At 68.2% G+C, this 219,655-nt stretch carries 239 protein-coding genes, 3 tRNA genes, 1 other RNA gene and 1 pseudogene (2 of these 244 only partly in view); 130 read left to right on the top strand and 114 right to left on the bottom strand.

What is annotated here, in order from left to right; genetic code table 11:
• Positions 1–1,070: the 3' portion of a YeaH/YhbH family protein gene (locus ACOZ32_RS08160; RefSeq protein ID WP_285270577.1), read on the top strand. 259 nt of this gene lie to the left of the window's left edge; the window shows 1,070 of its 1,329 coding nt (coding positions 260–1,329); its start codon lies beyond the left edge, outside the window; its stop codon occupies positions 1,068–1,070.
• A complete protein-coding gene (locus ACOZ32_RS08155) occupies positions 1,057–3,039 on the top strand; it encodes a SpoVR family protein (protein WP_285271112.1) in 1,983 nt (660 codons plus the stop codon). The genes ACOZ32_RS08160 and ACOZ32_RS08155 overlap by 14 nt, the downstream gene beginning before the upstream one ends.
• A 10-nt stretch (positions 3,040–3,049) precedes the next feature.
• Here ACOZ32_RS08155 and ACOZ32_RS08150 read toward each other — a convergent pair whose 3' ends face one another.
• Positions 3,050–3,496 (bottom strand): universal stress protein, encoded by a 447-nt coding sequence (locus ACOZ32_RS08150; RefSeq protein WP_012289215.1) that lies wholly within the window; start codon positions 3,494–3,496, stop codon positions 3,050–3,052.
• Positions 3,497–3,586: 90 nt separating this feature from the next.
• On the opposite strand from ACOZ32_RS08150, the gene ACOZ32_RS08145 reads away from it, so the two are divergent.
• Complete coding sequence (locus tag ACOZ32_RS08145; RefSeq protein WP_010902515.1) at positions 3,587–4,291, top strand: DICT sensory domain-containing protein; 705 nt, start codon at positions 3,587–3,589, stop codon at positions 4,289–4,291.
• Between the two features lie 13 nt (positions 4,292–4,304).
• Here the strand turns inward: ACOZ32_RS08145 and ACOZ32_RS08140 are convergent, their stop codons facing one another.
• Positions 4,305–4,607 (bottom strand): hypothetical protein, encoded by a 303-nt coding sequence (locus ACOZ32_RS08140; RefSeq protein ID WP_010902514.1) that lies wholly within the window; start codon positions 4,605–4,607, stop codon positions 4,305–4,307.
• A gap of 86 nt (positions 4,608–4,693) precedes the next feature.
• Between ACOZ32_RS08140 and ACOZ32_RS08135 the strand changes: the two genes are divergently transcribed.
• Positions 4,694–5,326, top strand: a complete 633-nt coding sequence (locus tag ACOZ32_RS08135) for a cyclase family protein (RefSeq protein ID WP_285271111.1) — start codon at positions 4,694–4,696, stop codon at positions 5,324–5,326.
• An 11-nt stretch (positions 5,327–5,337) separates the two neighbouring features.
• Here the strand turns inward: ACOZ32_RS08135 and ACOZ32_RS08130 are convergent, their stop codons facing one another.
• Positions 5,338–5,562 (bottom strand): hypothetical protein, encoded by a 225-nt coding sequence (locus tag ACOZ32_RS08130; protein ID WP_010902512.1) that lies wholly within the window; start codon positions 5,560–5,562, stop codon positions 5,338–5,340.
• A 91-nt stretch (positions 5,563–5,653) separates the two neighbouring features.
• Here ACOZ32_RS08130 and ACOZ32_RS08125 point away from each other — a divergent pair, with 91 nt between their 5' ends.
• Entirely contained in the window at positions 5,654–6,097 is a 444-nt protein-coding gene (locus tag ACOZ32_RS08125; protein WP_285271110.1) for a DUF7112 family protein, read from the top strand.
• Positions 6,098–6,102: 5 nt separating this feature from the next.
• On the opposite strand, the gene ACOZ32_RS08120 is transcribed toward ACOZ32_RS08125, so the two are convergent.
• The gene (locus ACOZ32_RS08120) at positions 6,103–8,016 is read right to left on the bottom strand and encodes a PAS domain S-box protein (protein ID WP_424335128.1); all 1,914 of its coding nucleotides are present in this window, start codon (positions 8,014–8,016) and stop codon (positions 6,103–6,105) included.
• Between the two features lie 3 nt (positions 8,017–8,019).
• Positions 8,020–8,607, bottom strand: a complete 588-nt coding sequence (locus ACOZ32_RS08115) for a response regulator (protein WP_205251619.1) — start codon at positions 8,605–8,607, stop codon at positions 8,020–8,022.
• A 317-nt stretch (positions 8,608–8,924) separates the two neighbouring features.
• Between ACOZ32_RS08115 and ACOZ32_RS08110 the strand changes: the two genes are divergently transcribed.
• Positions 8,925–9,902 carry a transcription initiation factor IIB gene (locus ACOZ32_RS08110; protein ID WP_010902508.1) on the top strand — a complete coding sequence of 326 codons (978 nt, stop codon included), beginning with the start codon at positions 8,925–8,927 and terminating at the stop codon, positions 9,900–9,902.
• Between the two features lie 35 nt (positions 9,903–9,937).
• Here ACOZ32_RS08110 and ACOZ32_RS08105 read toward each other — a convergent pair whose 3' ends face one another.
• Positions 9,938–10,486 (bottom strand): DUF1684 domain-containing protein, encoded by a 549-nt coding sequence (locus tag ACOZ32_RS08105; protein WP_285270576.1) that lies wholly within the window; start codon positions 10,484–10,486, stop codon positions 9,938–9,940.
• A gap of 82 nt (positions 10,487–10,568) precedes the next feature.
• Here ACOZ32_RS08105 and rtcA point away from each other — a divergent pair, with 82 nt between their 5' ends.
• The gene (rtcA, locus tag ACOZ32_RS08100; protein ID WP_285270575.1) at positions 10,569–11,588 is read left to right on the top strand and encodes an RNA 3'-terminal phosphate cyclase; all 1,020 of its coding nucleotides are present in this window, start codon (positions 10,569–10,571) and stop codon (positions 11,586–11,588) included.
• Here the strand turns inward: rtcA and ACOZ32_RS08095 are convergent, their stop codons facing one another.
• Entirely contained in the window at positions 11,589–12,059 is a 471-nt protein-coding gene (locus ACOZ32_RS08095; RefSeq protein WP_285271546.1) for a carotenoid biosynthesis protein, read from the bottom strand.
• An 85-nt stretch (positions 12,060–12,144) separates the two neighbouring features.
• Here ACOZ32_RS08095 and ACOZ32_RS08090 point away from each other — a divergent pair, with 85 nt between their 5' ends.
• The gene (locus ACOZ32_RS08090) at positions 12,145–13,056 is read left to right on the top strand and encodes a 2-dehydropantoate 2-reductase (RefSeq protein WP_010902504.1); all 912 of its coding nucleotides are present in this window, start codon (positions 12,145–12,147) and stop codon (positions 13,054–13,056) included.
• On the opposite strand, the gene ACOZ32_RS08085 is transcribed toward ACOZ32_RS08090, so the two are convergent.
• The gene (locus tag ACOZ32_RS08085; RefSeq protein ID WP_010902503.1) at positions 13,053–13,670 is read right to left on the bottom strand and encodes a DUF6663 family protein; all 618 of its coding nucleotides are present in this window, start codon (positions 13,668–13,670) and stop codon (positions 13,053–13,055) included. The genes ACOZ32_RS08090 and ACOZ32_RS08085 overlap by 4 nt on opposite strands.
• A 164-nt stretch (positions 13,671–13,834) precedes the next feature.
• Complete coding sequence (locus ACOZ32_RS08080) at positions 13,835–15,319, bottom strand: MATE family efflux transporter (RefSeq protein WP_010902502.1); 1,485 nt, start codon at positions 15,317–15,319, stop codon at positions 13,835–13,837.
• A 413-nt stretch (positions 15,320–15,732) separates the two neighbouring features.
• Here ACOZ32_RS08080 and ACOZ32_RS08075 point away from each other — a divergent pair, with 413 nt between their 5' ends.
• Entirely contained in the window at positions 15,733–16,323 is a 591-nt protein-coding gene (locus ACOZ32_RS08075) for a TetR family transcriptional regulator C-terminal domain-containing protein (RefSeq protein ID WP_010902501.1), read from the top strand.
• A 9-nt stretch (positions 16,324–16,332) separates the two neighbouring features.
• Here ACOZ32_RS08075 and ACOZ32_RS08070 read toward each other — a convergent pair whose 3' ends face one another.
• Both ACOZ32_RS08070 and ACOZ32_RS08065 read right to left on the bottom strand, forming a co-directional pair.
• Positions 16,333–17,241: a winged helix-turn-helix domain-containing protein gene (locus ACOZ32_RS08070; RefSeq protein WP_205251617.1), complete on the bottom strand. Its 909-nt coding sequence runs from the start codon at positions 17,239–17,241 to the stop codon at positions 16,333–16,335.
• 49 nt (positions 17,242–17,290) lie between these two features.
• Positions 17,291–17,551, bottom strand: coding sequence for a hypothetical protein (locus ACOZ32_RS08065; RefSeq protein WP_010902499.1), 261 nt, complete (start codon positions 17,549–17,551; stop codon positions 17,291–17,293).
• Positions 17,552–17,637: 86 nt separating this feature from the next.
• Between ACOZ32_RS08065 and ACOZ32_RS08060 the strand changes: the two genes are divergently transcribed.
• The gene (locus ACOZ32_RS08060) at positions 17,638–18,747 is read left to right on the top strand and encodes a M24 family metallopeptidase (RefSeq protein ID WP_136361110.1); all 1,110 of its coding nucleotides are present in this window, start codon (positions 17,638–17,640) and stop codon (positions 18,745–18,747) included.
• Between the two features lie 87 nt (positions 18,748–18,834).
• A complete protein-coding gene (locus ACOZ32_RS08055) occupies positions 18,835–20,262 on the top strand; it encodes an MATE family efflux transporter (protein WP_049892494.1) in 1,428 nt (475 codons plus the stop codon).
• Positions 20,263–20,266: 4 nt separating this feature from the next.
• Here ACOZ32_RS08055 and ACOZ32_RS08050 read toward each other — a convergent pair whose 3' ends face one another.
• Positions 20,267–21,064, bottom strand: a complete 798-nt coding sequence (locus ACOZ32_RS08050; protein ID WP_229373403.1) for an HAD-IIA family hydrolase — start codon at positions 21,062–21,064, stop codon at positions 20,267–20,269.
• A gap of 96 nt (positions 21,065–21,160) precedes the next feature.
• Here ACOZ32_RS08050 and ACOZ32_RS08045 point away from each other — a divergent pair, with 96 nt between their 5' ends.
• Positions 21,161–21,838 carry a phosphoglycolate phosphatase gene (locus tag ACOZ32_RS08045; protein WP_205251615.1) on the top strand — a complete coding sequence of 226 codons (678 nt, stop codon included), beginning with the start codon at positions 21,161–21,163 and terminating at the stop codon, positions 21,836–21,838.
• Between the two features lie 12 nt (positions 21,839–21,850).
• Here the strand turns inward: ACOZ32_RS08045 and ACOZ32_RS08040 are convergent, their stop codons facing one another.
• A complete protein-coding gene (locus ACOZ32_RS08040; RefSeq protein WP_010902494.1) occupies positions 21,851–22,177 on the bottom strand; it encodes a hypothetical protein in 327 nt (108 codons plus the stop codon).
• 93 nt (positions 22,178–22,270) lie between these two features.
• On the opposite strand from ACOZ32_RS08040, the gene ACOZ32_RS08035 reads away from it, so the two are divergent.
• The gene (locus ACOZ32_RS08035) at positions 22,271–23,899 is read left to right on the top strand and encodes a PAS domain-containing sensor histidine kinase (RefSeq protein ID WP_205251614.1); all 1,629 of its coding nucleotides are present in this window, start codon (positions 22,271–22,273) and stop codon (positions 23,897–23,899) included.
• On the opposite strand, the gene thiC is transcribed toward ACOZ32_RS08035, so the two are convergent.
• The 6 genes from thiC to ACOZ32_RS08005 all read right to left on the bottom strand — a co-directional run bounded on the left by thiC (position 23,896) and on the right by ACOZ32_RS08005 (position 29,173).
• Positions 23,896–25,326: a phosphomethylpyrimidine synthase ThiC gene (gene thiC, locus ACOZ32_RS08030; RefSeq protein WP_424335127.1), complete on the bottom strand. Its 1,431-nt coding sequence runs from the start codon at positions 25,324–25,326 to the stop codon at positions 23,896–23,898. The two genes, ACOZ32_RS08035 and thiC, sit on opposite strands and share 4 nt — an antisense overlap.
• A 77-nt stretch (positions 25,327–25,403) precedes the next feature.
• The gene (locus ACOZ32_RS08025) at positions 25,404–26,099 is read right to left on the bottom strand and encodes an O-methyltransferase (RefSeq protein ID WP_205251613.1); all 696 of its coding nucleotides are present in this window, start codon (positions 26,097–26,099) and stop codon (positions 25,404–25,406) included.
• Between the two features lie 46 nt (positions 26,100–26,145).
• On the bottom strand, positions 26,146–26,730 hold the full coding sequence (locus tag ACOZ32_RS08020; protein ID WP_205251612.1) for a thioredoxin family protein: 585 nt from the start codon (positions 26,728–26,730) through the stop codon (positions 26,146–26,148).
• A 75-nt stretch (positions 26,731–26,805) separates the two neighbouring features.
• Positions 26,806–27,765, bottom strand: coding sequence for an MBL fold metallo-hydrolase (locus ACOZ32_RS08015; RefSeq protein ID WP_235168154.1), 960 nt, complete (start codon positions 27,763–27,765; stop codon positions 26,806–26,808).
• Between the two features lie 160 nt (positions 27,766–27,925).
• Positions 27,926–28,462, bottom strand: coding sequence for a hypothetical protein (locus ACOZ32_RS08010; RefSeq protein ID WP_227970915.1), 537 nt, complete (start codon positions 28,460–28,462; stop codon positions 27,926–27,928).
• Positions 28,463–28,534: 72 nt separating this feature from the next.
• Complete coding sequence (locus ACOZ32_RS08005) at positions 28,535–29,173, bottom strand: uracil-DNA glycosylase (RefSeq protein ID WP_012289213.1); 639 nt, start codon at positions 29,171–29,173, stop codon at positions 28,535–28,537.
• Positions 29,174–29,307: 134 nt separating this feature from the next.
• Here ACOZ32_RS08005 and ACOZ32_RS08000 point away from each other — a divergent pair, with 134 nt between their 5' ends.
• Positions 29,308–30,819: a cryptochrome/photolyase family protein gene (locus ACOZ32_RS08000; RefSeq protein WP_010902486.1), complete on the top strand. Its 1,512-nt coding sequence runs from the start codon at positions 29,308–29,310 to the stop codon at positions 30,817–30,819.
• An 85-nt stretch (positions 30,820–30,904) separates the two neighbouring features.
• Positions 30,905–31,276: a winged helix-turn-helix transcriptional regulator gene (locus ACOZ32_RS07995; protein ID WP_010902485.1), complete on the top strand. Its 372-nt coding sequence runs from the start codon at positions 30,905–30,907 to the stop codon at positions 31,274–31,276.
• Positions 31,277–31,279: 3 nt separating this feature from the next.
• On the opposite strand, the gene ACOZ32_RS07990 is transcribed toward ACOZ32_RS07995, so the two are convergent.
• The 3 genes from ACOZ32_RS07990 to ACOZ32_RS07980 form a co-directional block, all read right to left on the bottom strand.
• Entirely contained in the window at positions 31,280–31,564 is a 285-nt protein-coding gene (locus tag ACOZ32_RS07990) for a MarR family transcriptional regulator (protein ID WP_010902484.1), read from the bottom strand.
• Positions 31,565–31,702: 138 nt separating this feature from the next.
• On the bottom strand, positions 31,703–31,909 hold the full coding sequence (locus tag ACOZ32_RS07985) for a heavy-metal-associated domain-containing protein (protein WP_010902483.1): 207 nt from the start codon (positions 31,907–31,909) through the stop codon (positions 31,703–31,705).
• Between the two features lie 61 nt (positions 31,910–31,970).
• Complete coding sequence (locus tag ACOZ32_RS07980) at positions 31,971–34,544, bottom strand: heavy metal translocating P-type ATPase (RefSeq protein WP_205251611.1); 2,574 nt, start codon at positions 34,542–34,544, stop codon at positions 31,971–31,973.
• A gap of 269 nt (positions 34,545–34,813) precedes the next feature.
• On the opposite strand from ACOZ32_RS07980, the gene ACOZ32_RS07975 reads away from it, so the two are divergent.
• On the top strand, positions 34,814–35,479 hold the full coding sequence (locus ACOZ32_RS07975; protein ID WP_010902481.1) for an RAD55 family ATPase: 666 nt from the start codon (positions 34,814–34,816) through the stop codon (positions 35,477–35,479).
• 104 nt (positions 35,480–35,583) lie between these two features.
• On the opposite strand, the gene tnpA is transcribed toward ACOZ32_RS07975, so the two are convergent.
• Positions 35,584–35,982 (bottom strand): IS200/IS605 family transposase, encoded by a 399-nt coding sequence (gene tnpA / locus ACOZ32_RS07970; protein WP_205251610.1) that lies wholly within the window; start codon positions 35,980–35,982, stop codon positions 35,584–35,586.
• Between the two features lie 53 nt (positions 35,983–36,035).
• Between tnpA and ACOZ32_RS07965 the strand changes: the two genes are divergently transcribed.
• Entirely contained in the window at positions 36,036–36,191 is a 156-nt protein-coding gene (locus ACOZ32_RS07965) for a DUF2080 family transposase-associated protein (RefSeq protein WP_205251609.1), read from the top strand.
• Positions 36,188–37,465 carry an RNA-guided endonuclease InsQ/TnpB family protein gene (locus tag ACOZ32_RS07960; RefSeq protein ID WP_205251608.1) on the top strand — a complete coding sequence of 426 codons (1,278 nt, stop codon included), beginning with the start codon at positions 36,188–36,190 and terminating at the stop codon, positions 37,463–37,465. Before ACOZ32_RS07965 ends, ACOZ32_RS07960 begins: the two co-directional genes overlap by 4 nt.
• Positions 37,466–37,614: 149 nt before the next feature.
• Here ACOZ32_RS07960 and ACOZ32_RS07955 read toward each other — a convergent pair whose 3' ends face one another.
• From ACOZ32_RS07955 to ACOZ32_RS07915, 9 genes are all read right to left on the bottom strand, one after another.
• Entirely contained in the window at positions 37,615–38,031 is a 417-nt protein-coding gene (locus tag ACOZ32_RS07955) for a GIY-YIG nuclease family protein (protein ID WP_010902479.1), read from the bottom strand.
• A 52-nt stretch (positions 38,032–38,083) separates the two neighbouring features.
• Complete coding sequence (locus ACOZ32_RS07950; protein ID WP_205251607.1) at positions 38,084–39,133, bottom strand: ABC transporter permease; 1,050 nt, start codon at positions 39,131–39,133, stop codon at positions 38,084–38,086.
• On the bottom strand, positions 39,126–40,865 hold the full coding sequence (locus ACOZ32_RS07945; RefSeq protein ID WP_136361097.1) for an ABC transporter permease subunit: 1,740 nt from the start codon (positions 40,863–40,865) through the stop codon (positions 39,126–39,128). Before ACOZ32_RS07945 ends, ACOZ32_RS07950 begins: the two co-directional genes overlap by 8 nt.
• Positions 40,862–41,725, bottom strand: coding sequence for an ABC transporter ATP-binding protein (locus ACOZ32_RS07940; RefSeq protein ID WP_010902476.1), 864 nt, complete (start codon positions 41,723–41,725; stop codon positions 40,862–40,864). Before ACOZ32_RS07940 ends, ACOZ32_RS07945 begins: the two co-directional genes overlap by 4 nt.
• Positions 41,726–41,783: 58 nt before the next feature.
• Positions 41,784–42,554 carry a helix-turn-helix transcriptional regulator gene (locus tag ACOZ32_RS07935; protein WP_229373402.1) on the bottom strand — a complete coding sequence of 257 codons (771 nt, stop codon included), beginning with the start codon at positions 42,552–42,554 and terminating at the stop codon, positions 41,784–41,786.
• 402 nt (positions 42,555–42,956) lie between these two features.
• Complete coding sequence (locus ACOZ32_RS07930; protein ID WP_010902474.1) at positions 42,957–43,646, bottom strand: SOS response-associated peptidase; 690 nt, start codon at positions 43,644–43,646, stop codon at positions 42,957–42,959.
• 25 nt (positions 43,647–43,671) lie between these two features.
• Positions 43,672–44,535 carry a class 1 fructose-bisphosphatase gene (locus ACOZ32_RS07925; protein ID WP_205251605.1) on the bottom strand — a complete coding sequence of 288 codons (864 nt, stop codon included), beginning with the start codon at positions 44,533–44,535 and terminating at the stop codon, positions 43,672–43,674.
• The gene (gene fba1, locus ACOZ32_RS07920) at positions 44,535–45,326 is read right to left on the bottom strand and encodes a class I fructose-bisphosphate aldolase (RefSeq protein ID WP_010902472.1); all 792 of its coding nucleotides are present in this window, start codon (positions 45,324–45,326) and stop codon (positions 44,535–44,537) included. Before fba1 ends, ACOZ32_RS07925 begins: the two co-directional genes overlap by 1 nt.
• 98 nt (positions 45,327–45,424) lie before the next feature.
• Positions 45,425–46,111: a DUF7409 domain-containing protein gene (locus ACOZ32_RS07915; RefSeq protein ID WP_229373401.1), complete on the bottom strand. Its 687-nt coding sequence runs from the start codon at positions 46,109–46,111 to the stop codon at positions 45,425–45,427.
• An 85-nt stretch (positions 46,112–46,196) separates the two neighbouring features.
• Here ACOZ32_RS07915 and ACOZ32_RS07910 point away from each other — a divergent pair, with 85 nt between their 5' ends.
• On the top strand, positions 46,197–47,057 hold the full coding sequence (locus ACOZ32_RS07910) for a 3-hydroxyacyl-CoA dehydrogenase family protein (protein WP_205251603.1): 861 nt from the start codon (positions 46,197–46,199) through the stop codon (positions 47,055–47,057).
• A gap of 26 nt (positions 47,058–47,083) precedes the next feature.
• Here the strand turns inward: ACOZ32_RS07910 and ACOZ32_RS07905 are convergent, their stop codons facing one another.
• Positions 47,084–48,127 carry a phytoene/squalene synthase family protein gene (locus tag ACOZ32_RS07905; RefSeq protein ID WP_205251602.1) on the bottom strand — a complete coding sequence of 348 codons (1,044 nt, stop codon included), beginning with the start codon at positions 48,125–48,127 and terminating at the stop codon, positions 47,084–47,086.
• Between the two features lie 134 nt (positions 48,128–48,261).
• Between ACOZ32_RS07905 and ACOZ32_RS07900 the strand changes: the two genes are divergently transcribed.
• The 4 genes from ACOZ32_RS07900 to ACOZ32_RS07885 are packed head-to-tail and all read left to right on the top strand — an operon-like array spanning position 48,262 to position 51,346.
• Positions 48,262–49,404 (top strand): acyl-CoA dehydrogenase, encoded by a 1,143-nt coding sequence (locus ACOZ32_RS07900; RefSeq protein WP_205251601.1) that lies wholly within the window; start codon positions 48,262–48,264, stop codon positions 49,402–49,404.
• A gap of 45 nt (positions 49,405–49,449) precedes the next feature.
• Complete coding sequence (locus tag ACOZ32_RS07895; protein WP_205251600.1) at positions 49,450–49,737, top strand: DUF7111 family protein; 288 nt, start codon at positions 49,450–49,452, stop codon at positions 49,735–49,737.
• Positions 49,738–49,778: 41 nt separating this feature from the next.
• A complete protein-coding gene (locus tag ACOZ32_RS07890) occupies positions 49,779–50,966 on the top strand; it encodes a thiolase domain-containing protein (RefSeq protein ID WP_205251599.1) in 1,188 nt (395 codons plus the stop codon).
• Positions 50,963–51,346 carry a Zn-ribbon domain-containing OB-fold protein gene (locus ACOZ32_RS07885; protein ID WP_205251598.1) on the top strand — a complete coding sequence of 128 codons (384 nt, stop codon included), beginning with the start codon at positions 50,963–50,965 and terminating at the stop codon, positions 51,344–51,346. The genes ACOZ32_RS07890 and ACOZ32_RS07885 overlap by 4 nt, the downstream gene beginning before the upstream one ends.
• On the opposite strand, the gene ACOZ32_RS07880 is transcribed toward ACOZ32_RS07885, so the two are convergent.
• From ACOZ32_RS07880 to ACOZ32_RS07870, 3 genes are read right to left on the bottom strand one after another with little or no spacing between them, the layout of a single operon-like run.
• Positions 51,323–52,258 carry an alpha/beta fold hydrolase gene (locus ACOZ32_RS07880; protein ID WP_205251597.1) on the bottom strand — a complete coding sequence of 312 codons (936 nt, stop codon included), beginning with the start codon at positions 52,256–52,258 and terminating at the stop codon, positions 51,323–51,325. The two genes, ACOZ32_RS07885 and ACOZ32_RS07880, sit on opposite strands and share 24 nt — an antisense overlap.
• 57 nt (positions 52,259–52,315) lie before the next feature.
• Positions 52,316–53,290 carry a methylmalonyl Co-A mutase-associated GTPase MeaB gene (gene meaB, locus ACOZ32_RS07875; RefSeq protein ID WP_205251596.1) on the bottom strand — a complete coding sequence of 325 codons (975 nt, stop codon included), beginning with the start codon at positions 53,288–53,290 and terminating at the stop codon, positions 52,316–52,318.
• A 1-nt stretch (position 53,291) separates the two neighbouring features.
• Positions 53,292–53,708 (bottom strand): cobalamin B12-binding domain-containing protein, encoded by a 417-nt coding sequence (locus tag ACOZ32_RS07870; protein WP_010902462.1) that lies wholly within the window; start codon positions 53,706–53,708, stop codon positions 53,292–53,294.
• A 121-nt stretch (positions 53,709–53,829) separates the two neighbouring features.
• On the opposite strand from ACOZ32_RS07870, the gene ACOZ32_RS07865 reads away from it, so the two are divergent.
• Together ACOZ32_RS07865 and ACOZ32_RS07860 are read left to right on the top strand one after the other, a co-directional pair.
• Positions 53,830–54,438 carry a DUF420 domain-containing protein gene (locus ACOZ32_RS07865; RefSeq protein ID WP_010902461.1) on the top strand — a complete coding sequence of 203 codons (609 nt, stop codon included), beginning with the start codon at positions 53,830–53,832 and terminating at the stop codon, positions 54,436–54,438.
• Positions 54,439–54,455: 17 nt separating this feature from the next.
• Entirely contained in the window at positions 54,456–54,935 is a 480-nt protein-coding gene (locus tag ACOZ32_RS07860) for a hypothetical protein (RefSeq protein ID WP_205251595.1), read from the top strand.
• Between the two features lie 5 nt (positions 54,936–54,940).
• Here the strand turns inward: ACOZ32_RS07860 and ACOZ32_RS07855 are convergent, their stop codons facing one another.
• The 4 genes from ACOZ32_RS07855 to cyoE are packed head-to-tail and all read right to left on the bottom strand — an operon-like array spanning position 54,941 to position 58,609.
• Positions 54,941–55,690 carry an ABC transporter permease gene (locus tag ACOZ32_RS07855; RefSeq protein WP_010902459.1) on the bottom strand — a complete coding sequence of 250 codons (750 nt, stop codon included), beginning with the start codon at positions 55,688–55,690 and terminating at the stop codon, positions 54,941–54,943.
• Positions 55,687–56,583: an ABC transporter ATP-binding protein gene (locus ACOZ32_RS07850; protein ID WP_205251594.1), complete on the bottom strand. Its 897-nt coding sequence runs from the start codon at positions 56,581–56,583 to the stop codon at positions 55,687–55,689. Before ACOZ32_RS07850 ends, ACOZ32_RS07855 begins: the two co-directional genes overlap by 4 nt.
• A gap of 40 nt (positions 56,584–56,623) precedes the next feature.
• Entirely contained in the window at positions 56,624–57,280 is a 657-nt protein-coding gene (locus tag ACOZ32_RS07845; RefSeq protein WP_205251593.1) for a DUF7546 family protein, read from the bottom strand.
• The gene (gene cyoE / locus ACOZ32_RS07840) at positions 57,281–58,609 is read right to left on the bottom strand and encodes a heme o synthase (protein WP_010902456.1); all 1,329 of its coding nucleotides are present in this window, start codon (positions 58,607–58,609) and stop codon (positions 57,281–57,283) included.
• 157 nt (positions 58,610–58,766) lie between these two features.
• On the opposite strand from cyoE, the gene coxB reads away from it, so the two are divergent.
• Positions 58,767–59,534 (top strand): cytochrome c oxidase subunit II, encoded by a 768-nt coding sequence (gene coxB, locus ACOZ32_RS07835; protein WP_010902455.1) that lies wholly within the window; start codon positions 58,767–58,769, stop codon positions 59,532–59,534.
• Here coxB and ACOZ32_RS07830 read toward each other — a convergent pair whose 3' ends face one another.
• Positions 59,535–60,383, bottom strand: coding sequence for a biotin--[acetyl-CoA-carboxylase] ligase (locus tag ACOZ32_RS07830; protein WP_205251592.1), 849 nt, complete (start codon positions 60,381–60,383; stop codon positions 59,535–59,537). It lies immediately after the preceding gene.
• Positions 60,384–60,432: 49 nt separating this feature from the next.
• Positions 60,433–61,290, bottom strand: a complete 858-nt coding sequence (locus ACOZ32_RS07825; protein ID WP_205252510.1) for a cytochrome c oxidase subunit 3 — start codon at positions 61,288–61,290, stop codon at positions 60,433–60,435.
• Positions 61,291–61,432: 142 nt separating this feature from the next.
• Between ACOZ32_RS07825 and ACOZ32_RS07820 the strand changes: the two genes are divergently transcribed.
• From ACOZ32_RS07820 to ctaD, 3 genes are all read left to right on the top strand, one after another.
• Complete coding sequence (locus ACOZ32_RS07820) at positions 61,433–61,795, top strand: DUF7541 family protein (RefSeq protein WP_070807656.1); 363 nt, start codon at positions 61,433–61,435, stop codon at positions 61,793–61,795.
• A 41-nt stretch (positions 61,796–61,836) separates the two neighbouring features.
• Positions 61,837–62,064: a DUF6684 family protein gene (locus tag ACOZ32_RS07815; protein ID WP_010902451.1), complete on the top strand. Its 228-nt coding sequence runs from the start codon at positions 61,837–61,839 to the stop codon at positions 62,062–62,064.
• Between the two features lie 125 nt (positions 62,065–62,189).
• Positions 62,190–63,971 carry a cytochrome c oxidase subunit I gene (gene ctaD, locus ACOZ32_RS07810; protein ID WP_010902450.1) on the top strand — a complete coding sequence of 594 codons (1,782 nt, stop codon included), beginning with the start codon at positions 62,190–62,192 and terminating at the stop codon, positions 63,969–63,971.
• Between the two features lie 57 nt (positions 63,972–64,028).
• On the opposite strand, the gene ACOZ32_RS07805 is transcribed toward ctaD, so the two are convergent.
• Positions 64,029–64,154 (bottom strand): hypothetical protein, encoded by a 126-nt coding sequence (locus ACOZ32_RS07805; protein WP_012289206.1) that lies wholly within the window; start codon positions 64,152–64,154, stop codon positions 64,029–64,031.
• A 20-nt stretch (positions 64,155–64,174) separates the two neighbouring features.
• On the opposite strand from ACOZ32_RS07805, the gene ACOZ32_RS07800 reads away from it, so the two are divergent.
• Together ACOZ32_RS07800 and ACOZ32_RS07795 are read left to right on the top strand one after the other, a co-directional pair.
• Complete coding sequence (locus ACOZ32_RS07800) at positions 64,175–64,456, top strand: DUF7520 family protein (protein ID WP_229373400.1); 282 nt, start codon at positions 64,175–64,177, stop codon at positions 64,454–64,456.
• A gap of 54 nt (positions 64,457–64,510) precedes the next feature.
• The gene (locus tag ACOZ32_RS07795; protein WP_010902448.1) at positions 64,511–65,254 is read left to right on the top strand and encodes a GNAT family N-acetyltransferase; all 744 of its coding nucleotides are present in this window, start codon (positions 64,511–64,513) and stop codon (positions 65,252–65,254) included.
• 4 nt (positions 65,255–65,258) lie between these two features.
• On the opposite strand, the gene ACOZ32_RS07790 is transcribed toward ACOZ32_RS07795, so the two are convergent.
• The 18 genes from ACOZ32_RS07790 to ACOZ32_RS07705 form a co-directional block, all read right to left on the bottom strand.
• Positions 65,259–66,962, bottom strand: a complete 1,704-nt coding sequence (locus tag ACOZ32_RS07790; RefSeq protein ID WP_205251590.1) for a methylmalonyl-CoA mutase family protein — start codon at positions 66,960–66,962, stop codon at positions 65,259–65,261.
• Between the two features lie 128 nt (positions 66,963–67,090).
• A complete protein-coding gene (locus ACOZ32_RS07785; protein ID WP_205251589.1) occupies positions 67,091–67,240 on the bottom strand; it encodes a hypothetical protein in 150 nt (49 codons plus the stop codon).
• Between the two features lie 98 nt (positions 67,241–67,338).
• Positions 67,339–68,157 (bottom strand): CBS pair associated ParBc domain-containing protein, encoded by an 819-nt coding sequence (locus tag ACOZ32_RS07780; protein ID WP_010902445.1) that lies wholly within the window; start codon positions 68,155–68,157, stop codon positions 67,339–67,341.
• A 31-nt stretch (positions 68,158–68,188) separates the two neighbouring features.
• Positions 68,189–69,622 carry a DHH family phosphoesterase gene (locus ACOZ32_RS07775; RefSeq protein WP_010902444.1) on the bottom strand — a complete coding sequence of 478 codons (1,434 nt, stop codon included), beginning with the start codon at positions 69,620–69,622 and terminating at the stop codon, positions 68,189–68,191.
• 66 nt (positions 69,623–69,688) lie between these two features.
• Positions 69,689–71,176 carry an NADH-quinone oxidoreductase subunit N gene (locus ACOZ32_RS07770; RefSeq protein WP_205251587.1) on the bottom strand — a complete coding sequence of 496 codons (1,488 nt, stop codon included), beginning with the start codon at positions 71,174–71,176 and terminating at the stop codon, positions 69,689–69,691.
• Positions 71,173–72,732: a complex I subunit 4 family protein gene (locus ACOZ32_RS07765; protein ID WP_205251586.1), complete on the bottom strand. Its 1,560-nt coding sequence runs from the start codon at positions 72,730–72,732 to the stop codon at positions 71,173–71,175. The genes ACOZ32_RS07770 and ACOZ32_RS07765 overlap by 4 nt, the downstream gene beginning before the upstream one ends.
• A complete protein-coding gene (gene nuoL, locus ACOZ32_RS07760; protein ID WP_010902441.1) occupies positions 72,733–74,811 on the bottom strand; it encodes an NADH-quinone oxidoreductase subunit L in 2,079 nt (692 codons plus the stop codon). It abuts the gene before it with no gap.
• Position 74,812: 1 nt separating this feature from the next.
• Complete coding sequence (gene nuoK / locus ACOZ32_RS07755) at positions 74,813–75,115, bottom strand: NADH-quinone oxidoreductase subunit NuoK (protein WP_010902440.1); 303 nt, start codon at positions 75,113–75,115, stop codon at positions 74,813–74,815.
• Positions 75,115–75,423 (bottom strand): NADH-quinone oxidoreductase subunit J, encoded by a 309-nt coding sequence (locus ACOZ32_RS07750; RefSeq protein ID WP_205251585.1) that lies wholly within the window; start codon positions 75,421–75,423, stop codon positions 75,115–75,117. Before ACOZ32_RS07750 ends, nuoK begins: the two co-directional genes overlap by 1 nt.
• Positions 75,420–75,680, bottom strand: a complete 261-nt coding sequence (locus tag ACOZ32_RS07745) for an NADH-quinone oxidoreductase subunit J (protein ID WP_010902438.1) — start codon at positions 75,678–75,680, stop codon at positions 75,420–75,422. Before ACOZ32_RS07745 ends, ACOZ32_RS07750 begins: the two co-directional genes overlap by 4 nt.
• 57 nt (positions 75,681–75,737) lie before the next feature.
• On the bottom strand, positions 75,738–76,199 hold the full coding sequence (locus ACOZ32_RS07740; protein WP_010902437.1) for a NuoI/complex I 23 kDa subunit family protein: 462 nt from the start codon (positions 76,197–76,199) through the stop codon (positions 75,738–75,740).
• Positions 76,196–77,251: a complex I subunit 1/NuoH family protein gene (locus ACOZ32_RS07735; protein ID WP_012289200.1), complete on the bottom strand. Its 1,056-nt coding sequence runs from the start codon at positions 77,249–77,251 to the stop codon at positions 76,196–76,198. Before ACOZ32_RS07735 ends, ACOZ32_RS07740 begins: the two co-directional genes overlap by 4 nt.
• Positions 77,252–78,940 (bottom strand): NADH-quinone oxidoreductase subunit D, encoded by a 1,689-nt coding sequence (locus ACOZ32_RS07730; protein WP_010902435.1) that lies wholly within the window; start codon positions 78,938–78,940, stop codon positions 77,252–77,254.
• A complete protein-coding gene (locus tag ACOZ32_RS07725; RefSeq protein ID WP_010902434.1) occupies positions 78,937–79,644 on the bottom strand; it encodes an NADH-quinone oxidoreductase subunit B in 708 nt (235 codons plus the stop codon). The genes ACOZ32_RS07730 and ACOZ32_RS07725 overlap by 4 nt, the downstream gene beginning before the upstream one ends.
• Positions 79,637–80,047 carry an NADH-quinone oxidoreductase subunit A gene (locus tag ACOZ32_RS07720; RefSeq protein WP_010902433.1) on the bottom strand — a complete coding sequence of 137 codons (411 nt, stop codon included), beginning with the start codon at positions 80,045–80,047 and terminating at the stop codon, positions 79,637–79,639. The genes ACOZ32_RS07725 and ACOZ32_RS07720 overlap by 8 nt, the downstream gene beginning before the upstream one ends.
• A gap of 125 nt (positions 80,048–80,172) precedes the next feature.
• Complete coding sequence (gene purE / locus ACOZ32_RS07715; RefSeq protein WP_235263043.1) at positions 80,173–80,784, bottom strand: 5-(carboxyamino)imidazole ribonucleotide mutase; 612 nt, start codon at positions 80,782–80,784, stop codon at positions 80,173–80,175.
• Positions 80,781–81,935, bottom strand: coding sequence for a 5-(carboxyamino)imidazole ribonucleotide synthase (locus tag ACOZ32_RS07710; protein WP_345944594.1), 1,155 nt, complete (start codon positions 81,933–81,935; stop codon positions 80,781–80,783). The genes purE and ACOZ32_RS07710 overlap by 4 nt, the downstream gene beginning before the upstream one ends.
• 66 nt (positions 81,936–82,001) lie before the next feature.
• A complete protein-coding gene (locus ACOZ32_RS07705) occupies positions 82,002–83,747 on the bottom strand; it encodes a flippase activity-associated protein Agl23 (RefSeq protein ID WP_229373398.1) in 1,746 nt (581 codons plus the stop codon).
• Between the two features lie 96 nt (positions 83,748–83,843).
• Between ACOZ32_RS07705 and ribH the strand changes: the two genes are divergently transcribed.
• Entirely contained in the window at positions 83,844–84,245 is a 402-nt protein-coding gene (gene ribH, locus ACOZ32_RS07700; RefSeq protein WP_010902429.1) for a 6,7-dimethyl-8-ribityllumazine synthase, read from the top strand.
• On the top strand, positions 84,242–85,384 hold the full coding sequence (locus ACOZ32_RS07695; RefSeq protein ID WP_205251582.1) for a pyridoxal phosphate-dependent aminotransferase: 1,143 nt from the start codon (positions 84,242–84,244) through the stop codon (positions 85,382–85,384). Before ribH ends, ACOZ32_RS07695 begins: the two co-directional genes overlap by 4 nt.
• Positions 85,385–85,507: 123 nt before the next feature.
• Here the strand turns inward: ACOZ32_RS07695 and gdhA1 are convergent, their stop codons facing one another.
• Complete coding sequence (gdhA1, locus tag ACOZ32_RS07690) at positions 85,508–86,761, bottom strand: NADP-specific glutamate dehydrogenase GdhA1 (protein ID WP_205251581.1); 1,254 nt, start codon at positions 86,759–86,761, stop codon at positions 85,508–85,510.
• Positions 86,762–86,830: 69 nt separating this feature from the next.
• Positions 86,831–87,667, bottom strand: coding sequence for an HpcH/HpaI aldolase/citrate lyase family protein (locus ACOZ32_RS07685; protein ID WP_205251580.1), 837 nt, complete (start codon positions 87,665–87,667; stop codon positions 86,831–86,833).
• Positions 87,668–87,740: 73 nt separating this feature from the next.
• Here ACOZ32_RS07685 and ACOZ32_RS07680 point away from each other — a divergent pair, with 73 nt between their 5' ends.
• Positions 87,741–88,214, top strand: a complete 474-nt coding sequence (locus tag ACOZ32_RS07680; RefSeq protein WP_010902425.1) for a MaoC family dehydratase — start codon at positions 87,741–87,743, stop codon at positions 88,212–88,214.
• A gap of 4 nt (positions 88,215–88,218) precedes the next feature.
• Complete coding sequence (locus tag ACOZ32_RS07675; RefSeq protein ID WP_205251579.1) at positions 88,219–88,650, top strand: DoxX family protein; 432 nt, start codon at positions 88,219–88,221, stop codon at positions 88,648–88,650.
• Positions 88,651–88,668: 18 nt separating this feature from the next.
• On the opposite strand, the gene ACOZ32_RS07670 is transcribed toward ACOZ32_RS07675, so the two are convergent.
• The gene (locus ACOZ32_RS07670; protein WP_205251578.1) at positions 88,669–90,438 is read right to left on the bottom strand and encodes an acyl-CoA carboxylase subunit beta; all 1,770 of its coding nucleotides are present in this window, start codon (positions 90,436–90,438) and stop codon (positions 88,669–88,671) included.
• A gap of 90 nt (positions 90,439–90,528) precedes the next feature.
• Between ACOZ32_RS07670 and ACOZ32_RS07665 the strand changes: the two genes are divergently transcribed.
• The 5 genes from ACOZ32_RS07665 (at position 90,529) to ACOZ32_RS07645 (ending at position 97,851) form a co-directional block, all read left to right on the top strand.
• On the top strand, positions 90,529–91,557 hold the full coding sequence (locus ACOZ32_RS07665) for an NAD(P)/FAD-dependent oxidoreductase (RefSeq protein ID WP_235156898.1): 1,029 nt from the start codon (positions 90,529–90,531) through the stop codon (positions 91,555–91,557).
• A gap of 183 nt (positions 91,558–91,740) precedes the next feature.
• Positions 91,741–92,643, top strand: coding sequence for a S49 family peptidase (locus tag ACOZ32_RS07660; protein WP_205251576.1), 903 nt, complete (start codon positions 91,741–91,743; stop codon positions 92,641–92,643).
• Entirely contained in the window at positions 92,630–93,571 is a 942-nt protein-coding gene (locus ACOZ32_RS07655; protein WP_424335125.1) for a hypothetical protein, read from the top strand. The genes ACOZ32_RS07660 and ACOZ32_RS07655 overlap by 14 nt, the downstream gene beginning before the upstream one ends.
• Positions 93,572–93,691: 120 nt before the next feature.
• Positions 93,692–95,329 (top strand): potassium channel family protein, encoded by a 1,638-nt coding sequence (locus ACOZ32_RS07650; protein WP_205251575.1) that lies wholly within the window; start codon positions 93,692–93,694, stop codon positions 95,327–95,329.
• Positions 95,330–95,481: 152 nt separating this feature from the next.
• Positions 95,482–97,851: a methyl-accepting chemotaxis protein gene (locus tag ACOZ32_RS07645; RefSeq protein ID WP_229373395.1), complete on the top strand. Its 2,370-nt coding sequence runs from the start codon at positions 95,482–95,484 to the stop codon at positions 97,849–97,851.
• 168 nt (positions 97,852–98,019) lie between these two features.
• Here the strand turns inward: ACOZ32_RS07645 and ACOZ32_RS07640 are convergent, their stop codons facing one another.
• The 3 genes from ACOZ32_RS07640 to ACOZ32_RS07630 form a co-directional block, all read right to left on the bottom strand.
• Positions 98,020–98,271, bottom strand: a complete 252-nt coding sequence (locus ACOZ32_RS07640) for a hypothetical protein (protein WP_285271697.1) — start codon at positions 98,269–98,271, stop codon at positions 98,020–98,022.
• A 368-nt stretch (positions 98,272–98,639) separates the two neighbouring features.
• Complete coding sequence (locus ACOZ32_RS07635) at positions 98,640–100,076, bottom strand: IS66-like element ISNpe24 family transposase (protein WP_015298959.1); 1,437 nt, start codon at positions 100,074–100,076, stop codon at positions 98,640–98,642.
• A gap of 1,251 nt (positions 100,077–101,327) precedes the next feature.
• Positions 101,328–101,402: transfer RNA gene (locus ACOZ32_RS07630), tRNA-Arg, on the bottom strand.
• Positions 101,403–101,518: 116 nt separating this feature from the next.
• Here ACOZ32_RS07630 and ACOZ32_RS07625 point away from each other — a divergent pair.
• The 3 genes from ACOZ32_RS07625 to ACOZ32_RS07615 all read left to right on the top strand — a co-directional run bounded on the left by ACOZ32_RS07625 (position 101,519) and on the right by ACOZ32_RS07615 (position 103,569).
• Positions 101,519–102,361, top strand: coding sequence for a geranylgeranylglycerol-phosphate geranylgeranyltransferase (locus ACOZ32_RS07625; RefSeq protein ID WP_010902414.1), 843 nt, complete (start codon positions 101,519–101,521; stop codon positions 102,359–102,361).
• Positions 102,362–102,475: 114 nt separating this feature from the next.
• Positions 102,476–103,123 carry an RAD55 family ATPase gene (locus ACOZ32_RS07620; protein ID WP_010902413.1) on the top strand — a complete coding sequence of 216 codons (648 nt, stop codon included), beginning with the start codon at positions 102,476–102,478 and terminating at the stop codon, positions 103,121–103,123.
• A 32-nt stretch (positions 103,124–103,155) separates the two neighbouring features.
• Entirely contained in the window at positions 103,156–103,569 is a 414-nt protein-coding gene (locus ACOZ32_RS07615; protein ID WP_010902412.1) for a CoA-binding protein, read from the top strand.
• A 9-nt stretch (positions 103,570–103,578) separates the two neighbouring features.
• Here the strand turns inward: ACOZ32_RS07615 and ACOZ32_RS07610 are convergent, their stop codons facing one another.
• The 3 genes from ACOZ32_RS07610 to ACOZ32_RS07600 are packed head-to-tail and all read right to left on the bottom strand — an operon-like array spanning position 103,579 to position 105,938.
• Positions 103,579–104,559, bottom strand: coding sequence for a PLP-dependent cysteine synthase family protein (locus ACOZ32_RS07610; protein WP_012289191.1), 981 nt, complete (start codon positions 104,557–104,559; stop codon positions 103,579–103,581).
• 27 nt (positions 104,560–104,586) lie between these two features.
• Positions 104,587–104,868, bottom strand: coding sequence for a DUF5798 family protein (locus tag ACOZ32_RS07605; RefSeq protein WP_010902410.1), 282 nt, complete (start codon positions 104,866–104,868; stop codon positions 104,587–104,589).
• Between the two features lie 8 nt (positions 104,869–104,876).
• A complete protein-coding gene (locus tag ACOZ32_RS07600) occupies positions 104,877–105,938 on the bottom strand; it encodes a hypothetical protein (RefSeq protein ID WP_205251572.1) in 1,062 nt (353 codons plus the stop codon).
• 104 nt (positions 105,939–106,042) lie between these two features.
• Between ACOZ32_RS07600 and ffs the strand changes: the two genes are divergently transcribed.
• Both ffs and ACOZ32_RS07590 read left to right on the top strand, forming a co-directional pair.
• Positions 106,043–106,353: signal recognition particle sRNA (gene ffs, locus ACOZ32_RS07595), an RNA gene on the top strand.
• A gap of 91 nt (positions 106,354–106,444) precedes the next feature.
• Positions 106,445–106,906 (top strand): universal stress protein, encoded by a 462-nt coding sequence (locus ACOZ32_RS07590; RefSeq protein WP_205251571.1) that lies wholly within the window; start codon positions 106,445–106,447, stop codon positions 106,904–106,906.
• 15 nt (positions 106,907–106,921) lie between these two features.
• On the opposite strand, the gene ACOZ32_RS07585 is transcribed toward ACOZ32_RS07590, so the two are convergent.
• Together ACOZ32_RS07585 and ACOZ32_RS07580 are read right to left on the bottom strand one after the other, a co-directional pair.
• The gene (locus ACOZ32_RS07585) at positions 106,922–107,164 is read right to left on the bottom strand and encodes a YhbY family RNA-binding protein (RefSeq protein WP_010902408.1); all 243 of its coding nucleotides are present in this window, start codon (positions 107,162–107,164) and stop codon (positions 106,922–106,924) included.
• Between the two features lie 47 nt (positions 107,165–107,211).
• The gene (locus ACOZ32_RS07580; RefSeq protein WP_010902407.1) at positions 107,212–107,493 is read right to left on the bottom strand and encodes a ribonuclease P protein component 4; all 282 of its coding nucleotides are present in this window, start codon (positions 107,491–107,493) and stop codon (positions 107,212–107,214) included.
• 21 nt (positions 107,494–107,514) lie between these two features.
• Between ACOZ32_RS07580 and ACOZ32_RS07575 the strand changes: the two genes are divergently transcribed.
• Positions 107,515–108,648 (top strand): glycosyltransferase family 4 protein, encoded by a 1,134-nt coding sequence (locus ACOZ32_RS07575; protein WP_268825532.1) that lies wholly within the window; start codon positions 107,515–107,517, stop codon positions 108,646–108,648.
• A 1-nt stretch (position 108,649) separates the two neighbouring features.
• Positions 108,650–109,759: a glycosyltransferase gene (locus ACOZ32_RS07570; protein ID WP_205251569.1), complete on the top strand. Its 1,110-nt coding sequence runs from the start codon at positions 108,650–108,652 to the stop codon at positions 109,757–109,759.
• Here ACOZ32_RS07570 and ACOZ32_RS07565 read toward each other — a convergent pair.
• On the bottom strand, positions 109,756–110,160 hold the full coding sequence (locus tag ACOZ32_RS07565) for a hypothetical protein (RefSeq protein WP_205251568.1): 405 nt from the start codon (positions 110,158–110,160) through the stop codon (positions 109,756–109,758). The two genes, ACOZ32_RS07570 and ACOZ32_RS07565, sit on opposite strands and share 4 nt — an antisense overlap.
• A 50-nt stretch (positions 110,161–110,210) precedes the next feature.
• Positions 110,211–110,969, bottom strand: coding sequence for a DUF2797 domain-containing protein (locus ACOZ32_RS07560; protein WP_205251567.1), 759 nt, complete (start codon positions 110,967–110,969; stop codon positions 110,211–110,213).
• A 186-nt stretch (positions 110,970–111,155) separates the two neighbouring features.
• On the opposite strand from ACOZ32_RS07560, the gene ACOZ32_RS07555 reads away from it, so the two are divergent.
• The gene (locus ACOZ32_RS07555; protein WP_205251566.1) at positions 111,156–111,770 is read left to right on the top strand and encodes a VOC family protein; all 615 of its coding nucleotides are present in this window, start codon (positions 111,156–111,158) and stop codon (positions 111,768–111,770) included.
• A 10-nt stretch (positions 111,771–111,780) separates the two neighbouring features.
• Here the strand turns inward: ACOZ32_RS07555 and ACOZ32_RS07550 are convergent, their stop codons facing one another.
• Positions 111,781–112,107 (bottom strand): hypothetical protein, encoded by a 327-nt coding sequence (locus tag ACOZ32_RS07550; protein ID WP_205251565.1) that lies wholly within the window; start codon positions 112,105–112,107, stop codon positions 111,781–111,783.
• 254 nt (positions 112,108–112,361) lie between these two features.
• On the opposite strand from ACOZ32_RS07550, the gene ACOZ32_RS07545 reads away from it, so the two are divergent.
• Complete coding sequence (locus ACOZ32_RS07545) at positions 112,362–112,583, top strand: hypothetical protein (RefSeq protein WP_424335124.1); 222 nt, start codon at positions 112,362–112,364, stop codon at positions 112,581–112,583.
• 189 nt (positions 112,584–112,772) lie between these two features.
• Here ACOZ32_RS07545 and mvaD read toward each other — a convergent pair whose 3' ends face one another.
• Positions 112,773–113,750 carry a phosphomevalonate decarboxylase MvaD gene (gene mvaD, locus ACOZ32_RS07540; RefSeq protein WP_285271568.1) on the bottom strand — a complete coding sequence of 326 codons (978 nt, stop codon included), beginning with the start codon at positions 113,748–113,750 and terminating at the stop codon, positions 112,773–112,775.
• Positions 113,751–113,857: 107 nt separating this feature from the next.
• Here mvaD and nth point away from each other — a divergent pair, with 107 nt between their 5' ends.
• Both nth and ACOZ32_RS07530 read left to right on the top strand, forming a co-directional pair.
• On the top strand, positions 113,858–114,541 hold the full coding sequence (gene nth / locus ACOZ32_RS07535) for an endonuclease III (protein ID WP_424335123.1): 684 nt from the start codon (positions 113,858–113,860) through the stop codon (positions 114,539–114,541).
• 99 nt (positions 114,542–114,640) lie between these two features.
• Positions 114,641–115,285, top strand: coding sequence for an ArsR/SmtB family transcription factor (locus tag ACOZ32_RS07530; protein ID WP_424335122.1), 645 nt, complete (start codon positions 114,641–114,643; stop codon positions 115,283–115,285).
• Here ACOZ32_RS07530 and ACOZ32_RS07525 read toward each other — a convergent pair.
• Positions 115,282–115,770: a DUF7321 family protein gene (locus tag ACOZ32_RS07525; RefSeq protein ID WP_205251560.1), complete on the bottom strand. Its 489-nt coding sequence runs from the start codon at positions 115,768–115,770 to the stop codon at positions 115,282–115,284. The genes ACOZ32_RS07530 and ACOZ32_RS07525 overlap by 4 nt on opposite strands.
• Before the next feature lie 95 nt (positions 115,771–115,865).
• Between ACOZ32_RS07525 and ACOZ32_RS07520 the strand changes: the two genes are divergently transcribed.
• The 8 genes from ACOZ32_RS07520 (at position 115,866) to ACOZ32_RS07485 (ending at position 120,979) form a co-directional block, all read left to right on the top strand.
• Positions 115,866–116,777 carry a DUF7319 domain-containing protein gene (locus tag ACOZ32_RS07520; RefSeq protein WP_205251559.1) on the top strand — a complete coding sequence of 304 codons (912 nt, stop codon included), beginning with the start codon at positions 115,866–115,868 and terminating at the stop codon, positions 116,775–116,777.
• Positions 116,778–116,852: 75 nt separating this feature from the next.
• On the top strand, positions 116,853–117,542 hold the full coding sequence (locus ACOZ32_RS07515; RefSeq protein WP_010902395.1) for a plastocyanin/azurin family copper-binding protein: 690 nt from the start codon (positions 116,853–116,855) through the stop codon (positions 117,540–117,542).
• Positions 117,542–117,928: a DUF7318 family protein gene (locus ACOZ32_RS07510; RefSeq protein WP_010902394.1), complete on the top strand. Its 387-nt coding sequence runs from the start codon at positions 117,542–117,544 to the stop codon at positions 117,926–117,928. Before ACOZ32_RS07515 ends, ACOZ32_RS07510 begins: the two co-directional genes overlap by 1 nt.
• The gene (locus ACOZ32_RS07505) at positions 117,925–118,761 is read left to right on the top strand and encodes a ubiquinol-cytochrome c reductase iron-sulfur subunit (protein WP_173362412.1); all 837 of its coding nucleotides are present in this window, start codon (positions 117,925–117,927) and stop codon (positions 118,759–118,761) included. Before ACOZ32_RS07510 ends, ACOZ32_RS07505 begins: the two co-directional genes overlap by 4 nt.
• Positions 118,762–118,763: 2 nt before the next feature.
• Positions 118,764–119,576: a cytochrome b gene (locus tag ACOZ32_RS07500; RefSeq protein WP_010902392.1), complete on the top strand. Its 813-nt coding sequence runs from the start codon at positions 118,764–118,766 to the stop codon at positions 119,574–119,576.
• Positions 119,577–119,580: 4 nt separating this feature from the next.
• A complete protein-coding gene (locus ACOZ32_RS07495) occupies positions 119,581–120,345 on the top strand; it encodes a cytochrome bc complex cytochrome b subunit (RefSeq protein ID WP_010902391.1) in 765 nt (254 codons plus the stop codon).
• A gap of 93 nt (positions 120,346–120,438) precedes the next feature.
• Positions 120,439–120,726, top strand: coding sequence for a DUF7315 family membrane protein (locus ACOZ32_RS07490; RefSeq protein ID WP_010902390.1), 288 nt, complete (start codon positions 120,439–120,441; stop codon positions 120,724–120,726).
• On the top strand, positions 120,719–120,979 hold the full coding sequence (locus ACOZ32_RS07485; protein ID WP_010902389.1) for a DUF7314 family protein: 261 nt from the start codon (positions 120,719–120,721) through the stop codon (positions 120,977–120,979). The genes ACOZ32_RS07490 and ACOZ32_RS07485 overlap by 8 nt, the downstream gene beginning before the upstream one ends.
• A 94-nt stretch (positions 120,980–121,073) precedes the next feature.
• Here the strand turns inward: ACOZ32_RS07485 and ACOZ32_RS07480 are convergent, their stop codons facing one another.
• The 4 genes from ACOZ32_RS07480 to ACOZ32_RS07465 all read right to left on the bottom strand — a co-directional run bounded on the left by ACOZ32_RS07480 (position 121,074) and on the right by ACOZ32_RS07465 (position 124,032).
• Complete coding sequence (locus tag ACOZ32_RS07480) at positions 121,074–121,514, bottom strand: DUF7313 family protein (RefSeq protein ID WP_205251557.1); 441 nt, start codon at positions 121,512–121,514, stop codon at positions 121,074–121,076.
• A gap of 44 nt (positions 121,515–121,558) precedes the next feature.
• Positions 121,559–122,284 carry an NAD(+)/NADH kinase gene (locus tag ACOZ32_RS07475; protein ID WP_205251556.1) on the bottom strand — a complete coding sequence of 242 codons (726 nt, stop codon included), beginning with the start codon at positions 122,282–122,284 and terminating at the stop codon, positions 121,559–121,561.
• Positions 122,285–122,422: 138 nt separating this feature from the next.
• Entirely contained in the window at positions 122,423–123,724 is a 1,302-nt protein-coding gene (locus ACOZ32_RS07470; protein ID WP_205251555.1) for a M28 family peptidase, read from the bottom strand.
• Between the two features lie 50 nt (positions 123,725–123,774).
• Positions 123,775–124,032: an MTH865 family protein gene (locus tag ACOZ32_RS07465; protein WP_424335121.1), complete on the bottom strand. Its 258-nt coding sequence runs from the start codon at positions 124,030–124,032 to the stop codon at positions 123,775–123,777.
• Between the two features lie 142 nt (positions 124,033–124,174).
• Here ACOZ32_RS07465 and ACOZ32_RS07460 point away from each other — a divergent pair, with 142 nt between their 5' ends.
• A complete protein-coding gene (locus tag ACOZ32_RS07460) occupies positions 124,175–124,723 on the top strand; it encodes a plastocyanin/azurin family copper-binding protein (protein ID WP_012289185.1) in 549 nt (182 codons plus the stop codon).
• Positions 124,724–124,732: 9 nt separating this feature from the next.
• On the opposite strand, the gene ACOZ32_RS07455 is transcribed toward ACOZ32_RS07460, so the two are convergent.
• A complete protein-coding gene (locus ACOZ32_RS07455; RefSeq protein ID WP_012289184.1) occupies positions 124,733–125,224 on the bottom strand; it encodes an SRPBCC family protein in 492 nt (163 codons plus the stop codon).
• A gap of 106 nt (positions 125,225–125,330) precedes the next feature.
• On the opposite strand from ACOZ32_RS07455, the gene coaBC reads away from it, so the two are divergent.
• From coaBC to ACOZ32_RS07390, 13 genes are all read left to right on the top strand, one after another.
• On the top strand, positions 125,331–126,509 hold the full coding sequence (gene coaBC / locus ACOZ32_RS07450; RefSeq protein WP_205251553.1) for a bifunctional phosphopantothenoylcysteine decarboxylase/phosphopantothenate--cysteine ligase CoaBC: 1,179 nt from the start codon (positions 125,331–125,333) through the stop codon (positions 126,507–126,509).
• 169 nt (positions 126,510–126,678) lie between these two features.
• Complete coding sequence (locus ACOZ32_RS07445) at positions 126,679–127,773, top strand: monovalent cation/H+ antiporter subunit E (RefSeq protein ID WP_010902382.1); 1,095 nt, start codon at positions 126,679–126,681, stop codon at positions 127,771–127,773.
• Positions 127,770–128,045, top strand: a complete 276-nt coding sequence (locus tag ACOZ32_RS07440; protein WP_010902381.1) for a cation:proton antiporter — start codon at positions 127,770–127,772, stop codon at positions 128,043–128,045. Before ACOZ32_RS07445 ends, ACOZ32_RS07440 begins: the two co-directional genes overlap by 4 nt.
• A complete protein-coding gene (mnhG, locus tag ACOZ32_RS07435; RefSeq protein ID WP_205251552.1) occupies positions 128,042–128,368 on the top strand; it encodes a monovalent cation/H(+) antiporter subunit G in 327 nt (108 codons plus the stop codon). Before ACOZ32_RS07440 ends, mnhG begins: the two co-directional genes overlap by 4 nt.
• Complete coding sequence (locus tag ACOZ32_RS07430; RefSeq protein ID WP_010902379.1) at positions 128,365–128,895, top strand: DUF4040 domain-containing protein; 531 nt, start codon at positions 128,365–128,367, stop codon at positions 128,893–128,895. Before mnhG ends, ACOZ32_RS07430 begins: the two co-directional genes overlap by 4 nt.
• Positions 128,892–129,359: a Na(+)/H(+) antiporter subunit B gene (locus ACOZ32_RS07425; RefSeq protein WP_205252484.1), complete on the top strand. Its 468-nt coding sequence runs from the start codon at positions 128,892–128,894 to the stop codon at positions 129,357–129,359. Before ACOZ32_RS07430 ends, ACOZ32_RS07425 begins: the two co-directional genes overlap by 4 nt.
• Positions 129,356–129,712, top strand: a complete 357-nt coding sequence (locus tag ACOZ32_RS07420; RefSeq protein ID WP_010902377.1) for a cation:proton antiporter subunit C — start codon at positions 129,356–129,358, stop codon at positions 129,710–129,712. The genes ACOZ32_RS07425 and ACOZ32_RS07420 overlap by 4 nt, the downstream gene beginning before the upstream one ends.
• Positions 129,705–131,186: a monovalent cation/H+ antiporter subunit D family protein gene (locus tag ACOZ32_RS07415; RefSeq protein WP_205251550.1), complete on the top strand. Its 1,482-nt coding sequence runs from the start codon at positions 129,705–129,707 to the stop codon at positions 131,184–131,186. The genes ACOZ32_RS07420 and ACOZ32_RS07415 overlap by 8 nt, the downstream gene beginning before the upstream one ends.
• Positions 131,183–132,802: a cation:proton antiporter gene (locus ACOZ32_RS07410; RefSeq protein ID WP_205251549.1), complete on the top strand. Its 1,620-nt coding sequence runs from the start codon at positions 131,183–131,185 to the stop codon at positions 132,800–132,802. Before ACOZ32_RS07415 ends, ACOZ32_RS07410 begins: the two co-directional genes overlap by 4 nt.
• Positions 132,799–134,583 carry a Na(+)/H(+) antiporter subunit D gene (locus tag ACOZ32_RS07405; protein ID WP_424335120.1) on the top strand — a complete coding sequence of 595 codons (1,785 nt, stop codon included), beginning with the start codon at positions 132,799–132,801 and terminating at the stop codon, positions 134,581–134,583. Before ACOZ32_RS07410 ends, ACOZ32_RS07405 begins: the two co-directional genes overlap by 4 nt.
• A gap of 58 nt (positions 134,584–134,641) precedes the next feature.
• The gene (gene hpt / locus ACOZ32_RS07400) at positions 134,642–135,208 is read left to right on the top strand and encodes a hypoxanthine/guanine phosphoribosyltransferase (RefSeq protein ID WP_010902373.1); all 567 of its coding nucleotides are present in this window, start codon (positions 134,642–134,644) and stop codon (positions 135,206–135,208) included.
• Positions 135,209–135,276: 68 nt separating this feature from the next.
• Positions 135,277–135,957: a DJ-1/PfpI family protein gene (locus ACOZ32_RS07395; RefSeq protein WP_424335119.1), complete on the top strand. Its 681-nt coding sequence runs from the start codon at positions 135,277–135,279 to the stop codon at positions 135,955–135,957.
• 62 nt (positions 135,958–136,019) lie between these two features.
• Positions 136,020–136,094: transfer RNA gene (locus ACOZ32_RS07390), tRNA-Met, on the top strand.
• Positions 136,095–136,260: 166 nt separating this feature from the next.
• Here ACOZ32_RS07390 and ACOZ32_RS07385 read toward each other — a convergent pair.
• Positions 136,261–137,816, bottom strand: a pseudogene (locus ACOZ32_RS07385) (lipopolysaccharide biosynthesis protein).
• A 112-nt stretch (positions 137,817–137,928) separates the two neighbouring features.
• Between ACOZ32_RS07385 and ACOZ32_RS07380 the strand changes: the two are divergent.
• The gene (locus ACOZ32_RS07380; RefSeq protein WP_424335118.1) at positions 137,929–140,451 is read left to right on the top strand and encodes a DUF2298 domain-containing protein; all 2,523 of its coding nucleotides are present in this window, start codon (positions 137,929–137,931) and stop codon (positions 140,449–140,451) included.
• Here the strand turns inward: ACOZ32_RS07380 and ACOZ32_RS07375 are convergent.
• Both ACOZ32_RS07375 and ACOZ32_RS07370 read right to left on the bottom strand, forming a co-directional pair.
• The gene (locus ACOZ32_RS07375) at positions 140,352–140,618 is read right to left on the bottom strand and encodes an HAH_0734 family protein (RefSeq protein ID WP_012289181.1); all 267 of its coding nucleotides are present in this window, start codon (positions 140,616–140,618) and stop codon (positions 140,352–140,354) included. The genes ACOZ32_RS07380 and ACOZ32_RS07375 overlap by 100 nt on opposite strands.
• Before the next feature lie 25 nt (positions 140,619–140,643).
• On the bottom strand, positions 140,644–141,987 hold the full coding sequence (locus tag ACOZ32_RS07370) for a hypothetical protein (protein WP_424335117.1): 1,344 nt from the start codon (positions 141,985–141,987) through the stop codon (positions 140,644–140,646).
• A 149-nt stretch (positions 141,988–142,136) separates the two neighbouring features.
• Here ACOZ32_RS07370 and ACOZ32_RS07365 point away from each other — a divergent pair, with 149 nt between their 5' ends.
• The 7 genes from ACOZ32_RS07365 (at position 142,137) to ACOZ32_RS07335 (ending at position 145,764) form a co-directional block, all read left to right on the top strand.
• Complete coding sequence (locus ACOZ32_RS07365) at positions 142,137–142,418, top strand: 50S ribosomal protein L44e (protein ID WP_012289179.1); 282 nt, start codon at positions 142,137–142,139, stop codon at positions 142,416–142,418.
• A gap of 4 nt (positions 142,419–142,422) precedes the next feature.
• Positions 142,423–142,596: a 30S ribosomal protein S27e gene (locus tag ACOZ32_RS07360; protein WP_010902367.1), complete on the top strand. Its 174-nt coding sequence runs from the start codon at positions 142,423–142,425 to the stop codon at positions 142,594–142,596.
• Positions 142,593–143,396 carry a translation initiation factor IF-2 subunit alpha gene (locus tag ACOZ32_RS07355; RefSeq protein ID WP_010902366.1) on the top strand — a complete coding sequence of 268 codons (804 nt, stop codon included), beginning with the start codon at positions 142,593–142,595 and terminating at the stop codon, positions 143,394–143,396. Before ACOZ32_RS07360 ends, ACOZ32_RS07355 begins: the two co-directional genes overlap by 4 nt.
• Positions 143,396–143,578 carry an RNA-protein complex protein Nop10 gene (locus ACOZ32_RS07350; protein WP_010902365.1) on the top strand — a complete coding sequence of 61 codons (183 nt, stop codon included), beginning with the start codon at positions 143,396–143,398 and terminating at the stop codon, positions 143,576–143,578. Before ACOZ32_RS07355 ends, ACOZ32_RS07350 begins: the two co-directional genes overlap by 1 nt.
• A 4-nt stretch (positions 143,579–143,582) precedes the next feature.
• Positions 143,583–144,335, top strand: coding sequence for a proteasome assembly chaperone family protein (locus tag ACOZ32_RS07345; RefSeq protein ID WP_205251543.1), 753 nt, complete (start codon positions 143,583–143,585; stop codon positions 144,333–144,335).
• A 62-nt stretch (positions 144,336–144,397) separates the two neighbouring features.
• Entirely contained in the window at positions 144,398–144,997 is a 600-nt protein-coding gene (locus tag ACOZ32_RS07340; protein WP_012289178.1) for a J domain-containing protein, read from the top strand.
• A gap of 62 nt (positions 144,998–145,059) precedes the next feature.
• Positions 145,060–145,764 (top strand): metallophosphoesterase, encoded by a 705-nt coding sequence (locus ACOZ32_RS07335; protein WP_049892488.1) that lies wholly within the window; start codon positions 145,060–145,062, stop codon positions 145,762–145,764.
• Here ACOZ32_RS07335 and ACOZ32_RS07330 read toward each other — a convergent pair.
• Complete coding sequence (locus ACOZ32_RS07330; protein ID WP_424335116.1) at positions 145,752–147,017, bottom strand: NAD(P)/FAD-dependent oxidoreductase; 1,266 nt, start codon at positions 147,015–147,017, stop codon at positions 145,752–145,754. The two genes, ACOZ32_RS07335 and ACOZ32_RS07330, sit on opposite strands and share 13 nt — an antisense overlap.
• A 123-nt stretch (positions 147,018–147,140) precedes the next feature.
• Here ACOZ32_RS07330 and ACOZ32_RS07325 point away from each other — a divergent pair, with 123 nt between their 5' ends.
• From ACOZ32_RS07325 to ACOZ32_RS07300, 6 genes are all read left to right on the top strand, one after another.
• Positions 147,141–148,337, top strand: a complete 1,197-nt coding sequence (locus ACOZ32_RS07325; protein ID WP_205251541.1) for a threonine synthase — start codon at positions 147,141–147,143, stop codon at positions 148,335–148,337.
• A 147-nt stretch (positions 148,338–148,484) separates the two neighbouring features.
• Positions 148,485–149,441 carry a TAXI family TRAP transporter solute-binding subunit gene (locus ACOZ32_RS07320; RefSeq protein WP_205251540.1) on the top strand — a complete coding sequence of 319 codons (957 nt, stop codon included), beginning with the start codon at positions 148,485–148,487 and terminating at the stop codon, positions 149,439–149,441.
• 61 nt (positions 149,442–149,502) lie between these two features.
• Positions 149,503–149,994: a DUF1850 domain-containing protein gene (locus ACOZ32_RS07315; protein ID WP_205251539.1), complete on the top strand. Its 492-nt coding sequence runs from the start codon at positions 149,503–149,505 to the stop codon at positions 149,992–149,994.
• Complete coding sequence (locus ACOZ32_RS07310) at positions 149,987–152,701, top strand: TRAP transporter permease (protein WP_424335115.1); 2,715 nt, start codon at positions 149,987–149,989, stop codon at positions 152,699–152,701. The genes ACOZ32_RS07315 and ACOZ32_RS07310 overlap by 8 nt, the downstream gene beginning before the upstream one ends.
• Before the next feature lie 133 nt (positions 152,702–152,834).
• The gene (locus tag ACOZ32_RS07305) at positions 152,835–153,512 is read left to right on the top strand and encodes a metal-dependent transcriptional regulator (protein ID WP_012289175.1); all 678 of its coding nucleotides are present in this window, start codon (positions 152,835–152,837) and stop codon (positions 153,510–153,512) included.
• The gene (locus ACOZ32_RS07300) at positions 153,509–154,198 is read left to right on the top strand and encodes a TMEM165/GDT1 family protein (RefSeq protein ID WP_012289174.1); all 690 of its coding nucleotides are present in this window, start codon (positions 153,509–153,511) and stop codon (positions 154,196–154,198) included. The genes ACOZ32_RS07305 and ACOZ32_RS07300 overlap by 4 nt, the downstream gene beginning before the upstream one ends.
• Positions 154,199–154,221: 23 nt before the next feature.
• On the opposite strand, the gene ACOZ32_RS07295 is transcribed toward ACOZ32_RS07300, so the two are convergent.
• The 3 genes from ACOZ32_RS07295 to ACOZ32_RS07285 form a co-directional block, all read right to left on the bottom strand.
• Complete coding sequence (locus ACOZ32_RS07295; protein ID WP_205251877.1) at positions 154,222–154,905, bottom strand: HD domain-containing protein; 684 nt, start codon at positions 154,903–154,905, stop codon at positions 154,222–154,224.
• Positions 154,906–155,096: 191 nt separating this feature from the next.
• The gene (locus tag ACOZ32_RS07290; RefSeq protein ID WP_012289172.1) at positions 155,097–155,759 is read right to left on the bottom strand and encodes an AIM24 family protein; all 663 of its coding nucleotides are present in this window, start codon (positions 155,757–155,759) and stop codon (positions 155,097–155,099) included.
• Between the two features lie 55 nt (positions 155,760–155,814).
• Entirely contained in the window at positions 155,815–156,120 is a 306-nt protein-coding gene (locus tag ACOZ32_RS07285; RefSeq protein WP_424335114.1) for a hypothetical protein, read from the bottom strand.
• A 113-nt stretch (positions 156,121–156,233) separates the two neighbouring features.
• On the opposite strand from ACOZ32_RS07285, the gene ACOZ32_RS07280 reads away from it, so the two are divergent.
• On the top strand, positions 156,234–156,389 hold the full coding sequence (locus tag ACOZ32_RS07280; RefSeq protein ID WP_012289171.1) for a DUF7563 family protein: 156 nt from the start codon (positions 156,234–156,236) through the stop codon (positions 156,387–156,389).
• Between the two features lie 104 nt (positions 156,390–156,493).
• On the opposite strand, the gene ACOZ32_RS07275 is transcribed toward ACOZ32_RS07280, so the two are convergent.
• The 6 genes from ACOZ32_RS07275 to ACOZ32_RS07250 form a co-directional block, all read right to left on the bottom strand.
• Positions 156,494–156,566: transfer RNA gene (locus ACOZ32_RS07275), tRNA-Gln, on the bottom strand.
• A gap of 65 nt (positions 156,567–156,631) precedes the next feature.
• On the bottom strand, positions 156,632–157,066 hold the full coding sequence (locus tag ACOZ32_RS07270; RefSeq protein ID WP_010902351.1) for a metal-dependent transcriptional regulator: 435 nt from the start codon (positions 157,064–157,066) through the stop codon (positions 156,632–156,634).
• A 61-nt stretch (positions 157,067–157,127) separates the two neighbouring features.
• Entirely contained in the window at positions 157,128–157,622 is a 495-nt protein-coding gene (locus ACOZ32_RS07265; RefSeq protein WP_049892592.1) for a rubrerythrin, read from the bottom strand.
• Positions 157,623–157,733: 111 nt separating this feature from the next.
• Entirely contained in the window at positions 157,734–158,948 is a 1,215-nt protein-coding gene (gene sufD, locus ACOZ32_RS07260) for a Fe-S cluster assembly protein SufD (protein ID WP_010902349.1), read from the bottom strand.
• Position 158,949: 1 nt separating this feature from the next.
• Positions 158,950–160,374, bottom strand: a complete 1,425-nt coding sequence (gene sufB, locus ACOZ32_RS07255) for a Fe-S cluster assembly protein SufB (protein WP_010902348.1) — start codon at positions 160,372–160,374, stop codon at positions 158,950–158,952.
• A gap of 36 nt (positions 160,375–160,410) precedes the next feature.
• Positions 160,411–161,337: an ABC transporter ATP-binding protein gene (locus tag ACOZ32_RS07250; RefSeq protein ID WP_205251537.1), complete on the bottom strand. Its 927-nt coding sequence runs from the start codon at positions 161,335–161,337 to the stop codon at positions 160,411–160,413.
• A 301-nt stretch (positions 161,338–161,638) separates the two neighbouring features.
• Here ACOZ32_RS07250 and ACOZ32_RS07245 point away from each other — a divergent pair, with 301 nt between their 5' ends.
• Positions 161,639–162,382 (top strand): SDR family oxidoreductase, encoded by a 744-nt coding sequence (locus ACOZ32_RS07245; RefSeq protein ID WP_205251536.1) that lies wholly within the window; start codon positions 161,639–161,641, stop codon positions 162,380–162,382.
• A 15-nt stretch (positions 162,383–162,397) separates the two neighbouring features.
• Here ACOZ32_RS07245 and ACOZ32_RS07240 read toward each other — a convergent pair whose 3' ends face one another.
• Complete coding sequence (locus tag ACOZ32_RS07240) at positions 162,398–165,103, bottom strand: DNA-directed DNA polymerase (protein WP_205251535.1); 2,706 nt, start codon at positions 165,101–165,103, stop codon at positions 162,398–162,400.
• 113 nt (positions 165,104–165,216) lie between these two features.
• On the opposite strand from ACOZ32_RS07240, the gene ACOZ32_RS07235 reads away from it, so the two are divergent.
• The 3 genes from ACOZ32_RS07235 to ACOZ32_RS07225 are packed head-to-tail and all read left to right on the top strand — an operon-like array spanning position 165,217 to position 166,178.
• On the top strand, positions 165,217–165,402 hold the full coding sequence (locus tag ACOZ32_RS07235; RefSeq protein WP_424335113.1) for a DUF7331 family protein: 186 nt from the start codon (positions 165,217–165,219) through the stop codon (positions 165,400–165,402).
• Positions 165,403–165,442: 40 nt separating this feature from the next.
• Positions 165,443–165,724, top strand: a complete 282-nt coding sequence (locus ACOZ32_RS07230) for a DUF7322 domain-containing protein (protein ID WP_136361093.1) — start codon at positions 165,443–165,445, stop codon at positions 165,722–165,724.
• A gap of 25 nt (positions 165,725–165,749) precedes the next feature.
• Positions 165,750–166,178: a DUF7346 family protein gene (locus ACOZ32_RS07225; protein ID WP_205251534.1), complete on the top strand. Its 429-nt coding sequence runs from the start codon at positions 165,750–165,752 to the stop codon at positions 166,176–166,178.
• Here ACOZ32_RS07225 and ACOZ32_RS07220 read toward each other — a convergent pair.
• From ACOZ32_RS07220 to ACOZ32_RS07205, 4 genes are read right to left on the bottom strand one after another with little or no spacing between them, the layout of a single operon-like run.
• Entirely contained in the window at positions 166,166–166,417 is a 252-nt protein-coding gene (locus tag ACOZ32_RS07220) for a hypothetical protein (protein WP_010902342.1), read from the bottom strand. The two genes, ACOZ32_RS07225 and ACOZ32_RS07220, sit on opposite strands and share 13 nt — an antisense overlap.
• 51 nt (positions 166,418–166,468) lie before the next feature.
• Positions 166,469–169,120 (bottom strand): DNA double-strand break repair ATPase Rad50, encoded by a 2,652-nt coding sequence (rad50, locus tag ACOZ32_RS07215; protein WP_205251533.1) that lies wholly within the window; start codon positions 169,118–169,120, stop codon positions 166,469–166,471.
• Positions 169,117–170,280, bottom strand: a complete 1,164-nt coding sequence (gene mre11, locus ACOZ32_RS07210) for a DNA double-strand break repair protein Mre11 (RefSeq protein ID WP_424335112.1) — start codon at positions 170,278–170,280, stop codon at positions 169,117–169,119. Before mre11 ends, rad50 begins: the two co-directional genes overlap by 4 nt.
• A gap of 57 nt (positions 170,281–170,337) precedes the next feature.
• Complete coding sequence (locus ACOZ32_RS07205) at positions 170,338–170,568, bottom strand: MarR family transcriptional regulator (protein WP_010902339.1); 231 nt, start codon at positions 170,566–170,568, stop codon at positions 170,338–170,340.
• Between the two features lie 206 nt (positions 170,569–170,774).
• On the opposite strand from ACOZ32_RS07205, the gene pan1 reads away from it, so the two are divergent.
• The gene (gene pan1 / locus ACOZ32_RS07200) at positions 170,775–171,995 is read left to right on the top strand and encodes a proteasome-activating nucleotidase Pan1 (protein WP_012289167.1); all 1,221 of its coding nucleotides are present in this window, start codon (positions 170,775–170,777) and stop codon (positions 171,993–171,995) included.
• Positions 171,996–172,038: 43 nt separating this feature from the next.
• Here pan1 and ACOZ32_RS07195 read toward each other — a convergent pair whose 3' ends face one another.
• Positions 172,039–172,176, bottom strand: coding sequence for a hypothetical protein (locus tag ACOZ32_RS07195; protein ID WP_205252473.1), 138 nt, complete (start codon positions 172,174–172,176; stop codon positions 172,039–172,041).
• A 49-nt stretch (positions 172,177–172,225) separates the two neighbouring features.
• Positions 172,226–172,423, bottom strand: coding sequence for a DUF5800 family protein (locus ACOZ32_RS07190; RefSeq protein WP_010902336.1), 198 nt, complete (start codon positions 172,421–172,423; stop codon positions 172,226–172,228).
• Positions 172,424–172,491: 68 nt separating this feature from the next.
• Between ACOZ32_RS07190 and ACOZ32_RS07185 the strand changes: the two genes are divergently transcribed.
• Entirely contained in the window at positions 172,492–173,364 is an 873-nt protein-coding gene (locus ACOZ32_RS07185) for an acyltransferase (RefSeq protein ID WP_424335111.1), read from the top strand.
• A 50-nt stretch (positions 173,365–173,414) separates the two neighbouring features.
• Positions 173,415–173,696 carry a hypothetical protein gene (locus tag ACOZ32_RS07180; RefSeq protein ID WP_424335110.1) on the top strand — a complete coding sequence of 94 codons (282 nt, stop codon included), beginning with the start codon at positions 173,415–173,417 and terminating at the stop codon, positions 173,694–173,696.
• Here ACOZ32_RS07180 and ACOZ32_RS07175 read toward each other — a convergent pair.
• Entirely contained in the window at positions 173,693–174,799 is a 1,107-nt protein-coding gene (locus ACOZ32_RS07175) for a CNNM domain-containing protein (RefSeq protein ID WP_205251528.1), read from the bottom strand. The genes ACOZ32_RS07180 and ACOZ32_RS07175 overlap by 4 nt on opposite strands.
• A gap of 110 nt (positions 174,800–174,909) precedes the next feature.
• Between ACOZ32_RS07175 and ACOZ32_RS07170 the strand changes: the two genes are divergently transcribed.
• A complete protein-coding gene (locus tag ACOZ32_RS07170; RefSeq protein ID WP_205251527.1) occupies positions 174,910–176,091 on the top strand; it encodes a redox-regulated ATPase YchF in 1,182 nt (393 codons plus the stop codon).
• Here the strand turns inward: ACOZ32_RS07170 and ACOZ32_RS07165 are convergent.
• Positions 176,088–176,876: a class I SAM-dependent methyltransferase gene (locus ACOZ32_RS07165; RefSeq protein WP_205251526.1), complete on the bottom strand. Its 789-nt coding sequence runs from the start codon at positions 176,874–176,876 to the stop codon at positions 176,088–176,090. The genes ACOZ32_RS07170 and ACOZ32_RS07165 overlap by 4 nt on opposite strands.
• Before the next feature lie 64 nt (positions 176,877–176,940).
• Positions 176,941–178,062 (bottom strand): pyridoxal phosphate-dependent aminotransferase, encoded by a 1,122-nt coding sequence (locus ACOZ32_RS07160; RefSeq protein WP_285271341.1) that lies wholly within the window; start codon positions 178,060–178,062, stop codon positions 176,941–176,943.
• 233 nt (positions 178,063–178,295) lie between these two features.
• Here ACOZ32_RS07160 and ACOZ32_RS07155 point away from each other — a divergent pair, with 233 nt between their 5' ends.
• Positions 178,296–179,465 carry an MFS transporter gene (locus ACOZ32_RS07155; RefSeq protein ID WP_148265491.1) on the top strand — a complete coding sequence of 390 codons (1,170 nt, stop codon included), beginning with the start codon at positions 178,296–178,298 and terminating at the stop codon, positions 179,463–179,465.
• A 10-nt stretch (positions 179,466–179,475) separates the two neighbouring features.
• Here the strand turns inward: ACOZ32_RS07155 and ACOZ32_RS07150 are convergent, their stop codons facing one another.
• Complete coding sequence (locus ACOZ32_RS07150; protein ID WP_205251524.1) at positions 179,476–180,222, bottom strand: proteasome assembly chaperone family protein; 747 nt, start codon at positions 180,220–180,222, stop codon at positions 179,476–179,478.
• A 95-nt stretch (positions 180,223–180,317) separates the two neighbouring features.
• Here ACOZ32_RS07150 and ACOZ32_RS07145 point away from each other — a divergent pair, with 95 nt between their 5' ends.
• The 11 genes from ACOZ32_RS07145 (at position 180,318) to ACOZ32_RS07095 (ending at position 189,391) form a co-directional block, all read left to right on the top strand.
• Complete coding sequence (locus tag ACOZ32_RS07145) at positions 180,318–181,229, top strand: RsmB/NOP family class I SAM-dependent RNA methyltransferase (RefSeq protein ID WP_205251523.1); 912 nt, start codon at positions 180,318–180,320, stop codon at positions 181,227–181,229.
• Entirely contained in the window at positions 181,226–181,732 is a 507-nt protein-coding gene (locus ACOZ32_RS07140; RefSeq protein WP_010902326.1) for a DUF7122 family protein, read from the top strand. The genes ACOZ32_RS07145 and ACOZ32_RS07140 overlap by 4 nt, the downstream gene beginning before the upstream one ends.
• A 52-nt stretch (positions 181,733–181,784) precedes the next feature.
• Positions 181,785–182,168, top strand: coding sequence for a hypothetical protein (locus tag ACOZ32_RS07135; RefSeq protein WP_205251522.1), 384 nt, complete (start codon positions 181,785–181,787; stop codon positions 182,166–182,168).
• Positions 182,169–182,243: 75 nt separating this feature from the next.
• Positions 182,244–182,876: a nucleotide exchange factor GrpE gene (locus ACOZ32_RS07130; RefSeq protein WP_205251521.1), complete on the top strand. Its 633-nt coding sequence runs from the start codon at positions 182,244–182,246 to the stop codon at positions 182,874–182,876.
• 39 nt (positions 182,877–182,915) lie between these two features.
• Positions 182,916–183,611 carry a hypothetical protein gene (locus tag ACOZ32_RS07125; RefSeq protein ID WP_205251520.1) on the top strand — a complete coding sequence of 232 codons (696 nt, stop codon included), beginning with the start codon at positions 182,916–182,918 and terminating at the stop codon, positions 183,609–183,611.
• Positions 183,612–183,768: 157 nt separating this feature from the next.
• Positions 183,769–185,658 (top strand): molecular chaperone DnaK, encoded by a 1,890-nt coding sequence (gene dnaK / locus ACOZ32_RS07120; protein ID WP_205251519.1) that lies wholly within the window; start codon positions 183,769–183,771, stop codon positions 185,656–185,658.
• Between the two features lie 75 nt (positions 185,659–185,733).
• Positions 185,734–186,909, top strand: a complete 1,176-nt coding sequence (dnaJ, locus tag ACOZ32_RS07115) for a molecular chaperone DnaJ (protein WP_205251518.1) — start codon at positions 185,734–185,736, stop codon at positions 186,907–186,909.
• A gap of 68 nt (positions 186,910–186,977) precedes the next feature.
• The gene (locus ACOZ32_RS07110; RefSeq protein WP_424335109.1) at positions 186,978–187,682 is read left to right on the top strand and encodes a hypothetical protein; all 705 of its coding nucleotides are present in this window, start codon (positions 186,978–186,980) and stop codon (positions 187,680–187,682) included.
• 145 nt (positions 187,683–187,827) lie between these two features.
• Positions 187,828–188,403, top strand: a complete 576-nt coding sequence (locus ACOZ32_RS07105) for a GNAT family N-acetyltransferase (protein WP_424335108.1) — start codon at positions 187,828–187,830, stop codon at positions 188,401–188,403.
• Positions 188,403–188,978, top strand: coding sequence for a GNAT family N-acetyltransferase (locus ACOZ32_RS07100; RefSeq protein WP_010902318.1), 576 nt, complete (start codon positions 188,403–188,405; stop codon positions 188,976–188,978). Before ACOZ32_RS07105 ends, ACOZ32_RS07100 begins: the two co-directional genes overlap by 1 nt.
• 23 nt (positions 188,979–189,001) lie before the next feature.
• Complete coding sequence (locus tag ACOZ32_RS07095; protein ID WP_010902317.1) at positions 189,002–189,391, top strand: hypothetical protein; 390 nt, start codon at positions 189,002–189,004, stop codon at positions 189,389–189,391.
• Here ACOZ32_RS07095 and ACOZ32_RS07090 read toward each other — a convergent pair.
• On the bottom strand, positions 189,388–191,358 hold the full coding sequence (locus ACOZ32_RS07090) for an AMP-binding protein (protein ID WP_205251514.1): 1,971 nt from the start codon (positions 191,356–191,358) through the stop codon (positions 189,388–189,390). The two genes, ACOZ32_RS07095 and ACOZ32_RS07090, sit on opposite strands and share 4 nt — an antisense overlap.
• 91 nt (positions 191,359–191,449) lie before the next feature.
• On the opposite strand from ACOZ32_RS07090, the gene ACOZ32_RS07085 reads away from it, so the two are divergent.
• From ACOZ32_RS07085 to mce, 5 genes are all read left to right on the top strand, one after another.
• The gene (locus ACOZ32_RS07085) at positions 191,450–192,634 is read left to right on the top strand and encodes a LolA family protein (RefSeq protein ID WP_205251513.1); all 1,185 of its coding nucleotides are present in this window, start codon (positions 191,450–191,452) and stop codon (positions 192,632–192,634) included.
• A 68-nt stretch (positions 192,635–192,702) separates the two neighbouring features.
• Positions 192,703–193,272: a GNAT family N-acetyltransferase gene (locus ACOZ32_RS07080; protein ID WP_205251512.1), complete on the top strand. Its 570-nt coding sequence runs from the start codon at positions 192,703–192,705 to the stop codon at positions 193,270–193,272.
• A gap of 396 nt (positions 193,273–193,668) precedes the next feature.
• Positions 193,669–195,354, top strand: a complete 1,686-nt coding sequence (locus ACOZ32_RS07075; protein ID WP_205251511.1) for an acyl-CoA mutase large subunit family protein — start codon at positions 193,669–193,671, stop codon at positions 195,352–195,354.
• A 53-nt stretch (positions 195,355–195,407) separates the two neighbouring features.
• Positions 195,408–196,358: an oxidoreductase gene (locus tag ACOZ32_RS07070; RefSeq protein ID WP_205251510.1), complete on the top strand. Its 951-nt coding sequence runs from the start codon at positions 195,408–195,410 to the stop codon at positions 196,356–196,358.
• Between the two features lie 38 nt (positions 196,359–196,396).
• Complete coding sequence (mce, locus tag ACOZ32_RS07065) at positions 196,397–196,786, top strand: methylmalonyl-CoA epimerase (RefSeq protein WP_012289162.1); 390 nt, start codon at positions 196,397–196,399, stop codon at positions 196,784–196,786.
• Positions 196,787–196,797: 11 nt separating this feature from the next.
• Here mce and ACOZ32_RS07060 read toward each other — a convergent pair whose 3' ends face one another.
• Entirely contained in the window at positions 196,798–197,202 is a 405-nt protein-coding gene (locus ACOZ32_RS07060) for an NUDIX hydrolase (protein WP_424335107.1), read from the bottom strand.
• Positions 197,203–197,216: 14 nt separating this feature from the next.
• Positions 197,217–197,861 carry an FAD-dependent oxidoreductase gene (locus ACOZ32_RS07055; protein WP_205251508.1) on the bottom strand — a complete coding sequence of 215 codons (645 nt, stop codon included), beginning with the start codon at positions 197,859–197,861 and terminating at the stop codon, positions 197,217–197,219.
• A gap of 248 nt (positions 197,862–198,109) precedes the next feature.
• Between ACOZ32_RS07055 and ACOZ32_RS07050 the strand changes: the two genes are divergently transcribed.
• From ACOZ32_RS07050 to ACOZ32_RS06995, 12 genes are all read left to right on the top strand, one after another.
• The gene (locus ACOZ32_RS07050; RefSeq protein WP_010902308.1) at positions 198,110–199,858 is read left to right on the top strand and encodes a 2-oxoacid:acceptor oxidoreductase subunit alpha; all 1,749 of its coding nucleotides are present in this window, start codon (positions 198,110–198,112) and stop codon (positions 199,856–199,858) included.
• Entirely contained in the window at positions 199,855–200,724 is an 870-nt protein-coding gene (locus ACOZ32_RS07045; protein ID WP_010902307.1) for a 2-oxoacid:ferredoxin oxidoreductase subunit beta, read from the top strand. The genes ACOZ32_RS07050 and ACOZ32_RS07045 overlap by 4 nt, the downstream gene beginning before the upstream one ends.
• Before the next feature lie 415 nt (positions 200,725–201,139).
• Positions 201,140–201,556 carry a DUF2178 domain-containing protein gene (locus ACOZ32_RS07040; protein WP_010902306.1) on the top strand — a complete coding sequence of 139 codons (417 nt, stop codon included), beginning with the start codon at positions 201,140–201,142 and terminating at the stop codon, positions 201,554–201,556.
• Positions 201,553–201,753 carry a helix-turn-helix transcriptional regulator gene (locus tag ACOZ32_RS07035; RefSeq protein ID WP_010902305.1) on the top strand — a complete coding sequence of 67 codons (201 nt, stop codon included), beginning with the start codon at positions 201,553–201,555 and terminating at the stop codon, positions 201,751–201,753. The genes ACOZ32_RS07040 and ACOZ32_RS07035 overlap by 4 nt, the downstream gene beginning before the upstream one ends.
• Positions 201,754–201,911: 158 nt before the next feature.
• Positions 201,912–202,670 (top strand): ABC transporter ATP-binding protein, encoded by a 759-nt coding sequence (locus ACOZ32_RS07030; protein ID WP_424335106.1) that lies wholly within the window; start codon positions 201,912–201,914, stop codon positions 202,668–202,670.
• Complete coding sequence (locus ACOZ32_RS07025; protein ID WP_205251506.1) at positions 202,642–204,324, top strand: hypothetical protein; 1,683 nt, start codon at positions 202,642–202,644, stop codon at positions 204,322–204,324. The genes ACOZ32_RS07030 and ACOZ32_RS07025 overlap by 29 nt, the downstream gene beginning before the upstream one ends.
• Before the next feature lie 193 nt (positions 204,325–204,517).
• The gene (locus ACOZ32_RS07020) at positions 204,518–205,750 is read left to right on the top strand and encodes a digeranylgeranylglycerophospholipid reductase (RefSeq protein ID WP_424335105.1); all 1,233 of its coding nucleotides are present in this window, start codon (positions 204,518–204,520) and stop codon (positions 205,748–205,750) included.
• A gap of 63 nt (positions 205,751–205,813) precedes the next feature.
• Entirely contained in the window at positions 205,814–206,641 is an 828-nt protein-coding gene (locus ACOZ32_RS07015; protein WP_012289160.1) for an aldo/keto reductase, read from the top strand.
• 148 nt (positions 206,642–206,789) lie between these two features.
• Complete coding sequence (locus ACOZ32_RS07010; protein ID WP_424335104.1) at positions 206,790–207,641, top strand: ABC transporter permease; 852 nt, start codon at positions 206,790–206,792, stop codon at positions 207,639–207,641.
• On the top strand, positions 207,638–208,528 hold the full coding sequence (locus tag ACOZ32_RS07005; RefSeq protein WP_205251503.1) for an ATP-binding cassette domain-containing protein: 891 nt from the start codon (positions 207,638–207,640) through the stop codon (positions 208,526–208,528). Before ACOZ32_RS07010 ends, ACOZ32_RS07005 begins: the two co-directional genes overlap by 4 nt.
• Complete coding sequence (locus ACOZ32_RS07000; RefSeq protein ID WP_205251502.1) at positions 208,521–209,138, top strand: hypothetical protein; 618 nt, start codon at positions 208,521–208,523, stop codon at positions 209,136–209,138. The genes ACOZ32_RS07005 and ACOZ32_RS07000 overlap by 8 nt, the downstream gene beginning before the upstream one ends.
• Position 209,139: 1 nt before the next feature.
• Positions 209,140–209,424 (top strand): transcriptional regulator, encoded by a 285-nt coding sequence (locus tag ACOZ32_RS06995; RefSeq protein WP_205252455.1) that lies wholly within the window; start codon positions 209,140–209,142, stop codon positions 209,422–209,424.
• 36 nt (positions 209,425–209,460) lie between these two features.
• On the opposite strand, the gene aspS is transcribed toward ACOZ32_RS06995, so the two are convergent.
• From aspS to ACOZ32_RS06980, 3 genes are all read right to left on the bottom strand, one after another.
• A complete protein-coding gene (gene aspS / locus ACOZ32_RS06990) occupies positions 209,461–210,771 on the bottom strand; it encodes an aspartate--tRNA(Asn) ligase (protein ID WP_010902296.1) in 1,311 nt (436 codons plus the stop codon).
• Between the two features lie 326 nt (positions 210,772–211,097).
• A complete protein-coding gene (locus tag ACOZ32_RS06985; protein ID WP_424335103.1) occupies positions 211,098–212,069 on the bottom strand; it encodes a phosphoadenosine phosphosulfate reductase family protein in 972 nt (323 codons plus the stop codon).
• A 72-nt stretch (positions 212,070–212,141) separates the two neighbouring features.
• A complete protein-coding gene (locus tag ACOZ32_RS06980; RefSeq protein WP_010902294.1) occupies positions 212,142–213,146 on the bottom strand; it encodes a phosphate signaling complex PhoU family protein in 1,005 nt (334 codons plus the stop codon).
• Positions 213,147–213,372: 226 nt separating this feature from the next.
• On the opposite strand from ACOZ32_RS06980, the gene ACOZ32_RS06975 reads away from it, so the two are divergent.
• From ACOZ32_RS06975 to phoU, 5 genes are read left to right on the top strand one after another with little or no spacing between them, the layout of a single operon-like run.
• Positions 213,373–214,407, top strand: coding sequence for a PstS family phosphate ABC transporter substrate-binding protein (locus ACOZ32_RS06975; protein ID WP_285271377.1), 1,035 nt, complete (start codon positions 213,373–213,375; stop codon positions 214,405–214,407).
• Between the two features lie 55 nt (positions 214,408–214,462).
• Positions 214,463–215,422 (top strand): phosphate ABC transporter permease subunit PstC, encoded by a 960-nt coding sequence (gene pstC / locus ACOZ32_RS06970; protein ID WP_010902292.1) that lies wholly within the window; start codon positions 214,463–214,465, stop codon positions 215,420–215,422.
• Position 215,423: 1 nt separating this feature from the next.
• Positions 215,424–217,124, top strand: a complete 1,701-nt coding sequence (gene pstA, locus ACOZ32_RS06965; RefSeq protein ID WP_205252453.1) for a phosphate ABC transporter permease PstA — start codon at positions 215,424–215,426, stop codon at positions 217,122–217,124.
• Positions 217,125–217,130: 6 nt separating this feature from the next.
• Positions 217,131–217,976, top strand: coding sequence for a phosphate ABC transporter ATP-binding protein PstB (gene pstB / locus ACOZ32_RS06960; protein ID WP_010902290.1), 846 nt, complete (start codon positions 217,131–217,133; stop codon positions 217,974–217,976).
• Positions 217,977–217,981: 5 nt separating this feature from the next.
• The gene (gene phoU, locus ACOZ32_RS06955; RefSeq protein WP_205252452.1) at positions 217,982–218,662 is read left to right on the top strand and encodes a phosphate signaling complex protein PhoU; all 681 of its coding nucleotides are present in this window, start codon (positions 217,982–217,984) and stop codon (positions 218,660–218,662) included.
• Positions 218,663–218,673: 11 nt separating this feature from the next.
• Here the strand turns inward: phoU and ACOZ32_RS06950 are convergent, their stop codons facing one another.
• Together ACOZ32_RS06950 and gfcR are read right to left on the bottom strand one after the other, a co-directional pair.
• Positions 218,674–219,078 carry a glutaredoxin family protein gene (locus ACOZ32_RS06950; protein ID WP_012289157.1) on the bottom strand — a complete coding sequence of 135 codons (405 nt, stop codon included), beginning with the start codon at positions 219,076–219,078 and terminating at the stop codon, positions 218,674–218,676.
• A gap of 40 nt (positions 219,079–219,118) precedes the next feature.
• Positions 219,119–219,655, bottom strand: the 3' portion of a protein-coding gene (gene gfcR, locus ACOZ32_RS06945) for a transcriptional regulator GfcR (protein ID WP_205251498.1). 102 nt of this gene lie beyond the right edge of the window; the window shows 537 of its 639 coding nt (coding positions 103–639); the start codon falls outside the window, past its right edge; the stop codon is at positions 219,119–219,121.

Below are 219,655 nucleotides of genomic sequence, written 5' to 3'. Positions count from 1 at the left end.
ACGAGAGCGCCGACCACGAGTATTACGAGATGGACCCCGAGGAGTTCGCGGCGGAGCTCGACGAGCGCCTGGGGTTGGATCTCGACCCGAAGGGGAAGAAGGTGGTCGCGGAGACGGAGGGCGCGTTCAACGAGACCGCGCGCCGTGGCCCGCGTGGCACCCTGGATTTCGCGCACCTCTACAAGCAGGGGTTGAAGCGCAAGATCGCGATGGACTTCGACGAGGCGTACGTCACGGCGGCGTTGCGGGTCGACGGCTGGGGGGTCGATGCGGTGTACACCTGGGCGCGCGAACAGCACATCCCGGTGTCGCGGGCGTGGATCGCCGAGCGCGCCCGCAGCCCCAGCCCGGACGACGACGCCGGCCGAGTTGTCGACGACGCGGTGTGGGCGTCGATCGACGCGATGGAGGCGGCGGTCGACGTCGAACCCACGCGGACCCGGATCCGGCGCGGCGGCCCGGGACGGGTGCCGTTGCGGCGGGAGGACGAGCGGTTCCGGCATCCGAAGGTCGTCGAGCACCGCGAGCGCAACGTCGTCGTGGTGAACATCCGCGACGTGTCGGGGTCGATGCGGGAGTCCAAACGCGAGCTCGTCGAGCGGACGTTCACCCCGTTGGACTGGTATCTCACCGGGAAGTACGACAACGCCGAGTTCGTGTACATCGCCCACGACGCCGACGCCTGGGAGGTCGACCGCACCGACTTCTTCGGGATCCAGTCCGGGGGCGGCACCCGCATTTCGACCGCCTACGAGCTCGCCGAGAGCGTGCTCGACGAGTACCCGTTCTCGGAGTGGAACCGGTACGTGTTCGCGGCCGGCGACGGGGAGAACAGCCACGACGACACCGAGGAGAACGTGATCCCGTTGATGAACGACATCGACGCGAACCTGCACGCGTACGTCGAAACACAGCCCACCGATGGCGTCCAGACGGGCACGCACGCGGGCAAAGTCCGGGACGCGTTCGGCGACACCGACAACGTCGCCGTGACGACGGTCACCGAGCCCGATGACGTGATGGGTGCCATCGAGACGATTCTCAGCACAGAGGACAATGACACGGCCTGATCCAGCCAAGCACGCGGCGGCCCAGACGCTCGACGAGCCGGCCCGGGAAGCCAACGCGCTCGCCCGGAAGCTCGGCCTCGACCCATACGACGTGCAGTATTGGGTCGTGGACCACGACGAGATGAACGAGCTCATCGCCTACGATGGGTTCCAGACGCGGTATCCACACTGGCGGTGGGGGATGAAATACGAGAAACAACGCAAGCAGACGCAGTTCCTCGGCGGGAAGGCGTTCGAGATCGTGAACAACGACGACCCCTCGAACGCGTTCCTGCAGGTGAGCAACGACCTCGCGGATCAGAAGGCGGTGATCACGCACGTCGAGGGGCACGCGGATTTCTTCAACAACAACCAGTGGTTCGGGCTGTTCGCGGACGGCGAGGGGCCGGACGCGGCGGCGATGCTGGAGCGCCACGCCGACCGCGTGGCGTCGTTCCTGTCGGACCCGGAGATCGGCCGGGAGTCCGTCGAGCGGTTCATTGACACGGTGTTGACCATTGAGGACAACATCGAATACCGGCGGGCGTTCGACCGGGACGCGGAGGGCGGTGATCCGGACGCGCTGGCGGAGACGCTGGCGTCGCTTGGCGTCAGCGAGGAGGTCCGCGACGAGGTGTTCACGGAGACCTGGCTGGACGACATTGCGGCGGTCGACGACAGCGTGCAGTTCCCCGAATCCCCCGAGTACGACCTGCTGGCGTTCCTGCGCGATCACGGGCAGGCCTACGACGAGGACGCCGAGAAGGCGGCGGCCTTCGAGGACTGGCAGCGCGAGCTCCTGGAGTTGCTGCGCCGGGAGGCGTACTACTTCGCCCCCCAGCGCACCACGAAGGTGATGAACGAGGGGTGGGCGGCGTACTGGGAGTCGATGATGATGGGCGAGGAGGCGTTCGCGGGCGACGACGAGTTCCTGAGCTACGCCGACCACCAGGCCCGGGTGCTGAACAGTCCGGGGTTCAACCCGTACAAACTCGGGAAGGAGCTGTGGGAGTACGTGGAGAACCGCGCCAACCGGCGGGCGGTGCTTGAGCACCTGCTGCGCGTGGACGGCGTGACGTGGCGGAACTTCCACGACACGGTCGACACCGCGGACGTGGTGGACACGTTGGCACCACCGGCCGCGGTGGCGGCCGTCGCGCCCGACGAGTTGGATGCCGTCGAGTCGCTGCCGGACGCGTACGTCGACTGGCAGGGGCTTGCGGCCGCCCGGGAGCGCGAGATCGACGTCCAGCGGTATCCGTGGAAGCTGTTCACCTACGAGGGGCTTGCCCACCGGCATTACTCGCTGGCGAAACCCCAGTACCGGGGGTTCCTGGGGCGCGTGACGCGCGACGAGTTGGAGTCCGTGAGCCGATACCTCTTCGACACGGCGCGGTACGCCAGCGTCGAGGCGGCGCTGGCGGACGTGCCGGTGACTGCGGGGTGGGATCGCATGTACAGCGTCCGGGAGAGCCACAACGACGTGACGTTCGTCGACGAGTTCCTCACCCAGGAGTTCGTGGACGCCAACGAGTATTTCGCCTACGAGTTCAGCCAGACGCGGGGTGATTTCCGGGCGACCAGCACCGACGCCGCGGACGTGAAGCGCAAGCTCCTGTTGCGGTTCACGAACCTCGGAAAGCCGACGATCGCGGTGTACGACGCGAACCACGAGAACCGCGGCGAGCTGTTGCTCGGCCACGAGTACAACGGCGTGATGTTGGACCGCGAACAGGCCGAGGCGACGCTACAACGCGTCTTCGAGCTGTGGGGGCGGCCCGTGGTGTTGCACACGATCACGAAACGCGTCACGGACAGCGAGCGGAAGCGCGCGCGCCGCAACGACCGCGAGCCCGAACCCGAAGAGGTGGGGGTCGCGTTGCGGTACGACGGCGAGTCGGTCAGCCACGCCGAGCTCGACTGGGAGACCGTCGAGCACCTGGCCGCGGACGACCTCGATTACGACACGAAACCCGACGAGTGGCTGTGAGCGCGCGCCGTCAGGTCGTGATGACGGTGACCGCGCCGTCGAATTCGAGGATGATGCGCTGGGTGACGTCGCCGAAGATGGCTTTCCCGGTTGGGGAACGCTTCCGGCCGGCGATGAAGATGTGGTCGGCGTCGCGGTCGTCGGCCAGCGCCAGGATCTCGTCGCCCTTGTCGCCGACGCGGCCGACGGATGTCGGCTCGATGTCGACATCGGAGAGCACGTCACGGCCGATGTCGGAGGCGAACTTGCGCGCGCCGTCGGTGGCTTCGTCGATGGTGTACGTGACGTCGAAATCCGGGATGTTGGCCATCGATTCGCGGCGCTCGCCGTACTCGGTTTCGGTGGTGACGTGTAACAACAGGAGGTCAGCGCCAACGCCCGCGGCCAGTTCGCCGGCTTCTTCGACGAGTTGCTTGGCGGAGTCGCTGGCTTCGACGACTGCGATCGCTCGATCCATACCTGAGACCGCTTGTGCGGCAACCATAAAACATGGGGCGGTCGCTGGGTATGAACAACGCATTTGTACGCGAGGGGAGAACGATCAGTGATGAGTCTCCGGCACCTAATGGCGGAGGTACGGGGCCGCGAGAAGGCACTGACGGTCTACGCACCGGCGGGTGACGGCGTCGTCACTGCCGTGCGCGAGTACTTTTCGTCCCAGCACGTTGCCATCGAGCACGAGCCGACCGAGGACGCGCTGCGGGCGGTCCTCGCGGACGCCGACGGGACGCAGCTGGCGTCGGTTGACGCGCCGGCGCTGCGCGAGTTGGCGTCCCGGGACCTCCACAAGGTGGGCGACGAAGCACCGTACAGCCCGCTGTTGGAGCACCTCGATCACACCACGTTCACCTCCTACGACCGGCGCCAGATGACGATGGCGTCCCGGGAGATCGAGGATCGGGCGTGGCGCGCCAACAGCGGCCAGCTTCACACGGGGTTCCAGCGGCTGTCGAACGTGCGAAAGGAGCGTGACACCTACGAGCAGCTCGCGGCGTGTGATCTCTCCGTGCACGTCTACGGCGTGCCGGACGCGGAGCTCGGTGACACGTCGTTTGCGGTGCACGCCCCGGAGAGCGACGAGCTTGCGGTGTCGTGGTTCGTGCTCTACGACGGGGGCACCGACCGCGCGCAGTCCTCGGCGTTGCTGGCCGAGGAGCGCGCCGACGGCGGGTTCTATGGGTTTTGGACGTACGACCCGGCGCTCGTACAGCGCGCGCTTGAGGCGGTGACGGGCTACCAGCAGCCGGCGTGAGTACCCGCCGGTGTCACTCGTAGGCGCGGGCGCGCCACGCCGTGGTGAGTGCGACCGACAGCACGGCCACGCCGTAGCCGGCGACCACCACGACGGAGTCCCGGCCCGCTGCCCGGAGCACGGTGAACGCGAGCGTCGCGACTGCGAACGCGGCGAGCGACACCGCGACCACGGTGGACAGGGCCGCGGGATCGCTGGCGGCGTCCGCGTCGTACAGCGGCACCACAGTCATTGAGCCGGCGCGGAGCAGCCCCCAGCTGGCGGCGAGCAGTCCTCCCGTGAGCAGTCCGTACGGTAACGCGGCCACCACCCCCATACGAATCCCTGTGGGAGGCCCGCTTTAACGCTTACCGGTATTTGTGGATCGCGGGGTTCAACGGCGGGCGGGGTGTAGGCGGCGGCATGCGCGATCTGTCACACGCACTGGGGTCGGGCGAGCCGTATCCCGGTGATCCGCCCGCAGCGGTGACGCCACACGCCACGATGGCGGCCGACGGCTACCGGGTGTCGGCGGTGGCGTGTAGCACGCATTCGGGCACGCACATCGACGCCCCGAGTCACCTCCTCGCTGACGGGCGGTCCCTGGACGCCTTCGACGTGTCGGCGTTCCGGTTCGACGCGCACGTCGTCGACTGCACCGGTTACGGCCCCGGGGACGCCATCCCCGTGGATCGCGTGCCATCACTGGACGGCCACAATATGGTAGTGTTCAACACCGGGACGGCCGCGGACTGGGGCCGCACCGAGTACTACGAGCACCCGCACCTGAGCGTGGCCGCCGCCGAGCGCTGCGCCGACGCCGGGTGCGCCGTCGCGGTGGACGCGCCCAGCGTGGACCCGACCCGAACAGCGCCCGCGGGGGAGTCATCCGACGCCGCGGCGTATCCGGCCCACCGCGCGCTCCTGGGTGCGGGAGCGCTGATCGTTGAGAACGTGACGAACCTCGACGGGCTCCCCGAGCGCGTCCCGGTCCAGGCGTATCCGCTGCCGGTTGCGGCCGACGGCGCGCCCGCTCGCGTGGTCGCAGCGCCGTAGCCGGCTGCGGGTCAGGCCGTGCCGCGATCGTCCACGAACCCGGATTTGAACGCGATCCAGCCGAGCACGCTGATGAACAGGATCGGCGGCAGGATGACGAACCCCCAAAGCGGATCCAGCCCCCAGCCGAGCAGCAGGACAACGTCGAGCAGGCCCAACAGCAGGAACGGGAGGATGGCAACCGCCGCCTGTTTGCGGCTCCCGATGCGGTTGTCGGTCGGCGTGGGTACGTCCATACGCTGTGTTCGTCGGCGACGCGCAAAAACGATCCGGCTCGCTGTGGATGGGACCGCGAGCGTTTTGCTTGTCGGGCCCCCACGCGGTCGTATGACCGAACGCGTGACGCATGAGACAGTCCAGTCGGGGCGTGGCTCCGTCGTGCGGGCTGGCGGTACGCGGCGGCTGGCGGTCCAGGTGCCGGCTGACAGCGCCGCGTCGCTGCCGGTCGGCGACGTGGTGCGGGTCGTGTTGGATGGCTCCGAACACCACGCCAGCGTGGCCGCAACGGCCGACGACACGCCTGTCATCCGGGGCGCGTACGCGACCCCGCGGCTCGCGCGCCAGCCCAACGGCGCGGACAACGAGCTCGCCGCGTGGCTCGCCGACGCCGGCCTGGAGGCTGGGCGGTCGGTACACGTCGACGTCGTGGCTGCCGGGTTCAAATACGGCCTGCGTGCACCCGGGGAGACGGCGACCTACGAGTCGACCGGCACGCCGGACGAAGGCCTGGCTGACATCGCCGCGTCGCTCGGGGACGGCGACGGCGCGTGAACCGCCTAAGCTAGCACCGGGACGCCGGTGATTTCGAAGCGCGCACCGCGGTCGGCGGGCGCGTCATCGCCTGCCGGCACCGCAGTGATCGACCAGCCGTGCGCGTCGGCGATCTCGCGCACGATCGCGAGTCCGAACCCGGTGCCGGTGTCGGTGCCGGAGACGCCGCGTTCGAAGACGGTGTCCGCGGCGTCGCGTTCGATGCCGGGGCCGTCGTCCTCGACGTAGAACCCCTCCGGGGTGGACCCCACCCGGATGGTGACGTCGTCGCCGGCGTGCTCGACGGCGTTCCGGAACAGGTTCTCGAAGAGCTGCTGGAGGCGTCCGGGGTCGGCGTCGACGTCGATGGCTGCGGCGTCGTATTCGACGCTGGCGTCGGGGGCGTTGATCGACGCCCAGGCGTCGGCGGCGATCTCCGCGAGCGTGGTGCGCTCGGTTTCGGCGACGAGCTCGCCCTGCCGCGACAGTGCGAGCACGTCCTCGACGAGGCTGTCCATGCGGTCGAGGGCGTCGGCGGCGCGGTCGAAGTGCTGGTGCTCGCCGGTGTTCCTGGCGAGTTCGAGGCTGCCTTTCGCGACGTTCAGCGGGCTGCGGAGGTCGTGGCTGACGATGCTGGCGAACTGTTCGAGGCGGTCGTTTTTGCGTTCGAGGGCTTGTTCGTGGCGCTTGCGCTCGGTGATGTCACGGATCGACGCCAGCACCGCGGGGTCACCCTCGTAGGTGATGGTGGTCGTCGACACTTCGCACTGCCTGATGGTGCCGTCGGGGCGCTGGACGCGCGCGTCGAAGGTGTCGTGGTCGTCGCCGGGCACGGCGTCGTCGGTGATGGGGGTGAGTGCGTCGTGGTCGTCGGGGTGAACGAGATCGCTGGCCGCCAGGTCGAGGAGCGTCGACTCGTCGCGGCCGAACAGCTCGGTGGCGGGCTCGTTCACGAACGCGAAGCCGTCGCGGGTGTGGATGGTGACGGCGTCGTGGCTCTGTTCGATGAGGGTGCGGTATTTGCGCTCGCTCTCGCGCAGCGCGTGCGCCGACCAGAGGCCGCTGAGGGTTTCGCCGACGTGGGCCATCAGGAGCTCGACGACTTCGGCGTCGCGGTCGTCGAACGCGTTCTCGCGCTCCGCGGCGGCCTGGAACACGCCGAGGTCCTTGACCGGGACGCTGAGCAGCGACCGGTAGGCGTCCTTTGCCGGGGCGGCGTCGGGCCTGGCGTGGAGGTCGTCAACGATGATCGTGGTGGTGTCCTGGTAGGTTTGGCCGGCGATGCCTTCGTCGTCGGGGAGGCGCTGGGAGTCGGCGGCGTTGAGGCTCGTGGAGAGCGCGACCGGTTCGAGGACGCCGTCGCGGGCGATGTCGATGCCGCAGATGTCGAACTCGAGGATGTTCTCGGCGGCGTCGATGGCGAGCTGGTAGATGGCGCGCTCGTTTTCGCAGCCGATCATCTGTGCGGCGATGCTGTGGAGTTTCCGGAACTGGCGCTGTTCGACGTCGAGGTCGTCCGCGAGGCTGTCGCGCGCCGCTTCGGCGGTGAGTTTCGCCGCGGCGAGGCCGATCGTCTGTCCGACGGCGCGGAGGTCGTCCGTAGGGGCTGGCGTGTCGTCGGCGATGTGGACCGAGAGTGTGGCGTAGCGGTCGTCGCCGTCCAGGATGGGGACGTGGCATTCACGTCCCCCAGCGGTGTCGACGGTGGTGACGCCGGCCGACGGCGCAGTGGGTACCGTCGGGATGGCCGCGGAGTCGGTGTCCCCGGCGGTGGCGTGGACGGTGGGCGCAGTGGGGTCGTCGGACTGGGTGTAGACGTAGGCGTACGTGGTGCCGGTGTTGGCAGCGGCGTCACAGACGCCGTCGTAGAGCGCCGTGGTCGAGTCAGCGGTGTGTGCTGCTGCGCGGATGGCCGACCGCAGGTTCCGGTGAACGTGCATTCGTCAGTTTGCGTTGGCGCTGCCTTCGGGGTCCTGGGGTGTAAGGTCGTGGAATGCGGCACGGAAGTCGTCGTGGCTGAACTCGGACACCGTGTCGGTGAGATCGGCCCGAAGGGCGTCGATGCGGTCGTCGAGGTCGTCGTAGGCGTCGGTGTCGGCGGCGTCCGGGTTGGTTTCGAGGAGGGCGCGCTTGGACAGCAACGCGTACAGCTCCTGGAGGTCGTCGCTGTACGCCAGCCGATCCCGCAGCGTCTCGACGGTGCGGTGGAGGTCGTCGCTGTCGACCGGCTTGACGAGGTATTCGTCGAACCCCATGGCGATCACGTCCGTGGTGGGTTCGACGCCGGTGACCATGGCGACGCGGCAGTCGTGGCCGTCGGCACGGATCTCCGCGAGCACGTCGTCGCCGGAGAGCCCCGGCATGCGGCGGTCGAGGAGTACGATATCGACGTGGTCGTCGATTACGTCGAGGGCAGCAGCCCCTGATGTGGCTGTCTCGACGGGGTAGTCGTCGGCGAGCCAGGCGGCGTAGACGTCTGTGAGGGCTGCATCGTCGTCGACGATGAGCACGGTGCCCGCTTGTGAACTCATAGAACTGGCCGTTCGTGCTACGTTGGGTGGACTGGCGTTATATGTCTTTCACTGGTGGGGAGTCGGCAACGGGGGTCGATTACTGGATGCTACCACCGCAATATACAGTGATAAGCCTTTCGCTAAGTGGAGACACACCGACGGTAACGTTTTGGTTACCCCAAAGCACCAGTCAGTGGCCGTGATAACCGTTTCCTACGCCGATACGGTTTCCCAAGAAACGCACATTTCTGGGAAACATTTAAGTACTTGTCGCTCTTACTTTGATTCACGACAAGCCGGGCGCACCAGCGCCATCTCCCGGCACTTCCAACATAATGAGTGACAGTACAATCAGAACATACAGCAGCGACCAGCGCCAGACAGACAACGACGAGACAGTATCGACCCCCGACGAAGACGTCCTGACCTGCCCGGAGTGTGGCGGGCAGGTCATCGACGACGAGGAGCACGGCGAGTCGGTCTGTGTCGACTGCGGGCTCGTCGTCGAGGAGAACGGCATCGACCGCGGCCCCGAGTGGCGCGCGTTCAACTCCACGGAGAAAGACGAGAAATCCCGCGTGGGCGCCCCGACCACGAACATGATGCACGACAAGGGGTTGTCCACGAACATCGGCTGGCAGGACAAGGACGCCTACGGGAACAGTCTCTCCAGCAACCAGCGCCAGAAGATGCAGCGCCTGCGCAAGTGGAACGAGCGCTTCCGCACCCGCAACAGCAAGGAACGCAACCTCAAGCAGGCGCTCGGTGAGATCGAGCGCATGGCCTCCGCACTCGGGCTGCCCAAGGAGGTCCGGGAGACCGCGTCGGTGATCTACCGCCGCGCGCTCAGCGAGGACCTGCTGCCCGGGCGCTCCATCGAGGGCGTCGCCACCGCCGCCCTGTACGCGTCCGCGCGCCAGCTCAGCACGCCACGCTCCATCGACGAGGTGGCGAACGTCAGCCGCATCGACGAGATGGAGTTCAAGCGCACGTACCGCTACATCGTCCGGGAGCTCAGCCTCGAAGTCGCGCCCGCCGACCCCGCGCAGTACGTGCCGCGGTTCGCAAGCGACCTCGACCTCCCCGACGAGGTCGAGCGGCGGTCCCGAGAACTCATCTCCAACGCCCAGGCCGACGGCGTCACCAGCGGCAAGTCGCCGGTCGGACTGGCCGCCGCGGCGATCTACGCGTCCAGCCTCCTCACCAACCACAAGGTCACCCAAAGCGAGGTCAGCGAGGTGACCGACGTCAGCGAGGTCACCATCCGCAACCGCTACCAGGAGCTGCTGGAAGCCACCGAAGCAGCCGCCTGACGCCGCCTGTTTTCCGCGTCCCGTGGACCGCCGATTCAGTCGGCGTCGACGCGCTCCCCGGCCGTGATCGCCGCCGGAACGTGATTGTCCGCGGGCGGCAGCGCACACGAGAACGACCCCCCGTACGCGCAAAACGGGTTGTACGCCAGGTTGAAATCCAGGGCGACCTCGTCGCCACCATCGGCCCCGGCGGGGTCGATGTCCAGGTAGCGGCCGTGCTCGTAGGTGCGCCCGTCGTCGGTGGTCTCGTCGGTGAACGGGACGAACAGCGACGACTCACCCTCGACACGGAACGCGGTGAGCGTGTGGTGGCTGTCCCCGAGGTCGAAGCCGAGGACGGCGGCACGCGTGTACTCCGCGGGCGGGCCACGCGTTGTCTCCAGTTCGACCGCCTCGGGGTCGCGGGCGGGCTGGTATCGCGCGGCCACCCGGAACGACGCGTCGATGTCGAAGTATCGGAGGCCGTCGAAGGCCCCGCGGTCGGCCGGCGGGATCGGTGACTGGTCGTGCGTGGCCAGGAACTCGTCTTTGTCCGCGCGGTGGGCCGCGATGCGAGCCCGCCATGCGTCGTCAGTGTCGGTCACAGGCAGTGGTATCGGCGACATCACCCTAACGGTGGCGGGACGGACGGACACCCTTTTGACTGATCCAGTTCGTGGTGTACGTATGCACGTTCTCGACGGGAGTTCCGGTGGCGGTCAGCTCGTCCGCACAGCATTAACGTGTGCGGCGGTCTCCGGAGAGTCCTTCCGGATGCGGTACGTGCGGCGCGCACGATCGAACCCTGGCCTGCAGGCCCAGCATTGTGCCGCCGTGAACGCTGTCGCCGACATCTGTGATGCGGCAACGGACGGCGTCGAAGTGGGATCGGAAGCGTTCAGCTTCGAGCCGGAGGTCGCTGCCGAGGAGGCCGACGACGACGAGGAGCCGACGCTCGGCGGGACAACGAGCGTGGAGGTCGGCACCGCAGGCAGCATCCCGCTGGTGTTCGACTCGTTGCTGCCGCTTGCGGGCGCGCTCGACGAGCCCATAACTGCGACCCTGACCGGTGGGACGGACGCGAAGTGGGCGCCGCCGATGGACTACTTCCAGCACGTCAAACTGCCGCTGCTGCGCGAGCACGGGATCGACGCCACCGTGTCCGTCGACCGTCGGGGGTTCTATCCACGCGGCGGCGGCGAGGCGACGCTCACGGTCGAGCCGTCCACGCCGACGCCGATCACCCTCACCGAGCGCGGCGACCGCGAGGCGCTGACGGCGTACTCGGTTGCGGAGTCGTCGCTGGCCGACGACGAGGTGGCCGAGCAGCAGGCCACGGCAGCCGCCCCGGACGCCGCCCACGAGATCGCCTACACCGACGCCGACTCGGCGGGGTCGGCGGTCGTGCTGGCCGCCGAGTACGAACACTCGCGGGCCGGCTTCGCGGCGCTCGGCGAGCGTGGCGTGAGCGCCGACGCCGTCGGCGAGAACGCCGCCGACGCGCTCGCGGCGTTCGAGTCGGGGCCCGGCGCGGTCGACAGCCATCTCGCCGACCAGCTCGTGCCGGTGGTGGCCGTGGCTGGCGGCGAAGTGCGAGCGCCCGAGGTGACCACGCACATCGAAACGTGTGTCGACCTGCTGGCGGAGTTCGACTACGACATCGGCATCGAGCACACCGACGACGGCGCGGTCGTGTTGTCGGCGTGATCACTGGAGCATAACCGCGGGTGCCGCGGTGGCGGCGGCGACCGCCAGCCAGCCAGCGGTGTTCCACCACGGCACGCCACAGTACTGCGGGCCGCCGAGTGCGGTACGGTACGTCCAGTAGTCGCTGGCAACCCCGATCGGGTCGGTGACGGCGTCGAACGCGGCCGCCAAGACGGCTGTGGTCGCGACGGCCGTCCACCCGGCGGTCACGAGCAGCGCGACACGGGCCGCGGCGTACACGACGGCGGTCCAGCCGGCCAGAGCGTACAGGGGGACGCCGCGGATCGCGGGGTCGATGTGGTGGGTCAGCCAGCCGGCCCGGATGACGACGCGTTCGGCGAGGAACGCGATCGCCGCGCCGCCACCGAACAGCGCGGCGGTCGCTGCGGGCGGCCACGTGAGAACCGCGGAGGCGAGTGCAGCCAGCCACACCACGGCGACGACGCGGACGAAGCGGCGCGCGGTCAGCATACCGGGACCGGGGTGGCCAGCGGTAAAAACCGGTCGGTGGCGGCGACCGGACAGCTATTTGTGCCCGCGTGGGAAGCGTTGTGACATGCGCGTTGTTGTGCAAGGACCCGGCTCTCTGGGGTCGCTGGTTGGTGGCGTGTTGGCTGGCGGCGAGACCGCGGTGACGCTGCTCGGACACCAAAGCGAGCACCTCACTCGGGTCCGGGAGGACGGGCTGCGGGTCGTGCAGCCGGACGGCACCACGAGGGTGACACGGCCCAGTGTGGCGACCGATCCGTCGGTGGTTGCGGACGCGGATCTCGTTGTGGTGTGCGTGAAGAGTTACGACACCGCGTCGGCGGCGCGGGCGCTCGGCCGGCAGTGCGACGGCGCGATGGTGTTGACACTCCAGAACGGGCTGGGGAACGCCGCCGTGCTCGCCGAGCACGTGCCGGCGGACACGGTGCTGGTGGGGACGACCACCCACGGTGCGGCGCGCACGGAGCCGGGGGTGGTCCGTCACGCCGGCGGCGGTGAGACCACCATCGGGCGGTATCGCGGCGCGAACGACGCCCGCGTCGCGTCGGTTGCGGCGGCGTTCTCGACGGGCGGCATGGAGACGACGGTGACTGCGTCCCCCCAGCGTGCGGTCTGGGAGAAGGTGCTCGTGAACGTCGGGATCAACGCGGCGACGGCGCTCGCCGACGTGGACAACGGCGCGCTCGTGGAGTGCCCGCCGGGTGAGCGGGTGCTTGAGCGCGCGGTCACGGAGGGGGTGCGGGTGGCGGAGGCCGAGGGGGTGTCGGTGTCGGAGTCCGTCGTCGAGCGGGCGCGGCAGGTCGCGGCGCGCACCGCGTCCAACGAGTCCTCGATGCGCCAGGACCTCGCGGGGGGCGCGCGAACGGAGGTCGAGTCACTGCACGGGGCGGTCGTCGAGCGCGCTCGCGACCACGACATCGCGGTGCCCGTGATTCGGACGCTGGCTGATCTCGTGCGGCTCGCCCAACGGGACGGTTAGTCGCGGTCCGTCTCCGGCGGGCGCGGGCAGTCGTAGGTGTCCCTGACGGTGTCCGCGAGCACGGAGTCGCGGTGCGCCACCAGGTAGACGATGGTGAACTCGTGGTCCAGTGGGTCGAACACGAACACCTCGTGGGCGTCGGCGGCGTCCTCGTCGAGGCGGTCGACGAGCGGCTCGATGGGGAGCCGGCCGGTTCTGATCTCCGTGAAGATGTCGCGCTCGCCGGGCTGCTGGGCGAACGCGTACACCGCGCCGTTGGGTTCGTTGTCCGTGTTGAACGTCGGCCGCCCGGTCACGCCCACGCCGTTCTCGTGGGCGTCGGCCATCGTGTCGAGTGCGGCCTCGAACAGTCCGGAGACGCCGCGGGCGAACGTCAGTAGGGTGCGCCGTTGGATGTCGACGTCGGTGAAGCGGGCGTCGCCGTCGTTCCAGGCCAGCGTGGCGTCCACGAGGTATCCGGGACGGAGCGCCGCCACCGTGTCGTCGAGCGCGCCCTCGGCGTCGCCGGTGGTGACGCGGAGGGGTTCGTAGTCGGCGCGATCCAGCACGAGCAGGCCGTCGCGGTCGGGGGCGTCGCCGAGCACGCGGTACTGGCTGGCCGTCGTGGTCTGCATGCGCGGTGATAGCGCGGGCGGCGGGAAAAGGGCGTTCGTCCGCACGCGCCGGCGTGCCTCTGACGGCCGCACTGATCGATTCGGGTGTGAAACATAAACTGGGCGTGCTCTCGGCAGATGTCGCCGCGTTTACAACTGGCGGCGAGGTCCGGTCGAGCGGCGCGTCAGTCGGTTTGTGCGGACTGCTCGACGCCCGTGTCCTCCTGGGCTGTCGTCGCGTCCACGACGCCGGTGTCGCGCCACGTGCCCCGGCGATACCACGCGTACGCGATGATCGCCCCGATGACGTTCGAGACGGCGAACGACAGCCAGATGCCGGCCGATCCCAGGCTGCCGATGGTGGCCCACGCCAGCGGGAACCGGATGACGCCCAGGGTGATCACGGAGATCGCGGCCGCGACCATGGTTTTGCCGGCGCCACGGAAGCTCCCCGTGTAGGCGCGCGCGATCCCGATGAAACCGAACGTGAGCGCGACGTACCGGAGGAACTGGCTGCCGGCCTCGATGACCTGCGCGCTGTTCTCCTGGCCGGCACCGACGAACACGGAGACGATGGGCTCCGGGTACCAGTACACGATCAGCCCGAGCACCGACAGCACGCCGAACAGCATGGTGGCTGCGAGCCGCGCGGCGCGGGCGGCGCGGTCCGGCTTGCCGGCGCCGACGTTCTGCCCGGTCATGGTTTCGACGCCCCGGGCGATGGCGATCGCCGGCAGGAACACCACGGAGAACACGCGGGTGCCGATCCCGTAGGCGGCGACGATGTGATCGGGGAACGTCGCGACGATGAACAACAGCAGGTTCATCGAGAGCGCGCGCCCCGTGCCTTCGATGGAGGCCGGCAGGCCGATGCGGACGAGCCGCCGGAGATACGAGAGATCCGGGAGCATGTCGGCGGCGTTGATCTCGACGCCCCGGGTCCCCCGGAACATGATCGCGAGGCCGACGGCGAACGCGAGCGCCCGCGAGAACACGGTCGCGATGGCTGCGCCCTGGATGCCGAGTCTGGGGAACGAGACCGTGCCGACGAGGGGCGCGTTCTCGACGACGGTCCACCCGAAGATGAGGAACGGGTCGAGGACGATGTTCAACACGACGGAGCCGAACATCACCAGCATGGGTGTGATGGTGTCGCCGTACCCCCGCATGAGCGCGATGAACACCGCGAACCCGAACATGGCTGCGAGGCCGAGCGCGACCACCTGCATGTAGCTGGTGGCGGGCCGCAGCACCGCGTCGGACGCGCCAACCACCGAGAGGAAGTCCTCGACGAAGAAGTAGCCGATGCCGCCCAACAGCAGCGACGCCAGCACCGAGAAGGTGACCGTCTGGGAGGCGGCGTACTCGGCTTGCTCGTCCTTGCCGGCGCCCGTGTACTGGGCGACCAGGACGCTGCCGGCGACGGAGATCCCCATCCCCAGCGAGATGAGCAGGAACACCATCGGGAACGCGAAGCTGATGGCGGCCAGCGCGTCGGTGTTGTACTGGCCCAGCCAGAAGGTGTCCGCCAGGTTGTACGCGGTCTGGAAGAGGTTCGTGATGACGATCGGCATCGCCAGGAAGAACAGCGGCTTGCCGATGCGGCCGGACGTGAGATCGAAGGACTCCGGCCCTCTGAACAGCTTCGAGAGCTGGCTGCGCAGTCCCATCAGCGGACCGCCTCTGTTCGGGGTACAGGACGTGACGCGGCGGGGCTGTGCGTGTGGCACAGTCGCGCTGTCGCGCGCTCGCCTGCCGGCTGGTGCGTGCGCCGTGCCGGCTGGTGGTTCGACGGCGGCCCCGGGACACTGCCCGTCGGGGCGGCGGGTGACCGGACACCACGGGGCCAGGCGGCCGCCAGCGTCCGGGGTCGCGTGAGTGATGCAGGTACAGACAGGAGTACGGAGTCAGTATACATACCGTGGACGAGTGGACGTACTAACCGGTCAGTCAAAAGACTTTGGCTACCCGAATATTCTGAATACGGCCGCCTCACGCCCTGTGAACGCCATACCATGGGACTCGACTGCATAGGAATCGGCGCGTGAAAACAGTTATCTGACTCTGCGGTAAGTGTTCCGTAATGGCGGCGCCCTCGAACCGGGAGTTCTCGGAAGCCGAAGCGGAGCTCATGCAGGCGACGTACAGCGCGCTCCGCGAGCACGGCTACGTCGACCTGACGATCAAACGGATCGCCGACGAATACGGGAAGTCGACGGCCGCCGTCCACTACTACTACGACACCAAAGAGGAGCTGTTGGCGGCGTTTCTCGACTACCTCCTGGAGGAGTTCGTCGCGTCCATCCGCGCGGTCGAAACGACGGCCCCCGAGACGCGGCTGTCACTGCTGCTCGACGAGCTGCTCGTCGACCCCCAGCCCAACCAGGCGCTGTCGGTCGCGCTGCTGGAGATGCGCGCGCAGGCCCCCTACAACGAGCCGTTCCGGGAGCGGTTCCAGCAAAACGACGAGTACACGCGGTTCATGCTCAAGTCGGTCATCAGCCACGGCATCGACGAAGGCGCTTTCGAAGCCGTCGACGCCGACCACGTCGCCCGCTCGCTCATGACCATCGTCGACGGCGCGCGCACCCGGTCGGTCGTGCACGGCGATCCGTCGGCGCTGGCGGCCGGCAGGCGGACCGCCAGCGAGTACGTCGACGCCACCCTGCTGTAGCCCCCGCGATCACGCCCGGGTGGTGTCGACGACCGACAGGCTGCCGTCGAGGGTGACGGTCAGCGATTCGTCGTCGAGGCGGATGGTGACCGTGGCGCGGTCGCGGTCAGGGTCGTACGCGGTGGTGTCGTCGGTCACACACCAGCCGAGCGTCCAGTGTGGCGTGCTCGTCACGTCGATCCCGTGGTCGGCGTGGAACGCGACCACCGTGGCGTCGTCGAGCAGCGACAGCCCGACCGGGGAGGACAGCGTGTGCTGGCACTGCTGGCAGGTGTGGTCGACGCGCACGTTCAGGTCGAGGCGGGAGTCGTCGTCGGGGGTCAGGGTGGTCGTCATGCGGCCCCCGCATTCGGGGCAGACGCCGTCGGCGGCCAGGCAGTGGAGGTGGCGGATGCGCTGATCGAAGGCCGCCGCGACCTCGGCGTCCGAGCGGTTGCGGAGGCCCCCCGGCGGGAACGCGTACCGGGCGTACGTGGTGGTGCACGCCGCACACTCGACGCTGAGGCGTTCGTCGGCGTACTGGCCGACGAGTGTGTCCCCACACGCAAAGCAGGTGCCCGTGATCGGCACCGAAAGGGACACGCGGTCGGTGAACGTGCCCGCGAGGATCGCGCGCACGACCTTCTCGCCGGCGTACTGGAACTCGTAGCCGTCGTCGGTCGACCGCACGAAGTGGTCGGTGAGCTTCGAGAGGTGGTAGTTGAACTGCGCGGAGTCGCGCATCCCGACGCGCTTGCGCAGCGCCGAGAACGACACCGGGCGCTCGGGGGCGCGCCACAGCGCCTGCAGGATGTCGATGCGGGTTTCGTTCCCGAGAAGCGCGAACGCATCAGCGGCGGCCAGTCCGTCGTCGTCTTGGGTCGCCGACGAGGCGGACTGTGGGGTGTCCGGATCGGGCGACTGCTCGGAGCCACTCATGGGCGTGCTTGGGCGACCACGCTCATAACCGTTCCCGGTGGACGGCGTACTAGGTGGCGTCCCGGACGACGAGCGCCACCCCGACGATCGCGGCGGCGACGTACGCCGGGTGCGCCGTCGGATACGTGGCCAGCGCCGACGCCGCGGCGACGTACTGGCCGCTGCCGAGCGCGGTGCTGAACGTCCTCCCGGGACCGGGCGTGACCGTCCACCACCAGACGTGCGCGATCGCCGCCACGACGAACAGCACGCCGACCAGCGACAGCGGTCGTCTGGCGACGACATCCCCTGGACCTCCCCTGCGTCTCATCGGCCGAACGTTGGCCAACCACCCGGAAAAGTGTAGCCACTCGCCGCCCCACCGGGATTGAAGGGCGGGCGCGACGACTGCCAGCTATGCCCGACTTCGAATCGCGGACGCGGGACTGCCAACGAACCATCCGGGACGCCGGCGCGGCCGGCGCGGTGTTGTTCCCGAGCCCGAACCTCTACTACCTCAGCGGCTTCGACGAGACGCCCTCCGAGCGCCTGCTGGTGTTGGTCGTTCCGGCCGACGGCGAGCCGGCGTTCGTCGCGCCGGCGCTGTACGAGACGCAACTCGCCGCGGAAACCTGGGTCGATGACATCCGAACGTACACCGACAGTCAAGACCCCAGTGCGGTGGTGCGCGCCGTCGCCGCCGACCGCGGGCTGACAGACGGCCGGCTGCTCGTTGACCCCACGATGTGGGCGCAGTTCACGCAGTTGCTGCGGGACACGCTGCCGGACGCCACTTGGGGGTTGGCTGACGCCGTGCTCGGGTCGCTGCGGGTGCGCAAAGACGACGCCGAGCTGGACGCGCTCCGGCGGGCGGGCGGGGCCGCCGACGCCGCGATGGCAGACGTGCGCGGGCTCGGCGCGGACGCCATCGGGATGACCGAGCACGAGCTCGCCGACTTCATCGCCGACCGGCTGGCCGCCCACGGCGGCACCGGCGTCTCGTTCGATGTGATCGCCGGCAGCGGTCCCAACGGCGCGAAGCCACACCACACCCACGACGCCCGGGAGATCCAGCGGGGCGACCCGGTGGTGTGTGATTTCGGCACGGTCGTCGACCGCTACCCCAGCGACCAGACCCGGACGGTGGTGTTCGCGGGCGATCCACCGGCGGCGTTTCGGACGGTCCACGAGGTCGTGCGGGACGCCCACCGGGCCGCCGTGGACGCGGTCGAACCCGGGGTGTCCGCGGGCGCGGTCGACGCCGCCGCGCGGCGCGTCATCGCGGACGCCGGCTACGGCGACGCGTTCGTGCACCGGACCGGCCACGGGGTCGGCCTCGACGTCCACGAGGCCCCGTTCATAGTCGCTGACAGCGACCGCAAACTCGATGTGGGGATGGTGTTCTCCATCGAACCCGGCGTCTACCGCCCGGGGGAGTTCGGCGTCCGCATCGAGGACCTCGTGGTGGTCACCGCCGACGGCTGCGAGCCGCTCACGGACACCGCGCGCGGCTGGCGGGTCGACTGAGCCACGGGGGCTGGGTGGTCGGTCGCGGCGGCGCGGCGTTCCGGGATGCAGACGTTTTTCAGCGGGGCAAGCCGAGCACCTGTATCCATGGTCCCGAATCCCTTCAGCTGGCTGCTCCGGGCAGTCGGCGTCGCGATCGCGCGCCTCGGGTTGATCTCCGAGTCGCGCGCACGGCGAACCGCCGAGTTGGCGTGGCCGCGAATCCTCACTGGCATCGGCAGGATGTCGAAGAGTGCGGCCGACGTCGCAATGGTGGGTGCCGCCCTGGGGTCGGCGGCCATCACGGGCGTCGGCTACGCGGGACCGTTCTGGGGGGCGGCGTTCAGCATCGGCGGCGGGCTGGCAGCCGGCACCATCGCGTTGGTCTCCCAGCGGTTCAGCGCCGACGAGATCGCGGACGCCGGGCAAGCGCTGCGATCGAGTGCCGCGCTCACCGTGGCTGCGACGCTCCCGATCGCGGTGCTGTTCTACTCGCATCCGGCCGCGCTGATCGGGCTGTTGACCGACCGGCAGGCGGAGATCGCCTTCGGAGCGGACTACCTCCGCGTGGTCGCGTTCGGGGTGCCGTTTGCGGGCCTGAACCTCATCGGGAGCCGCGCGCTCATCGGCGCTGACGACGCCTACACCGCGATGGTGCTGCGCGGCGGCGGCGCGCTCGCCAACATCGGCCTCAACGGCGTGTTCATCTTCGGCCTGGGGTGGGGTGTCGTGGGTGCCGGTCTGGGCACCGTGCTCAGCAACGTCGTGGTGACCACGGCGTTCGTCGTGGGGCTGTCGCGTGGCCGCCTGCCGGCCGTCGGCGCGTTCCCCATGACGGTCTCGGTGCGGGGCGCGTACTGGGTGCGCGATGACTGCTGGGACATCGTCACCATCGGGCTGCCCGTGGTGGGCCGGAACTCGGTGTGGACGCTGGCGCGGTTCCCGCTGTTGGCGTTCATGAGCCTGTTCGGGCAGCCCGTCGCCGCCGCGTACATCATCGTGCGCCGCGTGTTCGGCATCATGAACACGCCCGGCTGGGGGTTCGGGCTCGCGGCGTCCAGCCTCGTCGGCCAGGAGCTCGGGCAGGGCAGGGAGTCCACGGCGGCCGCCTACGGCCGCGAGATCACGCTGTATTCCGTGGTGATGTACGTCATGTTCGCGGGCGTCGTCTGCGCGTTCGCCGGCCAGATCGTGGGTGTGTTCGTTGACTCCGCGAGCGACCCCAGCGTCCCGATCGCCGTGACGATGGTGTACGTTGCGGCGGCCGCGGTGATCCCCCAGGGGATCGGCGCGACGGTTGCGGGCGCGCTCGACGCCACGGGCGACACCCGGTGGCCGTTCTACTCGCGGGCGGTGGGGATGCTCGGCGCGCTGCCGCTGGTGTATCTCGGCGCGACAACGCCGCTCGGGCTGTACGGCATCTACCTCTCGTTGTTCTCGGAGACGTGCGTGCCCGCGGTGGTCAACTACCTCCGGTTCCGGTCGGGCAAGTGGAAGGCGATCAGCCGCGAGTACCGGCCGGACGCGGCGGACTGAGCGCTCACGTGAGCGCCGGCAGCACGGTGTCGAGGTCCGACACCGAGTCGATGACGTGATCGGGCTCGACGTCGCTCGCCGCCAGCGCGGCGTCGTCCGTGACCCCGGACAGCACCAGGACGGTCGTCATGCCGGCGCGGTTCCCCATCTCGATGTCCGTCTCGATGCGGTCGCCGACCATCACACACCGGGCCAGCGGGACGCCGAGCAGGTCCGTCGCGGCCTCGACGGCGACCGGCGACGGTTTCCCCAACACCCGATCGAGGGACCGCCCGGTAGCGCCCTCGATGGCACCGACCATCGACGCGCAGTCCGGAACCTCGCCGCCGGCGACGGGACACGTCCGGTCGGGGTTCGTCGCCAGGAACGGCGTCCCCTCGTCGACCGCGTTGAACGCGTCGGTGAGGGTGTCGTAATCGAAGTCGTGGTCCATCGACACCAGCAGAACGTCGGCGCGACCGGGGTCTGTGGTGGTGGCGACGCCGTGGGCGGCGAGCTCCTCGAACAGCGGCGGCTCGCCGACGACGAACACCGACTCCCCGGGGTGGGCGCGCGCCAGGTAGGACGCCGCGATGGACGCGGCGTTGAGGATCGCGGACTCGTCGGCCGGCACCCCGAGCCCGTCGAGTTTCGACGCGAACGCGTCGCGGCGCTCGATCGCCTTGTTCGAGAGGAACCCCACGCCGACCCCGGCGGCCCGCAGCCCGTCGACCGCCGCCGCGGCCCCCGGCACCAGGGCGTCGCCCACGTAGATCGTTCCGTCGAGGTCGAACAGAACGCCGTCAGCGGCTTCGTCTGACACGCCTGCTACTCGGGGCGGTGGCGCAAAAAGGGCTGCTCCGGCTCCCGACCGGTGGGAAGGACACGGCATTTACGCGCGCCGTCCCTGACGGCCGGTATGGACACCGCCGACCCGCCGCTTGCGGTCGACATCGATGGCACGCTGAGTCGCGCCGATCGCTCCATCGACGGCCGCGTGCTGGACGTGCTTCGTGGGTGGGATGGACCGGTCGTCGTCGCGACGGGCAAGGCACTGCCGTACGCGGTCGCGCTCTGCCAGTTCGCGGGCATCGCCGAGCGCGTGATCGCGGAGAACGGCGGCGTCGCGTACGTCGGCGACGAGCTGCTGCAGTTCGGTGACAGCCGGGCGGTCGAACAGGTCGCGGCGGCGTTCGAGGACGCCGGCCACGACATCGGCTGGGGGGACGCGGACCTCACGAACCGATGGCGGGAGACCGAGCTCGCCGTGAGCCGCGAGCAACCCCTGGACGTGCTGTCGGCGTTGGCCGCCGATCACGGCCTCCACGTCGTCGACACCGGGTTCGCGTACCACGTCAAACCCGAGTCGATGAGCAAGGGCAACGCGTTGCCCGCGGTCGCGGACCGGCTGGGCGTGTCGGCCGGCGACTTCGCGGCTGTCGGGGACTCCGCGAACGACGTCGAGCTGTTCGAAGCCGTGGGGGAGTCGTACGCCGTCGGGAACGCCGACGACCACGCGAAAGGCGCGGCCGAGACAGTGCTGTCCGAGACGCACGGCGACGGCTTCCTGGCGGCCGTCGACCGGATCCGCTCGTAGCGGCGACGCCGGTCAGGAGAACAGCGACCGCAGCCAGTCCATGATGCCGTCGGTCTGGGTGCGCTCGCGCTCGAACTCGTCGTAGAGCGCGTCGAGGAACGCGCGACGCGTGTCGAACTCGCTGCGATCGGTCGCCTCGACGGCGGCCGAGAGTGCGATCCGGTGGCCCGTGGGTCCGACCTTGATCTCGGGGTCGCCGAGCGCCGCAACGACGGCGTCACCGGTCGCTGGGAAGGACACGTCGGCGTCCCGGAGGTGTTCGTCGACGGTCGCGATGCCGAACACAGCCGAGTCGGCGCCTGTCGTGTCGTCGTCTCCCGTCGGAGAACGCGCAGCCATACACACGTGTTGTGGTGTGCTCAGCAAAAACCCATGGGTCCCCCCATTGAGGGCCACATTTAGGCGTCTGGAAGCCCTGAGTCACGAATCCTGATGAGCGACGCGCCAGTCGGGGATCGCCACTCGGAGCACGAACGCCGGCTGGTACGGGAGTTTGCGGCGTTGCTGTACCGCCCCCAGTCGTGGTACGCGGGCGTCGTCGGCCCCGACGGCCGGATCGAGTACGCCAACGAGGCCGCGCGGGACGTGATCGGCGCGGACGCACGCGACCTCGTCGGGACGTTCTTCTGGCAGGCCCCGTGGTTCACTCACGACCAGGACGTGCAGGCGGCGGTCCGCGAGCAGGTTGCGGCGGCCGTCCAAGGGGAGGCAAGCCAGTTCACCGCGACCCACCGCACGAGCGGCGGTGGGACGGCCACGGTCGAGCTGGAGTTGCAGCCGATGCCGGCCCCCGCCGTGGACGGCATCGACGACCACGACCACGCGTTTGCGGTCGTGGTCGTCGGTCGGCGGGCGGCCAGCGAGTCGACGGCGGCCGACGTCGAGTCGGCGCTCGACGCGGTGCAGGCGCTGTACGCCGCCACCGACACCGACGACCAGGTGCCGTTCGACGACCGCGTTCGCACGGCGCTTGCGGTCGGCGCCGACTACCTCGGGTTCGAGGAGGGGTTCTACACGAAGATCGACGCCGGGACGCAGTTCGTTCGCGTCTCCGTCGGCGACCACCCGCTGTTGCAGCCCGGCGAGCAGACCGCGCTGGCGGACACGTACTGTCGGGAGACGATCGCCGACGACGCGCCGACGGTGGTGCGGGACGCCGGTGCGTCGGCGTTCGCCGACGACACCGCCTACGACGTGTTCGGCCTGGAGTGTTACATCGGCGCGGAGATCCGTCGGGACGGCACCACGCACGGGACGGTGTGTTTCGCCGACCGGGACGCCCATCCGGAGCCGATCACGGCGGCCGACGAGGCGTTCGTCGGGGTGCTTGCGGACTGGCTGGAGCGCGAGCTCAGACACCGCCGCGAGCGCGACCAGCTCACCCAGCAGGCCGACCGGCTGGGGGAGTTCGCGGGCGTCGTCAGCCACGACCTCCGCAGCCCGCTGAACGCGGCCAGCGGGCACCTCGATCTGGCTGCCGAGCATCTCGACGCCGGGGACACTGACGGCCGCGCGAGCGACGCCATCGAGAACGCGCACGCCGCCATCGACCGCATGACCGATCTCGTGGCGGGCGTCCACGAGTTGGCGGCGCAGGGCGACGTTGTCGGTGATCCTGCGGCGGTGTCGGTGGCGTCGGTGGCCGCCGACGCGGCGGCAACCGCGCTTCCGGACGCGGCGACCCTGACCGTCGACATCGGTGCCGACGTGCGGCTGGCGGCCGATCCGGAACGCCTCCGCACGGTGTTCGAGAACCTGTTCCGGAACGCCGCCGAGCACGGCGGCGAGACCGTCTCGGTGTCGGTTCGGCGCGTCGATCCACACCCCGATGCGGGCGGGGCTGGGTTCGTGGTGACCGACGACGGCCCGGGGTTCGGTGATCTCGATCCGGAGGCCGCCTTCGAGCCGGGGCTGTCGACGCGCGCCGGCGGGAGTGGCTACGGACTGCGCATCGTTCGCGCCGTCGTGAACGCCCACGGGTGGACGGTGACGGCCGCCGACGCTCCCGATGGCGGTGCCCGATTCGAGATCCGGGGCGTGGAGTTCACGCCGGACTGCTAGTCGTCGTCATCGTCGCCCGGGCTGGGTGCCTGCTCGGCGGCGGGCGCGTCGTGGGTGCCGGTGGGCGGTCGGTTCACTTCCGCGGCCGCCGACTCGCTGAGGTCCGTCTCGGTGGTGAGTTCGGTCATGTCGTCGGCGTCGTCGCCGGCGTCGCGGGCGTCCTGGTCGATGCGCATCGAACAGAAGTCCACGCCACACATCGAACAGAAGCGGGCGTCCTTGTAGTTGTCACCGGGCAGCGTCTGGTCGTGGAACGCCTGTGCGCGCTCGGGGTCGAGCGCGAGGTCGAACTGGCGGTTCCAGTCGAAGTTGTAGCGCGCCTCCGAGAGCGCGTCGTCCCAGTCGCGGGCACCTGGTTTGCCGGCGGCGACGTCGCCCGCGTGGGCGGCGATCCGGTAGGCGGCCATGCCGTCGCGGACGTCCTCGGCGTCGGGGAGTCCGAGGTGCTCTTTGGGCGTGACGTAGCAGAGCATCGCGGCCCCGGCGCGCGCGGCCTCGGTCGCACCGATGGCGCTGGTGATGTGGTCGTAGCCGGGGGCGATGTCGGTCACCAGCGGGCCCAGCACGTAGAACGGGGCGCCGTCGCAGACCTCCTGTTGGCGGTCGACGTTGGCGCGGATCTGGTCCATGGGGACGTGGCCGGGGCCTTCGACCATCGCTTGGACGCCGTGGTCCCAGGCGCGCCGGGTGAGCTCTCCGAGGGTGTCGAGTTCGGCGAACTGGGCGTCGTCGCTGGCGTCCGCGACCGACCCCGGGCGTAGGCCGTCGCCCAGCGAGATGGTGACGTCGTGGGCCTGCAGGATCTCACAGAGCTCGTCGTAGTGGGTGTACAGTGGGTTCTGTTCGCCGTGTTCGGTCATCCACTGCGAGAGGATCGACCCGCCCCGGGAGACGATGCCGGTGGTGCGGTCGTCGGTGAGCGGGAGGTGTTCGGCCAGAACGCCGGCGTGCAGGGTCATGTAGTCGACGCCCTGCTTGGCCTGCTTCTCGACGACGTCGATGAGGTGGTCGGGCGTGATGTCGGTGACGTCCTCGACACGGGTCACCGCCTCGTAGATGGGCACCGTCCCCACGGGAACCGGCGAGTTGTCGATGTTCGCCGTGCGGATGCCGTCGAGGTTCTCCCCCGTCGAGAGGTCCATGACGGTGTCGGCGCCGTAGTGGACTGCGGTGTGGAGCTTTTCGAGCTCGTCGTCGATGTCGCCGGTGGTGTCGCTGTTCCCGATGTTCGCGTTGACCTTGGTGGCGAAGTCGCGACCGATGATCATCGGGTCGAGGGCGTCGTGGTGGTGGTTGGCTGGGATGACGGCGTGGCCGTCGGCGACCGCCTCGCGGACGACTTCGGGATCGCGGCCTTCACGGTCTGCGACGCGGCGCATCGCGTCTGTGACGGTTCCGTCGCGGGCGTGTTGGAGCTGTGTTGACATCAATTACTTAGTGATACCACTAGATAATAAAATCACGTGGTCGACGCGAGTCACCGGGAACACACCACCCGGCTGTGTCACCCATCGGTGGGCTCCGAAGGCGGTTCCGTGTCGTCGGTGGCGGCGCTGACCGCGATCCCCTCCCCCAACGGTACCAGCGCCGTCTCGAAGCCGGACGCGTCCCGAACGCGCCGGACGTACGCCGCGACCCCCGCGGTTGCGGCGTCGGCCGCCCCGCCGCCGTCCCGGACCGCGTCGGTGACCGCCGGCGCGGTGACCGGGCCGGCCATGACGTTGTCGGCAACGATCAGTCCGCCCGGCGCGAGCACGTCCACGGCGTGCTCGAAGGCCGCCGGATACCGCGCCTTGTCGTGGTCGATGAACACGACATCGAACGGCCCCTCGTAGTCGGTGATCGTGTCGAGCGCGTCGCCAACCTCGAAGACGGCGGTTGCGTCGGCGTCGGCCCGATCGAGAAACGACCGCGCGTCCGCCAGTCGGTCGCTGTCGTGGTCGGTGAGCACCAGTTCCCCGTCGGCCGGCAGCACCGGCAGCATCCACGCCGCCGAGTAGCCGAACCCGGACCCGAACTCGAAGACCCGTTCGGCGTCGCTGAGCGTCGCGAGCACCCGCAGAAACCGGCCGACGTCGGGGCCGACCGTCGGGAACGAGCGGTCCTCGCCGTGGGCGGCCATCTCCGCCAGCAGCGGCGACGGCTCGGCGTGGCCGGCGGTGAGCAGTGCAGTGATGTCGGTGTCGAGGAGTCGACCCATGCGGCACGGTGACGGCGGCCCGCCAGTTAGGCGTTGGTGGCGCGCGTCACTCGCCGTCCGTCCACTTGATCGAGCAGCCCCGGGCCGGCAGAAACGCCGTCTCGACGGGATCGCCGGCGAGCACGGCGTCGATGGCGTCCCGCATGTCGCCGCCGTCCCGCGTCGGGTCCTCGTCGGGGGCGAGCGCGTCGTCGAGGCGGCCGTGGTACGCGACCCTGAACGCGGCGTCGTCGTCGGTGTCGGCGGTGCGGAGCAGGAACGGATCGGGGGTGCAGGTCGCACCGTACGCCCGGGCGGTGGCCTGGGTGGCGTCGCGCAGGTACGCGTCGTACTGGATGGTGCCGTCCGCGACGAGGGCCTGCATGCGCGCCATGGAGTCCGCGGGATACTCGTCGGCGTCGTTGGGGTTGATGCCGACGACCGCGACGCGGTCGTAGTCGGCGGCGATGGCGTTGAGCGTGTCGACTTTCGCCTTCGCGTACGGGCAGTGGTTGCACGTGAACACGACGACCACCGCGTCAACGTCGGTGAACGACGCCAGCGAGTGTGTTTCGCCGTCGGCACCGGGCAGCGAGAACCCGGGGGCGGGAGCGCCCACCTCCAGCTCCGGCTCGGAGTCTAGTTGCACCATAGCCGGCGATGTCGGGCGCGCCGATCAAATAGCCGGGGGGTGTGCGCCCCGCCACCCGTGTGGGCTACCGGACAGTCAGGCCGACGCGGCGAGCGCGTACTCGCCGGGCTGGGACTCGACGAGCACGCCCTCGTGGACGAGGTGGTCGAGGTGGGCGTACGCCTCGCCCGGGCCGTGGAGGACGTGGATGTCGTGCAACTCGCCGAACAGGGCGTCGCTGACGGTCCACGCCGAGACGGGCCCCCGGGCACGAACCACGTCGAGGACGCGCTCGGTGCGCTCGTCGTGGTGGGCGGCGATGTCGCGGGCGCGTGCCGCCGGCGCGAAAACGGGGCCGCGGTGGCCGGGCCACGCCCGGTCAAGGTCGAGGGCCTCGATGCGCTGGAGGCTGTCACGGTACCGCTGGAGCGGGCGCTCGACACGCACGTCCGCGCCGCCGACGTTGGGGGTGTACTTCGGGAGGATGGCGTCGCCGACGAACGCCTCTCGACGGCCGTCGCGCTCGACAACGTATGCCACGAGGCCGGCGGCGTGCCCGGGGAGATGGACGACCTCTGCGTCGAGGCCGCCGAGCTGGACGGTGTCCCCGTCGGACAACGGCGTCACGTCGGCCGGTTGGCCCTGGAGGCCGTCGTGGGTGTCGAGGAAGTCGTTGAGTTCGGCCTGTTTGTCGGCTGGCATCCCCCATTCGTCGAGGTAGGCCGCCTGCGTGGCCGCCATCCCACTGACGGCGTCGGCGTCCTGCGCCACCATGGCTGCGTCCGCTTCGTGGACGTAGACGGTGGCGTCGCCGTCGGCCTGGATCGTGCCCGCGAGGCCGGCGTGGTCGTGGTGCCAGTGTGTCAATAGGATCCGGTCGATGGCGGCAAACGACGTGCCGCGGTCGTCGAGCGCCGTCCGAAGCTCCGCCTCGACGGCCGGTGTGGCGATACCGGTGTCAACGAGTGTTGTCGGCGCGGCGTCGTCGCCGACGCCGAGGAGGTAGACGCTGTTCCGGCCCTCGAAGGCGGCGTTCGTCAACTGGAACTGATGCACGACACAGGGTAGCGTGTGCGTGCTCATATAGCTGTGTCGTTGGCTCCCACACTGATCCGGAACTGCGGGTGTCTCCAGCGGGAACGGGCGCGCTGTGCCGGCCGCGTGTCCCACAGCGTCCGTGGACAGCCCGTCAGCACCGACTGTTCGGTGGACGGTGCTACGCAGGGGTGCCGCGACTCGCGATGACGAACCCGGCGAGGCAGCCGACAGGAACGGTGAGCCACCACGTGAGCCGGAACCCGGCGTAGAAGAAAACCAGTGGGAGTGTGACGTCGAACGTCGCGAACCCAGCGACGCTGAGTACTCCGATGACGAGCACCCCGAGCGCCGAACCACCGAGATACGCCAGGAGTGCGCCGATGCCACCGAGCAGCGTTCCCGTGATCCGCCGTCGCGGCGGGAACACGCGCCAGCCGGCGAAGCCGATGAGGAACGCTGCCGGGGCGGCGACGAAGAGCCCGCTGCTTGCCAGGACTGTCGCATCCGACGTGTTGATTTCGGCGAAGAACTGTGGAACGAGTCCGCCGTACCCGGTCGGGATGATGGTTTTCTGGACGGCCGCGACGGCGGCGACGTACAGCAGTGCCGCAACGGCAGCGGCGATCATCGCAGTGTAGCCCGCGGTGACGTCACCACGGTCGGTGCCGGGGCCGTAGTTCTTGCGGAGGGTCTGGAGGGCGGTTGCGTACCCCATGACCGGACCCATACGCGCACCGACAATATAGCTGTGGGAACGCGGGCGGGTGCTGCACCGCGAGTCGGGGCGCTACCGAACGGTGTACGGCTCCGGGCCGACGAGGAACCGCCCGAGGTCGGCCTGCCGCTGGTAGTCGGTGGCCATGACCGCACGCAGCGCCTCGACGTACGCGGTTTCCTGGGCGGCGCTCCAGGCGTCGGGCTGAACGCAGGGGACGACCAGCCAGCCGCTGCCGTGGAGTTCCGTGGCGTGGCGGTCCTCAAGGCTGGCGTCCGCGGGGTCGATCGCCGTACACGTTTCGAGGACGTGCGTGGTTGCGCGCTCGCCGACCGGGAGGAGGACGTGGGCGGTGATGGCGCGGAGCTCCGCGTCGAAAAACGGCTCCAGCTCCCGGTAGTCGGCCGGCGTCGGGGTGCCCTCGGGGACGCAGGGGTGGAGGTACGAGAAGAAGCTGTTGTCCGGGTCGTCGATGGGCGGCGTGTCGTCGGCGGCCGTCGTGAGGACGCCGGCGTCCCGGAGTGCGCTCCGGAGCCGGTCGCCCGCCGCCGAGCCGGTGAACGGGGTTCCCGTGTCGGTGCCGCCGTGGACGCCGGGGTGGTCGCCGATGACGTGGATGTCGGCGTTGGCGTCGCCGTGCCCGGGAACGAACGATTCACACGGTGGCTGCATGTCGAAGGGGTTGGTCGTTCGGTCCGTGACGTTCTGCACGCCCCCGGGTAGTCGGCCGGCCGGCTTAAGCCCCGCGAGCCACGGTGTGGCGTCACTATCCACGGCTCGCGGGCCGGTCCGGGTCGCCGGTCCGCGGGAGTAAGGCTATGCACGTGCCGCCACTATGACAGCCCATGACAACCGTCTGGGTGCTCGGGAACCAGCTCACCAGGACCGCAGGGCCGCTCACGGACGACCCCGACCGCGTGTTGCTGATCGAGGCCGCGGCGCTCGCGCGCCGCCGGCGCTACCACCCCCAGAAGCTGTGCATGGTGTTCGCAGCGATGCGGCATTTCCGGGACGAACTCCGCGACGACGGCGTCGACGTCGTCTACGAGCGCGCCGAGACGTTCGGCGCGGGGCTGGACGCGTACTTCGACGCGCATCCGGGCGACGACCTGGTCGTGCAGCGGCCGGCGAACCACGGGACGGCCGACCGACTCCGAGAGCTGGTGGCTGCCCGCGGTGGCAGCCTCCGCGTGGTGGCGAACGCGCAGTTCCGCTGCTCGCCCGCACAGTTCGACGACTGGATGGGGACGGAGCCGCCGTTCAAGCACAGACCGTTCTACCGCCACATGCGCCGCGAAACCGGCTATCTGATGCGCGACGACGACACCCCGGAAGGCGGCGACTGGAGCTACGACGACCAGAACCAGGAGACACCCCCGGCGGAGTACGACTCGCCGTCGGTCGGCGGCTTCGAGTACGACGAGCACGTGCCGGCAGTCCGCGACTGGGTCGCCACGGAGTTCGACACCTGGGGCGACCCGGACGGGTTCGACTGGCCGGTGACCCGCGAGCAGGCCACGCGCGCCCTGGAGTCGTTCGTCGCGGATCGGCTGGCGGGGTTCGGCCCCTACGAGGACGCCGTCCTCGCCGACGACTGGCACCTCGAACACAGCCTGTTGTCCGCGGCGGTGAACATCGGCCTCCTCCACCCCGAGGAGGTCGCCGACGCCGCGCTCGACGCGTACCGGTCGCGCGACGACATCCCGCTGAACTCCATCGAGGGGTTCGTGCGCCAGCTCATCGGCTGGCGGGAGTTCATGCGCCACGTCTACCGCCACCAGATGCCGGGGCTGGCGACCGCGAACCAGCTGGGGGCCGACCGCGACCTGCCGCCGCTGTACTGGACGCCAACGGCGACCGACATGGCGTGTCTGGGGTCCGCGGCCGGGCGCGTCTACGACCGCGGCTACGCCCACCACATCGAGCGCCTGATGGTGCTGTCGAATTTCGCGCTGACGTACGGCGCGCGCCCGCAGGCGCTCACGGAGTGGTTCCACGGCGGGTTCGTGGACGCCTACGATTGGGTTGTCACGCCCAACGTGGTGGGCATGGGCTCGTTCGGGACCGACGCGTTCACCTCGAAGCCGTACGCGTCGTCGGCGAACTACATCGACAAGATGACCGACCACTGCAGCGACTGTGCGTTCGACCCCGACAGCACGGTCGGCGAACGCGCGTGCCCGTTCAACAGCCTCTACTGGGATTTCCTCGCGACACACGAGGACACCCTGCGGTCGAATCACCGCATGGGGCTGGTGTACTCGCATTTGGACAGCAAACGCGACGCCGGCAAGCTGGCGGCGATCCGGGAGCGCGCACAGCGCGTCCGGGAGGGCGTGGCCGCGGGCCGGCTGTAGCCGAGCGCCGCGCACAGCGCCGTTACGAACGCGTAACTGAGTGTGGTGAGGTAGCCTTAACATCCCGGCTGCCGTACCGGCTGACATGACAGACACGGATCGCCTGCCCGCGTGGTGTCCCGGTGACAGTTGGTGCTCGATCACCACGACGGCGTCGTTGGTCGGGAAGAAATGGCATCCCGTGATCATTCACCGCCTCCTCAGTGAGGGCCCCCTGGGGTTCAACGCGCTGCAGGAGGAGGTCGACGGCATCTCCAGTAAGGTGCTCTCCGAGAGCCTCGACGACCTCGAAGACAAGCAGATCGTCTCCCGAACGATCGTCAGCGAGAAACCCGTTCGCGTCGAGTACGCACTCACCGAACTCGGTCAGTCACTCGAACCCGTGGTGTCGTCGATGGCCGAATGGGGCCACCAACACCTCGATCCGGTCGACGAAGAAGCAGCGTCGGTCGTGTAGGCGCTAGTCGAGGAGGGCTTCAACGGGCTTGTCGGCGTCGTCCTCGGCGGTCTCTTCGTCCCCGAGTTTCAGTCGGTAGAGGTTCTGGCGGGCGTCCGGGATGTAGATGTCCTTCTCGACGACATCGGCGTCCTGCAGTCGGTCGAGTGCGTCGCGGACGGTGCGCTGTGAGAGCCGGGAGTTCTCCACGATCTGCTTTTGGGTCAGTCCGCCGTTGTACTCCAGAACCTTCAGTACAAGCTTCGCACTCGGCGGCAGCTCTTGGACGGTTTCGTCAGTTGAACTCATTCGTATCAATGCAGGGGTGCCGGCCACTTAGGCACTCGGTAACGCCGGTGTGAGCCGGTTACCTGCCGGTAACCCGGTGTCTTCGGGGGGTTGAGTGGCCGCCGACGAACCCGGCGGCACAAACGGTGACTGGCGGCCCTATGCGTCGGCCAGCTCGGCGTCGTAGCCGGCGAGTTCGACGCTCCGCAACAGGTCGTCGTCGGTCGCGTCTCCATCCACGGTCACAGTGCCGCTCTCGTGGTCGGCGTCCACGTCGGAAACCGCAGCCACGCCTGCGAGTGCGTTCTCCACGATGTCTTCACAGCCCTCACAACCCATCTCGTCGATGGAGAGAGTCTTTGGCATGCGACCGGCGCTACTCGATCAACTGATTAGGGTCTTGCGGCTTCGCGCCGCCACACCCCGGCTAGCGACCGAGCAGCGAGTAATCCTCGTCGGGCGTGTACCTGCCGAAGAGCAGGCTGTTGGTGAGCACGCTGACACTCGACACCGCCATCGCGCCGGCCGCCAACACCGGCTGAAGCAGCCCCAGCGAGGCCAGCGGGATCATCGCGGTGTTGTAGCCCAGCGCCCAGAAGAGGTTCTGTTTGATCTTCGCGAGCGTGCCCTCGCCGATGCGGATGGCTTGGATCACGTCCGCGGGGTCGTCGCGCATCAACGTCACGTCCGCCGCCTCGATCGCCACATCGGTGCCCGATCCGATCGCGGCGCCGACGTGCGCGGTGGCGAGCGCGGGGGCGTCGTTGACACCGTCCCCGACCATCATGGCGTCGGCGTCGCCCGCCTGGATGGCGTCGACGGCGTCGGCTTTCTCCCCGGGGAGCACGCCCGCCCGAACGTGCTCGGGCGAGACCCCCACGTCGGCGGCGACCGCGCGCGCGGTGCGTTCGTTGTCGCCCGTGATCATGTGCACGTCGAGGCCGCGATCCTGGAGGGCGTCGACGGTGGCGGCTGCCTCGGGCTTGACCGTGTCGGCGTCCGCGACGACACCGGCAACCCGGTCGTCGACGGCAACCAGCATCGCGGTCTTCCCCTCGCGTTCGAGGCGTTCCATGGCGTCGGCGGCGGGCGCCGGGTCGATGTCCGCGCTCGTGAGGAGCGCGCGGTTCCCCACGCGGACGCGGCGACCGTCGACGGTCGCGACGATGCCTTTGCCGGGGACGTTCTCGAAGGCATCGACTGCGGGAACGTCGAGGCCGCGGTCCTCGGCGCCCGCGACGATGGCGGTCCCGAGCGGGTGCTCGCTGTTGGACTCGGCGGCGGCGGCCAGCCGGAGCACGGCGTCCTCGTCGACAGCGGCGTCGCTCCGGGTGGCGGTGCCGCCGTCGGGGACGGCGGCGACGGCCTCGACGTCCGTGAGCTCCATCGCGCCGGTCGTCAGAGTGCCGGTCTTGTCGAACACGACCGCGTCCAACTCGGTCACGCGCTCCAGGACATCGCCGCCCTGGAAGAGCACGCCGTGTTTCGCGCCGATGCTCGTGCCGATCATCGTCGCGGCCGGCGTCGCGAGCCCGAGCGCACACGGGCACGCGATGAGGACTGCGGACGCGAACACGACGACGGCGAACTCGCCGGTGCCGACGGCCGCCGGGCCGCCGCTGACGAGCCCCCACAGCGGAAGCGCCGACACCACGTCAGCCAGCAGCCCGGGGGCGAACCACCATACCGCCCCCCAGAAGACGGCGTTGGCGATGACCGCGGGGACGAAGTACGCGCTGATGCGGTCGGCCAGGCGTTGGATGTCCGGCTGGCGGGACTGGGCGTCCCGAACCGTGGTGACGATCTGCTGGATCGCGGTGTCCGCCCCCACCTTCGTGGCCTGCACGACGAGCACGCCGTTCTCGTTGATCGTGGCGCCGACAACGTCGTCGCCGGGGGCCTTGGACACGGGCACGGACTCGCCGGTGACCATGGATTCGTCGACCGCGGACTCCCCGGACACCACGACGCCGTCGGTCGGAATCTGCTCGCCCGGTTTGACTTTCAGGCGGTCGCCGACCTCAACGTCGTCGGCGGGGATCTCGCGTGTCTCGCCGTCGGCGTCGACGAGGCGCGCGGTGTTGGCCTCCATCTCCAGGAGCTCCCGGAGGGCGTCGCTGGCTTGGCTCTTCGAGCGGGCTTCGAGGTAGTTCCCGAGCGTGATGAACACGAGGATGAGCGCCGCCGTGTCGAAGTAGAGGCCGCCGCCGGCCAGGACGCCGAGCAGCGACGCGAGCGAGTACACGTACGCGGTCGTCGACCCCAGCGCCACGAGGACGTCCATGTTCGCGGTGCCGTTGCGCACGAGCGCCGCATACGAGTTGCTGAGGAACGACCGCCCCAGGACGACGTAGACGGGGGTCGCCAGTGCGAACTCCGCCCACCCGAACGGGATCGTGAGGCCGCCAACGGTGAAGCTGTCGGGAACGACAGCGCCCCCGAACAGGAAGGTGTCGGCGACGAAAAACAGGAGCGGCGCCGACAGCACCGCGCCGAACGCCAGGCGGATGCGTTGTCGTCGCTGCTCCGCGTCCCGGGCCTCGTCGGCGGCGGTCTGGGTGCTGGCACCGGTGTCGGAGTCGGCATCGATGGGGTCGTAGCCGGCGTCGGTGATGGCGGCGTGGACGGCGTCCCGGTCGAACGCTGCGGGGACGTACGTGAGGTGTGCGTCGTCGGTGGCGAAGTTCGCGGACACGTCCAGGACGCCGGGGGCGTCGGCGACGGCGTCTTCGATCGTCTGCGCGCAGTTCGCACAGGTCATCCCGTGGACCGGGATCGTGGTGTCGGCCGTGATCGGGGTGTAGCCGGCGTCCGAGATCGCGGCACAGACGCCCGCCAGGTCGGCGGCGGTGGGATCGTAGGTGACGGTGGCGGCGTCGGTGGCGAAGTTCGCGGTCGCGTCGGTGACGCCGTCGAGCGCGCCCACGGCGTCCTCGACGGTGCCCGAGCAGTTCGCACAGGACATCCCCCCGACATCGATCCGCGCTGTTCTGGTCGTCATCACTGAAGACTACGGCATCCCGATTCAAGCGGTTTCTCCCTTCGACTGTTCGGTGAATCGCCCGCCAGTACTTTTGATTCGAAAGCGCTCGCCCGAGCCACCCCGGGCGGCGGACGAAGTCGGGGGCTGGCTCGCCGCGGCTGTCAGGGGCCGTCACTGTGGAACGGCAGCGAGACATCAGGTCGCTGGGCTGGCATGTGGCGCATACTTATGTGGCTCCGGGTCGGAGAGAGTGACAGCGCCGAACACTGACTCGGCGAACTACAAGGATGCCGTACGATGCCACTGGCGTGCTCCCGCGTCCGCTCCCCCAAGAGATCGACGACGGAACGAACCTCTTGGTCAGTGGGCCGGCGATGTCCGGCACGCGCACGCTCCTGTTCGAGCTCGTTGCGCGCGGCGAGCCCGACGGCGAGGGGGCGGTCCTGACAACGTCGACGGACCCCGCAGAGACGGTCATCGACGACTACGAGGCCATCCGCGGCGGGGACAGCGCGTTCCGCCACGTCATCGACTGCGTGAGCACGCAGTCCGGGAGCGCGTCGCCGGCACCGGGCGTCCATCACGTGTCTTCGCCCAGCGACCTCACGGGGATCGGCATCGAGTTCTCGGGCGTCGCGGAGGCCGCCGAGGCCGCCGGCGTCGACCGGCTTCGCGTGGGGTTCGACTCGCTGTCGCCGGTGTTGATGTACGTCGACGTTCAGCGGCTGTTCCGGTTCCTGCACGTGTTCACCAGCCAGATCCAGAGCCAGGGCTGGCTGGGGGTGTTCGCCATCGACCCGGAGAGCCAGGACGACCAGACGATCACCACGCTCAGCCAGCTGTTCGACGGCGTGCTCGAGGTGCGGCTGCACGACGGCACCCAGGAGGTGCGGCTGCGCGGGCTCGCCGACGCGCCGACGGACTGGCTGCCCGTGGCGGGCGTCCGCCAGTGAGCGGGATCGTGTTCTTCGGGACGGCCGACCGCGAGCGCGTCGTGTCGTTCTACAGATGAACAAGGCGAGTGCATCGGGGCTTGACCCCGAGGTGAAGCCGACACTTAGACGTGTTCTGTTCGTTCGATATACCGTTCAATCGTCTCCGTGGATACCTCGCCCGCTGTTCCGATGTAGTACGACTGCTCCCAGAACCCACCACCCCATAGATATTTTTCCAAGTACGATTCGTGCTGTTCCCACATCTCCCGCGCCGTGATGCTCTTGACCGTTCGCACAATCTCGCTCGGCGCGTGCTTCGGATGGGCTGTCAGGAACAGGTGTACGTGGTCTGGTGAGATGTGGAGCGATAGTATCTCGTAGCCGTACTCGTCGCACACGTTGCGGAAACTCGCTTCCAGCGAATCCTCGATGGGTTCGAGAACTGAGTGACGATATTTTGGACACCACACGAAGTGGTAGTTGACGTTGTACACTGTGTGATTCGAACGCTTTTCACCCATATCGAACCCACTCCACCAACACAGTTAAGTATATCCAAAGGATATACGTGAGTATGGCGAATCGCTTTGAAATCGACGGCGAGGAAGTTCTCGACGGCGAGGTCAAACCGTTCGGGAACAGTGCCCACGTCACCGTTCCGAAACGCTGGCGTGGGGCTGACGTGAAAATCGTCCGAACCTCAGAACCCACCGAACAAGACGAAGAATGACCACCGAACAGACTCTTGTCAAGACACTGGATTTCCAACTCAATATCCAGAGTGACAACGAGGGTCTGCTGTACGCCGCCACGCTCGAAGCGCGGTCGGTGTACAACGAAACCATCCGCCTCGCTAAAGAAGGCGTGGACTGGAACGCCATCCCCGACCGCGTGGCTGATGACGCCAACCTCGTGAAGAACACAACACAGCGCGTCGTTGCCAAAGCACTCGGCGCGATGGAGAACTACTACGAGTACGACGACTTCGGCCAGCCGAGTCACACCAAAGACGGTGAATACCCGCTTCGTGCGAACTACGAGGAGGGATACAGTCTGTCGCTCACCGACGACGGCGACGTAGCCTTCCGTATCAGCGCGAAACCCTACAAGCACGTCACGGGCGTCCTCGAAGGGAGTGATGCTCACCTCGACATTCTCAAGACTGCACTCACGAGCGACGAGTGGAAGGTTGGGACGGCGGAAGCCTTGTTCCACAACGACAATCCCGAGTTGCACGTTAACGTCACCAATACCGAGCAGACCGTTCGACACAAGCACGACTCACGAACAGTCGTAGGTGTGGACGTGAACGAGGACAACGTGGCTCTCACCGCTCTCTCTGAGGATGGCGTCGAGGACACGTTGGTTATCGACTTCCCCGAAATCAAGTTCAAGCGTCACCGCTACTTCACGATACGGAAACGTGTCCAGAACGCGGGAAAGAACAGTATCCACGATACTCTGGAAGGGCGCGAAGAACGGTTCGTCCGCGACCGACTCCACAAAGTATCCCGGCACATCGTGGAGTGGAGTCGTCAGTTCGAGATGCCGTGCGTCGTCTTTGAAGACCTCAAAGAGATGCGCGATAGTATCGACTACGGTACGCGGATGAACCGACGCTTGCACCACCTCCCGTTCCGCGCTCTTCAGTTCTATACGTCGTACAAGGCGTCGTTCGAGGGTATCCCGACAGCGTGCATTAACCCCGAGTACACGAGCCAGCGGTGTCCGCTGTGTGGCCATACGGAACGTGCGAACCGCAACAAGAAGCGGTTCAACTGCCGGTCGTGTTCTCATCAAGACCACAGCGACCGAGGTGCAAGCATCAATATCGCCGTGAAAGGCATCAAGAAGCATCAAGACTGGAATGTGCCTGCTCTCAACAACCTTCCCACCGTCAGGAAGGTGCGACGGCAGGCATCGGGGGCCGTGGACGCCCCGACCGTGACCCACCTGACCGTTCGAGGCTATCAAGCCGATGGTCGCGTGGGAGTGTCCGACTAATCCACGGGAAGCCTCGGGGCTTGACCCCGAGGCGGTTCACCAGTTTTTCGCCGTGGACCCCGACGGACGGACCCTCGAGTTCCAAACGTTTCTCGACGAGCCCGCCGAGTGACCGGCCACGAGCCGGGCTGGCACACGGCGACAGCCGCTCACAGCGACGTGTCGTGGATCTCCGCCAGGCGCTGGGCGAGCGCGTCACGGGTGGGCGCGAAAACCAGATGTGTCTCACAGGTGCAGTCCGACGCGCCCAGTCCGGGAACGGGCGTGGCGTCGTCGGCGAGCAGGCGCGCGGTCGCACACTCCACGTCGTCGTGTGTGGTGGCGTAGACCGCGTCGACGCTCGCTGCCGGGTGGCCGAGCAGGTAGTCGATGTGCCAGTGGCGGGCGTCGCGCTCCCCGGCGGCGAGTTCGCGGTGTCGCTGCACGCGAGTGAGGCCGCCCGGGCCGAACGCGGAGCCGGTGTAGGCGTACCAGCCGGCGTCGAGGCTGCGGGTGCCGGCCGCGCCGAACGTGATGGATGGCGCGTCGTCGAGCGCCACCAGGAGGGTGTACGTGCCGGGCTGCATGCACGACCGTCGGTGCGGCGTCCGATTCTGTGTTGTGGTTTCCGGCGCGCGGCTACGTCTCTGCGCCCCCCGCGAGCCACCGGAGTCCGGTGTACGACGCCGCTGCGATGGTCAGGGCCACGCCCAGCAGCCCCCACGTGAGCGTGGTGGGGCTGTCGACTGCCAGCCGCGCGATGAGGTTCTGGGGGCTCTGTGGGAGCAGGCTGGCGACACCGAACACCGCCAGCGCAACGAACGAGTACAGCAGCTGGGCTTCGCGGCGCGCCCCGACGCGGAGCGCGAGCGCCGCGCCGGTGGCGACGAGCACGGCAGCGACGCCCGCGACGAGCGCGAGCAGCGCCAGCGGGTTGGCGATGTGCGTGCCGTTGAGCCACAGCAACAGGAGCCAGAGCGCGACCTGTGCCGGTGCCAGCCCGACCAGCGCGATCGCTTTCCCGTCGACGATCTCGGGCAGCGACAGCGGCGCGACCCGCAGCAACGAGAGCGTGTCGCGTTCGAGTTCCTCGGCCATCGAGTCGGCCATCACGCTCCCGGAGATGAACGCCGGCAGGAACGCCAACAGCGGCAACAGCACGGTGTACGTGAACGAGAAGTACGGGTTGGATCGTTCGTCGGGGGGCAGGTCGACCGGCGTCCGCTCCAGACGGTGGTCGAGGTCGGCGCGGCGCTCGCGCTCCAGGGTGGACAGCGCGCCCTTCAGCTCCGTGACCACCAGTGTGGTTCGAAACGACCCCTCCGGCGCTGTGGCCGCGGCCAGGATGCGCCCGCCCGGTTGCCTGGTGGCGTGAACGAGCGCCTGGACATCGCCGCGCTGGAAGGCAGCGCTCGCGGCGGCCTGCGACGGGTACGGAACGACGCTGCGGCTGTCGTCGTCGGCGATGGTGGCCGCAACGTCGCTTGACGCGTTTCCGGTGACGCCGACCGACACCGTGAGCGCGTCGCCGTTGGTGGTCCCCGGGTCGTAAAGCGACACCAGTCCCACGACCAGGAACGACGAGAACCCAGCGATGAACAGCTGGATGACGAGCGCGAGAACGATGGTTTTCTCCGAGCGCAGCGACCCGAGGGTGCGCCGCGCGAGGACGACGCGTGGGTTACCCAAGGGCGATCACCACCACGGCGATGTTGTACGCGAGGTGCACACCGATGGCGGCGGCGAGCGCGCCCACGTACGCGAGCCGTGATCTGGCGGCGCCGACCGCCGAGATGGCGGCCGTCACGACGTGCCACACCAGCGGAGCCACCAGTAACAGCCCGGGGGACGCACCCCGGAGCGCGGGCGCGAACGCCGCCCGCCCGATGTCCAACCCGGGAAGCCCGACCAGCTGCGTGACGAGCAGCGCCTTCTCGGCGACGAAGAACCCGACGCCGGAGGCGGCTCCGACCGCCAGCGCGGTCCGGAAGCTGCGTCGGTACTGGCCGCGCTCGAAGGCCGCGAACACGTGGATGCTTTTCGCGACTTCCTCGATGACCGCGATGGCCCCCAGCAACACCGGGATGGACAGCGAGACGGGCGCGACGAACAGCAGGGCAACGGCGAACAGCTCGGCGACGAGCACGAACGGGAGGAACAGCGCCGTCCAGACCCCGGCCCGCCGCGGGGTCGCCAGCGGCGCGGCGAGCGCGTCCAGCAGCTTCGACGGGATCGGCAGCTGGGTGAACATGTCCTCCTCGCGGTAGACGCCCGTCCCCAGGCCGAACAGCACGAACGCTGCCAGCCCCGGCGGCGCAGTCGAGAGCACGAACTGGCCGGTACTCACGCCGCTGTCGGTGATCGAGTCGACGACCACGGTGAGCGGGGAGATGGCGGCGATCTGGTTGACTTCCGCGAAGACGGCGGGCACGAACGCGTACGTGGTGAGCGCGACGCTCACGGCGACCGTGACGAACGTGAGCTCCTTGTACGAGCGCGCGAACATCGCGCCGAGGAACGTCGCCGCGAGGAACAGCGCGGCCAGCGGCGCGACGGCGAGCACCGCGAGCACGCCCGCGCCCGTTGCGGCGGCGATCACGGAGACGAGCGCGATCGCGCCCGCGAAGTACGGCAGCGTCTTGCCGGCGACGATGTCGCCCCGCGAGACCGGAGCCACGAGCAGCGGCTCGCCCCGGCGGTCGATGCGTTCGGCGAGCACGCTGGAGCCGTACGCCTGGATCACGATGTTCAACGGCAACAGGAACGCGAACGCGAACACGAGCGACTGCAGCGGGAACGGCGGCGAGATCGACGACGGCGTGCCGGACTGGGCTTGTCCGAGCAGTCCGCTCAGCCCGCCGCCGGAGGCGCCCGCCGTCGGTGACGTGCCCGTGGCCCCGTCGTCAGTGGACGGCGTGTCGGTCCGGCCGCCGTCGCCACCAGTGGTGGAGGATCCGGCACCGTCAGTGTCGGCTTGTGCGCTGGTCACGTCGATCGACTGTGGCCGGTACGTGAGCGACACGACCACGGGGAACGCGGCGGCCTGGTCCGGTTCGTCCGCCATGACGGCGTCGTTGTACGCGACGGTGGCGGATCGAAGCGTGGACAGCGCCGCCCGGCCTTTCGCGGTGTCGGCGTACTGGATGCCGACCGGGGAGACCGTGACATCGGCGTCGCTGCCGGGCTGCACGGCGGCGAGTTGCGGGTCGCTGGCGGCGACATCGGCGTACGGGCTGTCGTCGTCGACGCCGATCCGGTAGATCCCCTCCCCGGGCGTGGGGCCGGTGGTGACGACCGCGGGCACGATGGCGGCCAACGCAACCGCCACGACGACGAACGCGATCGCAGTCTCGCGGTCGAGGCTGGTGGCGCTTCGCGTGGTCTCCCAGCGGGCGATCCGCAGGACGTTTCCCGCCTTCATGCGCCGGTCACGTCGAGGAAGACGTCTTCGAGTGTGGACTCGTCGGTTCGGATGTCGACCACGCCGCCGCCGGCGTCGGCGGCCGCAGCCCGGATCGCGTCGACGTCGGCCATCGAATCGACGGTGGTGACGTAGCGGCCATTAGACGGCCGGGCGTCGTCGACGTCGACGTCGGTGAACACCCGATAGGAGACCTCGCCGTGTTCGTCGCGGATGTCGGCCAGCGTGCCGGTGGCGGCGAACTGTCCGTCCCGCATGATGGCGACGCGGTCACAGACGCTTTCGACGTGATGGAGGTCGTGGGCGCTGAACACGATCGTCTTGCCGTCGGCGGCGAGCTCGCGGGTGAACTCGATGACGGTGTTCGTCGTGAGCGGATCGAGTCCGCTTGCGGGTTCGTCGTACACCAGCACGTCGGGGTCGTTGACCAGCGAGCGCGCGATCGCGACCTTCCGGGTCATGCCCTTCGAGAAGTCGCCGACGGGACGGTCACGGGCGTCGAGGTCGAGGCGATCGAGGGCGGCCTCGATGCGCTCGTTTGCGGTCGCCCGGTCCACGTCGTAGAGATCCGCGAAAAACCGTAGATAGCTCCGGGGCGTCATTTCGTCGTACAGCGGCGACTCCTCTGGCAGGAACCCGAGGGTGCGGCGCATCGCCGTGTCGCCGGCGTCGAACCCGTTGACGGTGATGTCGCCGGCGGACGGCTCAACGAGCCCACAGAGCATCTTCAGCGTGGAGGTCTTGCCGGCTCCGTTGGGGCCGACGAGTCCGAAGACTTCCCCGGCACCGACGTCGAAGGAGACGCCGTCCACGGCGGTGACGCCGCCGTACCGTTTTTCTAGGCGTTGCACGGAGATCATACCGGTAGATGGAACGGTGGTGATTTGAGCATTGGGGTGCCACCGCGGCGTGTCGTCGTCATTTCGGGAGGGTGGTGGCGTCGGCTCGCAGGTCTGCCGTCACGCGGTCGGCCCACGCCACAGCCTGGGCGTCGTCGGTGTGGACGAGGCTGGTGTGGCCGGTGTCGTCGTAGAACAGCCCACAGGCGTACGTGGTGGCTGTGGTGTCGAGGGTGAACAGGCTGTACGGGAGTGTGGTCGTGGCTTCACGCAGCGTGAGTGCGTCGGTGCGCAGCGCGTCAGTGACGCTGTCGCCGTGTGTGGCGATGAGCGCGTCCAACACGTCGGGGTGTAACACCAGCGAAACCTGCAGCTCGCCCGCACGGATGCGCTCGCGGAGCGTCGACACGACGCTGTCGAGGACGGCGCTCGCGTACCCCTCGATGCGCGTGGCGTCGGCGAGCAGCGACCGGTAGGCCTCGGTGGCGCGCTGGGGCGCAACCGACGTGGCGTTGACCACCGTCGCGTCCCGGAACAGGACGGTGTCCATGCGGGCGTCGGCCGGGACCGTCGCGAGGGCGGCGTCAGCCGCGTCCAGGCCGTCGATGTCGGCGGCGAACGATTCGTAACTGCGCAACGCGAGTCGGCCCTTGAGCGTGAGCGACACCTGACCGGCGCGCTCAAGCAGGGTGTGGGCCTCCAGTTCACGAACGGCGCGGTCGACCGTCGACCGGGAGACGGGCAGCGTGTCAGCGAGCTCCGGCTTCGTCGTGGTGGTGGCGTCTCGGACTGCCCGCATGAGGTCGGCGCGCTGCGCGAGCAGCTGGAACAGCGAGTCGGGTGCCGGCATCGTTTCTACACTAGTGGCGTTGCGTGAAAACGTCTTCCACATAAACGACCGTTATAGTTATCTGTGATGCGTGACGACTGCACGTCTCGGCAACACGTAGGGTAAAGCATTCACCGGCCGTGTGTACAGTTGCTGGTGCGCACGCACCGGCTGTGCCTCTGACACGCTCCGAGCCGGTTCGAACGCCGGCTACCGGGGTGCCCGACACGCTCCAGCCACCGACCACGCCCGACACGGCGATCCAGTCCCCCACTTGTCCAGCGCCACGTCGGTGGGGCGTGGTCGCCGGCTCGCCGCCAGTACTGCCCCAGGCTGGACGGCGGCCATCGGCTGCCCGAGCGTTCGACCCCCGGGCCACTATTCATTACCGGTCGCTCCGCTACCGCGCGTCACGTCGCCTGTTCACGCCGGCTCGACGAGCGCCGGCCGGTCGACTGTCGGGTCGTTGACCGCCGTCGAAACCCGCCAGGCCTGGAGGTCGAACGCGCCCGGCGTGAACAGGTCCGTTGGATCGTCGTCGGTCAGCCACCGCTGACCCTGGGCGGGTGTGAGCACCACCGCCATCCGGTGGTGGTAGTCCGCGAGGAACGCGTTGGGCTGCGTCGTCACGACGGTGAACGACCGCACTGTCTCGGGGTCGCGACTGGGACCGTCGTCGCCCGTGAACTCGCCCAGGCCGGTCTGGGTTTGCTCGGGCGTCCACGTCTCCCACAGCCCCGCCAGCAGGAACGGCGCGCCGTCGGTTCGAGACACGAAATACGGGACCGTCGCGCCGTCTTCGTCGCGCCACTCGTAGAACCCGTCGACCGGCACGAGACACCGCCGGTGTTCGTAGGCCGCCTGGAAGTGTCGCGTCTCGGTGAGCGTCTCGGCGCGCGCGTTGATCGGGTCGGGTGCCGACTGCGGGCCGTCGGACCACGACGGCACCAGTCCCCACCGCGCGCGCACCGTTTCCGTCGGTTCAGTGTCCAGAATCACGGGCAGCGATTGGCTGGGCGCGGCGTTGTACGTCGGCTCGACGGGGGCGGTCGTCAGCCCGAACGTTTCGCGCAGCGTCTCGGGGGTAGAAAACAGCGCGTACCGGCCACACATGTGGGAGTGGAGGTGCCGATGGCGGTTAATTCGTGTGGTCGGGAAGCGCCGCGTCGAGGGCCGCGATCACGTCGTCGGTGCCGACGAACGTGGGCGTGCGCTCGTGGAGGCGTGTCGGTGCCACGTCCAGCAGCGACTGGGTGCCGTCCGAGGACGCGCCGCCGGCTGTTTCGACGATGTACGCGATCGGCAGTGCCTCGAACTGCGCGCGGAGCTTTCCGTCCGGCGCGGACTCCAGGCCGGGGTAGCCGAACACGCCGCCGTAGACCAGCACCTGGTTCACGTCGGCGATCATCGCGCCGCCGTAGCGCAGCTTCAGGTCGTCCTCAACGTCCCGGACGAACGACTCGAACGCCGGCGTCCAGTCGGGGACCCGGCCGCCGAACCCGTAGACGGTGGGTTCGGCCGGCAACTCGACGGGGCCGAGATCGGTTGTGGCCCCCGTCTCGGAGACGAGAGACTCCCGGACGGTGTCGTCGCGCGCGACGACCATGGTGGTCGTGGGTCCGTAGAGGACGAACCCGGCGGCGACGAGGCTGGAGCCGGGCGCGGGCAGCGGCTGGTCGTAGATGCCGACGACGGTGCCACAGGGGTTGTTGGATTTCACGTTCGAGGAGCCGTCAAGGGGGTCGAGTGCGACGGCGTACCCGCCTTCGGCGTCGCCCACCGTGACGACGGCGTCACGCTCCTCGCTGGCGTACCAGTTCACGCCCTCGATGGACTCGGTGCGGTCGAACAGCAGGTCGTCGGCCCACACGTCGGCCTCCAGTTGGGTGTCTCCGGAGGCGTTCTGGTCGTCACGGGTCGCGCGGTGGTCGGGCAGCCCCGCACGGACCTCGGGGGCGGCGTCCGCGATCGCATCGAAGACGGCGTCGATGACGTCGGCCATCAGATGCGTCCGAGCGCCTCGTCGACGCTGGCTTCCTCGTAGACGACGGCTTCCAGGCCGTCGAGGAACGCCGCGGGGTGCTCGCGCTGCCAGACGTTCCGGCCGACCGCGAGCCCGGACGCGCCGGCGTCGATTGCGCCCTTCACGGATTCGAGGAAGTCGCGGTCGCTGGTCTTGGAGCCCCCCGACATCACGACGTTGGTCGGGCCGGCCATGTCGACAGCGTGGGACATCGCGTCGGTGCTGCCGGGGTATTTGACCTTCGCGATGTCGGCGCCCAGCTCCAGGGCTTGGCGGGCGGCGTACGCGATGGTGTCCGGGTTCTTGTCGTTTTTGAGGCCCTGGCCGCGGGGGTACGACCACATCACCACGGGGAGGTCGTGGTCGCGGGCGGCTTCCTGGGCGTCCCGGAACTCCTCGGCCATCTCGACTTCGCTGTTGGAGCCGCCGTACAGCGTGAACCCGACGGCGTCCGCGCCGACGTCGGCGGCGTAGTCGACCGTCCAGTTCACGGCGGAGTCGGGCTCGCCCATCCAGAGGTTCGAGGTGCCGTTGAGCTTCGCCAGGAGGTTCACGTCGTCGCTGTAGGAGGGGTAGTAGGCTTCGGCGATGCCCTTCTGGGCGGCCATCGCGGAGACGGCGTCGTGGGTCGCGACATCCCAGACGGCTTCGGGGTCTTTGGTGGCTGGCACTGCCTCGAAGTCGACCGGACCGTGTTCGAGGCCGTGGTCGTACGCCAGAATCAGTACCTTGCCGTCGCGGGAGATCGGTGAGTCCTCGAAGGGTCGCATCACGACACACTCCGATTGAGAGCGTTAAGAGTCTAACCCTCTGTGCGCCCGCCGGCAGCCGCCCCGTACGGCGTTTTAACTCCGTTCCGAGTGAACGTTTAGAGGCGGTCGCGGGCGGCGTCCCGGAGCGCGCGCACGCGGTCACTCGACACGCCCAGGGAGTCCGCGACCTGGTCGACGTGGGCGGTCGCCAGGCTGCGCACGGAGGTGATCCCGGCGCTCGCCAGCAGCGCCGCCGCGTCGTCGTCGACGGCCCGGAGCGCTGTCACCGGCGTCGGCGCTGACGCCTCCTGCCACGCCGCCTCCCCGCGCTCGGCGGCGTCGTCCGCGTCGCCGGTGGGCCACGCCCCCTCGCGCCACGCCGCTTCCTCGTCCGCGGCGTCCGACGTGTCGGTCTGCTCGGGGGGCGAACCACCCCCGCCACCGGCGACCGCGGCCGCCTGCCAGTCCGACTCCGCGGCCGCCGCGTCCCCGCTCCCGTCGGCCTCGGCGTCCACGCCGTAGCTCGCGGCGACCCACTGGCGCTCGTCGTCCTGCAACCCGCGGACCTGCTCGGCCCGCTGATCGAGGTCCGCGCCGCCCTCGAACGACCACTGCAGGGAGTGCTCGCGGCGGATCCGCGCCGCCACACCCGGGTTGACGCCATACTCGACGAGCTGTGCGTGCGAAACGCGTTTCCCGGTGATGTCCGCTGGCACCACGTCCGCGGCCGCCAGCGCGTCGGCTGTCGACGGCCCGACGAACCGAAGCTCGCGGAGGCGCGCCCGCAAGTCAGGGGCGGACACAGTTGCATCGAAGGTGCAACTGAAGCTGCTTGAGTGTTTCCACGTTTCCGGCACGCTTAGGTTCCGGCCGCACCCACCACCGCCCATGCGATCACTCGCAGACACGGAGACGATCGGCGTTGTTGGCGCGGGCACCATGGGCGCCGGAATCGCGCAAGTCGCGGCGACCGCCGGCTACACGGTCGTGATGCGCGACATCGAACAGGAGTACGTCGACGCCGGCTTCGACAGCATCGAATCCTCGCTCGACCGCTTCGTCTCGAACGACGACCTGAGCGAGGCCGACGCCGACGCCATCGTCGACCGCATCACGGGCACGACCGACCTCGCGGAGCTCGCCGACTGCGACGTCGTCATCGAGGCCGCCGTCGAGGACATGGAGGTCAAGCAGGACATCTTCCGCGACCTCGACGACGCCCTGCCCGAGGACGTGGTGTTGGCGACGAACACGTCCACGCTGTCGATCACCACCATCGCGTCGGTCACCGATCGGGCGTCCCGCGTCGTTGGCCTGCACTTCATGAACCCGGTCCCGATCATGACCGGCGTCGAGGTCGTCGTCGGCGAGAAAACCGACGCCGACGTGGTGGCGTTCGCCCACGCCCTCGCCGAGGACCTCGACAAGGAGACCTGGGAGTCCGACGACAAACCCGGCTTCGTCACCAACCGCATCCTGATGCCGTGGATCAACGAGGGCGTCCGGGCGTTCGACGAAGGAGTGGCCAGCAAGGACGACATCGACACCGGAATGAAACTCGGCACCAACGTCCCCATGGGACCCCTGGAGCTCGCCGACCACATCGGCCTCGACGTCTGCCTGGACGCCAGCGAAACACTCCACGAGGAGCTCGGCGACCGGTACAAGCCCGCGTACCTGCTGCAGCGAAAGGTCGACGCCGGCGACCTCGGGAAGAAGACCGGTGCGGGCTTCTACACGTACGACTGAGTCGGGCACTCAGACAGCGCCGCGGGTCAGGACAGCGACTCGGTCGCGATCCGTTCGCGCACGCTGTCGATGGCGCTGCGGTCGAAATCGTCGGCGACCAGGCCGATGACGGCGTGCACTTCCTCGCGGTCGACTTTCACGTCCCCCTCGCGGACGACGTCGGCGGGCCGGTTCCCGAGCTCCCGCATCGTGCCGACCGCAAGCAGGAACGGCACCGCCCACGCGGCGAACGTGTTGCCCTGGCTGGTCGGCATGACCTCAAGCCAGCGCTGGGCGTCGGCGACGTAGCCGCGGGCGCGGTCGGTGACGCGCTCGACGACGGAGGCCACGCGGCCCGCGTGTTCGGGGTCGGCGACGTCTTCCGGGGCGAGGTCGTGGTCGTCGAGCCACTCCTGTGGCAGGTAGACGTTGTTCTCCTCCTCGTAGTCCGGGCGGACGTCTTTGGCGACGTTCACGAGCTGCAACAGCAACGCGAACGACCGCGCGTTCTCGCGCATGGCGGCGGCGGCGTCGCTGGGCGCGTCGCGGGCCAGCAGCTCCGTGACGAGTTCGCCGACGGTGCCGGCGACGTACCAGCAGTACTCTTCGAGCTCGGTTGGTGATTGGATGCGGAGCCCGCCGGCGTCGGCGTACCGCTGTACGAACGACGCCATCCCGGTGGCCATCTCCCGGACCGTCGGCCGGATCGCGGCCTTGGCGGCGTCGTCCAGGGACTCGAACGCGGAGACGACGCGGGTGGTGTTGGCGACGACGCGCCAATCGGCGTTCGGCTCGCTGGGGACGTGGTCGCCGACGGCGGCCTGGAACTCCGCGACGGTCGTCCCGCAGTCGGGATCGAGCGCGGCGTCATACGTCTCCAAGAGCTGTGCTTGTTCGGTGGGCGGCATCGCGGTGGCGTCCTCGACGGTGTCGGCAACCCGGCACAGGAGGTAGCCAACGCAGATGCGCGTCGCCATCGGCTCTTCGAGGGCGTCGATGGTGAGCGCAAACGTACGTGAAACGTCCTGTACCGCGCTGTGGCACCACTCGCGGTCCGACGCGGTCGGCTGGTGGGACTGACGGCCGTCCATCACTCGTGGTCGGGCTAGGGTGGGGGAATACAAAAGAGGTTGGGGCGTCGACCCGTCGCCCACTGCGATCATCGCGCCCCGCGATGGGGTTCCGGGATGCCAACAGTAAAGGGCAGACCGACAAAGCATACCACATGGATTTCACGCGCTCCGCCGAACACGACCAGATCGCGGAGATGGTCGCGGAGTTCGTCGACGAAGAAGTCAAACCGCGGGCCGCTACCATCGATAAGACCGACGAGTTCCCCGCCGACCTGGTCGCGGAGATGAGCGATCTGGGACTGATGGGGATGCCGTTCCCCGAGGAGTACGACGGCGCCGGCCTCGACTACCACACGTACGCCACCGCGCTGTCGGAGATCGCGCGCGGCAGCGGCGGGCTGGGGACGGTCGTGGCCGCGCACACGAGCCTCGCGGGGAACATGGTCTACGAGTACGGCAGCGACGACCAGAAACACGACTACCTCGCGCCGCTCAGTCGCGGCGACGACATCGGCGCGTTCGCGCTCTCGGAGGCCGGCGCGGGCTCCGACGTGCCGGCCATGGAGACCACCGCACAGCGCGACGGCGACGCGTACGTCATCTCCGGGGAGAAGCTCTGGATCTCCAACGGCAGCGTCGCGGACACGGTGACGGTGTTCGCGAAGACCGACCCCGACGCCGGCCACCGCGGCATCTCGTCGTTCATCGTGCGGCCCGCCGAGGACGACGGGTTCATCGTGGCGGGCACCGAGGACAAACTCGGCGACAAGGGCTGCCCCACGGCGGAGCTCCGGTTCGACGACATGCGGGTGCCCGCCGACCGCCTGCTCGGCGAGGAGGGCGACGGGTTCAAACACGCCCTGGAGACGCTGAACGGCGGCCGCATCACGATCGCGGCGCGGTCGGTGGGCCTGGCTCGCGCGGCGCTCGACGACGCCCGGGAGTACGCACAGGACCGCGACCAGTTCGGGCAGGCGATCAGCGACTTCCAGACCATCCAGCACAAGCTGGCGGACATGGACACCAAACTCCAGGCCGCGGAGCTGCTGATGCACAAGGCCGCGGACCTGAAGATCCGCGGGGAGTCGTTCATCAAGGAGGCCGCACAGGCGAAGCTGTACGCCTCGGAGATCTCCCGGGAGGTCGCCAACGAGGGCATCCAGATCCACGGCGGCTACGGCTACACCAAGGACTTCGACGCGGAGCGGTACTACCGGGACGCGAAGCTCAACGAGATCTACGAGGGGACGTCGGAGATCCTCCGGAACACGATCGCGAACGAGCTCCTCGAATAGCCCGAACCCACCTCGTTTTTGCCGGCGGCGTCCGTACGTCGGCGTATGACCGACGACCCCGCTGCGACCGCCGAGGCCGACGGCATCACCGCGCAGTACTACGAGACCGACGCCGAGCGCGTGCTGGCGTTCACCGGCGAGCGCGGCACCACCGCGGCCATCGCGCAGAACGTCGAGGGGTATGCGATGCTGAAAGTGCGGTCGTCGCCGGACGGCGACGAGCTCGAACGCTACTACGGGTTCGACATGGCGCTGGATCACGCCGCCGAGCGCCTCGGCGTCGGGAAACACGACCTCCCAGTGCCGGCGGGCGCGGCGGACATGGGGATGTAGGTTTCGGACTGTTTTTGAACCCGCTCGGAGTACGGTCGTGCATGACAGACGCGCGCGTAGCTGGCGTGGGGTTGACCCACTTCGGTGTGCATCCCGAGCGGACGAGCCGCGACCTGTTCGCGGAAGCCGGGCTGGCGGCGCTGGACGACGCCGGCGTCGCCCGCGAAGACGTGGCCGCCGTGCACTACGGCAACTTCATGGGGGAGTTGAGCGAGCACCAGGGCCACCAGGGGCCGCTGGTCGCGGAGGCGCTGGGCCTCGACGTGCCCGCAACCCGGTACGAGTCGGCGTGCGCGTCGAGCGGCGTCGCGCTCCGGCGCGCCGTCCGGGACGTTCGCAACGGCGAGGCTGACGTGGTGGTTGTCGGCGGCGCCGAGCGCATGAACAACCTCGAAACCGCCGAATCGACGGACGCGCTGGCGATCGCGGCCGACGGCTTGTACGAGGTGCGCGCGGGCATGACGTTCCCCGGCGCGTACGCCCTGATGGCGGCGTCGTACTTCGAGCAGTTCGGCGGCAGCCGGGAGGACCTCGCGCACATCGCCGTCAAAAACCACGCCAACGCGGTGGACAACGACCGCGCGCAGTACCAGCAGGCGATCACCGTCGCGGACGCCCTGGAGTCGCCGCCGGTCGCGGAACCACTGCATCTGTACGACGCGTGCCCCGTCACCGACGGCGCGAGCGCGCTCGTGCTCGTGAGCGAGTCGTACGCCGACACGCACGACGTCAGCGCACCGGTCGCGGTGACCGGCACCGGCCAGGGCGGGGACAAGATGGCGCTCCAGGACCGCCAGAACATGGCGACCTCGCCGGCCGCGACCGACGCCGCCACCGAAGCCTACGCGGACGCAGGGGTGTCCGCCGACGACGTGGACGTGGCGGAAGTACACGACTGTTTCACCATCGCGGAAGTGATGGCGACGGAGTCGCTGGGCTTTTTCGAGCCCGGAGCCGGCATCACTGCCGCGCGCGAGGGTGTCACGACCAAAGACGGGCGGCTGCCGGTGAACCTCTCGGGGGGCCTGAAAGCCAAGGGCCATCCGGTCGGCGCGACCGGCACCAGCCAGGTCGCGGAGCTCACCAGGCTGCTGCGCGGCGACCACGTCAACAGCGAGCACGTCGCGGACGCACAGACCGCGGTCGCGCACAACGCCGGGGGCACGGTCGCCAGCGCCGTCGTGCACGTGCTTGAGACGGTCGCGGACACGGAGGCGGATGCGGCATGAGCGACCGCGTTCGGGACGACGGCTACGACGACGCCATCGACGCGCTGGCCGCCGACGAGGGGTACTATCTGGCGTGCCCGAACGGCCACGGGAGCCTGCCGCCGCGGCACGCGTGTCCGCACTGCGGGGCCCGGGAGCTGACCGAGACGGCGCTGCCGGAGACGGGCACGATCGACTCGTGTTCCACGCTGCACGTGGCGACGCCGGCGTTCGCCGACGACGCGCCGTACGTGCTTGCGGTGGCGTCGTTCGGCGCGGTGCGGCTGACTGGCCAGGTGCGGGCGGAGCCGGGAACGGTCGAGATCGGCGACGAGGTGGCGGCGACGGTCGGCGAGTCGGCGACGACCGGCGACCGGCTAGTGGTGTTCGAGTTGCGGTAGCGCCGCGCCGAGCGCGTCGCAAAACGACGCCGGGTGTTCGACGTGTGGCACCGCGCCCGCGTCGTCGAGGACGGTCAGCCGCACGTCGGCGGCGTCCGCGAGCGCGCGGCCGTCCGCAAGCGGCGTGATGCGTGCCTCCCGCCCCCAGACGAGGGTGACCGGGGCCGGCACCGACTGGACTGCGTCCACGAGGTCGACTGCCGGGTCGAGCATGCCGCCCGCGAACGACGCCGGTGCCAGCCGTGCGTTCGGCTGGTGGCTGGTCCGGTGTTGGTAGTCGAGCAGTCCGGCGGGGACGTTCGCGGACTGGTAGAACGCGTGGCGGTTGGTGAACCACCGGAGGCCGCGGCGGCTGACGAGCGCGTTGAACACGGCGGTGCCGACCACCGGCGTGCGGAGCAGGCGGCGCACGGCGGGGCGTCGCTGCCCGGTGTCGGCGATCGGACACACCAGCGCGAGCGCGGACACGGACGTGTCAGCGGCCGCCATCGCGGCCCACGCGCCGGTCAGCGAGGACGCGACCACGGCCGGATCGTCGCCGGCGACGTCGCCGATGAACGACGCGACGAACGCCTCGTAGAGCGCGCTTGTGTACGCGATCGACGGCCGGTCGGTGTGGCCGAACCCGGGGAGGTCGGGGGCCAGCACGTGGTAGTCCTCGGCGAGAGTGTCGACGACACCGGCGAACGCGCGACTGGACGCCGCCGCGTGAACGCCGTGTAGAAGCACGAGATCGGGGTCGTCGGGGTCGCCGGCCGTGGTGTACGACACGTCGAAGCCGCGCCAGCGCGTGGTCGTCCGGGTGCCGGGAAGCGGGTCGGGGGGCTGCTCGTCGGCGCGCACCAGCCGGTTGGCTGCGGCCGTGGCGGCGGTGCCCCCGGCCACGCCAGCCAGCAGTCTGCGGAGTGTCATACGTGAGGGCGATGACGGCCAGTGGTTTAGCCGTTGTGTCGCCGCGCCGGCGCGCGGTCAGTCCTCGCGCAGCGCGTCCCGGATCGGGTCGAGCACGTCGGCGGCGACCTCGTAGGGCGTGGTCGCGCCGCTGTCGATGCGCGCGACCAGCTCGTCGACCCCGCCGCGGTCGGCGAGCTCGGCCTCAAGCACCTCGTTTGCGTCCGCCCGCAGCAGCGTTCGGAGCTCCTCGGCGTACCGCGTGCGGCGCTTCTCAGTGCGGCGGCCGGATTCGTCCAGCCAGGTGGTGTGGGCGTCGAACACGTCGAGCAGGTCGGTGACGCCGGTCCCGCGTTCGGCGACCGTCTCCGCGATCTCCGGGCTCCAATCGGTGTCGTCGTCGGGGTCGCGGAGATCCAGCATGTTCCGGAGTTCGGTGACCGTCTTGTTCGCGCCGTCGAGGTCGGCCTTGTTCACGACGAACACGTCGCCGATTTCGAGGATGCCGGCTTTCAGCATCTGCACGTCGTCGCCCGACGACGGCGGCACGAGCACCGCGACGGTGTCGGCGGTCTTGACGATGTCGACCTCGTTCTGGCCGGCGCCCACGGTCTCGATGATGACCTTGTCCTTGCCGAACGCGTCCAGGGCTTTCACCGCGTCCGCGGTCGCCGTCGACAACCCCCCGAGGCTGCCGCGGGCGGACATCGACCGGAAGAACACGTCCATGTCCGTCGCGGTGGACGCCATGCGGATGCGGTCGCCGAGCACGGCTCCGCCGGTGAACGGCGAGGACGGATCCACGGCGATGACGCCGACGGTCAGGCCGCGCTCGCGGTACTGGCTGGCCAGCTTGTCCACGAGCGTTGATTTCCCCGAGCCGGGACTGCCGGTGATCCCGATCACGTCGGCCTGTCCCGTGTGTGGGTACAGCGCCGAGACGATGTCGCGGTAGCCGTCGTTCCGGTCCTCGATTTTGGTGATGGCGCGGGCGAGCGCTCTGTGTTTGCCCGCGAGCAGATCCGCAACGAGGTCGGGCTGATTGGCCGGCATCTCAGTCACGGTGTGGGGCGTTGGATTCGATGAACGAGATCGTGTCCGCCATCGGCGTCCCCGGGCCGAAAATGGCGTCCACGCCCGCGGCTTCGAGGTCCGCGCGGTCCTCGTCGGGGATGATGCCGCCGACGATGACGAGCGTGTCCTCGGCGGCGTCGTACTCGGCCAACCCCTCGATGATCTTGGGCACGAGGGTGTTGTGCGCCCCCGAGAGGATCGAGATCCCGAGCACGTCGACGTCCTCCTGGACGGCGGCCTGCACGATCTCGTCGGGTGCCTTATGCAGCCCCGAATAAATCACCTCGAAGCCGGCGTCGCGGAACGCACGCGTGATCACGTGCGCCCCACGGTCGTGGCCGTCGAGTCCGACTTTGGCCACGAGACACCGGACGTTCCGTGTGGAGTCCTCACTCATGGCGGAACCATCATCGCAGGCCGGCTTCACTCTAACGGACTTGTATGATAGTTCCGCACACACCGCGGCGGTGGCGGCGTGAAGCGAAAACGGGTTGCCACTCCCCCACTAACCACGGCGTATGGTATCTGTCCGCGCCGCCAGCTACGCGAAAGCCAACCCGGGACGGGTCACCATCGTGTTGTCCGTGCTCGGGTACGCGCTCGTCGCCGGCGCATTCACCGACGTCGTTGCGTTGTTCCCGCCCCTCGATGATCCGACGGTGTTGCTGTTCGCGGACCTCATCGCGGTCGTGAACACGCTCGCGCTCACCAGCCTGCTGGCCGGCGTCGCGTTCATCAAGCGCGGCGCGGTCCGCAAACACCGCGCGGCGATGCTCACCGCGTTCACGCTCATCTGCGTGTTCCTCGTGTTGTACCTCTGGAAGGTCGGCGGTGGCTTCGAGAAATCCATCGTCATCACCCAGGGGATGTTCCTCGGGCAGTTCGCGGGCGTCGTCAAGGGCGCGTACCTCCTGATGCTGGCGGTACACATCCTGCTGTCGGTCGTCTCGGTGCCAGTCGTGCTGTACGCGATCGTCCTGGGGCTGACGCATTCGCCCGCCGAGCTCAAGCGCACCAGGCACGCGACGTTCGGCCGCATCGCCGCCACCGCGTGGTCGCTGTCGCTGTTCCTCGGCGTCGTGACGTACGTCATGCTGAACCACGTCTACGCCTGGGTGCCCAGATAACACCACACGTCCACCCGATGTCACGCAGCGACGAGACGGCGACCGAACCCGCGACGGAGCCGGCCGCCGACGACACGGACCGCTGGCGGTGTGAAGACTGCGGCGCGGTCCAGCGGACACCCGAGCCACCCTGCGAGCGCTGTTGGGGGACGACGCTGTCCCCGTTGACGGACGCCCCTGACGACGGCGCGCGTGGCACGCAGGCGCTGCTGGGGCATTCACCGCCGCCACAGGACACCACGACGGACACGCCGCCGCGGCTCGCACACGTCACCGCAACGTCGACACGAACGGCCGTGGTTGCCGGTGGTGGTGCCCTCTGCCTGGGTGGCCTCGCCACCGTCGTCTCCGGCACCCCCGTGTTGGCGTCGATACCGCTGCTTGCACTCCTGTTGTGGGCCGGGACCGTCGTCGCCGCCGGGATCGCGGTCCTCGGCGTGGCCATCGCGGCCGCGGCGTTCGCCGCCGCCCACATGCGAGCCACGGACGGGGCGTGACCGCCTCACTCCGTCCACGGGATCAGGGCGGCTCCCACCCCGAACGCGACGACGGCCAGCACCAACACCACGCCGGCGTTGAACACGACCCCGTCGCCGCCGGTGAACGTCGCCGCGCGCACGCCGCGCGCGAAGTACACGAGCGGCGACGCGTTCAACAGCGGCCGGAACCACGCCGGGAACAGCGCCGGCTGCACGAACGTCTCCGAGAGGAACAACAGCGGCAACGCGATGCCGTTGCTGGCCGCGATCGCGCCGTCCTGGCCGTCGGCAAGGCTCCCGAGGATGGCGCCGATCCCGCAGAACAGCACCGACGCCGCCGGCACGAAGAACGCCAGCCACGGCGACACCGTGAAGTTCGCGCCCGTCAACAGCAACGCGACGACCAACACCGCCGCCGCGAGCACGATCAACACCACGTTCACCAGCGCGTGCGCGGCCAGCCACTCGGCCCGCGACAGGGGTGTGGTGGCGAGCTTCTCGAAGCGGTTGTCCGCGCGGTACCGCGCCACCTCACTGCCGACGCGCGACAGCGGCGTGAACAACACCACGGTTGCGAGGTACGCGGGCAGGTAATACCCCGTGGGCTGCGAGAACAGGCCCGCGCTGCTGCCGCCCTGTGTGCGCACCAGGCCGGCGAAGATCACGATCAACACCACCGGGAAGAAGAAGGTGAAAAACACCGCCGTGCGGCGCCGGAGGAACGTCCGCATCGCGCCTGTGGCTTCCGCTCGCACCCGGCCCGCCGCGCTCATTGCACCACCTCCCCGCGCTCGGCGTCACCGGCGAGCGCCAGGTAGGCGTCCTCAAGGCTGGGCTCGCGCCACGACAGCGCGTCGAAGGCCACGTCCGCGTCGTCGAGCGCGGCGGCGATCTCGCCCACTGCGGTGGGGTCGACGCCCTCGAAGACGAGCCCCGCGTCGGTGCGCGTGCAATCGAAGCCGGCAAGCTCTGGGTCGGCGTCGGTGTCGACGACCAGCCGCGGGCTGCCGGCGTGCGCCGCCACGAGGTCCGCGGGGGTTCCGGTGGCGGCGATGTCGCCGTCGGCGAGCAGGCCGACGCGGTCCGCGAGCGCGCTCGCCTCGGCCATGTCGTGGGTCGTCAACACGATCGTCGTGCCGTCGGCCGCGAGCCCTTCGAACACCGACCAGAGGGCGTGTCGGCCCGCCGGGTCGACGCCCGTCGTGGGTTCGTCCAGGAACAACACGTCCGGGTCGTTCACCAGCGCGGCGGCGACGCAGGCTCGGCGGCGCTGTCCGCCGGAGAGATCACCGTACCGGGTCGCGTCGTCGGGGTCGAGGCCGACCGATTCGAGCACGGCGTCGGGCGCGCGGCTGTCGGCGTACAGCCCCGCGTAATACCCGACGAGCTCGGCGGCGGTCAAGCGGTCCGGCGGCGAAAACGACTGCGGGAGCAGCCCCAGGCGCTGTTTCTGCGCGTCCTGGGGTGGCTCACCGAGCAGTTCGACGCGCCCGCCGTCGGGCGTCGTCGTGCCGGTCAGACACCGCACGAGTGTGGTCTTCCCCGCACCGTTCGGGCCGACGAGGGCGAACACCTCCCCCTCGGAGACGGACAACGATACGCCACGAAGAGCGGCGACGTCGCCGTACGACTTGGCCACGTCGTCGGCAACCAGTACCGAGTCCATACCGAGAGATCTAGCCCGGGCACTCAAATGAGTGTGGAAGTCACCAGGACGGACGCCACAGCAACACGACCACGGACGACACGAACACGACCGTAGAGACCCCGTATGGGTCGGACTCCGCGATGGTCACGGCGGCCGACGTGCTCCCGAACAGGCCCGCGAGGAGCGTTCCGAGGACCGGCCACGCGCAGCTCACACAGGACGCCAGCCCCACGAGACCCGCAACCCCCGTGCGGGCGGCGTCGGCGACGGCGGCGGCGACGAGGTACGCCAGGGTCGCGTAGCCGACGAGCTTGAACGGGATCAGGCTCACCGTCACCGCGGTGCCGCTGTACACCAGCGCCGGCCCCCAGCCGGGGGACAGCCACGCCACGCGCGCGCCCAACCCCGCCCCCTGGAGCATGTACAGCCCGCCCACGCTGCCGAGCAACAGGAAGTAGCCGACGCCCACGCCGGCCGCAACCGCTGCCTGGCGGCGGGACGCCACGGACGGCACGCCCACGCGGCGGACCGCCCACACGGCGACGTTGATCCAGACGAACGGGTACACGATCGCGACCGTGTCGGTCGGGGTCGCCGTGGTCAGTGCGAAATACAGCAGGACGGCGACGAGCTCGCCGTTCAGGACGGCCGCCCACGTGAGCAGTGTCTCCCGGCTGGGGCGGACCACACTGGTCGAGACGGTCCGTGTGGGCATTCAGACCACCATCGTGTCGAGCACGACAGCGACCAGCAGACAGCCGAGGTAGGCGTTCGACGCGTGGAACGACCGCATCGCGGCGCGGCGGTCGCGCTCGCGGTGCAGCCGGATCGCGAAGTAGAGGAACACGGCCCCGAGCAACACGGTGGTTGCGGCGTACAGCGGGCCGAGCCCGGTGAGTTCTGCGAGCACGACGGCGGACGCCAGCGTCGCGCCGATGTAGTAGACGATGTGGCGGCGGGTCTTCGCCTCGCCCTCGACGACCGGCATCAGCGGGAACCCGCCGCGCTCGTAGTCGTCCTTGTACGCGAGCGCGAGGTTGTAGAAGTGCGCCGGCGTCCACAGGAAGATGACGCCCGCGAGCACGACGCCGCCGACCCCCACTGCGCCGGTAACGGCGACCCAGCCGATGAGCGCGGGCAGCGCGCCCGCGGCACCGCCGATGACCGTGCTCTGCCTGGTGTTGGGTTTCAACACGAGCGTGTACACGATCGAGTAGAACGCGATGGCGGTGAGCCCGAGCACGGCCGTCAGGAGGTTCACGGCCGCGAACGCGGCCAGCGAGGCCACCCCCAACACGACGCCGAACGCCAGCGCGTTCCGGGGTGGGATGCGGTCCGTGACCACCGGCCGGTCGTCGGTTCGCGCCATCTTCTCGTCCTGCTCGCGCTCCAGGACGTGGTTGAACGTTCCCGACGCGCCGATCGAGAGGACGCCACCGCCGAGCGTCAACACGACGGTGGCCGCCGAGAGCTGCTGGCCGGCCCCGAGTTGGCTGCTGGCGAGCGCCATGCCGGCACCGGCGACCAGACACAGCAGCCACATCAGCCGCGGCTTCATGAGCTGCACGTACGCGCGGACGATGCCCGGCTGGGTGGGGTCGCCGTCGTCGGTGTGACGGGGTTCGCCCTCCCACTCCGCGGACGGGAGGTCGCCGGTCTGCGCGTCAAGCGTCCAGGCGAGGGCCACGACGAGCGACGCGAAGATCCCCACGCCGAGCGTCAGATGCACGCCGGTGAACGGCGCAGCGCCCGCGGACATGGCTGTGTACGCGCCGATGACGACCTGGACGGGGTAGAGTGCGAGCGCGAGCGTGACCGCCGTGCGGACGCGCCGGGACGCCCCAGTGCGCCACGCGAGCACGGCCGCACCGACCACGGCGAGCCCGGTGAGCGCGGCGGCGGTCCGGTGGCCCCAGACGACGACCAGGTCAAGCGACTGCAGTGCGAACCACTGCCCGTTGCAGGACGGCCACGTCTGGCACGCGCTCGCGGCCCCCGTCAGCGAGGTGGTTGCGCCGAGCACGAGCAGCGAGTACACGCCCATCGCGGCGGCGGCGAGCACGGCGACGAACTGGGTGGCGGTGTTTCTGCTCACTGCGGTTCTCAGCCGGAGCTTACGGGTCGGGACACTTAGCCTATCCGACTCGCAGCGCCCCCCATTCAGCACCTATTTATGGAGTCACTCCCTACCGTCAGTCAGTATGAGAGGGAAGCGGCTTGTACCTGTTCTCGTCGCTGGCATCGCGGTCCTCGTGGCGTTCGTGGACCCGGCTGCCGCGTCGTCCGGGTACCAGTCGGCGACCGAGGAGCTCATCCGCAATCTCAACAGCCAGCTGGTTGCCGCCGCCATCACGATCACGCTGCTCGTTGAGGGGATCCTCGTATACACCGTCTGGAAGTTCCGGAACGCCGACGAGGCGAAACCGACCAAGGAGAACCGCCGGCTCGAAATCACGTGGACAGTCGCGACCGCGGTCGTCCTGCTGTTCGTCGGCGTGTCGGCCTACAGTGCAATGGGGACACCGTACTTGTTGTCCTCCGGGGACGACGTCCAGGCCGCGATGGCCAACGAGGACAGCGCCACCGTCACCGTCGAGGGCGTTCAGTGGTACTGGAACTACGACTACGCGGGGTCGAACGTCTCGATGAGTTCGGGTGCCGGCAACGACACGGTGGTTGGCAACCAGCCGCTGGTGTTACCGGCGGACACGGAGGTCACCATACAAACCGAGTCCAACGACGTCATCCACGCGTTCCACGCGCCGGAGCTGGGGCTGAAAATGGACGCGCTTCCCGGCCAGCAGAACCACCTCGTCACGAACGACCTCGATGAGGGCACCTACCAACTGTACTGCGCTGAGTTCTGTGGCGCGGGCCACTCGAAGATGCTCAGCAAGATCCACGTCGTCGACCGCGACACGTACGACGCGTACATCAACGACCCGGAGAACGTCTCCGTCGGCGCCTGACTACGCGCGCCGCAGTCGCTGACACACTCCTTCTGTTACGTGCACGCGCGCTCCGTCGGGTCGCTCCACGACGAGCGCGCCACGGTCGTCGATCGCCACGGCAGTGCCGGTGACTGGGTCGTCGTCGAAGCGGGTCACGCGCACCCGCTTGCCCAGCGTCGCGCTGCGCTCGCGGACCGCGGCGACGGCGTCGTCCATCCCGCCCGCTGTTTGGACGCGCGACACCCACGTTCGGAGGTGCTCGTGCAGCGTCGCCGCCACGGCCGTCGGATCGACAGCGCCACGCTCCGCTCGGAGCGTCGTCACGGCGCGGTCGAGATCACCGAGCGAGTCGGGATCAAGCGCCGCGTTCACGCCGACGCCGAGCACCGCAAACGACATGTCGGCGTTCGCAGGGTCGGTCTCCGGAAGCACACTCCCGACGGGCTTGCCGGCGACAGGGACTTCGTCGATGACCGCCTCAGTGAGCACGCCACACAGCTTCGACTGGTCGCTGCCGTCGGCGGCCGCGACCACCACGTCGTTGGGCCACTTCAGCCGGGCGTCGACGCCGAACGACGCAGCGGTGTCGGCGGCGGCCAGCCCGCCGGCGAGCGTGAGTCGTCCCACGTGGCTGGCTGCGATGTCGGCGCGAACGACGGTGCTCGACCAGACGCCACCGGGCGGGCTCGCCCAGGCGTTGCCGGTGCGCCCGCGGCCCGCCGTCTGCTCGTCCGCGATCACGAACGTGCCGTCGGTGGCCCCTGCCCGCGCTTCGGCGCGCGCGATGTCGTTCGTGCTCGGGCACGTCTCGCGGTGGACGACCGGTGCCGACACCTGGCGCTGGAGCGCCGCGGGATCAACAGTCATACGGCGGCGTTCGCAACGCCAGTGAAAAAGACCGGCGGGTTCGCCGTGGTTAGGCGACCGACCCGGCGTACAGCACGACGACCAGGAAGATCCAGACGATGTCGACGAAGTGCCAGTACATCGAGACCGTGCTGACTGAGGTGTGGCGCTCGGCGGAGTACTGGCCGTTCAGCCCGCGCGCCGCGATGATACCGATGAGCACCGCGCCCATCGTGACGTGCAGCCCGTGCAGGCCGGTGAGCCCGAAGAACGCGCTCTCGAAGACGCCACCGGACAGCGTGAGCCCTTCGTGGGCGATGAACTCGTAGTACTCGTAGACCTGGCCGCCGATGAAGACGACACCCAGGACGAACGTGGACACCAACAGCGCCAGGAACCGAGACCGGTTGCCCTTCCGGAGCGCGACGTGTGCGAAGTGGAGGGTGAAACTCGACACCACGAGGATGGCGGTGTTCACAACGACCAGGGAGCCCAGGAACCCGTCCGGAATGGCGCTGGCCGCGGTGCTCCACTGGGTGCCCGCGCGGATGAAGAAGTAGTACGCGAACCCGGCACCGAACGTCGCGATCTCGGAGCCCAGGAACCCGATCATCCCCCACCGGAGTGCGGTGCTGCCGCCGCCGTCGTTGCTCCAGTAGGCGGCCACGAAGGCGTGGTACACCCAGCCGTAGAGCCCGGCAAGGAAGGCGAACGTGCTTGCGATGAACACGCCCGGCCCCACCATCGGACCCACGAGTGCGCTCTCACCGCGGCCAAGCACGTAGAGTGCGGCGCCGATGTAGAAGCCCGCAGCGCCAATGGCAGTGATGAAGGGCCACCAGCTGGCCTCCCCAAAGCCCTTCGGCCAGTCCTCCACGGCCGGCAGGTGGTGGCCGTGGTCGTCGGTCGAGTCGTCCGCTACGCTCATACAACGGGGTTACGGAGCGAGTATTAAAAACCCATCCAACTGCGGCGGCCAGCCAGCGCGTCCGAGACGAACGTGTGGCTGGTGTCCCAGGACGACGGCGTGAACCGGTGGGTTTCTAATGCTGTCACCCCAAGGCGTGTGCATGGCTGAACGAACTGAGCCGGGGCTCAGCGACCAGTACACGCGAGCCAGCCCGTGGCCGATCCCGCTCGTGATCGGGATCGTCGTCACCGAGGTCGGACTCGTGTTCGAGGGGTTGACCCCGGTCGCGGTCAGTGGCATGCTGTTGTTCGCCGCCTGTGTGGTCGGGATCACCCGCGAGTCGGCGTTCGCCGACACCCTCTGGCGGCCGGGCGTCGCCGTCGGCGTGCTGTTCGCCGTGCTCGGGGCGGTCATCTACACGGGGACAACCGCCACCACCCGCGGGATCGCGATGCTCGGCACGAGTGTGCTCGTCTGGGCGGCGTCGGCGGTGGCGTTCCTCTACGAAACCCAGCGGCTCTGAACTAGCAACGTATATCAGTCAGCCACACTCACTACACACCAATGTCAGCGCGACTCTTCGACCGGGATACCATCCTGGACATCACGGTGAACCTCGTTCCCCTGGCGATTCTCGGGTTCTTCTTCGTGGTCTTCATGGTGTTGAACCCGTGGGACGGTGGGCTCACGCTGAAACGCATCATCCAGTTCGTGCTCATCGGCTGGATTTTCACCGCGCTCGCGGTGCTGACGTACTTCGCCGCCAAGGCCATCGAGGGCCCGGAGACGTAGGCACCGCCCGCCGCGCGGCGACGCCGCACAGTCTCGTGTCGACCGCTGACTTGGTGGCGTGGTCGCGCCGACATTTCCGTGGACAATCCTAAGCTTTCTTTACCGTCGAATCCTGACTAGGAGGCATGGCTACAGCAGCGTCATCGATTACACTCACTGTGCTGATGGGCGTGTTGCTCGTCGGCGTGGTCGCTGTCCTCGCGCGACTCGAGGACTGGCGGTCGTACACGCCCCTCAGCGACGTGGGCGGTGGGCTCGGGGAGCGCACCGGCTACACGCACGAGGAGAAGCCTGGGGGCATTATCCGCTGGTTCACGACGGTCGATCACAAGGACATCGGGATCCTGTACGGCGTCTACGGCACCATCGCGTTCGCATGGGGCGGGGTGTCGGTGCTCCTGATGCGGACTGAGCTTGCGACGAGCAGTGAGACACTGATCAGCCCGTCGCTGTACAACGGGCTGTTGACGAGTCACGGGATCACGATGTTGTTCCTGTTCGGGACGCCGATGATCGCGGCCTTCGGGAACTACTTCATCCCGCTGTTGATCGACGCCGACGACATGGCGTTCCCGCGCATCAACGCGATCGCGTTCTGGCTGCTGCCGCCGGGCGCGATCCTCATCTGGTCCGGGTTCCTGATCCCGGGGATCGCCACCGCACAGACGTCGTGGACGATGTACACGCCGCTGTCGCTCCAGATGTCGAGTCCCGCGGTGGACATGATGATGCTGGGGCTGCACCTCACCGGCGTGTCCGCGACGATGGGCGCGATCAACTTCATCGCGACAATCTTCACTGAGCGCGGTGAGGACGTCGGATGGCCGGATCTGGACATCTTCTCGTGGACGATGCTCACCCAGTCCGGACTGATCCTGTTCGCGTTCCCGCTGTTCGGCAGCGCCCTCATCATGCTGCTGCTCGACCGGAACTTCGGAACGACGTTCTTCACGGTCGCCGGCGGGGATCCGATCTTCTGGCAGCACCTCTTCTGGTTCTTCGGCCATCCCGAAGTGTACGTGCTCGTGTTGCCGCCGATGGGGATCGTGTCGCTGATCCTGCCGAAGTTCTCGGGGCGGAAGCTGTTCGGGTTCAAGTTCGTCGTCTACTCGACGCTGGCGATCGGCGTGCTGAGCTTCGGGGTGTGGGCCCACCACATGTTCACGACGGGCATCGACCCGCGGATTCGGTCGAGTTTCATGGCGGTGTCGCTGGCGATTTCGATCCCGTCGGCGGTGAAGGTGTTCAACTGGATCACCACGATGTGGAACGGGAAACTGCGCCTGACCGCGCCGATGCTGTTCTGCATCGGGTTCGTGCAGAACTTCATCATCGGCGGTGTGACCGGCGTGTTCCTCGCGGTCATTCCGATCGACCTCATCCTGCACGACACCTACTACGTGGTCGGTCACTTCCACTTCATCGTCTACGGTGCGATCGGGTTCGCGCTGTTCGCGGCGTCGTACTACTGGTTCCCGATGGTCACGGGCCGGATGTACCAGAAGCGCCTGGCGCACGCGCACTTCTGGACGGCGCTCGTCGGCTCCAACGCGACGTTCCTGGCGATGTTGTGGCTCGGCTACGGCGGGATGCCACGGCGGTACGCGACGTACATCCCGCAGTTCGCGACCGCACACCGGCTCGCAACAGTGGGGGCGTTCCTGATCGGGGTGTCGACGCTGATCTGGCTGTTCAACATGGCGACCTCGTGGCGTGAGGGGCCACGCGTCGACTCCACTGACCCATGGGACCTAGAGGAGACCGACCAGTTCACCAACGACTGGGCGTGGTTCCGTGCGAAAGAGGAGACGACCGTGCTCCCCGACGGCGGTGACGAAGCGCAATCCGAGGCGGACGCGGTGACTGACGGCGGGCAGCCGGCCGCGGACAGCGACACCGAGTCGTAGCCGCCGTCAGCGACGTTTTCTGCGGGTTCGGGCGGCGTACGCCCAGCGGCGGAGCTGTCAGGCGAGTACCAGTACGAACCCGGTGATGAACATGAGGACTGCGATCCCGCCGAACAACAGCAACAATACGACTTTGTCTTCCATGGCGCTGCGTTGGGCGTGACACCGCAAAAGGCTACTCACTGCGCCACCAACGACCGGCCGTGAGTGACACCGAGAGCAGTGGGCGTCGCATCGTGTTGTGGATGTACGCCGGCGCGATGGGGACGGCCGGCATCTTCGGCTACGTGCTGGGCGTGATCGTGTACGGCAACGGTGGCGCGGCCGGCCCGCTCGCGACCGGGCCGTCCCCGGAGTACGGAAGCCTCGGCCCGATCGTCTTCGAGTTGACCCCGTTGAACCTCGCCGTGTTCGGGGTCTGTGCCGTGGGTGCGCTGTTGGGGGTCGGGTTGGCGGCGATCATCTTGGTGTCGAACCGCGAGTGACCACGACGACGGGTGGCAGGCACGTATATATGCGTGGCATCCGAACGAACGATCATGATAGTTCGGGAGGCAACCCACGCCGACGGCGACGCCGTTCGTGCAGTCGCAAACGCGTCCTTGGAGGCGTCGTACGCCGATCCGTTGGGCGACGACATCGTGCACACCGCGGCCACCGAGTGGTACGACAGCGACCGCCTGGCCGACCGCCTGGACACCGACGCCGTGCAGTATCTGGTCGCCGAACGGGACGACGCAGTGGTCGGGTTCTCGGAGAGCGAGCGCGACGGGGACGTGGCGGCGATCCAGTGGCTGCACGTCCACCCGGACGCCCGGGGCGACGGGGTCGGCGGCAGCCTGCTCAGTGACACCGAAACACACCTGCTGGAACACGGCGCGAGCCGGATCGAGGGGCGGGTGCTCGCGGCCAACGAACCCGGCAACGACTTCTATCAGGCGCACGGCTACGCGCGAAGCGGCACCCGGGAGCTGGCGATCCGCGACGACACCCACACCGAGCATCTGTACGTCAAGCTCCCGGCGGCCGCGAGCACGGCCGCGATGACCGAACGGCGCGAGACCACGGTCGGCGACCTCTGGGTGGCGCTGGACGAACGCGAGCGCGGCTCTGATGCGCCGTTTTACGCGGCGTACCGGGACGCGGATCGGGAGACGAAATACGGGTTTTACTGTGCGGCCTGCGAGCACGCTGACACCGCGATGAACACGATGGGGCGAGTGGCATGCAACAACTGTGGGAACGAGCGCCGGGAGACCCGGTGGGACGCGGCCTACCTCTGAGTGGTCACGCGGCGGCGGCCGTCTCCTGGTAGCCGCCGAACTCGTCTTTGAACACGGCCATGATCTCGCCCATGGTGGCGTACGCCTTGACCGCGGCCACGATGTACGGGATGGTGTTCTCGTCCGCGCGGATTCCGGCCCGAAGCTCGGCCAGCGTGGCCTCGACGGCGTCGTCGTCGCGCTCGGCCTTGACGTCGCTGAGGCGGCCGAGCTGCCGGTCCCGAGTGGCCTCCGCGTCGACGTGAAGCGTGTCCGGGCTGGTGTCGGCGTCCATCTCGTGTTCGTTGACGCCCACGACGGTTTCCTCGCCGTCGTCGACACGGGACTGGTACTCGTAGGCGGACTCCTGGATCTCGCGGTGGAAGTAGCCGTCCGCGATGCCGGCCAGCACGCCGTCGCGGACGCTGCCGTCGCCCAGCTCCTTGATCTCGGTGAGGTACGCCATCGCCTCGGCCTCGATCTCGTTCGTGAGCGACTCCACGGCGAAGCTGCCACCCAGTGGGTCAACGATGTCCGCCGCGCCCGACTCCTCGGCGATGATCTGTTGGGTCCGCAACGCGACCCGCACCGCCTCCTCGCTGGGTAACGCGAGTGCTTCGTCGAAGGAGTTCGTGTGAATGCTCTGGCTCCCGCCGAGCACCGCGGCCAGCGCCTGGAGCGTGACGCGGGCGATGTTGTTCTTGGGCTGTTGGGCGGTGAGGCTCTGCCCGGCGGTCTGGGTGTGGAACTTCAGTTGCGTTGCGGCGTCGGCCTCGGCCCCGTACCAGTCGTCCATGAGGGTCGCGTAGATCCGGCGGGCCGCCCGGAACTTCGCGACCTCCTCGAAGATGGCGTTGTGGGAGTTGAAGAAAAACGAGAGCTGTGGCGCGAACGCGTCGACATCCAACCCACGGTCGATGGCGTCCTCGACGTACGCGAACCCGTCGGCGAGCGTGAACGCCAGCTCCTGGACCGCGGTCGAGCCGGCCTCGCGGATGTGGTAGCCCGACACCGAGATCGGGTGGAAGTTCGGCGTTTCGGCGACGCAGTACTCGACGACATCGGTCACCAGGTCCAGTGACGGCGTGGGCGGCACAACCCACTCTTTCTGTGCGATGAACTCCTTGAGCATGTCGTTTTGGAGGGTGCCACGGATGTCCTCACGGGGGACGCCTTGCTGGTCGGCCAACGCCAGGTACATCGCGTAGATGACCGGCGCGCTGGGGTTGATGGTGAAACTCGTCGAAACCGCCGCGAGGTCGATGCCGTCGAAGAGGATCTCCATGTCTCGGAGGGTGTCGACGGCGACGCCCTCCTTGCCGACTTCCCCGAGGCTCATTCGGTGATCGGAGTCCAGGCCCATGAGCGACGGCATGTCGAAAGCCGTCGACAGCCCGGTTTGGCCGTTGTCGATGAGGTAGTGGAAGCGCTCGTTTGTCTCCTCGGCGGTGCCGAAGCCGGCGAACTGGCGCATCGTCCACGTCCGACCCCGGTACCCCGTGGGGTAGACGCCGCGCGTGTACGGGAACTCGCCCGGGAACCCGAGGTCCTCGTTGTAGTCGGTGTCGGCGACGTCGGCGGGCGTGTAGAGCCGATCGACTTCCATGTTCGAGACGGTCGCAAACCGGGCTTTGCGCTCGCCGTACGCGTCCCGCACCGGCCCGAGCGTGGTTTCGGTCCAGTCGTCGCGTGCCTCCCGGATGTCCGCGAGGTCGTCGTCATCGTACATGTGTGACACACTCATTCAGGAAGATTCATTAAGGAACCGGTGGGGATCGGGTTCGAATGGTGGTGGTCGGGCGTGGCCATGCGGCAGCACCGAGCAGGGCTGTGGGCACGTGACTGGCGGGCAGCCGGTCAGTAGTGGCCCATGACGCCGTCTCGGCGCGCCCACCGCTGGCAGTAGTAGAACGCCACGTACCCGGCGGCGAGGTAGCCGACGGTGGTCACCACGAGCACGGTCAACTCCCCGAGGAGGCGCGCCCAGAGCGCGACGCCGTCTGCCATTGCGATCTGGAGCAGTTGGCTGCCCTGCACGCGGCTTTTTGCGTTGTTGACGCCCAGCGTGTCGAGCGGTCGATCGCGGTAATAACAGTCCGTGGACCCTACTGGAGGCGTTCGATCGTTTCGACCAGCGGATGGCGCGCGTAATCGACGACATCGATGTCCGCGATGGAGTCCAGGCCCTCGGTCCGGGCGGTCCGCGCCATCCCGAGATCGACCGCGCGCTCCAACACGATGACGTACGCGTCCATCTCCGCGACGCCGGCGCGTTCGGCGGCCATCACGCGGTGGTGGCCGTCGGCCAACAGCAGGCTGCCGTCGTCGCCGGTGCTGCCGTTGTCGATCACCACGAGTGGCTCCGCCAGCCCGTTTTCGAGCTCGTAGCGGCGGCCTTCGAGTTCGTCGGCGTACACCTTCCCCTGGGTCGGAACGACGTCACTGATCGTGACCGTGCGGCGCTCCTCGGTGATCGAAACGCCGTGTATCGTCTCCAGCGTTCGCATGAGCTTGCCGACTTTCTCGGGGGTCGCGCGCTCGATCTGGGAGCGGATCACGTCGGCGTTCGTGATGATACCCACGAGGTTGCCCGCGTCGTCGACCACCGGGAGTTTCTGGATGCCAGAGCGCAGGATGACCCGCGCGGCGTCGGTCACGTCCATCTCCGGGTGCGCGACCACCAGGTCCTCGGTCATCACCTTGAACAGCAGTTCGTCGGGATCGGCCAACAGGAGGTCGCGCGCGGAGACGAACCCTTCGACGTGTCGGCCGTCGGTCACCGGGAACCCGTTGTGATCGCTCTCGGAGATCCGGGCCGCAACGTCCGAGACCGTGTCGTCTGCGGACACGGTCGCGACGTCCCTGGTCATGTAGTCCCCGACGGCCGGCGTCTCGCCGTTGGCGTGCGCTAAAGCCTCGTCCATACCGGGACTACGCCGCCGCCGCAGAAATAGCTCACTCACCCTGTTGGATGCCGGAGGTGCCACCGTGGACCTCCTCGAAGAACCGCGACGCGACCACCTCCTCGATCATCTCGGTGAGCGTCGTGGCTGCGTCCTCACCGACGGCGTCGAACAGCCCCAGGGGGAGCTGTGCACCCGCCATGTCGGCGTGGCCGCCGGCCGACCCGAGGTCGTCGAAGGCCGACCGGAGCACCGCACCGAGATCCAGGTCCTTTCGGCGCGACCGCGCGGAGACGTAGATCGTGCCGTCGAAGTAGCCGTAGACGAACGTGACCGCCACGCCCCGCATCGCCAACAGGCGGTCGGCGGTCTGTGCGAGCGTATCCCTGGCGGTGATCTGCCCCACGCAGGACGCCAACACGGACCCATTGAGCTGCCGGTTGCGGATCCCGGCGGCGATGGTGTCGAAGGTGTCCGCGCTCAGTGACGGGGCTTCGATGCGTTCGAGCACGTCGGTGTCGGCGTTGGGCAACAGCCACGCGGCGGCCGTGAAGTCACGCGGCGTGATCTCCCGCGCGAAGTCGTCGGTGTCCACGCGGATCCCGTACAACAGTGCTGTCGCCACCGCGGTCCGGACGTCGATCCCGTAGCCACGCAGGTACTCCACGAGGATCGTACTGGTCGCGCCGGTGTCCGGCCGAATGTCGGTGAACCCGGCGTCGACATCGGTCGTCGGCGGATGGTGGTCGATGACGATGTCCACGTCGGTGTCGGGGGCGAGCTGGTCGTTGACCCCGGGGCCGGAGTGGTCGACCAGCGCCACCGCGTCGAATTCGGCGTCGGACTGTGTTTCGACGTTCCGCAGGTCGAACTCCAGGAGGTTCACGAACGCCCGGTTTTCCTGGTGTGAGATCTCCCCGAAGTAACAGGCCTGGCTGTCGACGCCGGCGTCCTCGGCGATGCGCTGGAGGCCGACGGCGGCCGCGATCGCGTCGGGGTCGGGGTTGTCGTGCATGAACACCCCGAGGCGGCCGTCGATCCCTTGCAGGGTCTGGCGCAGCGCCTGGAGGCGCTGTGATGCGCCCGATTCGGTCAACGAGTTGGCGTGCGACAGCAGCTCCGCGCCGGGATCGACGACGCGATCCGCGACCGAGTCGATCCGGTGGCGGTCTTTCGGCGTCGCGTCGAACCCCAGATACACCACCAGCCCGGCGTCGGGATGCGCCGCGTCGGCGGCGATCGCGGCCAGCCGGTTCCGGTCGGCGCGCTCCCCGGCAACGACGACCATGTCGACCGACCGATCCGGGAGCGTGATCGCCGCCGGATCGGTGACGTCCCGGACTTCGGCGGCGACGGACTCGTTGCGGAGGCTGTCCACGCGGCTCTCGTCGCCGTCGAAGACGAACAACTCCCCGCGTCGGTCCGCCAGCGAGCCGATGACAGCGTGCCCGACCGTTCCGCAGCCAAGCACCAGCCGAGAAACCATTCGTTGCCATGCCTTACCCACGAGCCTGTTAAAAAGTACCGCTGTGGAACCGCGCCGAACTCCGGATCAGCCAGCGAACAGCACGTCAGCGGCGTGCGTTGCGGTCTGCGCGACGGGATCGAACGCCACCAGGAGCGCGATCGTGCCGACCGCCGCAGCCAGCACGGCGACGTAGAGGCCCGTCGGCTGCCCCGAAAGCGACAGGTCGTCGCGTGGGTCCTCGATCCACAGCGCCTTCACGACCCGCGAGTAGTAGAACAGCGACAGCGCGCTGTTGATGGCTGCGATGCCCGCCAGCCACGCGAACCCGGACTGGACCGCGCCCGCGAACAGGACGTACTTCGAGAGGAAGCCAGCGCCGACCGGCAGGCCAGCGAGACTGAACATGAACACGGTCATCGCGACACACGCGACGGGCGCGCGCTTCGAGAGGCCGTTGTAATCCTCGAACGTCCGGCCCACGTCCCAGTACTCCGCGAGCGCGACGAACAGGAACGCGCCCGTGTTCATGAAGCCGTAGACGAGCAGGTGCATCATCGACGCCCCCAACACGAGGGAGTTCTGTGCGCCGCCGCCGCTTTGCAGCGCGGCGAGGCCGATGAGCACGTAGCCCGCATGGCCGACACTGGAGTACGCCAACATCCGCTTGACGTTCTCCTGGGTGGCCGCCGCGAAGTTCCCGAGTGTCATCGTGACCACCGCCAGCGCCGCGAACAGCAGCGACCAGTCGATGACCGTGCCGGCGATGACGTCCAGGGGGAACGCGGTCGTGAACACGCGGAACAGCACGGCGAACCCGGCGGCTTTCGACGCCGAGGAGATGAACGCCGACACCGGCGCGGGCGCGCCCTCGTAGGCCTCCGGCGCCCAGAAGTGGAACGGCACGGAGGCGGTCTTGAACGCGAACCCGGCGACCAGCATCACGATCCCCAGCCCCAGCACGCCAACGAAGTCGGTGCCGGCGGTGATCGTGTCCGCGATCGCGGCCAGCCCCATGACGCCGGTCGCGGCGTACACGAGGCTGATGCCGTAGAGCATGATCCCCGACGACAGCGCGCCGATGAGGAAGTATTTCAGCCCGGCTTCGATGCTGCCGCGGTCGCGTTTCAGATACGACACCAGCACGTACGACGGGAGGCTGGCGAGTTCGAGGCTGATGAACACCGTCACGAGGCTGTTGGCGGCTGCCATCAGCGTCATTCCGGTGGCGGCAAGCAGTGTCAGCGCGTAGAACTCCGCGACGCTGTCGGCGTCGTCGAGGTAGTCGTGGCTGGCCATCACGACCAGCGTGCCGACCGAGCCGACGACGACCACGAAGAACAGCGACAGCGCGTCGACGATGATCGCGCCGTCGAACTGCACGAACTGCGCGTCGCCGGTGCCCGCCGACAGGAACCACGCAGCCGTCCCGGCGGCGAGCAGCGTGCCGGCGGTCGCGATCCCGGCGAGCAGCGTGTTGTTGTCGCGGTCCGGCAACAGCGTGTCGACACCGAACACGAGCAGTGCCGCTGCGACCAGCACGAACTGCGGTGTCAACGGCGGAAGCTCCGTCACAGGAACACACCCCCGGTTGACACCACGACAGCACTCGCAGACGCCGCGGCGTCCACCACCGGCGTCACGGCGTCCTGGATCATGCCGTAGAACACGTTCGGGACGGTTCCGGCCACGATGACCAACAGGAGCAACGCGACGATCGGCACGGTGTCGTGGAGCGCCGCCGGCACGATGTCGTAGTCAGTTTCGGCGGCGAACGGCCCGAACAACACCCGCTGCATCGCGAACAGCAGGTAGCCGGCGACGATCACGATGCCGAACATCGCCAGCGCCGTGAACAGCTGGGCGTGCGCGAAGTCGGCGCCGAACCCGCCGAGGAAGATGAACAGCTCGCCGGCGAACCCGGCCATCAGCGGCAGGCCCATGTACCCGAACGCGGCGGCGATGAACACCGCTGCGGTCACCGGCATCTTGTCCGCGATGCCGGAGAGGTCACCGACCATGCGCGTGTGCGCGGTGTTGTAGATGACACCCACACACATGAACATCAGGCCGGAGATGAGGCCGTGAGCGACCATCTGGAAGGTCGCGCCGCCGACCCCGTAGTAGTTGTACGCCACCAACCCGAGGATGACGTACCCCATCGAGGACACCGACGAGTACGCGACGATGCGTTTGAGGTCGCGCTGTGCGAGCGCGAGCATCGCCCCGTAGATCACTGAGAGCACCGCCAGCGCGGCGATCGGGACCGCGTACTGCTGTGCGATCCCCGGCATCATCGTGAAGTTGAACCGCAGCAACGCGTACGTCCCCATCTTCAGGAGGACGCCCGCAAGCATCACTGACGCCGGCGTCGGGGCCTGCACGTGGGCGTCGGGCAGCCACGTATGCAGCGGGACCGTCGGCACCTTCACCGCGAACCCGATGAACATCGCGAAGAACGCCACCGTCTTCAGCGTCTCCGCGCCCAGGCCGTACGTCGTCCCGAACTGCCCGGCGTGGATCGCCTGCGCGATCGCGGGCATGTCCATGGTGGTGACGTCGAGCCCGAACACGAGCGCCATGAACCCGATGAACATCAGCAGGCTCGCGACGTTCGTGTACACGAAGAACTTGATGGCGGCGTATTTCCGCCGGGGGCCGCCCCAGATGCCGATGAGGAAGTACATCGGCACCAGCACGAACTCCCAGAACACGAACCACACGAAGAAGTCAAGCGCCGTGAACACGCCCAGGAGGCTGGCCTCCATGAGCAACATCAACGCGTAGAACTGGCTTTGGCGCTCGTCGATGGGCGTCCACGCGCTCGTGATGGCGAGCGTGGTGAGGATCGTCGACAACACGACCAGCGGCATGCTGATGCCGTCGATGCCGACGTGCCAGTTCAGCGTGTACGGCCCGATCGTGATCCAGTGTGTCATCGTCTCGAACGCGAGCGAGCCGCCCTCAAGCAGGGCGTTCCCGCTCCCGTCGAACTGTGCGAACATCCACACGCTCCCCACGACGGGAAGCAGGCTGAGGCCGGCGGCGAGCTTCCCCGCGATGCGGTCCGGGGCAAGCATCACGACGAGCGCCGACAGCAGCGTAACGCCGAGTAACGCTTCTATCATCATCTAAAACCACCCCCCTGTGACGCCGAAGACGACAAGCAACGCGACCAAGCCGAGCGTGAGCATCGTCGCGTAGTGGCTGACGATGCCGTCCTGGATGCGGCGGATGCGGCCGCCGGAGAACAGGCTGATGCTGCTGACGGCGTTGACGATGCCGTCGATGACGCCCTGGTCGAACGTGTCCGCGCCGCGAGCCAGGGGCAGCGTCACGCCCTTCGCGAGCCAGACCTGGTATTCGTCCTGGTAGTAGTTGTTGTACAGCAGTGTTCTCGCTGCGCCGAGTTTCTCGGTGTGCTTGGTGGGTGCTGGGCCGCTGTACAGCAGCCACGCGAGGCCGGCACCGCCGAGCGCGAGCGCCAGCGAGACCGCCGCGGGAACGAACGGCGCGATGTCCGCGGCGTGGTAGCCGGCGAACGACTCCAGGAGGTGATGGTAGTGTTCGTAGCCCAGCGCCGAGAACGCGGTGCCCTCGGGGCCGGCGAGCCACGTGTGGAGGAACTCGATGTGGAGGCCCGTCGCTTCCGCGACCGGCGTCATGTTCACCAGCCCCACCGTGGCCGCAAGCACCCCCAACACGACGAGCGGGAATTTGACGTTCCACCGCACGCCGTGTGGGTCCTCTGCGGTGTCGGAGCGGGGCTCACCGTGGAAGGTGAGCACCACCATGCGGAAGGTGTAGAACCCGGTGAAAAACACTGCGAGCAGCCCCATCGCGTACGCCGCAAGCAGGATCGGACTGTCGCCGGCACCGTAGATGAGTGCCTCGTAGAGGATCTCGTCTTTCGACCAGAAACCCGCGAACGGCACGATCCCCGCCAGCGCGAGGCTCCCGGAGAGGAACGTGTAGTAGGTGACCGGCATCTTCTTGCGGAGACCGCCCATGTCCCACATGTTCTCGTTGTGGTGCATGGCGATGATCACCGATCCCGCCCCAAGGAACAACAGCGCCTTGAAGAACGCGTGCGTGAGCAGGTGGAAGCTGGCGGCGATATACCCGCCGGTCCCCAGGCCAAGCATCATGTAGCCGTACTGGCTGATGGTGGAGTACGCCAACACCTGCTTGAGTTCGTCTTTGACCACACCCATGGTCGCGGCGAACAGCGCGGTGAACCCGCCGACAAGCGCGATGATCGCCAACACGGTCGGTAGCAGCGCGTAGAAGCCGTACATGCGCGCGACCAGGTAGACGCCGGCCGCCACCATCGTGGCGGCGTGGATGAGCGCCGAAACCGGCGTTGGACCCTCCATCGCGTCGGGCAGCCAGGTGTGCAGCGGGAACTGCGCGGACTTCCCGATGACGCCGCCCAGAACCAGCAGCCCAACGACGCTGAACCACTGTTGGGCGCTCATCCCGACCACGTCGAGGAAGTGTGCGACGTGTGCGGGCATCGTGCCCTCGCCGCCCACCGCGGCGAGCGCCTGCTCGGCCATGTGGGGGAACGCGTGTGCGCCCTCACCGGTCGCGACGAACCGCGCCGTGCCGAACGTCGCGAACACCGCCACCACGCCGATGAGGAAGAAGTAGTCACCGAAGCGCGTGACGAGGAACGCCTTTTTGGCCGCGCTCGGCGGCCCCTGCTGGCGGAAGTGGAAGCCGATGAGGAGGTACGAACACAGCCCCACCAGCTCGAAGAACATGAACGCCATCAGGAGGTTGTCCGCGACGACGAACGCGAGCATCGAGAACGTGAACAGGCCAAGCCCGGCGTAATACCGGTGGAGTCCGCCCTCGCCCTCGTCGTTCATATACCCGAGGCTGAACACGTGCACGAGGAACGCCACCAGCGAGACGATGACGAGCATCATCGCGGCCAGCGGGTCAACGAGCACGCCGAAGTGGAGGCTGAACGCGTTCGGGGCCGCCACCCACGTGTAGATCGACTCGGCAATGTATTCGCCCTGGCTCACGGTGACGAACGCCCACACCGAGACCACCAATGAGCCAGCGGTCGCTACGATACCCGGAATCGCGCCGCCCTTCGGGAGCAGCTTGGGTGCAAAATAGCCCGCAAGCAAGGCAACGAGGAACGACGCGAACGGCAACAACGGAATCGCCGGAATGAACTCTAATGCACCTGCCATCTTACCACCTCATCGTCGTCGCGTTTGTCACATCGATGTCATCGAAGTTACGATACAGCGTCAGGATGATGCCGAGACCGACCGCGACCTCGGCGGCGGCAAGCGCCATCACGAACAGCGTGAACGCCTGCCCCGAGAGGTTCCCGTGGAACCACGAGAACGCCACGAGGTTGATGCCCGCCGCGTTCAGCATCAACTCGACGGACATCAGGAACAGCAACGCACTGCGGCGCGTCAGCACGCCGAAGACGCCGATACAGAAGACGGCAGCGGACAACAGGAGGTAGTACTCCATGGGCACCATCACTGGTCACCTCCCTGGCTGCCGCGGTTTGCGAGGAAGACGGCGCCCGCCAGCGCCGCGACCAACACGACGTCGATGATCTCGAACGCAGCGAGGAACCCCGGCGTCGCCTCCGCCAGCGCCGTGCCGTTGAGGTCCATGAGTACGTAGCCGAGGCTCGCCGTGACGGAAACGTCCGCCGGGAACCCGGCGGTCGCCGACTCGAAGCCCGCACCGACGAACACGACGGCCATGACAGCGAACAGCGCGACTGCGGCCAACCCGGAACCGAAGTTCAGGTCGCCCGCGAACTCCGGGCGCGACGTCACGAGGACGTCACCCCCGGTTGTTTCTTCGTGAGCATCACGGCGAACGTGATGAGGATGAGCACTCCACCGACGTACACGAGGATCTGCATCGCCATGAGGAACGGCGCCTGCAGCATCACGTAGTGGACGCCGATGCTGAGCAACGCGATGCCCAACAACAGCGCGGAGTGCCACACGTCCCGCACGAGAACGACACCGAGGCTGCTCGCTACCGTGAGGGCAGCGAACAACGCGAACGCGAGTGTCTCGTATGGCATTGATTTGGTCACCTGATGGATTGAGAGAGCGCCCTATGTAGGTTTCGAGACGCTCGTCTACTGGTAGTCGACTTCGCCCTCGCCGTCACCGATCCAGGCGCCGCGGTCGGGTTCGCGCGAGGCAACCGGGTCGATATCGTTGTACCACGGTACGTTTTTCAGCTGCTCTTTGTTGAACACGAGATCGTGTTTCGTGTCCCCAGTGAACTCGAAGTTCTCCGTGAGCAGGATGGCGTCCACGGGACAGACTTCCTCACACAGCCGGCAGTAGATGCACTGGCCGACGTGGAGGTTGTACTGTTCGCCGTTGCGCTGGTTGTCCGTCACGATCTGGATGGTGTCGTTCGGACAGACGTTCTCGCATTGCCGACACCAAATGCAGCGTTCCTGGCTGAACTTGTGGACGCCGCGGAAGCGCGCCGACACTTCGGGCGCTTCCTCGGGATACTCGACGGTGAACGTATCACCGCTGAGCGCGTGTTTCATCGTCGTCGCCATCGATTTGAGGAGGCCTATCATAGTCCAGTCACCCCGAGTGCAGTCGCGGTGAGCACGAGGTTCGCGAACGACAACACGAGCAGTCCCTTCCAGCCGATGCCGATGAGCTGGTCGATCCGCACGCGTGGGATCGCGGACCGGCACCACTGCGTGAAGAAGTACACGGCCCAGATCTTGATCGTGAACCAGACGAACCCGGGCAGGAACGGCCCGCCAGGGCCGCCGAGGAACAGCGTTGCGATGATCGCACCGCCCAGGAAGATGTGGATGAACTCGCCGAGGTAGAACAGCACGAAGTACGCCGACGAGTACTCCGTCTGGTAGCCGGCGACGATCTCGGTCGGTGCTTCCGGCGTGTCGAAGGGGTTGCGGCCGACTTCAGCGAGGTTCGCCACGACGAACAGCACGAACGCGAACGGGTTCACGAACGCGAACCACGCCGGGATGCGGACGCCGGCGATGGTCGCAAGCGTGGTGTTCTGTTGGATGGCGACGATCTCGCTGAGCTGCAGGGTCCCCGTGAACAACACGACTGACGCCGCAGTGAGCACGAGCGGGATCTCGTACGCGATGTTTTGCGCGACGGCGCGCAGGCCGCCGAGCAGGCTGTACTTGTTGTTCGACGCGTAACCGCCCATGATCAGCCCCAGGCTCGCGATCGACGCGATGGCGAACACGAACACGAGTCCGACTTCGGGGTCGGCAAGCTGGATGCCGTTGCCCATCGGGATGACGGCGAACGCGAACAGCGCCGACCCCGCGAGCACGATCGGTGCGAGGTCGTAGGCGGGCCGGTCGACGCCCTCCGGGATCACCAGCTCCTTCGAGAGCAGGCGCACGGAGTCGACGACGATCGTTCCGAGCCCCCACGGGCCGACGCGGTTGACCGAGATGCGGTCGGTGAACGCCGCGGTGATCTTCCGCTTGGCCCACGGGCCGGCGAACGCGGTCATCGTGAGCATGATGGTGCCGACGAGCGCGGCGGCGACCAGCATCGAAACCGCGTCCCCGAGGAACCCGCCGACACCGAGGAGGTCCGAGATGATGTCCGGCAGGGGTGTCTGCGTGGCCATCTATCTGTCCACCTCCCCAAGGATCACGTCGAGGCTGCCGAGGGTCGCAACGAGGTCGGGGATGTACTCCCCGGTGGACATCTCCTTGAGCGCGGAGAGGTTCGAGAAACACGGGCTGCGGATCTTGAACCGGCCGGGCTTCTCGGTGCCGTCGGCGCGGATGTAGACGCCGAGCTCGCCTTTGGCGCCCTCGACGGTCCGGTAGGTCTCGGTGCCCGCCTCGGGCTTGAGCGTGCGCGGGACGTTGGCTTGGATGTCGCGTTCGTCCTCGGGCCAGCCCTCCAGCAGGTCGACGCACTGCTCGATGATGCGGGCCGACTGCTCGACTTCCTCCATGCGCACGAGCAGCCGCGAGTAGTTGTCGCCGCCGTCCTCGGTGACGACGTCCCAGTCGAGTTCGGGGTAGTAGCCGTAGGGGTCGTCGCGGCGAACGTCGTAGTCGACGCCGGAGCCGCGAGCCACCGGGCCGGTCACGCCGTAGTCTTTGGCGGTCTCGTAGTCGAGAACACCGGTGTTGACTGTTCGCGCCTGGAAGATCTCGTTGCTGGTGATGAGGTCGCTGTACTCGTCGAGGCGCTCGGGCAGCTCGTCGAGGAAGTCCCGGACGCTCTCGAAGAACTCCGCGCGGGGCTCGGGGATGTCCCAGACCACGCCGCCGAGGCGGAGGTAGTTGAGCATCATCCGCTGGCCCGTGAGGTCTTCGAGGATGTTCTGGACGACTTCGCGGTCCCGCATCGCGTACATGAAGATGGCGGTGAAGTCGCCGTAAATGTCCAGACAGAACGTCCCCAGCGCGAGCATGTGGCACGCGATGCGGCACAGCTCGCCGCCCATGGTGCGCAGGATCTGCGCGTACTCGGGGACGTCGATGTCCGCGAGGTCTTCGGCGGTGCGGGCGTACGCCCACTCGTTCAGGATGCCGCCCGGGCCGTAGTCCCAGCGGTCCGGATACGGCATGATCTGGTGGCGGTACGTCCCCTTCTGTGCCATCTGCTCCTCGCAGCGGTGGAGGTAGCCGATGTCGGGGTTGACGTCCGCGACCTGCTCGCCGTCGAGGACGGTTTCGACGTGGAGCACACCGTGTGTTGCGGGGTGGTGTGGGCCGATGTTGAGGAACATCGTGTCCGAGTCATCGGCGGCCTGCTCGTGGCCCTCCAGTGGGTTCTTGTGCTCGTCGAAGGTGACGATCTGGGGTTTGTTCTGGTTGTAGTCCAACCCCAGGGGGTGGCCCTGCCAGGTGTCCGGCAGCAGGATGCGTTCGAGGTTCGGGTGGTCGTCGTACTCGACGCCCACGAGGTCGTAGGCCTCGCGTTCGTGCCAGTCGGCGGTGCGGAAGACGGGCTCCGCCGTCTCGCTGACGGGGTTGTCCCGGCTGGTGGGCACGATGATCGAGACCTCCTGTGTGGGGTCGTCGTACTTCCGGAGGTGATAGATGCTCTCGAAGCGGTCCTCGTGCTCTTCGGCGGTGACACAGGACAGGTGGTCGAACCCGGCCTCCGTTTTGAGCGTCGACAGCACGTCCTGGACGGCGTCGGCGCGGATGACGAACCCGGGCGCGTTGAGGTGGTCCTCGCGTTCGAGGACGTGGTCCTCGATGAGCGCCTCGAGCGCTGCGGGACTGCCGGATGCCGGCGTCGCCGGAGCGGCGTCGTCGACGTCCGGCGTGTCGTCTTCTTGCTGTGTGCTCATGGTGAATCAGCCCAGTTGTACCGCATGACGAGCGACTCCTCGTCGATGTCGGCGGCGAGCTTGTCGACGATCTCGTCGCGTTCGAGGTCGCCGAACTCTTCGAGTTCGTATGGCTTGACCGTGACCGGCGACGATTCGCCGTTGGCGATGCGTTCCTGGAGTTTCGCGACGCCGTAGACGAGCGCTTCCGGGCGCGGCGGGCACCCGGGGATGTGGATGTCCACGGGGATGACTTCCTCGGCGCCCTTGACGACGTTGTACCCCTCCTGGAACGGGCCGCCGGACGTCGAACAGTTGCCCATGTTCACGACGAACTTCGGCTCGGGCATCTGGTCGTAGACGCGCTTCATGCGCGGCGCGAACTTCGAGACGATAGTGCCGGGCACGATCATCACGTCAGCCTGCCGCGGGGATGCCCGGGGGACCCCCGCGTGGAAGCGGTCGAGGTCGTGTTTGACCGAGTACGTGTGCATCATTTCGATGCTGCAACAGGCGATCCCGAACTGCAGCATGAACATGCTCGATCCCCGGACCCAGTTCATGAACTTGTCGAACTTCGTGAGGATGAACGGCGTGGAGCCGAACGCCTCGCGGAGCCGGGAGTTGAATCGATCGTCGACGCCATCCCCCATGCGGGCGTCACGAGTCGATGTCAACGGGTCACTCGTGTCGGTGATACTGTCTCTTGGTTGGTCACTACTCATGTGTGGTCCTTTGTTCGTGTGCCGGGGTCCGCATCCACTGCACGACGCCCTTGCGCCAGGCCCATGCGAGGCCGACGACGAGAATACCGATGAAGACGAGCATCGGCGCAAGCACGTTCGTTAGGCCGATCCCGTCCATCGCGAGCGCGTCGCGGTAGATGACGGTCCACGGGAAGATGAGCACGGTTTCGATGTCGAAGACGAGGAACAGCAACGCGACCATGTAGTACTGCGTGTTGAACTGGAGTCGCGCGTTCCCGGTCGGCACCTCCGCGCTCTCGTACGTGGCTCGTTTTCCCTGCTCGGATACGCTGGGCCGGATCAGTGACGAGACGCTCAGCATCCCTGCGGGGATGAGAACGGATACGAGCGCCAGCATACCGATGGCGATCCATGGATTCATAGGATTATCTCCGTGACGGCTGGGAGTTTGAACCGCACACTCATAAACGTTGATTTATGGCCTTACGGGCAGAGGAACGCGTTATCCGGAGTTTCAGGCCCCTAGCCGCAGTCGGGGTGGCGCGGTTAGTTCTGGGGGCTGCGAAGGCTGTCGGTTCCCTGGCTGTGGAGGCGCGCCGAGACATCGGCGACCCCCTCCTGGCGGGCGGCCTGGAGGTCGCGCAGTCGGTCGGCGAGCGTGGGGTCGTCGGTGGCGAGGAACTGGGCGGCAGCGAGGCCGGCGTTGTAGGATTTCCCGGCGTCGACGGCCGTGATCGGCGCGCCGGTCGGCATGCCGATCACTGATGGCACGGATTTCTCCTGGACGGGCACCCCAACGACCGGGATGGGGTAGGCGAGCGACGCGGTCATGTTCGGGAGGTCGGCTGATTTCCCGCCCGCGCCGGCGATGATGACGTCCAGTCCCCGGGCGGCGGCCGTGCGCGCGTACGCGTCCATGAGTGCCGGCGTCCGGTGGGCGGAGACGACCCAGGATTCGAACGTGTATCCGGTCGGCGGGTCGTCGTAGTCGGTGAGCTCGGTGAACCCGAGGTCGGTGAGCGCGTCGTGTGCGCCCGCCATCACGTCCAGGTCGCTGTCGCTGCCCATGATGACGCCGACGTCGGGCGTTTCGTCGGGCGGATGGTCGGCTGCTGCTTCGGTCTCGAACAGGTCGATGAGATCTGAGACGGTTGTCATGAGTGGTGGGTGTCGGTGAACGAGACGGCATCGCGGGCGGCGCGCGCTCTCGCCAGGCGGTCGTCGCCGCCGCTGACGGTGACGTGGGCCATCTTCCGGTGCGGGCGGAGCTGTCGTTTCCCGTACCAGTGCAGCGCCACGCCGGCGTCGCGGAACGCGGCCGGGACGCCGGCGATCGTCGCCGGATGTGGATCGACATCCGGGTCGCCGATGAGGTTCGCCATGACGGTCGGTTCGCGGAGCGTCGTGTCCCCCAGCGGGAGCCCGAGGACGGCGCGGATGCACTGTTCGAACTGGGAGGTCCGACACCCCTCGATGGTGTAGTGGCCGGAGTTGTGGGGGCGGGGTGCGATCTCGTTGACGAGCACGCGCCCGTCGACGGCGAAGAGTTCGACGCCGAAGACGCCGCGGCCGTCGAGGGCGTCGAGCACGTCCGCGGCGACACCGGTGGCGTCCTCGCGGACGGCTGGGCTGGTGCGCGCCGGGACGACCGATTCCCGGAGGATCTCCGCCTCGTGGAGGTTTTCGGCGACCGGGAACGTGGCCGTCTCGGCGTCGCCGCGGGCGGCGATGACCGAGAGTTCGCGCTCGAAGTCGACGAGTTCCTCGGCGACGAACCCGCCGAGGTCGCCGTCGAACTCCGCGCGGGCGTCGGCGACGGAGTCCACGGGGGCGTTCCCGCTGCCGTCGTACCCGCCGGTGCGGCGTTTCAACATCAGCGGCGCGCCGAGCTCCTCGAAGGCCGCGCGCAGGTCGGCCGCGTCGTCGACCGCGCGGAACGCCGGCACGGGGATGTCGGCGTCGGCGAGCGCGCGGTTCTGCACGAGTTTGTCCTGGATCGTGCGCAGGGTCTCGGGTGAGGGGTGGACCGCCACCTCGTGTGCCCCGGCGGCGTCGGCCAGCACGTCGGGGTCCGCGAGTTCGATCTCGTAGGTGAGCACGTCCGCGCGCGCGGCGAGTTCCCGGACGCCATCGGGGTCGTCGAAGTCGGCGCGGATGTGGTCGGCTGCGGGCTGTGAGGCGGGGCAGTCCGGCGTCGGGTCGAGGACGATCACGTCGACGCCGAGCGGGCTGGCGGCGTCGGCCAGCATCCGGCCGAGTTGGCCGCCACCCACGACGCCGATCGTGGAACCGGGCACGCGTGTCATCACCGACACCTCCCACCTACACCTGCATAAGAATTGCCCAGTTGGACCGAGAAGTATACACGAACCTGGTTACTTGTTGGGCGTTGGCGGTTCGTATCCGGGCGCTGTCGTGTCCACGAACACCACGATGATCGGCCCATCGGCGTCGAGTTCGTAGGTGACGCTGTCGTAGCCGCGGTCACCGAGCGTGGGTGCGAGTTCGTCGTAGTGGGTGGCGGGCGCGATCACCACGGGCGCGTCACAGAGCGAGGCGGTGCCGGCGGCCGCGTCACACGACACGACCGCGTCGGGGCGGGGCGTCGACGTGACGGTGGCGTTGGCGCGCTCGAGATACCACGGCAGCGGGAGGCGGTCGAACCACGACGTGCCCGCAACGCGTGCGGGGTCTCCGCGGTCGAACGGCGACGAGACGGCGAACTGGTCGCCGACGTACACGACACCGGCACCGCGCTCGGCCGCCGGGTCACCGCGGGTCGACGGCCCCAGCACCGACGCCGCCGATTCCAGGCCCGGATGCATGTCGCTGGTCGGTTGGCCGGGCTGCACCAGCGGGTTGTCGCCGGCCTGTGGTGTCACGTAGCTGGTTTCGGCCGCCACCACGCCGACCTGTGCGACGGCGGCCAGCAACACCAGGCCCGCGAGCGCGGCGCTCACCGTGTCCCGGGACGCAACCGCGCTGTGTCCCGTGCGGACGACGGCGGCGATGCCGACGGCCGCCGGGATCGCGAGCGGCACCACCGCGTGGGTCACCGACCACGCGCCCGCCACGGTCGTGATCGCGGGGTACACGATGACCGAGGCGAGCCCCCAGTAGCCCGCGAACAGCACGAGCGGCCGGGGAGTGTCGGCGGCGTACCGCTCCGCGAGGAACCCGAGCACGCCACCCCCCGCGACCACGACGGCGGTCGTGGCCAGCGTGCGCACGGCGGCCACCAGGTACGCGATGTAGCTGTGGTCGCGGTCGACCCCGTCGACGACCCACGTCTGCCAGAGGGCATGGGCGGCGTCGGCGGACCCGGCGGCGACGGCGGACGGAAGCCGGGTGGGAGTAGCGCCGAGTCCGCCCGCGACCGGCCGAGGAGTGTAGAACGCGACGAACACGGCACCCGCAACCACCGCGGACGCCGCGAGCGTGCGCCGCCACGCCCAGAATCCGCGGGCGGCCCGTGTGACACCGGCCTGCAGCGACTGCGTCCAGGACAGCCCCCGGGGATTGGCGGTGAGCAGCCGGCGATCCGCGACGAGCGCGCCCGCCCCCGCGAACATGGCGGCGTAGACGAGCGCGTTCTCCTTAGCCGTGAGCGCGAGCGCGAGCCACCCCGCGGTGACCGGGAGCAGCCAGCGGCGTCCGGTGTCGTGGGCGCGGACCGCGAACCCGACCGCGGCGAGGCTGAACGCCGCCACGAGCACGTCGCTGCGCATGAACCGCGAGTAGTACACCAACGTGGGGGTGAACGCGAGCAGGCCGGCGAGCGCGATGACCTCGGTGTCGTCGAGTCGCCCCCGGAACAGCCACGCGACGCCGGGCAGGAGCCCGCCGACGACCGCCACCGGGGCGCGCGCGACCGCGTCTGACGCCCCGAACAGACCGAACAGCGCGTCGTTGACGTGGAACAGGAACGGCCCGTGAACGATCGGCCGATACGACCACGCGCCGGTCGCGTGGTAGTCGAGGATCCAGTACCCGACGCGCGCCTCGTCGGCGTGGAACGGCCGCGCGCCCAGCCCGGCGAGGCGCGCGGCGAGCGCACCCGCAACCACGGCGGCGACCGCGCCGGCAACCACGACACGGCGGTCGCGTCCCGTCGAGTCCATGTTGTCCGTGGGACGGATCGGCGCGCATACAAGTGTTGCGTGTTGCTGGAGGGCGGGAGCGGTAGGCATTAGTCCACGCCCGAAGATAGGACTGGTATGACACGGCTCGGGCTGGTGGTTGCGGAGTTCAACCGCAGCGTCACCGAACGGATGGAGGCGGCGGCGCGGGAGGCGGCCGCCGACGCCGACGCGGCGATCACGGACACGGTACACGTGCCGGGGGCGTACGATTCGCCGCTGGCGGCCGACCGGCTCGCGCGCCGCGACGACATCGACGCCGTGGCGGTCGTCGGCGCGATCGTCACCGGCGACACGGACCACGATCACGTGATCGCCAGCGCGACCGCCGACACGCTCACCGACGTGAGCCTCGAACGCGACACGCCCGTGACGTTCGGCGTGTCCGGCCCCGGCATGTCCGGCGCGGAAGCCCGAGAGCGTGTGGAGAAAGGCGCGGCGGCGGTCGAAAGCGCGGTCAGTCTGACCCAGGAACTATGAACTTCAGCACCAGAGTCACGAGCGTTGAACCGAGCGCAACCCTCGCGGTGAGCACTCTCGCGAGCGAACTGGAAGCCGACGGCGTCGACGTGGTCGATCTGTCCGTGGGCGAACCCGACTTCGACACGCCGGAGAACATCGTGGACGCCGGGAAGGCGGCGATGGACGCCGGCCACACCGGCTACGCGCCGTCCAACGGCGTGCCCGAACTCCGGGACGCGATCGCGGAGAAGCTGCAGGGCGACGGCCTCGACTACGAGGCGGGCAACGTCATCGTGACCCCGGGCGCGAAGCAGGCGCTCTACGAGACGTTTCAGGCGGTCGTCGACGAGGGCGACGAGGTCGCGTTGCTGGACCCGGCGTGGGTGTCCTACGAGGCGATGGCGAAGCTCGCGGGCGGCGAGCTGAACCGCGTCGACCTCGCGCCCCACGACTTCCGGTTGGAGCCGGCACTCGACGACCTCGCGGACGCGGTCTCCGACGACACCGAGTTGCTGGTGGTGAACTCCCCGAGCAACCCGACGGGTGCGGTGTACTCGCGGGCGGCCATGGAGGGCGTTCGGGATCTCGCCGTCGACCACGACATCACGGTGATCTCCGACGAGATCTACCAGCGCGTCAACTACGGCCCGGCGCACGTGAGCCTCGCGGGCCTCGATGGAATGTTCGAGCGCACGGTCACGATCAACGGGTTCTCGAAGGCGTACTCGATGACCGGGTGGCGACTCGGCTACCTCGCCGGCCCCGAGGCGCTCGTCGATCAGGCCGGGAAGGTGCAGTCACACTCCGTCTCGTCGGCCGCGAACTTCATCCAGCGCGCCGGCGTCGAAGCCATCCGGCACACCGACGACGCCATCGACGAGATGGTCGCCGCCTTCGAATCGCGGCGGGACCTGCTCGTGGACCTGTTCGCCGAGCACGGCACGGACGTTTCGACGCCCGACGGCGCGTTCTACCTGATGCTCCCGGTCGCCGACGACGACCAGGCGTGGTGCCAAGACGCGCTCAAAGACGCCCACGTCGCAACCGTGCCCGGATCGGCGTTCGGCGCGCCCGGCTACGCGCGACTCTCCTACGCGGCGAGCACCGACCGCCTCGAAGCGGCAGTCGATCGGCTCGCGGCCGAAGGCTACCTGTAGCGGCCGCCGCTGTGCGCCCGGGTGTCGGCGTCGCTCCGGTCGCCGGCCCAGTTATGCGACACCCGGAAGCGCGCCGGACACGGACAGGGACGCCGCGGACGAAGCGGGTAGTTACGGCCGTTCTCAGGGCCAGCTGCCGCTGCCCTTGTAGGCGTCGACGACGCGCTGGACGGCGACCACGTAGGCGGCGGTGCGGAGGTTCGGCGTGCCGGCGTCCTCGTGGGCGTCGGTCATCGCGTCGAAGGCGTCCGTGATGATGGCCTCAAGCTCCTCGTTGACGCGGTCCTCGGTCCACTGGAAGCGCTGGCGGTTCTGCACCCACTCGAAGTACGAGACGGTGACGCCGCCCGCGTTCGCGAGGATGTCCGGGACGACGGTGACGCCGCGCTCGGTGAGCACGTCGTCGGCGTCGGGGGTGAGCGGGCCGTTGGCCGCCTCGACGACGACGTCGGCGTCGACATCGTGGGCGAGGTCCTCGTCGATGGCGTTTTCTAGCGCCGCGGGCACGAGGAGATCGACGTCCATCGTGAGCAGGGCCTCGTTCGAGAGCTCCTCGGTGGCGCCCTCGTAGCCGGAGACGCTGCCGGTCTCCGTTTTGAATGCTTTGACCGCGCGCGTGTCCAGCCCGTCGGGGTTGTGGACCGCGCCCGAGGAGTCCGAGACGGCGACCACGTCGGCGCCCTGGTCGGCGATGAGCTTCGCGGCGACGCTGCCGGCGTTGCCGTAGCCTTGGACGGCGACGGTGGCGTCACTGAGGTCCCGGTCGAGGTAGTCGAACACCTCGCGGGCGGCGAACATCGTGGAGCGCCCGGTGGCGTTCACTCGGCCCTCGCTGCCGCCGTTCTCAAGCGCCTTCCCCGTGATGACACCGGGCGCGGTGGTGTCTTCGAGGGTTTCGTAGGTGTCTTTGATCCAGTTCATCTCGCGCTGGCCCGTGTTCACGTCGGGTGCGGGCACGTCTTTGTCCTCGCCGATGAACGGGCGGAGTTCCGTGGCGAACGCGCGTGTGATGCGTTCGAGCTCGCTGTCGGAGTACTCCTCTGGGTCGAGGATGATCCCGCCCTTCCCGCCGCCGTACGGGATGTCTGCGACGGCGGTCTTGTACACCATCCATCCCGAGAGCGCTTTCACCTCGTCGCGGGTGACGCCCGGGTGGTAGCGAATGCCGCCCTTGTAGGGGCCGCGGTCCCCGTTGAACTGCGAACGGAAGGCTTTGAACGTCTCAATCGTCCCGTCGTCCATCTCCACGGAGAGCGTCGTTTCGAGGACGCGCTCCGGGTGTTTCAGGCGTTCGAGAACGTCCGCGTTGACATCGAGGAACTCGCCGGCGTCGTCGAGCTGTTCCTGCAGGCTCTCGAATGGGTTGGCTTCCGGCATATCTAAGCCACTTTCAAACTCAACGAATAAGCATGACGGATCATCCCCGCCGGAAGCGTCAGCGCCCAATCAGTTGTCCGCGGCCCGCGCCCGTCGCATGATTCGTTCGGCCTGCGCGATGAGCGGCGCGTCGATCATCTCGCCGTCCACGCGGAACACCCCCGCGTCGGAGTCGGCTGCGGCGTCGAGCACGCGGGTCGCCCACGCGGTGTCGGCCTCGGTGGGCGTGTACGCGTCGTTGATCGGGTCGACCTGCGCCGGGTGAATCGCCAGCTTCCCGTCGAACCCCAGGTCGGCCGCGAACCGCGCGTCGGCGGCGACGGCACTGGGGTCCTCGATGGCAGTGTGAACGGTGTCGATGGCGTCCACGTCCGCCGCGCTCGCCGCGAGCACGACGCGCTCGCGGGCGTACAACACCTCCGTCCCCTCGTCCGTCCGGGTGGCCCCGATGTCCGCGGAGAGGTCTTCGGCACCGAACACCAGCGCGTCCGTGGGGCCTGCGGCTGCGATCTCGTGGGCGTTCAGCACGCCCGCCGCCGACTCCACGAGCGCGAGCACCGGCGATGTGGCGTCGTGCTCGGCGAGCAGGCTGTCGACGGTCGCCACGTCGTCGGCGTCGGTCACCTTCGGGACCACCACCGAATCGAAGCCGCCCCCCGAGAGGACCGCGTCCACGTCGTCGCCCGCGCCCGATCCGACGGGGTTGACGCGCACACAGACCTCACAGTCGGGGTCGAAGTCGGCGGCCGTGAGCAGGTCGCTGACCGCGCGCCGCGCGTCGCCTTTGCGGGCTGGCGCGACGGCGTCTTCGAGGTCGAAAACCACCACATCGGCCCCCGTGGTCGGTGCCTTCCGCATCAGGCTGGGCTGGTCGCCCGGCGAGAACAGCACGCTGCGTCGGGTCATGTGCACGACGACGGCGGCCCCCATCTTGTACGTTTCCGGAGCGACTTTGGCGGGTGGCGTCCACCTCCCGGGCATGACAGGCCGCTACTACGAGGGCTTCGAGGTCGGGGAGACAATCGAGCACGCCACCCGGCGCACGGTCTCGGAGGCGGACAACCAGGAGTTCTGTGACATGACGATGAACCAGCAGCCGCTGCATCTGGACGCCGCGTTCGCGTCCGAGACGCAGTTCGGCGAGCGCATCGTCAACGGCCTCTACACGATGAGCCTTGCCGTCGGCATCACCATCCCCGAAACGACCGACGGCACCATCGTCGCGAACCTCTCCTACGACGACGTGGAGCACCCGGCGCCGGTGTTCCACGGCGACACCATCCGAGTGCAGTCGACGGTCACCGACAAGCGCGAGACCAGCGACGGCGAGCGCGGCGTCGTCACGATGCGCGTCGAGGTGTTCGCCGTCAACCGCGAGGACGAACCGCTGGTCTGCGAGTTCGAGCGCACCGTCCTCTCGCTGAAGCGCGCACACGACGCGACCGGGGACTGAACCCGTGACTGCACGCGACCGCGTCGACGCGCTCGGCGGCCGCGCGAGCAGCCTCGCCGAGCGCGCACCCGCACCGGCGACGCTCGCCCGCGTGGGACTGGGCCTCATGCTCGTCGCGGCGGGCGCGCACAAACTCATCGACCCCGCGGGCTGGACCGTCTACGTCACGGACTGGCTGGCCCCCCTGCTCGTCGTCTCCCCGACGGCGTTCATGCTGGCGAACGGCTACCTCGAACTCGGGTTCGCCGCGCTCCTCCTCGCGGACCGCTGTACGGCGTTCGCGGCGCTCGTCGCGGCCGGCTCGCTCGCCGTGACGACCGTGTACCTCGTTGTCGTCTGGGTCGACACGGGGCTGTTCGGGGACGTGGTCGCCCGTGACGTGGGGCTGACCGGGCTTGCGCTGGCGGTGCTCGTGGGCGCACTTCGAGGCGAGTAGGCGGCCGGACAGTGCCGACTACAGGATGGTGCCGTGTTTCTTCGACGGGCGGTCTTTGTCCACGTCCTCGTAGAAGCTGAACCGGTTCGAGAGTTCAGTCCGGAGTTCGGAGGGCGGCACGATCTCGTCGATGACCGTCTCGGAGGCCATCCGGTGGGCGTCGATGTCCTCGCGGTACGCCTCGCGGAGCTCCTGCTCGCGCTGTTTGCGCTCCTCGGGGTCGTCGATGGCGTCGAGCTTGTTCGCGTAGACGGCGTTGATCGCGGCTTCGGGCCCCATGATCCCGATCTCGCCGGATGGGAGTGCGATGGTGGACTCGGGGTCGTAGGCGGGCCCGGACATCGCGTAGATGCCGGCGCCGTAGGCCTTCCGCACCACGACGGACTGCTTCGGGACGGTGGCCTCGCTGGTGGCGTAGATCATCTTCTTGCCCTTCTCCAGGATGGCGTCTTTCTCGACGGACGACCCCGGCATGAAGCCGGGCGTGTCACAGAGGTACAGCAACGGGATGTTGTAGGCGTCGGACTTCCAGACGAACTCCGCGGCCTTCTCGGCGGCGTCCGGGAAGATCGCGCCGGCGCGCTGGGCGGGCTGGTTCGCGACGATGCCGACCGTGCGGCCGTCGATGCGCGCGTACCCCGTCAGGATCTCGGCACCGTACTCGGGCCGCAACTCGAAAAAGGAGTCCTGATCGACCACGCGGTCGATGAGGTCGTGCATGTCGTAGGCGCGGTTCGGTGCCTCCGGGATCAGGCCGTCGATGCCCTTGGGCGGCTTCGCTGGCGGCTTCGCCGGCTGACTGGGCGGTTTCTCGTCGCTGTTGTCGGGGAGGTACTGCACGAGGTCCGCGACCAGCTCGCGGGCGTGGTCCTCGTCGCGGGCGACCAGGTCGGCGCTGCCGGACTGCTCGGCGTGCACCTGCGGGCCGCCGAGGTCCTGCATCTCGATCTGCTCGCCGGTCACCATCTCCACCATCCGGGGGCTGGCGATGGCCATCGCGGACATCCCCTCGACCATGATCGTGAAGTCCGCGAACACCGGCGTGTACGCTGCCCCGGCGATACAGGGGCCGTACAGCACGCAGATCTGGGGGACGCGGCCGGAGAGCCGGGAGTGATTGAAGTAGTATTTGCCGATGCCTTCGCGGTTCGCGAAGAACCCCGACTGCTGGTCGATGCGCCCTCCCGAGGAGTCCATCAGGTACAGCACGGGTTTGCCGGTCTTGAGCGCGCGCTGCTGCATGCGGAGGAACTTCTCGACGCCGCGCTCGGCCATCGACCCCGCTTTCACGGTGAAGTCGTTGGCCATGAAGTGGAGGTCCCGGCCGTCGAAATCCGCCGCGCCCGTGATGAGCCCGTCGGCCGGGACCCGAGTGCCGTCGTCTGCCTCGTCGACATCGGGGCTGTTGGGATGCCAGCCGTCGAAATGCGCGAACCTGCCGTCCTCGAAGAGGAGATCGTCGTCGCCGTCGTCGTCGTCGCCGAACCAGAGGGCGAGGCGGTCGCGGACGAACAGTTTGTCCTGCTCGGGCAGGCGCTGTTTGTACTTCTCGGGGCCGCCGTCGAGGATGTCCGCGATCTCCTCGCGGAGCACCTCCTCGCGTTCAGTCGGCCCGAGGTCGTCGGCGTCGGCGCTGTCGTCGGCAGGGGAGGCGGGTTCGTGGACTGCTGCCGGCTCGTCGGCGTCGCCCAGATACACCGCAACGTCGTCGCTGACGTGTGCCGCGAGTGCGGCCGCGACCGCGCTGGCCTCCGCGTCCGTCGCACCGACGCCGATTCGTACTTTCATGATCATCGGTGACAGGAGGCTCCCCCATACCGTTTTCTCTTCTGACCATTGGCCGCCTGGGTTTTTGACGGGCGAGCGCCAACACAGCGTATGGATTCGCTGGCAATCGTCGGCGCTGGTCCCGCGGGCGCGGCGGCCGCGTACGGGCTCCGGGAGGCTGACCGCGAGATCACCGTCTTCGAGAAGTCCCGGGGCGTCTGCGGGCGGGCCGCGACCCGGCGCAAGGACGGCTGTCGCTACGACCACGGTGCGAACTACGTGAAACCCGGTGACGGCCCGGTCGCGGAGCTCGTTCGCGCGCTCGGTGACGACGGACTCGTGGACGTGACCGCGCCGGTGTGGACGTTCACTGGGGACGGCGAGCTCTCGCCGGGGCGGGGCGACGACGACCCGAAGTGGACGTGGGAGGCGGGCATCACACAGCTCGCAAAGCGGCTGTTCGCGGCGACCGACGCCACCGTCCAAACGGAGACACGCGTCGAGACGCTCGCACGCACCGACGACGGCGACTGGACCGTAACGATCGACGGCGGAACTCGACACACTGGCTTCGACGACGTGTTGCTGACGCCGCCCGCCCCGCAGACAGCCACGCTGCTGTCGAACACCGACTGGGCGGACGACCGCCGGGACGCGCTCCGGGCGGCGGCCGCGGACGTGTCCTATCGGCCCATCGTCACCGCCGTGCTTCATTACCCCTTCGAGCTGGACCGGGAGTGGTACGGACTGGTGAACACCGACGACGGCCACGACATCGGGTGGCTCTCACGGGAGGCCTGCAAGGCCGGCCACGTTCCGGACGGCGAGGAGATCCTGATCGTGCAGATGGCTCCCGACTGGTCGCGGGAGCACTACGACCACCCCGCCAGCAAGCAGGCCGCGGTGGCGGCGCGGGCCGCCGGCGTCTTGCTCGGCGACGACCCGCTGGCCGACCCCGACTGGACGGACACCCAGAGGTGGCGGTACGCGCTCCCCAACGACGCCGTTGCGGGCGCGCCTGTGGACGCCGCGCGGGAGGCGGGGCTGCACGTCGCGGGTGACTGGGTGGCCGGCGACGGCCGGGTCCACGCCGCCGTCGAAGCCGGGCTCGCCGCTGCCGACCACATCACACGGGGGTAGCCGCGGTCAGAGTGCCGGCCCGCGTGGCCGGTGGCTGCCGCTCGCTGAGACGGGGGTATATGATTGTGACGGAGCGGCGTCGGGTTTGCAGGTCCTGCGAGCCGGTGGGCGCGTTTAAGACAGTTGGCCGTGTTGGACGGAGTGAACGCCGTCTTGGTTTCGACAGACGGTGCATCGACTACAATGACGAATCCAATCGACAAACACGCAAAAACGCTTGCGACCAGTTGGACGTTCATCATCGTCGTCGCCGCCATCGTTGGCGGCGTCGGCGGGGTTGCGCTCCAGTCGGGGTCCGACAGTGGCCCGGAGAACTCGGTCGCGGTCGTTAACATCGAATCGGCGATCACTGGTGGGACAGGCGACGCGGTAGCCAAGGAACTGCGATCGATCCGTGGAAACGACTCGATCGACGCGGTCGTGCTCCGGGTGTCCAGCCCGGGCGGCGCTGTCTCAGGCAGCGAGGTGCAGTACCGCGCGGTGAAACGGCTCGCACAGGAGAAGCCGGTCGTAACAAGCGTCCGGGGCCCGGCAGCCTCGGGGGGCTACTACACGATCGCGCCGACTGACAAGATCTACGTCACGCCGAGCTCGCTCGTTGGCAGCGTTGGCGTGATCAGTTCCGTGTCGGAGAACAACGGCGTCCCCTCGCGGTGGAAATCCGCGCCGGACAAAGGGACGACCGGCCCGGCTGACAAGGCTCGCGCGCGTGCCGCGACCTTCCGGCAGTCGTTCCTCGACGTGGTCATGAACGAGCGCGGCGACGACCTCACGGTCGACCGTGAGACGATCGGCCGGGCGCAGATCTACGCCGGCAACAAGGCCGTCGAGATCGGGCTCGCCGACGAGATCGGCGGCCTCGACGCGGCGATCGCGGACGCCGCCGACCGCGCGAGCGTGCAGAACTACGGCGTCGTGTATCGGAGCCCGGGCGGTCTCGGCGGGCTCCTCAGCATCATCGGCGGCAACTCCGATACGGGGGCGGCGAACGCCGTCTCGACGTCGGAGTTCTGTACCAACGAATACCTTGCATACGCTCCACAGGCGGGGCCTGACCTGGAGGTGATCCAAAATGCGTCCTGCTGATATGACATCTCGGATCGGCGCGTTCGTGCTCGTCGCGGTCATCGTTGCGGCGGCCATCGTGGGACCGGGCATGATCGCTGGCGGTAGCGGATCGTTCTCCGCGGGGGAGCTGTCGGTGCCGGGCCACGACTCGCCGAACATCGCCACGCAGCCCGTCGAGGAGGGGCAGATCGAGATGTCGGCGACAACCAGCGGGAAGGTCGTCGTCATCGACAAGGCCCACGGGAACGGCGTCGGCGAGTTCCAGCTGCGGCCACTGATCAACACGCTCACCGAGAACGGCCACGAGGTTCGGTTCTATCAGCCGGACCGCGGGCCGGGCGGCGAGCAACTGAACAAGACGCTTCGGGGCGCCGACGCGTTCGTTTCGCTGGCTCCCGATAACCGGTTCAAGCCGGCTGAGGCCGACGGCGTGTCGGCGTTCGTGGACGCCGGCGGTCGCGTGCTTGCGGCGGGCGAACCGGAGTCCGGCGGTGGCGGCGGACTGCTCGGGATCGGCGGGTTCGGTCGGTCCGGCCGGTCGGCGGCCGAGTTCACGCCGGTGTTGTCGCAGTACGGGCTGACGGTCGGCTCCGGGTACCTGTACGACACCACGGACAACGTGAACAACCACGCGAACATCGACGCCGCTCCGACCGGGAGTAGTGACCTCACCGCGGGTGTCGACAGCGTCGTCGTGCATCAGGCGGCACCGGTCACCGGCAACAACGTGTTGTTGCAGACCGACTCGGAGACGGAGCTGACGACCACCCGGGACGCCGACGCGTACGGCGTGCTGGCGCGGACCGGCAACATCGTGGCGCTCGGTGATTCGTCGGTGCTGGATCCGGACTGGACGTACGTCGCCGACAACGAAGTGCTGGTGGGCAACCTCGCGGACTACCTGGTGACGGGTGACCGCGGGCGGATGCCGGCGCCGAGCGAGTAAGCCTACGAGTCGGTGCGGTTCGCTGTGCGGTGTTCTTTGTGGCGGGGAGCCGACACCGGAGGCGCCGTCTGTGACTGCGTTCTCGGTGGCGTTTAATGGGGTGGGTGTGACGACACGTGCATGAACAAGTGGCAACGGCGCACCGCCGCCTACTCGCTCGGCCTGCTGGGGTTGATGGCGGCGTTCGCTGTGGGCTACTACTACGGGATGCGGCTGTTCGAGGGCGACCCGAAGACGTTCGTGCATTCGTTCCGGGTGGTGGTGGAGACGTTCACGACGACGGGGTATGGATCCGATGCGCCGTGGGCGACCCCGGAGATGAACGTGTTCGTGGCGGTCATGGACCTCACCGGGGTCGCGTTGATCTTCATGGCGCTGCCGGCGTTCGTGTTCCCGCTCATGGAGGACGCGTTCGCGACGACGGTGCCACAGACGGTGGTCGACGACTACAGCGATCACGTGGTCGTGTGCACGTACACGTCTCGGGCGGGCGCGCTCGTGGCCGATCTCGAATCCCGGGACGTGGCGTACGTGATCGTCGAACCCGACCGCGAGCAGGCGATCGAGCTCTACGAGGACGGGGTCGACGTTGTGCACGCCGATCCGGAGTCGGTGTCGGGGCTGCGTGGCGCTGGCCTGGCGTCGGCGCGCGCACTCGTGGCCGACGTGTCCGACCGCGTCGACGCCAGCATCGTGCTCGCTGCCCGGGAGGCCAACGAGGACGTACCGATCGTGAGCGTCGTGGAGGATCCCGACCGCATTCCCTACCATCGCCTCGCGGGGGCTGACGACGTGCTGTCCCCGCGGCCGCTGCTGGGGCGGAGTCTCGCGTCCAAGGTGACGATGTCGGTGTCGATGGACGCGGCGGACGCCGTCGAGATCCGGGACGGCTTCGAGATGGCGGAGTTCCCGGTGCATCCGGGCAGTGAGCTACAGGGGACGACGCTCGCGCGGAGCGGGATCCGCGAGCGAACGGGTGTGAACGTCGTGGGTGCGTGGTTCAACGGCGAGTTCGAAACCCCGCCGGACCCCGAGACGCGGCTCACTGACGGCACCGTGCTGTTGGTGACCGGGCGGAAAGACCAACTGGAGGCGCTCATGGAGATCACGCAGTCGGAGTTTCGGCGCTTCGAGCGCGGGGAGACGCTCGTAATCGGGTACGGCCACGTCGGCAAGTCGATCGCCGACGAGTTGGATACCGCCGGGGTGCCACACACCGTCGTGGATGCCAGCGCGGACGTTGATGGCGTCGATGTGGTGGGGAACGCGGTGGAGCCGGAGACGCTGCGTGCGGCGGGCATCGAGGACGCGCGGTCGGTGATTCTGGCGCTGCCCGACGACACGCTCACCGAGTTCGCGACGCTGGTGATCCGCGATCTGAGCCCGGCAACGGAGGTGATCGCGCGGGTCGAGGAGTCCGGCAGCATTCAGAAGATGTACCGTGCGGGCGCGGACTACGTGCTGTCGTTGGCGGCTGTCACGGGCCGCATGATCGCGTCGACGGTCATCGACGGCGAGGACGTGCTGGCGCTTGACCGCCAGATCGAGGTGGTCCGGACCGCAGCACCCGGGCTCGTGGGGACGCGCATCGGTGACGCGTTGGTGCGAACCCGAACCGGCTGCACGGTCGTGGCGATCAACCGGGACGGTGCGCTCATCACTGAGGTCGGCCCGAACAGTCGCGTCCGGGACGGGGACAAGCTGGTGGTGGCTGGCACCACCGAGGGCATCCGAGCGTTCACCGACGCGTTCGTGTGACCCCGGTAGGGCGGTCGACGAGCGGGTGATCGTGCGCGACAGCGTGGCGACCCCAGGCGCGCCGTCGGTGATGCGTTTATCAGTCCGCCGCCCATGAGTGCGTGTATCATGGGCACAGACAGAGTGGGCACCAACAGCGGGGGGTGTCGCGCGTGACGCTCGAAGACAGGCTCCCGGACTGGGTGCGGCGGAGCTACGTCCGGAAGTTCAGCGTGCTTGCGGCCGTCTTGATCGTTAGCATCGTCGTCACCGGTGTCGTCACGCAGACCGCGGTCTCCAATCAACTCACCGACCAACAACAGGCAACGCTGCTGACGAACGCCGACCAGGAGGCGGGGTCACTAGAGCAGTGGGTGCAATCCCAGCGCTCGACGGTCCGCACGCTCTCGAAACACCGCGGCCTGACCGCCGACAGCAACGCCGCGGTTCGCCAAACGCTCGCCACGGAGCGGGAGTTCCTCCCGCCGGAGGTCGCACACCTCCACTACGTCGGCCGGCAGAACGGCAGCATACGCGCCAGCACCGACCGGCAACTCGAGGGCGCGGGCATCGCCGCCACGAACATCGTCTGGCCACAGGAGCAGGCGTTCTCGGAGGTCTCGTTTGAGACGCCCGACGCGGTCGTTCAGACCTGGATGTACACCGACGACGGCACGCCGTCGGTCGCCTACGCGTCCCCGGTCCCCGAGGAAGACGCGTTGCTCATCGCGGTGGTTCGGACCAGCGAGCGCGCACAGCGGTTCACGAGCGCGATCAACGGCACCAAAACCACGGCGGTCGGCGACACCACCGGGGACGTGTTGTTCGACCGCAACGAGTCGGCGTTCCTCACGCAGTACCAGAGCATCGGCGGCAGTGGGGTCATCGAAACCATCGAGTCCCAGGACCGTGGCACGGTCGTCACCGAGGACACGATCATCGCGTTCGCGGCCGTCCAGGACGACGCCACCAACTGGGTTGTCGTCAAGGAGACACCCAAATCGGACGCGCTGGCCATCGCGAACAACGTGCAAACGAACATCTGGGTGCTGTTGGGGCTGACCCTCATCGGTCTCGTCGGCTTCGTCGCGGTGGTCCGGGCGGGCTTGATCGGCTCGCTGCGCGAGATCACCACCCAGACGGCCGCGATCGCCGACGGGAACCTCGACCAGGAGATCCAGGACAACGGCCGCATCGACGAGATCGGGCGGGTTCGGTCGGGGTTCCGCGACATCAAATCGTACCTTCAAACCGTCGAAGGGCAGGCCATCGCGCTCTCCCAACAGGACTTCGACAACGACGTGCTCGACGACGAGGTGCCCGGAACCCTCGGGGAGTCGCTCACGGCGATGCAGACGGATCTGGAAACGTTCATCGAAGACCTCACCGATGCCCGCGAGGAGGCCGAGCGCTCGCAGCGAGACGCCGAGCAGTCCCGCGAGGAGGCCCAGGCGCTTGCCGATTCGCTGGAGCGCCAGGCCGAACGCTTCAGCACGCAGATGCAGCAGGCGGCCGACGGCGACCTCACACAGCGCCTCGATACGGACGTCGACCGCGAGTCGCTGGCGCAGATCGCCACGGCGTTCAACGACATGCTCGTGCAGCTGGAAGCCCTCGTCGACCGGATCCAAGCCACGGCCAACGCCGTCGACGACAGAACCCACGCGATGTCCGCATCAACCGACGAGATCGAACAGTCCAGTATGTCGGTGGCGAAAAGCATCGAGCAGATCTCCGCCGGCGCGGAGAACCAAAACGAGAAGCTGACCGCTGCCGCCGGCGAAATGACGGACCTCTCGGCGACCGTCGAGGAGATCGCGTCCTCCTCGAACAACGTCGCCCAGCAGGCCGAGGACGCGGCGGCGATGGGCCAGGACGGACAGGCAGCCGCGACGGACGCCATCGCGGAGATGGACGCCATCGAATCCAAGGCCACGCAGACCGTCGAAGAGATGCAGTCCCTCCAGGAGGAGGTCGGTCGGATCAGCGACATCGTCACGATGATCGACGACATCGCGTCCCAGACGGACATGCTCGCGATCAACGCGTCCATCGAGGCCGAGAACGCGAGCACCAGCGGGGACGGGTTCGCAGTGGTCGCCGACGAGGTCAAATCCCTCGCCGAGGACACTGCGACCGCAACCGACGAAGTCGAATCCCTGATCGCGGAGGTCGAGGCATCGACGAGCGCGCTCGCCGAGGACATGTACGAGATGCGCGACCGCGTCGGCGACGGACAGGACACCATCACGGACACCGCCGCGCTGCTGGAGGACATCGTCGATCGCGTCGAAGACGCCAACGCGGGCATTCAGTCGATCAACGACGCGACCGAAGACCAAGCGGCGTCCGTCCAGGAAGCCACACGCATGGTCGAGGAGGTCGCCAGCGTGAGCGATCAGACGGCCGGCGAAGCCAGCAACGTCTCGGCCGCCGCCGAAGAGCAGACCAGCGCCATCCAGGAGATCTCCCAGAGCGCGCAGTCACTGCAAACCCAGGCCACGGAGCTCCTGGATCGAGCCGAACAGTTCGACACCTCGTAAGCGGCGGCGGGCGTGCGCCCCGTCCCTATGGGGGGTCACGCTCTCCGCCGCGGTTGGATCGCGACCACGGCGTCTCCGAGGCGGGCCTGCCGTTCCGTCCCGACCGGTACGATGCGGGATCGCCCCGACACAGAACGATTCCGAGAGGTCACTGCACAGGGAGGTGTCTCACGCCCAGTGGAGGAGATAGAGCAGATAGCCGCTGGCGCCGGTCACGAGTATCCCGACGGCAGCGAAAGCCACGGCAGCCAAGCCAGTGGTGTGGAACGCCAGCTGTACCGCTTGGAGGCCAACGAGAACCGTGAAGACGGCCAGCACCGTCCAGAAAACGGTCGAGACGAGGGACAGCCCCGCGTCTGCCACCCCCTGTCTGACGGCGCGCCGAACGCCGGCTTCGGTGAGATCATCGGAAGTTCCCATGTGAAGGGCCAGACTCGCGATCCACTAAAACTCCCCTGGTGAAGTTCTCGGTGACTCACATTTTCACCCAGTGGTAGACCGGACGAGTCGCCGTCCGGGGGGCACGGAGACGCCGAGTTGTCGCACGAGCAGTGCACTTGGCTCGTCGAGCGCCCACAGGACACTCTAAACGAGTCTGGAAGTTATGTACAGAACCCAGAGCAGCCCGTAGGCTCCCTTCGAGCTGCTACTTGCTCGCCCCTTCTGTAGAGCACGACGTGGCCCTCGCCATCGGCCCTAGTTTGAGGACTGGCGGCTGGACCCCCTAGATAGAACATCTGATCGAGATAAAGTTCAGAAGTATATTTAAATATGTTATTTGTATGTGTTTACCCCGAGGTCTCGACAGCCGGCACAGCGTGAGCCCGTGAGATCATATCATTGCTGCTGACGACTCGACGAAGCTCTTCGTATGGATTGCGTCCCTGCTGGCGCCACGTCGCCAGCAGGGACAAGATCGTCTCGTGAACGAACATTCCTCGGTCATTACGGAGCGTTCCGATGATTTTCCGGAGAACCACTGGTTCACGAAGCGCGTTCTCTGCGGCATTGTTCGTCGGAGAGACCGCTGGCTCACCGACGAAGGTGAGCCAGTGGTCAAGACCTCCTTCGATCTTCCCGAGCAGTGTTGCCACTGGTCCGTCGGGTACTGACCGTTCAATCAGCGATTCAAGCTCTCTTCGCGCCACACGCTGGAGGTCTGCTCGCTCACGGACTGTCAAGTCGCTCTCCAGCCGGGCCTGGAGAGCGACGTACACCTGTCTGAGAGCGTGGTAGATCGGTTCACCTTCTGCCTGCTTTTCCGCGGCGTCTTCAGCCTCTCGAAGAATGTGCGCCCAACACCGCTGGAGGTTGCTGCTGAAAGCTGGGTACGCCGTCCACCCGTCACAGATGACCGTTCCCGCGAAGTCCTCACCGAGGACTTCCGCGGGAACATCACTTCCACGACTCTCTCTGACCGCGTATAACGTATGCTGAGCGGTCTTGAACGTCCAGATCCACGCCTGCTCACCCTCACGTTTGATACCTGTTTCGTCGATATGAACCACGTCGGCATCTTGGATCTCTTGACGGATCTGGTCGTACTCACAGCGACCGGCGCGCGCAGCGCGCTCGGTCGCGTGCCACGCGGATGCACCCGAGAGTTCGAGTCCATGCAGTTGCTCGAAGCGGTCAGCGATCTTCCGGTAGGGAAGGCGATGATCGTACCGTGACAGAGCTGATTGAGCGATGACGTTCACCCCGAACTGCCCCTCATCGGGGCAGTCGGGGTGAGCCGCAACTGTCTCTGTTCCACAGGAATCGCACTGGTAGTAGTGGCGGTTGTACCGGGTGATTTCTGGGGGCTGCGGATCAGGAATCTCCTCGACGAGTCGGGGGCTGACGCCCACCGACTCGTCGAAGTGGTCGCCACACTCAGGACAACAGTCACAGGTGACTTCGATTTCTTCGTCGGGATCAGCTGTAGAACGCCACTCCGGATCGTGACCGTCCTTTCGACCAGGAGTACCGCCATCAGTTCGGACATCGTCGTCTTCGTCGTCCTGCGAGGTCGGGGACTCATCGGTCCCCGACCGTCGCTTGCTGGGTGGAGTGTGCGGATTCTCGTATTTGCGAAGACGTGTTTCGAGTTCTTCGACCCGCTCGTCTTTCTCTTGCAACTTCTCTCGGAGCTGTGTGTTCTCTTGTTCAAGCTCTTCGACTCGTTGTTCAAGTTGCAAAAACCGGGAGAGCAACTCGTCCTTGGTGAGATCATCTCCGTTCACAGATCCCACCTTCCAGTACAGACAGCGGAGGCAACGGGATGGGCTCCGCGACGGAGCCCATCCCTGTGGATCATCACGAACCTCCGCTGCCAGCTCATACAGCCCGATTTGTGCGCCTCCTATGAGATGGTGGCGAAATCAGCTCGGGCTAAACACATACTGTTATTTTAACCTTCCCTACGATATAGCAATCTTATGACCGAACGTACTGATCCAAATCAACACGAGAACAGTCCCAACACCCACACATTTAATCAGGTTATAAACGAGGAGAGAAATATATTGAGAAATCAGTATGAAATGATGCAGCACATCGACGATAGAGCACTACGTATTACCAGAACCTCCGCGGTTTTATTGGGAATTACGTTTACTGGGCTTAGCCTTCTCCTGGAACCCTCTTCGGACGGGCCCTATCTTATAGCCCCAAAAATATCTACCGTCGCAGTCTACGTAGGCTGTATTGGACTAATATCTCTCACCTTCTCATTGATAATTGGAATTGTAACTACACAGTACTCCCAGCCGATTTACGGAATTGGGGAGCGTATACGGCATGGTCTAAGTGAGCGGCGGAATGCTTGGAAGGCCACTTCTGAGCTATCGGACGAGTACGACGATGCTATTTCGGTTATGCAGACTCGCTTGGAGAGAAATCGGAATTTGCTTTGGAGTGTTCAAATCCTCTTTATTCTGGGTCTCGTTTGTCTGTTAATCGGGTCAGGGATCGTAATTTCGGACGCTGTATAAATAGGGGCAAGTCAATCACCTCAACCGTCACCTCTATACGAAGAGCCGTTGTACCAATTAGTAGGACAATGAGTAACCACCACAACCACGGAAGCTCCGGCGATCGCTCAGGCTGCGATGAGTCCGGAAAATTCGTAGAGGGAAGCCGTGGCCCGCTGGGTAGCGCATACGAAGCCCTGCGTAGTCGCGTCTCTGACCTTTAGCTGTTAACTTTTGATTTCTCTCTCGTGTGGCGGTTTTTGAGGGCGTTAACACAAACAAGCGTTTTCACGCGCTCAGAATTCGATTCCGAGATATGCACACGAGACCGCAAACCTCGTGTGCATAATTCGGCACTCGCAGTCTCAACGAGCTGGTCGAGGCCGACGTGACTGGGCAGATCGGGGCGAATCCCGGCCGTTTCACCCCATCCAGTAACTCAAAATCACACCCACGTCTCGCTAGTGTGTACGAGTCTAGCCTCGCGCTCCTGAGTTGGACGCGCTTCAGGAAGGAATCGAGTGGGCGCTGCAGGATTTGAACCCGCGGCATCTTGGTCCGAAGCCAAGTGCTCTGTCCAAGCTGAGCTAAGCGCCCTGCATCCCACGGTATTCGGGGGGGACGTTTAAGCCCAGTGATTCGGGGACGGATGCGGTGTGGCTGGGGCAGTGGTTTCGCTCGGTTTTTGTGGGCTCCACTCGCGGATACGACGCATGGGGACGGGCGTGGAGACCGGGCGCGGGCTGGTTGAGTTGGCGCGGCCAGTGAACACGCTGGCGGCGGGGGCGTTGACGTTCATCGGGGCGTTCGTTGCGGGCGGTGCCGTCGGGCGGCCGGCGGCGACCGGCGCTGCGGTGGGGGCGACCTGGCTGGCGACGGCGGGCGGGAACGCGATCAACGATTACTTCGACCGCGAGGTCGACCGGATCAACGATCCCGACCGCGCGATCCCCCGGGGTGCGGTGTCGCCGCGGGGGGCGCTGGCGTACAGCGTCGTGTTGTTCGTGGGGGCGGCCGCGTTGGCGGCGACGCTGCCGGTGCTTGCGGTCTGCATCGCGGCACTGAACCTCGCCGGGTTGCTGACGTACACGCAGTATTTGAAGGGACGGCCGGGTGCGGGAAACGCGCTGGTGGCGTACCTCGGCGGCAGCACGTTCGTGTTCGGGGCGGCGGCGGTCGGCAGTCCGCTTGCGGGCGGTGTGTTGGCGGCGTTGGCGGCGCTGTCGACGTTCGCCCGCGAGGTCATCAAGGACGTCGAGGACCTGGCTGGTGATCGGGCGGCGGGCTTGCGGACGCTGCCGGTGGTGGTGGGGCACCAGCGCGCGCTGGCAGTCAGTGCGGTGTTCGTCGTGGGCGCAGCGGCGGCGAGTCCGGTGCCGTATCTCGTGGGCGTGTTCGGGTGGTGGTATCTGGTGGCCGTGTGTCCGGGCGTGGTCGTGATGGTGGTGGCGGCAGCCCGGAGTTACACGGACCCAGCCGCCGGTCAGCGGCTGTTGAAGCGCGGACAGTTGCTCGCCGCGGCGGCGTTCGTCGTCGGGCGTCTTGTCACGCCATAACAGCCTAATCAAAAGGAATATAACCGCCACAGGACACAGTAGACGCAGGCAAGAACGGGGGAGCTGGGTGGCCTGTGGGGCCGCCCCTGACTACCGTTGGGAGGTGATGATACTATGTACGAGTTAGGCGCCGCGTTCTCCGGCGTCGACGTGTCGGAGGGGACAAACCTCCTTGTGGAGGGACCAGCGATGAGTGGGAAGCGCGATCTCGGGTTCCGGGTGCTTGCGGCCGGAACCGACGCCGGCGAGAGCGCGCTTGTCGTCTCGACCAAGGATAGTGCCAACCGCGTGATCGATGCCTTCGATGGCGTCGGCGACGCCGAGACTGCGACGCTCGGCGTCGTCGATTGTGTGACAAAACAACAAGGGATGGGGGGTGAGCGGCGCGACGCGGAGTTGGTGCGGTACGCGTCCTCGCCGAACGATCTGACCGGGATCGGGATCGAGCTGTCGGAGCTGTTACAGCGCCTCTACGAGCAACGCGACAGCACCCGCAATCGGATCCTGCTGCATTCGTTGTCGACGTTGTTGATGTACTCCGACCTGCAGACCGTGTTCCGGTTCCTGCACGTGTTCACCGGGCGCGTGCAGTCCGCGGACGCCCTGGGGCTGTTCACCGTTGACGGGGCGGCTCACGACGCCAAGACCGTGAGCACGCTCAAGCAGTTGTTCGACGGTGTGATCACCATCCAGGAGCACGACGGCGGGTTTCGGGCGCGGGTACTGGGCGTCGGTGACGACACGTCGTGGCGGGAGCTATAGGTTTATCGGCGCGGTAGCCGTACGCCGGTGGAATGGCAGGCAACACCGACAGCGAGCGCAGGGCAGTCCTGGACGCCGAAACGATCGCGGTCGTCGGGTGTTCGGCGACGCCCGGGAAACCCGCCCACGAGGTGCCCGCGTATCTCGACGCGCACGGCTACACGGTGGTGCCGGTCAACCCGTACGCCGAGCGCGTACTCGGACATGCGGCGGCCGACTCGCTCGCCGAGATCGACCAGCGGGTCGATGTCGTGGACGTGTTCCGGCCCCGCGAGGAGGTGCCGGGGATCGTCGACGCTGCGATCGCGCGCGACGACGTCGGCGCCGTCTGGCTGCAGGTCGGCATCCAGCACGCCGACGCCGAGGAGCGCGCCGCGGCGGCCGGCCTTCGGGTGGTGTCGAACAGCTGTATCAAAGTCGACCACCAGCGCCTGGTGGCACCGTAGGGGGCGGCGTCAGCCCTCCCACTCCTCGTAGTCGCCGTAGAGCCCCTTCGAGAGGTAGCGCTCGCTTGAGTCAGGGAACACAGTGACCACGCAGTCGTGTGGGAGGTCGATGTGTCCGGCGGCGGCGCGCTCGGCGACATCGATGGCGGCGAGACTGTTCGCGGCGGCGCTGGACGCGACCAGTTGGGCTTCCTCGGCGGCGAGGCGCTGCATTTCGGCGTGCGTGTCCTCGTCGGGGATCTGGGTGACGTCGTCGACGAACTCGGGGTCGAACAGCTCGCTGGTCGACGGGTCGTGGGTGCCGATGCCCTCGGTCTTGTACTCGCCTTCGGAGACGTCGGCCCCGGCGGCCGAGGCGTACATCGACCCTTCCGGTTCGACGGCCGTGACGTGCAGCGCCGAGATCTGGTCGCGGAGGAACCGGCTGGTGCCCATCAGGGTGCCGGCCGTGCCACAGCCGGCGACGAACGCGCCGACAGCACCGTCGAGCGCGTGGTAGATCTCGGGGCCGGTGGTCTCGTAGTGGGCTTCGGCGTTCAGGGGGTTGGAGAACTGCTGGGGGACGATGGCGTCCTCGCGCTCGGCGGCGAGGTCGTGGGCGCGCTGGATCGCGCCACCCATGCCGTCGTCGGTGGGCGTGTTGACCACGTCCGCGCCGAGCGCGCGCATCAGCTGTTGTTTTTCGAGACTGAACCGCTCCGGCACGACGAAGACGGCGTCGATGCCGAGTTGGCTGGCGGCCACCGCGAACCCGACGCCGGTGTTGCCGGCGGTCGGCTCGATGATGGTGCCGCCCTCGGGGAGCTCGCCGGAGGCGAGCATCTGTTCGATCATGTACGTGCCGATGCGGTCTTTGATGCTGGCCCCGGGGTTGAACGATTCCAGTTTCGCGTACACGGGGACGTCGTCGGGCGCGGCCTGCACGCGCACGAGCGGCGTTTCACCGACGGTGTCCAGCACCGAGTCAAGGGGTCTGTCGTGGGTCGTCATCTGTACGGGGGTTTCTGGCTGTGGCGTTTAGTCGTTGGCATCCGGGTCCGGGTTGCCGGCGTCGTCCTGGGGCGAGTCCGTGGCTGGGGCGACCGCCGCGACGTCGATGTCGTGCTCGGCGGCGATGGCGTCGATGATCGCGCGCTGCTCGGTGAGTTCCGTTTCGAGGGCTGCAACCCGGTCGTTGGTCTCCTCGACCGTGCCGGTGAGGTCGCTGACTTGCTGGCGGAGTTGTTCGAAGCGCTCGTAGAGGTTGTCCGCGAGGTCGGTGACTTTTTGGAGTTTCTTCGCGGTTGAACCGAATCCCATACAGCCGATTAACAGCCCCTGTGGGTTGATCGTTTCCCCTCCGACGGCCACGCTCGGGAGGGGGCAGCGAGGGAGTCCGCGTACGCCTCGACGGCCGCGTCCCAGGCCTCGCCGCCCGCCCGGCAGGCCGCGTCGAGTTCGGCCAGCCGGGCCGCATCGTACTCCGAAACGAGACACTGCATCGCGTAGACGGTGGATTCCTCCGGCGGCGCGCCGTCGTCCTCGGCGGCCGCCCGCCGAACGAGCCGACGCACCGTCTCGGGGCTCTGGTCCATCGTGATACCCGAGCCGGGAATCGTCTTCGCCATCTTCGGGTAGCCGTCGAGCCCCGGAACCATGCGCGTGAACAGCCCCTCGAAGGCGGCGTCGACGGGCGCGTCGGCGAGCTGGTGTTCGTTCGCCCGGACGAGCGCGTGCTCGTCGACGCCCAGCACGAACACCGTCTGGTCGTAGTCGTCGGCCAGCGTCGGGTGGACGAAGTCCGCGAGACAGAGCAGGCTCGCCGCGTCGCCCCCGAAGTCGGTCGTCGTCGCCTCGTCGGTGGGGCCGTCGCGGTCGCGCTCGTACGCGGCCTGGAGTTCCGCGACCCACTCGGTCGGCTCCGCGTCGACGTCGATGCTGGCGTCCGGGTCGAAGTAGGGTGCCAGCCGGAGCGCCGTCTGCATCACGCCGGTGGCGTCGTACTGCGTCCGGACGCGGCCGCCGTACCCGATGCCGTCGAGGAACACCCGGTAGTCGTCGGCGAGGTCCCGGACGACGTCGAGGTCGCGGCCGCCCGTGGCGACCTTCTCGTAGTCGGCGAGCAGGAACTCCGCGTCGAAGCCCGCCTCGTGCAGGCGCTTCACGGCGAACATCTGGGCGACGGTGCCGACGTGCGGCGGCCCCGTCAGCCCGGCGCTCGCCACGAACAGCGTCTCCCTGTCGGCCACCTCGCGGAGCGCGTCCTCGTCGGTCGTCGCAGCGAACGCACGGTCGACGACTCCGGCGTTCACGTCGCCGATGTCGACGGTCGGGCGGTCGTAGTCGAACGCCTCGCGGAGGGTCTCGTAGTGGTTCGGTAGCGCGGACATACTCGGGGACACGACGGACCTCGATAAAGTGCTAACGCGAGACGCGGTAGCAAGTGTCATTTACTCGAACCCGAAAGGCCCTTAAGAACGACCCGGGTAGGATGAGATGGACTAGGCCGGGCGGTTTGGCTCCGCCCGACACCCGTGAGACAGTCATCAGCGGGGGCCGAACACCGGGCGCGTCCGACCGCCGCGGTCGGGCCCCGGAAGCCAACGTGGAAGCCTCGTCCGTCGGGGACGGCGGTCCGCGGCGTGCGCCCGCAGGGGCGTTCCGTCGTGGTTCGACGGTGGCAACCCGCCAGGCACGGAAGTGAGCAGCGGACCACCGAACGCCCGTCGCTCGACGGGTCGCGGGGTGGAGAAGGCGACCGGGACTACCCGGCCGGGAACGCCGGGCTACCCCGACTGTCCACTCATTCATACCGAATTCGGAGCCGAACAGCGACGGCTCCCGGTCGCCGGGAACAGCGGGCGGATTTATTATCCGTGGCGTGGCAGGCGTTGCTATGTACGATCGAGTGTGCCTCGCAACGAACGGCGGCGTGGCGTCCGAGAACGCGGAGACGCACGCGCTCAACCTCGCGGCGGCGATGGACGCGACGCTGCACGCGGTGTACGTCGTCGACGAGGCGGTGACCACGGCGTACAGCGGCGACGAGTACGTCGACACCGCCGAGGGGCCGGCCCACGGCCTGACTGAGTACGGCAACAGTGTCTTGGGTGCGCTGGCCGAGCGCGCCGACGCCGCGGGCGTCACCATCGAGACGGCGGTGTTGTACGGCAGCCCGGCCGACGAGATCGTGACTGTCGCCGACGAGGTCGACGCGGACATCGTGATCCTGGGGACGAAGCGGCGCTCGGACGAGTACCGGTCGCTGCTCGGGAGCGTGACTGATCGCGTGTTGCGCGTGACCGACCGGTCAACGACCGTGGTGAAAACGAACGTGGGCGACGAGGACGCCCCGTAGCCGCGGGCCAGCGTGTTAGTGGTAGACGGCGGTGTTGCCCCGCACGTCCACGACGGTCGCGCCGACGCGGTCGGCGAGATCGGCGGCGAGCCCTGCCGTGTCGTCGCCGCCACGGGCCGCCCGGAGGAACTTCACTTTCACAACGTCGCGGTCGTCGAGTTGGTCGGCAAGCTCTTCGACAACGGACTCGATGCCGGCCTTCCCAACCCAGACAGTAACGTCGGCCTCGTGGGCTTTCGTCGCCAGATCGTCTGACATTCGTGTGCGTGCTTGCGCCCCGGGCTGTTTGAACCTTGTTGCATGGGTCAGCCGGTGTACGGGTATCGTGCGTGCGTGCCGCAGTCACAGGTCACGACGACGTGGCCGCTGCGGGTGCGAACGCGGGCGTTGCGCCCTGGGACCAGGACGGCGTCGCAGTCGTCACAGGTGAACCGGCGGAACGCCGGTGGGAGTGTGAGGCGGTTGCGTTCGGCGAGTCGGCGGGCGAGCCGGACGTACTCGCGGGCGCGATCGTCGTCGCCGGTGCGGGCCGCCGCCCGCGCGAGCGTGTGGAGGCGGTCGATGCGCTCGGCCGCGATGGACGCCATACTGGAGGTCGACGACGCCCGCTGAAGACAGTTCCGGTAGGGTTATCGGCGGCGGCGTACGTCCACCGGATGATGCGAGCGCTGAACTACCTCGAAGCGGCGGAGGCCCTTCGCGGCGGGATGGTGACCGCGACGAACCAGCAGCGGGCCGCCCTCGAAACGACCGACGTTGAGGTAGTTGAAACGCCGTGGCGGGCCGGCGATCCGGTGCGTTCGATCGGCTCGCTGGCGGCTGGCGGGTCGTGTTTCACGGCGTTCGACGTGGCGCACTGTAACCTCGTGGGGCCGGGAAGCGTCGCGGTCGCGCGCCACGCGCGGCGCACCGACACGCCGCTGGTGTTGCACGCACACCTCACTCGCGAGGACTTCGCGCAGTCGTTCCGGGGGTCGAGCACGATCGCGCCCGCCCTCGAACCGTACCTGCGGTGGTTTTACTCGCAGGCCGACCTCGTGTTGTGCCCGAGCGAGTACACGAAAGACGTGCTCCGGGCGTACCCCGTCGACGCCCCGATTCGACAGCTCTCGAACGGCGTGGACCTCGAAAGCATGCAGGGGTATGAGTCGTTCCGGGCGGACACCCGGGCGCGGTTCGATCTCGACGGAACCGTGGTGTACGCCGTCGGCGAGGTGTTCGAGCGCAAGGGGTTGACGATGTTCTGCGAGTTGGCGAAAGCCACCGACCACGAGTTCGCGTGGTTTGGCCCCTACGACGAGGGACCACAGGCCGGCGCGGCCACGCGGAAGTGGGTGTCCGACCCCCCGGCGAACGTGACGTTCACGGGCTACATGGAGGACAAGCGCGCGGCGTTCGGCGCGGGCGACATCTACCTGTTCCCGGCGAAAGTGGAGAACCAGGGGATCGCCGTCCTGGAGGCGATGGCGTGTGGGAAGCCGGTGGTCCTCCGGGACATCCCGGTGTTCCGGGAGTTCTTCACCGACGGGGAGGACTGTCTCATGTGTTCGACGTTCGAAGCGTTCCGCGACGCCATCGACCGCCTCGCCGGCGACCCCGAGTTGCGGACGCGGCTGGGCGAGAACGCGCGGGAGACCGCGGAATCACACAGCCTCGATCGCATCGGCGAGGAGCTCGCCAGCATCTACGAGTGCCTGCGTGACGGCGACGTGGCGTCGGCCGTCGCGGCCACGGAGGGGTAGTGTGTCCGGACGGCTGCCGACCGTTGCGGCGTTCACGGACTCCTACCTGCCGACGGTCAACGGCGTGACGTACACGGTGTCTGCGTGGCACACCGAGTACGAGGCGCGAGGCGGCCGGATGCCCGTGGTTTATCCGGCGTCGGACCACGAGCCGGCCGAGACCGAGCACCCGGTCGCGAGCCTGGCGTTCCCGTTCTACGACGGCTATCGGATGGCGTTCCCGAGCCCGCCCGACGCCGTCGCGGGGGCCGACGTCGTGCACGCGCACACGCCGTTCGGACTGGGGCTCGCGGCCGTCCGGCTCGCCCGCCGCAACGACGCGCCGCTGGTTGCGACCTACCACACGCCCACCGCGGAGTACGCCGAGTACGTGGGGCCGGACGCCGTGACTGGGGCGGTGCGGCGGGCCAGCGAGCGATACGAGCGGTGGTTCCTGTCGCGTGCCGACCTCGTGTTGACGCCGAGCGAGCGCACCCGCAGGGAGGTCCGGGCGCTCGGCGTGGACACGCCCGTGGAGGCGATGCCCAACGGCGTGGACACGGACCGCTTCCAGCCGACCGATCCCACCGCGTTCCTGGCGGCACACGATCTGCCCGCCGACGAGCCGTTGATCGGGTACACTGGCCGCCACGGCTACGAGAAGCGACTCGGGGACCTGCTCGCGGCCGCCGCGGGCGTCGACGCCACGGTGGTGTTCGGCGGCGACGGACCCGCCCGCGACGACCTCGAAGCCGAGGCCGACGCCCGCGGCGTCGACGCGCGCTTCCTGGGGTTCCTGGATCGCGAGGAGATGCCGGCGTTCTACTCGGCGCTGGACGTGTTCGCGTTTCCGAGCCCCATCGAGACGGAAGGACTGGTCGCCCTGGAAGCCAACGCCTGTGGCACGCCGGTTGCGGGCGTGGACGCGGGCGCGCTCTCCGAGACGATCATCGACGGGACGACCGGCTACCACTACGACGCCGGCGACATCCCCGGGTTTCGGCGTGCGATACGGCGCGCGCTCGACGATCGTGACACACTCGCTGAGAACTGTGTGGCGCGCAGACCCGACATCAGCGTGGGGCGCGCCATCGACCGGCTCGCGGCCCGCTACCGCGAGTTGCTCGGTTAGTCTTCGAGCGCGTTCGCGATGCGGTCGAGCTTGTTGTTCGTGCGCTCCAGTTCCTTGCGCAGCATCTCCAGTTCGCGTTCGGCCGTCTCGCTGGTGCCGCCGCCGGACTCATCGCCGCCGGGGCCGCCACCCATGCCGGGCGGGCCGCCACCGCCGCCCCCCATCATGCCGCCCATCATCTGCGCGAACGGGTTGCCGCCGCCACCACCGCCGCCGCCCATGCCGGGCGGGCCGCCACCGCCGCCCATCGCGTCGGCCATGCGCTCGCGGGGGTCCTCGCCGTCGCCCTCGTCGCGCTCTTCGGCTCGCTCCTCACGGATCTCCTCGACGCGCTCGCGGAAGGACTTCTCCTCGCCGTCGTCCTCGGCGGCGTCGTCTACTGGTTGGTCGTCGTCTGCCATGCAGGGTGGTTTGCCGCCCGCATTGAAAAAAGCCGGCTTCCCGGACGCGCCTAGAACGCGGTGAGACTGGCCTGGCGGTCGCGGTCGTCGGCGCCGGGCGTGATCTCGTGGCCGACGAGCGCGCGCATGTCGACGCCGTAGGTCGTTTCCCGCCGGTCGAGGACGAGCAGGCGGCCTTTGGTTGCGCGGACCGTGCCGGTGAGCATCGTCTCCGCGACGGGGCGGCTGTCGACATCGAGGCCGTAGTCGAAGTCGAACTCGTCGATGGGGTCGAAGTCGGACACGAGGTCGCGCCACGCGGTCCGGTCGAGGGTGGCACCGAGCCCCCGGCGTTTGGTGGGAACGCGCACCCGGTCGGTGATGCGGTCCGCGATGCCGGCCTCGATGCGGCGGGCGCGCCGCCCGTCGGCGACCGTGTGGACGTGTGCGGCGCGGTCCGCGCCCTGCTCGCGGAGGCGGGTGTCGAGGCGCCAGGAGCGGGTCACGCCCACTTTGAACACGTCCGGTGCGAACGCCGCGAGGTAGACGGCGTGTTCCTCCTCGCAGGCGTCCAGTGGTTTGTCGCAGTCGCCCGTGCAGCGCGCGCACGGCCAGACCGACGTGTGCGCGTCGCAGTACGGCGCGTCGGGGCGCTGGCAAGGCTGGTGGCCGTCGTCGCCGCGGTCGACGCCGGCGCAGTGGCGGTCGGCAAGCGAGTACGCCAGCTCGGTGGTGGGGGCCAGCGTGATGTGGTCGATGGTCCCCGCGTCGGCGACGCGAAGCGCGGCGGGTCCTTCGCCTGGCGCGGTTTCGTACCCGACAATTTGCACGCACTCGGGTACGCCGGCCCTGAATAAAGCGGTGGCGCTGTCACGGGGTCGCTGTACGGACGGCGGTCCGCATCGAAGCGCCACACAGGCTGGTGCGTCAGTAGACACGGTGCTGGGTGACACGGCCGTCACCGGGTGGCGCGGACGCCCGCGAGCGCTTTTGTTCGGCCGCTGCCTACGTGTGGTATGGCGGACACCAACAGCCCAGTCAGTGCGGACGCCCCCGACAGCCCGTTCCGGACGACCGGCACCGATCACGTCACGATTTGGGGGAGCAACGCAGCGGACACCATCGCGTTCTACCGCGACCTGCTCGGGATGCCGCTGGTGATGCGCCAGCCGAACCTCGACGACCCCGCGCAGACGCATCTCTTCTTCGACACGGGGGACGGCCGTATCCTCACCGTCTTTGTGAACGACGAGCGGTCCTCGAACCACGACCGTCTCCGCACGCAGGTCGGCGGCGTCCACCACCTCTCGTTTTCCATCGCGGCCGCGGACTTCGAGGACGTGATGGCGGCGCTGGACGACGCCGGCCACGGCTACAACGTCTTCGACCGCGGCATCTTCTGCTCGCTGTACACGCAGGACAACAACGGCCTCATCGTCGAGCTGGCGGCTGACAAGTACGACATCCCGGACGACCGCCGGGGCGAGGTGCTGGCGGCCGCCCAGCGCATCCGTGAGGCCGACGGCGCGGACTTCGCCGCGGACCGCCACATGGAGGCGGCCTTAGACGAACTCGGCATCGACGCCGAGCCTGCCGACCTGCCCGACGCCGCCACCGGTGCCGGCGTCTGAGTGGCGGCGCTCAGTCGAGAACGCGCAATCGGTACCCCGCCAGTCGCTCAGGGTTCGCCACGCGGTCGGTCCGCGTGGCGGCGTCCACGATGGCCGCGACGAACGACGTCGGGACCTCCACGGCGATGAAATCCGAGTCCCCGGGCACCGTCAGGCGCGCCATCGTCCGGTCGGTGCCGTCGTCGTTGTAGATACTGCCGACCCGGTCGCCGTCGTGGCGGAACCGCAGCGTCACGTCGGTCACCTCGAGCGCGTCGAATCGCACCTCGAAGACGCGGTCCGTTGCTTCGAGGCGTGCGAGGAGGGCACCGTCGAGTTCGGTGACAGTGGTGTCCATGGGGACGTAACGGGCGGCTCCCGCATAGGCGTGCTGGGGGCGTGTGCTGAAAGCTTCTATCGGCGGTGTGCTCTGGCCCCAGTGCGGTCAGCACAGTGCAATCACGGCTCGAAGTCGGCCGACACCGATCAGCTCTGTTCGGAACGCCGCACGGGGCACAGGACGTATTCGGCGAACGGCGACCGTACAGATCATACGCTACAGGGTGTGAACCGCGGTAGGTAGCTGCGCTGCTATGTGGAAACTGATTTAATATGAACACGCTCTCACGTAATCCAGACATGAACAAGCCCGAAATTGTTCGGTTGCTCGTACTCTGGTTCGTCGTCGTGGTTTTTCTGCAGACATCACCTGGGAGTGACGGGCCAATAACGATGGGGATCGGTCTCTTCGCGCTCGCGTTGTTTTGGATCATCCCCCTCTATGTGCTCACATCCTGTTTGTGGACAGTGATGGGCGGATTGCGGGCTAAGTGACATCCTCCTCGCGGTAAACGGCGAGGCTTCCCGTGCCGCAGGTGGGATATCTGCCGGGCTACGATACGACCTGTTCTCTCGTGGTGGACGTCCCGCTCTCGCGGTCGTGGTTTCGGTGGTGTCGTTTCCGTCGGTGTCGTCGGTGCCTCCCGAGTAGCCGGCGAGGCCGTGGATCGCGGACCGAGGCACTCAGAAGATCGCGTCGCGCTCGTCGAGTTCGTGGGCAGGCCCGCCGACCTCCCAGACGGCGGTGTCGACGCCGCAGTCGGCGACCGCGGCCTCGACCTCGTCGGCGTGACTCGCAGTGGTGTTCACGTACACTGTCGCGCCGGTATCCGTCGAGAAGTACGTCGGCACGCCGTCCGCCCGGAGATCCCGCACGGTCTCGAATATCGAGAGCGTCTCGGGCTTCCAGTACACCCACCCGGACGGCCCCGTCATCGTCGTCGCCGCGAGCGACAGCGAGTCGTGTTCGGCGGTCTCGAAGACGCGCTGGAAGTCGCCCGCGCGGACGGCGTCACGCATCTCCGCGAGTTGGCCCTGGACGTGTGCCAGCCGCGCGTCGAACATGTGGCTGTCGGCGGCCTCGGCGTGGGCGGACTCCGTCTCCTTGTAGGCGGGCACTTCGCCCACGACGATGCGCAGGTCGGACGCGAACTCCGCGGGGGCGTCGAGGCGTTCGCTGCGGCAGTCGGCGTCGTTCAATCCCGCGTGCAGATCCGAGAACCCGCCCGTGACGGCGCGGGCCGCGGACGCCGATCCGCGGCGCGCGATCGTCGACACCGTCGGGAGATCTAGGTCCAGGCCGGCGGCGCGGACGCACGCCAACGCGGCCGCCGCGAACCCCGACGACGACGACCCCAGGCCGATGTTCGTGGGGAAGCTGTTCTGGCTCTCCAGGCGCACGCGGTGGTCGAACCCGGCGCGGTCGCGGACCGCATCGACCACGCTGCGGATGCGGTCCGCGCCGTGACCGGTGGCCGTGTCGCCGTCGACGACGTACTGGTCGGCGTCGCGGTCGGGATCGAACTCGACGGTCGTCGTGGTGTTGCTGGGCGCGGTGCAGACGCTGATGGAGTCGTGGTACGGCATGCGAAGCGACTCGTCGCGCATCCCGTGGTATTTCACGAGGCCCTGGATAGGGTGTGCGCGCGCGGTTGCTTTCATACGTCGATGCGGGGGTGTCGCGCGCATAAGCGTCCCGGAAGCAGCCGCACGGACACACCCCGTGGTGGTTCCGGTACAGCGAAGGGCATCGACGCCCTGGCAGTGGTATGGGCACGCGACTGGAGACGCGAAGCGCACAGGTCGAGACCGTCATCGACCGGCTGCGCGAGCAACACCCCGACCCGGAGATCTCGCTGCGGTTCTCCTCACGCATGGAGCTGCTCGTGGCGGTGATCCTGTCCGCACAGTGCACTGACGAGCGCGTCAACGCCGAGACCGAGCACCTCTTCGACACCTACGAGACCGTCGCGGACTACGCGAACGCCGACGAGGAAGCGCTGGCTGCGGAACTGAACTCGATCACGTACTACAACAGCAAAGCCGGATACATCAAAAGCGCCGCACAGTCGATCCTCGAAGACCACGACGGCGCAGTACCCGACACCATGAGCGACCTCACGGACCTCTCGGGGGTCGGTCGGAAGACGGCCAACGTCGTCCTCCAGCACGGCCACGATCTGACCCAGGGCATCGTCGTAGACACCCACGTGCAGCGGCTATCGCGGCGCCTCGGCATCACCGACAAAAAGCGCCCGGAAGCCATCGAAACCGACCTGATGCCGGTGGTGCCCGAGGACCACTGGAAGAACTACACGCACTGGTTGATCGCGCACGGCCGAGAGACGTGTACGGCCCGGAACCCGGACTGCGGAGCGTGCGTGCTTGCGGACATCTGTCCGTCGTCGAAGACCGACCACGACATCGACTTGGCCGACGGCAGCGAGTGGTGACGACCGCTCGGTGACTGTTTTGGTCCCGCCAGAGGGGAGTTAAACACGGATTGTAGCCTCGCGAGCGGTTTTATATCCGGCCGCCGTACGTCCGTGTGGATGACAGCGAACCGCCTCCTCCCGGGCAGCGCATCGGTCGACGCCGGCGACGGCTCGGAAGTCGTTCACATCCGGGAGGACGCCGCCGATGATGTCTTCGACGCGCTCGGGTCTCGGACCGCACGCGAGATCCTGAGCGCGCTCTACGAGGAGCCCGACACGGCGTCGGGCGTCGCCGACCGCGTCGACACCTCCCTGCAGAACGCGAGCTACCACATCGAGAACCTCGTCGAGGCCGACCTCCTGGAGGTCGCGGACACGTGGTACTCCGCCCAAGGCCGAGAGATGAGCGTGTACGCGCCGGCGAGCGACACCCTGGTGTTGTTCGCCGCCGACAGCGGGCAGTCGCCGTCGCTGCGCAGCCGGCTGGCCGGACTGCTCGGCGTGCTCGGTGCCCTCGGCGTGGTGAGCGTCGCCGTCCAACGGCTGCTCGCCGGGGGTACACCGCGCCCCGGTGCCAGGATGCGCGTGGCATCCGAGCGGGTCACACAAGCCGCCGAAAACACCACCGAGCCCGGCGTCATCGATCGGATCGGACACGCAGTCACGGCGACGCTGCAGACACTCCCGCCCGGCGTCGTGTTCTTCGCCGGTGGCGTGTTCGTCCTCGCGATGGTGGGCGCGTACGCGTGGTATCAGTCCTAAAACGGGAACTCGGGGTACCGGATGACGTACCGGGCGAGGCCCAGCACCCAGGCGACCAGCCAGCAGAGCACGTAGCCCGCGACGCCGGCGCGCAGCCGGAGCCGCCAGGCGCCCATGTTCTCGTGGATGTCGTCGATCTCCAGGTCCGGATCGGGGTCGTTGTAGAGGTTGTACTGGCGTTTCGCGCGCAGGATCGGCACGATCCCGGTGAGCGCGAACACCAGAAACGCGTACGCCTGCACGCCGAAGAAGGCGTGCAGCGCCGCGAACCCGCCGAGCTGGCCGAGCAACCGGGGTGCCATCCACGTGACAACGGGCACGGTGTTCAGCGTCAGCCCGACAACGATATACGAGAGGTGGTGTCGCAGCACACCCCACGTGACGGGGTCGGCGTCGATGATGATCCACGCGCCGTAGATGTAGAACGGAAAGCTGAGCGTGACCAGCGCCGCGGCGAGGGTGGCGACCGCCACGTCTTCGACCATACGTCGGTCTTTGGCCGGCGGGACAAAACGCGTTCGGGTCGCGGCCACCCCGTCGGTCGGAAGCGTTTACTCCGTCGCCCCGCAACGCGCAGACGATGACGGACTCCAGCGCCGGCGGAGACGAAACGGAGCCGGCGGATCGCACGACACAGGACACCGACGCCGACAAGTCCGTCGAGTCGATGACCGCAAGCGACATCGCCGCGGAGGTCGACGACGAGTACGACTTCGAGGAGTTCGGCCCCCGGCAGATGGCCGAGATGGACGCCGACGAGTGGGAGGCGGCGTTCGACCCGGACGCGTGGATCACCGGCGGGGCGTTGCTCGACCGCGTGGCCGACGACCTCCGCAGCCGGGTGGCCACGCGGGACGTGTTCGCGGTCGTCGAGCGCGACACGATCGACGGCGAGCCCGTGGTGTTGGCGTACTCGGACGAGGGGTACGCCGTCGTCTACGAGGACGGCACCGTGGAGGGGTCGGGCACCGTGCTGCGCGACGTCAAGCCGACGGTTGCGTTGTGTTCGATGGACGGCTACGATGCGCCCGACCCGCCGGCGGACGCGGGGCTGCCCGACCCCCAGGAGATCCCGGAGTCGGCAAGCGGGTTCGGCACCACGCTGCTCCAGTACATCGGCATCGCACAGCTGGTGGCTGGCGTGCTGTTGTTCCTCGCGCCGTTCGTGTACGACCCGCTCGTGCGGCAGTGTCCACCGGTCTCGGTGCCGGGGTCGACGGCGCGTGCGTGCGAGATCGCGGGCGCGTCGTTCACGCTGCATCCACTGGGTGATTCCGGGATCATCGCAGCCATCGCGGGTGTGGGGTTCGTCCTGTTCGGCGTGTTCATGCTGGTGTTGGTGGCGAACGCACGGCTCTCGGATCGGTTCCGCGCCGACGAGTTCCGAGCGCGGCTGCGGTCGGTGGGTGTCGGCACCGACGACCGCCCGGCGTTCGTCCCACAGACCGACGCCGATACCGGGACGGCCGAACCGGACGAAGACACCCCGTAAGCCGGCGATACTGGCGGCGTAGTGGCACCGAGCCATCGGTGGGTTTATCCGGTTCGCATCCTGATTTCAGCGTGTATGAAGAGGCGGGACTTTCTCAAAATTGCAACCGGCTCGGCTGGCGGCGCGGCGGCCGTCGGAGCAGTCGGTGCGCGGTCGTCCTCGTCTTCGTCAGCCGTACACCAACAGGCACCCGGAAACGCCACGGGCAACGGCACGGCGATGGACAACAGCACAGCAGGCAACGAGACGGCCGCCGGCGGCGACAGCGAGTCCGGTGACGGCGGCGGTGGTGCAACCACGAAGACGGTGAAGGTTGGGCCGAACAACCAGAACGTGTTCGATCCGGCGGAAGTGTACGTCTCACCGGGTGACACCGTGAAGTGGGTGTGGGAAGGATCGACTGGGCACAACGTCCACGCGACCAGCGTTCCGGACGAGGCTGGCTGGGACGCCCAGACGGAGATCGTCTCCGCCCCTCACGAGTACTCACACACGTTCGAGGGGCCGACCGGCGAGTACAGCTACGTCTGTGACCCCCACAAGAGTCTGGGGATGAAAGGCAAAGTGATCGTCAACGAGAACGGCCAGGCACCGAGCGGCGGCGGCGGCCCAGTGGAGCGGTCACCCCACGAGATGGGCGTCCCGATTCAGGCCCACTACGTGGGCATCGCCACCATCCTCATGATGATCCTGAGCATGGTGTACACGTTCTTCGTGTTGAAGTACGGCGAGTCACGGAACGCCAGCGCCCCGAACAAACCATAATGTCTTCGAAAGGCTCCAACTACGGCGACATCCACCGGTACGAGCCGGCCAGTGAGAGCACGGCCGCGATGATCACGATCGTGCTTCTGACAGTCATCGAGGTGCTGCTCGTCGGGCTGTTCACCTGGGGGCTCGTGACCGGACTGGGCACCGATCCAGTCGGAAACATGTATCTCGGGTTCCTGCTGGCGGCGGTCTTCATCGACCTGTCGTTCATCCTGATGCTGTACCGCAAGGAGTTCCTGCCGGACGTGATGATCGTCAAGAAGCGCCGCCGCAAGTGGGAGGATCTCTACATTCGCGAAGACCAGGTCGACGGCACCTCGATGTTCGAGAACACCGTCGAACAGTTCAAAACGGCGCTGTATCCGTACAAGCGTAAATAACAATGTCAGACAAATATCCAGAGAGTTCGGGTCGACGCCGGTTCGTGAAAGGCGTCGTGGGAAGCGCAGCGCTGGCCGGCGCTGGGACGGCCGGCACGGCAGTTCTCGAATCGGTCACCAACCCAACAGGGTCGGGTGGTGGGCAGACGAACTACTTCGCCGTCGAGAACACCGCCGGTCCGGCACCCCGGGGGATGCCGATGGTCCCCATCGAGATCGACGACAACGGCGACATCAAGGGCGTGTTCCCGGATGTCAAGGAGGTCGAGACGGAGACCGGTGGCACGAAAAAGCAAGCCCGGATGGAGCTGGGCGGCATCGAGTACACGCCCAACTGGTACCAGTACTGTGGCGTGCAGGGCTACGGCGGGTTGCGCCCGGACTACGACGGTGACAACTACTTCCGGTTCTCGGGCGCCGGGTACAGCTGGCAGCCCTCCGGTGGGAAAGTCAACATCGACGAGTTCGACGACTACGACACCTGGGAGAACGACTACGGTGACGCCGGCATCGGGAAGCCGGCGAAAGCGACGTGGCGGTCCCAGAACACCGATAACACGATCCCGATCCTGATCATCCGCAGTCCCGTCCTCGAAGACCGCGTCGAGTCCGCTGAGGGGGAGGTCGCCGAGTGGCTGGAGGCCGCGACCGATCAGGGCGTCATGGCGATCGTCAACAAGTGTACGCACTTCTGCTGTGCGCCACAGGGGTTCCGCACGTCGAACTACGAGGGCGCTGAGGACAAGATCTACTGTCAGTGCCACCAGTCGATCTACGATCCGTTCAGCATCGTGAAAAAGAGCTTCGTCGCGTTCGCGCGGCCTGAAAACTAACAATGAGCATTGAACGCAAAGACGACCACGACCACAAGGCCTGGATCAAGGAGAAGGATCTGACGGCCATCGAGAGCACGTTCCTCACGGTGCTGGTGTGGCTCGACCGCCGCCTCCGCATTGTCGATTACTTGGAACTCCTGGAGACGCTGTACTACCGCGTCAACCTCCAGATGCCGAAAAGCCACACCGAACAGTACAACCTCGACAACAAGTTCTGGTACTGGTATCCGCTGTACTCGCTTGGGTTCTTCTCGACGCTGTCGTACGTCGTCGCGGCGATCTCCGGGGCCCTGCTTGGGTTCTACTATTCGCCGTCGGCGGCCGCGGCGACCTGTGGCGTCGACGGGAGCACGGTGGCGTACTGTGCGGTCGCGGGGATCATGACCGATCTGAACTTCGGGTTCTTCCTGCGGTCGCTGCACCGGTGGGCCGCACAGGTCATGACCGCCGCGGTCTTCCTGCACATGCTGCGCGTGTACTTCACGGGCTCGTACAAGGAACCCCGCGAAGTCAACTGGCTCATCGGCATCGTCCTGCTCAGCCTGACGATGGTGTTCGGGTATACGGGCTACCTCCTGCCGTGGGACCAGCTCGCGTACTGGGCGGGACAGATCGGTGTCGAGATGAGCCTCTCGATCCCACTGGTCGGCGACTGGGTCGCCCAGTTGATGTTCGGTGGGTTCTCGCTCGGACAGGCAACGCTCCAGCGGATGTACCTCCTGCACGTGTTCCTGTTGCCGTTCGTGGTGACAACCGTGATCGCGATCCACCTCGGGCTGGTGTGGATGCAGGGCATCGCAGAACCCCACTAACACAATGAGTGACGACCAACCAACGGACGAGGACGCTCGCACCGACGGCACGGGGATCGTCTCACCCGACGACGAGACGCCCACGTGGCGCGAACGGAAAGAACGAACGACGGGGCTGTCGCGGCTGACCTACGAGTACTTCGAGCGGTCGCGCCGCGAGGACCAAGACCTCCGCCAGGAGTCGGACTACGTCGAGCGGGACGTGCTGGCGTTCCCGACGTGGCCCCACGAGCTCGTGCGGAACCTCGCGATCACGAGCTTCTTCGTGGGCATGATCCTGTTCCTCGGCGCGACGCTGCCGCCGCACCTCGGACAGCCGGCCAACCCCAGCACGACGCCGGCCGTGATCCTGCCCGACTGGTATCTGTACTGGTCGTTCGGGCTGTTGAAGCTCAGCGCGTTGAACCCCGAGCTCGCCATCCTCGGCGGCCAGAAGCTGCTGGCCGACCGGACGTTCGGCGTGCTCGCGAACGTCGTTGTGGTCGGATTCATCGCCATCGTGCCGTTCCTCAACAAGGGGAGCGCACGACGCCCCGTCGAGCAGCCGTTCTGGGCGTCCGTCGGCGTGATGGGTGTCGTGTTCGCGTTCACCATCAGCGCGTACTCGGCGAAAACCCACCTCCCGTTGAACCCGCATCTGAGCTTCGATCTGGCGTTCCTCATCCCGCCGATGGCGGGTGCGGTCGCGTACGCCATCCTGAAGACGATGCGCGAGGGGTACATGTACGACCTGAACAAGCGGTATTACAAGCTGCGGCCGCCGAAGTAGCGGCCCGCTTGCGGCGTCGTTTTTTCGCGTGTCGGCTCCCGGTGAGCTGTGGTTCCGTCGCAGTAAAGTAGCCAGCACCCCCACAGTACCGTGATGGGTGACGATTCACGCAGTATCGTTGTTCCCGAGCGCCTCTACAAGACCGTGACCGTGTTCTCGACGTTGTTCGCGATCGTGACGGTCGTCGGGGGGTTCGTGGCGCTCGACGCGGCGACGAAGAGCGCGTCGGCCAAAGCCAGTGAGGTGAGCGTCCCGTTTGCGGTGTTGGGTATCGGGCTGATCGCGGCCGGCGGCCTGGTGTACGCGTTCGCGTCCCGGTTCCGGGCCCGTGGAATGGCAACGGATAAGAACAGCGACGACCAACAACCAAACAATGGCTGACGAATTCATCAAGGGGCTGGGCATGTTGACCGGCGGTGGCCTCGTGTGGATGATCATGGCGGGGTGGTACCGGACGCCGGAGTTCGGGCACGGCCAGCTCATCAGTGAGGTGCCAAGCAACCTAACGATGTACGACCAGATGGCGGTCGTGCTGTTGGAGGGGGCGTTCTGGGTGGCGATCATCGGGGCGTTGTTCTTCTGGATCGGCCTGCCGTTGGGCCGTGAAGCGTACGCGACGTACGCCTCGAATTAAGCGGGCGGGCGGCGTGCTGTTAGATCACTCGGAACGCGCCACAGCGGGCATCGAAACGGAGAACGTCGGCAGGCCGGAGCCGCGAGCGTGACGATCAGACGACCTGCGTCCACAGCGGCTTGACGACGAAAAACAGGCTGAGGTAGGCGACGTACAGCAGCATGAAGGTCGCAGCGACGAGCGCGCCCTTGGGGCGTTCGAGGCTGCGGCCGTCGCGTGCTTCGACCTTCCGGGCTTCGAACTCGAAGAAGTCGGCGAAGAACACGCCGAGCACGAGCACCGACAGCACCATTCCGGCGTGGTGGTGGAGTGTGAGGTAGTACAGCGTCGTGATGACGAGGCCCCACGTGGTGAACGAGTGGAACCAGTGTCGGCTGAGCGCTTCGGGACCGTCGGCGGCCTGCGTGACGTGTTGTGCGTGCGCGATGCGTCGGCTGACGAAGTTCAGGACCGCGAGCGCCAGGATCGCATATTCGAGGTATGGCGCGACCAACGTGTCAAGGGGCCCGAAGATCGCGACCGAGGGGTCTACCATGGTCGGGTTTCGGTGGGACGCAGTATTATGTCTTTTCCAATCGCTTAATCGCCGTGCGTCCCGGCGTGGGACACCACCGCGATCGGGAGCGGCGTCCCCCAGGACAGCGTGACGGGGCTGTCGACGGGGACGCGGCCGTGGGCGTGCCCGTCGGCGTGGAGTTCAACGGTGGTTTCGTCGCGGGCCACCGTGACCGAGACCGGCGGGCAGACGACCCAGTTGGTGCGGTCGACGCGGAACGGCGAGACGGGAACGACGGCGGCCGCCGAGACGCCGGGGGCGAGGTGCGGGCCGCCGGCGTCGGCGGCGTATCCATGGCTCCCGAGTGGCGTGGCGGCGACGATCCCGTCGGCGCGGACCGACGCCACGGTCCGGTCGGGCGTCGAGACCGTGTACTCGGAGATCTTCGCGGGCGCGGTCGTCATCAGCGACACGTCGGCGATCGCGCGCGCGTCGGTGGTCGGCGTGGTCACGTCGAACGTGGGGTGGTCGACGACCGCGTACGAGCCGGCGGCGACAGCGGCGATCGCGTCGGTGGTGTCGGCGGGGGCGACGCTGTCGGGGGCGGCGTCGACGTCGACCGGCACCACCGGCGGCTGTGCGGCGGGCGCGACGTCGGACAGCGCGGCCGCGCGGAGCCCGGCGTCACCGACCGCGACGACGACGTCAGCGGCTGCGGCGTCCCCAACCAGGGTTGCGTCGTCGCTCGCGGTGAGCGTCGCGACCGTGGGGGCGGTGCTGTCGCCGCGGACAGCGACGTGGAGTGTCACCGCGGCCACAACCCCGGTTGCGGTGGTGGCGACAGCGCTCCGAAAGTCGGCGTCTGTCTCATCGGTAACATCGGGGACCGCGACTCACAAAAACCCGACGGGCGCGACCCGGACGCCGGGAGCGTGGCGGCGTGGCGACTAGTACGGCCAGTCGCCGGTGATCTGCATGCCTTCGGCGAGGCCTGCGTCCGTCAAGCCGGCGGCAACGTCGGCCTCACTGGCGTGTGCGACCGCGAAGCCGTCGTCGGCCAGGCGAGCCGCGAGCGCGGCGAGGAGGATGGCGTGCTCGCGGAACGTCCGGAGTTCGAGTTTGTCGAGCGTGTCGGCGGACGTGTGCCCCCAGCCGCGGCCGCCGGCGGCGTCGCTGGTGGCGTGGTAGCCGGGAACGCCGTGTTTGACGTACGCCCAGTGGTCGGAGTGGGGGTTGAGGGCTGGGGCGACCGTGATCGGGTGGGCGAACGTGTCGCTGACCGCGTTGGCGGCGTCCCCGAGCGCGTCGAAGCGGTGGGTGTACAGCTTGAGCGTGCGCTCGCGCACCACGCCGTCGAGGTTGAGCACCGCGCGAACGTCGTCGAGGTCGCGCTGGGCGGCGTCGTGGTGTGAGCCGACGAGCCCGACCTCTTCGGCACCGAAACAGACGAAGTGAACGCGCGTGTCGAGCGCCGACTCCCGGGCGGCCAGGATGCGTGCGAGCTCGACGGCCATCGCAGTGCCGGCACCGTTGTCCATCGCCCCGTCCGTGATGTCGTGGGCGTCGACGTGGCTGGTGACCAGTAGCTCGGCGTCGGTGTTCGGGCCGAGTGTCGCGTGGACGTTCTGGCTGGTGGCGTCGTGCGTGTCGGCGTCGACGGTGAGCGTGACGGTGTCGTGCTCGAAGCGCCGGGAGAGCCGGGTTCCCGTCTCCGTGGAGACGCCGACCGCGGGGATCTCGCCGATCGGGTCGTCGCCGGTGCCGACGCTGCCGGTCGCCGGGAGACAGCCCGCGACGTGGTTCATGTACACGAAGCCGGCGGCACCGGCCGCGACGGCGTGGGCGTATTTCTCTCGGCGGTGGAGGTGGCGGTCGTACCAGTCGGGCACGTCGGCGGCGACCATCACGATCGCGCCGTCGAGGTCGGCGTCCTCGAAGTCCGCGGGCAGTCCGTAGCCGAGGTCGACGAACTCGCCGGCGGCGGTCCCGGCGGGACTGCGCGGGAGTGCGATGGTGTCCGCGGTGGTGTCGGCGGGCGTCTCGATGGCGCTGTCGCCGCGCGTCCACCCCTGGACCGGGAACGTATCGAGCCACGCGTCGTCGGCGTGCTGTGCGAGCGCGTCCCGGGTTGCGGCGGCGGCCTCGCGTTCGCCGTCGCTGCCCGCCATCCGGGTGGGGGTGTCAACGAGTCGTTGGAGGTGCGTCCAGCCGGTGGTGCTGGTGAACGTGTCGCCGATCCAGTCGGTCATAGCGGGGCGGACGCGGGGCGTGGGCTAAGAAGTTATGGAAGAACAGCGAGCTACAGCTCGTCTTCGTCTTTGAGGCCGGCGATCACGTCGTCGACGAGGGCGTCGACGGAGTCGTAGGGGAAGTCCGCGCGGCTCGAGAGCTTGGTGGCCAGCTCCATCGCCGTCCAGGATTCGCCGCCGGCCTCGAAGGACGTCGAGGGGCCGCTTGGGAGCGCCGGCACGAGCCCCATCTGGTTTTTGACGGGATAGTCAGCGGTTGCGAACGCGTCGGTGAGTTCCTCGCGGAGTTCGGACTCGACAGTGGACATGGGAGGGTCGTCGGTACCACCAATGATAAGGGTTCTGGAACGACGGACGTGCGGACGCGCGTTGTCGGTGGCGGCCTCACGGGGGCGTGTGGCGAACGGACAAACCAAAGTCTTCAGTAGCCGTGATTCCTTAGCCGCACGTATGAACTCCGAGACCGATGTGGGGGTGTCCCGGCGGAGCGTCCTTCGCGGCGGCGTGGCTGCCGCTGCGGGTGCAGCGGCCACGGGCACGGCGGCGGCAGCCGAAGGCGAGGGCGGTGACGGCGGCGGGGAGAAAGTCGTGAAAGTCGGCCCCAACGGGAGTAACGTCTTCAAGCCCGCGGAGATGTACGTCAAACCCGGCACGAAAGTGCGGTTCGTCTGGGAGTCCGGCGGCCACAACGTCCACGCCACGGAGGTGCCGGGCGACGCCGACTGGGGCGTGAGCACGGATATCGCTGGACCGCCGAAGGAGTACACCCACACGTTCGACGGTCCGACGGGGGAGTACAACTACGTCTGTACGCCACACGCCTCGCTGGGGATGAAAGGCACCATCATCGTGACCGACAGCCCGCCGGAGAACAAGGGCTACCAGACGATCGTCCCGGATTCCGCGAAGACGATGGCCGTCGGAGCGATGGGGTCGATGACGTCCGTGCTGGGGTTGGCGTATTTCTTCATGAAGTACGGCGGCGACTACGGCGAGTAACGCCTGCGGTCACGTCAGCGTGACGTCCAGCTCGACGGGGCGTGGTTCGCCTTCGAGGTCCTCGACGACGCGCTCGACGACGCGCTGGCCTTCCTCGGCGATTTTCTCGGTGACGCGGTCGGCCACCCAGTCGAAGGAGACGAACGCCGGCAGGTCGATGAGGCCGCGCGCGCTGCCCGGGTCGTAGGTGACGACGAACGAGACGGCTGCGCCGGCGTCGGCGTCGGCGATCAGCCAGTCGCCGGCGGCGTCGAGGCTGCCCAGGATCTCCCAGCTGATGCGCGCCGGGGGGTCGGTGTCGGTGACCCGGGAGCGAACCGTCTGTGAGAGCTTCCACCAGGCGAACGTGAGGTCGTACTCGGTGCCGGGGCCGCCGTCGCCGTGTTGTGTGACCGACTCCAGGTACGCCGAGTACTGCGCGTACCCGGGGAAGTCAGCGAGGAACGTGTAGGCTTCGTGGGGCGGCACGTGGACGGTGGTGGTGACTTCGAGGGTGGCCACGGATCTACGTGGGGTGCTGGTGGCTTAGTCGTACCGCGGCGTGGCCGGCACCGGCGGGGCGTGGAGTACAGCGATTTAAGACGCCGGCTCACTGAGTCGAACCCGAATGCTCTCCGGAGTGAACGTCGCGGTGGGTGTGACCGGCAGTATTGCGGCGGTGAAAGTCGTGGAGTTCGTCCACGAGCTTCGCCGGCGCGGCGCGTGCGTCCGCGCGGTGATGACTGAGAGCGCGCAGGGGATCATCCACCCGTGGGCGGTGGAGTTCGCTACCGAGAACCCGGTCGTGACGGAGATCACGGGCACGGTTCCGCACGTCGAGCTGTGCGGCCGGGACGGCTGGGCGGACGTGTTCGTGGTTGCACCGGCGACGGCGAACACAGTGGGGAAGATCGCGGCGGCGGTCGACGACTCGCCGGTGACGACGTGTGTGACGACTGCGGTGGGCGCTGACGTGCCGGTGGTGGTTGTGCCGGCGATGCACGAGCCGATGTACGACCACCCCGGCGTTCGTGACGCGATCGATCGCGTGTCTTCGTGGGGGGTGTCGGTCGTCGATCCGCGCATCGAGGAGGGGAAAGCGAAGCTCCCCCGTGAGTCCACGATCGTCCACGAGACGGCACGCGCGGCCGGCGAGCAGCCGCTTGCGGGCACGCACGTGGTCGTGACATCGGGCGCGACGAGCGAGGCGATCGACCCGGTGCGGGTGTTGACCAACCGGGCGTCCGGGCGGACGGGGCGGGCGGTCGCCGCGGCGTGTTACGTCCGCGGCGCGCGGGTCACGCTCGTCCACGACGCGAGCGACGGCGGGGCAGCGCCGTACGCGGACGTGCGTGACGTGTCGTCGGCCGCCGAAATGACAGCGGCCACGCTGGCGGCCTGTGCGGACGCCGACGCGCTGGTGTCGGCGGCGGCGATCAGCGATTACACCGTCGAGGCGGCCGGCGAGAAGCTGCGGTCGGGCCGCGAGGACGTGGCGCTGTCGTTGGAGCCGACGCGGAAGCTGGTGGGGGCGGTTCGGGACGACAACCCCGACCTCCCGATCGTCGGGTTCAAGGCCGAAACGCCGGCCGACGACGGGACGGCGGGCGACGACAGCATGGTGGCCGCGGCGCGCTCGCTCCTCCAGCGGGACGGGCTGGCGTTCGTGGTTGCCAACGACGCCGGCGTGATGGGCAACGACGAAACCCGCGCACTGTTCGTCACCGCGGACTCCGTCAGCGAGTACGCCGGCCACAAGCGCGGCCTCGGTGCGCGGATCGCGGAGCGCCTGGCTGTGTTCGCGTAGCGCGCGTGTCGGCGGTCCGGTCGGGGAGGTGATAGGACGCCGGGAGAACCGGCGCTCATCCGAGAAACCGAAGGTATCAACATCGGGTATCACGACCCTTCACACACGACAATGACGACAGTCACGCGGCCGCCTGGCAGTGCGCGGTCCGAACCGCCGGAGGTGAGTGATGGCGGATAACGACCTGCTGATCCCGGTTGCGGACTCCGAGACGGTCAGGCAGACCGTCTCCCATGCGGCCGACCGCGCGCAGGAACGCGACGGAACGCCGACGCTTCATTTCGTCTGCCCGGTCTCCGAGCGGCCGGCGAACGCGGCCGACAGCGCGGCTGCAGCCGAGGCCGAAGCGTTGCTCGATCGGGTGTCGGTGTGGGCCACCGACGATCTCGGCGACGACGCATCGAGGGTCGCCATCGAGACGAGCCTGGTCGGGCTGGACGTCTACCTGTTCAACCCGGGCGATTACGCCGACGTCTTCGGCGCATACGCACGTGAAAACGGGGTCACTGCGGTCGTGCTTGACCCACGGTTCAACCCCCTGGGGATGGCCCCGCTGCTCCCGCCGTTGGAGCGCGAGCTGGAGGCCGCCGGGCTGACAACCGAGCTCGCACCCGTCGAGCGCGCGACCCGGCGCGGCCCGATCACGCGATCGGCCGGCCTGGGGCAGTTCGCGCTGCTGTTCGGCGCGGCGTTCGGGTTCTACCAGCTCATCGCCACCGAGCTCACGACCGTCAACCTCATCACGGGCGCGATCACCGCAACCATCGTCGCGGGCGTGCTGCGCCGTGTCTCCACGCAGGGGTCGGTGCGCCCGCGCCGGCTGGTCGGCCGCGTCGGCCGCATGCTGGTGTACGCGCCGTACCTGCTGTGGGAGATCGCGAAAGCGAACGTCGCGATCGCGAAGGTGGTGTTGCATCCCCGGCTCCCGATCGACCCGGCCGTCGTGGAGTTCGACGCCGCGGTGTGGTCGGAGCTGCCCGCAACGACGCTCGCGAACAGCATCACGCTGACACCCGGGACGCTGACCGTGGACGTGACACAGCGACATTTCACGGTGCACAGCCTCACCGCTGACGCCCGCCGCGACCTGCTTGCGGGCGGGCTCGAACGCGCCGTTCGGTTCGTCTTCTACGGGCGGGCGGCGATGCGGTCGGCGACCCCGTCCGAGCGCGGTGAAACCCCGGACGGGAGCGTCGACAGTGCCGGCATCGACAGCGCACAGTCGGCATCGCGCACCGACACCAACGCGGGTGACTCGGAGTGACACTGCTGTCCGAGGTGCTGTTGGCCGGTGCCGGCGCGTTCATCCTGCTGTCGGCGGTCGTGTTGTACCGGGTGCTCGTCGGACCGACGATGCAGGACCGCGTCATCGGCGTGAACGCCATCGGCACGAACATCGTGGTGATCCTGGCGCTCGTCGGCGCGGCCACGGAGCTGACGGCGGCCCTGGACATCGCCATCGTGTACGCGCTGTTGAACTTCCTGATGAGCATCGCCATCTCGAAGTTCACGGTCGAACGGGGTGGGGTACTGTGACGCCGACCACGATCGCCGCCGGCGTGTTGCTCGCCGGTGGCGTCTTCTTCACGTTCGTCGCCGCCGTTGGCCTGCTGCGGCTGCCCGACATCTACACGCGCGCCCACGGCGCGTCGAAAAGCGACACCCTGGGTGCCGGACTCGCGCTCGCAGCCGTCGCCGTCGCGTTCGGCGGCGGCCTGTCGAGTCTGAAAGCCGGCCTGCTGTTGGTATTCATGTTCATCACGAACCCGACCGCGGCGCACGCGATCGCGCGCGCCGCCGCCGACCAGGGAATCGACCCGTGGACAGCCGACGACCACGAGGGAGGTGAGGGGGAATGAACATCGAACTCCCGCTGTTGGTGTTCGTGGTCGCAACGGCGCTTGCGACCACCGTGCTCCGTGACGTGCTCGCGTCGATCATCGCGTTCGCGACGTACAGCCTCGGCGTTGCGGTCGTCTGGGTGGTGTTGCAGGCCCCCGACGTCGGGCTGACCGAGGCGGCAGTGGGTGCCGGCGTCACCACCGTGTTGTTCCTGCTGACGATCGCCAAGACCGTGCGCCCCGGTGACGAGGCGGTGTTCGAGCGCCTCAACGTGCCCGCGTTCGGTGCCGCTGTGGTGCTCGTCGGGGCGCTGTTGACGACGGTGCACGCGCTGCCGACGATCGGCGACCCCAGCAACATCGCGGTCACGTCGGAGGTGACGCGGTACTACATCGACCACGCCTACCACGAGGCGGGCGTGAAAAACGTCGTGACGGCCGTGCTGGCGTCGTACCGTGGGTTCGACACCCTTGGTGAGGCGGTTGTCGTCTACTCGGCGGGCGTCGGACTGCTCGTGGTGTTGCGCCGGGAGGTGTTCGCATGAGCGACCGCCCCTCGTCGTCGCAGCGCCAGTCGTACATCGAGAGCTCGATCATCATGGGAACGGTCCGGGTGGTGTCGCCGTTCGTGTTCACCTACGGGCTGTTCGTGATGTTCCACGGCGCGGATTCGGCCGGCGGCGGCTTCCAGGGCGGCGTCATCGTCGCGACGGTGATGTTGATGCTGGGGATCGCGTTCGGCATCGACCCGGTCAGGGAGTGGGTCGGGGAGCGGCTGCTCGTGGCGATCGTCGTCGGCGGCGTCACGGCGTTCCTCGCCGTCGCGTCCAGCACAGTCCTGTTGGGCGGTGCGTTCCTGGACGTCTCCGTGTTCGGCGGGCACCACGCCAGCAAGTACAGTATCGAGATCATCGAGTTGTTCATCGGCGCGATCGTGGCGAGCACCATCACGGGGTTGTTCATCGCCATCGACGCCGGGACGAACGACGACGGAGGCAACGACAAATGATGGAAGCACTCGCGGCGAAAGACTACTACATCGCGTCGTTCCTGCTGATCGGGATCGGAACGTACGTCATGATCGCTGCCGGTAATCTCGTGAAGAAGGTCATCGGCATGAACATCTTCCAGACGGGCATCTTCCTGTTTTTCATCGCGTCGGCGTACGTCGAGGGCGGCACCCCGCCGCTGTTGACATCCGAGACGCCACACGTCAGCCCGGTGCCCCACGTGCTCATCCTGACCGCGATCGTCGTCGGGGTGGCGCTGACCGCGGTCGCGCTCGGGATGATCGTGCGCATCTACGACGACTACGGGACGCTCGACGAGCGCACGCTCAAGGAGGTGCGCAGCAGTGACTGATCTGGTTCCGTTCGTGGTTGCGGTCCCGATCTTCGGGTCGGTGCTGGCGTTCGCGGCCGGGATCGCGCGCCCGAAGACCGGGTGGCCGGTCGCGGCCGTCGCGTCGCTGGCTCAGGTCGCCGTCGCCGGCGTGCTGGCCGCGGCGACGTTCGGCGCCGGGCCCGCCCGGATCGCGTACGTCGTCGGCGGCTTCGAGACGCCGTTCGGGATCGAACTGGTCGTCGACGGGCTGTCGGCGACGGTGCTGGTGTTGATCGCGGTGGTGTCCCTGGGTGTGCTGGCGTACGCCCGCCGCGCGGGCCCACGGTCGAACGCGTTCTACGCGATCTACATGCTGCTGGTGGCCGGGCTGTCCGGGATGACCGTCACCGCGGACCTGTTCAACATGTACGTCTTCCTGGAGATCACGGGGCTGACGGCGTACGCGCTGGTGGCAGCCGGCGAGGACAGCCGGTCGACGGTCGCCGCCCTGAAATACCTCCTCGTGGGGACGTTCGGCGCGTCGCTGTTCCTGCTGGGGATCGGGTACGCGTACGTCGGCACCGGCACACTGAACATGGCCGACCTGGCCGCGAAGCTCGCGGATGCTGACCCCGTGCTCGCGCAGGCGGCGTTCGCGCTCATCGTCGTTGGGTTGTTCATCAAGGTGGCCGTGTTCCCGCTGCACACCTGGCAGCCCGACGCGTACGCGGGCGCACCCGACACCGTGAGCGCGCTCATCTCCGCGCTCGTCTCCACCGTCGCGGCGTACGCGCTGTTGCGCGTGGTGTACACCGTGTTCGGCGCTGGGTTCCTCGATTCGACGCCGGTCGCTCGGGCGATCCTGATCGGCGGCGCCGTCGTCAGCATCGTCGCGGGAAGCCTGCTTGCGGTCTCCCAGTCCGAGATCAAGCGCGTGCTCGCGTACTCCTCGGTGTCGCAGTTCGGCCTCATCCTGGCTGCGATCGCGATCGGGAACGACACCGCGCTGACCGGGGCGGCGATCCACCTGGTCGGGCACGCGGTCATGAAAGGCGGGTTGTTCCTCACCGCGGGGGTCGTGGCGACGGAGACGGGCGCGCGAACGATCGACGAGTTCGACGGGTTGGCCGACCGCAGCCCGGTTGCTGCGGGCGCGTTCGGCGTGCTCGCGGTGTCGATGGTCGGAGTGCCGCCGACGGTCGGCTTCGCGGGCAAGTGGTATATCGCGATCGGCGCGGCCGAGGCGGGATCGTGGGCGCTGCTGGCCGTGATCGTGGCGAGCACGCTGCTCACGCTGGCGTACTTCCTGCGGCTCGTCGAGCGGATGTTCTTCCGGGCGCCCGCGACGGTGCCCGCTGACGGCCGCTCCGACGGCGCCGAGACGCCGGCGTCGTCGTCGACGGGGATGTACGCGACCGTCGTCGGCGCGACCGTCTGCGCCGTTGCGCTCGGGTTCGGTGCGTTCGTGTACAGCACACAGATGCAGGCGACACTCACACAGCTTCTGTCATGACAGAAATCACCTCACTCCGGCCGCTGGCCGCGGTGCTCGTGTCGGTGGTTGCCATCGCGCCGATCCTGGCGTCGGGCAGCCGCCCGAACCTCCGGGAGGGCTGGACGCTGCTGGCGTCCGTGCTCACGCTGGGCCTGGTCGGCAGCATGGTGCCGGGTGCCATCGCGGGCGACGTCTACGTCACCACGCTGTCCACGTTCGTCCCGGGCGTCTCGCTGGCGCTGCGGGCGGACGCACTCGGCGTGTTGTTCGCGCTGCTGGCGAGCACGCTGTGGCTGGCGGCGAGCTTCTACAGCATCGGCTACATGCGGGGGCTCGGCGAGCACAGCCAGACCCGGTATTTCGCCGCGTTCGCGGGCAGCATCGCGTCCGCGATCGCCGTGGCGTTCGCCGCGAACCTCGTGGTGTTGTATCTGGCCTACGAGCTGCTGACCGTCGCGACGTACCCACTGGTCGTCCATGACGAAACCGACGCCGCGCGGGCGGCCGGTCGGAAGTACCTCGCGTACACGTTCGGTGGCGGCGTCGCGGTGCTCGCGGGCGTCGTGCTCGTCTACCACGCCACCGGCACCACCGCGTTCGCGCCCGGCGGCATCGGCGGGCTCGCGACCGCCGACCCGACGCTCGCGCGGGCGGCGTTCGGCCTGCTCATCACCGGGTTCGGGGTGAAGGCGGCGCTCATGCCGCTGCACTCCTGGCTGCCCGACGCGATGGTTGCGCCCACCCCCGTCTCGGGGCTGTTGCATGCCGTGGCGGTCGTGAAAAGCGGCGTGTTCGGGATCGCGCGCGTGCTCTTGGACGTCTACGGGATCGACCTCGTTGCCCACCTCAACGTGGGCATGGCGGTCGCGGTCGTCGCGGCGATCACGCTCATCGTGGCGAGCGTCATCGCGCTCCGCCAGGACAACCTCAAGCGGCGGCTGGCGTTCTCGACGGTGAGCCAGCTGTCGTACATCGTGTTGGGGCTGGCTGTCGGCGCAGCCACCCCGGGAGCCGACGCCACCAAGTGGGCGCTCATCGGGGGGCTGTTGCATATCCCCGCACACGCGTTCATGAAGCTCACACTGTTCTTCTGTGCGGGCGCGTTGCACGTCGAAACCCACACCGACGACATCTCGGACATGGCCGGCATCGGCAAGCGCATGCCGCTGACGATGACGGCGTTCGCGGTCGCCGCCGCGGGGATGGCTGGCATCCCGTTGGTCGCCGGGTTCGTGAGCAAGTATTTCCTGCTCATCGGCACCGTCACGGGCGGCCACCTCGTGTTCACGGCGGCGCTGTTGGTCTCCGGCGTGCTCAACATCGCGTACTTCTGGCCGGTCGTCTACACGGCGTTCTTCGAATCCCAGGGTGACAGCGACGAGAAACCCCTGGTCAGTGGGGCGCTCGGCGGCCGGCTGGCCGGACACACCCGCACCGACGGCGGCCACGAGGGCGGCGGCTTCGAGCGCCGGGCGGTGTCCGGCGCGGAGGGGTCGTGGTTCCTCATCGGACCGGTGGTGTTCGCGGCGTTCGGGTCGATCGTGCTGGGCGTGATCCCGGACACCGCGGTGTTCCTGTCCCTCGTGCGGACGGTGGTTGACACCGCGACCGCGATGGGGGTGGTGGGTGTATGATCGACGCCTTCGTGCCGCCGTTCGTGCCGGTGTTGGTGGCCGCGCTGCTGGTGCCGTTTCTGTCGCGGCGGACCGGGCACGCGCTGGGCGCGGTGGCGTCGGCGGCCGTGGTGCCGTACGTGTGGCTGGTCGCCACGGGCGCACACCTGCCGGTGAAGCTGTTCGGGTTCCACGCGATCCTGCTCAACGTCGACCCGTTCTCGACGCTGATGGGGCTGATCTTCGGGCTCATCGGCGCCGCCGGCGTGGTGTACTCGTACGCCAGCGACGCCGAGAACATCCAGACCGCGTTCGCGCTGGGGTACGTGGGGACCAGCCTGGGTGCCGTGTTCGCGGGCGACTGGCTCACCCTCATCTTCTTCTGGGAGCTGATGGCCGCCACGAGCACGCTGCTGGTCTGGCATTACGGCGGGAAGGCCGTGCGTGCGGGGTTCCGATACGCGCTCGCCCACGGCATCGGCGGGACGCTGTTGCTCGCCGCGATCATCTGGCAGTTCGCCGAAACGGGCACGTTCCTGTTCGGGTCGGTGCCGGGCGGCCCCGAGACGGCGGGGCTAGCGGGCAGCATCGCGCCCGTGTTGGCGGCGCTCGGGATCGGCGTGAACGTCGGGTTCGTGGGGCTGCACGCGTGGCTGCCCGACACCTACCCGCGCCCGCACATCGCCGCCAGCGTGTTCCTGTGCGTGTTCACCACGAAAACCGGCGTGTACGGGCTGTATCGCGTGTTCCCCGAGCACGGGAACATGGCGGTGGCGTACATGGGTGGCGCGATGGCGGTGTTCGGCGCGATGATGGCGCTGTTCCAAAACGACATGCGGCGGCTGCTCTCGTATCACATTCAGTCGCAGGTCGGGTACATGGTGGCCGGCGTGGGCATCGGCTCCGCGCTCGCACAGGCCGGCGCGTTCGCGCACGTGTTCAACCACATCCTCTACAAGGGGTTGTTGTTCATGACGGCGGGCGTCATCGTCTACCGGACCGGTGAGGAGCGCCTCCCGAAGCTCGGCGGGCTCGCCCGCGAGATGCCGATCACGGCCGGGGCGTTCACCGTGGCGGCGCTGTCGATCAGCGGGTTCCCCGGGTTCAACGGCTTCGTCTCGAAGGGCATCATCATCTCGGCGAGCCACTACATGCACGCGCCGCTGGTCACTGTCGGGGAGTTCACCGGCCTCCAGGTGTTGTTGTTGCTCGGTGGCGTCGGTACGTTCATGTCGTTCATCAAGTTCGGGTATTACGCGTTCTTCCACGGGAGCTACGACGGCACCGTGAAAGACGCCAACCGCGGGCAGGCCGCCGCGATGGTCGCGATCGCGGCGCTGTGCCTGGGGTACGGGCTGTACCCCGAGGGGTTGTTCGGCATCCTCCCGATCGACGTGACCACGAACCCGCCGGTCGGCCACGTGTACACGACGTACACGATGTCCCACCTCACGGAGGGCGTGGCGCTTGCCGTCCTGGGCGTGATCGGGTTCGTCCTCGTGAAGGCACCGCTATCGGGGCTCGGGCGGGTGCCCGACGTCGACGCCGTCTACAACCGCGTGCTGTTCTACGGCACGCGGGCGCTCGTGGTCGGCGTGACCGAGCTGTACGCGGCCGTGGATCGCGTTGTCGTGGCGGCGGCGTCCGCGACCGCGGGCGTCGTTCGCGCGCCGGACGCAGTGGCCGGGCGGCTGCTCGGTGACACGGATTCGCCGGTGTCACTGCGGGCGGACTACAGCACGAGCATCCTGGTGGTGGCTGTGGTTGTGGCCGCGTTCGTCGTGGCGATCACCGCCCTGTAGGGCGTACCACGGGCATTCCGTTCCGTCACCTTTTCGTCGGCCCGCGAGTATTTCCTGCATGGATCGGCTCAAGCAGTCCCTGCTCGATGCCCCCATCATCGAGAAGGACGGTTACCATTATTTCGTACATCCGATCAGTGACGGCGTCCCGATGCTGGAGCCGGAGTTGCTGCGGGAGATCGTCATTCGCATCATTCGGAAGGCCGAACTCGACGAGGTCGACAAGATCGTCACCCCCGCAGCGATGGGGATCCACATCTCCACGGCGGTCTCGTTGATGACGGACATCCCGATCGTGGTCATTCGGAAACGCGAGTACGGGCTGCCCGGCGAGGTCGCGCTCAGCCAGGAGACGGGCTACTCGGAGAACGAGATGTACATCAACGACGTTCACGAGGGCGACCGCGTGCTCGTGCTCGACGACGTGCTGTCGACCGGCGGGACGCTGCGCGCGATCACGGACGCCTTGGAGCAGACCGGCGCGGACGTCGCGGACGTGCTGGCGGTCATCAAGAAGGCGGGGCCGAACGAGCTCGACGACACGGACATGGACGTGCGGACGCTGATCAACGTCGACGTGGCGGACGGCGAGGTCGTCGTCGTCGACGACCAGGGCGATCACTGAGCCGGGAAGCCGGCGGGGATCGCGGCGGACACGCGGTTTTTCTTCTCGGGTGCCGTACGAAGGGGTACATGGCATCCGCACTGCTGGTCGTGAGCGAGGAGGGATACTGGGGCGAAGAATGTATCGAGCCGTTGACGACGCTCGACGACGCTGGGTTCGACGTGACGGTGGCGACGCCGAGTGGCGGGCCGGCCGTGCTCGACGAGCGATCCGTCGACACCGCCGAGGTCGACGCCGACACCGCCGAGTGGGTGCAGGAGGTCCACGAGAACGACGAACGGCTGAACGACCCCGAGCCGCTGGCCGCCCAGACGGCCGCGGACTACGACACGGTCGTGTTCCCCGGTGGGCACGGCGCAGAGTGGGACGTGAACCAGGACGTCGACGCGCGCCGGCTGCTGCGGAACGCGGTCGCCGGCGAGGACGGGACGGCGCTGGTTGTCTGCCACACCATCGGCATCCTGGCGTGGACGCGCACCGACGACGGTGACTTCCTGGCGGAGGGCCGGTCGGTCACCGGCTTCCCCAACGAGTGGGAGGAGGGAATCGTCGACGAGCACGACCGGCTGCCCGACGGCCGCAAGCTCCCCTACTGGGTCGAGGACGAGGTCGTGGCTGTGGGCGCAGACTGGGACGCCGAACTCGATTCGGAGACGAGCGTCACGGTCGACGGCGACCTGGTGACCGCGCGCGGTCCGGGGTCGTCGGCGGCCGCCGCCGACAGGCTGCTCGACGAGCTCGACGTGTAGGAAATCTCCCACACGGCGACCGAATCAGAACCCTTATCCGTAAAACCGAGTTATGGATTGATAGCGGGATGGGATAGCCAGGAGATTCCGCCGGGCTCATAACCCGGAGATCGGTAGTTCAAATCTACCTCCCGCTACTCCTCTGGAACTCGACTCCTGAGCCTCGCCACCGTTGCGGGGCCCCCCGAGAGTTCCTGTCCCCTGCTTGTGGAGCGGTGCGTGTTCTCATTACAGCCGAGCGCAGCGAGCGCCGGCGCGGATCGTGTCGTCGATCGCCGGCAGCGACTGCCCCACGGGGTCCAATCAGCGCCGAACCGCGTCGACGATCGTGTTCCGGTAGCGCGTGGCGAGTTCGCGGACGACGAGTCGGTCGCGGGGGTCGACGCCGAGGACCGAGAGCGCGCCGAGATACGAGGGCAGGCCGACGAGAACACCGGCAGCGATTGCCAGCGAGCCGTCCACGAGCAGGGATCGGACGCCGAGCATCGCGGCGGCCATCACGGCGCCGGCGGCGAGCGGTCGGAGGAACGTGGCATCGAACGGCCAGAGGCCTTCGAAGCGCCGGAGGAGCAGGACCTGAAGGGCGTTCTGGACGGCGATGGCCAGCGAGGTGCCGAGCGCCGCGCCGACGAGCTTGAACTCGACGACGAAGACGTACGTGAGGGCGACGTTGAGCACGGCGAGCAGCCAGTCCAGCGCCATCCGGGCGTACTGGTGGCGGTCATCATGAGCAGCCAGCCGGTCGCGCCCACGGCGCTGCCGACGAACACGCCCGCGAGGTAGACGGCGAGCGGCCCGTATCCGCGGGTGTACGTCGGGCCGAACAGCGCGAGCAGGTCGCGGCCGAACACGAGCTCGACGGCGAGGATGGGGACGACGGTGGTGACGATAAGCCGGGTCACCGACGAGTAGACGGCGTTCAGGGTGTCGATGTCGCCGGCGGCGTGGAGCCGGGAGGCGACCGGGGGGAGCAGTTGGTTGAACGACAGCAGGGGGATCCACGCGATGGAGACGAGCACGAGCACGACGTTGTAGACGCCGGCCGCGACGGCCGTGAGGAGCGCGCCCACGAGGAGGATGTCGGCGCGGTTCTGGAACACCTTCCCGAAGCTGCTCATCGCGACCGGGGCTGCGTGGTCGTAGAACCGGCGGGCGTCCCGGCGGAGGCCGCGCAGCGTCGGCGTGACGCCGGTGACGCGCGCCGTGAGTGGGAACCCGAGAACGACGAGGACGAGCATGCTGGCGGCGTATGCGCCGGCGACGCCCACCACGGAGTAGCCGAGCGCGAGCGCCGTGAGCGCGCCCACGAGGCGGACGGCGGGCCGGAGGAGTTTATTGAACAGGACTTCACCGCGGGCCGAGCCGTCGGCGCGGAAGGTGGCGGCGTACACCATCACGAGGCCGACGAGCACGACGACCGCGCCGAGCAGCCGCATCGCCGCCGGGAACGACGGGTGGTCGACGGTGGCGGCGTTCAGGCGGGGTGCCGCGAGCCAGACGCCCGCCGTGATGAGCAGGCCAACGCCGGCGGTGGTGACGTACGCGAGGCCGGTCACCCGAGAGCGGCGGCGGGCGTCGGCGGCGGGCAGGTACCGCTGGAGGGTGGGGACGCTGCCGAAGGTGACCAGCCGGGACAGCAGCTGTGCGATCCGCCACGCGAGCGCGTAGACGCCGTACGCGACGGGGCCGAGACCGCGGGCGAGCACGAACTCCACTGCGGCGACGAGCGCGCGCTGGGCGGAGACGCCGCCGGAGGTGACGACAGCGCCGTGAGAGATCGTCACCAGCGCGTCGCGTTCAGCCTCTGACACTGTCTCGCCGGGGGCGGTCGCCTCGTGGTCGTCGGTGCTGTCTCCCATCGTGCTGTGACGTGCGAGTGCGCGTCGCCGAGTAAGCTATTCGGTCCGCCGGCCGGCGGAGCCGCGGGCGGAACCCGAAAACGTTTGCCGGATCAACGCCACGCCTCCGCTAATGGAGTTCGGGGTGGTCGCTCGATGGTGGGTGTTCTTCGGGGTGTTGTTGGTGGCAGGCCTACCCGTGGCGTCGCGCCTGCTCCCGGACGCGCCCGACCGTGGGGCGTCGGTTGCGATGCCGCTGTCCCTGGTGGTGGTGACGCTGGCGACCCTCTGGGTGGGGCAGGTCGCGTACGGACAGCTGGTCGTCGGCGGGGTGTTCGTGGCGGTTCTCGCGGCAGCCGCGTGGCTGGCGCGCGGTGGTGTCGAAATCCCGCGGAAGCCGCTGCTGGAAGTGGTCGGCGTGTTCACGGTCGCGTTCGTGTTCCTCATCGTTGTCCGGGCGTGGGCCGACGGGGTTCAGCCGGGCGGCGGCGAGCAGTTCCTGGATTTCGGGCTGTTGCAGGCGCTCGACCGGGCCGGCCAGCTACCCCCGCGTGACATGTGGTTCGCGGGCGAGCGCGTCGTCTACTACTACGGCGGCCAGCTCATGGCGAGCATCGGCGCCCACCTCACGGACACGGCCCCGCGGTTCGCGTACGAGCCCGCGCTCGCCGGCGTTTACGCGATGGGGTGTACGGCGGCGTACGGGCTTGCGAGCACGATCGCCGCGGGCAACGGCGGCGAGGGTCGGCCGGTGGGTGTGCCGACAGCGATCGGTGGGGCCGGGGTCGCGATGGCCGTGGTGGTGCTGGCGACCGGCGTCGACTGGCTGGTCGTCGCGCTCCCGGCGGCCGCCGCTGCGGTCGTCGTCACGCGGCCCAGGCGCGTGCGAGCGGGCGTGCTCGGGGCGTTCGCGTTCGGGTTCGCGAGCAATCTCGGGCCGGTGATCCGGCTGCTCGCGGCGCGCGTGGACGTTGTCAGGGCGGCGGTCGTGGCCGCGGGGATCAACGCCGACCGTCGGCCGGCGATCACCCCCGAGGCGTTCGACATGTGGCACGCCAGCCGGTTCATGGAAACCGGGCTCAACGAGTTCCCGCTGTTCGCGTACCTGAACGGCGACCTCCACGCCCACATGGTGAGCGTGCCCGTGCTGTTCGTCGCCGTGGCGGTCGGGGTGGCGTACTATCGGACGCCGGCCCGACAGCGGCGGCGGCGTTGGGCGCTGCTGTGGGGCGCGTTCCCGGTGGCCGGGGCGGCGATTCTGACCGTGAACACGTGGAGCCTGCCGACCGTGTTCGGGGTGGCCGCGCTCGCCGTCGCGCTGGCCGACCCCGCGCCCGTCACACTGCTGCCGACGGGGGTGCAGCGGTGGACGCGTCGGCGGTCGGCGGTGGGGCAGTCGGTGCACCGCGTCCTGCTGGCGGTGGGCGTCGCGGCCGTCGGTGGCGTGCTCGCCGTGGCGATCGCGTGGCCGTTCGTGCAGAACGTGTTGTTGGCCGGCGCGAGCAACCAGCACCTGGCCGTGCTGCCGGTGCCGTCGCAGGCGGGCGCGCTGGTGTTCGTGCACGGGCTGTTCCTCGCGGCGTTCGGCGCGTACTTCGTGTCGCGCGTGGCGACATCGGTGGCCGGCTGGGTGGTCGCGGCGGCGGCTGCGGGCGCTGCGGTGGCTGTGGCGGTGGCCGTTGGACCGGTCGTCGGTGGCGTGGGCATCACCGCGGTGGTGCTCGTGGGGCCGGTGCTGGGCGCTGCGTGGTGGCTCCGCCGCCGAAACGCCGCCGGGGTCGAGTGTGTGCTGGTGGCCGCGGGCGCGGGGCTGGTGGTGCTCGTGGAGTACGTCTACTTGGCCGACGCGGCGTCCTACGAGCGGTTCAACACCGTGTTCAAGGTGTACGCACAGGTGTGGGCGCTGTGGTCGGTGGCGGGCGGCGTTGCGCTCGCTGGCGTCTCCGAACGGCGCGCATCCAGCAGGGGCCTGGGAGCAGTGTTCGTGGTGGGGCTGGTGGTGGCGGCGTCGGTCTACGGCGGGCTGGCGGTGACCACGCACGCCGCGAACGCCGACGACGCGTCCCTGGACGCCCTGGAGTACGCCGGCGACGCCCATCCAGGGGAAGCAGCGGCCGCCAGGTGGCTGGGGGACCGACGCAGGGGAACACGGATCATCGCGGCACCGGGCGTCGATCCGTACACGTGGCAGAACCCGGCGGCGAGTTTGAGCGGGGTGCCGACCGTCGCGGGGTGGGCCCACGCCGCCAACTACCACAGTCAGGCGGCGTGGGAGCAACGCGTCGACGACATCGGCGTCGTCTACGAGACGACGGACGCCGCGTCACGGGCGGCGATCCTCGAAAAGTACGACGTGACCTACGTGTGGGTGGGGCCGGTCGAGCGCGCGCGCTACGAGATCCCGGATCTCAGCGCCGACCCCGGGATCGAGCCGGTACACCGGACGCCAGCGGTCACGATCTATCGGGTGACGGACGGCGAACTCGTCGCGCCCCGCAGCGGCCCCATCACGGTCACAACGACGCCACAAGCGGCGACCGCGATGGCACCGGGGGCTCAGACCGCGAGGTCGCCGGCGCGCTTCGTGACGGTGACGTCTTCGGCGTCGACGGCCGTGACGTCCAGCCAGTGGGGGACGAAGTTGCGTTTCTCGTAGTCCTCAAGCTCGTCTTCGTCGCCGGCGATACACCACAGCTGGACCTCGTCGGGGCCGTGCCAGTCGCCGTTCCGGGTGACCTGGAAGAGGTGTTTCTCCTCGCCGTCGACCTCGACGATGCCCTCCCGGCGGACGTCGGCGTCGCCGTGGATGATGAGCCGCTCCATGCGTTCGGTTTCGGCGTAACGCGGATTAAACGCTTCGAAGCCCCCCTGCGGCGGTGCGTCCGAACCAGTACGTGGGGTGGGCGAGGACGACGAGCAGGGGCAGCCACGCGACGAGCACGAGCGTCGGACCGACCACGGCGACGACCGCCGCTGGCGGTGCCAGAACGGCTGCGAGCCGCTGCCAGCGACTCGCGGGGGCGACGTCGTGGGCCGCGCCGAGGACGACGAACACGCCGAGTTGCGCCACGAGCAGCCCCGAGACGACAGCCCTGCGGACGGTCGGCAGCGCGACCGCGGGGTGTGTGAGTGCGCCGCCGACGGCGGCGAGCGTGCCGAGCGCGATCGGGGTGCCGACCGCCGCTGCTGTGAGGCCGCGAACCGTTCGGAGCCGCCCGCTGGCTGCGAGTGTCCCGACGGCGGCGGCAGTGAGCGCGGCGAACAGCGCGGCGGCGATGGAGAGCTCGAAGTACGTAGAGACCACGCCGGACCCGACGAGCGCGACGGCCGCAGCCCCGCCAGCGGCGGCGACGACGGTGCCGGCTTGGGTGGAGCCAGCGGTCGGCACGCGCGTGCCGACCGCGCGCGTCGACCACAGCAGCCCGGCGAGCACGGCCAGCGTCGGCGCGAGCACGATGGCTGCGTACCGGAGGAATGCGGGGCCGGTTTCGGCGACGAGGGCGGCCTGCGTGGCGGCGGTGGCGAGGAGGCCGTCGTCGGTAGCGTACGCGATGACTGCGTCGTCGAGCTGGTCGCCGCGCGTCCACGTTGTCACGGGTGCGTCGGCGGGGCCGTGCGTGACGACGTGGTCGGCGGGCGCGTGCAGCCGGACGGCGTCGGCGTCGACTTCCCAGCCCGTCGGTCTGCCGTCGGCGACGGCGTCGACGACGACCACGCCGCCCGCTGCGGTGTGGGCGACGCCGGGCGCGTCGTACTCGATGGTGACGGTGTCCCCGCCAGCCGTGAGAGTGGCGGCTGCCGGGACCGGCGCGATCCCGTCGGTCGCAGTGGGGTCGCTGCCGGCCGCGAGTGCCGCGAGGACGGCGTCGGCGTTGGCGGCGGCCCAGCGGGCGTCCGCCGAGCCAACGGTCAGATCAACGGACACCTGGGTGGTGCCGTTGGCGGCAACATGGACGTCCATCGTGGACGCCGCAACGGTGGTGTTGTCGCCGCCGGCCGCCGCCGCGGCCTCCTCGAAGCTCGGACCGCACGCACCACAAACGTCCGCTGGCGGTGGTGCCGCCGCGGCCGGTGGGGCAGCGCCGAGCGAGAACGCCGAGACCACGATGACGACGGCGATGAGACCAATGCGACTCGCGTCGGCACACTCAGACACGGCGGACAGCGATCGGGACGAGGGGGGCGGTGACATGTCCGACGTGTCACATCGAACTGTCAAAACGTTTGCTCGGCAACCGCCGCGGGGCGTCCAACTCGAACGACGGTTCTGCTGCCGCCCCCGAACCAAACGGATTTTAAACAGCCGAATCATATCGGGGGATAACAGAGCTGATTCCGCCTATGGAGATGCCACGCCGATTCAACAGCTACTGCCCGAACTGTGACGAACACCACCAGCTTGAGGCCGAGAAGGTGCGTTCCGGCCGCTCGTCTGGCATGAAATGGGACGCTCGCCGCACGAAGCGCGCCAACGCGTCCATCGGGAACCACGGTCGGTTCTCGAAGGTCCCGGTCGGCAACAAGCCGACCAACCGGACGGACCTCAAGTACCGCTGCAGCGAATGCGGCAACGCCCACCTGCGTGAGGGATGGCGCGCCGGCCGACTGGTGCTCCAGGAGTAGACCAATGTCAGGAGGATTTTACAACGTCGAATGTCCGGATTGTGAGAACGAACAGACCGTCTTCGGGAAGGCCTCCACGGAGGTCGCCTGTGCCGTCTGCGGGACGACGCTCGCGCGTCCGACCGGCGGCGAGGCCGACCTCCTCGGTGAGGTCATCGAAACCGTCGAGGCCAGATGAAATACGAGGGCTGGCCCGACGAGGGCGAACTGGTCGTCGGGAAAGTCGACGACATCGAGGACTTCGGGGTTTTCGTCGACCTCGAACAGTACCAGGACAAGCGTGGGCTGGTCCACGTCAGTGAGGTCGCCAGCGGCTGGATCAAGAACGTCCGCGACCACGTCAACGAGGACCAGACCGTCGTCGCGAAGGTGTTGGGCGTCGACGAGTCCGCCCAACAGATCGACCTGTCGTTGAAAGACGTCAACGACCACCAGCACTCGGACACGATCCAGGAGTGGAAGAACGAACAGAAGGCCGACAAGTGGCTGACCCTGGCGTTCGGCGAGGACATGGCCGACGACCAGTTCCGCCGCATCGCCAACGGCCTGCTGGCGGACTTCGGGAGCCTCTACGACGGCTTCGAGCAGGCGGCCATCCACGGCCACGAGGCGCTGGCTGACACCGCCCTCGAAGACGACGAGATCGACGCCATCGTCGAGACCGCCCGCGACAACGTCTCCGTGCCGTACGTCACAGTCACGGGGTACGTCTCGCTGCAGTCGCCGGACGGGGACGGCGTCGACACGATCAAGGACGCGTTACAGGCCGCGGAGGGCAACGGCGAGGTGCCCGACGAGGTCGACCTGGACGTGACGTACGTCGGTGCGCCGGAGTACCGGCTGCGCGTGCAGGCACCGAACTACAAGACCGCGGAGTCCGCGCTCGAGGCGGCCGGCGACCGCGCCGTCGACTCGGTCACGGCCCACGACGGGAGCGGCGCGTTCCACCGCGAGCGCCAGCTCGACGACGACGCGTAATGAAGTCGGATATCCGCGTCTGCGAGGCGTGGCGCAGCCACCACGACGGCCCCGTCTACACGCTGTCGGAGACGTGTCCCGAGTGTGGCGGTGACGCCGTCAACAGCGCGCCAGCGCCGTTCGACCCGGCGGACCCACACGGCAAGTACCGACGCGCTCTTAAGGAGCGCCGCCGGCTGTAGGTATATGGACGAACTCAGCATTGAGTGGGTTGCAGAGCCATCGCTGGACGATCCGGCGCTCGTCGAGGGGCTGCCGGGCGTCGGGCACGTGGGCAAGCTGGTCGCCGAGCACGTGATCGCGGAAGCGGACAGCGAGCTCGTGTGTCGCGTGCACAGCGAGTACTTCCCGCCACAGGTCACCGTCGGCGACGACAGCGTCGCGGAGCTGGCGGCGGCGGAGATCCACGCCGTCGAGACGAGCGGCCGGGATCTGCTCGTGGTGACCGGCGACCACCAGGCCCAGGACACCGTGGGCCAGTACCGCGTGACCGAGGCGTTCCTGGACGCGGCCGCGGAGTTCGACGCGACGGACGTGTTCTCGCTCGGCGGCGTCCCGACCGGCGAACTCGTCGAGGACCACGACGTGATCGGCGCGGTCTCCAGTGCGGCGCTGAAAGACGGGCTCGCGGACGCCGGCGTGGAGTTCCGCAGCGAGGAGCCCGCGGGCGGCATCGTGGGATCGAGCGGGCTGCTGGTCGGCCTCGGCGGGAAGCGTGGGTTCGACGCGGCCTGCTTGATGGGGGAGACGTCGGGCTACCTGGTCGACCCGAAGGCCGCCAAGGCCGTGTTGGCCGTGCTGGGGGCGCGACTCGACTTCGAGATGGACGAGGAGGCGCTGGACGACCGCGCCGAGGAGATGGAGGAGGTCGTGTCGCGGCTCCAGGACATGGAGGAGACGCCCAGTCCCGGCGACGAGGACCTGCGGTATATCGGCTGAGCCGCGGCCGGTCGGTCGCGGTGAGCGAACGTTTCTTTTCGACGCAGCCCCCATGATGACGTGTGCCAGGAGCATGGCTCGCGTGGGGGGCTGCGATCACGGGCGGCGTGACAGTGGTTGCGGCCGCGCTGTTCGTCGCCGGGCAGCGGCTGTTCCCCGCGGGGGACAGCCACGGCCCGACGGGGGAGTCCGGGGAGTGGAAGCGCCGCAGGGAGATCCGGGAGTACTTGCACGCGATCGGGGAGCCGTTCGCCGAAGACCACGTGGTGGCTGGTCGCAGCGTGGCGTTCTACCTGCCACAGCGCGACGTCGCGGTGACCTTCGACGCGGGCGCGTATTTCAGCATTCGGAGCGCGGACACGGCGGCGGTGTTGGCCGAGCACGAGCTCCCCGGGTGGGCGATCGGCGGCCGGCTCCCGTTCGAGACGCCGGACGTGAGCGACGTGTTCGAGGCGGCCAGCGCTGCCGAGAGTGACAGCGACGGGGCGGCGGCGATCGAGGACGCCTTCGAGACGCTGGGCGTTTCACGCGGGGCCAGCGACACCGAACTGCGGGCCGCGTACCAGGACCGCGTCAAGGACGCGCATCCGGACCACGGCGGTGACAGGGAGGCCTTCGAGCGCGTCCGGGAGGCGTACGCGGTGGCACAGCAGGCGCGGTAGCCGGCTGGTGGCCGCCGCCGCGGATCGCTGTGCATAACTCGCCGGGTTGCGACGCATCGGGTGTGTCCCAGACGCCGGCGTGGGTGGTGTTCGGGCAGCGGGTGGCGTATCTCCCGGCGGCCGACGCGCTCGTGCTGGCAGATCTGCACGTGGGGCGGGGCAGCGCGTCGGACGAGCGGCGGGACATCCTGGCCCGGTTGCGGGGCCACCTCGACCGGTTCGAGCCGGCTCGCGTGGTGGTAGCGGGTGATCTATTGCACGCCACTGGGTCGCTGCCGGCGGGGGTCGCGGAGACGGTTGGTGCAGTCGTCGGCGCGATCGAGGACAGCGCCGCGGGCCTGCGTGTGGTTCGGGGCAACCGGGACGGAATGCTTGCCGCGGTTGGCGTGTCCGCAACCGATAGCGTGCGGCTCGACGACGGCACGGTCGTGTGCCACGGCCACGAGGAGCCGGCGGCGGATGGGGACCGGTACGTGGTCGGCCACCAGCATCCGGCCGTCACGATCAGTGGGGGACAGCGGCGGCCGTGTTTCCTCTATGGCCCCGGGCAGTACGACAGCGCCGACGTGCTCGTGGTGCCGGCGTTCACGCGGCTCGCGGCGGGGACGCCGGTCGGAACGCTCGGCGACGGCACCGCCGTGTCGCCGCTGTTGGCGCCGCCGGCGGGCTACCGGCCGATCGTCGTCAGCAACGGGGAGACGCTGGGGTTTCCCGCGCTCGGGGATCTCGACGGGCTGTTGGTGGGCGCGCGCGGCTACGAGACGTGATCGCTGGCGGCGCGTGCGGCCGCCCGCCCGCTCTCCATGGCACCGTTTATCGAGGCGTTGTGCGTGTACGAGCCGGCGACGTACACCGCGCCCGCGGGGGCGGTGGTGTCCGGGAGCGTGTCGTGGACGCCGGGGGGTTGTGCGAACTGGGAGAACGGCACCCGGTGTGTGTGCAGGACTTCGAACGCGCCGAGCGACGCCTCCGGATACCAGTCGGCGATGGCGTCCCGGGCGGCGGTGGCGAGGGCCGTCGACGAGCGGTCCGGCGTGCCCAGCGTGGTCACTGCGACGAGTTCGCGGTCGTCGGGGGCGTATTCGGGCGCGACGCCGGACATCGGTGCGACGGTGTTGGGCACGTCATCGGCGGCGTTGAGGTGGATGCGGTCGCTGTCACCGAGCGGGTGGGCGGCCGGGAGCGCGACGTGTTGGGTGGTACAGCCCTTCCAGTCGGTGGGGATCGCGTCGACGCCCGTGAGCTCGCGTGCGGCGTCGGGGTCCGTGGCGACGACGACGGCGTCCGCGTCGATCCGTTCGCCGGGCACGTCGACGGCAGCGGGATCGCTGTGGACGGCTTCGACCGGCGTTTCGGGTTCGATGGTGACACCCGCATCGCGGGCACGGGCGGCCAGCTGGGCGGAGATCGCGCCCATCCCGGCGGCCGGGAGCACGGTCCGGCCGTCGGCGAGCAGTTTGAACGTGTACTCGAAGACGCGTTTGGACGTGGACAGCGACCGGTCCAGCGTGATGCCCCCGTAGAACGGTCGCACGAACCGGTCGACGTACCGGTCGGAGAACCCGCGGGCGGCGAGATACTGCTCGATGGTGGCGTCGGCGTCGCTCCAGATGTCCGCGAAGGGTTTGCGGGTCAGCTCCCGCTTCAACAGCAGCGTGCGGAGTTTGTCCATCGTCGATACCTCCCGGTTCAGCATCGACGGAACGAGTGCGCCCGGATCGCGCAGGGGGTCCCCGAGCACTGCGCGCCGGTCGCCGCGGCAGATGACCGCCCCAGGTGAAAACGACCGCAGGTCGAGGGCGTCGAAGTCGAGTTCGCGTTTCGCCGCGGGGTACGACGTGAACAGCACCTGGAAGCCGCGGTCGAAGGTGAAGCCGTCGGCGTGCGTGGAGCGGACGCGGCCGCCGACCGTGGGGTTGCGCTCGAACAGGGTCACGTCGAGACCGTCCGCCGCGAGGTGTCGCGCCGCCACCAGCCCCGCCAGCCCGCCGCCCACAACCACTGCCTCTTCGTCGGTCATGGCCGTGTGTTGGGGTGGCGGCGTCATCAACGTGGGTGCTTTCGGGGCGCGTGTGCCGCCCCGAGGACGCCGGCCACGCTGGAAGGGACAGGGCCTTTGTCGGGGCGTTCGAAACACCGCAGCATGGAGACGACGCGAGCCTTCGAGGGGCTGGAGTGCGTGGACTGTGGGGAATCGTTCGCGGCCGCGGCGGCGACCCACCGGTGTCCGGAGTGTGGGGGCATCCTCGACCCCGCCTACGACCTGGAGAACCTGGACGTGGACGCCGAGACGTTCGGCGCGCGGCGGTTCGACTCGCTGTGGCGGTACGCGGAGTTGCTGCCGTTCACGCGTGGGTCGGCGGTGTCGATGGACGAGGGGGCGACGGCGCTGGTTCCGTGTCCGGGGCTGGCCGACGAACTCGGCGTGGGCGAACTCTACATCAAAGACGAGGGGCGCAACCCGACCGGCACGTTCAGGGACCGCGGGCAGACGGTGGCGATGACGGCGGCGGCCCAGCACGGTGCCAGCGAGGTGGCGTTGGCGTCGACGGGGAACGCCGGACAGTCAGCGGGAGCGTACGCCGGTCGTGCGGGCCTCGATGCGCACGTGTTCCTGCCGTCCCGCTCGGGGTTCACCACCAAGGCGATGGTGAACGTCCACGGCGGCGACATGAACGTCGTGCAGGGGCGCATCGGCGACGCCAACGCCGCCTTTGAGGACGCCATGGACGAACACGGCGAGGCGTGGTACTCGCTGCAGGCGTTCGCGACGCCGTACCGCCACGAGGGCAAGAAGACGCTGCTGTACGAGACCGTCGAGCAACTCGACTGGGAGACGCCCGACCACGTGGTCTATCCGACCGGCGACGGCGGCGGGCTCGTGGGGATGTGGAAGGCCGCCACGGAGCTCCGTGAGCTCGGCATCACCGCGGACGTGCCGGCGATGTACGCCGCACAGGCCGAGGGGTGTGCGCCGATCGTGCGGGCGTTCCAGGAGGGCCGCGACGCCCACGAGCCGTGGGACACGCCGGACACCATCTGTGGCGGCATCGAGATCCCGGACCCCGCGGGCAGCCGGCTGGTGTTGGAGGCACTGCGCGAGAGCAACGGCGGCGCGGTGGCCGCGAGCGACGAGGAGATCCTGGAGGCGGGCACCGCGGTCGCCAGCCGTGCGGGCCCGGAGATGGGGGCGACGTGCGCGGCGGCGGCGGCGGGCGCGTGGGAGCTGGCTGACCGGGACGCGTTCGGGGAAGACGACACCGTGGTGGTGGTGAACACGGGGACGGCGAACAAGGCGGCGGACGTGTTGCGGTCGCATCTGATGAGCAAAGGCATCTGAGCGACCGCGTTGAGAACACGCGTTATTTCGACGGATCGGTTTAATTCGTGGTGAATTTTGCGGGCGTTGGTTCTGGAACAATGGGTGCGACAGCGCCGAATACGACGTTCGAAATATTAATACGATGGAGAACCCACCGGCAACTGTATGCCAACTGAGCACACGCGTCGGCGGTTCCTGCAGGCGACTGGGGCAACCGGCATCGCTGCGCTGGCTGGGTGCGCCGGCGGTGGCGACGGGGCCGGGGACGGCACGCGGCTGTCGTGGCACGCGGGCGGCCAGAGTGGCACGTACTACCCGCTGTCGAACGAGTTCAAGACCATCGTCGAGGACAACACGGACTACTCGCTGAACGTCCAGACCACGGGCGCAAGCGTGGAGAACGTCGGCAGCCTCGCGAAGGGGAACGCCGACTTCGCGCTCATCCAAAACGACATCGCGTACTTCGCGAAGAACGGCACCGGGATCGATGCCTTCCAGGACAGGGCGGTCGACAACCTCGTCGGCGTCGCCACGCTGTACCCGGAGACGATCACGCTGATCACGCGTGCGGACACCGGCATCGAGACCGTGGCCGACCTCGACGGCGCGACCATCAACACCGGTGACCTCGGGTCCGGCACGCAGGTCAACGCCCTCCAGATCCTGGAGGCCGCCGGCGTGACAGACTACGAGGAGCAGACCGCGTCGTTCGCACAGGCCGCCGAACAGCTCCGGAACGGCGACATCGACGCCGCCTTCGTGGTCGGCGGCTGGCCCGTGGGTGCCATCGAGGAGTTGGCCAACACCAACGACATCGAGATCGTGCCCATCGAGGGAGAGGCCCGCGACGCCGCCAAGGAGGCGGCGTCCTGGTTCGCCGACGACACCATCCCGAGCGGGACGTACAGCGGCATCGACCGGTCCATCGAAACCGTCTCCGTGCAGGCGATGATCGCGACCCACGACGGCGTCGACGAGGCGACCGTCACGGAGGTCACGAGCGCGATCTTCGAGCACACCGGCGACCTGACCATCAAACCCGACTTCATCGACACGGCGTCGGCCCAGGACGGGATGTCCATCGACCTCCACCCTGGCGCGGCCGCCTACTTCGAGTCGTAACGCCGCCTCCACACCCCACACGCGGGTGTTTCACAAGCCACATGCGTAGAGAGATCAGTTCATGAACCGCACTCGTATCGTCGTCGTGGCGGCCAGCGTCCTGGCCGTGCTGACAGTGATCGCTGCCGTCGTGCCGGCCGGAACTGTGCTGGTCGCCGACGACACCGACACCGACCAGCGGTATCTCACGGTGCCCGTCTCAGAGGGCTCGACGGTGGCGCTGGAGTACACACACAGCGTCGAGCGCTCCCGCGTCTACGAGGCCTACGCCGTTCGCGGCGAGACACTGGAGATGACGCGCGCGGAGTTCGAGTCGTACGGCTGGGGGTTCCCCAGCGCCGCGAACGTCACCATCGAGAACGGGACGTTCGTCTACTCGCCGGACCGCAACGCAACCGTGTTGACGGTGTCACCGGGACGCATCGCCGGCCACACGCTGCACGTCGACGACCGAAGCTACGACCTCGTCTCGGTGACCGACGCACAATCAGTTGATCTTCATGTTGTCCATCGAACACTCCTTGCGACGATGATCGAGAGCATCTATGAGTAACGACCACTCGACGACGGACGCGCCGGACGCGGACTCAGTACTGCAAGAGATCGAGCGGAAACGCGACCTCAGCGGGCGGATCGTGCTGGCGGTCGCCGCGATCGGGATCGCGTTCTCCGTGTTCCAGTTGTGGCTGGCGGCCCGGGGTTCGGTGCTCTCGGTGTCGCTCCCGATCGTGGGGTCGGTCACGCTGGCGAAACTCCAATTGCTCCAGATCAACGCCGTGCACGTGGCGTTCGCGCTCGTGTTGACGTTCCTGCTGTATCCGGCGAGCACCGGTGACGGGCCCGTGGCGCGGCGGTGCAAGCGGCTGTCGGAGGCGGCCACCGCCAGGCTGGGCTCGTCGCACCCGGTGACCCGCGTGATCAACGCTGTCGGCGCGGGCCTGGCGTGGGCGATCGTCGACGACGACCTCGACGCCGTGGCCCCGATCGACATCGCGTTCGCCGCGGTGTCGGCGCTGGCGGCGGTGTACTTCATCACGGACTTCGCTGAGATCCGCGAGCTCCGGTATCTGGGCCTGACCGCTGGGCGTCCGCTCCCGACGGTGTGGCTCGGCTACCTCGACGTGATCCGGCCGGTGTTCGACGCGCTCAGCCCCGTCCTGAACCCTGCCGGGGCGTTGCTGGGGCCGCTCGGCCACACCTCCTACGCGCTCGTGCTCGGCGCGGTCGGCGTGGTGCTCGTGCTCGAAGCCACGCGGCGAGCGATCAGCCTCTGGCTGATGTGCATCGTCGCCGCGTTCATCGCGTACGCCCGTTTCGGCTACCTCATTCCACAGGACGTGGCGTACCTGCAGATCATCTCGATCCCGCCGTTCGCGTGGCCGGAGATCATCCAAAACCTCTGGTATAACACCGAGAACGGCGTGTTCGGGATTCCGGTCACGGTGTCCGTGCAGTTCATCTACGTGTTCATCCTGTTCGGTGCGTTCCTGGAGATGTCGGGCGCCGGCCAGTGGTTCATCGACCTGGCCTACGGCGCGACCGGAACCCGGAAAGGCGGCCCCGCGAAGGCCTCCATCCTGGCGTCCGGGTTCATGGGCACCATCTCGGGGTCGTCGATCGCGAACACGGTGACGACGGGCGCGTTCACCATCCCGCTGATGAAGCGCTCGGGATACCGCCCGGAGTTCGCGGGCGCGGTCGAGGCGTCGGCGTCCTCGGGCGGCCAGATCCTCCCCCCAGTCATGGGGGCGGCGGCGTTCCTCATCGTGCAGTACACCGGCACGCCGTTCGCGGACGTGATCGTCGCCGCGACCATCCCCGCGCTCGTGTTCTTCTTCGGCGTGTGGGTGATGGTGCATTTCGAGGCCGGCAAGGAGGACATCGGCGGGCTCGGCACCGACGACCTGGTGTCGCTTCGGTCGCACCTCCGCACCGGCTGGTTCTACCTCGTCCCGATCGGGTTGTTGTTGTACTACCTGATCGTCGAGCGGCTGTCGGTGGCGCGCTCGGCGTGGTTCACGATCGTCGCGATCGGCGCACTGATGGCGCTGGTGGCGGCGTACGGCGACGAAACCCGCGGCCTGTTGGGCGGCGTGCTGACGGTGGTGACCGGTGGCACGCTGCTGGCGGAGTGGCTGGGGGGCGGCTCACTGGTGGCGGTGCTGACCGGTGGTGGTGCCGGCGCGCAGCCGCTGGGCGGAGCGGTTGCCGCGACGCTGGGTGAACTCGGCTGGCTGGCGATCGCGGCGGGCGTGATAACGATGGCGCTGCGGCCGCGGGCGGACGCCAGCCTGCTGGGCTTCGACGACGCCGTCGACGACACCGCGGGCGCGGTCAGCGCCGCGGTGGGGCGCCCGTCGCTTGCCGGCAACGGGCTGTTCCGGTACGGGGTGTTCACCCTGAAGTCGATGGAGGACGGCGCCCGGACCGCGGTCCCGGTCGTGATCGCCGTCGCCGCGGCCGGCATCATTCCGGGCGTCATCAGCATCTCCGGGCTCGGGCCGAACCTGGTGTCGCTGATTCAGGCCGTCGCGGGGGGCTCGCTGGTGGTCGTGCTCGTGATCACGGCGATCTCCTCGATCATCCTCGGGATGGGGATGCCGACGACGGTCACGTACATCATCCTCTCCGTGTTGCTCGTGCCGGTGTTGCTGCCGTTCGGGGTGCCGGAGCTCGCCGCGCACCTGTACATCCTGTATTTCGGCGTCATCGCGGACATCACGCCGCCGGTCGCGGTGGCGGCGTACGCGGCCGCCGGGGTGGCGAAATCGGACCCGTTCGACACCGGCGTCGAGGCGTTCTCGCTGTCGCTGAACAAGGCCATCGTGCCGTTCGCGTTCGTGGTGACGCCAGGGGTCATGCTGTTGCGGCGCAACGCCGGGTCGCTGCCGCCGGGCGACCAGTACAGCGTCGTCGGCGTGGCTGACCTCCTCGACGTGGGGTATTCGGTTCCGGAGGTGGTGCTCCCCATTGCGGGTGTCGTTCTGGGTGTCGTGGCGCTGGCTGCGACCGTCATCGGGCACGTGTACACCGACGTTGCGCGCGCCGAGCGCGTGGCGTACGCGGGCAGCGCGCTGTTCCTGATGGCACCCACGCTCATCGTCACCACGGCCAACGACGTGCTCGGCCTGCTGGGCGTTGCGGGCGGACAGACGGGTGTCGTGGTGGATCTCGGACTGCGGGCGATCGGGCTCGCGGTGTTCGCGGCGCTGCTCGTGCGGAACCGTCGTGCGAGCACCGCCGAGGAACCGGCCGCGTAGCGCTGCCGGGTGGTCGCTCGTTTTTGCCTGCGTGAATGGTTCGTCGCAGTGCCACCGCTCACGACAGTCGGGAAAACGAAGGTACCAGCATCGCCAAATATATATTTAGATGCATCTAAACGACGGTGTTGGCATGCTCTCTGACGTAATGGAAGACTACCTCAAATCGATCTACAACCTCGAACGCGAACACGAACCGCCGATCGCGACGTCCACCATCGCGGAGTACCTGGACGTCACGCCGCCCACGGTCACCAGCATGGCCGAGAAGCTCGAATCCCGCGGCCTGATCGAGCGCGAGAAATACGCGGGCGTCGAGCTCACGCCCGACGGCGAAACCGTCGCCGTGGAAGTGATCCGCCACCACCGCCTGCTCGAATCGTTTTTGGCGACCCATCTGGACTACGACTGGGACGAAGTCCACGACGAGGCCGACGCCCTCGAACACCACATCAGCGAGGAGTTCGAGGACCGACTCGCGGAGAAACTCGGTGACCCGACGGTCGACCCCCACGGCGACCCCATCCCGAACGCCGACCTCGAACCGCCCGAGCACCCCGACACCGAGGTGCTTGCCGACCACGCCGAAGGCGACGCCCTCGTGGTGGCGCGCGCGAGCGACCGCAACACCGACGAGCTCAGATATCTCGCCGACGCCGGCGTGCAGCCCGGCACTGAACTCACGGTCACCGAGCACGCGCCCATCGGCCTGTTCGTCGTCGAGATCGACGGCGAAGCCGTCCACCTCCCCGAGCGCGTCGCGGAAACGCTCGAAGTCAGACCCGCGGCCGACGAGGTGACCGACGCGTGAGCGCGTTCACGGAAGTCCTGACGCTCGCGTTCGTCACGCAACTCGCAGCGCTCCCGGGCGAAAAGGTCCAGTTCATCATCGCCAGCCTCAGCACCGAGTACGACCCGCGGATCGTCGTCGCAGCGGCCGGCTCCGCGTTCGGCATCTGGACCGTGATCGAGATCCTCGTCGGGGAGGGGCTCCAACGCCTCATTCCCGGTGTCGTCTTGGACGTGACAACCGCCGCCCTGTTCGCCGTGTTCGGCATTCTGCTGTTGCGGTCGATGCCCGCACGAACCGGATCTGACGAACCCATGTCAAGCGACGGCGGGGGCGTCGCGGCCAGCATCGACGACGTGACCCTGTTCGGGTACCGCCTCACCACGGCGCTCGGCGGATTCATCCCCATCTTCTCGATGATGTTCGCCGGCGAGTTCGGCGACAAAACACAGCTGGTCACCATCGGACTGGCAAGCGACTACGGCGCGACGCCCGCGATCTGGCTGGGGGAAATGCTGGCGATCATTCCCGTCAGCATGGTGAACGCGTACTTCTTCGACCGCTTCTCCGGGAAGTTCGACGCGCGCAAGGCGCACCTCGTGTCCGCAGTGCTGTTTTTCTTCTTCGCAGGGGACACGCTCCTAGAAGTGAGTGTCGGCGTCTCCGTCTGGGAGGAACTGGTGGCGCTCGCCAGCCAGCTGCTCTGATCGCTGGCAGCGTCCCGGGACGGTTAGTACCCGGTGTCGTTCATCGCCGGCACCTCCGAAGTCAGCCAGTCGTGGAGCCACCGCACGCGCTTCAAGCGCTTGTGTGCGATCGACGACGCGGCGTCGGACTCCACGCGCTCGGCGGCGTCCTCGCCGCGGTCCAGCACGCGCTGGATCATCTCCGCGGCGTCGACGTGGGTGCGCGCCTCGTACCCCATCCGGAGCAACATCAGCGCGGCGCCGTTCGCGCCGGCTTTGTCCAGCAGGTCGGCTTCCACGAGACACCGCGCCTCCAGTGGCAGGTCCATGAGGTCACCCTGGTAGGAGTGCCGTGACACCGCCTCCGCGACCTGATCGACGAACGACGGCGGGAACTGGCCGTGCGTTTCGAGGTATTTGCGCGCGATGCGCGCGCCCTCCTCGGCGTGGGCGTCCTGTTCGGCCTCCAGCTTCGCGATGTCGTGGAACAGCGCCGCGACCCGAACCACATCGACGTTCGCGCTCGTCGCCTCGGCGATGCGCTCGGCGATGTCGACGACGTTCATGATGTGGGTGAACCGGTACTCCGCGGAGTGCCACGGGTACCACCGCATCCGCCCGCCGTCGGTCTCGTTTTCGACGCTGGCCTCCAGGTAATCCCGGACGAACGCGGCCATGTTGTCGAACTGCGCGTCCGTGACCGGCGACTCCCTTATTTCGACGCCCACCGTCTCACCTCCGTTCCCAAGCAGTGCATCCGTGTCATTGTTCGGATACAGGTTTGTTCCAGTCTTAGGCCTTTTGCAGCCCTCCCGGCGGGCGACGTCGACTCGGCGGCCGACCCGCCAGCCACCACGCCACGGGAAGCAGCCCGACCCGTGGCGCGCGACGGAACTGTCGCCCACACGGTGGCCGTGGGTCAGACGTGCTCCTCGTAGGGCTGCACCACCACGAAGCCGGAGTCAGTGCCCGCGTCGTCGAACTCCATTTGGAAGCGCTCCCCGGACTCCTGGCCGACCATGTCCGAGAGGCTGGCGTTCACGTCGACGCTCGGCGTGGTGGCGCTCCAGGCGACCGTCGCACTCGGGTCGGTCGTCACCGGCGGCGCTACCACCAGCGGATCGCCGTGGGTGGTGAGCGCAACACAGCCGGGGCCGCTGATCGCGACGTTCGTGAACCCCCCGGCGAACGACCCGGCGAGGCTGTCCATCGTCGTGACCTCGTAGGACAGCTCGGACTCGAACGCGAGTACGTCCTCGCCGTTGACCGTGATCCGGTCGTCGGCGGCCAACTCGAGGATCTGGACTTTCTTCTGTGCGTCCGCGAGGTAGAGGGTGCCTGTGCCCTCCGCGCGCATGATCGGTGTGCCCTCACCGGTTGCGGCCTCCTTGATGATGCCCGTGAGCCCGCCCTCCGCCGACCGCTTCCCGGTGAACGAGAACTCGCCCGTGTACGCGACCATCGCCCCGGCTTTCGCCATCACGTCGCCGTCGACATCGATTGCCAGGGTGTAACTGTTCTCGATCGCGAACGGGGCGTCGTCGCTTGCGGTGTCCGCGGCGTTGAATTGGTCGATGTTCATAACGAACCGAAGCCGAACGGCTTCGTGTGCCAGGTCACCGCCACACCTCATGAAGCTACTGCTGGTGTGCAGTGAGTGCAGCTTCACACTCCTGCATCGCCTCGAAGCGCTCGCTGTCGGGCTCCTCGATCGGGACGGTTTCGACGGTCACCCACCCCGAGTCGTAGGTGAGAGCGGTCACCCAGTCGTCGGTCCCGAGGATCACGTGCTCGGTGACCACGACCGGATCGCGGGTGTCGGCCTCGACGGCACGCTGGCGGTCGACGGGGACCACCAGCGAGAACGCGTCGGCGTGGTTCAGGGCCGTTACTTCCTGTTGGCGCAGCGGCCGGTCGGGAAGCGATTCGAGTGGCTCGCTCATACCGGCCGTTCGGAACAGCCACACGTAGGGGTGTCGCTCCCAATATACGTTTTATTCATACTCTAAAAATGTACACAAAGTATATATGGAGTACTATCATTGCTCCGAATACGATGCCGGAATGCAAGAACTGCGGCTCGTTCGTAACCACGGACTACGCACGCGTGTTCACACCACCAGGCGTCGACAGGCCGCGCGTTTGCCCCGAATGCCCCGACATGGTTCGGGACGGGGCCGACGTTCGGAAAGCCCGCGCAACACGAACCTGACAGCCGTCCCGGCGGCCGACACCCCCCATACTGTTTTTGCTGTCGCGATCACTCGCCGAGAAACCAGACCACCCCCCGACAGCACTGGACTGCGGATCCGTGAGTAGTCCCGGGCGGATTCGAACCGCCGTCGTGGGCTCCAAAGGCCCATATGATTGGCCACTACACCACGGGACTGCACTCGCGGATAGCGATGCAAGACACAAAGAGATTGCTTTTCGAACCGCACCCCCGCGGGGCGCTCAGTCGTCGGCCTCGACGGACGGCTCGGCGAGGAACCCACACGCGTCAGCGCCGGCGTCGAAGCAGTCCGGACACTGGGACTTGCGGTCGATGATCATGTCGAGGCGCTCGGCCACCGTCTCATCGATCACCGGCTCCAGCTGTCGGGCCTCGTCGCGGAACGACTCCACCCCGAGCACGTTCGCCAGGAACCGTTCGAGGATACAGTACGTCTGGAGGGCGTCTCGGGCGCGGGCCGCGCCGTCCTCGGTCACGGACGCCCCCTTGTACTTCTCGTGTGTCACGAGACCACGGTCTTCGAGTTTCCCCACCATCTCGTTGACGCTCGCCGGACTGACGCCGAGGCGGTCGGCGAGCTCCCCGGTCGCGGCGGGGCCGTCGGTTAACTGCTCTACGAGAAAGATCGTCTTCAAGTACTGATCAGCAGTGTTCATGTCCAATCACCTCGAACGGCGACCACACCGGCCGGCACCGCTGCGCCGACAGTGGCCGTGCTCATCTGTGTGCCTCCATCAGCGCAGTGACCGACTCGACGCCGTCGGCTTCGGCCGCCCGGATCTCCCGCAGCGTCGCCAACAGCCGGTCCTGATCGACGCCGAACGCCGCCTCGCTGGCCTCGATCGCCGCGATCAGATCGTCGTAGAACTTGTACGCGGTTTCCTCGCCGTGCAACTGATCGTACAGCACGCCGTCGAAGTCGTCCGGCCCAGTCTGCCCGTAGCTCTCCGCAACCAGCGCTTCGACTTCCCCGAACGGGATGCTGTCGGCGTCAAGCGACTCGATGATGTCCTCCAAGCGCGCGCGGTGATCCGCGGACTCCTCGCTGGCGTCGGACAACAGCGCCTCGATGTCGGCGTCCCGGTCGGCCGCCGGCAGCGACTGGTAATGTCGATGCGCGCGGACCTCCACGACCTCTTCGAGCACGACCCCGATCTGTAGCAGCCGCGCCAGTTGGCGGTCGGAGTCGACGCTCGCAGCGAGCGAGCTCACGGCCGCCGCCACCTCGCGAACGATACGGTGCGCATGGATACAGCCGACGGTCTCACCGTCCTAAAAGGCGAGGATTCCCCGGCAACGGGGTGTGGGGAACCGCTGCGCGTGTCAGTCGAGCCGCTCGGCGATCCGTGTCTCCAGGTCCTCGCGCAGTTCCTGGACTTCGACCTCTTCGAGCACCGGCACGAAGAACCCCGCAACAAGCATGTCCGTGGCTTGCTGGGCGGTGAGGCCGCGGTCCTGCATGTAGAACAGGGTCTCCTGGTCGACCTGCCCGACGGTCGCGGAGTGGCTGGCCTCGGTGTCGTGGTTGTTGATGATGAGCTTCGGGGAGGCGTCGGCCTCGCTCTCGTCGCTCAGCATCAGCGTGTTCTCGCGCTGGTAGCTCGACGTGTCCCAGGCGTCACTGCCGACGTCCTGGACGCCCTCGTAGACGCTGCGGGCGTCGTCGTCGATGACGCCGCGAGTCACGAGATCCGCGGTGGTGTGCTCGGCACGGTGCCAGACCTTCGCGTCGAGGTCGAAGTGCTGGTCGTCGTGGCCGAAGAACGCGCCGACGATCTTCGTCTCACTGGCGTCGCCCGCCAGTTCGGTGGAAACACCGGTCTTCGTCAGCCGGCTGCCGATGTTGCCCTCGATCCAGTTGACCGTGGCGTACGTGTCGGCGTGCCCGCGTTTCAGCGTGTAGTTGTACGTCTGCTCGTCGAAGTCCTGGAGGCTCCCGTACTGCACGTAGGAGTTCTCTCCGGCGTCGACCTCAACGATCCCCGAGTAGTAGCGCTCGCCGTCGACGTCGTCGCCGGTGTCCTGGCGCTCCAGGATCGTCGCCGTCGCGTTGTCCTCGGTGATGACCAGCGTGTAGTTGAACAGCGACCGCGAGTTCATCGAGGTGCGGATGGTGACGTCCTCGGCGTCGACGCCCGCGGGCACGTACACCACAGTCCCGGTCGTGAACAGCGCCGTCGACAGCGCCGTCAGGCGGTTCTGGTGGGGGTCGATGACGCTGCCGAACGCGTCCTCGACGCGGTCGGCGAGGTCGTCGTCCTGGAGCGCGTCGTGGAACGACTCCACGCGAGCGTTCTCCGCGCCGACCTGGTCTTTGTCCTCGGTCTGGGAGAGCGGATCGACCAGCGCGTCGAAATCGAGGTCTTCGAGCGTGGTCCACTTTCGGCCCGGCGTCTCGATGACGCTGGGGAACGCGAGGTCGTCGAGCGCCTCAAGCGCATCGAGGCGCGTTTCGCGGAGCCACGCGGGCTCGTCGCGCTCGTCGGCGATCCGGCGGACCGTCTCTGCAGAGATATCAGTGTGTAGCTGCGTACTCATATTAACCGAGCGAACCCTCCATCTCCAGCTCGATGAGGCGGTTCAGTTCGACCGCGTACTCAATCGGCAGTTCTTCGGTGATCGGCTCGATGAACCCGGAGACGATCATCTGCTTTGCGTCGTCGTCGTCGAGACCACGGCTCTGGAGGTAGAAGACGTCCTCGTCGCCGATCTTCCCGACGGTCGCCTCGTGTGCCACGTCGACTTTCGACTCGTTGATCTCCATGTACGGCATGGTGTCGCTGGTGGAGTCGTTGTCGAACATCAGCGCGTCACACTCGACGTTGGTCTTCGAGTCCTCGGCGCCGTCGGCGATGTGAACGAGGCCGCGGTAGTTCGTGCGGCCGCCGTCTTTCGCGATGGACTTCGATTCGATGGTGGAGCTCGTGTCCGGGGCGTTGTGATAGACTTTCGCGCCGGTGTCGATGTCCTGGCCGTCGCCGGCGAACGCGATCGTGATGTGGTTGTCCGTCGCGCCGCGACCCTTGAGGATCGTCGACGGGTACAGCATCGTGGCCTTCGACCCCATGCTGCCGGAGACCCACTCCATCGTGCCGTTCCCCTCGACGACCGCGCGCTTGGTGTTGAGGTTGAACGTGTTCTTCGACCAGTTCTGCACGGTCGAATACTGCACGTGGGCGTCCTCGCCGACGAACACTTCGACGCCGCCGGAGTGGAGGTTGTGGCTGCCGTACTTGGGCGCCGAGCAGCCCTCGATGTAGTGGACTTCCGAGCCCTCCTCGGCGATGATGAGGGTGTGCTCGAACTGGCCCATGCCCTCGGAGTTCATCCGGAAGTACGCCTGCACGGGCATGTTCACGGTGACGTCCTCGGGCACGTAGACGAAGCTGCCGCCGGACCACACCGCGCCGTGCAGCGCCGCGAACTTGTTGTCGCTCGGCGGCACGCAGCTCGTCATGAAGTGCTCTTTGACCAGCTCGGGGTACTCCTGAACGGCCTCGTCCATGTTGCAGAAGACGACGCCCTTCTCCTCCCAGCGCTCCTGCATGTTCTGGTAGACGACCTCGGACTCGTACTGGGCGCCCACGCCGGAGAGCGCGTTGCGCTCCGCCTCGGGGATGCCCAGCTGTTCGAAGGTGTCCTGGATCTCGTCGGGGAGGTCCTCCCATTCGTCGGCGCCCGAGCGCTTGTCGACGTCCGGGCGGATGTACGGGACGATCTCCTCGATGTCGAGTTCGGTGAGGTCCGGCTGGCCGGGCCAGTCGGTCGGCATCGGCATCTTCGTGTACTGTTCGAGCGCACGGAGGCGGCGGTCGAGCATCCAGTCGGGCTCGTCTTTGTCCTCGGAGATGACGCGGATCGTCTCCTCGGTCAGGCCCTTCTCGGATTCGAACGCGGAGTTCTCCTCCTTTTTGAACTCGAAGCGCGCCTCGGTGTCAGTGTCTTGTATGTCTTCGGAACTCATGTGGTGTGTGTGGTTGCGTTGCGTGTCTGGGCGGCGTTACGCGGTCTCGTAGACCTGATCGCGAACCCAGTCGTACCCCTCGTCTTCGAGCTTCTCGGCGAGCTCGGCGTCACCCTCCATGACGACTTCGCCGTCGAGCATGATGTGGACGCGGTCGGGCTCGACGTAATCGAGGATGCGCTGGTAGTGCGTGATCTGGAGGATGCCGGTGTCCTGCTCGTCGCGGAGCGCGTTGATGCCCGTCGAAACGTCCTGGAGGCGGTCGATGTCGAGCCCGGAGTCGATCTCGTCGAGCACGGCGATCGAGGGCTCCAGGATGGCGGCCTGGAGGACTTCGTTTTGCTTTTTCTCGCCGCCGGAGAAGCCCGCGTTCAGGTAGCGGTTGGCGAACTTCTCGTCCATGTCCAGGGTCTCCATTTTCTCCGAGAGGATCTCCTGGAAGTCCGCGACGCCGATCTCGCCGTCGTCGGCCGGCCCCTCCATGGGGGAGGTCTCGTAGCCGGCGTCCTCGTCATCGTCGGTGGCGTCGTCGGCGTCCTCGTCGTCATCCTCGAAGAGGAGTTCCTCGCGCTCGTCGAGCTTCGCGTTGAGCGCTGTGCGAAGGAAGTTCACGAGGGTGACGCCCTCGATCTCTGCGGGATACTGGAACGCAAGGAAGATACCGAGCGCGGCGCGCTCGTTCGGCTCCAGGCCGAGCAGATCGAAGGTTCGGTCGTCGGCGGGGAGCTCTTCGGCACCGTCGAAGTCGTCGTCTTCGATGGTGAACAGGACTTCCCCGTCGGTGACGTCGTAGGCCGGGTGGCCGGCGATGATCTTTGCGGTGGTGGATTTCCCGGAGCCGTTGGGACCCATGAGGGCGTGGATCTCGCCGGACGGGATTTCGAGGTCGACACCGTCGAGAATTTTCTCCCCACCGTCCTCTGCGACTTCGGCGTGTACGTCTTTGAGCTCAAGCGTAGCCATTGATTAGGTCATCCTAAACGAAGTGGGTCAGCATCATAATAGTTGCGGAGTTCACCGTAACTGCTTTTGCTAACATAAAATAGAGTTTTTGATTTACTAAAAACGGCGTCGTGTGGCGAGCTGACCGCAGCGTCGTCTACAGCGTGTCTCGGGAGCCGACACACGCGCCGGGATCGCCTGGCGAGCCCGCCCACATGGGGGGCGGTATCACTGCGGGAGCGGTGTGGGTTGGCGTACGCTGCTATGCGGCAGGAACCCTGGCAGGAGAAACTGTCAAGGCCCGCGCCCGGGATGAACGCATATGGAAACGGCTCCGCTCGACGGCGACGTCGCCGTCATCACTGGCGCATCGAGTGGCATCGGGGAAGCAACCGCACACGCGCTCGCCGAGAACGGCGCGACGGTCGTGCTCGCCGCGCGCAGCGAAGAGACGCTCACCGAGATCGCGGACACGATCACGGCAACGTACGACACTGCCGCCCACGCCGTGCCCACCGACGTCACCGACCGGGCGGCCGTCGACGCGCTCGTCGAGACGGCCGTCGAGGAGTACGGCAGCCTGGATCTCCTCGTCAACAACGCCGGGCTCGCGCGCGGCGACGACGTCGCGGCCCTCACCGACGACGAGTACCGTCAGATGATGGCCGTGAACTGCGACGGCATGTTCTACGCCACCCGGGCGGCGCTCCCGCACCTCACCGACGCCGACGGCACCATCGTTTTCCTGGGTAGTTTCGCGGGGCAGTACCCCCGCCCCAGCAACCCCGTCTACGCCGCGACCAAATGGTGGACGCGCGGGTTCGCCCACAGCGTCGAGGCACGCTACGGCGACGACGGCCTTGGTGTCACCGTAGTCAACCCCACGGAGGTGCGAACCCGGTTCAACGAGGAGGACGGCACCGCCTTCGAGGAGGCCTACGACGAAGCCGAGGTGTCCCGGCCGACCGACATCGCCGACGCCATCGCGTTCGCGGCGACCCAGAGTGCGCCCACGGTGGCGAGCGAGATCGACATGTACCGCCAGGACAAGTTCTCGGAGTTCTAGCTGGGGCCCAGCGGGCTACGTGAACTGGCCCAGCCCGGTCTGCGTTTGGCCGGATTTCACCTCGTCCCAGGAGAGATCAAGCGCCTCGAGGATGCGCTCGATGGGGCCTTTGAGCGTCTTATCGAGCATCTTGTCGTAGTCGACGACGAACGTGTCCGGGATCTGGTCGGCGTACTCGTAACAGATCACGTCGGGATCCCGGCGGAACTCGCGGTAGCGGTCGCTCGTGCTCGTGTCGATGCCCTGTTCGTCTTCGACGTGACCCCAGAAGTCCGGATGCACTTTCGCGAGGTAGAGTCGCTTGGGCTTGGACCCGCGGTCGAAGTTCGTGCCCAACAGCAGGTTGGCGTACTTCGCGCCACGCACCTGGGCGGTGTCCGTCTCGTAGTTGTCCAGTCGTTTGCCGATGCCGCCCGGGATACCGATGTCGTCCAGATCCGCATCCCCCTCCTGGAACTCCTCGATGACGCCGTGGACGTACTCCTCGACGGCGTCCACGTCGCCCTCCCGCACCACGAGGTCGATGACCTCCTTCTGGACGCGCTTCGTGATCGGCGCGATGTCCGAGCGCTGGTACTCGAAGCCCGTGATGTCGACGTCGTCGACGTCCTTGCCCTCCTTCCAGACGATGTGGCCGGCGTAGCGCTTCTTCTTGCCGGCCTGGAAGAACCGCCGGTAGAGCTTCTCGAACTCGATCTGGAAGCGGTGGTCGTCGGCGTGCAGTTGCTCGCGAGCGAACTCGTCGTAGGCGGCGTTGATGTGGTCCTCGATGTCGAACGACTCCGCGATGGCCTCCGCTTTCGTCATGTCGTCGCCGAGTTCGAGCATGACGCTGTCGGTGTCGCCGTACGCGACCTCGTAGCCGAACTCCTCGGCGGCCTGCTCGGTGAAGTCGATGACCTCGCGGTTCGTGGAGGTGACGCCCGCGCTCATCGCGCGGTCGTAGAGCCGGAAGCGGTCCCAGCCGAACACGCCGTAGAGGCTGTTCATGATGACCTTCACGGCGGCCTGCTGGCGGTCGTAGCGCTCGTAGTCCTCGCTGTCCGGCTCGTGGTCGTCGCGGCGTGCTTTCTTCTCCTCGCGCTCGGTGAGGAGTTCATCGACCATCTCCCGGATGATGCCGTCGGGTTCCTTCCGGAAGTGGACGCCCGTCGGCGTCCGGTAGGTGTCGCCGTCGAACTCCTCGGGGTCGACTTTGGTCTCCGGGCTGGCGTTGATGGTCACCATCGACATCGGGTAGAGGCTCTTCAGGTCCAGCACGGAGACGTTCTCCCGAACGCCAGTGATGGGGTCGAAGACCGCGCCGCCCTCGAACTCCTCGGCGTCCTGTTGGCCTTTCGACGGCAACACGAAGTTCCCGAACGCCTTGTGCAGGACGTACATGTCCACCGCGTCCCCGGGGGTCGTGGCGTCCTCCAGTTTGCAGCCCACGAGCTTGCGGGCTTCGTCCCAGAACGCCACGATGGACTGCTTGCGGTCGATTTCCACGCAGAGCTCGACGTCCCGGAGGTTGTACTCCAGGAGGCGCTCGGGGTCGTCCTCCCAGAGGTCGCCGATATCCCCGGGGTAGCGCTCTTTGCCGACGCCCAGCTCCTGTTCGCCGACGGCGTCCAGCCGGTAGGAGTCCAGCTCCGAGTATTTCGTGCGCTGGTAGGCGTACAGCAGGTCGAAGACCACCCGTCCTTTCACGTTCGGGCCGCCCCAGCCGGACGTCCAGACTTCGCTGACGCGGGAGAGGCGGTCGGAGTCGAGGTCGTGGTCGGTTCGTGGGTCGAGTTCGTCCAGCCGGTCGATGAGGTAGGGGGCGTCGAAGTCGTCGAAGTTCCAGCCCGTGAGCACGTCGGGGTTGGTATCCTCGATGTACGAGAGGAACGCGTCGTGCATGGCTTCCTCGGTGTCGAACACGCGCACGTCGATGTCGGCGTCGTCGGTCAGTGGGTCGTAGCCCGGGACCGCTGTGGGGGCGTCGACCGTCGCGTCCGGGGCGGCGTACAGCCACGCGACGTATTCGTCGCGGTAGGAGTCGTGGCTGGTCAGACAGACCACGGGCTCCTCGCCGTCCTCGGGGAAGCCGTTGCGGTCGTTGACTTCGATGTCGAAGGTGTTCACGCGAAGGGTCGCGGCGACCTCACAGGCCGCGATTTCGTCGTGGTGGACGTAGAGCGCGCCGTCGTCGGCGCGCCGGGCGGGCACCCTGACGCCGTCGGTGATGTCCTTGTCGATGAGCAGGCGGTTCGGGAACAGGATGTCGGCCTCGTAGTGATCGAACGCGTCACGGATGTTCCCGACGTCGCGGGGCGTCCGGCCGAAGATCTTCGTCAGCGCTTCGCCCCGGATGGATTCGTAGCCGTCCTCGGTGCCGGTGATGACGTCGTCGGTGAGGTCGTCTTCGGAGAGCGTGGCCGTCGGTGCGTAGAAGTACGGTCGAAAGCCGTGCACGCGGACGTGTTCGGCCTCGTCGTCGGTCGTGCGGCCGAAGACGTGGAGGACGGGGCGCTCGCGGTCGCCCGAGCCCTCGATCGTGTAATCGACCTGTGTGACCATCAGTTCGACCTCGCCGGTGGCGTCGGGCAGCGCGTCCGCTTCCGCCGTCAGCACCTCGTTGACGACGGGGTCGGCGTCGCCGGCGACGACCGCGGCTTCTTCCTGGATCGCGTCCTCCCCGGGGTCGTCTGCCCCGTCGCTCTCGTGCATGAACTCGGAGAGCTCGGTGTTTCCCATTGGGTTGGGGTTCGTCCGTCCGGCCTAAAAGCTCGCCCTTCGGAGCGGCAGAATCCGACGGGGGGAAAACAGTTATCCCATGTGGTCCACTACCACGGGCCGAGGTGACAGAGATGACAGACCACGCAGCGGGCGACCGGAATCACCGCAACGACATCCCACAGCTGCCCGAGGGCAACGACCCACGCGACAGCGTCGAGGCCTACGATGCCGACGAGGGGGTCGTACTCTACGACGCGGAGAATCCGCTCGCGTGGCTCAAAGGCACACACGCGGTGTGCCTCGGCGACGCCCTGTAGAACCGATAACGCTTTGCTCGCACCACCCACAGTGTGTGGCGTGCTCGACGACGTTCCGTTCGCCGACGAGGAGTCCGAGGCCGAACAGGACCTCGCCCCCGACATCGAGATCCCGGACGGCTCGGCGGCCGATCCAACCCTCCAGCGGAAGTTCTGGTCGCTGGTGTTGGTGTTCAACGCGGCCGTGTTGGCGGGCAGCGTCGGGGCGATGATCGCGTGGTTCAACGGCAACTGGGGGACCGGCGGCCCGCTGCTGGCCGCCGCCGTGATCCTGTCCGTCTACGGCGGATACAAATACCGCGTCTACACACGGAAGGACTAACGCCGTCGCCCTCCTTCCGTGGGGTGTGCAGACGGTTCGAGACACCGATGGGCGGCGCTGGATACGCATCGCGGACCACGGCGAACAGAGCAGGGTACGGGACCCAACGACCGGCGAGGAGACCACGGTGCCCAGCGAGACACTCACACCGACGAGTGACGACGCCGTGTTCGAGGCGCTCGCGGACCGCGTTCCGGCCGCCGGCCGCCGGGTCGCGAAGGCGTGTCACGCGGACTGGCAACTCGGACTGCTGGTGGCGCTGGCCGACGATGGCCCGCGCCCGGTTCGGAAACTACTGGCGGCGGCGGGCGTCTGCGAGAGCGATTTCCTCGGTGCGACCACCGAGCTCCGGGCGGCCGGCGTGCTCGCGGAGACGACGGTGGCCGGTCAGCGCGCCTACGAGCTCACGGCGGCCGGCCGCGAGGGGATCGGCGCGCTCCGTCACGCGGAGTGACCGCGCCGGCTGTGGTGGTAGCCGGTTGCGGCGAGCACGGAGACGGAGACGGCAGCCGTGCCGACGCCAAACGCCCACAGGAGTGGGGTTGACGCGGTTATCCCGACAGCACCGAGAACGATCGCAAGCACCGCCAGCACGCCGCCGAGCTGCAGCATCCGGTGCACCGGCGTGTGTCGGCCGTGCTCACCTGTCCGCGACTCGGTTTCGTTTGCAGAAGCGTCCGCCGGTTCTGGCATATGGACGCCCTGGGCCTGGATCCATTAGAGGGTTCGGGAACCCCTCTGATATCATATGTGTTCGGGGGTGGACACACGGGACCGGTTCGACGTGGCGTCTTTCGCGACCCGCACCACGTCGTCAGCGGCCGCCACCAGCTCGTCGTCGTGGCTCACGACCACGATCTGCTCGACGCCGAGCCGTCGCATCGACTCCACCAGTTCCACGAGCTGCGAGACGTGCCCGGAGTCGAGGAACACAGTCGGTTCGTCCAGGATCAGCGGCGGGAGAGGGGCGTCGCCGTCGATCCCCTCAGCCAGCAGCCGGTAGACGGCAGTGCGCAGGCTGAGGTTGAACAGCGCGCGCTCGCCCCCCGAGAGCTGCGCGGGCTCCAGGGGCTCGCCGTCCTTCTGGTAGACGGTGAGCTCGTACTCGCCGGACAGCTCGATGCGGGCGTAGGAGTCGTTCTGATAGACCAACTCGAAGGTCTCGTTCAAGAGGCGTTCGAGCTTCGAGACGTTCTGTTGGCGCAGCTCCGCCCGCAACTCCCCGTACATCGTCTCGAGCGCGGTCACCTCGTCGTGGACCGCCTGGAGGTCCTGGTGGCGTGACTGCACGCGCTCGTGCTCCTCGCGCAGCGACTCCAGCTCCGCGATGGCGTTCTCCGCAGCGCCGATCTTCGCCTGGAGGTCGTCGCGGTCCTCGCGCAGCGCCTGGAGTTTCGGTTCGACCTGTTCGAGGTAGTCCTCGGCGCGGTCCTTGTCGGCGCGCGCTGTCTCGATGCGGTCCGCATCGAACTCGCTGTCCAGCGTACGCTTGCGCTCGCGCAGCTCCGAGAGGCGGTCCCGGCGCTGCTCGTTCTGGGCGGCCAGTGCCGCGCGCTTCTCGGCCAGCCGCTGGGCGGCTTCGCGGGCGTCGGCGGCCGCTTCGAGGCGGTCGACGAGATCCGCAAGCGCGTCCAGTCGCTCCTTGAGGGCGGTCTGGTCGGCGTTCAGCGCCGCCAGCGTCTCGCGCTTCTCGTCGGCCGCATCACGCTTGGCCGCGGCGTCCGCACGGGCGTCCTCGGCCTCGGCGTCGAGGTCCGCGGCGCGGTCGCGCTTTTCGGCGGCCTGGTCGCGTTTCGCGTCCGCGATGTCGGCCTGCTCGTCGCGGCGCTCGACGGCGCGCTCGCGTTGCTGTTCGAGGTCGTCGACCCGGTCTTCGGCGGCCACCAGTGATTCGCCGCGGTCGACGCGCTGGGCCACCGCGTCGAGTTCGTCCTCGACGTCCGCCAACTCGGCGTCGAGCTCGGCGACGCGCTCGCGATCGTCGGTGACACGCTCGACGTGGGGTGCCCCCTCGACCGGCTGTCCGCATTCGGGGCATTTCCCCTCGTCGAGCAGCGCCTCAGCCTCGGCGACGCGGTCGGCAGCGGACTGCCGGTCGGCGCGGAGCGTCGCCGCCCGCTCGCGCAGTTCGTCGCGTTCGGCCGCCGCGTCGTCGAGGAACGCCTCGGCGTCCCCGAACGCGACCGGCGCGTCGTCGAAAGCCGCCATCGCCGCCTCGATGTCGGCGTCCAACGCCTCGATGCGGGCGGCGGCGTCGTCGCGTTTCGCCGCTGCGTCGTCGGCCTCGGCGTCGAGGGCTGCGGCCTCTTCGCGCAGCGTCTCGGCGCGCTCGTCGAGGGTGGCGGCGTCGTCGGCGGCGCTGTCGGCCTGCTCGGTGAGCCGGGAGACAGCCGGTGCGACCTCGCGCACCCGTTCGGCGACCGCCTCCCGCTGGTCGGCAACGGCGTCGCGCTCCGCGCTGGCGTCCTCGGCGTCCGGATCGTCGAGCCCGAGATCGGCCGCGAGCGCCGCTGCCTCGTCGTCGAGATCGCTGGCGCGCTCGCGGTGATCGCTGACGCGGTCGGCGAGCGTCTCCCGTTCGCGTTCGGCCTCGGCGACGGCCTCGCGGACGTCGGCGATCGTCTCCTCGACGTCCGCGAGCGCCGTGCGTGACTCCTCGTAGCGCTCCAGGACGTCCGCGGCGTCGTCGCGGGTCTGCCTGGCCTGCTCGCGTTCGGTCTCGAAATGCTCGATGTCGGCGGTGACCTCGGCGAGCGCGGTGTTGTGGCTCGCCAGCCGGTCGTGGGGGTCGGCGGCCTCCTTGTCAGCGATCTGGTCGGCGAGCCTGTCGAGTTGCCCCTCGACGTTGCTCTTGACGTCCTCGACGCCGAGGCGGGCGTCGCCGGCGCGCTGGCGGTACTCCTCGAGTTTCCCCAACTGGAGGAGCGCGTCGATCATGTCCTGGCGCGTGCTCGGGGCGGCGTTGATGAGCTTGTTCACCTCGCCCTGGCGGACGTACGCGCAGTTCACGAACGCCTCGGCGTCCATGCGCAACAGCCCCGAGATGTGGGCTTCGACGTCGGTGACGCCGTCGATCCGGTCGGTCGGAGTCTCCAGCACACAGGCGGCGGTCTGGGCGCGCCCGCCGGACGCACGGATCCGGCGGTGGACGTGGTAGTCGCCGCCGGCGTGCTCGAAGTGGAGGTCGATCTCGGCCGTCTCCGCGCCGATCGTCACGGCGTCAGCGAGGGTCGTGTCGAGGGCGGTGGTGCCGTACAGCGCGAAAAAGCAGGCGTCGAGCAGGCTGGACTTGCCGCTGCCGTTCAGCCCGTGGATGACGGTCACGCCGGGGTCCAGGGAGACGGCGGCGTCCGCGTAGCATTTGAAGTTCGACAGGGAGAGGCGCGTGAACCTCATTGGAACTCCTCCACGGTGGTGGGCCGGCCGTCGTCGTCCGCCGCGTCGGCGTCGTCGTCCAGCACAGCCTCTGCGCGCTGTATCACGCGCTCTCGGACGGCTGCGTCGGCCAGCGTGTCGTCACGCACGATCCGGTCGACATCGCGGGCCGGCTCGTCCAGCCCCAGATCGCGGACGCGCTGCTCGACGGCGTCGTCGGGGTCGGCGAACGACACGTCCACGTCGGGGGCGTCGTCGCCGGTGTCGAACTCCCGGCGGTCGTTGACGCGCGTGAGGAGTGCGCCACGATCGTCGCCGAAGCGCTCGATCTCGGCGGGCGTGACCGTGTCGCCGTCGCCCGTGATCGTGACGACCACGACGGCGTCGTCGAGGGCGCGCTCGCGCAGCCGCTCCTGGATGAACGCCGTGCCGTCCGTGGGGCCGAGGTCGGCGTCCACGAACACGAACTCGCGGGTGTTGAGCGACTTCCGAGAGATGGCAACGTCGGTGGTCGCGTCGCTGCTGAACGAGACGATGTTGTAGCCCCGGGGGTCGCGTTCGCTGGCGCTGGCGCGCTCCGTAGAGCCACAGTACGTCACCCACGTGTCCCCGAGTTGCGTGGTGTCCGGGGTGTGGTTGTCGCCCAGCAGGACGGCGTCGAACTCCACCGTGGCGTCGGCCAGCACCGCGTCCAGGTCCCAGTTGGCGTACGGGAACGGCGTGAACAGACCGTGGGAGACGAGCGCGGCGTGGTCGGCGTCGTGGTCGGCGACGGTGTAGTCGTGGTCGTCGCGCTTGGACTGGGGGACGTAGTCGAGGCCGTAGAAGGCGGTATCCGCGACCACGCGTGGCGAGTCGTCGAGGCGCTCGGCGAGGCCGAGCGTCTCGAAGAGATCCAGCCACTGGGCGTCGCGGGTGCCTTCGTGGTTTCCGACGACAGCGAGAAACGGGATGCCGGCGTCCTGGAGCGGGCGCAGCAGGGCGATCGTGTCCAGGATGTCCCGGAGCCCGGGCTGGCGGTCGTGGTAGAGGTCGCCGGCGTGCACCACGGCGTCGACGCCCTCGTCGATGGCGTCCGTAATGACGGCGTCGAAGGCGTCGAGGAAGTCCTGTCGCCGCTGGGGGGCGTGGTACTGTTGGTATCCGAGGTGGGTGTCCCCCGTGTGGATGACGCGAGCCATACACCTGGCGTGGGGTGGCGGGGCGGAGAAAGCTTCGGTGCGTGTGTGGCGGCGGTGTCAGGTCAAGGTGTAGAGGCGTTTGCGGGCGTCGGTGAACGAGAACCGCGAGGAGACGATGTCGTGGTCTTCGAGGCGCGTGAGCGCGTATCTGACGGTGCGGTCCGGGAGCAGTGTCTTCTCGGCGAGCTCCCGCTGTGAGAGGGTGTCGTTGTATTCGAGGACCTTGGCGACGAGCTTCGCGCTCGGCGGGAGGGATTCGAGTGCGTCCGCCGTCTCGGTGGCGCTCATACCCACCAGTATCGAATGCGCCGTATTAATCCTTTTGCTATATTTGATGCGCTACGGTAATTCAACGACGGGGTGGCTGCGTCGGTCACGGGGGATGGATTCACCCCCAACGACCGGCTGTGACTGTCTCGCGCGTGCGGTTTCGAACCCCCACACAGGTTGGGTCACCCGAAGCCTCTTATGAACTAACACCCTACTCAGTGGTGATGACCGATACCGTCGAGGACGTGGAGCTCCCCTACGACGACAGCGCCTCACAACAGGACAAACTGGAGGCGCTAGAGGAGCAACTCTCTACCCTCGAAGAGGAGAACGAGGAGATGCGAGACCGGCTGCTTGATGCCAACGCAGAGAACAACAAATACCAGCAGAAGCTCGAACGCCTCTCACACGAGAACAAGAAGCTCAAGCAGTCGCCGCTGTTCATCGCGACTGTCCAGGAGCTCACCGACGAGGGGGCCGTGATCAAACAGCACGGCAACAACCAGGAAGCGCTCACTGAGGTCACGGACGAGCTGCGTGCCACCCTCGAACCGGGCTCGCGGGTCGCGGTCAACAACTCGCTGTCCGTCGTCCGCCAACTGGACGACGAGGCAGACGTGCGGGCTCGTGTCATGGAAGTCGATGACTCCCCCGACGTGGGCTACGAGGACATCGGCGGCCTCGACGACCAGCTCCGGGAAGTCCGGGAGACAGTCGAGCTTCCGATGAAAGACCCCGGCCTGTTCGAGACCGTGGGCATCAACCCGCCGAGCGGCGTGTTGTTGCACGGGCCGCCCGGCACGGGCAAGACGCTGATGGCGAAGGCCGTCGCCAGCCAGACGGACGCCAGCTTCATCAAGATGGCCGGCAGCGAGCTCGTGCACAAGTTCATCGGCGAGGGCGCGAAGCTCGTGCGCGATCTCTTCCAGGTCGCCCGCGACCACGAGCCCGCCGTCGTGTTCATCGACGAGATCGACGCCATCGCCTCGAAGCGCACGGACTCGAAGACCAGCGGGGACGCCGAGGTCCAGCGCACGATGATGCAGTTGCTCTCGGAGATGGACGGCTTCGACGAGCGCGGCGACATCCGCATCATCGCCGCCACCAACCGCTTCGACATGCTCGATCGCGCGATCCTGCGGCCCGGCCGCTTCGACCGCCTCATCGAGGTTCCCCACCCGAACGTGGGCGGCCGCGAGAAGATCTTCCGCATCCACACGCGGGCGATGAACGTCGCCGACAGCGTCGACTTCGGCGAGCTCGCCGCCGACACCGGGGATCTCTCCGGTGCGGACGTGAAAGCGATCTGTACGGAGGCCGGGATGTTCGCCATCCGCGACGACCGCACGGAGGTCCGGATGCAGGACTTCCAGTCGGCACGCGAGAAACTCGATCAGGACTCCGAGCCCGCCGCCGCCACGGACGTCTCCCGGACGTTCGCGTAGTCGGCCGGCGATTCGGGGGCCGTTTTTCCGCGACCCTGGCGCGTTACAGCGCTGTGAACGCCAGGTACGGCACGCCGAACAGCACCGCCGTCAGCACCACCAGAACAAGCGCGTAGCTGACAGCCGTCCCGAGCGCTGTCCGCCACGCGTCGTGATCGAACGCATCGAGCGCGTCGCTCATACCGACACGTCGCGGTGCCACGTCCTAAGCGTTGTCATCACCGCGCCGGTCAGTCGAGGATGTCACCGATCCGGCGCGGCTCCCCGGACAGCGTCGGGTTCGGTTCGACGAGCTTGAGCAGGTCGTGGTCGGTGACGTCGTGGTAGTCGGACTGCGTGGCGTCCTCGATGAGGGGTTTCTCCAGGCGGAACTCGGTGCCCTCGTACACCACGTCGACGCCGTCGTCTGCAACCGAGAGGGAGGTCATGACTGATGGTACGTGTGCAGAGACTAAACCCCGTCGTCTGACGGTCGTCCGACGGTCTCGCGGGGTTTATGCCGATGCGACGACTGGACTGCGGTGTGCTCGGCCCGACCCCGATCGACCAGTTACACATCCCGGACGGCACCACGGTCAAGGAGCACGACGTGGTCGCCGACAGTGACGTGCTGATCGGGGCGCAGTCGCAGCTCCGGCTCGGGGTGCGGGGCCACAACGTCGTTGCAGGCGAACGGGTGTCCGTCGACGGCGACATCGAGGCGGCGGGCGACTGCCGGCTGGACATGTGGTGTGAGGTCACCGGCAACGTGCTCGTTGAAGGCGACGCCTACGTGGGTGAACGCACCCACATCACGGAGCGGCTGGTCGTCGGTGGCGACCTCGACATCGGCGACGACGTCGACATCGAGGAGGGGTTCGAGGCGTCGGGCTGGATCGTCATCCGGAACCCGATGCCCACCCTCACGTTCTTCGTCATGTACCTCACGCACCTCCTCCGGCTCGGCGAGGCGGAGGACGCCCAGGAACTCGTCGAGGAGCTGGCGGCCGACAGCGACCGCGGCCCCCTCACGATCCCGCAGTCGGCCAGCGTCTCCGACGACGCCTGGCGCGTCTCCACGCCGGCGACCATCGGGGACGACTGCCGGCTGCACGGCAACATCCGGGCGACCGAGATCGACGTCGGGCGCGGGAACAACGTCTTCGGGAGCCTGCGCGCCCAGAACGACGTGACGGTTGGCGCGGGCACGAAGATCCACGGCGACGTGACCACCCGGAACGGGAGCGTCCACGTCCAGGGGGACGCGGTCGTCCTCGGCGACGTCTCCGGCCACGACGTCACCATCGACGAGGCGGCAGACGTCGACGGCGTCATCCGCGCCCGCGGCGAGATGCGGCTTGGGAGTGTTGCCGACCGGGACGCCGAGTGACGCGCCCGGACCATCAGGTTTCTTGATTGGTCCGCGACCATCCAGCAGTGATGCCCTCCCCCGACGATGACGGTGCGACGGACCAGTCGTTGAACGGTGACCACGGGCCGCCGCGGCTGGGCGTCCGCCTGCTCCCCTCGGCGGTGCTCGCGTGGCTCGGCGTACTCGCGTTGCTCACCGGAGTTCACGGCGTCTGGTGGATGCTCGGCGAGCCGACCCCCGCGTACGCCGGGTACGGCGTTCCGAGTCTGCTGTGGGACAGCGCGCTCGTGTTCGTCGGCGTCTACTTCCTCACAGTGGCCGTCGGGAGCGCTGCCGCCCGGCTGGATTAGGACTGTGACTTCTCGGCCGCCTCGTCGTAGGGGTCTTCGACCTCGCCGGTGATCGCTTCCAGCACGTCGGTGATCGTGACCATGCCAACGACGGCGCCCGTGTCGGGGTCGGTGACGAACGCGAGTTCCTGACGTTCGGCCTGGAAGCGGTCGATGGCCGCACTGACAGCGATGTCGGCGTCGAAGACCAGCGGCGGGTGCGCGACGTCTTCGAGGGCGAGCGTGCCGTCCCGGAGGTCGTCGAGGTCCCGGAAGACCTCGGGGAGGTAGACGACACCCCGGAAGTCATCCATCGATTCGCCGACCAGCGGGTACCGGACGTGGGGGCTGTCGGCCATCCGGTCGAGGTTCGTCTCCAGGTCGTCGGTCGTGGAGACGGCGACGACCTCGTCGACCGGAACGGCTTCATCGCCGACGGGGATGCGGTCGATGTCGAGCGCGCCGATGACTTCCTCACGGCGCTCGTCGGGAATCTCCGTTCCACTGAGCAGGTCGCCCATCTGGCTCCGGAGGTCGGAGCGGCCGTCGATGGTCGGCTCGCCTTCAGCCTCTTCTTCGGTCCACGAGCGCGTCATCTCGACGCCCACGAGAGAGAGAATCGCCTTGGCGATGCGGTCACCGGCGCGAATGATGGGGGACATGGTCCGCGTCCACCAGTAGTGGAGTGGGGCACAGTAGTGCGCGACCGTCTTCGCGCGCTCGACGCCGAGGTAAGTGGGTGCCTGCTCGGCGAGCACGAGGTGGGCGACGTTCATGACGGCGAGAGCCACCAGCACGGAGAGCGTCGCGATGGACCCCGCGCCGAAGCCCACGAACTCGAAAACGGGTGTGAACAACACTGCGAGCGCGGGCTCGGCGACGACCCCCAGCCCGACCGAGCAGACGGTGATGCCGAGCTGGCAGCCTGTCAGGTAGATTTCGAGGCGGTCGGTCATCTCCCACGCCCGGCGGAGCCCTGCCGTCTCCTGGAACGCCGACTCGTCGAACTGTCGGACGCGAGTGAGCGCGAACTCGGTCGCGACGAAGAAGCCGTTGCCGGCGAGGAGGGCGATGCCGCCGAAGATGCGTAGCGCGGTCACCGGCGTGATTTCGCCAGTAGACATATCGGCAGCATGACGAACGCCGTGCAAAGAAGTGTCGGATTCGATACAGCGGACGGACGGCGGGACCCCAACCGAAAAACGCTTTCCGACGCTGGAGCAACGGTGATGGTATGCTCTCTATCGCGCTTGCCGGGAAGCCGAACGCCGGCAAGTCGACGTTCTACACGGCGGCGACGCGGTCGGAGGTGGACGTGGCGAACTACCCGTTCACCACCATCGACGCGAACCGGGGCGTGACCCACGTGCGGACGGCGTGTCCGTGCCTGACCCGCGAGGAGCGCTGCGGCCACGAACACTGCCACGACGGGAAGCGCTACGTGCCGGTGGAGCTGCTGGACGTGGCGGGGTTGGTGCCGGGCGCCCACGAGGGCCGCGGGCTCGGCAACCAGTTCCTCGACGAGCTGTCGAACGCCGACGTCATCGTGAACGTCGTCGACGCCTCGGGCGCGACGAACGAGGAGGGCGAACCGGTCGAGATCGGGGACCACGACCCAGTCGAGGACATCGACTTCGTCGAAGAGGAGATGGATCTGTGGCTCGCGGGCATCGTCGAGGACAACTGGGAGAGCGTCGAGCGGGCGTCCCGGTCGCCGGGGTTCGACATCGAGACGGCCATCACGGAGATGATGACCGGCTTCGGCGCGAGCGAGTACCAGGTCGCGGCGGTCCTTCGGGAGTTCGACTATCCCGATGACCCCATCCAGTGGAGCGGCGAGGACCGCGAGGCGCTGGCCCGCGGTGTCCGCGAGCGCACGAAGCCCATCGTCGTCGTCGCGAACAAAGTCGACGTGGCACCCGAAGAGAACGTCCAACGGCTGCTCGACCTCGACAAGCCCGTGATTCCCGCGACGGCACAGGGCGAACTCGCGTTGCGGCGCGGTGCCGACGCGGGCTTCCTGGACTACGACCCCGGCGACGAGGACTTCGACATCACGGGCGACGTGGGCGACGACCAGCGGGAGGCCCTCGAAGCCCTCCGGGAGACGATGCAGGAGTACGGCGGCACGGGCATGCAGCGTGCGCTCGATTACGCTGTCTACGACCTGCTGGAGATGGTGACAGCGTTCCCCGTCCAGGACCAGTCGAAGTGGACCGACGCCACGGGCACCGTCCTCCCCGACGCCGTCCTGCTTGACGCGGGGTCGACGCCCGTTGACTTGGCGTACGCCGTGCACTCGGACATCGGCGACGGCTACCTGCACGCCGTCAACGCGAAGACCAACCGGGAGATCGGCGAGGACGACGAGCTCGGCGAGGGTGACGTGGTGAAGATCGTCTCCACGGCGAACTAAGCCGTGTCCGGGTGGCGCGCGATGAGCACGCCGCGATCGCCGGTCACGGTGAGAGTGCCGTCGGCGAAGCGCGCCCGGAACGCCCGTTCGAGCGCGGGTCCGGCTTCCGGGTCGAAGCCCGGCAGCGAGAGCACGTACGCGACCAGCGGCTCGGGGGCGTCGACCACGAGGGGGGCGTCGAGACGACGCCGCTCGACGGCGGCGAAGCGGTCGCGGAGCTGCGCCGCGCCGTTCTGAAGCGTGAACGGGCGCTCATCCGGCACGTCGCCGTGGTCGCGGGCGACAGCCCAGAGTTCGGTGAGCGCGTCGTCGCCGCTGGTCGCGGCGTGCAGTTCACCCGTCGGGGTCAGTACGCGGGCGATCTCGGCGAGCGCCTGCCGGCGGTCGGCGTCGCCGAGGTGCGCGAGCACGTGGTGGGCGGTGACGGCGTCGAACGTGTCCGCGGGATACGGGATGTCGCGGGCGTCCACGACGTCGAAGGTGAACTCGTGTGGGGCGTCCGCGAGCGCGTCCATCGCGTCAGCCGTCACGCCCTGGAACGCGTCGGTGACGGTGACGTCCCAGCCGTCGGGGACGCGGTCGGCGTTCGCGCCCCAGAACGCGCCGTGGCCGGCACCGAGCGAGAGCACCGCGGCGTCGGGGCCGAGATCGAGGTGGTCGAACAGCCACTCGTAGTGGGATCGCTCGCCGGTACCGAAGCGGGCGTCGAGCGCGCGTCGGGCGGCGAGCAGTCCGCCGTCGGCGTACTGCGCGGCGACCACGTCGTCGGCCTGCCAGTCGGTCATGGTGGTGGCGAGGAAGCGCGGTGCCTTCAGGCCGGCGGTGTAGGGGGGCGGCGGCGTGAGCGGGTTACTGGACGGCAGCCGTCGCCGCGCGCATCACGTCGATGGCGTCCCGCAGCGTCGCCATGTCCGTGGCGTACGAGATGCGGGCGGTGCCCGCGCCGTGGTCGCCGAACGCCGACCCGGGGACGACGACGACGCCGCGGTCGACGACCTCGTCGATCCAGCCGTCGGGCACCGTCGGCATCGCGTAGAACGCGCCCCCGGGAGTCGGGACGTCGAGACCCATGGCTTCGAGGCCGTCCAGCAGGACGTCCCGGCGCGCCTCGAAGGCCGCCACCATCTCGTCGACGACGCCTTGGGGGCCCGAGAGCGCGGCTTCGGCGGCGTACTGGGCGGGCGCGCTGGCACACGCCTGGACGTACTGGTGGACGCGAAGCATGCGCTCGGCGCGGCGCTCGCTGGCGGCGACCCAGCCCAGCCGCCAGCCGGTCATCGAGTACGTCTTCGAGCAGGCGTTCACCACGACGACGTTGTCGGTGTCGGCGAACTCCATCGGGGAGCGGTGTTCGCCCTCGAAGACGATGTGTTCGTAGACCTCGTCGCTGATGCAGAGCACGTCGTGCTCGTCGGCGATGCGCGCGAACGCGCGCATGTCGGCGGGCGACTGCACGGCACCGGTGGGGTTTGCCGGCGAGTTCACGACGAACGCGGCCGTGTCGTCGGTGATGTGGTCCTCGACGGTCCCGGGGGCCAGCGTGAGGTCGTCTCGCAGCGGCAATCCCACGGGGTTGCCGCCGGCCATGCGTGTGAGCGCGTCGTAGGAGACGAACCCGGGGTCTGGGAACAGCACCTCCTCCCCGGGGTCGACGTGGGCTTCCATGGCGAGGTGCAGCGCCTCGCTGCCGCCGGCCGTCGCGATGACGCCCGCCGGCGCGACGTCGACGCCCTGGTCGCGGGCGTGCTTCTCGACGATGGCGTCGACCAGCGCCGCCGTCCCGCGGTTGGACGTGTAGCCGTCGGCCGCGCCGGATTCGATGGCGTCGACCGCGGCCTGCCGGGCGTGGTCGGGCGTGGGGAAGTCGGGCTGGCCGAGGCCGAGGTTGATGGCGTCCTCGCCGGCCGCCTCGAACACCGCCCGGATGCCGCTGATCGAGACCTGGGCCACGCGGTCGGAGAACTCCGTCATACCACAGACGGGGGCGCGGTCCCTGATAACTGTTGGCGACCGACCGCCCGGGCGGTGCAAGCACTGCCCGGGAATGTCGAAAATAATAGCGGAGAATAGCGCCCCCAACAAAACAGTAACGTACCCGTTCGTGGGCTTCTCAGAGCGTATGCGACACGTATGCCATGGTACCGCGAGCACACATGTATAATCTTTCCGGGAGCTTATTGCGGCCGAGTCCGTCCCCACATGGGATGGGTTTTCGAGACTTTCATCCGGCCGTTCTTGCGACCGCGCTTGCAACGTTCATCGCCTTTCTCGGCATCGGTGTTGTCGACCCGATTCTGCCAAGTATCGCGAAGGAGCTGGGCGCCGACCACTTCATGGTGATGTTCCTGTTCACGAGCTATCTGCTGGTGACCGGGCTCGCGAACCTCGTGGCGGGCACGCTGGCCACACGCATCGGCAGCAAGAACACGATGCTCGTCGGCATCGGGATCGTCGCCGTGTTCGCCGGCGGCTGTGCGCTCGTCTCCTCGGTGGAGTCGATGGCCGTGCTGCGTGGCTTCTGGGGGCTGGGCAACGCCCTGTTCACCACCACCGCGCTCGCCATCATCGTGGGCGTCTCAGCCGGGAACAGCGGCCGCGCGATCACCCTGTACGAGGCCGCCCTCGGCTTCGGGATCGCGTGCGGGCCGCTCCTGGGCGGGTTCCTGGGCGCGCAGTCCTGGCGGCTCCCGTTCGCCGGGACGAGCGTCCTGATGCTGCTCGGGTTCGTCTTCGTCGCCACCACCGTCACGGAACCGGACACGGAGGGCCGCGAGGGCGTGCGCGCGCTCATCGGGACGTTCCGTCACACCGGCGTGCGAACGAACGCGATCGTCGGCATGCTCTACACCTACGGGTTTTTCACCGTGCTGGCGTACACGCCGCTGGTGCTTGAGGGGTTCACAACGATGCAGATCGGGCTGGTGTTCTTCGCGTGGGGACTGCTCGTGATCGTGGGGTCCGCGGTCCTCGCGCCGCGGCTGAACGCGCGGTTCGGAACGCCGGAGGTGGCTAGCGCGGCGCTGACCGCCTTCGCGGCGCTGCTGTGCCTGATGTGGCTGGTCAGTTCCCCGATGGTGTTGGCCGGGCTCGTGGTCACCGCCGGCCTCGCGTGTGGGCTCCTGAACGCGAACCTGTCGACGCTCGCGATGGGGATCTCCACGCACAGCCGGCCGTCCGCCTCGGGCGCGTACAACAGCCTGCGGTTCACCGGCGGCGCGTTCGCGCCGATCGTCGCGGGCTACATCGGCGGGAACTACGGAGCGGCGCTGCCGTTCCTGCTGGGCGCGGCCGTCATCACGCTGGGCCTCATCGTGTTGTTGGCGCGGTTCAGCGCGTTCACGTTCGCCACGCCGGACGCCGTCGGCGATCACTGACTGCCCCGGGCTACTGGAACATCCGCAGGGGTTTGGCCTGCGTCGATTCGTGCTCGTCGGCGTGCTGCATCTGTTCGGCGAGCTGTTCTTTCTGCGAGCGAATGTCCGCGGCGCGGTCGACGAGATCGTCGGTCGGCACGCTGACCTCCACGAGCGGTTCGATGGCGTGATCGATGAGGCGGCGTGCGCCCGCCGGGTCGGGGAACTGCGGGTCCGATTCGACCACGAGGGCGGCGGCGTCCAGTTGGCGCTGGGTGGCGGCGGTCATGAGCGCGCCGGTCGGCCCGCCGATGACGCCGCGCTCGGGCGGCGTTCCGATGTCCAACGCCGCGATGCGCTCCGGGAGCGCCCCGGACCCGATCCCGAACACGGTGGGGAGGTCGCCGAGCTCGTGGTCGTCGCTGGGCAGCCCGCTGAGGTAGACGGGCGTGACGTCGTGGTGGTCGATCCAGCCGGTGACGCAGTCCGCGAACTCGGTGCCGTTGTTGCGGGAGATCGGAACGTCGCTCTGGAGCGCCAACAGCCCCCGGGACTCGTCGGCGTAGATCCGCACCGGCGGGGTGGCCGCGTGGCTGTCCTCGGTGTAGACGGTGACCTGGGGGATCGCCGCACAGGACACGCTTCCGACGCAGGACATATCGAAGACGTCGATGATGTGGTCGGTGGCGATCTTCCCGACGAGCCCGACGCCGGGCAACCCCTCGATGAGAACGGGGTCCTCGATGTCGAACGCCGTGTGCGTGGTTACGCTTCCCATGGGCGTGCGGTTCGCGGGAGGAACTCATAAACCCGGGGGCGGCGACCGCCACGCGAGCGCAAGCCACAAGCCGGCGTCACGCCTACCCGCGAGCAATGGACGCGCTGTCGCGGTACGAGCCGATCATCGACGACTTCGAGGGGTTCCTGGCGGCGTGCGAGCGCCCGCTGCCGACGACGGTTCGCGTGAACCCGCTGGCGGTGGCCCCCGACCGCGCCGTCGAGGCGCTGGCTGCCGAGGGGGTGGCAGTGGACCGCCGGGAGTGGCACCCGGGCGTGCTGGAGGTGGACACGAACAAGCCGGGGAACACGTGGCCGTACGTCCACGGCTGGGTGCACGGCCAGGAGGAGGTGTCCTGCGTGCCGCCTCGCGTGCTCGACCCCGAGCCCGGCGACGTGGTGTGGGACGCGTGTGCGGCCCCCGGGGGGAAGACCGCACAGATCGCCGCCGAGATCGACGACGACGGCCTGGTGGTGGCCAACGACGACAACCTCGGGCGGTTGTCGGCGCTGCGCGGGAACTGCGACCGCCTGGGCGTGACGTCGGCGGCGGTGACGAACACCGACGCGCGGCGCGCGACCCTCGATGCGTTCCCCGACGTGGCGGCGGTCGACGCGGCGCTGGTGGACGCGCCCTGCAGCTGTGAGGGCACGATCCGGAAGAACGCCGACGCGCTGGACGGCGCGGGGGCGTCCGCGAGCCGGAGTCTCGGCCGGCTGCAGGCGGACATCCTGGCGCGCGCCGTCGCGCTCACGCGGCCCGGCGGCACCGTGGTGTACTCGACGTGCACGTTCGCCCCCGAGGAGAACGAGGCTGTGGTGGACGAGGTGCTTGGCCGCACCGACAGCCGCCTGGTCGAGTTCGACGTGGGGCTGGCGTCGGCGCCGGGTCTGACCGAGTGGGGCGACGCGTCGTACGACGACAGCCTGGCGCGCGCGCAGCGATACTACCCCCATCACAACGACACCGGCGGGTTCTTCGCCGCGAAGCTGGAGGTGACGGTATGACCGACAACGACAGCCAGACGTTCGGCCGGCTGCCCGCAACGGACGCCGAGCGCAGCGTGGCGGGCCGCCCCACTCGGGCGGCGGTCGTGGACTGGTGGACCGACCGCTTCGGGGTGCCGCGGACGATCTTCGAGTCGTACACGCTCTGGGAGAAAGGCGCGGGGAAGGTGTGGGCGCTGCCGTTCGATCCGGGGGCACCCGTGCCCGTGGAGGCGCTCGGGTTGACCGTCCTCCGGACGCGCCAAGAGCACTGGAAGCCGACGACGATCGCCGCCCAGCGGTTCGGCCGCGAGGCGACGCGCAACGTGTTGCGGCTGGACGAGCGCGATCAGGCCGCCGCGTTCCTCGCCGGCGAGGAGCAGGAGATCGCGTGGGACGGCGACTGGGGGTACGTGATCGCCGCCCACGAGCTCACCGGCCGCCTGGAGCCCATCGGCGTCGGGCTGTACACGTACGGCACGCTGCAGTCGATGGTGCCGAAGGGGCGGCGCCGCGAGTTCTGAGTGCCCCGACGGATGGCAGAAGGTTCTTGCAGTGCGCGTGGCATCACCGGGTATGGATCGGCGGACGCTGCTGGGGCGGGCGGTCGCTGGACTCACAGCGTGTGTGTCCCTGTCGGTGGGTGCGGGGTGTCTCGGGGGCGGCCAGGAGGAGTCGGTGCTGGCTGTGACCGGGCGGAGCTTCGAGCGCGGCGAGAACGACACGCTGGTGTATCGGGTGACAGTGTCGAACCCCAGCGACCGGTCGGGGAACGGGCAGCTGTACGTGAACACGGAGTTGAACGGGGCCGAACGGACGCGAACGACCGGCGTCTCGGTGCCGGCGCACGCCACGACGACCGTCGCGTTCGCGTACAACGTGACCTACGGGGAGCTCTCGGAGTCGGTGTCGCCGTCGGTTGACCTCCGGGAAGGCGAGCCCACCGAAACCGACGCGTGATACAGCGCCCGCCCAGGGGCGGCCGTGCTGACGCATCCCGAAATCCGTAAACCGGCGGGGCTCCCTCTGAGGGGTATGAGCGATCACGCCGAGCACGCCGCCGATGCGGCGGACACGGACGCCCCGGAGGGAGACGACGCGGGCGGCGACGACGGCACCAGCGCGCTCAGCGAGCGCGTGCGGGCGCTGGACGCCGACAACGCCGACGCGCTCGCCGACGACGTTGCGGCGTTGGAGGCGCGCGTGGAGACGCTGACCGACGAGTTGGCCGACGCCGAGGACGAGGTCGCGGACCTCACGGAGCGCGTGCAGACGAAGCAGGCGGACTTCAAGAACTACAAGGAGCGCGCGAAGCGCAAGCAGGAGGAGATCCGGGAGCGCGCCACCGAGGACCTCGTGGAGCGGCTGCTGGACGTACGTGACAACCTCGACCGGGCGCTCGACCAGGAGGCGTCCGAGAGCGACGAGGACGGCATCCGCGAGGGTGTGGAGCTGACCCGCGACGAGTTCGACCGCGTGCTGGAGACCGAGGGCGTGACCGAGATCCGGCCGGAGCCCGGCGACAGCGTGGACGCGGCCCGCCACGAGGTGATGATGCGGGTGGACAGCGACCAGCCGGCGGGCACCATCGTGGACGTGTACCGGCCGGGGTACGAGATGTCCGGGCGGGTTGTGCGCGCCGCCCAGGTCACGGTCAGCGAGGAGTAAGCGGACACTGTTTTGCGGCCCGGGCTCGTGGCGGAACGCATGGAGATCTCCGTGCACGGCGACGGCGACGACCGGGAGCCGGTGTTGGTCGTGTTGGGGTGGGGCAACCACCCCGGTCAGGCGAACGTTGCGTGGTTGATCGACGGGCTCGTGGCCGCTGGCTGGGAGGTGCATGCGGCGACGCTCCCGACCAACGCGTCGTCGTTCGAGCGCGCGTACATGCGGCCGTTGGCGTCGTACGTGGCGGACCGGACGTTCGACGCGGTGGTGGCCCACAGCCTGGGCGGGCTGGTGACCGCGACCCTCGACTGGGACGTGCGTCGGGTGTATCTCAGCCCGTGGTGGGGCGTCCGGGAGGGCGTGCAGTCGGCGGTGTTCCGGGCGCTGGCGGCGCTACCGACGAGCCGCCCGTTGGTGCCGGCCGCCGGGTCGGTCGGCGACATCAGCGAGCCGACGCCCCGGGAGACGACCCGGTTATCCCCGACGTTCGTCCGGGAGGTGCGGCGCGCCCAGGCGTCGCTGCCGGCGTTCAGGCCAGACAGCACCGTGTTCTGCTCGCTGACGGATGCCATCGTGTCCGTGGCCGCGATCGGCGAGCGGACCCCGGCGGCGAACCTCCGGGTGTACGACGGCGGCCACGAGTTCTTCTCCTCGACCGGGCGGGCGGCCGTGCTCGATGACGTGATCGCGGCGCTGCGCGATGGCCCCGCGGCGGTGGCCGGGGCATCCACATAATGGTGCCGTGGTGGCCGCCGGGTGGGCGGGCGCGAAACCGACCCCCCGGGATCGCGGTCGGGAGCCAAAACCAGGCAACAGCGACGGGATGGCCTGTTCTCGGCGTCGGTCGCACTAGCAAGGCTTAAACAGAAAACGCTCCGTACTGTCGGGTAACATGGCGAGCGAGAAGATTCTGGGAGTCGACCTCGGCACCACGAACAGCGCGTTCGCTGTGATGGAAGGCAGCGACCCCGAAATCATCACGAACGAAGAAGGCGACCGCACCACGCCGTCGATCGTCGCCCACGACGACGGCGAGTTGCTAGTCGGCAAACCCGCGAAAAACCAGGCGGTACAGAACCCCGATCAGACCATCGCGTCCATCAAGCGCCACATGGGCGAGGAGGACTACACGGTTGCCCTCGGCGACGACGAGTACACGCCCGAGGAGATTTCGGCGCGCATCCTCCAGAAGATCAAACGCGACGCCGAGGAGTATCTCGGCCAGGACGTCGAGAAAGCCGTCATCACGGTGCCGGCGTACTTCAACGACCGCCAGCGCCAGGCGACCAAGGACGCCGGCGAGATCGCGGGCTTCGACGTCGAGCGCATCGTCAACGAGCCGACGGCCGCGTCGATGGCGTACGGCCTCGACGAGGACCGCGACCAGACCGTGTTGGTCTACGACCTCGGTGGCGGGACGTTCGACGTGTCGATCCTGGACCTGGGCGGCGGCGTCTACGAGGTCGCAGCCACGAACGGGGACAACGACCTCGGTGGCGACGACTGGGACCACGCCATCATCGACCACCTCGCGGACAACTTCGAGAACGAGCACGGGATCGACCTGCGGGAGGACCGCCAGGCGCTCCAGCGACTCACGGAGGCCGCCGAGGAAGCCAAAATCGAGCTGTCGAGCCGGAAGGAGACGACGGTCAACCTGCCGTTCGTCACGGCGACCGACTCCGGGCCGGTACACCTCGAACAGGACATCACGCGTGCGACCTTCGAGAGCATCACCGAGGACCTCATCGAGCGCACGGTTGGCCCGACGGAGCAGGCCCTCGAAGACGCCGGCCTCTCGAAGAGCGACATCGACGACGTGATCCTCGTCGGCGGGTCCACGCGAATGCCACAGGTCCAGGCGCAGGTCGAGGACCTCGTCGGCCAGGAGCCGAAGAAGAACGTCAACCCCGACGAGGCGGTGGCGCTCGGCGCGGCCGTCCAGGGTGGCGTGCTCTCCGGGGAGGTCGACGACATCGTGTTGGTGGACGTGACGCCGCTGAGCCTCGGCATCGAGGTCAAAGGCGGGCTCTTCGAGCGGCTCATCGAGAAGAACACCGCGATCCCGACGACGGCGTCGAAGGTGTTCACGACGGCCGCCGACAACCAGACCAGCGTCCAGATTCGAGTGTTCCAGGGCGAGCGCGAGATCGCCAACGAGAACGAGCTGCTGGGGGACTTCCATCTCACGGGCATCCCGCCGGCGCCCGCGGGTACGCCACAGATCGAGGTCACCTTCGAGATCGACGCCGACGGCATCGTCAACGTCGAAGCCGAAGACCAGGGGTCGGGCAACGCCGAGTCCATCACCATCGAGGGTGGGGCCGGGCTCAGCGACGAGCAGATCGACGAGATGCAGGAAGACGCCGAGGCGCACGCCGAGGAGGACGAGCAGCGCCGCCGCCGCATCGAGGCGCGCAACGAGGCCGAAACGGCGATCCAGCGCGCCGAGAGCCTCCTCGAGGAGAACGAGGAGCTCGTCGACGAGGACCTCGAAGCGGACGTGAACGACGCCATCGACGACGTCCAGGCGGTGCTCGACGAGGACGAGCCGGAGATCGACGCCCTCGAAACGGCCACCGAGGAGCTCAGTGACACCCTCCAGGAGATCGGCAAGCAGGCCTACCAGCAACAGCAGGACGCCCAGGCCGGCGCGGCCGGCGGCGCTGGCGGCATGGGTGGCATGGGCGGCATGGCCGACGGCCCCGGCGGGGCGGCCGACGCCGACGGCGACGACGAGGAGTACGTCGACGCGGACTTCGAGGACGTCGACGAGGAGTAACGCCACGGGCACAGTGCCCGCCGCGGCTGTAAGCGGTCACTTCAAGTGTCTCAACTGGGTACATGTCGGTAACGGATGAGTGAGGACTTCTACGACGTCCTGGGTGTGAGCCGGGACGCGACCGAGGACGAGATCATGCAGGCGTACCGGGACCAGGTTTCGGAGTACCATCCCGACGTCAGCGACGACCCGGACGCCGAGGAGAAGTTCAAGAAGATTCAGAAAGCCAAGGACGTCCTCACCGACGAGGAGACACGCCAGCAGTACGACCAGCTCGGCCACGAGCGCTTCGAGGAGGCCGAGAAGCGCGGCGCAACCGGGAACGGTGGCGGCGGCGCTGGCGGGATGGGCGGTGCGGGTGGCCCGTTCGGTGGCGGCATGGGTGGTGGTGCCGGCGGCGGTATGGGCGACATCTTCGAGCAGTTCTTCGGCGGCGCTGGCGGTGGCGGCGGCCGCGGGCGGTCCGGCCCGGAGCAGGGCCGCGACCTCCGGACGGACCTCACGGTCACGCTGTCGGAAGCCTACCGGGGGGTGTCCAAGCAGGTGACCGTCCGGCGGCCCGAGCGCTGTGCGGACTGTGGGGGAAGCGGCTACCCGGAGGACGCCGACGTGCGCACGTGCCCGCAGTGTGACGGGCAGGGCGTCGTGACGCAGGTGCGCCAGACGCCGTTGGGCCGCGTCCAGCAGCGCCAGGAGTGTTCGCGCTGTGGCGGCGAGGGGGAGTTGCACTCGGAGACGTGTTCGACCTGTGGCGGGCAGGGCCAGACCCGAGAGCGCGCGACGCTCACGGTGGACATCCCGGAGGGCATCCGGACCGGGCAGACGCTGCGCATGGACGGCGAGGGCGCGCCGGGCGAACCGGGCGCGCCCAACGGTGACCTGCTCGTCGACGTCACCGTCGAGGAGCATCCCGACTTCGAGCGCGACGGCGACGACCTCCATCACCGCCACGCCGTCTCGTTCCCCCAGGCGGTGTTCGGCGCGGAGATCGAGGTGCCGACGCTCGACGGCGCTGCGACGTTCGATCTGGACGCCGGCACGCAAAGCGGGGAGACGTTCCGGCTCAAGGGCAAAGGGATGCCGCGGCTGCGCCGCCGCGGCAACGGGAACCTCTACGTCACCGTCCAGGTGGTCACACCGGAGTCCCTCAGCGACGAGCAACGCGACGCCCTCGAACAGTTCGCGGAGGCGGGCGGCGAGGAGATCGACGTCGAGCAGGGGTTCTTCGAGAAGCTCAAAAACTCCTTTTAGCCGGCCGGCTGTCGCCCGCGGGGCGGCGACGCGTCAGTTGTAAGCCAGCGGCGACCCCAGATCCGGGCATGGAGACAGTCGCCGATGTCGTCGCGACGCTGGATGACCCGGCACAGCCGGTGCTCCGGCACGCGCGCCCGATGGACGCGCGGACGACGCGAAACCGGGTGTACAAGACGGGGAACGCGCTCCGGCATCGTGGGGTTCGGGTGGACGCGGGCGTGGCGATCCTGGACGCGCCGACGCCGGAGGCGGTCCAGACGTTCCTGGGAGCGTCGCTGCTCGGCGCGACCGTGGCGTTCGGCCCGGAACCGGTCGTGGATGCGCGCGTGCTGGCGGGGCCGACGGCTGACCTCGGCGCGTACGACCTGCCCGCGGGCGGCCAGCGCGTCGGGTGGGGCGAGCCGCCAGCGGACCCGTCGTGGATGTATTTCGAGCGCGACGTCTGGAGCGAGAACCCCGCGTTCCCCGAGCCCGAGATCGACGCCGGCACGACGCTGTTGGCGGCCGGCGGGGCGACCCACCGGGAGGTGGTGGCCGCCGCCGAGCGCGTGGCCAGCGAGCGATACGACAGCCACGACGCGGTCGCGGTGCGCGCGCCGCTGTCCGACCCCGGCACCGTCGTGGCGGGCGTCGTTGCGCCGCTGCTCGCGGGCGCAACGGTCGTGTTGCCACCCGAGGGCGGCGAGGGCACGGTCGCCGTTGCCGCGGCCGACGCGGATGCAGTGCCCGAGGCCGACGTGGTGTCGCCCGGGAGCGCCGCGCCCAACTGAGCGTCGGCGAACTCGGAACCACTATATGCGGCGACGGCGACGCGAGTGGTATGTCAGAAAGTGTGATTGGACAGGGTTGCGGTGGACCCCCACCAGGGGGACGCCGTCCGGACGCAACCGCACTGCTGGCGGGGGTGGCTCAGTGATGCCGGGGCCGATCCTGGAGGTCAGTGACGACACCGACGATCTCGTGTTGCGGACGGTTGAGCGCGACGACGCGGCGTTCGTGCAGCGGGCGTTCGCCGACCCGTACGCGCGCTGCGCGCTGCACGTGGGCACCCACAAGAGCGAGGCCGAGGTCGAGACGTTCATCGAAGAGGAGGTCGAGGACGACGGCAACGCGGCCTACATTGCGTGCGTCGATACGGAGGATGCGCCCTTCGACCATCCTGACGCGGCGGAGACGACCGCGGTGGCGTTCCTGTACGTCAGACACGTCGATCACGACCAGCCCACGGTGGTCTGCTGGGTGCCACCCGAGCACCGCGGCGCGGGACACGCTGGGCCGGCGCTCGAACTCGGGTTGGACGCGCTGTGGCGGGTGTCCGACGTCCACACGGTCGGCGCGAGCGTGGTCAGCGTTGACGAGTTCACCAGGGACCTGGTGTCGGCGGTCGGGTTCACCGAGGAGGCGCGCAACCGCGAGGCACAGTTCGTGGACGGCGCGTACCGCGACGAGATCCACTACGGGCTGCTCCGCACGGAGTGGGAGGTGCAGTGATGCCGGGGCCGATTGTCACCGAGGGCGACCGCGTCACGCTGCGCACGGTGGAGCGCGACGACGCCGCCCACCTCCAGCGGTCCTGCACGGATCCCCGCATCCGGCATTCGCTGGGATCGGTCCACCACCGGTCGCGCGAGCAACAGGCGGACGGCATCGAGCACTGGGTCGAGGACGACGGATCCGTCGTCGCGGTCGTCTGCGTCGACGACGAGGACGCGCCGCCCGGCCAGCCTGCCGCCGACGAAACCACGCCCATCGGGTCGTTCAGCGCGCGCCACGTCGACAGCGATCGTGCGTGGCTGGCGTACTGGTTGCGCCCCGAGTACACGGGCTCGGGCTACGGGCGTGACATGGCGACGACGGGCATCGACTACGTGTTCGCGCAGTACGGCGTCCACAACGTGTCGGCGGCGGCCTACGACTTCAACGAGGCGTCCCGCGGGCTGCTGGCGGCGATGGGGTTCACCGAGGTGGGCCGCCGCCGCGAGGCGCGGTACATCGACGGCGGGTACGCCGACGAGGTGTGGTACGACGTGCTGCGCCGCGAGTGGACCGCGGACCGCGAACGATAGCTCTTTTTTCCGCGGGGGCGAGCATGCGGGTAGTGACTGACACGCGCGCTGCCTGCCTCGTTCGCCGCGATGCAGAACTGTTGGTCGTCGAAACGGTTGGGTCGTCCGGGGGCCGCGTCTACCGGCCGCCGGGTCGCGCCGTCGGCGCGGACGACACGCCCGAGGACGCGGTGACTGCCACCTTCGAGGACATGCTTGGCGTGGCGCTGGAGTGGGTGGCGCCGATCGGGTCCTTCGATGGGACGGTGGTCTTCGAGGCGGACCTCGGGGCGGTGTGGCCGTACACCGAGGAGGGGTTCACCGTGTACGATCCGGACACCGGCGACACGACCCGCCTGGCGTGGCTGCACCGTGATGACTTCCGGAAATACGGCGAAACGATCGAGCCCGAGGGGCTGCTGGCGGAGCTCTAGGTCGCGTCCCGGAGCGCGTCCAGCACCGCGGGGTTCTCGATGCTGGAGCGGTCCGTGACGTCCGCGCCGGTGTACGCGCTGGCGACGGCGCGGCGCACGAGCTTCCCGGACTGGGTTTTCGGCAGGTCGTCGACGAACACCACCTCCCGGGGCCGGAACGGTTTGCCGTGGGCGTCGCCGACGTGGTCGCGCAGTTCCGCGCGCAGCTCCGCGCTCGGGGTGGCGGCGTCGGCGAGGATGACGTACGCGATGGCGGCCTCACCGGTGGTGTCGTCGGGCACTCCGACGACGGCCGCCTGTGTGACGGCGTCGTGGTCGATGAGCGCGCCCTCGACCTCCGCCGGGCCGACTTTGCGGCCGGCGACGTTGATGGCGTCGTCGGCGCGCCCGTGGAGGAACCAGTCGCCGTCGCCGTCCATCTGCGCCCAGTCGCCGTGGTTCCAGACGTCCTCGAAGCGCGACCAGTACGCCTCCAGGTAGCGGTCCTCGCCGCTCCAAAGGCGCCGCGTCATCGACGGGCTGGACGACCGCGCGACGAGGTAGCCGCGCTCGTTGGCGTCCCGAACCGAGGTGCCGTCGTCGTCGACGATGTCGATGTCCATGCCGAGTCCGGGGCCGCCGAGCGTGCAGGGTTTCAGCGACTCCGTCGGCAGCGGCATGAGGAAGCAGCCGAACACTTCCGTGCCGCCGGAGATGTTGATGATCGGGGTGTCACCGCCGCCGACGTGGTCGTAAAACCACCGCCAGGACTCGGGGTCCCAGGGCTCGCCCGTCGACCCCAGGATGCGCAGCGAGGAGAGATCGTGGCCGGCGACGTGCTCGTCGCCGTGGTCGCGCAGTGCACGGATCGCCGTCGGAGAGACGCCGAACTGGGTGATGCCGTGGTCCTCGATGAGCTGCCAGAAGCGGTCGGGGGCGGGGTGGTCGGGGGCGCCCTCGTACATCACGATGGTGCCGGCGAACGCGTGGTTCCCGATGAGCGACCACGGCCCCATCATCCAGCCGATGTCGCTCACCCAGCAGAACCGGTCGCCGGGCCGCTGGTCGAACCCGAAGTGGATCTCCTTGGCGGGTTGGACGAGCGCGCCGGCGTGGGTGTGGACGATGCCTTTCGGTGTTCCCGTCGTCCCCGAGGAGTACAACAGCATGCACGGATCGCTGGCGGCCATCGAGTGCGTCTCGAACGTCGGGGACTGGGTGGCCACGGCGTCGTCCCACCACTCGTCGCGGGGCGTCCAGGACAGCGAGTCCGCGGGGATGCCGAGGCGGTCGTAGACGATGGTGTGGTCGACGTGGCCGGCCCGCTCGATGGCGTCGTTGAGGGTGTCCATGAGCGTGACGCGGTCGCCCCGCCGCAGGAAGCCGTCGCCCGTGAACACCACCGAACACTCGGCGTCGGCGATGCGCGTGGCGGTGGCCTCGACGCCGAACCCGGAGAAGACGGGGACGGCGATCGCGCCGATCTTGAAGATGCCGTAGAGGATGCTCTGGACTTCCGGGACCATCGGCATGTAGAGGCCCACCGTGTCGCCCTCGCCGATGCCGCGCTCGGCAAGGGCGTTGGCCACCCGGTTGGCCTGCTGGTGGAGGTCGTGGTAGGTCTGTTGGCGGACCGTGCCGTCCTCGCCCTCCCAGATGCAGGCGACGTGGTTGCGGGTGCCGGCGTCGACGCTGGCGTGGCGGTCGACGGTGTTGTGCGCGACGTTCAGTTCGGCGCCCGGATACCACGCCGTGGACTGGGGGTCGTCGACGTCGTCGCGGACGGCGTCGTAGTCCTCGAAGAACTCCAGGCCGAGGTACTCCGGGAGTTCCCCCCAGAACCAGTCGAGATCAGTGGTGCTGCGCTCGCGGAGCGCGTCCACGTCGTCGATGTCGTGGGCGGCCATGAACTGGGCGACGTTCGTCGACGACGCGAGCGCAGGGTCCGGTTCGTGGACGACCGTGCCGACTCCGTCGAGTGAATCCATGCCGGGGCCGACACAGCGAACGTGCAAGAATCTTTGCAGTAGGTTTCAGTCGGGACGCAACCACTAAGAGGTGGCCGCGTGAAACCACGCTATGTTTGAGGGGCGACAGCGGACACGCCTGCTGGTCGGTGGGCTCGTCGCCGTTGCCGTTCTCGCCGGCGGCGCCGTGATCGGGATGACTGTCTTGGGCGGGACGCAGTCGGGTGCCGGCTCACCGCGGATCGGCGCGAACGCCAGCGGGGCGTACGCCGGGATCGACGGCGTCAACGCGACCCGCGAGAAGGTCGTTCACCGGGGCTCGGAGACGTATCGGTCCGTCGCCAGGGTGTCCCTGCGGCCGGGCACCGATCAGCGCCGGATCACGATCCGGGAGACGACCAGCCGCCGCCACGAGACGATCGTGGAAAACGACTCCGTGATGACGATGTACGACCGTGACACCGGGGTCGTGCGGCGGTTCGAGCCGGCCGGGACGACAGACCCCCGGACGTTCGGGGATCGCGTCGAGCGGTTGTTCGAGCGAGTGAACGTCACCGCCAGGACCGCATCGGCGACAGCCGACGGCGTCTCGCCGCTGCCGGTCGTTCCCGTGGACACGGCCCGCCGAGCCACCGGCGCCAGTCACACGGCCACACTGAGGCTCACCTACGACGGGACGACCACAGTCAGCGGCCGGTCGGTCTACGTGTTGCGGCTGAGCGCCACGGGTGACGTGGGGGCTGCGTTCGAACAGACGCTGTGGGTCGACACGGAGCGGTTCTTCCCGGTGCAGCGACAGACCTCCTGGGTTGCCAACGGCGAGCCCGTGACGGCCAGAACGACCTACAGCCACATCACCTTCGACCCGGGGGTCACCGACGACACGTTCACGTTCTCTGCGCCACCGAACACCACAGCGAAGACGTACGACACGCCCAACCGGACGGTGTACCCGTCCGCACAGCGGCTGGCGGCGGCGACCGAGGCGAGCGTCCCCGAGCCGACGACGCCGGGGTCGCTGCGGCTGGTTGCGGCGACCGAGACGACGGGCCGCATCCACGGCGTGGGCCTGCGGTACGCCAACGACACCGCGAGCGTCACGGTCGCGAAATACGACCGCACGTATCCGGTCACCGGTGACCGCGAGATCCGGGTCGCCGGACGGAACGCCGCGGTGGCTGTCGGGCCGACGACGAGCATCTCGTGGAACTGCGCGACCTATCGGTACACCGTCCGGGGGAGTGGCGTGTCACTGGAGACGCTGCGGGAGGTCGCTGCGTCGACGGCCTGCGGGTAGCCGACCGCGGGGTGTCGCTTGGGACCCCCCAGCAAACGCTTTTGACGTGTGGCACACAACTGCGTGGTATGCACACGCGGGACGCCAAAAACCACGAGGAGGTGTGGTTGCTCGACCGGCTCGACGACTACGGCTTCGAGGACCCGGCGTTCCGATCCCGGGACTACGTGCTGGCGGTCGACGAGGCGACGAACGAGCGTGCGGGGTTCGCGCGCTTCCGCGTGCACACACCGGACGACACCGCGCGGGTCTGTGAGTTCACGAACATCGGCGTGCTCGACGACTGGCGGGGGCGAGGCGTGGGGGCCCATCTGCTCGCATACCTCGTCGCGGACGCCCGCGAGCAGGGGATCGAGGAGGCGTACGCGCTGACCGACGAGCCGGCGTACCTCGACCAGTTCGGCTTCGAGCGCGTCGACGAAGCCGAGCTACCGCCGCCGCTGGGCGACCGGCTGGCCGCGACCCGGGAGTCCCAGCCCGACGCCGAGGCGCTGTGTGTGGCGTTCGACGCGTTCGAGGTGCCCGAGCGGCTCCAGCGGCGCTTCGCCGGCGACGACGGCAGCGAGGACGCCGACGCAGGCGAGGACTTCGGCATCGACTCCGACACCGCGACGTACAAGTACGACACCGGCGGGTGACGGCGGCACAGCCCACAAGAGACGCCCCAGCACGCTGCGACCGCCGGGACGTGACCGACTCGCCGGGCTCGCGTGCTTTCCCGTGGCGCTCCAGTTCACTATCGCCGGCGTGTTCGACGGCAGCAGCTTCCTCGCCGTGCTCGTTGGCCGGCCGCCGACCCGGAGTTTCGCGGCTGACCCGCCGGGGGGCGACCGCGACGGCTACCGCGAGGACGTCTACGACGCGGTCGCCGAGCAGGTCGCGCGCCGGTCGTGCTGGGCCTCGACTGGGGGCACACCAACCCCGTCGCGCCGCTCCCGCTCGGTCGCGAAGTCACTGTCGACCCCGGAGCGCAGCGGGTCGTCGCCCGGGAGGAACGTACAAGGATTAAGACGGCGTCCGCCGTCCGTCCGGGTATGTACGACGAGGACGACCTCGCGGCGATTCGGGACGGCCGCGAGGACTGGGAAGAGGAGACGATGGGGCCGACGCTGGACCGCTTCGGGGAGCGCAAGGAGTCCTTCGAGACGGACACGGGCGGCCAGTCCGTCGACCGGCTGTACACGCCCGACGACGTCGCCGACCGCGACTACGACGCGGACATCGGGTTCCCCGGCGAGGAGCCCTACACGCGGGGCGTCTACCCGACGATGTACCGCGGGCGGCTGTGGACGATGCGCCAGTACGCCGGCATGGGGACCGCGGCCGAAACCAACGAGCGGTTCAACTACCTGCTCGACGAGGGCCAGACGGGGCTGTCGATGGCCTTCGACCTGCCCACCCAGATGGGGTACGATTCGGACGCCACGATGGCGCAGGGTGAAGTCGGGAAATCCGGCGTCGCCATCGACACGCTGGCGGACATGGAGACCGTCTTCGACGGCATTCCGCTGGACGAAGTCAGTACGTCGATGACGATCAACGCGCCCGCCAGCGTCCTGCTGGCGATGTATATCGCGGTGGGCGACCAGCAGGGCGTCGACCGCGAGGAGCTGCGGGGCACCATCCAGAACGACATCCTCAAGGAGTACATCGCGCGCAACACCTACATCTTCCCGCCGGAGCCGTCGATGCGGGTCATCACGGACATCTTCGAGTTCTGCGCCGCGGAGACCCCGAAGTTCAACACCATCTCGATTTCGGGCTACCACATCCGCGAGGCCGGCGCGACAGCCGCCCAGGAGATCGCGTTCACGCTCGGCGACGGCATCGAATACGTCCAGACCGCCCTCGACGCCGGCCTCGACGTCGACGAGTTCGCGCCCCAGCTCTCGTTTTTCTTCAACGCGCACAACAACATCCTCGAAGAGGTCGCGAAGTTCCGGGCGGCCCGCCGGATGTGGGCGACGATCATGGAGGAGCGCTTCGACGCCGACGACCCCAAGAGCAAGCAGCTGAAGTTCCACACCCAGACGGCGGGCTCGACGCTGACCGCCCAGCAGATCGACAACAACATCGTGCGGGTCGCCTACCAGGCGCTGGCCGCAGTACTGGGGGGAACCCAGAGCCTGCACACGAACGGGAAAGACGAGGCGCTGTCGATCCCCACCGAGGAGTCGGTGCGGACCGCGCTGCGCACCCAGCAGATCCTCGCCCACGAGTCTGGCGCGGCGGACACCATCGACCCGCTGGCGGGCAGCTACTACGTCGAAGGGCTCACCGACGACATCGAGGCCGAAGCCCAGGCGATCCTGGACGAGGTCGACAGTCGGGGTGGGATGCGGCGCGCCGTCGAAGACCAGTGGGTCCAACGCCAGATCCAGGACGTGGCGTTCGACCGCCAGCAGGAGATCGAGGAGAAAGAGCGCGTCATCGTCGGTGTCAACGAGTTCGAGGTCGACGACGAGGAGCCCGAGGCCGACATCGAGGAGGTCACTGCGGACGACGAGCGCCGCCAGATCGAGCACCTGAACGACGTGAAAGCCGACCGGGACAGCGAGGCCGTCGAAGCCGCGCTCGCGGACCTGCGGGCGGCCGCCGCGGGCGACGAGAACGTGATGCCGTATATCGTGGCCGCGGTCAAGGCGTACGCCAGCGTGGGCGAGATCTGCAACACGCTGCGGGACGTGTTCGGCGAACACCAGCCCGGGGCAGCCCTCTGAGGACGCCGCCACCACCACCGTGAGTTTTCCCGCTGGCCGCCGACCGTGGCGGTATGAGCAGCGATGACGCGTGGACGGCGGCAGCGCTCCCCGATCAGTCCGGCCGGCGGGTGGTGGTGACGGGCGCGAACAGCGGCCTCGGCTTCGAGGCCACGCGGGCGTTCGCTCGGGCTGGCGCGCACGTCGTCATGGCGTGCCGGAGCACCGAACGCGGCGAGGACGCCCGCGACGACATCGTGGCAGAGCTCCCGGGTGCGTCGCTGACAGTGCACGAGCTCGATCTCGCAGCGCTTGATTCGGTGGCGGCGTTCGCCGACTGGTTCACCGCGGAGTTCGACAGCCTGCACGTGCTCGCGAACAACGCCGGGGTGATGGCGATCCCGCGCTCGGAGACCGCCGACGGCTTCGAGACGCAGTTCGGCGTCAACCACCTGGGGCACGTCGCGCTCACCGCCGGGTTGCTGGGCGTGCTCCGGCGGACCAGCGGCGAGACGCGCGTCGTCACGCAGTCGTCGGGCGCACACCGGCGCGGCCGGATCGACTTCGAGGACCTCCAGCACGAGGCCGAGTACGGCAAGTGGGAGGCCTACAGCCAGTCGAAGCTCGCGAACCTCCTGTTCGCGTACGAACTCGACCGGCGGCTGCGGGCGGCGTCGGCGAGCGTGACGAGCGTTGCCTGCCATCCGGGGTACGCCGCGACGAACCTCCAACTCCGCGGTCCGCAGGCGGCGGGGTCGCGGCTGCGGCTGCTCGCGATGCGGGCCGCGAACGCGCTCGTCGGCCAGAGCGCCGAGCAGGGCGCGTGGCCGCTGCTGTACGCCGCAACCAACCCGGGCATCGACGGCGGTGAGTACATCGGCCCCGGCGGCGTCCTGAACATGCGCGGCCACCCCGAGCGCCAGCAGCCGAGCGCCCGGTCGCGTGACGAGGACACCGCGCGCCGCCTCTGGACGGTCTCCGCGGACCGCACCGGCGTCGACTTCGACCTGCCGGACCCCGCGTAGTCGGTGGCTTGATGAGCGCCCGCGGGCCACCTGCGAGTATGCACGTGGACCACGTCGGCGTCGCCACCGAGGACGCCGCGGACCTGGGCGAACTGTACACGGCGCTGCTGGGCGCGCCGGTCGCGCACGAGGAGGTCTTCGACGGACTGCACACGGTTTTCCTCGATCTCGGGGGGGACGGCTACGTCGAACTCCTCGAACCCGTCGACGAGGACACGACCGTCGGCCGGTATCTGCAGCGCACCGGCGGCGGCATCCATCACGTCGCGTTCGCCACCGACGATATCGAGGCCGCGCTGGAGACCGCCCGCGACGCGGGCGTCGACCGCATCGACGAGGAGCCGCGGGCCGGGGCCTGGGGCCACGACGTGGCCTTCCTACACCCCAAGGACACCGGCGGCGCGCTCATCGAGTTCGTCGAGCATTGACCGGTCAGTTCTCACTCACCGCGTCCCGCTGCGGGACATCGGGGTCGGTGACGAATCCGGCGGCGCTTGGCCTGCCAGACGCCCGTGAGTTCGCACTCGACGCCGGCCTCCTCCCAGACTTCCCGGACCGCCGTCTCCGCGAACGTCTCCCCGGGTTCGTGGCCGCCACCCGGGAGCACCCACTTCTCGGGGTCCCCAGGATGTCGAATGAGCAGGACGCGGCCGTCGGTGTCGGTCACGCGTGCGCCCGCACTGCCGCGACCACCGGCCGCGACGAGTTCGCGCCCGTGTGCGAACAGCGCCGGGTCGTTCTCGACAGTCTCGGTGTGGCACGGGAACGGGCCGTGGGCGTCGCGGAGGCGGTCGAGTCGCTGGTCGACCGCGCGCCGACTCCTGACGCTGATTGGTGTCGACACGCAAGCCCCCAGATTCAGGGCTCAGGGCCGAAGCTCTCGACTTTCGCGGCGTCGGTGTCGAAGCCTTCTGCCTCCAGCGCGTCGGTGGCGGCGCCGCAGAACGCCGCAAAGCCGTAGACGAACGCGGCCTGATCGGACGCGTCCGCCAGCGTCGCGACGGCGTCCTCGAACGCGTCGGTGACGACGAGCACGTCCGCGCCCGCGTCCGAAAGCGCGGCGAGCCGGGGTTCGTGGACGGGGGCCTCGTCCTGATAGACGAGCGCGACCTCGGCACCGGCGTCCATCGCTCGCTCGGCGATGGCGACGGCGGGGCCGACGCCCGGGCCGCCCGCGAGCAGCAACACGGAGGGCTCGCCCTGGTAGTAGTCCTCGCCGAACGGGCCTTCGACAGTGACCTCGTCGCCGGGGTCGCGGCCCGCGAGCCACGGGCCGAGCACGCCGTCGGGAGCCACGTCGACGGTCACCTCGAAGGTGTCGGCCACGGTCGGCGATGACAGCGTGTAGTATCGCCCCTCCGTTTCGCCGTCCTCGAACTCGCGGACGACGCGCACGAACTGTCCGGGTTCGGCGGTGAACCCTGCCGGGGTTTCGAACGTGACTGCGATGGCGTCCGGGCCGACGTCGTCGACCGCCTGCACTGTGACCGGGGTTTCGTCCATACGTGTGTCTGGTGGGCCACTCACCTAACCCGTTCGTTTCGGGACACCGACAGTCGGCCGCCAGATGTCACACCAGCAACTTCCGGGGTTCACGGTTCGGCGTCACACACCACGTGGTCGTACACGCCTGTGGGACCCGAGCACACGTACGTCCAGTTTCGCGATGCGTGCCAGCGGGTCCGTTGCATTCCAGCCGGGAGACGCCTTCAGAAGCCTTTTTGCTGGCGGCCCGGGTAGCCCGTAACGACATGCACGACGACCTGAACTGGGCCATCGGCGGGGAGGCCGGCGATGGAATCGCGTCCACCGGCAAGATCTTTGCGCAGGCGCTGTCGCGCGCCGGCCGGCACGTGTTCACCTCGAAGGACTTCGCATCACGCATCCGAGGTGGGTACACTGCCTACAAGGTCCGTACGTCGGTCGACCAAGTACAGAGTGTAGTCGACCGCCTCGACATCCTCATCGCGCTCACCGAACGCACCGTCGACGAGAACCTCGATGAGCTGCACGCGGACTCCATCATCATCTACGACGGCGACCGCACCGAGTTCGCCGACTTCGAATCCCCCGCGGAAGTCACCGGGCTCGACATCCCGCTGAAGGACCTCGCCGAGGACGCCGGCGGCGCGATCATGCGGAACATCGTCGCCCTGGGCGCGGTCTGTGCGGTCGCGGACTTCCCCATCGAGAACCTCGACGAATCCCTCGAAAAGCGGTTCAGCGGGAAGGGCGAACAGATCATCGAGAACAACAAGCAGGCGGCCCGCCTGGGTGCCGAGTACGTCGCCGAGGAGTTCGAGGACGTCACGCTCCCCTACGAGCTGGAGACCACCGACGAGGACTACGTCCTCCTGAACGGCGACGAGGCGATCGGCATGGGCGCAATCGCGGCCGGCTGCCGGTTCTACGCCGGCTACCCCATCACCCCGGCGACGGACGTCATGGAGTACCTCACGGGCCGCATCGAGCAGTTCGGCGGCCACGTCGTCCAGGCCGAGGACGAACTCGCGGCGATCAACCTCGCGCTGGGTGCGGCGCGCGCCGGCGCGCGATCGATGACCGCGACCTCCGGGCCGGGCATCGACCTGATGAGCGAGACGTTCGGCCTGGTCGCCACCAGTGAGACACCGCTGGTGATCGCGAACGTGATGCGGTCGGGCCCCTCGACGGGGATGCCGACCAAGCAAGAACAGGGCGACCTGAACATGATGCTGAAAGGCGGCCACGGCGAGATCCCGCGGTTCGTCGTCGCGCCCACGTCGGTCGCGGAGTGCTTCCACAAGACCGTCGAGGCGTTCAACCTCGCGGAGAAATACCAGCTCCCCGTCTACGTCACCGCGGACCTCTCGATGGCGGTCACCGAGCGCACGTATCCGCCCGAGGAGTTCGACATGGACGCGGTCGAGATCGAGCGCGGGAAGCTCGTCGACGAGGACGAGATCTCCGCGTGGCAAAACGACACCGAGCAGTTCCGACCCCACGCCGACACCGCCGACGGCATCAGCCCGCGCGCCGTGCCGGGCACCGAGGGCGGCGTCCACATGTCCACGGGCCTGGAGCACGACGAACTCGGTCGCCGCACCGAAGACACGGACGTGCGCGTCGACCAGGTCGACAAACGCTACCGGAAAGTCGACACCGCCCGCGAGCGCGAGCAGTTCGACTACCGCGAGTTCGGCGACAGCGACGCCGACAACCTCGTGGTCTCGTGGGGGTCGAACGAGGGCACCATCGTCGAAGCCCTGGAGTACCTCGACGGCGACGACGACCCCGACATCCGCGTGGTGTCGGTGCCGTACATCTACCCGCGGCCCGACCTCACCGACGAGGTCGAAGCCGCCGACGACGTCGTCGTTGTCGAAGCCAACGCCACCGGCCAGTTCGCCGACGTGATCGAGCACGACGTGCTCGAGCGCGTCACACGCATCAACAACTACACCGGCGTCGACTTCAAAGCGGACGAACTCGCCGCCGAAATCACGGAGTCCCTCGCATGAGCTCAGAGAACGTTCGATTCACCGACTTCAAGTCAGACAAGCAGCCGACGTGGTGTCCGGGATGCGGTGACTTCGGCACCATGAACGGCATGATGAAAGCGCTCGCGGAAACCGGCAACAGCCCCGACGACACGTTCGTCGTCGCGGGCATCGGGTGCTCGGGGAAGATCGGCACGTACATGCGGTCGTACGCGCTCCACGGCGTGCACGGACGCGCGCTCCCCGTCGGCACCGGCGTGAAGCTCGCGAACCCGGACCTCGAAGTGATGGTGGCGGGCGGCGACGGCGACGGCTACTCGATCGGTGCCGGCCACTTCATCCACGCCGTCCGGCGGAACGTCGACATCACGTACGTCGTGATGGACAACCGCATCTACGGGCTGACCAAGGGCCAAGCGTCCCCGACCAGCCGGTCGGACTTCGAGACGTCGACCTCGCCGGACGGCCCGAAGCAGCCACCGGTGAACCCGCTGGCACTGGCGATGGCTGCGGGCGGCAGCTTCATCGCACAGAGCTTCTCCTCGGACGCGCTGCGTCACCAGGAGATCGTCCAGGAGGCCATCGAACACGACGGGTTCAGCCTCGTCAACACGTTCTCCCCGTGTGTCACGTTCAACGACGTCGACACCTACGACTACTTCCGGGACAGCCTCGTGGACCTCAGCGAGGACGACGACTACGACCGCCACGACTACGACCAGGCCAAAGACGCCATCCTCGACGCCGGCAAGGAGTACCTCGGCGTGCTCTACCAGGACGAGGACTCGACGCCGTACAGCGAGGCCCACGGCGTCACCGAGAACATGGCCGAGCTCCCGGACGGCGCGCCCGACGGCGCCACCGATCTCGTCCGCGAGTTCTACTAGTCCCGGTTTACTTCGCCGGATCGCCTCCGGCGACCTCTCCTCGCGAAACTGCGATAAACACTCCCTGCTCGCTCCGTACCGCCGCTCGTGGTGGCCGGTGCGCTCATCCCGTTCGCGCGCCGATGCTTCGCCGACCGACTCTCACGTCTCAGTGCGTCAGCGGGACTTCCAGACCGGCCAGTAGCGGGCTTGGAGCGCGTTCCGGAGGCTGTGGATCGGGTCGAGGCCGGCATCCGGACCATCGGCTGGTTCGAAGTGTTCGGCGAGGTGTCCGGGGTGGCGTCACCGGCCGCTGTCGGTCGTCGACCGGTCGCACGTGCAGAGATCCACCGTGCAGGCACGAGGGCTGCCAGGGGCCCGCTGAGAGGAAACCTACAAGCCACCCGGGAGTAAAGCACGCGTTACGATCGTGTCCATGAGCGACCGCGGGTCGACCGGGACGGGGCGACTGGCGAAGGTCCGGCGGTACCGGCGGCTGATGTACGCGTGCATCGGCGTCGGCGTCGGCGGGTTCATCGTTGCCGCGGAGTTCGACTACCCGCTGGCCGGACTCGTGGTGTACTGGGCGGGCATCCTCGGCTCCCTCGCAGTCTGGAAGGGGACCTCCGTCACGCTGTACGACGAGCGCGACCTCGACCTGGAGCGCCGGGCGAGCCTGCTCACACTCCAGATTGCGGGCGTCGTGGGTCTACTGGCGATGACCACGCACGTCGTCGTTGACCAGATGCCGTCGGTGGACGTGCCCGAGGAGTTCGTCGGTGGCTTCCTCACCATCTCGGCCCTGTTCATCGTCTACGGCGTCGTCTACACCGCCATTCGCTACCGACGATGAGAAACCACGTGCGCGAACGCCGCGGCGAGGCCGACCTGAGTCAGGCCGACCTCGCGGCCGCCGTCGGTGTCACTCGGCAGACCATCAACGCCATCGAGCGCGACCGCTACGACCCCAGCATCGAACTCGCGTTCAAGCTCGCGGACTTCTTCGACTGCCGGATCGAGGACCTCTTCGACCCCGAACTCGACGGGTAGCGAAGGCGGCAGCGCTGCTCGGTGTTCTGTTCGGACCACCGACAGCTTTACCTTGGAGTGTAAAACATACTTTCCTGTAAACCTCGCTTTACACGCGAGTCGAGTCAAGCCATGTCCCCCACCGGCCTCGACACCACGACACCGACTGGAGACCGCCGATGACCGACCTCGCCATCCGCGCAGACGGCCTGACGAAGCGTTACGGCGACGAAGCTGCGGTCGACGACCTCGACCTCGCCGTGCCCGCGGGCAGCGTCTACGGCTTCCTCGGACCGAACGGTGCCGGGAAGACGACGACAATGCGCCTGCTCACCTCCCTCACCGATCCCACCGCGGGGACCGCCGAGGTCGCCGGCGTTCCAGTCACCGACCGGGCGGCGCTCACCCCGCGAATCGGTTACCTACCCGCCGATCCACCGGTCTTCGACGAGCTGACGGGCTGGGAGCAGCTCCGGCACGTCGCCCGACTCCACGGGCTCGACGACGGCGAGGCGGACACCCACATCGAGTCGCTGCTGGAGCGGTTCGACCTGCTCGCGGACGCCGACCGCCGCATCGAGTCGTACTCCACAGGCATGACGAAGAAGATCGGCGTGGTCGCCGCGATGCTCCACGACCCGGACGTCCTGTTCCTCGACGAACCCACGTCGGGGCTGGACCCCCGGGCCGCCCGCACCGTCAGGGACACCGTCGCGGACCTCGCGGCGGGGGACGCGACTGTCCTTCTCTCCACGCACGTCCTCCCCGTCGTCGACGAACTCGCGGACACCATCGGCGTCATCGACGACGGCGTCCTCGTCGCCGACGGTGACCCAGAGAACCTCAAATCGACCGCCCGCGAGGGCAGCGCGACCGACCTGGAGACCGTCTTCATGGAGGTGACTGCGGATGCCGACGCCCCGCTCCCGGATTCGTGAAGCCGTCCCCGACGCCGAGGCCGCAGTCGAGTTGGCGCGCGTCGACCTCGTGCGGGGCTACCGGAAGCTGCGCGGCCAGGACTTCTGGCTGCTGTACGGCGCGCTCTCGGCCGTCGGCTTCGCGCTCATCACGGTGTACGCGTACTCGCTCGGCCACGACACCGGCGTCGCGCTGGCGGCCGGTGAGACGCCGTGGTTCGCGGCCGGCGGTGCGGCGACCGCCTGGAGCGTCGCCTGGCTGTTCACGGTCGCGATGCTCGTCGTCGAGGCTGTCGGTTCGAACGGCGACCTCGACAACGACGGCCACTACCTCACGCTCCGCCCGACCGCCGACATCACCGCCGGGAAGCTCGCGAGCGCCGCTGTCAAGCTCGCCGGGTTCATGCTCTTCCCGGCACTCGGGCTGGCCCTCGGGCTGAGCCTGGGACTGGGAACGCCGGTCCCCGTCCTCGGCGTCGTCGCCGCGGCGACAGTCACCGTCACGTCGGCGGCAGCCACCGGCTACCCCGTCGGCTTCCTGCTGAAGGGCGTCGTCCGCCGGTCGAACGTCCTCACGCAACTGAAGCCGGTGCTCGGAGTGGGTATCGGCCTCGGGTACTTCGCTGTGATGCTCACCGGGGAGTTCACGACCGCCATCGACGCCCTGCGACCCGTGCTCCGCGCGCCCCCGCTCTGCTGGCTCGGCGACCTCTCGCTGGCGACAACGCCCGGCGTGACTCCCGGCGCCACCGGTGTCGCTGGGGCGTTCGCCCTCGGTGTCGTCGTCGCAGGCGCCGGCGTCCTTCTCGCGGTGCCGGCCGCCCGGTACGCCTGGCGCGCCGACGGGATGGCGTCGACCGAGAGTGACGGCGAACCCACGACTGCGCCCGACCACGCGGTCGACAGACTGCTCGGCGTGCTGACGCGCGCGCCTGCGACCCACGGCGTCGCGAGCACGGCACTGTTGCAGATCTACCGGTCGCCGCTCCGGCTGGTTTTCGTCGCCTTCCCGTTGGTGGGGGCGATCCCGGTCGGCGAGCAGGTCCTCGCCGGCGGCACCGTGCCGCGGTACGCGCCCTGGCTGGCCGTCTGGTATGGTGCGTGGGCGGGCGGCGCGGCGCTCCCCCTCAACCCCCTCGGGAATCAGGGCAGGTCGCTGCCGTCGCTGCTGACGGCGCGCGCCGGCGGCCGGCACGTCGTCCGCGGCTACGTCGCGGCGACCGGCGTTGTCGCTGTCCCTGTCAGCGGGGCTGTGGCCGGCCTGCTCGCCGGCGCCGCAGGCTACTCGTTGGGCGGCGTACTGGGCGTCGTGGTCGCAGCCGGCAGCGCTGTGCTGGCCGCATCCGTGCTCGCAGCCGGGGTCGGCAGCGTCTTTCCCCGCTTCGAGGGCGTCGACCTCGCCGGGTCCCGCCGCGCCGTGCCACCCAGCAAGGTCGCGTACGGCGTGTTCTCCGCGACACTCACGGCGGCCGTCGTCGCGGTCACCGTCGTCCGGAGCGACGTCCTCCACGATGCAGTCACCGTGCTCGTCTCGCGGACGCTGCCGTTTGGTTGGCGTGTGAGCGCGGGCACCGTCGAAACGGGGGCCTTCGTCGCGCTGGCGGCGGTCGCTGTTGCGCTTCCGGTGGCCTACCGGGTGGCAGTGGCCCGGCTCGGGGGCTACCGGCTGGCCTGACCGAGCGCGCACGAGCCGGTGTCGGGGAGTCCCACCCCTTTGCGGGCGTCAGGAACGTTCCCGCGTGTTTTTAGTCCCCGGCGTGGTTCAGAGTGAACAACTAGCCGTGCGCGGGCCGGTGGTCGTGACTGGCTGCTGACAGCACCCGGTTCAGGGCGACTGACTCGCGTCACCCTTCGGCGTGATCGATCCTATGTCAGACATGCACGACGTTATTGTCGCCGGTGCCGGCCCAGCAGGAGCACAGTGCGCGCGCGACCTCGCGGAGCGGGGCTACGACGTGGTCGTCCTCGAAGCCGAACCCGAGGACGAGTTCCCCCGCCAGTCGAACAAGTCCACTGCGGGCACGTTCGCGTCCATGATGGGCGCGTTCGGCGTGCCCGACGACGTGGTCATGCAGTACACCGACGACGTTGTGTTGGAATCCCCCCACGAGTATTTCGTCCAGGATCAGCCCGGCGCGGTCCTGGAGTTCGCGGAGTTCAAACAGTGGCTGGTCGCCGCCGGCGAACAGCAGGGTGCCGAGTACCGGTTCGAGGCGCGCGTGAACAACCCGATCACGGAAGCCGGGGAGATTGTCGGCGTGAAGTACGACGGCGACGAGGAGGTGTACGGCGACATCATCATCGACGCCACCGGCCCGGCGGCGCCGCTTGCGAAGAAACTCGGCGTGACGGACCTCCGGCGCAGCAACCAGGCCATCGGCATCGAGTGGGAGATGGAGAACGTCGCCGTCGACCACGAGGGGTACGCCGACCTGAGCGACGCGATGATGCTGCGCCTGGATCACGACCTCGCGCCCGGCGGCTACTCGTGGATCTTTCACACGGGCGCTGACACCGCAAAAGTCGGCATCTGTTACATCCAAAACGAGAGCTACCAGCGGTTCGGTGACGCCTCGAAGAGCATCGACGACCACCTCGACTACTGGATGGAGACCGATCCGCGCCTCGCCGACGCCACGAAACTGGCGGGCAAACAGCACCGCGGGTCGGCGCACATCCAGTTGCCGGCGAACTTCTCGACGGACAACTTCATGGCCATCGGGGACACCGTGCCGACGGTCGACCCGCTGTGGGGGGAGGGGATCCACAAATGCATGGAGTCGGCGCGCGCGGCCGCCATCACCGCCGACCGGTGTTTCATGGGCGACAACCGCGATACGTCCGCGGACGCGCTGTCGATCTACGACGACCTCTGGCACAAGCGTGTCGCGCCGAACGCGCGGATGCGGCTGACCATGACCCAGCTGCTGTATCTCGCGTCCAACGAGCGCTACGACCGCCTCATGAGCGACCTGCAGACGGCCGACGTCGGGACGCTGTCCGGCGCGAACGAGGGCGGGCTGCGGTCGCTGCTCGAGTTCGTGCACACCGAAGACGTCCCCCTGCTCGCGCGGTTCGCCCGCGACCGGCTGCGCGCGTGAGGACACGCCGGCGTTCTCGCCGCATCCACAACCGCTAACCACCTACCCGTTGTTGCTATGCGTATGGCACAGGACACACAGCAGCGCGCGGCGGTCGTCGAGGAGATGCCCGAGTTCGGACTGGGAACCTGGGAGAACGAGGATCCCAGTGCGTGCGCGGACAGCGTACGAACCGCCCTCGAAATGGGGTATCGGCACATCGACACGGCACAGATCTACGAGAACGAGGACGCCGTCGGCGACGGCATCGCGGCCGCCGACGTCGACCGCGAGGACGTCTTCCTCGCGACGAAGGTGTGGACGAGCGAGCTCGGTGACGGCGACGTTGCGCCCGCGACCGAACAGAGCCTGGAGAAGCTCGGCGTCGACTACGTCGACCTCCTGTACGTGCACTGGCCGGCAAACCAGTACGACGCCACGGAGACGCTGGCTGCGCTGGCCGACCTGCAGGCCGACGGCGTGACCGAGCGCATCGGCGTGAGCAACTTCGAGCCCCGGCATCTCGACGAAGCCGAAGACGTCCTGGGCGAGTTGCCGTTCGCCAACCAGGTGGAGTTCCACCCGCTCCTCCAACAGGAGGAGCTGCGCGAGTACGCCGACGGCGAGGACATCGAGCTGGTGGCGTACTCGCCGCTGGCCCGCGGTGAGGTCTTCGACGTGCCCGAGATCCAGGCCGTCGCGGAGAAGCACGGCGTCAGCGAGGCGCAGGTGAGCCTGGCGTGGGTGCGCCGGAAGGGCGTCACCGCCATCCCGAAGGCGACCGGCGAGGACCACATCGCCGACAACTGGGCGAGCCTCGATCTCGAACTCGACGACGAGGACGTCGCGAAGATCGACGGCATCGACCGCCGCGAGCGACAGGTCGACCCGGAGTTCGGGCCCTGGAACTGAGCCGACCGTAGCGCCGACCCACCACACGCAGTATTTCTCGACGAGTCCCCGAATCGAACCGACACCGCAGCCCCGCGAGCCGCGACTTTGCGCTGCAAAGTGGGTTTGTAGTGCAAAGTTATTTGTAAGTCGGTGTCAGTGACGTAGTATGAGCATCGAGACACGTGGCGGCCCGCCCCTGGGCCGGCTCCTCGAACAGACCACGGCGTTCGCCGTGCGAACCCTCCAGACGCTCCGCCGGAACAGCGCTGTCGCCTTCTGGGCGGTGGCGTTCCCCGCGATGTTCTACCTGCTGTCCGTGTCCCTTTTCATCGACACCGGAGGGATGCCGGCCGAGGTCGTGAGCGCGGTCAAAGCCACGCACGCCGTCTCGTACGGGGCCTTCGCGGCCCTCACCGTGTTCCTGAGCACGTTCTCCCGGTCGCTCGTCGCGGACGTCGAACGCGGCCGATACCGCCAGTTCCGAGCACTCCCCGTGTCGCCGGCAGCGGACTTCCTCGGACGGTTCGCGGCCGCCTACCTGTTCGCCGTCGCCGCCGTCCTCGCTGTGCTGGGCGTCGGTGCCGCCACGGGAGCGGCGTTCACGCTCCGGTCGGCCGCCTCGATCCCCGTGGCCCTGCTCGGGCTGCTGGCGCTCGGCCTGTTCGCCGCCAGCATCGCCGTCGTCCTCGTCGCCGTCGTCCCGGACGCGAAGTTCGCGAGCATCGTCGCCGTCAGCGTCGTCATGCTCGCCTTCTTCCTCACCGGCTACAACGGCATCCAGCCCGGGATGCTCGCCGGCGCTGCCGACTTCGTGAACGTCGTCCCGAACGCGCTGGCCACCCGGCTGGCCGTCCACCACCTCGTCGCCGCCGGCGGGTGGACGCAAGCCGGACTGGCACCGCCCGGCGCGCCGACGAGCATGGGTCACGTCGCGCTGCTCGCGGGCTACGCAGTGGCCGGACTCGCGCTCGCCGTCGCCGCCACCCGCCGCTCGCTCTACGGGGGTGCGGTCCGGTGAGCGTCGACCGGCCAGCCGTCGAGGCGCGGAACGTCCACAAGGCCTACGGCGAGGACGGCGTCCTCGACGGCATCGACCTCACCGTCGCTGAGAACGAAGTGCTGCTGTTGATGGGGCCCAACGGCACCGGGAAGACGGTGTTGCTGTCGTGTCTCGCCGGTGGCACCGAGCCGTCGGAGGGCTCCGTGTCGGTGTTCGGGACGCCCGTCAGCGAAGACGGCGGCCGGACCCTCTCGCTGCTGCTGCAGGGCGGCGCGAGCGTCGACACGCTCTCTGGCCGCGAGACGGCCGCGTTCTACTCCCGGCTTCACCCCGAGTTCACGGACCGCTGGCGGACGTACGTCGACGACCTCGGTATCGACGGCGACCTCGACAAACGCATCAAGTACTACTCGGAGGGCATGAAACGCAAGCTCGAACTCTCGCTGGCGCTGTCCGTCGACGCGCCGCTGTACCTCCTCGACGAACCGACGGCGGGCGTCGACCTCTCGATGGTGCAGTCGTTTCACCGCGTCATCCGCGACCGCGTCGCGGACGGCGGGACCGTCGTCGCCACGAGCCACCGGCCCGTCGACGCCGACCTCGCCGACCGCGTCGCGTTCGTGAACGGGGGCGGCGTGCTCGCCGTCGACACCCCCGAGGCGCTGTTGGACGGCGTCCCGACCGTCGTGCGAGTGGTCGGCCAGGCAACCGCCGGCGACGCCCTCGCCCCGCACGTCGTCGGCGACCCGTTCTACCACGGCGACGAACGCCGCGGATTCCTCCGCGAGCACGCGACCCTCGCGGACATCCGCGAGCACGCCGGCGACGCCACCGTCGAGACCGTGGAGCCGAGCTACACCGACGCGTTCAACTACTACGTCCACGCAGCCGCCGACAATGAGTGAGGACGTCGACCCCCGGGCACTCCAGCAGGACCTCGACCGCATCAAGGACGCGATGGGGATCGCCGAGCGCTACGAGAGCGCACCCGAACAGTGGCTGCTGTTCAGCGTCCTCGTGGCGGCCGGGAGCGCCGTCTCCCAGGTCCTCCTCTTCGCGCGGGCAGCCGGGTTCTGGTACCCCGTCGTCTGGGTCGGGCTGTTCGGTGCCGGCTCCCTCGTGCTCTCCCGGCGGTACGACTACGCCTTCGGGCCGGGCCACAGCGAGCCGAACGTCGGCTTCCAGATTCTCGTCGTCTACTTCGGGTCGTTCGCCGCGCTGTCCGCCGTCGACCCGTTCCTCCCGGAGCTCGGCTACCTGGCGGACAACGCGCTCACGCTCGGACTCGTCGCCGTGATGCTCGGGCTCGGCTACCTCGTCGCCGGCGAGACGCTGAAGGCCTACCGCATCCGTGCACGGGACCGCTACGTGCTACACGGGGGTGGCCTCCTCCTGGTCGCCCTGGGCGTCGCCATCCCGACCGTCGACGTCCTGCACACGTGGAGCTACGCCGCCTTCGGCGCATCGTACGTTGTTTACGCCGCAGCCTCCTACCTCGTGTTGACCCGAACGTAGGATGGACCTCGACAAGCTCGTCCACCAGCCGACCCGGCTCGAACTGTTCGCGTACCTCTACCGGCACGGCGAGTCCAGTTTCGGCGACCTCACCGGCGAACTGGACCTGACGGAGGGGAACCTCTCCAGTCACCTCCAGCGCATGGAGGACGCCGACGCCGTCGAGGTCCGCAAGGAGTTCGTGGACAAGCGACCGCACACGACGGCGGTGCTCACCGAGGACGGCGAGGCGATGTTCGAGGACCACGTCCAGACGCTGCAGGGACTCATCGACGGCCTGGAATAACGGAACACGAGGCGTTCGACGGGCTGTCCGAACCGCCTACGGTTCGAGGCGGTCGGGATCCCGCGGGAAGAGGATCGCTTCCTTGATGTTGTCGAGGCCGGCGAGCTGCTGGATGAGCCGGTCGATGCCCAGCCCGTAGCCGCCGTGGGGCGGGACGCCGTAGCGGAACGCGTCGAGGTAGAACTCGAAGTTCTCCGGCTCGACGCCCTGCTCGCGCATCTTCGCCGTCAGGCGCTCGATGTCGTGCTCACGCTGCCCGCCGGAGGACAGCTCCTGGCCGCGGTACAGCAGGTCGAACTTCCGGGAGGCGACGTCGTCGCCGTCGACGTCCTGGCGATAGTAGAACTTCTCGTCCGGGTAGCCGACGACGAACACGGCGGGGTGGCCCTGCTCCTCGAAGTACTCCCCGAGCAGGCGCTCGCCTTTCGTGTCGAGGTCGTTGTCGTCCTCGGGGACGTGGTCGTACTCGTCGGCGAGGATCTCGCGGGCTTCCTCGAACGTGATGCGCGGGAAGTCCGCCTCGGGGACCGAGAGGTCCGAGCCGAGTTCGTCGAGTTCGCGCTGGGCGTGCTCGACGACGTGTCGGATGGTGTGGCGCAGGGACTCCTCCTGGACGTCCATCACGTCGTGGTGGTCCTCGACGTAGCCGAGCTCCACGTCGAACATGGCGATCTCGGAGACGTGCCGGGAGGTCCCGAAGTCCTCGGCGCGGAACGCGTGGCCGACCTCAAACAGTCGGTCGACGCCCGAGGCGACGAGGATCTGCTTGTAGAGCTGTGGGCTCTGGGAGAGATAGGCCTCCTTGTCGTAGTAGACGACCGGGAAGAGGTCCGCGCCGCCCTCAGCGCCCGCCGTCGAGAGTTCGGGTGTGTCGACCTCCTCGAAGCGGTTGTCGTAGAACCAGTCGGTCATCGCGCCCATCGCCTTCGAGCGCAGGGAGAACACCGCCTTCGTCGAGGGCTTGCGCACGTCGAGGTGGCGCTCGTCCAGCCGCGTCGAGAGGTCGGCGTCGACGTCCTTCGAGATCTCGATGGACGGCACGTCGGTGGCTTCGCTGACGACGGTGAGCTCGGTGGGCGCGAGTTCGACGCCACCAGGGGCCTGGTCGCTGGCCTCAAGCGTGCCGGTGACCTGCACCACGTCCTCGCTGGAGAGGCCTTCGGCCGTCTCGAAGAGGTCGGGGGTGTCGTCTTCTTTCGCGACGACCTGCAGGCGGCCGGTGGCGTCCCGCACGATGACGAAGAGGATGCCGCCGAGGTCGCGGAGTTCGTGGACGTGGCCGGCGATGGTGGTGTCTTCGCCGTCGTCGTCGGGCGTTACGTCTTCGATGTAGGTTCGTTCGAGCATTGGTGGAGTTGTGGATGGCTGGTTGGCGGCGCGTTGCGACGGCGTCCGGGCAGTCGGGAGAATGGGTGGTGGCCTGCTCACGCAGGCGCATTGCCGCCGGCGACACCCCGACCACGGTCACGGCGGGCGTCGCGCGATCCGACCGGTGTGCGTGTCGCCGTCATCGTCGCTGTTGCCGAGTCGTGCGTCCACGTACGTATGATTTGCGAACCTGCGCAGCGCAGCCGTGGTGCAGCGTCCGCGCGGTTCACTGTGAGGGGCTTGTGGCGCGTTCTGCGCGTCGGGGTCCTGGCGTGGGGAAGCCCGCCGACGTGAACCGGGCCGACTTACATGTAACCGAGATCGCGCAGCCGCTCCATCAGGTCCTCTTTGTCCTGGGCGCGGCCGGCGCGCTCGGTGGTGTTTTCGAGGTCCTGGAGCCACGCGGGTTCCTCGGCGGCCTTGTCCGTGGAAACCTCACTCCCCAGCGAACGGAAGCCCTTGAAGTACTTGGGGGAGACGGGGATGTCCTCGTGGGTGAGGTCGTTGGGGAGGTCGTCGAAGTCCTGGGGGACGTAGCCGTCGTCCGGGAAGTCCGCGACCGTCTCGGGGACGACGTAATACCAGAAGGCGTCCCAGACGGCGGCTTCGTCGAACTGGAGGATGGGTTGGATGCGGTCGTGGGGCGGGTAGACGTCGGGGTCGTGGCGCGGGCTGAAGAACGTCTCGTCGGCGCGGGCGTCCTGTTCGTCCCAGCGGATGCCCGAGAGGATGCCGTCGACGTCGTGCTCCTCGAGGGCGTTGTTGAGCGCGACGGTCTTCAGGAGGTGGTTGCCGACGTAGGTGTCGAGCAGGAACGGGAACGAGTCCTCCTCGTATTCGAGGAGGTCCCGGACGTGGTGTCGGTTCTGGTCGTCGAGTTCGCTGATCGGGATGTCGTCGCCGGGTTCGAGGTCGTTGGCGGTGACGTAGTCGCCGACGTCCTCGTTGCGGGCGTAGACGACGTCGAGGTCCCATTCGTCGGCCCAGTGGTCGACGAAGTCGTGGAGTTCGTCGAAGTGCTGGAAGTGATCGATGAAAATGGTTTCGGGGACATCGAGGTCGAACTGGTCGGCGACCTCCTTGACGAAGTACAGCGTGAGCGTCGAGTCCTTACCACCGGTCCACATGATGGCGGGGTTGTCGTAGGATTCGAGGCCGTCGCGCGTGACCTCGATGGCCTGCTCGATTTTCGCGTCCAGCGTCGAGTAGTCAGCGGGGCTCTCACCGTCACCGTCGTGGTAGTCGACGTCGAGGTAGTCCGGGAAGTCCTCGCTCATGGCTTCGGGGTCTACCCGGTAACGTATATGCGTGTGGATATCCGCCGACGGCTGGGGCGGGAGAGGGGCGCGTTAGGGGTTGGGAGTCGGGGCGGCCTTTTGCAGGGCGGTTTCGGCGATGTTGCCGCCGTAGTCGGCGCTTCGGGAGAGTGAGTCCACGACGAGGCCGAGGTGTTGGGCGTGGTGGGCGGTGAGGCCGTGGAGGCGGTCATCGACGTCGCGGGCCTGGTCGTCGATGTCGCGGACTTGTGCGCGGGCTTGGGTGGCGAGGGCGGTGGCTTCGTCGGCGGTGTCCGCGAACAGGGCGTCCATGGCGGTCTCGATGATGTCGGTGGCGTCCGCCTGGAGGGTTTCGAGGGCGTCGACGACGTCCTCGGGGATGTCGTCGTTGAGGTCGTGTGTGGCGGTTGCGATCTTGGTGGCGTGGTCGGCGACGCGTTCGAGTTGGCGGGCGCTGGAGTGGTAGTCGAACGCGACTTCCCGCGTGATGCCGATCTCTTGGGCGACCGTGGGCGAGCGCAGTGCACCCCGGAAGATGCGTGACACGACGTACCAGAGGCGGTCGACGTCGTCGTCGCGGTTCGTGACGTCGCGGGCGATGTCGGGGTCTCGGGTGGCGAGCGCGGTGACGGCGTCTTCGAGCATGGAGACCGCGATGAGGTGCATGCGCCGAACGGCGTTGTGGATGGACAGCTCCGAGGAGTCGAGGAGGTCCTGGATGACGACGCGCTGGCTGGTTTCTTCGAGGACTTCGAGGCCGACCAGCCCCTGGGTGGCGTCGCGGATGACGCGGCGCTGGTCGGGATCGATGGACTCGGCTTCCAGGGCGAGCACGTCGAAGCCGCTGACGTACATCGTCATGACTGCGCGCATGAGCTCTTCGCCGTGCATGTCGGTGATCGTCAGCGTTCCTTTGTCGGTGTCGGTGTCGTCGATGGGGGTCAACAGGAGGGAGCCGCTGTCCGGGTGAAACCCCACCTCGTCGCCGGCCTCGACGCTGTGATCGCGCGCCCAGTCTTTCGGGATGGATACGGTGAACGTTGAGCCGCCGGTGACCTGGACTTTCCGTCGTTCCATGCGACCACGTATCGATGCCTGTAATATAAATCCCGGTCACGATACATAGTTACTACACCAAACCACTGTAGAGGAGAATAAAGCGCTTGCAGGCGCTCGGGTCGAAATATACATCGACGACGAGCGTCGAATCGATTCGCGGACATGCGATGTGAACTGTTCCCTATGTACTGCTATATATACGTAATAGCAGAGTACTTATTCACATCGCGGCGAGCATACGACGATGCCAGCAGACGACGCCGAACGCACCACACGTACGCGCCGTCAAGTTCTCGCCGGGATGGGGGCAACCGGCGCGGCAGCGCTCGCCGGCTGCCAGAGCACGTCATCCGAGGATCCCGCCGACGACTCGCTGTCAGGCACCGTCGACTTCGCTGGAAGCTCGACAGTGTTCCCGCTGGCGACCACTATGTCAGAGCTCTTCCGCGGCGGCGACACCGGCGAGGCACACCCGGACGTCAACTTCAACCCCAAATCCACCGGCACCGGTGGCGGGTTCGCCAACCACTTCTGCACCGGTAACGCCGACCTCAACAACGCCTCCCGAGAGGTTCGGGACGCCGAGGCACAGCAGTGTACGGACAACGACATCGAGCCCGTCGAGTTCACTGTCGCGACGGACGCGCTGACCGTCATCGTCAACACGGACCTGGACATCGACAGCATCACCGTCGACGAGCTGCGGAGCATCTGGTCGGCCGAACGCGACACCGAACAGTGGTCCGACGTGAACCCCGACTGGCCCGACGAACCGCTGGAGCTGTACGGCCCGTCGAGCGCCTCGGGCACCTACGACTACTTCATCGAGTCCATCCTGCACGGCGGCGACACGGAGCTCACGCACATCAGCGGCGGGAGCTACACCGGCACCGAACAGGACCGGACCATCATCCAGGGCGTCGAGGGATCGGCGAACGCGATGGGATACCTCGGGTACGCGTACTACTCGAAGAGCGGCGACCGCGTGAAAGCGCTTGCCGTCGACGACGGCGACGGCGAGCCGGTGAAGCCGAGCCTGGAGACCGCGCGATCCGGGGCGTACACGCCGCTTTCCCGGCCGCTGTTCACGTACGCGGCGAAGTCGTCGCTGGCCGAGCCCGCGGTCGCGGCGTTCCTCCGGTTCTGGCTCGAGCACGCCACGAGCGAGGCGATCGTCGCCGACCAAGTGGGCTACGTGCCCCTCAGCGAAGAGGTTCAAGGAGAACAACTGGACGCGCTGACTGAGGCCATCGACGCGGCCGGCAGTGCGGACGAGTAGCGCGTCGCCCCACCCAGCAAAGACTGTATACGTACGCTATGACTGATTCAAACCAATGAGCGGAGACGACCTCGAAGCGGCGCTCACGACGCGCACCCAGAACGCCCCTTCAGAGTTGCTCTCCCGGTCGTTCTTCTTCCTGTGTGCAGCCCTCTCGATCGTGACGACGATCGGGCTCATCGCGTTGCTGGCGACCGAGGCTGCGAAGTTCTTCACGTTCTCCGCGCCGCTGGTCGGCGTCGACGGCGCGACCGCGGGCATCGTGGAGTTCCTTACTGGAACGAACTGGGACCCAACGAACGGCAGTTTCGGCGTGCTCGCGTTGGTGTCGGCGACGCTGATGGTGATGATCGGCTCCTCGATCATCGCGTTGCCGCTCGGACTCGGCACCGCGACCTACCTCAGCGAGTACGCCAGCCCCCGACTCCGGTCGGTCCTGAAGCCCGCCCTGGAGATCCTGGCGGGCATCCCGACGGTCGTGTACGGGTTTTTCGCCGTCATCTACATCACGCCCGCACTGGGCACGGTCCTCCCGGGGTTGAGCAAGTTCAACATGCTCTCGGCGTGCGTCGTCGTGGGCATCATGATCATTCCGATGGTGGCGTCCATCAGCGAGGACGCCATGTCCGCCGTGCCCGACGAGCTCCGGCAGGCGGGCTACGGAATGGGCGCGACGAAACTCGAAGTGTCGACCGGCGTCGTCGTGCCGGCGGCGCTGTCCGGCATCTTCTCGTCGTTCATCCTGGCGCTGTCGCGCGCCATCGGCGAGACGATGGCGGTCACGATCGCCGCCGGGTCGACCGCGCGGTTCCTCAACATCATCGACCCAGGGGCGTACACGGAGTCCGCGCTCCCGATGACGGCGGCGATGGTGAAACTCGTGAAAGGCGACGTGACCGGTGGCGGGCTCGCGTACCGCAGCGTGTTCGCGATCGGGGCCACGCTGTTCGTGATTACGCTCGTGATGAACATCGTCAGTGACGTGATCGCACACCGATTCAAGGAGGAGTACTGAGATGGCAGCCGACACCAGCGACGTAACGGCGGGCTTCGGGCAGGTCAGTCGCACCGCGGGTCGCGTGTTCCGCGCGCTCCTGCTTGCGGCGACCCTGTTCGGCATCGTGTTCGTGACGATCCTGCTGTTGTACGTCGCAAACGACGCGATCCAACCGCTGACCGCCGATCCGGGGTGGCATCTCACGTTCTTCCTCACGCTCGTGGTGCCGACCGCCGGCGTTGGCGCGTTCGTCTACCGGCGCAGCCAGGCCGCCTTCCAGACCGGCATGCTCGCGCTGGGGTTCGTGGCCGTCGCGTTGCTGTTCAGCGGCGGCGCGGCGATGCTGTTCATCGACATCGTGCGCCCGCTGACGTGGCTGGCGGTTGTGGTCGCACTGGCGGTGCCGGCCGCCATCACCGTCGGCGTGACCGCCTACGACCAGCGGCTGCCGTTCCTCGCACGGTTCGGCGTGACGACTGCGGCGTTCTATCTCTCGCTGTTCGGTCTGCCCGGCCCGCTGGGGACGGTTGCGTCCTGGCTCTCGCAGCTCGGGCTCCCCATCCCACTGGGAGCGACACTCGGCAGTGTGCGCCTCGTGCCCAGCGTGGTCGACGTGGTGTCCGGGGTGCCGGTTGCGCCGGCCCCATGGCTGATGCTCGTGGCGACCGTCGGCGGCCCGATCGGGGTCGTCGCGGGCCACGCGGTGGCGCGAGACCGCGGGCGGCGGGCGCGCGTCGCTGCGAGCAGTGCGTTCCTCGCAGTCGTCGCGGTGGCCGGTGTCGTCGGCCCGGCGGTCGGCGTTACGCCGGTGCCGGCGGTGGTCGTCGCGGCGGTCGGGGTGGTGCCGCCGGCTGCGTACGCGGCCGACGTTGCGGTCAACGCCCCGCGCGAGCGGGTCGGACTGGCGGTGCCGGCGACCGTGATCGTGGGGTCGCTGGTCGGCGCCGGGATCGTGTCCGTCGTCGGCTTGGCCGGCCCGCAGTCGTGGGTCGACTGGGCGTTTCTGACGTCCGCGCACAGCACGAACGCCGAATCAGCCGGGTTCTACCCGTCGATCGGTGGGTCGATCCTGCTCATGCTGAGCGTCGCGGTGCTGGCGTTCCCGGTGGGCGTCGGCGCAGCGATCTATCTCGAAGAGTACGCACCGGACAACTGGCTGACGCGTGTGATCGACGTGAACATCTCGAACCTCGCGGGCGTGCCGTCGGTCGTCTACGGGCTGCTCGGGTTCGGGCTGTTCGTCACACACCTCAATCGGCCCGCGGGCACGGTGCTGATCGGCGGCGCGACGCTTGGCCTGTTGATCCTGCCGATCATCATCATCTCCGCGCGGGAAGCCATCCGGTCGGTGCCGGAGGCCCAGCGCGCGGCCTCCGACGGGATGGGAGCAACCAAGTGGCAGACCGTGCGCAACGTGGTGTTGCCGCGATCGTTCTCCGGCATCCTCACCGGCACGATCCTCGCGCTGGGTCGCGCCATCGGCGAGACGGCACCGCTGATCATGATCGGTGCGCCCACGATCAAGTTCTCGCTGCCCACGCAGGTCTCGGAGACGGTCACCGCGATGCCGTTGCAGGTGTACGCGTGGTCGAGCCTCTACGCGACCCCGGATTTCTACACCAAGGTGGTGCCGGCCGGTGTGGTCGTGTTGGTGACGGTGTTGCTCGCGATGAACTCCGTGGCGATCGTGCTCAGGAACAAATACCAATCACATGACTAACCAACGATGACCGAGAACACGGCGGAGACGGCCGACGAATCGAGCGATGGCGGTGTCACCGCGACCACCGGCGCGGCGACGACGACACCGACGACACCCCCCGAGCCGGTGATCAGAGCCAGGGATCTGGATGTGTTCTATGGCTCCGAGCGCGCGCTCGAAAGCGTCGACATCGACATCCCCGAACAGCAGGTCACGGCGATCATCGGGCCGTCGGGCTGCGGGAAGTCGACGTTCCTGCGGTGTATCAACCGGATGAACGACCGCATCGACGCCGCGCGCATCGACGGCGACCTCACGCTGCGCGGGACGAACGTCTACGACGCCGCCGTCGACCCGGTTGCGCTCCGGCGGCGGGTCGGAATGGTGTTCCAGGAGCCCAACCCGTTCCCCAAAAGCATCTACGACAACGTCGCGTACGGCCTCGAAATCCAGGACGTCGAGGGCGATCACGACGAGATCGTCGAGCAGTCGCTGCGGCGCGCGGCGCTGTGGGACGAGGTCAGCCACCAGCTTGACAGCTCCGGGGTGGCGCTGTCCGGCGGCCAGCAACAGCGGCTGTGCATCGCCCGCGCGATCGCGCCCGACCCCGAGGTGTTGTTGATGGACGAGCCCGCGAGCGCGCTCGACCCGGTGGCGACCAGCCAGGTCGAGGACCTCATCGAGGAGCTCGCCGAGGAGTACACCGTGGTGATCGTCACGCACAACATGCAGCAGGCCGCCCGCATCAGCGACAAGACCGCGGTGTTCCTCACCGGTGGCAAGCTCGTGGAGTTCGGGGACACCGACCAGATCTTCGAGAACCCCGAGCACCAGCGCGTCGAAGAGTATATCACTGGAAAGTTTGGGTGATACGTATGGCACGAGACAGCTACCAGGAGAAACTCGACACGTTGCGCGACGACGTCCTGTACATGAGCGAAGTGGTCACCGACCGGCTCCGGATGGCGTTGGAGGCGATGGCCCGGAAAGACGACGACGCCGCCTGGCAGGTCATCGACGGCGACGACGAGATCAACCAGCTGTATCTGGATCTGGAAGACGACTGCATCGACCTGCTCGCGCTCCAGCAGCCGGTCGCGGGCGACCTGCGACTGATCGCGTCGTCGTTCAAGATCATCACCGACTTGGAGCGCATCGGCGACCTGGCGGCGAACCTCGCGGAGTACACGCTGGACGCCGACCGGGACATGTTCCCCGAGGTCGACGTGCAGGCGATCGGCGACCGAACCATCGAGATGGTGACCGACGCGATGGCGGCGTACGCGAGCGCGGACGTCGAGGCGTGTTACGCGATCGCCGAGCGCGACGACGACATCGACGAGCGGTGTCGGAGCGCCTCACAGACGGTGATCCGTGATCTGATCGAGACCGAGATCGACGCCGCCACCGACGACGCCGAGATCGAGGCGCTGATGCAGGACGTTTCGCGGCTGCTGTTGACCGTCCGGGACCTCGAACGCGTGGGCGACCACGCCGTCAACATCTCGGCGCGAACGGTGTACATGGTCGACAACGACGACGAGCTGATCTACTAGCGACGGCCCCGTTAGAACGGCGCGTCGATGTCGGCGTCAAGCGCGGCGTCGTCGGCGGTCGTGTCGACGCCATCGGCGTTGAGTTCGTCCGCGAGGTCGCCGCGGTCGGCGAGCTCCGCGAGGATGTCGCTGCCGCCGACGAACGACCCGTCGACGAACGCCTGTGGGGTGGTCTCCCAGCCGCTGTGGCGCTCCAGGGCGGCCCGGAACTCGTCGGTGCTCTGGAGGACGTCAACGGTGTGGACGTCCGGCCGGTAGTCGGAGATCAGTCGGATGGCGCGCTCGGAGAACCCACACTGGGGGGCGGCGGGCGTGCCCTTCATGAACAACACGACCTCGTTGTTCTCGATGGCGGCGTCAACGATGTCGTCGACGGCGTCCTGTGCCATCGACGAGTCGAGCGGATCGAAGGCCATGTCCCACCGTCGGGGGGCAGCGAGGAAAGGCCTTGCTCTGTCAGTCGTCGCCGCTGCCAACGCGGATGACCTGCAACAGCGCTTCGATCGGCGTGCCGTCGACGTCGCCGAGGCCTTGTTTGTCCGCGAGGACGCCACACGCCACCGGTGTTCCGCCGGCCTCTCGGACGGCCTGGATGGTTTCGGTGATCGTCGTGCCGGAGGTCACGGTGTCGTCAACCACGAAGCAGTCGCGGTCCTCGACGGACGCGAAGTTCCGGGAGAAGCTGCCGCCAAGGTCGGCCATGTCGCCTTCGTCCCACTGGTGTTTGCGGGGCGTGTAGGTCGCCAGGTCGGTCCCGAGTTCGTTGGCGGTGGCCGTGGCGAGCGGAACGCCGGCCTTCTCGATGCCGACGACCAGATCGACGTCGTGGCTGTGATCTCGGAGCGCGTCGGCGAGCGCGACCCCGATGGCGGACAGCCGGGCGCCGGCTTCGCCGATGGTGCTCCAGTCGACGTGGACGTCTCGGGGGCTGTCGTCGGTGTCGGTGGCGGCGACGGACGCGTTGGTGTCGGCGCGCTCGACGAGCCACGACGC

The organism is Halobacterium sp. MBLA0001 (assembly GCF_049705385.1).
Taxonomy (GTDB): Archaea; Halobacteriota; Halobacteria; order Halobacteriales; family Halobacteriaceae; genus Halobacterium; species Halobacterium salinarum.
The sequence above is the reverse complement of the archived record's forward strand: the minus strand, read 5'-3'. Positions and strand labels throughout refer to the sequence as shown.

Coding starts and splice junctions, on each gene's coding strand:
- ACOZ32_RS07420 (WP_010902377.1), top strand. CDS start 129,356: ATGATGGAAGCACTCGCGGCGAAAGACTACTACATCGCGTCGTTCCTG.
- ACOZ32_RS07030 (WP_424335106.1), top strand. CDS start 201,912: ATGACCGACCTCGCCATCCGCGCAGACGGCCTGACGAAGCGTTACGGC.
- ACOZ32_RS08155 (WP_285271112.1), top strand. CDS start 1,057: ATGACACGGCCTGATCCAGCCAAGCACGCGGCGGCCCAGACGCTCGAC.
- ACOZ32_RS07180 (WP_424335110.1), top strand. CDS start 173,415: ATGCCCTCCCCCGACGATGACGGTGCGACGGACCAGTCGTTGAACGGT.
- ACOZ32_RS07245 (WP_205251536.1), top strand. CDS start 161,639: ATGGAAACGGCTCCGCTCGACGGCGACGTCGCCGTCATCACTGGCGCA.
- ACOZ32_RS07125 (WP_205251520.1), top strand. CDS start 182,916: ATGGAGATCTCCGTGCACGGCGACGGCGACGACCGGGAGCCGGTGTTG.
- nth (WP_424335123.1), top strand. CDS start 113,858: ATGGGCACGCGACTGGAGACGCGAAGCGCACAGGTCGAGACCGTCATC.
- ACOZ32_RS07680 (WP_010902425.1), top strand. CDS start 87,741: ATGACAGGCCGCTACTACGAGGGCTTCGAGGTCGGGGAGACAATCGAG.
- ACOZ32_RS07720 (WP_010902433.1), bottom strand. CDS start 80,047: ATGAATCCATGGATCGCCATCGGTATGCTGGCGCTCGTATCCGTTCTC.
- ACOZ32_RS07660 (WP_205251576.1), top strand. CDS start 91,741: ATGACGAATCCAATCGACAAACACGCAAAAACGCTTGCGACCAGTTGG.
- dnaK (WP_205251519.1), top strand. CDS start 183,769: ATGGCGAGCGAGAAGATTCTGGGAGTCGACCTCGGCACCACGAACAGC.
- ACOZ32_RS07625 (WP_010902414.1), top strand. CDS start 101,519: ATGGGGACGGGCGTGGAGACCGGGCGCGGGCTGGTTGAGTTGGCGCGG.
- ACOZ32_RS07355 (WP_010902366.1), top strand. CDS start 142,593: ATGAAATACGAGGGCTGGCCCGACGAGGGCGAACTGGTCGTCGGGAAA.
- ACOZ32_RS07685 (WP_205251580.1), bottom strand. CDS start 87,667: ATGACCCGACGCAGCGTGCTGTTCTCGCCGGGCGACCAGCCCAGCCTG.
- gdhA1 (WP_205251581.1), bottom strand. CDS start 86,761: ATGCCGGAAGCCAACCCATTCGAGAGCCTGCAGGAACAGCTCGACGAC.
- ACOZ32_RS07880 (WP_205251597.1), bottom strand. CDS start 52,258: ATGACACTCCGCAGACTGCTGGCTGGCGTGGCCGGGGGCACCGCCGCC.
- pstC (WP_010902292.1), top strand. CDS start 214,463: ATGAGCGGAGACGACCTCGAAGCGGCGCTCACGACGCGCACCCAGAAC.
- ACOZ32_RS08145 (WP_010902515.1), top strand. CDS start 3,587: ATGAGTCTCCGGCACCTAATGGCGGAGGTACGGGGCCGCGAGAAGGCA.
- ACOZ32_RS07585 (WP_010902408.1), bottom strand. CDS start 107,164: ATGTCAGACGATCTGGCGACGAAAGCCCACGAGGCCGACGTTACTGTC.
- hpt (WP_010902373.1), top strand. CDS start 134,642: ATGGATCGGCTCAAGCAGTCCCTGCTCGATGCCCCCATCATCGAGAAG.
- ACOZ32_RS07270 (WP_010902351.1), bottom strand. CDS start 157,066: ATGAACACTGCTGATCAGTACTTGAAGACGATCTTTCTCGTAGAGCAG.
- ACOZ32_RS08125 (WP_285271110.1), top strand. CDS start 5,654: ATGACCGAACGCGTGACGCATGAGACAGTCCAGTCGGGGCGTGGCTCC.
- ACOZ32_RS07105 (WP_424335108.1), top strand. CDS start 187,828: ATGCCGGGGCCGATCCTGGAGGTCAGTGACGACACCGACGATCTCGTG.
- ACOZ32_RS07360 (WP_010902367.1), top strand. CDS start 142,423: ATGTCAGGAGGATTTTACAACGTCGAATGTCCGGATTGTGAGAACGAA.
- ACOZ32_RS07605 (WP_010902410.1), bottom strand. CDS start 104,868: ATGGGATTCGGTTCAACCGCGAAGAAACTCCAAAAAGTCACCGACCTC.
- ACOZ32_RS07785 (WP_205251589.1), bottom strand. CDS start 67,240: ATGGCAGACGGCGTCGCGCTCTGGGCGCGCCTCCTCGGGGAGTTGACC.
- ACOZ32_RS06950 (WP_012289157.1), bottom strand. CDS start 219,078: ATGGCCTTCGATCCGCTCGACTCGTCGATGGCACAGGACGCCGTCGAC.
- ACOZ32_RS07110 (WP_424335109.1), top strand. CDS start 186,978: ATGGAGACAGTCGCCGATGTCGTCGCGACGCTGGATGACCCGGCACAG.
- ctaD (WP_010902450.1), top strand. CDS start 62,190: ATGGCTACAGCAGCGTCATCGATTACACTCACTGTGCTGATGGGCGTG.
- ACOZ32_RS07725 (WP_010902434.1), bottom strand. CDS start 79,644: ATGAGTAGTGACCAACCAAGAGACAGTATCACCGACACGAGTGACCCG.
- mvaD (WP_285271568.1), bottom strand. CDS start 113,750: ATGAAAGCAACCGCGCGCGCACACCCTATCCAGGGCCTCGTGAAATAC.
- ACOZ32_RS08085 (WP_010902503.1), bottom strand. CDS start 13,670: ATGCAGACCACGACGGCCAGCCAGTACCGCGTGCTCGGCGACGCCCCC.
- ACOZ32_RS07370 (WP_424335117.1), bottom strand. CDS start 141,987: ATGTCACCGCCCCCCTCGTCCCGATCGCTGTCCGCCGTGTCTGAGTGT.
- ACOZ32_RS07410 (WP_205251549.1), top strand. CDS start 131,183: ATGACAGAAATCACCTCACTCCGGCCGCTGGCCGCGGTGCTCGTGTCG.
- ACOZ32_RS07910 (WP_205251603.1), top strand. CDS start 46,197: ATGCGATCACTCGCAGACACGGAGACGATCGGCGTTGTTGGCGCGGGC.
- nuoK (WP_010902440.1), bottom strand. CDS start 75,115: ATGGTGCCCATGGAGTACTACCTCCTGTTGTCCGCTGCCGTCTTCTGT.
- ACOZ32_RS07095 (WP_010902317.1), top strand. CDS start 189,002: ATGCGGGTAGTGACTGACACGCGCGCTGCCTGCCTCGTTCGCCGCGAT.
- ACOZ32_RS07990 (WP_010902484.1), bottom strand. CDS start 31,564: ATGAGTTCAACTGACGAAACCGTCCAAGAGCTGCCGCCGAGTGCGAAG.
- ACOZ32_RS08150 (WP_012289215.1), bottom strand. CDS start 3,496: ATGGATCGAGCGATCGCAGTCGTCGAAGCCAGCGACTCCGCCAAGCAA.
- ACOZ32_RS07995 (WP_010902485.1), top strand. CDS start 30,905: ATGACAGACACGGATCGCCTGCCCGCGTGGTGTCCCGGTGACAGTTGG.
- ACOZ32_RS07735 (WP_012289200.1), bottom strand. CDS start 77,251: ATGGCCACGCAGACACCCCTGCCGGACATCATCTCGGACCTCCTCGGT.
- ACOZ32_RS07325 (WP_205251541.1), top strand. CDS start 147,141: ATGGAGACGACGCGAGCCTTCGAGGGGCTGGAGTGCGTGGACTGTGGG.
- ACOZ32_RS08020 (WP_205251612.1), bottom strand. CDS start 26,730: ATGGTGCAACTAGACTCCGAGCCGGAGCTGGAGGTGGGCGCTCCCGCC.
- ACOZ32_RS07025 (WP_205251506.1), top strand. CDS start 202,642: ATGCCGACGCCCCGCTCCCGGATTCGTGAAGCCGTCCCCGACGCCGAG.
- rad50 (WP_205251533.1), bottom strand. CDS start 169,120: ATGAGGTTCACGCGCCTCTCCCTGTCGAACTTCAAATGCTACGCGGAC.
- ACOZ32_RS07430 (WP_010902379.1), top strand. CDS start 128,365: ATGAACATCGAACTCCCGCTGTTGGTGTTCGTGGTCGCAACGGCGCTT.
- ACOZ32_RS06995 (WP_205252455.1), top strand. CDS start 209,140: ATGGACCTCGACAAGCTCGTCCACCAGCCGACCCGGCTCGAACTGTTC.
- ACOZ32_RS07845 (WP_205251593.1), bottom strand. CDS start 57,280: ATGCCCACACGGACCGTCTCGACCAGTGTGGTCCGCCCCAGCCGGGAG.
- aspS (WP_010902296.1), bottom strand. CDS start 210,771: ATGCTCGAACGAACCTACATCGAAGACGTAACGCCCGACGACGACGGC.
- ACOZ32_RS07815 (WP_010902451.1), top strand. CDS start 61,837: ATGTCAGCGCGACTCTTCGACCGGGATACCATCCTGGACATCACGGTG.
- ACOZ32_RS07945 (WP_136361097.1), bottom strand. CDS start 40,865: ATGAAGGCGGGAAACGTCCTGCGGATCGCCCGCTGGGAGACCACGCGA.
- ACOZ32_RS07590 (WP_205251571.1), top strand. CDS start 106,445: ATGTACGATCGAGTGTGCCTCGCAACGAACGGCGGCGTGGCGTCCGAG.
- ACOZ32_RS07740 (WP_010902437.1), bottom strand. CDS start 76,199: ATGATAGGCCTCCTCAAATCGATGGCGACGACGATGAAACACGCGCTC.
- ACOZ32_RS07290 (WP_012289172.1), bottom strand. CDS start 155,759: ATGAACATCGACCAATTCAACGCCGCGGACACCGCAAGCGACGACGCC.
- ACOZ32_RS07895 (WP_205251600.1), top strand. CDS start 49,450: ATGACCGACGACCCCGCTGCGACCGCCGAGGCCGACGGCATCACCGCG.
- ACOZ32_RS07600 (WP_205251572.1), bottom strand. CDS start 105,938: ATGTCCGCGCTACCGAACCACTACGAGACCCTCCGCGAGGCGTTCGAC.
- ACOZ32_RS07085 (WP_205251513.1), top strand. CDS start 191,450: ATGTTTGAGGGGCGACAGCGGACACGCCTGCTGGTCGGTGGGCTCGTC.
- sufB (WP_010902348.1), bottom strand. CDS start 160,374: ATGAGTTCCGAAGACATACAAGACACTGACACCGAGGCGCGCTTCGAG.
- ACOZ32_RS08140 (WP_010902514.1), bottom strand. CDS start 4,607: ATGGGGGTGGTGGCCGCGTTACCGTACGGACTGCTCACGGGAGGACTG.
- ACOZ32_RS07730 (WP_010902435.1), bottom strand. CDS start 78,940: ATGAGCACACAGCAAGAAGACGACACGCCGGACGTCGACGACGCCGCT.
- ACOZ32_RS07490 (WP_010902390.1), top strand. CDS start 120,439: ATGGGTGACGATTCACGCAGTATCGTTGTTCCCGAGCGCCTCTACAAG.
- ACOZ32_RS07695 (WP_205251582.1), top strand. CDS start 84,242: ATGAACTTCAGCACCAGAGTCACGAGCGTTGAACCGAGCGCAACCCTC.
- ACOZ32_RS07515 (WP_010902395.1), top strand. CDS start 116,853: ATGAAGAGGCGGGACTTTCTCAAAATTGCAACCGGCTCGGCTGGCGGC.
- thiC (WP_424335127.1), bottom strand. CDS start 25,326: ATGTCAACACAGCTCCAACACGCCCGCGACGGAACCGTCACAGACGCG.
- ACOZ32_RS07830 (WP_205251592.1), bottom strand. CDS start 60,383: ATGACTGTTGATCCCGCGGCGCTCCAGCGCCAGGTGTCGGCACCGGTC.
- ACOZ32_RS07235 (WP_424335113.1), top strand. CDS start 165,217: ATGACAGACCACGCAGCGGGCGACCGGAATCACCGCAACGACATCCCA.
- ACOZ32_RS07140 (WP_010902326.1), top strand. CDS start 181,226: ATGACCGACAACGACAGCCAGACGTTCGGCCGGCTGCCCGCAACGGAC.
- ACOZ32_RS07885 (WP_205251598.1), top strand. CDS start 50,963: ATGAGCGACCGCGTTCGGGACGACGGCTACGACGACGCCATCGACGCG.
- ACOZ32_RS07375 (WP_012289181.1), bottom strand. CDS start 140,618: ATGGAGCGGCTCATCATCCACGGCGACGCCGACGTCCGCCGGGAGGGC.
- ACOZ32_RS07705 (WP_229373398.1), bottom strand. CDS start 83,747: ATGGACTCGACGGGACGCGACCGCCGTGTCGTGGTTGCCGGCGCGGTC.
- ACOZ32_RS07320 (WP_205251540.1), top strand. CDS start 148,485: ATGCCAACTGAGCACACGCGTCGGCGGTTCCTGCAGGCGACTGGGGCA.
- ACOZ32_RS07965 (WP_205251609.1), top strand. CDS start 36,036: ATGGCGAATCGCTTTGAAATCGACGGCGAGGAAGTTCTCGACGGCGAG.
- ACOZ32_RS08070 (WP_205251617.1), bottom strand. CDS start 17,241: ATGAGTGGCTCCGAGCAGTCGCCCGATCCGGACACCCCACAGTCCGCC.
- ACOZ32_RS07495 (WP_010902391.1), top strand. CDS start 119,581: ATGAGTGACGACCAACCAACGGACGAGGACGCTCGCACCGACGGCACG.
- ACOZ32_RS07610 (WP_012289191.1), bottom strand. CDS start 104,559: ATGACGACCCACGACAGACCCCTTGACTCGGTGCTGGACACCGTCGGT.
- mre11 (WP_424335112.1), bottom strand. CDS start 170,280: ATGGCTCGCGTCATCCACACGGGGGACACCCACCTCGGATACCAACAG.
- ACOZ32_RS07280 (WP_012289171.1), top strand. CDS start 156,234: ATGCCGGAATGCAAGAACTGCGGCTCGTTCGTAACCACGGACTACGCA.
- ACOZ32_RS07565 (WP_205251568.1), bottom strand. CDS start 110,160: ATGGCAGACGACGACCAACCAGTAGACGACGCCGCCGAGGACGACGGC.
- ACOZ32_RS07155 (WP_148265491.1), top strand. CDS start 178,296: ATGGGTTTTCGAGACTTTCATCCGGCCGTTCTTGCGACCGCGCTTGCA.
- sufD (WP_010902349.1), bottom strand. CDS start 158,948: ATGAGTACGCAGCTACACACTGATATCTCTGCAGAGACGGTCCGCCGG.
- ACOZ32_RS07795 (WP_010902448.1), top strand. CDS start 64,511: ATGATAGTTCGGGAGGCAACCCACGCCGACGGCGACGCCGTTCGTGCA.
- ACOZ32_RS07925 (WP_205251605.1), bottom strand. CDS start 44,535: ATGGCCGACGTCATCGACGCCGTCTTCGATGCGATCGCGGACGCCGCC.
- ACOZ32_RS07930 (WP_010902474.1), bottom strand. CDS start 43,646: ATGTGTGGCCGGTACGCGCTGTTTTCTACCCCCGAGACGCTGCGCGAA.
- ACOZ32_RS07090 (WP_205251514.1), bottom strand. CDS start 191,358: ATGGATTCACTCGACGGAGTCGGCACGGTCGTCCACGAACCGGACCCT.
- ACOZ32_RS07020 (WP_424335105.1), top strand. CDS start 204,518: ATGTCAGACATGCACGACGTTATTGTCGCCGGTGCCGGCCCAGCAGGA.
- ACOZ32_RS08055 (WP_049892494.1), top strand. CDS start 18,835: ATGGTCCCGAATCCCTTCAGCTGGCTGCTCCGGGCAGTCGGCGTCGCG.
- ACOZ32_RS07780 (WP_010902445.1), bottom strand. CDS start 68,157: ATGGACGAGGCTTTAGCGCACGCCAACGGCGAGACGCCGGCCGTCGGG.
- ACOZ32_RS07130 (WP_205251521.1), top strand. CDS start 182,244: ATGAGCGATCACGCCGAGCACGCCGCCGATGCGGCGGACACGGACGCC.
- ACOZ32_RS07900 (WP_205251601.1), top strand. CDS start 48,262: ATGGATTTCACGCGCTCCGCCGAACACGACCAGATCGCGGAGATGGTC.
- pan1 (WP_012289167.1), top strand. CDS start 170,775: ATGACCGATACCGTCGAGGACGTGGAGCTCCCCTACGACGACAGCGCC.
- ACOZ32_RS07865 (WP_010902461.1), top strand. CDS start 53,830: ATGGTATCTGTCCGCGCCGCCAGCTACGCGAAAGCCAACCCGGGACGG.
- dnaJ (WP_205251518.1), top strand. CDS start 185,734: ATGAGTGAGGACTTCTACGACGTCCTGGGTGTGAGCCGGGACGCGACC.
- ACOZ32_RS07465 (WP_424335121.1), bottom strand. CDS start 124,032: ATGTCCACTGTCGAGTCCGAACTCCGCGAGGAACTCACCGACGCGTTC.
- ACOZ32_RS08080 (WP_010902502.1), bottom strand. CDS start 15,319: ATGGGACTGCGCAGCCAGCTCTCGAAGCTGTTCAGAGGGCCGGAGTCC.
- ACOZ32_RS08045 (WP_205251615.1), top strand. CDS start 21,161: ATGGACACCGCCGACCCGCCGCTTGCGGTCGACATCGATGGCACGCTG.
- ACOZ32_RS07620 (WP_010902413.1), top strand. CDS start 102,476: ATGTACGAGTTAGGCGCCGCGTTCTCCGGCGTCGACGTGTCGGAGGGG.
- ACOZ32_RS07035 (WP_010902305.1), top strand. CDS start 201,553: ATGAGAAACCACGTGCGCGAACGCCGCGGCGAGGCCGACCTGAGTCAG.
- ACOZ32_RS07980 (WP_205251611.1), bottom strand. CDS start 34,544: ATGACGACCAGAACAGCGCGGATCGATGTCGGGGGGATGTCCTGTGCG.
- ACOZ32_RS07145 (WP_205251523.1), top strand. CDS start 180,318: ATGGACGCGCTGTCGCGGTACGAGCCGATCATCGACGACTTCGAGGGG.
- ACOZ32_RS07745 (WP_010902438.1), bottom strand. CDS start 75,680: ATGCCATACGAGACACTCGCGTTCGCGTTGTTCGCTGCCCTCACGGTA.
- meaB (WP_205251596.1), bottom strand. CDS start 53,290: ATGCCGGCCAATCAGCCCGACCTCGTTGCGGATCTGCTCGCGGGCAAA.
- coaBC (WP_205251553.1), top strand. CDS start 125,331: ATGCTCTCCGGAGTGAACGTCGCGGTGGGTGTGACCGGCAGTATTGCG.
- ACOZ32_RS07665 (WP_235156898.1), top strand. CDS start 90,529: ATGGATTCGCTGGCAATCGTCGGCGCTGGTCCCGCGGGCGCGGCGGCC.
- ACOZ32_RS07195 (WP_205252473.1), bottom strand. CDS start 172,176: ATGAGCGACGCGCTCGATGCGTTCGATCACGACGCGTGGCGGACAGCG.
- ACOZ32_RS07305 (WP_012289175.1), top strand. CDS start 152,835: ATGCTCTCTGACGTAATGGAAGACTACCTCAAATCGATCTACAACCTC.
- ACOZ32_RS07345 (WP_205251543.1), top strand. CDS start 143,583: ATGGACGAACTCAGCATTGAGTGGGTTGCAGAGCCATCGCTGGACGAT.
- ACOZ32_RS07330 (WP_424335116.1), bottom strand. CDS start 147,017: ATGACCGACGAAGAGGCAGTGGTTGTGGGCGGCGGGCTGGCGGGGCTG.
- ACOZ32_RS07165 (WP_205251526.1), bottom strand. CDS start 176,876: ATGACCGACTGGCAGGCCGACGACGTGGTCGCCGCGCAGTACGCCGAC.
- ACOZ32_RS07010 (WP_424335104.1), top strand. CDS start 206,790: ATGAGCATCGAGACACGTGGCGGCCCGCCCCTGGGCCGGCTCCTCGAA.
- ACOZ32_RS07380 (WP_424335118.1), top strand. CDS start 137,929: ATGGAGTTCGGGGTGGTCGCTCGATGGTGGGTGTTCTTCGGGGTGTTG.
- ACOZ32_RS07190 (WP_010902336.1), bottom strand. CDS start 172,423: ATGACCTCCCTCTCGGTTGCAGACGACGGCGTCGACGTGGTGTACGAG.
- ACOZ32_RS07365 (WP_012289179.1), top strand. CDS start 142,137: ATGGAGATGCCACGCCGATTCAACAGCTACTGCCCGAACTGTGACGAA.
- ACOZ32_RS07470 (WP_205251555.1), bottom strand. CDS start 123,724: ATGACCGACTGGATCGGCGACACGTTCACCAGCACCACCGGCTGGACG.
- ACOZ32_RS07530 (WP_424335122.1), top strand. CDS start 114,641: ATGACAGCGAACCGCCTCCTCCCGGGCAGCGCATCGGTCGACGCCGGC.
- ACOZ32_RS07765 (WP_205251586.1), bottom strand. CDS start 72,732: ATGATGATAGAAGCGTTACTCGGCGTTACGCTGCTGTCGGCGCTCGTC.
- ACOZ32_RS08035 (WP_205251614.1), top strand. CDS start 22,271: ATGAGCGACGCGCCAGTCGGGGATCGCCACTCGGAGCACGAACGCCGG.
- ACOZ32_RS07870 (WP_010902462.1), bottom strand. CDS start 53,708: ATGAGTGAGGACTCCACACGGAACGTCCGGTGTCTCGTGGCCAAAGTC.
- ACOZ32_RS07555 (WP_205251566.1), top strand. CDS start 111,156: ATGGCGGACACCAACAGCCCAGTCAGTGCGGACGCCCCCGACAGCCCG.
- ACOZ32_RS07855 (WP_010902459.1), bottom strand. CDS start 55,690: ATGAGCGCGGCGGGCCGGGTGCGAGCGGAAGCCACAGGCGCGATGCGG.
- tnpA (WP_205251610.1), bottom strand. CDS start 35,982: ATGGGTGAAAAGCGTTCGAATCACACAGTGTACAACGTCAACTACCAC.
- ACOZ32_RS07935 (WP_229373402.1), bottom strand. CDS start 42,554: ATGCCGGCACCCGACTCGCTGTTCCAGCTGCTCGCGCAGCGCGCCGAC.
- ACOZ32_RS07040 (WP_010902306.1), top strand. CDS start 201,140: ATGAGCGACCGCGGGTCGACCGGGACGGGGCGACTGGCGAAGGTCCGG.
- ACOZ32_RS07650 (WP_205251575.1), top strand. CDS start 93,692: ATGAACAAGTGGCAACGGCGCACCGCCGCCTACTCGCTCGGCCTGCTG.
- pstB (WP_010902290.1), top strand. CDS start 217,131: ATGACCGAGAACACGGCGGAGACGGCCGACGAATCGAGCGATGGCGGT.
- ACOZ32_RS07825 (WP_205252510.1), bottom strand. CDS start 61,290: ATGAGCGTAGCGGACGACTCGACCGACGACCACGGCCACCACCTGCCG.
- ACOZ32_RS08065 (WP_010902499.1), bottom strand. CDS start 17,551: ATGAGACGCAGGGGAGGTCCAGGGGATGTCGTCGCCAGACGACCGCTG.
- ACOZ32_RS07055 (WP_205251508.1), bottom strand. CDS start 197,861: ATGGACGAAACCCCGGTCACAGTGCAGGCGGTCGACGACGTCGGCCCG.
- ACOZ32_RS07185 (WP_424335111.1), top strand. CDS start 172,492: ATGCCGATGCGACGACTGGACTGCGGTGTGCTCGGCCCGACCCCGATC.
- ACOZ32_RS07080 (WP_205251512.1), top strand. CDS start 192,703: ATGCACACGCGGGACGCCAAAAACCACGAGGAGGTGTGGTTGCTCGAC.
- ACOZ32_RS07955 (WP_010902479.1), bottom strand. CDS start 38,031: ATGCAGCCCGGCACGTACACCCTCCTGGTGGCGCTCGACGACGCGCCA.
- ACOZ32_RS07315 (WP_205251539.1), top strand. CDS start 149,503: ATGAACCGCACTCGTATCGTCGTCGTGGCGGCCAGCGTCCTGGCCGTG.
- ACOZ32_RS08010 (WP_227970915.1), bottom strand. CDS start 28,462: ATGGGGTACGCAACCGCCCTCCAGACCCTCCGCAAGAACTACGGCCCC.
- purE (WP_235263043.1), bottom strand. CDS start 80,784: ATGACAACCGTCTCAGATCTCATCGACCTGTTCGAGACCGAAGCAGCA.
- ACOZ32_RS07670 (WP_205251578.1), bottom strand. CDS start 90,438: ATGAAAGTACGAATCGGCGTCGGTGCGACGGACGCGGAGGCCAGCGCG.
- mce (WP_012289162.1), top strand. CDS start 196,397: ATGCACGTGGACCACGTCGGCGTCGCCACCGAGGACGCCGCGGACCTG.
- ACOZ32_RS07615 (WP_010902412.1), top strand. CDS start 103,156: ATGGCAGGCAACACCGACAGCGAGCGCAGGGCAGTCCTGGACGCCGAA.
- ACOZ32_RS07425 (WP_205252484.1), top strand. CDS start 128,892: ATGAGCGACCGCCCCTCGTCGTCGCAGCGCCAGTCGTACATCGAGAGC.
- ACOZ32_RS07100 (WP_010902318.1), top strand. CDS start 188,403: ATGCCGGGGCCGATTGTCACCGAGGGCGACCGCGTCACGCTGCGCACG.
- rtcA (WP_285270575.1), top strand. CDS start 10,569: ATGCACGTTCTCGACGGGAGTTCCGGTGGCGGTCAGCTCGTCCGCACA.
- ACOZ32_RS07510 (WP_010902394.1), top strand. CDS start 117,542: ATGTCTTCGAAAGGCTCCAACTACGGCGACATCCACCGGTACGAGCCG.
- ACOZ32_RS07175 (WP_205251528.1), bottom strand. CDS start 174,799: ATGTCTACTGGCGAAATCACGCCGGTGACCGCGCTACGCATCTTCGGC.
- fba1 (WP_010902472.1), bottom strand. CDS start 45,326: ATGCGACCCTTCGAGGACTCACCGATCTCCCGCGACGGCAAGGTACTG.
- ACOZ32_RS07905 (WP_205251602.1), bottom strand. CDS start 48,127: ATGGACGGCCGTCAGTCCCACCAGCCGACCGCGTCGGACCGCGAGTGG.
- cyoE (WP_010902456.1), bottom strand. CDS start 58,609: ATGGGCGTGTACTCGCTGCTCGTGCTCGGCGCAACCACCTCGCTGACG.
- ACOZ32_RS07445 (WP_010902382.1), top strand. CDS start 126,679: ATGGCGGATAACGACCTGCTGATCCCGGTTGCGGACTCCGAGACGGTC.
- ACOZ32_RS07050 (WP_010902308.1), top strand. CDS start 198,110: ATGCACGACGACCTGAACTGGGCCATCGGCGGGGAGGCCGGCGATGGA.
- ACOZ32_RS08000 (WP_010902486.1), top strand. CDS start 29,308: ATGACAACCGTCTGGGTGCTCGGGAACCAGCTCACCAGGACCGCAGGG.
- ACOZ32_RS07640 (WP_285271697.1), bottom strand. CDS start 98,271: ATGGGAACTTCCGATGATCTCACCGAAGCCGGCGTTCGGCGCGCCGTC.
- ACOZ32_RS07500 (WP_010902392.1), top strand. CDS start 118,764: ATGAGCATTGAACGCAAAGACGACCACGACCACAAGGCCTGGATCAAG.
- ACOZ32_RS07790 (WP_205251590.1), bottom strand. CDS start 66,962: ATGTACGATGACGACGACCTCGCGGACATCCGGGAGGCACGCGACGAC.
- ACOZ32_RS07395 (WP_424335119.1), top strand. CDS start 135,277: ATGGCATCCGCACTGCTGGTCGTGAGCGAGGAGGGATACTGGGGCGAA.
- ACOZ32_RS07015 (WP_012289160.1), top strand. CDS start 205,814: ATGGCACAGGACACACAGCAGCGCGCGGCGGTCGTCGAGGAGATGCCC.
- nuoL (WP_010902441.1), bottom strand. CDS start 74,811: ATGGCAGGTGCATTAGAGTTCATTCCGGCGATTCCGTTGTTGCCGTTC.
- pstA (WP_205252453.1), top strand. CDS start 215,424: ATGGCAGCCGACACCAGCGACGTAACGGCGGGCTTCGGGCAGGTCAGT.
- ACOZ32_RS08135 (WP_285271111.1), top strand. CDS start 4,694: ATGCGCGATCTGTCACACGCACTGGGGTCGGGCGAGCCGTATCCCGGT.
- ACOZ32_RS07160 (WP_285271341.1), bottom strand. CDS start 178,062: ATGACGGAGTTCTCCGACCGCGTGGCCCAGGTCTCGATCAGCGGCATC.
- ACOZ32_RS07860 (WP_205251595.1), top strand. CDS start 54,456: ATGTCACGCAGCGACGAGACGGCGACCGAACCCGCGACGGAGCCGGCC.
- ACOZ32_RS07250 (WP_205251537.1), bottom strand. CDS start 161,337: ATGGCTACGCTTGAGCTCAAAGACGTACACGCCGAAGTCGCAGAGGAC.
- ACOZ32_RS07205 (WP_010902339.1), bottom strand. CDS start 170,568: ATGAGCGCCACCGAGACGGCGGACGCACTCGAATCCCTCCCGCCGAGC.
- ACOZ32_RS07310 (WP_424335115.1), top strand. CDS start 149,987: ATGAGTAACGACCACTCGACGACGGACGCGCCGGACGCGGACTCAGTA.
- ACOZ32_RS06975 (WP_285271377.1), top strand. CDS start 213,373: ATGCCAGCAGACGACGCCGAACGCACCACACGTACGCGCCGTCAAGTT.
- ACOZ32_RS06985 (WP_424335103.1), bottom strand. CDS start 212,069: ATGAGCGAGGACTTCCCGGACTACCTCGACGTCGACTACCACGACGGT.
- ACOZ32_RS07580 (WP_010902407.1), bottom strand. CDS start 107,493: ATGGCGTCCATCGCGGCCGAGCGCATCGACCGCCTCCACACGCTCGCG.
- ACOZ32_RS08090 (WP_010902504.1), top strand. CDS start 12,145: ATGCGCGTTGTTGTGCAAGGACCCGGCTCTCTGGGGTCGCTGGTTGGT.
- ACOZ32_RS07075 (WP_205251511.1), top strand. CDS start 193,669: ATGTACGACGAGGACGACCTCGCGGCGATTCGGGACGGCCGCGAGGAC.
- ACOZ32_RS07070 (WP_205251510.1), top strand. CDS start 195,408: ATGAGCAGCGATGACGCGTGGACGGCGGCAGCGCTCCCCGATCAGTCC.
- ACOZ32_RS08120 (WP_424335128.1), bottom strand. CDS start 8,016: ATGCACGTTCACCGGAACCTGCGGTCGGCCATCCGCGCAGCAGCACAC.
- ACOZ32_RS06980 (WP_010902294.1), bottom strand. CDS start 213,146: ATGGAACGACGGAAAGTCCAGGTCACCGGCGGCTCAACGTTCACCGTA.
- ACOZ32_RS07545 (WP_424335124.1), top strand. CDS start 112,362: ATGAACACGCTCTCACGTAATCCAGACATGAACAAGCCCGAAATTGTT.
- ACOZ32_RS07220 (WP_010902342.1), bottom strand. CDS start 166,417: ATGCCAGAACCGGCGGACGCTTCTGCAAACGAAACCGAGTCGCGGACA.
- ACOZ32_RS07890 (WP_205251599.1), top strand. CDS start 49,779: ATGACAGACGCGCGCGTAGCTGGCGTGGGGTTGACCCACTTCGGTGTG.
- ACOZ32_RS07525 (WP_205251560.1), bottom strand. CDS start 115,770: ATGGTCGAAGACGTGGCGGTCGCCACCCTCGCCGCGGCGCTGGTCACG.
- ACOZ32_RS08110 (WP_010902508.1), top strand. CDS start 8,925: ATGAGTGACAGTACAATCAGAACATACAGCAGCGACCAGCGCCAGACA.
- ACOZ32_RS07550 (WP_205251565.1), bottom strand. CDS start 112,107: ATGGACACCACTGTCACCGAACTCGACGGTGCCCTCCTCGCACGCCTC.
- ACOZ32_RS07000 (WP_205251502.1), top strand. CDS start 208,521: ATGAGTGAGGACGTCGACCCCCGGGCACTCCAGCAGGACCTCGACCGC.
- ACOZ32_RS07820 (WP_070807656.1), top strand. CDS start 61,433: ATGGCTGAACGAACTGAGCCGGGGCTCAGCGACCAGTACACGCGAGCC.
- ACOZ32_RS07775 (WP_010902444.1), bottom strand. CDS start 69,622: ATGGTTTCTCGGCTGGTGCTTGGCTGCGGAACGGTCGGGCACGCTGTC.
- ACOZ32_RS07135 (WP_205251522.1), top strand. CDS start 181,785: ATGGATCGGCGGACGCTGCTGGGGCGGGCGGTCGCTGGACTCACAGCG.
- ACOZ32_RS07460 (WP_012289185.1), top strand. CDS start 124,175: ATGAACTCCGAGACCGATGTGGGGGTGTCCCGGCGGAGCGTCCTTCGC.
- ACOZ32_RS07480 (WP_205251557.1), bottom strand. CDS start 121,514: ATGGTAGACCCCTCGGTCGCGATCTTCGGGCCCCTTGACACGTTGGTC.
- ACOZ32_RS07150 (WP_205251524.1), bottom strand. CDS start 180,222: ATGGGAAGCGTAACCACGCACACGGCGTTCGACATCGAGGACCCCGTT.
- ACOZ32_RS07520 (WP_205251559.1), top strand. CDS start 115,866: ATGACGGACTCCAGCGCCGGCGGAGACGAAACGGAGCCGGCGGATCGC.
- ACOZ32_RS07655 (WP_424335125.1), top strand. CDS start 92,630: ATGCGTCCTGCTGATATGACATCTCGGATCGGCGCGTTCGTGCTCGTC.
- ACOZ32_RS07960 (WP_205251608.1), top strand. CDS start 36,188: ATGACCACCGAACAGACTCTTGTCAAGACACTGGATTTCCAACTCAAT.
- ACOZ32_RS07975 (WP_010902481.1), top strand. CDS start 34,814: ATGCCGTACGATGCCACTGGCGTGCTCCCGCGTCCGCTCCCCCAAGAG.
- ACOZ32_RS08060 (WP_136361110.1), top strand. CDS start 17,638: ATGCCCGACTTCGAATCGCGGACGCGGGACTGCCAACGAACCATCCGG.
- ACOZ32_RS07405 (WP_424335120.1), top strand. CDS start 132,799: ATGATCGACGCCTTCGTGCCGCCGTTCGTGCCGGTGTTGGTGGCCGCG.
- ACOZ32_RS07485 (WP_010902389.1), top strand. CDS start 120,719: ATGGCTGACGAATTCATCAAGGGGCTGGGCATGTTGACCGGCGGTGGC.
- ACOZ32_RS07850 (WP_205251594.1), bottom strand. CDS start 56,583: ATGGACTCGGTACTGGTTGCCGACGACGTGGCCAAGTCGTACGGCGAC.
- ACOZ32_RS07985 (WP_010902483.1), bottom strand. CDS start 31,909: ATGCCAAAGACTCTCTCCATCGACGAGATGGGTTGTGAGGGCTGTGAA.
- ACOZ32_RS08130 (WP_010902512.1), bottom strand. CDS start 5,562: ATGGACGTACCCACGCCGACCGACAACCGCATCGGGAGCCGCAAACAG.
- ACOZ32_RS07285 (WP_424335114.1), bottom strand. CDS start 156,120: ATGAGCGAGCCACTCGAATCGCTTCCCGACCGGCCGCTGCGCCAACAG.
- ACOZ32_RS08095 (WP_285271546.1), bottom strand. CDS start 12,059: ATGCTGACCGCGCGCCGCTTCGTCCGCGTCGTCGCCGTGGTGTGGCTG.
- ACOZ32_RS08075 (WP_010902501.1), top strand. CDS start 15,733: ATGGCGGCGCCCTCGAACCGGGAGTTCTCGGAAGCCGAAGCGGAGCTC.
- ACOZ32_RS08115 (WP_205251619.1), bottom strand. CDS start 8,607: ATGAGTTCACAAGCGGGCACCGTGCTCATCGTCGACGACGATGCAGCC.
- ACOZ32_RS08025 (WP_205251613.1), bottom strand. CDS start 26,099: ATGGGTCGACTCCTCGACACCGACATCACTGCACTGCTCACCGCCGGC.
- ACOZ32_RS07170 (WP_205251527.1), top strand. CDS start 174,910: ATGCTCTCTATCGCGCTTGCCGGGAAGCCGAACGCCGGCAAGTCGACG.
- coxB (WP_010902455.1), top strand. CDS start 58,767: ATGAGAGGGAAGCGGCTTGTACCTGTTCTCGTCGCTGGCATCGCGGTC.
- phoU (WP_205252452.1), top strand. CDS start 217,982: ATGGCACGAGACAGCTACCAGGAGAAACTCGACACGTTGCGCGACGAC.
- ACOZ32_RS07045 (WP_010902307.1), top strand. CDS start 199,855: ATGAGCTCAGAGAACGTTCGATTCACCGACTTCAAGTCAGACAAGCAG.
- ribH (WP_010902429.1), top strand. CDS start 83,844: ATGACACGGCTCGGGCTGGTGGTTGCGGAGTTCAACCGCAGCGTCACC.
- ACOZ32_RS07240 (WP_205251535.1), bottom strand. CDS start 165,103: ATGGGAAACACCGAGCTCTCCGAGTTCATGCACGAGAGCGACGGGGCA.
- ACOZ32_RS07350 (WP_010902365.1), top strand. CDS start 143,396: ATGAAGTCGGATATCCGCGTCTGCGAGGCGTGGCGCAGCCACCACGAC.
- ACOZ32_RS07940 (WP_010902476.1), bottom strand. CDS start 41,725: ATGATCTCCGTGCAACGCCTAGAAAAACGGTACGGCGGCGTCACCGCC.
- ACOZ32_RS08040 (WP_010902494.1), bottom strand. CDS start 22,177: ATGGCTGCGCGTTCTCCGACGGGAGACGACGACACGACAGGCGCCGAC.